Genomic DNA, 228206 nt, shown 5'->3' on the forward strand with positions numbered 1-228206 from the left:
GGCTTGCCCAGGTCATAGCGCAACTCGGTGGGACACATGGTCGTGCGCCCGGCACCCGAAGGTAATAAGCGATGGCCATAATCTGAAAAAAAGATGGCGTTGATGAGTTCGGATTTACCACGGGAAAACTCGGCCACAAATGCGACCGTCAGTTTATCCTCCCGCAAGCGGTTGAGTTGCTGCTGTATACGTTCTTCAAGTTGCACATCGCTGAGTTGCTTATCAGCCAACCAGCGCCGATACTCCCCCAATACATCAGCAATCGTGTCACGCCAGCGCGTATACAAATCAAATTGTTGTGCCAGTCTGTTATTTTCCATAGGACCTGCTTAATCGTTATTCGGTAACCTACTTAGGATCGCCTGTTTTTTGCTAATCTATCACGATTTCATAAAAGTTCAAATAAATCATGTAGGTATAGCCATTAATTCATAAATAAAATGAATTATCAACCATAAGATTAGACTTATACGCATTTATGCGTAGGTGGTTGTCATCTGCTATCATGCGCATTAGTCATTAACGGCCTGAAACACGACTTTCTTCAATCTTATGAGTGGTCTTCAACCTGATTCCCCCATCCCTACCCTGATCCAACTGCATCAGGGCTCGCGCTTGCTGGAAATTCATTTCGATAACGACACCGAATGCATGCTGTCATGTGAATTTTTGCGCGTGTATTCACCTTCTGCCGAAGTGCGCGGGCATGGTGCCGGGCAGGAGACCCTGCAGATCGGCAAAGAGCTGGTCAACATCAGCGCCATCGAACCGGTGGGCAGATATGCGATCAAACTGATCTTTGATGACGGTCATGATACCGGCCTCTATTCATGGGATTATTTGTACTACCTGGCCCAGCACTATGAAAGCCTGTGGCAGGACTACATCACCAAACTGACCATCGCCGGGCAACCGCGCAAGGAAACCTAAACATGCAAGACACGCCAGAACAGCAAAAAACCACCCACTTCGGCTTTGAGACTGTCGCCGAACAGGACAAGCAGAAAAAAGTCGGCGAGGTGTTTCATTCGGTCGCGCAAAAATACAACATCATGAATGACGTGATGTCAGCCGGCTTGCACCGTTTGTGGAAGCGCTTCGCGGTCGATGTCAGCGGCGTGGGCCAGGGCGACAAGGTGCTGGATATCGCCGGCGGCAGTGGCGACTTATCCAGCCTGTTTGCAAAAAAAGTCGGCACCCAGGCCGCGCACAACCCCGGCCAGGTGATACTCACAGACATTAATGCTTCTATGCTGGGCGTAGGCCGTGACCGCATGATAGATGCCGGGCTGACCGTGCCTGCCGCGCAATGCAATGCCGAAACGCTGCCGTTTGCCGATGAAAGTTTTCATTGCGTCATCGTCGCCTTCGGCTTGCGCAATATGACGCATAAAGACAACGCCCTGCGCGAGATGCAGCGCGTGCTCAAACCGGGCGGCCGCTTGCTGGTGCTGGAGTTCTCCAAAGTCTGGCAGCCGCTGGAAAAGCTCTACGACACCTACTCTTTCAAACTGCTGCCCAAGCTGGGCAAATGGATAGCCAATGACGAACCCAGCTATCGCTACCTGGCAGAAAGCATACGCATGCACCCAGACCAGGAAACTCTCAAGCAAATGATGCATGACGCCGGGTTTGCCAAAGTGGATTACTACAACCTGACCGCTGGCGTGGTTGCCTTGCACAAAGGCATCAAACTCTAATTCTATGTTTAAACCATTGATTCAATTTGTGCTGCAGCACCTGATGCAGCAGAACGACTGGACGGCACCCCTGTTACAACCTTACGCCAACCAGACCCTGGGCTTTGACTTCAAGGTGGCGCAGGTCAACCTCACCATACTGCCTAATGGCGAACTGGCGGTCGCCGCCGATTCTGCCACTGCCGATGCCCGCATTCATTTGCCGCCCAGCCTGGTCATGCGCTTGCTGCGTAAAGACCCGCTGGCCGCCAGCCTGATCAAGATCGACGGCGACGTGGCGCTAGGCATAGAAGTAGGCAAGATACTGTCTGCCGTGCGCTGGGACGTAGAGGGTGACTTAAGCAAAGTCGTCGGCGATATCGCTGCCTACCAGGTGGTTGAACTTGGCCAGGAGAAATTCAAACGGCTACAGGCTAATGCCAAAAACGTGGGTGAGATGCTGGTGGAATACTGGCAGGAAGAACAGCCGCTGATCGCTAAAAAAACCAGCATAGAGCACTTTAACCAGTCTGTAGACCGCTTGCGCGAGGACGCAGACCGCCTGCAATCGCGGGTCGCCAAACTGCTGGCCGCTGCCGCTACCTCAGAAAGCCGATAAACATGCACTGGTTTCGTTTTTTTCATATCATCGGTGTATTCATCTGCTACCGGCTAGACATTTTTTTTGTACGTGAAGACAGGCCCAACCTGTTGCCACGCCTGCTGGATGTGTTGTTCTTCTGGCGTAGCGCACCGCAGCAACGGGCGATACGGCTAAGACTGGCACTGGAGAAACTGGGGCCTATCTTTGTTAAATTCGGCCAGATGCTGTCTACCCGCCGTGACCTGCTGCCGCCGGATGTGGCAGATGAACTGACCAAACTGCAAGACCAGGTGCCGCCGTTCGCCTTTAGCCAGGTTGAAACCATACTCATAGCAGCGTTTAACGCGCCGCTGGAGAGCACCTATGCCGAGTTTGACCCGGTGCCGGTCGCCAGTGCTTCGGTGGCGCAGGTGCACTTTGCCACGCTGCACAGCGGTGAACAGGTCGCGGTCAAAGTGTTGCGCCCTGGAATAGCCGCCATCATCCATCGCGATATCGCCTTGTTGCGCACCATCGCCTGGTGGGTGAAAAAACTTTCCAGCGAAGGTCGCCGCCTGAAGCCGGACGAAATGGTGGAGGAGTTTGCGCGCCATACCGAGCATGAGCTGGACCTGACCCTGGAAGCCGCACAGTGCTCGCAACTGGGCCGCAATTTCAGTGACAAGCGCCTGCTGGTGCCTGCGGTGTACTGGGATTATTCGCGCAAACAGGTGATGACCATGCAACGCATGTTCGGCACGCCGGTGCGCGACACTCATGCCCTGAAAGCGGCCGGCATCAACCTCACGCAACTCGCGCATGAAGGGGTAGAGATCTTTTTCACCCAGGTGTTCCGTGATGGTTTTTTCCATGCCGACATGCATCCTGGCAATATCCAGGTGGTGACCGAAGGCCAGCATAAAGGCAAATTCATTGCGCTGGATTTTGGCATCATGGGTAGCCTGTCACCTACCGACCAGTACTACCTGGCCCGTAATTTCCTGGCATTTTTCAACCGCGACTATCGTGATGTGGCCGTGGCACATATAGAATCCGGCTGGGTACCGGCGGACACCAATGTCGAAGCGCTGGAAACCGCCATCCGCGCCATTTGCGAGCCTATCTTCGAGAAGCCGCTTAAGGATATCTCGTTTGGCCGCACCCTGCTCAGCCTGTTCCAGATGTCACGCCGCTTTGGCGTCAATATCCAGCCACAACTGATCATGCTGCAAAAAACCCTGCTCAATATCGAAGGCATGGGGCGCGAGCTGGACCCTAATATTGACTTGTGGCACAGCGCCAAACCTTTTCTCAAACGCTGGATGAGCGAGCAGATAGGCTGGCGCCGCCTGATCAAATCGGCCAAACACGAGTTGCCTTATGTGCTGGCACATGCAGCAGAGATACCCCGTTTGTTCGAGCAGTATCTGCGTAACCAGAGCGAGTTTGCCAAACAGCAAAGCCATATCGACGCCATGCTGGTCACCCAGCGCAAACAGTCCTCCTGGCAAAAAGGCCTGATCAGCGTGATCGTGGTACTGGTGGTATTACAGGCCAGCAGCCTGCTGCTACTGCTATTTAACTAAATAGTGCTCTATCGCGCGAAATGCATGCCGGAAAAGCCTGAAAATCAGGCTTTTCTTGTTTGCGGGTGAAAGAAACGCTACCTGGCCGGCAGTTTTGTTTTAAAATCTGCCGTTTGCAACAGCTTTAAGGGAAACGGACAGTGCTGATCTGGTTTGTCATGGCGTATTTACTGGTCTCTATAGGCATAGGCCTGGTCGCTGCCAGAAACGTCCACAGTACCAAAGATTACGCAGTGGCTGGCCGCCATCTGCCGCTGCCGGTAGTCACCGCCACCGTATTTGCCACCTGGTTTGGCGCAGAAGCAGTGTTTGGCGTCTCGGCCACTTTTGTGCGTGAAGGCCTGACCGGCATTGCCGCCGACCCGTTCGGCTCCAGCATGTGCCTGATACTGGCCGGTATCTTCTTCTCCAGCCGCCTGTACAAACTCAATATCCTGACCCTGGGTGACTTTTACCGCATGCGCTATAACCGCACAGTAGAGATACTCACCACTATCGCCATCGTGGTTTCCTATATGGGCTGGGTCGCCGCGCAGATCAAGGCGCTGGGCCTGATCTTCAACCTGGTAAGCGACGGCTATATCTCTGAAGAACACGGCATGATAGTGGGCACCTTGATCGTGCTCACCTACACCACTCTGGGCGGCATGCTGTCTGTCGCTATTCTCGATTTCGTGCAGATGATAGTCGTTATCGGCGGCCTGCTCTATATCGCCAGCATAGTCTCAGGCGAAACCGGCGGCGTCACCCCGGTGATAGAGCATGCCCGCAATGCCGGAAAACTGCATTTTTTCCCGCAATCGACCAACTGGAGCGTATGGCTGACCTTTCTTGGTGGCTGGCTGACCATGATGCTGGGTTCTATCCCGCAGCAAGACGTCTTCCAGCGTATCACCTCGGCCAAAACCGCCAATGTCGCGCTGTGGGGCTCGTTGCTGGGCGCCAGCATTTATTTCTGTTTCACCTTTGTGCCCATGTTTATTGCCTATGCCGCCACCCTGATAGACCCGGCCACGTTCGGCGCGCTGGTTGAATCAGACTCGCAACGGGTATTACCGACACTGGTGCTGACCCACACGCCATTGCTGGCACAGGCCATCTTCTTTGGCGCGGTGCTGTCGGCCATTATGAGTTGCTCATCGGCGACCTTGCTCGCCCCTTCCGTCACCTTTGCCGAAAACGTGATCAAGGGCTTTGTGCCCGACATGAATGACCGCGCTTTCCTGCACGTCATGCGCCTGTGCCTGGTCGGGTTTGCCGGCATGGTGCTGTTTTATGCATTGCACTCTGAGTTATCCATTTTTGGCATGGTAGAAAGCGCCTATAAGATCACCCTGGCGGGCGCCTTTGTGCCGCTACTGTTCGGTGCCTTCTGGAAACGTGCGACCAGCCAGGGTGCGCTGGCGGCTATTATCCTCGGCATAGGCAGCTGGATACTGGTGGAGGTACTGGTCGGTGAAGCCAGCCTGGTACCGGCGCAATTGCTGGGTTTGCTGATCAGCGCCATCGCCATGGTGATAGGTTCGTTACTGCCGCAAAAACTGGGCGGCAGCCCGCAACCACCGCATGGATACCTGCATGAACATGCGTCACGCCGGCATGCCGAATAGCGGTTCGTCACTTAAAATATAAACTTACATTGATTTCAATTGACCAATGGATGAATTACCGTTTAAAGCAGTGATTGTTCCAGTTAATAAAAAAGGGGGGCATTCTCGATAATGCCGGGAATCGTTTTTTCACGCAGCAAGTATCTCTATGGTAATTAACAAGCGCTTCTACATCATTATTCTTAGCGTCATTGTGCTGACGGGCTTTCTGGCGACCAGCCTGATCGGCTACTTTGTCGCCAAAGACTCGCTCACCGAACGTCTGCAGCAAGAGATGCTGCCACTGACCAGCGATAATATCTACTCGGAGATCCAGCGTGACCTGTTGCAACCTCTGCTGATCTCTTCGCTGATGGCGAATGATGTATTTGTGTTTGACTGGGTCAACAATGGCGAAAAAGACGCCACTAAAATGACCAGCTATCTGGCGCAGATCCAGAAAAAATATAACACCATCACCTCGTTCTTTATCTCGGAGAAATCCAGGCTTTACTACCACCCTACCGGGGTGCTGAAAAAAGTCTCGGAAGCCAATGAGGACGAAAGCTGGTACTTTGAGGCCAAAAAATCGCATCATCCGTATGTGATCAATATCGATAGAGATACCGCAGATCAGCGCCGCCTGAGCATTTTTGTCAATTACCGCATCGAGGATAAATCCAATAATTTCATAGGCATCATAGGCGTGGGCCTGGCATTGCAATCGGTGGTGGAGCTGATAGAAAACTACCAGAAACGCTATGGCCGCGAGATTTATTTCGTCAACCGCCAGGGCGAAGTCATGCTGCGTAGCAGCCAGTATCAATCCGAGCTGCACACCAAGAACAAGGCGGCCCTGGATAAAGCTTTTGTCAAAATACTGACTTCACCCAGCGCTTCATTCTCATTGAAGACCGAGAATGGCAGCACGCTATACCTCAATAGCAGGCTGGTGCCTGAGTTTGACTGGTACCTGATCGTAGAGCAGGTCAACGACCCGAGTTCTGACCGCATTGAAACCGCCTTTATCATCAATATGACGGTGGCACTGGTGATCAGCGTGATCGTGCTGCTGCTGGCGCATATCGCCGTGCGTGGCTATCATGAAAGACTGGAATCTATGGCTACCCAGGATAAACTGACCGGTGCTACCAGCCGCCAGGTATTCGAGTTCTATTTCAAACAGGCGGTTTCACGCTGCAGGCGCAGAGACGAATCGCTGACCTTGGTGCTGCTGGATATAGATCTGTTCAAGCTGATCAATGACAACTATGGCCACCAGGCCGGTGACCTGGTGCTGACTCGCATCGCACAGCTGATCAAATCGCATGTGCGCGAGGAAGATATCGTCTGCCGCTGGGGCGGTGAAGAGTTCCTGCTGCTATTGGCCGGCTGCGATCTGGAGCGCGCCAGAGGCATCACCGAGATCATCCGCGCCGCAGTGGCCGGCTTGCAGTTCCACTTTAATAACCATGTGGTGAGGGTGACTATCAGTGCCGGGCTGGCCGAGATGCAGCAAAGTGAAGCTTTCGCGCAAGTGGTGGAACGGGCTGACCACCATCTTTACGAAGCCAAACATGCCGGACGCAACTGCATCAAGCCTGACGGCGAGAGCGATGTAGCATCAGGCTTGCAGCGCGCGGGTTGATGGATACGTATTGTAGTCAGTGCTGAACAAGCACACGCGTTAAGCAAATGCGCGCGGCTGGCAGGTGGCGCAATAAAAAGTCGAACGCTGGCCTAACCGTATACTGTTGATAGGCTGGCCGCAGACACGGCAAGGCTCACCAGTGCGACCATAGACATAATAGGTCTGCTGGAAATAACCAGGGTTACCATCTGCCCCAAAGAAATCGCGCAAACTGCTACCACCGGCTGCCAGCGCTGCCTGCAAGGTGGCCTTGATCTCGGCGACCAGTAACTGGCATTGCGCCAGCGTCAGCTGCCTGGCTGGGGTTTCCGGGTGGATACGTGCGCGGAATAAAGACTCACTGGCGTAGATATTGCCGACACCGACCACGATATGCGCGTCCATGATGCTAGTCTTGATCGCCGCATTGCGTGACTTTAATTGCTGTTGCAAGTAATGGCCATCAAAAGCAGCATCCAGCGGCTCAGGCCCCAGGCTGCTCAGCAACGGGTGTGATGCTGGCTCAGCGTCCAGCCACAGCACCGCACCAAAGCGGCGCGGGTCGCGCAGGCGTATCACCCGCCCGTCTTCAAACGCGATATCGACATGGTCATGCTTCTCGTGCGCGAAATAGCGTTCCAGCAGACACAAGCGCCCGGACATGCCCAGATGCAATAACAGCACGCCCTGGCACACCGGCTCGCCAGTTGCACTGATATCGCCTATTTCAATGAGGATATATTTGGCTCGCCGCCTTAATTGCAACACGCGCTGGCCTTGCAGGCGCTGTGGCAGGTCGGCGGGGATAGGCCAGCGCAGGCCATGATGGCGGATGGTGACTGCACTGATGCGCGCGCCCTGTACCGGCAGCAGCCCCAGGCGCGTGACTTCTACCTCGGGTAATTCAGGCATGGGGCTTATTTGCTCTTGGCGGCCTGGATATTCACCGGCGGGTTAACCATGGTGAAACCCACATCATTGGGGAAATGGTAAATAATGCCTTCATCCGGGCGGGCCAGCAGGTATTCTGGCGACTCCTGCATTTTATCAAAATGCACTTTCTTGCCGTCGCGCAACAACACCTCGAATGAAGGATAGGTCTGCCTGTGATCCGGCGTATACACTTCTACAGAAGTCGCCTGCGATTGTGACCAGGTGAAATCCAGCCACTCGTTCATCTCGTTCTGGGTCGGTTTGGCCTTGGGGTCATTGGCAGACCATTTGCCATCAGTGGCCAGTTGCACCTTGAGCGCGTTTTCTTCCCACTGTTCCAGATGCGCCAGGTTAAAACCTGCCAGCTGCTTGCGCTCGGCCGGCGACAATGGCGTCTTGTCTATCATTTCAATGGCTTGCGTAGCCGCCGCTTCGCTATATTGCCCCGCCAGCAGAAACACATGGCCGGCATAACCCACATATTGCTCCTGGCTGACCGGGTTGTGGGTGCCGAAACTGAACACGTGCTCGCCCTGCTTGCCTGACAAAGTCACTCTTAACTCCGGTTGATCCAGCCCATATTTGGCTGCATCCTGCAATGGCAGTTTGGTGGCGCTGGAAGCGGCAATGATAGACAGCGCGCGCTGTACCGACATTTGATCGGCGCGGGCGGCATACGGCTTGCGCATCATCCAGTAACCATCCTGGCGCTCAAACACAGTCGCCGCCTTGGCCGGGAATTCGATTTTCAATGACTGGGCATCGGCCATCTTGAGCGTAGACACCTCGAACATGGCAGTGGCTGCTTTTTCTTGCGGCTTGAGGTGCAGGAAAACCGCGATCCCCACCACCATTGCCAACAGCAACAGGTTCAATATCCATCTTTTTTTCATTGCAAGCGACTCCGTCCGCGATACGACTTTAACGATTCAAACTCAGGCTTTGCGGCGTTTCCACCACAAGAACATCCCCGCGATCAGAATGACTACCGGCAAGATATATTGCGTGCCATAACCGACGATCAATGCGGCGATAGAGCCGGAAGGAATATTGATATTGATATCTTTCAATGGCATAGGCTGGATAGTGATCAGACGGTCATCGCCGGCCAGCCAGTTGATGATATTGATACCCAGATCGAGATTGCCGCCATTGGTGATAAAGGTATTGGCCAGGAAATTGGCATTACCTATCACCACCACGCGCTGGCCTTTTTTACCGTATTGACGCTCCAGTGCTACGCCGATATTGATAGGGCCGGGTTTATCCTTGCCATGGTCAAAACGCACTTCAGGGTTTTGCGCACCGGCAGGGATCTTGTCGGATTCCAGCCAGCCATTCTGCGCCACATCTATCAATCGCCCTACTTTCCAGCCCAGGTCGTCCGAGGCACGGCCATCGACTTCATGCGCTTCTGGAAACACCGTGCGTAACATGAAATTGCGTGTGATCGCGTGGTCACCATAGCGGTTGGCGAATGCCACTTTCGGGTCAGCGTTGTATTGCTCGGCGGTGCGGTCCCACACTATGCCGGGCGACACTTTGATGCCCAGGTAATCTGCCACTTCCTGCAAACCGTGCAGATTGTTGTCATCGAGCAACCACAGCACATTGCCGCCGGCTTCGATATAGGCCTTGATCTTTTTGGCTTCCACCGCGCTCACATCCACCTGCGGCGATGCGATCACCAACATGGCACCGTTAGCCGGCACATCCTGGGCGATAGTCAGATCCGGGTTGGCGAATTTAAAACCTTTGCTCTCCAGCTGTTTGCCGAACTCGCCCAGGTCGTGGTTCTTGAGACCTTGCAGCAAGCGCTCACCGTGGCCGTCCAGGTACATGATAGGCTGGTTATTGGTGCGCGACAGGCGTACCAGCAGGTTAGTCATCTCCTGCTCGGCAAACGGCGGGTTAATGTGCTCACTACGCTTGTTGTATTGCACTACGGTTTCGCCATCACTCACCACACCCGCCTCCTGCGCCAGCTTGGGCTCTTCAGAAGGGTTCACAAAGGTGATAAAGACATTTTTCTTTTCACGCTGGTAGCGGGCGACGAAATTGAGCATGCCCTTGCGGAAAGTATCGCCACTGTTGGCATCATCCTTGGTGGCATACACGGTGATATTGATATCACCTTCCATTTGCTTGAGCACATTGACGCTGCCCTGCGTCAGGATATTGCGGTTGGCCTGGGTGATATCTTTGGTCCAGCGATACTGGCTGGCAAGATAGCCCAACATGACGACCAGGGCCAGAAACACCAGCACAAACATCCAGTTTTGTGCCAGCAGCTGCAATCTTAACTTACGATTAATTTTCATAATGCTTTCAAACTCAAATCAGTGCGCGTTAACCGCGCAGACGGTCAGCATCCAGGCGACGGATGGTCAATGTCAGGAAGGTCACGATAAATAATACAAAAAAGGCCAGGTCAGCGGTGTCGATCAGCCCGCTGGCAAACGACTGGAAATGCGTGGAAAAAGAAAACTGGCCGGCGATATTACTGGGGTCATTGGCGACAAACCGTCCTAGTATCATCAATATAAAAGAAAAAATAAAGCTCAGTATGCCCGCAATGATGGGCTGCGAAGTCAGGCTGGAAAAGTAGATACCCAGTGCACAGAAACTGCCCACCAGCAAGAACAGGCCTATGGTATTCGCCACAATGTAGCCAAAATCAATATCTGACCACAGGTTCAGGGTAGACAACATCAGGCCTATGTACAGAATAAGTGTAGACAGGAAAGCCAACAGACCTAAAAACTTGCCGACCACGATATCTGTGATCGATAGCGGCGAACTGAACAGAAATGGCATGGTCTGGCTACGGCGCTCTTCTGCGATCAGGCGCATGGAAAGCAAAGGCACGGCGAACAGCATGATAAAAGAGGCCGAGCCGTACACGCTTTGCGACACCGACTGCGTGATGCCGAATCGCTCCGCCGGACGGATGGCGCCGGAGGCGACAGCCAGATAGTCATTCACGCCATTGGAGAAGTAATTACCAAACATGGCGGCGATCACCGCCAGGATGATCCACCCCATAGGTGAGGCGAACATGCTTTGCAGTTCTTTTCTTGCAATATTCAACATTTCAGGTCTTTCAACTTTAAGTAGGCTTGCGACATGTAGGCAACATTAGCTGAGCAGATACAGCCGGCTTACGCCGCCTGAGGCAGTTCAGCCGCAGCGCTGGCGTCATGATAGGTGAGCTGGACGAACACGTCTTCCAGGCTGGTCTGGTCAGGCGCGATATGATACAGGCCCCAGCCATGTTGCACCGCTGCCTGCACGATGGCTTCGTGTGGCTGGCTGCCTTCATGGAAGCGGATACGCCATAAGCCATCGGCCGGTTCGACTTCTGCCACGCCGGCAATCGCCAACAGTTGCGCGACCTCTGGCGCCTGGCGCAAACCGACCAGCAGTTTGTTACCTATGCGCTGTTGCTTGAGCACATCGATACCACCATTGAACACCAGCTTGCCTTTATCAATGATCTGCACATGGTCGCACACCATTTCTACTTCTGGCAGGATATGGGTAGACACGATCACACTGTGTTCCTGGCCTATTTCCTTGATCAGGGCGCGGATATCGCGGATCTGGATAGGGTCCAGGCCTACGGTGGGTTCATCGAGTATCACCACCATAGGGTTATGGATAATGGCCTGGGCGATGCCCACGCGCTGCTGGTAACCGTTAGACAGGTTCTCGATCAGGCGCTTGCTCATGTGTGTCAGGCCACACCGTTCTTTGGCGTGCTCGACCGCTCTTTTGATATGCTTGCCGGCGACATTGTGCAGGCGTGCGGCAATGGTCAGGTATTCGTCTACAGTGAATTCTTTATATAGGGGGCGCATCTCGGGCAGGTAGCCTATCAATGCCTTGGCCTCTTTCGGGCTTTCTATCATGTCGATGCCACAGATTTTGACACTGCCGGCACTCGGTGCAAGATTACCGGTTAGCATCTTCATGGTGGTGGATTTACCAGCGCCGTTCGGGCCCAGAAAACCTAATACCTGCCCTTGCTGCAGGTTGAAAGTCACATCGCTCACCGCGGCGCGACCACCATAAAAACGGGTTAACTCAATTGCTTCTACTGTCAAATTTGCCATAATTCTTCCACACACTTGCTGACTCGGGCACACCTGGAATTTATGCTTGTTACCGGCGGAATTCAATACCGGCAAGTAAATCCCAGAGTAAATTCCTAGACAAAGTTTTCACCAAAAAGTTATAGTGACACAAACGACGTTTTAACCTGCATCAGGACGCCAATTACAATTCAGTTACAAATCGCACATTATGGATGAACTTGCACCAACTGTCACGGACTAAACTAAAATTCAACCTCACTTTAGCCCGCTCAGAGGCAGTCTCTGCAACCGCCATAACCAGACTTATTAAACAGGAATTCAGTATGCCTCAAACCAGCCATTTCAAGCTCAAACCTACCTTATTGCGCCGCCCGGCGCTGGCGCTGTGGCTTGCGTTAATGGTAACTCCCGCCTGGTCTGCGAGCAGCACCGCCACCATGACCACGCCGACGGCCGAATTCGTCTACAAATACCTGCTCGGTGAAGTGGCCGCCCAGCGCGGTGAGTTCGTGCTGGCCAGCCAGCTGTTCCTTGATTTAGCCAAGCAGACCCGCGACCCTTTACTGGCTGAGCGCGCTACGCAGGCAGCGACCATTGCCCGCGCGCCGCAACTGGCCCTGCCTTCGGCTGAGCTGTGGTCAGAGTTGTTGCCAGACTCTATCCCCGCCGCGCAGGCAGCCAGCCAGTTACTGATCGCCAATGGCGAACTGAAAAAAGCGGTGCCCAATATACAAAAAGTGCTGGCTGATGAGCGTATACGGCCGAATGCCTTTATGGAACTGAACAGCCTGATGATGCGCGTGACAGATAAAAACAGCGTGCTGGAAACCATACAACTGCTGGCCAAGCCTTACCCTAAACTGCCGGAAGCCCACTTTGCCATCTCGCAGGCGGCCTATTTTGCCCGCAATGAAGCGCTGATGGAAAAAGAGCTCAAAGAAGCTTCCAGGCTGCGCCCAGGCTGGGAGGCCCCGGCGCAGATCCGCGGCCAGATGCTGAGCGAGAAAGACCCGCAAAAAGGCATCGCTTACTATCGCGAGTTTCTCAACGCACACCCCGATGCCGACCAGATCAGACTGGCTCTGGCGCGCACCCTGCTGATCCAGAAAAACACCACCGATGCCAAAGTAGAATTCACCAAACTGGTGGAAAGACACCAGAACAACCCAGAAATGAATGTCATCGTCGGACTGCTGGCACTGGATGCCAAAGAATATGAGTTTGCCGACCGCTATCTGCAACATGCGCTGGACGTAGGCTTTAAAGAGCCTAACCGCATCTACTTTAATTTAGGCCGCTCGGCCGCAGAACAGCACGACGATGCGCGCGCCCTGCAATGGTTTGACAAGATAGGCGATGGCGAGCAGTTTCTGGCTGGCAGGCTGGCAGCCGCGGCTATCATCGCGCGCCGTGATGGCGTCGATGCTGCCATCACCATGCTGGATAATGTCAATGGCCTGAGCGCCGAGCAGCAGACACTGGTGGTGCAGAACCAGGCCCTGATGCTGAACCAGGCCAAACGCACTGACGAAGCCTATGTCCTGCTGGAAAAAGCGGTGCAGAAACATCCTGACAGCCCAGAGCTTTTATATGACTATGCGCTGAATGCCGAGCGCGTGGGTAATTTCAAGGCCATGGAAGATACCTTGAACAAAGTCATCAAGATGAAGCCCGATTTTGCTGCCGCCTATAATGCGCTGGGTTACTCCTATGCTGACCGCAACATCAACCTGGTTGAAGCCAAGAATCTGATCGAAACGGCGACCAAGTTATCGCCTGAAGACCATTACATCATGGATAGCCTGGGCTGGGTGTATTACCGCCTGGGCGACATGGGCCATGCCACTGAACAATTACGCCGCGCCTATGCTATCCAGCAAGACCCTGAGATCGCCGCGCATCTGGCCGAAGTGTTGTGGAAACAGGGCCAGCAGGAAGAAGCCAGCAAGATCCTGGACCAGGCGATCTCTGCCAACCCGGATAACGAAGTGCTGGCCTCCACCGCGCAAAAACTGAAATCCAAGCTGTAATGCACAGGCTGCACCTGGCAACACCCCTGAGCTGGGGCAGAATGGCTGCTAGCTGCCTGTTAGCAATGACACTGGCCGCCTGCAGCACGCTGCCCAAACCACCGGTGAGCCAGACCGCCAACAGTGCGGCGCAGCAACGCATGCAGACCCTGGCGGCCGTTCAGCAGTTTTCGCTGCAAGCCAAGCTGGCGGTGCAATACAGCGGTAAAGGCTATACCGCGCGGCTGGAGTGGCAACATAGCGGGCAGGAAGACCATATGCGTATCTTCAGCCCGCTGGGGCAACAGGTGGCGCTGATACAGCGCACCGCGCAATCGGTGACCCTGACTGACCAGAATGGCAAGCAGCACCATGCCAACGACGTCGCCAGCCTGACCGAGAGCCTGCTCGGCTGGCGTTTGCCACTGGCAGGCCTGAGCCAGTGGATATTGGGTATCCCGCATAGTGGCAGCCCTTACCAGGCCAGCTATGTCGCCAGCGGCGAACCGGTCACGCTGACACAGGATGACTGGCGTATCGAATATGAGGATTACCAGCCCACAGCCCTGAATGGCACGAACGCCTCACTACCCTACACCACCCGTTTGCAGCAGCAGGACATCAGGCTGAAATTGGTCATTCAGCATTGGTGAGCCAGCACTGGTAAGCCGGGCTGGCAGCTGATACAGCCACCGGGCCAGGCTGCATATGGCTTGCCGTGACAGGCTGCGTTTTTAACTAAAGATTCAGCACCAGCTGTCGATAATGGCACTATGAGCCGTTATCTGTTTTCACTCACTTACTCCCGTTTTTGGCTAGCCTCCAGCCTGCTGATACTCGCCTGCCTGCGCCCTGTGGATGCGCAAGCCGCGCAATGGCTGTCGATCAAAAAAACAGATAACAACCAGCTGATGGTCGATAAACAATCGCTGGTCGAAGAAAAAACCTATATCAAAGCCTGGGTAAAAGTAGATTACAGCCAGCCACAGAAAAATGTGGAATCGGTAGATCGCGTGTATAACCACGCCAAAGCCTTGTGGTATTTTGACTGCGCCAAGCGCAAAGCGGCGACCATACAGGTATTCCAGTACGATCAGGGCGAGCTGGTCTATTCCGCAGGCACCACCCTGAAACAGGCCGATTTCATAGAGCCATTGCCTGATTCCGAAGTAGAGATCACCCAGCAATATGCCTGCAAATGGCAAGCCAAGGAAAAACAGCGCGCTGAAGCGATCGCCAAGCGTGCCGCCAACCCTATCCAGCCTGCCGTGGCCAGCGACAAAGATAAACCGGCGGCGACTAACAGTGTCGCCGAGCCAGCCGCCACGCCTGCCGAGACCAATGCTGCCGATAAGCCAGCTGAAAAAGCAGATGGCAAGAACGCCGGCGGCAGCAAGCCGGCCACAGAAGCTGCAGCCCCAAACCCTGCGTCTAAACAGGACCCTGCAGCTAAAAAGCCTGAGCCAGCTGCGGCAGCGCCTGGCAAAGACAAACCGGCCAAAGCCGATAAAGAAGATAAATCCTGGGCCTATAGTGGTGCGCGCGGCCCCGAGAAATGGGGCAGTCTGAACCCTGATTATGCCGTGTGTAACGCTGGCAGCCAGCAATCGCCTATCAATGTAGATAATACGATCACGGCAGCACTCAAGCCTATCAAGCGATTGCAGAAATTCCCGCTGAAGAACATCGCGCTCAAAGATCATAGCCTGATCCTGGATGCGGGCAGCGGCAATATGATGGTGCTCGACCAAAAGCCATACCAGCTGAAATACATCAGCGTGCATGCGCCTTCCGAGCACCAGATCAAGCAGAAATCCTATGCCGCAGAACTGCAGATGGTGCATGAGGACAAGGCCGGCCACCGCGTGATCATTGCCGTGATGCTGGAAGAAGGCGCGGCTAACAGCACCATAGACACGCTGCTGAACAGCATGCCTAAAGAAAAAGAGCAAAGCAGGGCATTGGCTATCCGCGTCACACCGGCAGACCTGATGCCGGCCAAACCAGCCTACTACCGTTATACCGGCTCGCTGACTTCGCCGCCCTGCACCGAAGGCGTACAGTGGATCATCATGAAAGAAGCCCTGAAAATATCCAAGGGACAGCTGACCAGCCTGCAGCAGGCCATAGGCGAGCCTAACCTGCGCCCGCTACAGGATAGCCAGGGCCGCATGATCCTGGAATAGCAGCCGCGACAGCTAATGTTTTAAACTGCCTAGGCTGGCTTTAAACTGCACAGGCATGGCTTTAACTGCGCAGCCATGCTTTACAATAGCGGCATGGAAGCCTGCTTATATTTCGCCCCGTGCAAACTCAATCTGTTTTTACATATCACCGGCCGCCGTGCAGATGGCTACCATGACTTGCAAAGCATCTTTCTGCTGCTGGACCATGGTGACGACCTGCATATCCGCTTGCGCGACGACGGACAACTGCTGCTGCAAAACCCACTGCCTGGCGTAGCGCCGGAAAATGACCTCTGCCTGCGTGCGGCGCGAGCCCTGCAAAGCGCAAGCGGCTGCCAGCTGGGGGCAGAGATCAGTTGCACCAAGCGCACCCCCATGGGTGGTGGCCTGGGTGGCGGCAGCTCAGATGCAGCGACTGTGCTGCTGGCGCTTAACCAATTATGGCAATTAGGCTATAGCCGCCAGCAACTGATGCAGATAGGCCTGACCCTGGGTGCCGATGTACCGGTATTTATCTTTGGCCAGCCGGCCTGGGCAGAAGGCGTGGGCGAGCAGCTTTCTGCGGTCGCCCTACCGCCGGAAATCATGGATAAATACTACGTGGTGATCACCCCGCAGGTGCAGGTTCCAACGGCACAAATATTTGCACATCAAGCATTGACAAGAGATTCAAAACCATTGAGAATAGCGGACTTTTCAAACGGCGCTAATTCCAGCGCGTTCTGGCAGCAGACCAGAAACGATATGGAAGCAGTCGTTTGCGCACTCTACCCTGAAGTTAACAATACGTTGGCCTGGTTAAAACAATACGGCGATGCCCGCATGAGTGGTTCCGGCGCTTCGGTATTCGTTGCGGTAGACAGTGCAGCAAAAGCAGATGAATTGATTGCAAATAGACCAGAAAACACTTCTGGTTTTTGGGCAAAAGGGTTAAAATACCATCCGCTTTTCAGCTCGGCGAAAGATTAAGTCGCCCGGCCTGTAAAGCGGTAGTAAGACAAGTTTTTGGGGAGTCGCCAAGCTGGTTAAGGCACCGGATTTTGATTCCGGCATGCGAAGGTTCGAATCCTTCCTCCTCAGCCAAATATAAGCGTGTAGATTTAACGATTTACACGCTTAAATTTTTTGTAGATTCCTGTCTGTGACAGGAATTCTGGTTTTAAGACATCGTTTTCGCTGAAAAGGGTACAACGTTGAGTAACGCCAACATGATGGTTTTTACCGGCAATGCCAATCCGGTACTGGCACAAGAAGTCGCCACACATTTGGGCATTGAACTAGGGCGCGCAGATGTTGGCCGTTTTTCAGATGGTGAGATCATGCTCGAACTGCTGGAGAACGTACGTGGCCGCGATGTATTCGTGCTGCAATCGACCAGCTACCCGACCAATGACAGCCTGATGGAAGTGATGGTGATGGTAGATGCATTGCGTCGCTCATCCGCCGGACGTATCACCGCAGCGATCCCTTATTTAGGTTATTCGCGCCAGGACAGACGCCCGCGCTCTGCCCGGGTGGCGATCACCGCCAAAGTCGTAGCCAATATGCTGACCAGCGTCGGCGTCAACCGGCTGCTGACCATGGACCTGCACTCAGACCAGATCCAGGGTTTTTTTGATATCCCGGTGGATAACATTTACGCCACACCTATCCTGCTGGATGACCTGGTGCAGCAAAAGCATGAAAACCTGGTGGTGGTATCACCGGACGTAGGTGGCGTGGTACGTGCACGCGCTGCGGCTAAACAGTTGAATGCCGACCTGGCGATCATTGATAAACGTCGTCCTAAAGCCAACGTGGCCAAGGTCATGAATATTATCGGTGAAATTGAAGGCCGCACCTGTGTCATCATGGATGATATGGTGGATACGGCAAACACACTGTGTGAAGCCGCCGCTGCCCTTAAAAACCAGGGCGCATTGAAAGTGGTCGCTTACGCCACGCACCCGGTGTTATCCGGCGGTGCCGGCGAGCGCATCATGGCTTCAGAACTGGATGAACTGGTAGTGACCAACACCATCGCCTTGAATGCCAATGCACAGAATTGCCCCAAGATACGCCAATTGAGTGCTGCCACCCTGCTGGCAGAAACCATCAAGCGTATCAGCCAGGAAGAATCAGTTTCTTCGCTATTTATGGATTGAAAATCCATAAATCAAGTTAAATGGCCTGGATTGATCCATAAATCAAAATATAGGCATGGATTAATTCATAAATTAAGAGATAGGCCAGAATTAAAGTTTAGTTTTACACCACCAGCTGGTCGCGGCGGGTGGATCTTAGTGTAGTGCCACCATTTATGGTGTTTATAGGAGTTTTCAAATGAGTATCGAAATTAAAGCCGTCAAACGTGACGTTAAAGGTACGGGTGCGAGCCGCCGCCTGCGTCGCGCTGGCAATGTGCCAGGTGTAGTGTATGGTGGTGACAAGCCTGCTGTCTCCATCGAGTTTGATCATAAAGAACTGTTTCTGCAGTTCCGCCACGAAGCTTTCCACGCTTCTATCCTGAGCCTGGTTCTGGATGGCAAAGCAGAAAGCGTGTTACTGCGTGACTATCAACTGCACCCGGTGCGCAATACCATTCAGCACATCGACTTTCAGCGCGTGTCTGCTTCAGAAAAAATCCACGTTAAAGTGCCTTTCCACTTTGTGAATGAAGATGCAGCGCCTGGCGTTAAACTGGGTGGCGGTAGCATCTCTCACATTCAGACTGAAGCTGACATCAGCTGCCTGGCAAAAGACCTGCCAGAGTTCATCGAAATCGATCTGAGCAAACTGGAAACAGGCCACTCAGTACACTTGTCCGAAGTTAAACTGCCTAAAGGCGTTGAGTTCGTACAACTGGCACACGGTGATGACGCAGCGATCGCAACGATTCTGAAACCACGCGGTGGTGACGACTCAGCAGAAGCTGAAACACCAGAAGCACCAGCAGCGGAATAATCAGCTACTCTGGCGATTTAACGCTAAAATAAACGCGCACAACCTTGTGCGCGTTTTTTTATGGCTGACGATTGTTAAAGCAGCCCACTATTCATATTTAAAGACTTACTGATTAAAGACTAAGGCATGAGCGGGATCAGATTAATCGTAGGCCTGGGCAATCCGGGCGAAAAATACAGCATGACCCGGCACAATGCCGGCTTCTGGCTGGTCGACTTACTGGCGCAGCAATCGTCTAGCCGACTGGCTGCCGAGGCCAAACTGTTCGGCATCGCCGGCAAATGGGCCCCGCACACTGACAAATGGCTGCTCAAACCGGGCACTTTTATGAATGCCAGCGGCAAATCTGTGGCTGCGATCGCCAATTATTACAAGATCAGCCCGGCCGAGATCCTGGTGGTACATGATGAGCTGGACCTGCCACCCGGCCAGGCCAAGTTGAAGTTTGGCGGCGGCCATGGCGGGCATAATGGCCTGCGCGATATCCATGCCGCTTTGAATACAGCAGACTACTGGCGCCTCAGGATAGGCATAGGCCACCCGGGCAACAAGGCAGAAGTGGTGAACTTTGTGCTGAAAGCGGCTGGCAAAGATGAACAGCAGGCGATTGATGACAGCATCATCAAATCCACCAGCGTGACTGACCTGCTGGCGCAGGGCCAGTTTGAAAAAGCCATGCTGCAACTACACAGCAAATAAAAAAGGGCGCACAGCGCGCCCCTTTCCCCCTTTCCCCCTTTCCCCCTTTCCCCCTTTCCCCCTTTCCCCCTTTCCCCCTTTCCCCCTTTCCCCCTTTCCCCCAGCCTCTAGCCTCTAGCCCCTACGCTAATAGCCTGCTGCTGCCACTGTTGCACCCAAGCGGCAAAATCATCAGGCCGTAATGGCCGCGAGAAATAAAAGCCCTGGCCAAAATCGCAGCCCATGTCACGCAATATCTCGAGCTGGCGCTGGTTTTCAATGCCTTCGGCGATCACCTGCATGCCCAGGCTATGCGCCATCATGATAATGGCGCGACACAAAGCTTCATCTTCAGTTGAAGTGCCCAGTTCACCGACGAACGAGCGGTCTATCTTGACATAATCGATAGGGAATTTCTTTAAATAAGACAAGGCAGAATAACCGGTGCCAAAATCATCCAGCGCCACCTGCACTCCCGCCTGCTGATATTTCGCCAGCCGCTCGCTGACCTGGGTATTGGCATCCAGCAATAAGCGCTCGGTGATCTCGACCACCACCATATTGCGCTCACTGCTGCCATGCAATATCTCTTTCAACCAGTCGTGCTGCCTTTTATATTCAGCAGCGAATTGCACCGGCGATTTGTTGATCGCCACCTGAAAATCAGGGTTTAATGAGGTGCGCCACTGACGGCACTGCTCGATCGCGCTTTTAAATACCCACTCGCCTATAGGCACGATCAGCAGGGTATCTTCTGCAATACAGATAAATTCCATGGGCGGGATCACGCCTTTGTCCGGGTGCTGCCAGCGTATCAAGGCTTCGGCTTTGAGCACGGCATTTGTTTGCAGGTTGACCACCGGCTGATATTCCAGAAAAAACTGCTGGCCGTTGATGGCCATGTGCAGATCATGCGATAACTGCATGCGCCGCTCTGCCTGCTCCTGCATGCGTGGCGTGAAATAGGTGAAGCAATTACCGCCCTTTTGCTTGGAGGCATACATGGCCTGGTCTACCCGCTTCATCAGGTCCTCTTTATTGCTGGCGTCATCGGGAAAGATGGCGATGCCCAGGCTGGCGGCAACATAGGCGTGGGTCTGCTCCAGCTTGAATGGCTCAGACAGGCTATCAATGACCTTCTGCGCCAGGTCTTCCACATAGCCGGCATGCGCATTACTCAGCATCAGTACAAACTCGTCACCACCCAGGCGCGCGACCTGGCCGTTTTCATCCAGGCAATGCGTCAGGCGCTGCCCGGCCTGTTGCAACAGGCGGTCGCCCTGGTCATGCCCTTGCGAGTCGTTCACTTCTTTAAAACGGTCCAGGTCGAGAAAGATGATCGCCACTTTGTGATTATTGTGTTTGACCTGGCGCAACTGCTGGTCCAGCCGCTCAAAAAACATGCGGCGATTAGGCAAACCGGTCAGTGTATCCACATTGGCATATTGCCAGATCACCTCTTCTGACTGCTTGATCTTGGAGATATCGGCCAGGGTGCCCAGCAGGCGTATGGACATACCGTCTTCGTCGCGTTTGAACACCATGCCACGGTCAAACACCCATTTCCAGCTGCCGTCTTTGCACGCCATGCGGTACTCCATCGCATAATGATCGCGCTCGCCGCTCAGCACCTGTTGCAACATGGCCATCGCCGCCGGGTAGTCGTCCTCATGAATACGCTTATGCCAGCTTTCGGGCTGATGATCGAACTCATGCGGCAAAAAGCCCAGCATGCTTTTCCAGCGGTCAGAATACACGATGCGCGCCTCAGGCACATACCAGTCCCAAAGCCCATCACCGGTACTTTCCAGTGCCAACATCCAGCGCTGCTCGCTGGTGTTGAATTCCTGGTTGGATTTCTCCAGCGCCTGCTGGGTCTGGCTGCGCGTCACAGCGAAATAGGCGATCCCGCCCAGCAAGGCACTCAGAAACACACCCAGCAAACCAATGCGGTTAGCCTGGCTGTAATCGATCGCCGACTCGAACGCAGGGGTAGAACGGGCACGCAGGCTCCACACCTGGTCATTGATATTCAGCGCATGCGACATGCTGTAAAGCGCCGAGACATCGTGCAGACGCAGCTCGTCATGGCTGTGATACAACGGCGTCTGCCCGCGCCCGCGCAGCTGGTCAAACACATCAAAATGCAATTGTTGCTGCTCGGTCGCCTGCAGGGCCTCGTGCAAAAAAGCGTTGACGTCAAAACGCAGGAACACCCAGCCGTTCAACATGCTCCTGCGCGCGCCTGCCGGGATATCCAGCCGCTTGCCGCGGTAGACCGGGGCATGCAGCACATAGTTTTTTTGCGCCGGGACCAGCGCATCCACCATAGAATGGGTAGACATCACCAGCCGCCCGCTATCGCCAGCCGTGAGCAGATCGTCGCGTATCAGGGCATTGCCAAAAGTGTCTTTCAGCAATATTTCACGGTTGTGATCGTTGCGCGGTTCCACATACAAAACCGGGGCTACCTCCTCGGCGCCGGGCGCATACCTGCCCTGCCTGAGCAACTGTTGTACCGTCATATCCAGATGTTTAAAGGTCTCGGGGTGTTGCAGATGTATGTATTTGATAAAGCCGATGGCGCTTAAACTGCCGCTCTCGGGGCGTTCAGTAAATTCATCTACATACAGTTTGAATTCATAGGCAGAAACATGCTCGGAGGAGGTGTAAAGCTGCTCTACGCCTTTAAGCACCTGGCGATAGGCATCAATGCGATGTTGTATATCTTCGCTGGCAGAGATCACCAGTTGCCTGAACTGGATCTCCTGCAAATCTTCTGCGTGGTGGCGCTCGCTCATCCACAGCAAAAACGTGGTCAGCACCGCTCCCGAAAAGATCACCCCGGCGATCCAGCGCGACATTAGGAGTTGCCGCAGCGATGCCATATCGAAAAGAAACATTACTCATCCTTGTCCAGGAAGGTGCATGACAGCTTTTATTATGCCCCCACTCTCATGCGATGTATATTGTAATCATCCTGCCTGCCGCCCCATTACAAGCAGCAATTGCAAGATACTTTTGTTGTATTCGTTTACTAACGGTAAAATATCACTTTTATTCAATGCCAGCCGCAAAAACTTGCGCGGCAGCACACACTGAAAGTCACTCCATTATGAAATGCGGTATCGTCGGCCTGCCAAACGTAGGTAAATCCACCCTGTTCAATGCGATCACCAAAGCCGGTATCGCCGCAGAAAACTACCCTTTCTGTACCATAGAACCCAACGTCGGCATCGTTGAAGTGCCGGATACCCGCTTGCAACCGCTGATAGACCTGGTCAAACCGCAAAAAGTACAACCGGCCATCGTTGAATTCGTCGATATTGCCGGCCTGGTCGCCGGTGCCTCCAAAGGCGAAGGCCTGGGCAACAAATTCCTGGCCAACATCCGCGAAACTGACGCCATCGCCCACGTCGTGCGCTGTTTTGAAGACGGCAACGTCATCCACGTTTCCGGCAAGGTAGACCCGCTGGCCGATATCGAAGTCATCAACACCGAACTGGCACTGGCCGATATGGAAACTGTAGAAAAGACCCTGCAGCGCGAAAGCAAAAAAGCCAAAAGTGGCGACAAAGAAGCCATCGCCCTGGTCAAAGTGCTGGATAAAGTACTGCCATGCCTCAACGAAGCCAAAGCCGTGCGCACATTGAATCTGGATGCCGATGAACTCAACCTGATCAAGCCCTTATGCCTGATCACCGTCAAGCCTGTCATGTACATCACCAACGTGATCGAAAACGGTTTTGAGAATAACCCGCACCTGGACAAAGTGCTGGCGCTGGCAAAAGCCGAAAAAGCCCCGGTCGTCACCATCTGCGCCAAGATCGAAGGCGAGATCTCCGAACTGGATGAAGAAGACAAACTGCTGTTCCTGGAAGAACTCGGCCAGGAAGAACCAGGCCTCAACCGCGTCATCCGCGCCGCCTATGATCTGCTGGGCCTGCAAACCTACTTCACCGCCGGCGTGCAGGAAGTCCGCGCCTGGACCGTGAAAAAAGGCGCCACCGCCCCGCAAGCCGCTGGCGTCATCCACACCGACTTTGAACGCGGCTTTATCCGCGCCGAAGTGATCGCCTACAACGACTACGTGCAATACAAAGGTGAGAAAGGCTCACAAGAAGCCGGCAAAATGCGCCTGGAAGGCAAAGAATACATCGTGCAGGATGGCGATGTCATGCACTTCAGGTTTAATGTCTAATTAGCTGAAAAGACCACGAAACTATATAAACCAATGTTGTCGTCACTAGACACAACTGCTATAATCGCGGTCTTTCAAATGGTGATGTAGCTCAGCTGGTTAGAGCACAGGATTCATAATCCTGGGGTCGAGGGTTCAAGTCCCTCTTTCACCACCAAATACCGAACGGCTTCCTGAGATGGAAGCCGTTTTCATTTGGGCAGCTTGCCCATCAAGAATAATGGATACATTTAACCAATAGTGTTTTGACTCCTGGGCTAAATACTTTAATAAAAAGTCCCGCTAGCACCTTTAATTATTTCTGCTTAACCTCTGCTGTAAGCCGGTTAAAGCATTAAGGTTTTCTTCGCAGATGGCGCGAAATCCGGATGTGATCCTTCCATCCTTTGCTGCAATACTCCAAAATTCTGTCGCCATTTCAAAGGCTATATCCCATACACCCTCTTCCTGAGGCATAGGCAATGCAATCTTAAACATTCTTTCTGGCACCTCCCCGCCTGCGAGAGGCGCATACAGCATAGGCAACATGTCATACGCTGGGGAAAGTTTAACTTCCGGTTCTATGAGAAAGGTTAAGTTGCCGAAGTGCATATCAGTATTCGCAATCAACTTACCAAACCACCACAAAATTGAAATGTCATTGATCAGGTCTGCAGGTATCACTTTCTCTTGTATCAGCCGCTTGGCCGCATCGACCCAAGAGCCACTACCTATGCCAACAAAAGCATTATCCAGACTCGCCAATGACGCACAGGCTATTCGGCCTAACTCGCCAACGCGATCAAACCGTTCAATCTCAAAAAAGGTCCTTCCTTGCGACTGAATAATTCTACTTAGTGGAGCATTTAATCTTTCTGACTTTCTAATGACCTCGAGAGCCAAATGCTCACAGACAAGCAAATCGGACCATCTTCTGACAGCAGAGGACTCATCAGCACCAGAAAACTTAACTATGACATTTGAGTTAGACCCGGCTGAGAAATATCGCTTTGTCGTAAATTTGGGGAACTCCCCTCCTGCACTTGAACCTGTACCGCCAAACTGAGTGGCTAGATTTGCCAGTTCGGGGTACCTTTTGGGGATTTGCTCTTCAGTGATGGGAGTGGTCGGATTGGCGACTGTATGCAAAAAGTCTTTATACGCAGCATCCCCTATGATTAAATTACCATGTGTATCACTGCCTTTGATAGTTAATACATAGGTCACATCATCATCGGACCACTGTTCAGGATTTTCAGAAACACCAAAGGATTGTGAAATCTGCCTGGCTAAACTTCTTCCTAAAAACCCCTGCGGCCGCATATCTGCCAAAGGATATGGCAATCCATCCCACCAAGAAGTTGTGTCTTTGGCAACTGGCCATCCCATAGCCCTGACATCCAACACCGCCCCCAGGGAAGAGGCGAGACTCAGGTGAGTGAGCAAGGAACCCTTACCATTTCTATCAATTTTATATACTGGAATTAACTCGGCCTTGCCACGTAACATCCGGCGTAGTGCATATCGTGCATTTTTTGTTGTTCCAATACGCACAATTTCATCACCTCGCTCTTGAATAATACGTAGAACAGTTGGTGAACTTACATCCAATGCCTTAGCTAGCGTCGCAGCATCCGTCACTCTGCGTACACGCAACTCATGGTCGAGTAAGTATCTAGCGCTTTTATTGATAGGTCTCATCACACTTATTTAATAAGTTATGATTAGAATAATATTTTATTTTTTTATTAAAATCAATAAATTATGAATTTATAAACATTAGTTTTGATTAGAAAATTATAGTTTATTTCCGAGAAGGATATTGTAGGCAGACATTTCTGAACTAAACGTACTTCGCTATCAAGAAATGCTTAGCCATCTGCCTGGCGATAATCACGATAGGCTTGAATGGCTGTTAAACACAATGCAAACCAGGCAATCGCTTCTAGAAAGCCTGCCAGCACATCACTCAGATAATGCGCGCCAAGGTACATACGGCTGAACGCAACCAGCACGACCATCACCAACGCTGCCAAGGCTACACAGCAAGCACGGACCCATGAAGTTGTTTGTGAAATCAACAGTGCGGCCAATACGCCATAAAAAGCCGTAGTGGCGACTACATGCCCGCTGGGAAAACTGTAGGTAGTCAGTGTGACGAGTGGATTTTCAAAGGATGGACGGGCGCGGTGAAAGGCTTGCTTGGCCAGCAAATTGAGCAACATGCCGCCTTGTACAACCAGCAATATAGCCAACGCTGCGTACCAGCGTTTTTTCCAGATGAAATATAAGGTGATCAGCGCGGACACTACACTGAGGACTATAGGTTCATGCGCATGCGATAGCGCCAGCAGGCATTGAGTGAGCTGTGGTCTGCTGTGTTCATGCAGCCAATGGGCAAGCTGGATATCAACGCTGGTCAATCCACCACCGCTCACGACATTCGCGGCCACCAGCGCAAATAGTGATACCGTGATGACCAGTATTATGATGCCAGCCGTTAAATGCAGGCTTGGGAAATCTCCCGCTGCCGATCTGATTTTTATGCTGCCTTTCACCATAGCTAAAACCACCATATCTAAAATTGAGCAAGCTCCAATAACTTGGTTTCTGCAATGATAAATCGGGAAGATACTGAATCAAAATCCAGCCGTTCGGCCTGGCAGACATGCGGCTGTGCTGCGTCATAGCGGATCAGATTCACTGAGTTGGGTTTGCCCTCGCGTATCCGCGTGGAGACGGCAGTACCTGCGGAGATAGACCATAACGGGCGCGTCACATCTTGTAATTTCTCTCGCAGATTGCGAACATAAGCCAGATGAATATGTCCGCTGAAAATCAGGTCTGCTCCCGCTGCAGCCCACGCCTTGATTGCCTGCTGGTGCCCATGCAGCAAATTCTCTTTGTCACTTTCCCGTTCGACGTATACCGGCTGATGCACAACCACGATACGCAATTGGCCTGGTGAGGCATTTTGCAATTGCTGCGAAACTCGCTCAATCTGTTGCGTAGAGACTTCACCATCCGCATGCCGCCATGGCCGCGTGGTGTTCAGTCCGATCACAAGTACATCCTGATCAGAAAACTGCGGCTCCAGCTCCTTTCCGAATGCGCGGAGGTAATTTCCATAAGGATTAAACACGCGGGCGAAAAGATTAAACAGGGGAATATCATGATTGCCCGGGATTACCAGCTTCACAGGCGCTGCCAGTGCATCGACAAAGCGGCGCGCATCAGCAAACTGTTCGTGCCGCGCACGCTGGGTGACATCACCAGAAAGGATAGCGATATCTGGACGCAGTTCTTGCGTCAGCTGCACCAGCGCAGCAGTCACTGCCGGCTGTTCAGTGCCGAAATGCGTGTCGGAAAGATGAAGGATCACGCTCAAGCGTCGTCTCCAGTCGAAACAGGCACGATGAGGCGCAATGGTTTTGGCCCGACGCGGAAGGTCAAAGGCGGCTGCATGCGGGAAACCTCCCCATCCATCGCGACTTTGACAGAACGCTGCTTGCGGCGCGACAACGGTTCCACCACCAACTGACTGCAGGCAAAGTGGGTGACATTTGCCGCCTTGTTCAGCACGCCAAACAGGCCATGAAAGGCAACGGCCGCCCGCTCACTCACACGCATGGGCGGCAGCGCAACAATGGCAAGCTGACCATTTTTAACGTGCTCAGCTTCGGCTTCCAGCCCGATATCAGCCAGCTGAAGCGCATTATTGCCAACAAAGATGGTGGAAGCAGGAATGACATTCTCCCCGCCCTGCCGTTGGCCGCCGCTATATTCAATGCGCAGCAACATCTTGATATCGCGCTTTAGCAGCGTTAATAGCGCCGCAAATTTTGCCACGATACGGCTGCGGCCATGTTGCTGTTTAAGTTGTTCCCGGTCGGCCAGCAATTGCGGATAAAGGCCCAGGCTGGCATTCACCAGAAAAACCTGGTCATTTAACAGCCCGACCTGCACCTGTCGTTCACTGCCAGCGCGTATGCCGGCAATCAACGCTTGGGCTGCCAGATCCACATCCAGAGGCACATCATTATCACGCGCAAAATAATTGAATGTGCCTAGCGGCACCACGCCAAACGGTAATCCGGCAGCCACTACCGCCCGTGCAACAGAGCGTATCGTGCCATCCCCGCCAGCGGCAGCGACGACGCCATTACGCTGGCTGGCCTGCGCGATGGCCTGTTCGGTCATTGCAGCCAGGTCACCCGGACGCTGGCAAAAAAACAATTCGTAGGGTTGTTGCGCTTGGGCAAAGATTTCTGCCAGCTGATTTGAGATTTCCCCTGCATCTTTAGCCCCCGAACCTGCGTTGAGGATGACAAATAATGGAGGAAAGTGACCAGCGGCATTCTCTGCAGAATCCGCCTGAGGCGCTAGTGAGTTATTCATTATATTGAATATACAGAAATTTCTTGCTGAAGTTGCATTTCACCTTGCATTTCACCCAAACTAATCTCACTGCTGGACTGTGCAAAATGTAGTTGCGCGACCTAATGACAATGAATGACGAATTTTAATCCGCGGCCATAGTCGTATATGCTCCATACAAACTAAGAAAAACAAATATCAGGTCAGCCATTATTTAACATCAATGGCTGATTTTTTGCCTAAATCTGACAAGGGTGGTGTATAACATCGCAGCACATAATGCCAACCAACTTTAGTCATCAAAATTAAATTTGTTGGCAGTCGTCGTATTTCATTTACCTGTTTAAGCAATTCCATGTCGAATCACTCAGCCCCACAGATCCCACTGTCTAAAGCCAGGCAGAACCTCATCATTTTTGCGCTCTCCATAGGCGCATTTGCCATCGGGGTCAGCGAATTCTCCAGCATGGGCTTGCTGTTAGAAATCAGCCGCGGATTAGGTGTATCAGAATCCCAGGTCGGCGCTTCTATCAGCATTTATGCTTTAGGCGTTGTGGTTGGTGCGCCTTTGCTGGCTATTTTTGGTGCCGGCCTCAAAAGAAAAAACTTGTTGCTGCTACTCGCCATGATGTACGCCATTGCCAACATTGCCAGCTCGCTTGCCCCAACTTACGGCACACTGCTGATCGCCAGATTTATTTCAGGCCTGCCACATGGCGCATATTTCGGCATAGCCTCGTTAGTGGCCGCGTCTATTAGCCCGCCCGCACAAAAAGGCATGGCCGTCACCAAGGTCATGCTGGGTCTGGCCGTCGCCATACTGGTGGGCAACCCGCTTGCAGTATGGCTAGGGCAGCAATTCACATGGCGATTGGCGTTTGCCTTAGTTGGCGTGCTGGCATTCATTACCTTGTTGATGGTTAACAAGTCACTGCCTTTGGATGCAAACGAGAAAAGATCCAGCCCTATGGAAGAGTTGGCCGCCTTTAATCGACTACAGATCTGGCTGGTTTTATTGATAGGCGTTTTCGGTTTCACCGGCATGTTTACCGTATTCAGTTACATGGCACCGGTGCTGGTCAATGTCACCAGGGTTTCCGAGTCATATATGCCGTGGGTGGTGGTAGCTTTTGGCATAGGCTCGATTATCGGCATGTTGTCAGGTGGCAAAATCGCAGATGCCATGAAATACAAAGGCGCATGCCTGCTGATCGTGTGGTCTATATTTGTTTTAGCGATGATTCCATTTATTTCCGGCTCACTGCCGGGCATTTTGATCGCCGCAGTTGCCGTAGGCACCATGATGGCGCTACCAGTCACGCTACAAACGCATTTGATGGAAATTGCCGGCGATGCACAAGTATTATCTGCCGCCGCCATTCAAGCCGCTTTAAATACCGCCAATGCTTTAGGCCCCTGGCTGGGCGGCGTGGCGATTGACCACGGGCTAGGTTACAACGTATTCGGCACCATAGGTGCGGCTACCTCATTGATCGGTTTGCTGATCTGGCTCATCTCTTACAAACTGGCGCAAGCGAACCTGCGCGCTAAATAGCTAGCTACAGGCCTAAAAAGCTTTAAAATAGTGCAATTGAATTAATCTGAATATCTCAAAGCCAACCTCTGCATGGAAATCACCAACAGTTTTGAATTGGAGTTTATTGCCTATTTTTCCATGCATCTGGAGAATTTCCATAGCGAACAAAACCATCCCAAAGACACCAAACAAAGGGATAGGTACTCTCAGTTGATCGCATTTATTAAAGAGTCGCCGTTTGAAAGTGCGCTGGAAAAATATCGGCAGATATCACTCGCGGATACCGACATCAGCCTGTTCAGCGACTCCACCATTAAAATGGCGCAGAGGCTGGCAAGAATCGAGATGGACTTGCCACTAGTCCCTGATTAACCAGCAGCCATCAATACACTCAGGTAGGCCAGCCATTAAGTTAATCGCCAATCTCGCCATCGCAGAAGATCTTAAAGCAATCTTTAAGTATGTCATTTCTGTGCGCACGCTGTGTGAATTGACTGCCAAAACCGGCAGTCTGGATCAACGCTTTACGCCTTCCCCCACGGCCATAGAGGGCATGCTGGGACATTTGGCAGTGGCTTTCAGACGCGAGCATTACTACCAGACCGAGATCTCCCTCACCGGTGAATATCAGAATATCTTTGTGCGTGGCAGGGCTGATGGCTATGACCCAGAACTCAACCAGCTCGAAGAGGTGAAAACCTACAAAGGGCATCTGGATCGCATGCCTGAGAACCACCGTTTATTGCACTGGGCGCAGGCCAAGGTGTATGCGTATTTGATGTGTCTGGAAAAAGAGCTCCCATCCATCAACGTTGCACTGGTGTATTACAACGTGACTTCCAAAGAGGAAACACTGCTGGTTGAAGAATATTCGGCAGCTAGCTTGCAGGCATTCTTTGAGTCATTGTGCAGCAAATTGCAAGTTTGGGCCGAGCAGGAACTGGCACATAGAGCCAACAGGAATACCGAATTATCCAGACTCACTTTCCCGCACCCTGAATTCAGGACTGGCCAGAGAGTGCTGGCAGAATCGGTGTATAAATCAGCCATGAAACAACGCCACCAGTTGATTCAGGCGACCACGGGCATAGGCAAAACACTGGGCACTGTGTTCCCCTTATTAAAAGCCATGCCTGAAGGCAAGTTGGATAAGGTGTTTTTTCTGACCGCTAAATCATCCGGCCGCGAGTTAGGATTGAATGCGATCAGAACCGTGCAAAAAAGCAATCCCGGTTTACCTATCAGGACACTGGAATTAGTCTCGCGCGAGAAGTCCTGCGAGCACCCGGACAAAGCCTGTCATGGCGAGTCATGCCCGCTGGCAAATGGTTTTTATGACCGCCTGCCCAAAGCCAGAACTGAGGCGCTGGCACGCAACATGATGGATAAAGCCACCATCAGAAAGGTCGCGCTTAAACACCAGGTATGCCCATATTACCTGTCGCAAGATCTGGCTAACTGGAGTGATGTGGTGGTTGGCGATTACAACTACTATTTTGATCTGCACGCGCTGCTCTATGCCGGGACTGTGCTCAATGAATGGAAGGTCAGTGTGCTGGTTGACGAGGCGCACAACATGATAGAGCGCGCACGCAAAATGTATAGTGCAGAACTGAATTATGGCGCTTTCAGCGAAATGCTGACGCAGGCGCCTAAGTCACTAAAAACTGTGCTGGAAAAACTGAATGTCTGCTGGCTGGTATTGAATCGTAGCCAGACCGTGCGTTATGAAGTTTACCCCTATATACCTGAAGAGTTTGAAGATCTACTGCAACGGGTGATTTCAAGAATCACCGATTACCTGGCAGAGTACCCCACTTTCAACGACGCAAAAGTGCTCAACTTTTATTTTGATGCTTTGCAATTTGCCACCCTGGCCGAAACCTTTGGCGATCATTCGCTGTTTGACATCACTAAAACCGAAGCCAGTGTCGGCCTGTTTCAACAAGACGCAACGCTATGCATACGCAATGTGATCCCGGCAAAACACTTAACTCCCAGGTTTCAGGCAGCCAATTCAAATACCTTGTTTTCCGCGACATTAAGCCCACCCTCGTTTTTTAATGACATGCTGGGCATGCCCGAAAACACCAGTTTTCTGGATGTGGAATCCCCGTTTGCAGCCAGGCAATTGCAGGTGAAAGTAGCCAGACATATTTCAACCAGGTTTAAAGAGCGGCAATCTTCACACGAGCCCATCGTGCATCTGGTGGCAAAGCAATTCATAGAGCGGCCTGGCAACTACATATTGTTTTTAAGCAGCTTTGATTACTTGAGCGATGTGCAGGCATTATTCAATAGCATATACCCCGCTATCCCCACGCGCGCACAAGCCAGGGTCATGTCCGAAAGCGATAAACAGCAGTTTGTGAATGACTTCACCCTCACCTCAGAGGGCATCGCCTTTGCGGTATTAGGCGGTTCATTCGGCGAAGCGATCGATCTCACTGGCGACAGATTGATAGGCGCATTTATTGCGACCCTGGGCTTGCCACAGATCAATGATGTGAATGAGCAGATGCGCTTAAGAATGGAAAAGATATTTGGCCTGGGTTATGAATACACCTACCTTTACCCCGGATTGCAAAAAGTGGTACAGGCAGCCGGCCGCGTGATACGCACCACCAATGACACCGGAGTGATCCATTTAATGGACGACCGCTATCATCAATCCAAAATCAAAAAGCTATTGCCCAAGTGGTGGCCTTCAGCAGATCATTAGGGTATTCATCCAGCATAGCACTGACAAAAAATGAACATTTCTCAGCTCACTACATCATATAAGGCTACACCAGTGAGTTGACTAACTTCTGACCATGAAGCTTTCGGCAAAAATAAAACTAAAGCGCCTGGAAATCATAGCCATCGTTGAGAAAAACCACGCTTTATACCCCAGAATACTGCTCAACGACCTAAAAGGTTATGACCTGGATGAAACATTCCTGGAGATCGTGGTCGACCGCACTTATGAGTTCATGCCCGAGGATATAGGCAAAATCCAGCATCAGCTGGAACAGTTGCTAGCCGTAGCGATATACGCTTACACCCCCAACCAGTTGCCCGACTCACATAGAGAAAAGCTGCTAGCGATGGCACGAGTGATCTGATTTCATCGCTAGAGCAAACTTTCAATGAATTTAAATCAGCTGCCGTAGTCGTATGTGTTCCCATTCAACAATAAGGAAAACAAATGCACGTAAGCTTTGAAGTCGCACAAGAAATCATTGAAAAAGCAGTAGAGAAATCCAAAGAGATCGGCGTCAAGATGTGTATCGCCGTGCTGGATTCTGGCGGCAACCTGAAAAGCTTCACAAGAATGGATGATGCCTGGGTAGGCAGTATCGATATCGCCATCAAAAAAGCCAAAACCGCCTGTTACTTCGCCATGCCATCAGGCGAGATAGGCAAACTCTCAGTGCCAGGCTCGCCTTTATACGGCATAGAACACTCGAATGACGGCCTGATCACTTTCCCCGGCGGGCTACCGATCGTGGATGAAGAAGGCATGCTGATCGGTGCGATCGGCGTCAGTGGTGATACGGTTGAGAATGATCATTTGGTTGCACAAGCTGGTGTGAATGTCGCTGGTGTCTGTGATATTCCTAAGCATCCATGGCGGACATGATTTCATCCATCAACGAAGTGTCTTAATACCTATATTTAATTTAGCTTTTTATTTCACTCTAAAAGGGCTTTCAGAAATGTTAGCCCTTATCATTAATTGCATTCCTCAATTAACTTCATTAAGTTCGGCTTGCAGGTATCAAGCCGCTCTTAGAGCAGACGGTTTCACATCAGCGTTGAATTTCTCTCTCGCCTGCCACAGGTCATAAGCGGTTTGCTCGGCCAACCACACATCAGCACGGCCACCATTTTCCACACCCAGCCACTTTTCTAACCGCAATGCCATTTCAGGCGAAATCGCTGCTCTTCCATTTAATACTTTTGAGAGCGTTGGACGTGCGACCCCTAACTGATCGGCAGCCTCGGTCACGGAAACACCCAACGCCGGCAAAATATCTTCACGCAGTGTTTCTCCGGGATGCGGAGGCTGGTGCATTCTGCTCATAGTGATCCTTTCAATGATAGTCCTGATAATCGACCAAAACGGCATTTTCATTTTCAAACGTAAAGGTCAGTCGCCAGTTTCCGTTCACCATAATTGAATAATGCCCTGTCAGCTCACCTTCGAGCGAATGCAGGCGGATGTCTAATTATAGAAAGTTTTCTACTGCCTGTATAAATAATTGCGGTTGCTCGGCATGCACCCAATGGTCGGTCGGCAAACTGATAATCTCTGCGTCTGCAAACTGGCTGTGAATCTCGGCCACATCACTCTCACTCACGTAATGGCTACGCTCCCCGCGTATAAACAGGCTGGACTTTGCAAAGTGCGCTGAAAGTGCAGCCTGAAATTTAGGATAGTTATCCCTGATTGCTGGCAGGTTGATCCGCCACTGTAACTGCTCTTCTACTTTTACCAGGTTAGTCAGTAAAAACTGGCGCACCATCTGGTTGCTGATCGGGGCTTTTAATTCGCGATCAACATCATTGCGTGATTGCGCATGGCTTAAGTCTACGGTCATCATGGCGTTGATCAAATGCGTGTGTTCATCTGCATAAGCGCGCATCGCCATATCCACCACGATCAGCTTGCTGACCCGCTCCGGGTATTGCGTGGCAAACTGCATGGCGACCTTGCCGCCTAAAGAATGACCGAGTAAACAGATCTGTTCCAGCCCTAAGGCATTGCATAACTGCAGCAGGTCATCTGCCATGTCAGCATAGCTTTGCGACTCACTATGCGGCGAGCGGCCATGGTTACGCAGGTCAATGCTGATCACCTGGTAGTGCTGCGAGAAATGCTTGGCGATATTGCCCCAGTTATCGGCGGAGCCGAACAGGCCGTGTACAAGGACGAGTGGCGGCCCCTCGCCTAGCGTTTGATAGTGTAGTTGCATGTGTTAGATCGCCGGCATGAAACGGCGGTAGCAGTTATTAAGTGACTTTTTTCTTGACGGCTGCATCAAATATTTCGTGGTTGATGGGTGATTCCAGACGGCCGTTGTTGAGCAAGGTCAGCACCAGGTCTATCGTTGTTTCATTGATCACGATTGCGCCGTTCTCGACTTGCAGCCCCCAGTTTTTGGACTGGTTGACCTTGACCAGCTCTTCCATGAACTTGGCATCTTTGTAGTAACCGCTTTTCTGGATGGAAGACACTTTGCGCAGGTAATTCAGGTTGGCACCTATGTGCTCTTTAAGCAAGGTCGCATCGCTGAAGATATTTAAATCGACAAATTCCTGCAAGACCACATCGCGGTTTTTCTCCATACCGGCGCGGAAGTTCAGCGTGCTTTCAAACTCTTTTTTGTTGGTGATGAACGTGGTGCCGTCATAAGTAAAAAAATCCACCTGGGTATCTATGGTGAAGATTTCTTTTTCATCCAGGTCTTTGAGTTCCTGATCTTTAAACTGGATAAAAGACACATGCGACAGGCGGGCTGCATGATTGAATTTATTGATTTTGCGGTAGGCGTAAATGGCCTGATCCTGGTGCTCCAGTTTGATCACCATGGCCCATGAATCCAGCAATTGCTCATATTGCTCGACCTTGGCGTTGGCAGTGCCTTTTTCGATCTCTGCCTGGATCAGCATCACATCAGTATCGGATGAAGCTATGGTTAGCAGGCTTTTGTCCTGATCAGCAGTCAGAAAGTCGTAATCGTCCAGCTGGTATTCTTGATTGAGGATTTTTTCAGTGACTGCGTTTTTGAGCTTTAGCTCCAGCTTGCTATCAGTATCCACCTTCAATACCGAGTACTTTGCCTGTTGCTGGCTGAGTTTTCTTTTCACCAGCCAGAAAGTAGTTACCCAGTGCTTGAAGTCACTGGTGCGCAGGGTTTGCAGCGCTTGTTTCACATGAGTCGTCACTAAGATTCTCCTTCGCCTGCTTCCTTCGTGACTTCAACATGAGTGACAAAGTACATTAAATTGGAAAGCCGTTTGATCGCACAGTAATCGCCGACCTGGAAATGCTGTTTTGAAAGCAGCAGGCCCTGCCTCTCTTGCGTGCCATCCTTAAACTGGCAGTCATACAAACCATAGCCCGCCAGCGCCAGTACCGGATTAACGAATACATTTTGCGTACGGTATGACAGCACGAACATCAGGCTTAAGAAGATCGCCAGGCACAGCAGCAGCTTCCAGTCACCGAGATCAAACTTGTAAAAAGACATCATATAGGGGATGGTGTAAGTGAACATATCCGCCGATTTATTGGAGATTTTGCTGATTTTGACCGGCACGCCCTGCTTGATATTGCGCGCGGCACTCATGGCAAACAAGGCACTGAAAGCAAAGATGACAAAAATGACCAATGCCCTGAACGGGTGCTCAAAGTAGAATGACTCTTCGTTTAAATCCTTAATCAGCAGGATCAGGCCTAGTGGCGCGTAACCGCTGATAAAGATGACTAGCGCCGATAAAAAATGCAGTTGCATAGTGTGAGTTTTTAACCTAAAGAAATGCAGTTGAGCCTGCGTATCATACCCGGCAAGAATACAGGCAGTTTCACTTGCAATCAAACCTGCGTAAAGTCAGCCCATTCCTACGTCACTATCAGAATAAAGTGTATTCACGCCATGACTTGATTTTTGAATAATGGAACCTCCTAAATCCACTCAAGAAGGAAACATCATGAAAAATACAATCAAATCATTATTGCTGGTAAGTGCATTGGCTTTGCCTATGGCTGGTTTTGCTGCTGACGGTGACTCACTGGGCACTAAAGTAGAAGATTCAGTGATCACAACAAAAGTAAAAGCAGCTTTCGCCAAAGACAAAGTAGTCAGCGCAACTGACATCAGCGTTGAAACTGACAGCAACGGCCTGGTACAACTTTCAGGCAATGCAAAATCAAAAGCTGAAGCACAAAAAGCAGAAAAAATTGCTAAGAGCGTTAAAGGCGTGACCGCCGTTAAAAATGAAATCGTTGTTGCTAACTAAGCAGCAATGGATACTTAGATAGACAAGACTTACAACTCGCCACATCTAAGAGCAAGACTTGCCCATAGGAATGCCCCCATTCCTATGGGTATTTAATTTTGGGCGCACGCCCCGCCTGTGCTGCTAACATAGACTTGATCGCATACCTGTCACAACCCGGCATCGTTACTACTTCCAACGCGGATTATTAACTATCGCGCATCTCGGCCAAGCACCCTATAATGCCCTGTATCCATACAGGAAAGATTGCCATGATCGCGCATGCCATGACCATCATTGTGAATGAGTTGAATCATCAACTGACAGAAGCATATGGCATGAGTGGCGAGCATGCGCCAGCCGGGCTACGCATGCTTAATTCTGGCCCGTCTTCGCCTGCCACAGGTGCCGAATCAGCCACCCAAGAGTGCCTGAACCTCACCCTGGTCAATATCCAGGAAGACGCCGCACTGAGAATCTCACCCGTAGCCCCCAGCCACAGCGGCAGTGCTTATCAAACACCGCCCCTGCCATTGAATCTGCATGTATTACTCACCGCCACGCATGCCTCGTATACCCAGGCCTTGCTGATGCTGGGCCGCGCCATGCAGTTTTTTCATGCGCAGGCGCTGTTTACCGAAGTGAATGTCAGGCGCGAATCACTGACGCAGTATGCACCCGCGCATGCGCTGGACAGATTGCGCGAGTTCAAGATCGCCTTCGATTTATATTCGCCTAGCCTGCAAGAAACCCAGCAGGTGTGGTCTAGCCTGGGCTCGCCGGCGGTGCCTGCTGCCTTGTATAAATTGCGCCTGCTGACGTTTGCTACCGATGCGCCTGACACCAAGGTGCTGCCTATGCTGGAGCGCCGCCTGCCTTCTAAACCTGATCAAAACTAGCCATGGCCCAATACAAGACACCAGGTGTTTATATTCAGGAAGTCGCCAGTTTTCCGCCTGAAATCACGGCAGTTGCCACTGCCGTGCCGGCATTCATCGGCTATACAGAAAAAGCCTGGCGCGATGGCGCACCGCTGACAATGAAACCGGTTTACATCAATCATCTGGCGGAATATGAACGTTACTTTGGCACTGCGCCTGCGCCTGAGGTAGCCATCAGCCTGGATAGCGATAACCAGATAATCGAAGCTGAGGCATGCCAGCCGTTTTATCTGTACCACAGCCTGCGCCTGTTTTTCAGCAATGGCGGCAGCGCGTGCGTCATTGTGTCAGTCGGCGATTACAGCAGCCAAGTTTCACAGGCAGCGCTGGCACAGGGGCTGGCCAGCATTGAGCATGAAACAGCGCCTACCCTCATAGTCATACCCGAAGCCGTGCAGCTGGAGGATCACGGCGTAGCGCTGTATACCGCTGCACTGGCGCAATGCGCACAGCTGCTCAACCGCATGACCATTTGTGATCTACGCTGCCAGCTAGAGCGCACGGCTTTTGCGCAAGAGGTAGATTATTTCAGGAGCAATATAGGCAACCAGCACCTCAAATACGCTGCCGCTTACGGGCCGTGGCTGCGCACGACCTTCACCAGTGTAGCGCGGCTAGGCGACCTGACTCTCAAGCGCCAGCCAGCTGCAGACAGCAGCGAGAATAGCGGCGTCACCCTCGATGCTGCGGCTCTGCTGACCGAGTTGACTGCAGATGCGCAGATCAAAAGCAAGGTGGCAGACCTGAGCCTGACCGAACAGGTGTGCAAACTGCTGAGCAGCGGCGAAGCGCGCCTGCTGCAGCATGCCGTGTCACTGCAACAGGCGGTTGACTATCTGGGGCCTGACTTGGCCGCATCAAGCATCACCGATTATCACGCGCCGTTACGCGCGCAAAGCCTGTGGTTGCTGTCACTGCTGGATGTACTGGCTGGCGTGGTCACAGATTGCCCGGACACGGCGTTGATCAAGTTTTCCGGCACTATCAGCAGCCAGGCGCATACCCGCATGGCTGCAAGCCTGCGCTTGCTAGTCGCGCATCACCACACCCTGCTGGCACACACAGGCATCGCACTGCTGGATGAGGCGGCCGCCTGTAATCTGCTGGCGCTCAAAGATCAGGCGGCCATGCTGGCCTTGACGCCATTGCCGGACGTGGCCGCGGATTACCTCACCGCCAGCACTGACCTTGCCCGCGCACAAGTCGCGCAGCGGGCACTGACCGGCATTCTGCGCCAGGCAGCTGCCTGGTTCAGCGAAGTGCAACTCAGCGCAGAGACCACCGCACGCGCATTGAATCACGACTTGACCCTGCACTATGATGTGTTCCGCCGCTGGAGCGACAGCGCCACCCAGGTGCTGAATACGCTACCGGCCAGCGGCGCCGTTGCCGGTGTGTATGCCCAGGTGGATAGGGATAGAGGCGTATGGAAAGCGCCGGCCAATGTGGCGTTGCAACAGGTAGTGAGCCCGGCGTGCATGGTGACAGACGAGGATCAGCAGGATTACAACCAGCCCGCTGACGGAAAAGCGATCAATATCATTCGCGCATTCGGTGGCAAAGGCAATCGGGTGTGGGGCGCAAGAACACTGGCGGGCAATGATAATGAATGGCGCTATGTCAACGTACGCCGCCTGTTTGGCATGGTGCAGGCTTCCATAGACCTAAGCTTGCAGGGACTGGTGTTTGAAGCTAACGATGCCAATACCTGGGCCAAGGTCACGGCCCTGCTTGAAAACTTTTTACTGACGCTGTGGCGGCAAGGGGCCCTGTTCGGCAGCCAGCCTAAAGAGGCTTTTTTCGTCAATTTAGGACTAGGCAAAACTATGAACGCTGAGGATATCGCGGCTGGACGCTTGCTACTGGAGATTGGCCTGGCGCCACTGCGCCCGGCCGAATTCATCATGTTCAGATTAGCGCTGAATATGCAGCAAAGTTAGGCCGGAACAAGTCCGGCCAACCTGCGGCATTCGCGGGAAAAAGTGGGTTTATAGAGCGGGATTTAGTTAAAAAGTCAGGTCTGCTGACATACAGAGTTTCAACGCAGGTCAGACGGGAACAACGGTCCGTCCTGCGTTGAATAGTTTCAGGCATAAGCAGCAACGCCCACTTTCAGGCATTCTTCAGCACAACGTCTGCAGGCTTCGGCACATTGTCTACAGTGGGTAGAAGCATGTTTTTCACATTCTTCGGCGCAGGCGATACAAATCTCGGCACAATCCTGGCAGACCAGTTCAACAAAGTCACTGCCACGCGCCACGAATGAAGCGGTCAGGCGGCAAAAATCTGCACAGTCCATATCATGTTCAATGCAGGTCCTCATCATGGGATTCGCCTCGCTCTCGCAAGCAATGGCACAGTTTTCACAGGCATCTGCACATTGTTTGCACAGTTCCATCAACAATTTCAGATTTTGCTCGGTCATGATTCATCTCCCATTAACAAGGCGTGTTTAAAATTAAAAAGACCTTGCGCTACGCTTGCCGATATAAGGACAGGCATGCGTAGCGCAAGGCCTAGAGCAGCTTATTTGCTCTGCTGACCTTTGACGCCGGTACCGCCGTCAGCAGGTTTCTCTTGAAAGCGTTTGCTTTTTTCCAGGCTGCCGGGCTTGGATTGTTTGTTAGCGGCATTGCCACCACTGTTATTGTCCGGCTGCTCTTGCAGGTAATCACCGCTCTTGGTGCTGTCAGGCAGTTCTTTTTTCTGCTGATGTGCAGGTGGGACATCACTCGGGGCATCCGCTGCCACAACCGCAGTAGCAGGGCTTATCAATACACTAGCTAATAAAACTGTGAGCAATTTATTCATCGTATTCTCCTCATAATTGTTTTGAATCGCCCTTTATAGGGCGTGATATCCATACTACTTATGCGGGAATTTATTGTATGTAAGCATGCCCACGAATGTGCTGTAGGATAATGACGAGCCGCTTTTGCCAGCTTAGCTATCCTCATTGCCGGTCAGGCTGCCATGGCTACGTATCCAGGCGATGACCTTGAGTAGCTCGTCTGGCGAGATACCATTATTCGGATCTGAAGGGTCCATAACGCCCTTACCTTTGGCACCCATGCCGCCGTTAGTCCCGTTCCACACCGTTTCAAACATACCTTTATTGGTGGCGTCCTTGGCGTAGTTATAGTTAGGGCCAGTCAATGCCGGGCCGACCTGACCACCAGCTTCAGGGCCGTGGCATTGGGTACATGAATAAAGTTGGAAAATCTTCTTACCGGCTTTGATCGCATCGTCTTTGCCCACATACGGGTTCTTACCGGTAGCGAGAAACTCTTTGGCCTCTGCGGTATCAAACAGCTCAGGCTTGATTTCCAATGGCGAGCCATCCTGTGTTTTCACAAACTTGATCGCCGGGCCGCTAGCGCCAGCAGCCGCGCCCTCTCCTGAGGCGGACTCATTCTTGTTACAGGCCGTCAGGCCTGTTACCAATATCAACATGCCTAGTCCTAATTTGGTATTCATCTTTATTTCTCCTTGGTAAATGGAAGTGTTCTTCTAACCGCTATATGCTTTTAAAGCATTGAGATAAATTATGAATAAAAGCCACAAGCTCGCCCATGTAACAAACTCGCAATCTCATGTAGGACGATTCGGACAGACTAAAATGAAAAACACGCAGCAGGCGTGTTGTAAAAGAAAGCGACCGACGTAAAAAAACCTGGATCGCTCCAGGTTTTTCATCCTCAGCTAGTTAACCTTGTTGCTTGTTACTCTGTTGCTGGGATTTGCCTTGCTGGCTACCAGGCGCCTGCTGCTTGTTACCTTGCTGCGCGTGCTGTTGTTGCTGCTGGCCTTTGATCTGCTGACCAGATTTGTCCTGCTGTTGGTTCTTGTTGTTTTGTAAATTTGCCATTGTTAAATCTCCTTCAGAATATTATTCGGCCAGACCGTTACCTGAATGACCAGAATGTTTCGTTTAGAAAATGAAGTAACGTGAGTCCATGATAAAAGTGTTTAGGCGCAGGCTTTATCGTGAAAGCGCCTAATATGCTGTCAGAATTTATTACTAGCAGGCTGGCGCTGTTGGCTGATATTGGCTGCAAATATGTATCTAAATTACAGCTGACTCCATGACCCATTAAGCACAGACACGATATAAAAAAACCTGGATCACTCCAGGTTTTTCTAAGTTCAGGCTACGCATAAATTAAGGTCTGTGATTACCTTCACCACCATGCTGTTCATTCACACCGGGCAGTGGCTGGCTACCAGGCGCTTGATCCCTGCCAGCAGCTTGCTGCTTTTGTGCCGGGTCCAGTTGCTCAATACCTGCATCCTGTCCTTGCTGTTGCTGACCCTGCTTGGGCTGGTTTTGCCCTTGCTGATTCTGGCCTTGCTGACCTTGTTGCTGCTGACCTTGTTGTTTCTGGTCTTGGCCAGGCTGGTTTTGGCCAGGCTGACTCTGGTTCTGCTGGCGCTGATCTTGCTGGCCTTGACCTGGCTGCTGAACCTGGCCTGGTTGGGTCTGGTTCTGTTGCTCCTGCTTTTGCTGATCTTGATTTTGTTGACCTTGATTTTGCTGATTTTGACCTACTTGATTGTCTTGTGGATTTGCCATGATGTATCTCCTAAATATAATAAGATTCAGCCACAGGGTTAAAAAAAGGCCTGAATCCTTCATTTTAAATATAACCCTGGACCATCTTAAGTGGCTAAGGCAATGGCAGTTATCATCCATTGACGCATTCTGTTGTCAGAATCGGTAACGCTAGGCCAAGCTATTGCTAACCATTCACTACTTCGCCGCCATTCGGGTGTATCACCTGGCCGGTCATAAATGAAGAATCCTGGCTGGCAAGAAAAACATAGGCCGGGGCGATCTCGCTGGGCTGGCCTGGTCTTTTCAATGGCACCTGGTTACCAAACTCGCTGACTTTCTTTTCATCGAAAGTGGATGGGATCAACGGCGTCCACACCGGCCCCGGGGCGACCGCATTCACATAGATATTTTTTTCTACCAGTTGCTTGGCCAGTGAGCGGGTAAAAGAGACTACCGCGCCTTTAGTCGCCGAGTAATCCAGCAATTCCGGGCTGCCACGGTAGGCTGTGACGGATGTGGTATTGATGATGTGGCTTTTATCCGGCAAATGCGGCAAAGCCGCCTTGACCAGGTAGAACATGGCAAAGATATTGGTGCGGAAAGTATGCTCCAGCTGGCGCTGGCTGATATCGAGTATGCTGGGTTGCGGAAACTGCTGGGCAGCATTGTTGACCACGATATCCAGCTTGCCTAAGTGCTTGAGGGTATCTTCCACCGACTCCTGGCAGAATCTTTCATCAGAAACATCCCCTGGCAGCAACAGGCATTTACGACCATATTCTTCTACCAGGGCTTTGGTTTTTTGCGCATCTTCATGCTCGTCCAGGTAAATAATGGCCACATCAGCGCCTTCAGCGGCATAGTGCACGGCCACTGCGCGACCTATGCCACTATCGCCACCAGTGATGATGGCGACCTTGTCCTGCAATTTTTCACTGCCTTTGTAGTGCGCATCTATATAAATCGGCGTCGGCACCATCTCTTCCTCAGAGCCTGGCTGTGACTCCTGATGCTGCGGTGGATTAAGTTTCTTTTTAGTTTCTTGCATGGTGTGACTCCTGGAATAGTGATGGTCTGGATAAAACAGCTACATGAATCCAGGCCGACTCGCGTTAGAGCACGGCCAGATTCATGCAGAGAGCGAAAAACGCTGACTGATTAGTTCTTGAGATGATTATCGTGCGAGTCAGGCAGTTCCTGAGCCGGTGTACGTGGCGCTTGTTTTTCGCGGTTAGGCAACCCTTCGGCCGGCACTTCCGGCGGCACGATCACACCGCGCTCATGCGGCATTTTTGGCGGCACATTGACACTGTCAGAATCGATATTGCAGGAAGGTTTTTTAGAGTTGGGCGAGTCATCACAGGGTGGCACTGCATTATTCACCGGCGGTTTAGTTGCAGGTTTTACTTTTTCTGCAGACCAGGCCGTGTTCATCAACACAGAAGTGGTCATTGAACACAGCAAAACTATCATCGGAATTAATTTACGCATCAACAGCTCCTTTAGTTTTAGCTAGAGTTCAATACTAGAAGCAGCCGCAAACAACAGACATAGGCCAAAACTGATTTTTGTGTAGGAATGGGCCCATTTTCAGAGGTAATACCAAGCACTCGCTTTAGCATGAACAGGCTGTTTCCGCTGCGCTAGCCAGTAAATCTGCCCCTGTCAGACCTGTCTGACAGCACAATCAGTGACTGACCTATGTTGGAAAAACCGCCGAATTTCTACACTCACAACCTCATACATCAAGCATTAAACCCAAGCCGGAGACAGACACATGAGCAGCAATCTCAATCACGCCTTGCAGTTAGCGCATGACTGGCAGATAGAGTCGTTTGCTACGCCGGAACAAGCGACACCAGGTGTGACGGGGAATGATGACACCAGCAAATCGCGTTTTATCCTGAACCGCCTGTTTCAGCACTTTCCGGTTTCGTTTGCTGTGCGCTTATGGAACGGCAGCATGCTGTACATAGGTAAAGAGTCGCCTGCGTTCACCCTGTGCCTGGAACAGGCTTCGGTATTGCGTGACATGGTATTGTTCAATGACCCTGCCCGGCTGGCAGAAGCCTATTTTTCTGGTGAAGTGCAGATACTGGGTGACTTTGATGCAGCCATGGAATTGCGCTATTACTTTGAATCGCTTTCGCTACCGCTGACCGAGAAACTGGGGCTGGTGTACCGGGCACTGACGCTGGCCGATAGCCAGAGTGAGCCTGATACAAGCCAGCTAACCGATATATCCCAAAACCAGCCTGACTATTCCAACACACCCAACACTCTTGATTACCATGCCCCCAGCGACTTTTACAGATTGTGGCTGGATGACAAGATGCTGCATTCCTGCGCCTATTTTTGTGATGCGAATCAAGACCTCGCCCAGGCCCAGCACAACCAGCTGGACCTTATATGCCTGAAACTGCATCTGCAACATGGTGACACGCTACTCGATATCGGTGGTAGCTGGGGCGGACTGGCGTGCTGGGCGGCCAGACATTACGGCGTATTTGTACATTGCCTCACGCACAACCCGCAGCAGCATGCCTACGTGGTGGCCGAGGTGCAAAAACAGGGGCTGGATAAATTAGTCACAGTTGAGTTATACCATTACCGCGACCTGCCCGATACGCCGCGTTACGACAAAGTGGTCAGCATAGGCCTGACCAGCCAGATAGGTGAGCACAAGCTGCCTGACTACCTGGCCAAAGTACATGCCGTGCTCAAACCCGGCGGGCTGTTTCTCGACCATCAGGTCACCACCGAGAGCCCGGGCCGTCAGCATGAAATTTCCACCGGATTTATCAACCGCCAGGTGTTCCCGGATGGCGAGTTGTGCTCACTGACCCATATCCGCCAGCAAATGCAATCCGCCAGACTGGAAGTGTTTGATGTGGAAGGTTTGCGCCGCCACCATGCATTGACATTGCGGCGCTGGGTCAGCAGACTGGAACAGCGTCATCAGGAAATAGCCGCCAGCTTCGGTGAGAGAACTTACCGCGTCTGGCGTTTGTATATGACCGCGAGCGCGATTCAGTTCGAGCAAGGCGTGACTGGTATCCATCAAATTCTTGCCGTGCGCCGATAAGGCGACCGCACCCATTACCGCTTAGGAGTACATCGTATGCAAACCAGCAATCCACCAACTTCCATCCGCACTGCTTTAATCACTACACCACTGTTGTTGCTGACACTGGCCGGCTGCTCGCAACCGGCCAAGTTGCCGGAAGCAGCAGGCTTTGGCCCGGAACCGGACCTGTCCTCCTACCAGACCGGGCTGATACCTACAGTGCACGTCGCCAAAGCAGTGGGCTGGCCAGAAGGCAAAAAACCGACTTCAGCGCCGGGGACCAATGTCGTGGCATTTGCCACCGATTTACAACACCCGCGCTGGCTGTACGAGCTGCCGAATGGCGATATCCTGGTGGCAGAGACCAATCACCATGAGAAAAGCGAAGGCTTTAACCTGAAAGGCTGGATCGCCGGTATCTTTATGAAAAACGGCGGTGCCGGGGCTGAAAGTTTTAACCGCATCACCCTGTTGCGCGATATAGACGGCGACGGTGTAGCCGACATCAAGCAGGTGTTCCTGGAAAACCTTAATTCTCCTTTTGGCATGGCGCTGGTGGGTGATACCTTTTATGTCGCCAATGCCGATGCTCTGGTCAAATTCCCCTATCAGCAAGGCCAGACCAAGATCACCGAGCCAGGCGTGAAAGTGACGGATCTGCCGGCAGAACGTAACCACCACTGGACCAAAAACATACTGCCCAACAAAGATGGCAGCAAGATCTATGTCACGGTAGGCTCCAACAGCAATGTCGGCGAAAACGGCATGGAAACTGAAAAAGAGCGTGCCGCGATCTGGGAAGTCGATGCGGCCTCCGGCCAGCACAGCATTTTCGCCTCCGGTCTGCGCAATCCCAATGGCATGGCCTGGGAGCCCGATAGTGGCGCTTTATGGGTAGTGGTCAACGAACGCGATGAGATAGGCAGCGACCTGGTACCTGACTATATGACCTCGGTATCACAAGGCGGCTTTTACGGCTGGCCTTACAGCTATTACGGCCAGCACGTAGATAAGCGCATCCAGCCGCAAAACCCTGAACTGGTGGCCAAGGCGATCAAACCGGATTATGCGCTGGGCTCACACACCGCTTCACTGGGATTGACCCCGGCCAAAGGCAATGAATTGCCTGACGAATTCAGGAACGGCATGTTTATCGGCCAGCATGGTTCGTGGAACCGCATCCCTTACAGCGGCTACAAAGTGATCTTTGTGCCATTTGAGAGTGGCAAACCGGCAGGCAAGCCGATTGATGTGTTGACCGAGTTCCTCAATGTGGATGGCGAAGCACAAGGCCGCCCGGTAGGCGTGCTGGTGGATAAACGTGGCCACCTGCTGGTTGCTGATGATGTAGGGAATGTGATCTGGAATGTGAAAAGCAGCAAGAAAACGGCTGCCAAGTAAGGCCTGCTGTGCCGCCCGCTAATGCCGCACACGGCAGGACGGCATGCAGACCTGTTAACCAATGATCATGGAGTCTACTCTGTTAAAAAAACCGGCATTGCCCACGCCTGAGGCAGCGGCAGACTTGCCGGAAAAATTGCGTTACATACAGGACGATGCACCCGGCTATAGCCGCCAGGCGTATAGAGGAAAATTCAGGTACCTGGACCAGCATGGCCAGGTGATCAAAGCTGAAAAAGACCTCAGCCGTATCGTAGCCCTACGTATTCCGCCGGCCTGGCAGTCAGTGTGGATATGCACGCGGGCCAACGGCCATCTGCAAGCCACCGGCCGCGATGCCAAAGGCCGCAAGCAATACCTTTACCATGCGGAATGGCGTAAGCAGCGTGAAGCTAAGAAATATGAGCATATGATAGATTTTGGCCTGCAGCTGCCTGGCATACGCGCACATATTGCGCGCGACCTGGCAGCGCCAGGCCTGGGCAAAGAAAAAGTATTGGCCATGCTGATCTACCTGCTGGAAAACACTTTGATACGCATAGGCAATGATGAATACGCCAAGACCAACAAGTCGTTTGGCCTGACCACATTGCGTAACCGCCATGTAGACATACAAGGCAGCGAGATACAGTTTCATTTTCGCGGTAAAAGCGGGGTGGAACACAGCCTGAGCCTGCGTGACCGGCGACTGGCACGTCTGATCCGCAATATGCGCGAGTTGCCTGGCCAGACGCTGTTTCAGTATGTAGATGCGCAAGGTGAACGCCATGCCATAGGTTCGGCAGAGGTGAATGAATATTTACAGCAGATCACCAACGGCGATTTTACCGCCAAGGATTTCCGCACTTGGTTTGGCAGTCTGCATACCTTGATGGCGCTCAGTGAGCTGCAACCTTATAGCAGCGTCACCGAAGCAAAAAAGAATATCGTGGCGGCCATTTGCGTGGCCGCCTCAAAATTGGGCAACACGCCGGCCATCTGCCGCAACAGCTATGTGCACCCGTGGATACTGGAGTGTTACCTGGCCGGGGTAGCGTTCAGCCAGCCTGTGCAGGACGCAGATTATAACGAAACCGAATTAACTGCCGCCGAACAGAGCATGTTGTGCCTGTTGCAGCAGCGATTAAAGGCTAGCAGCTGAGCCCTCGCAATTTAACTATAGAACAGATTTTGCTCAGATTTAGATATAGAACAGATTTAAAGGCAGTCTAGCCATTCATACAGAATTTTAGTTTGAGAAGTTTTGCTGACTCTCCTTCACATTATTGGAGATGAACAAGAGATGAAAAATATATTATTACTGTACGGAAACGAGTTGAGCCACACCGCATTGAAAGATCTGATCAATGCCGATAGTGCCATGCACCTGGTTGAAGAAGTCAGTGATGCGAGTGAGGCGATCGCAAAGATACGCGCACAGAAATTCGACGTCGTGATCCTGGATGTGTCATCGCCGGAAAAGAACGGCCTGGAAACCTTTTGCGACCTAAAACAGGCCTACCCTTCACTGCCTATCCTGATCATCAATGGCAGTGATCAGGTAGACCGCATGGCCAACTTTACCCGCCTGGGTTGCAAAGGTTATCTGTCTTATACCGCCAGCAGTGACCAGGTAGTGCCGGCGATCAAATCGGTCGCCCGGGGATTGACCTACCTGGTATCCACGCACGAGAAACTGGACGAACGACTCTACCCCATGCTGCATGAGCGTTTATCGTTGCGCGAGCTGCAGGTGTTTTTCAAGTTGATCAAGGGTCAGCCGGTGAATTCGGTAGCTGAAGAGTTGTCGATTGCGCCGGGCTCGGTCAGCGTGTTCCGCTCCAAGATACTGAAGAAAATGAATATGCGTAACAATGCCTCGCTGATCCACTATGCGCTGGACCATCATTTGATCAGCTGATCTCCCCAGGCTTTAACCAGGCCAGGCGCATTGAATTGCGGCCTGGCTTTATTATGTGTGTTTCATAAGCAAAAGACAAAAAAAATCTGCCCCCTGAAATTAAACTGGGGGCAGATTCTTTGCGTGACGCGGTGACTAAAAAGTTGCTGATCAGGACTTCTTGATAGCGAACTGCATCTGCTCTATGGCTTCCCATGAGATCAGCGAGCCTACCATGACCACGGCAAAGCCAAGACCAGCGGTACAGACTATGGCCAGGGTCAGAGTTGCGATGGCGCCACGTTCGCGGATAGAAAATATATATTTAACGCCACGGTAAACCAGTGCGATCGATGCCAGCACAGCGATACCATGCACCACCACATTAAAGCTCAGGCTAGGCACAACATAAAACACTGAGGTCAGCCATAGTGGTGTAGTGGCGATAGCGATAATGAGTAATGAATCACGGAAACTGGGTTTCTTATCCACCATTTCAGCCAGGTTCTGCGTGATCCAGGCCATGGCCAGGATAACAGCGATCTGCAACACGAATAATTCAGCACAAATCATCAGCAAACGGTTGCCGGGCAAGGTGTCCATGAATTGGCGCGGATAATTATGATGCAACCTTAAATACATCATGATGCACGGAATCAGCGACAAGGGCAGCACATAAAACAACAGTAGCTGGGTGACCCCCGGCTTTTCTGCCCTGGCCTTTTTCTCAGTGGCTTTCGGCGTCACATAATCAAATAATCGGATAAGGTTCATGGTGTACTCCTGACTACTATTAAAAGATTTTTGCTTGCCAGCTAACCCTCTGAGCACAAGACAGAGGATGAAAGTCGCAAGCTGTTAACGCTATTATGGAGACTTGCCCAAAAGCCACCACAAGCCTGCGTCTGATTTAAGTGTAGGAAAATGCAGACTTTTTCTGACAGCCCATTCTCACACCAGCCTGAAAAACGCAAAAATGCCAGCCAAAAAACCCAAGCCTTACCAGCCATAACCGCGATAAAGCGATTCCTACAGCTTTTTACGACTGTCACTGATGCAGCGAATTAGGTGCCATAGTCATACTGAAGTTTCTATATCAATAACTTAATATTTGGAGAACGATCATGGCAGATAATGATGATGTAATTTCTACATTGAATGATTTGATTGAAACATCTAAAGATGGTGAAGAAGGCTTCCGCAACTCGGCTGATAATGTCGATGACCCGCAATTGAAAGCTTTCTTCCTGCGTCGTTCACTAGAAGTGGCTTCCAGTGCGCAAGAACTGCAGGGCCTGGTGCGCTCATTAGGTGGTGAACCGGCTGAATCCAGCACCATAGGCGGTGCATTGCACAGACGCTGGATAGATTTGAAAACAGCGCTTACCAGCAACGACACACTCGCTGTACTCAATGAGACCGAGCGCGGCGAAGACGTGGCCCTGAATGCCTACCGCAAAGCGGCAGAAAAAGACTTGCCTATCAATGTGCGTATGGTGGTCACCCGCCAGCTGGAAGGTGCAAAACGTAACCATGATGAAGTAAAACATCTGCGTGACGCGGCCCGTGCAGCGGCAGAAGTGCACTAGTCACAAGTTCACTAGACATAAGTGCACTATTTATCAGTGCACTAGTCTGCATTGAAAGCAGCAAAAAGCCCTGTCATTACAGACAGGGCTTTTTTTGTATGCAAGCCCAAGCTTATGCCAGGGTTTCAGCACTCCAGTCCTGCAGCACCTGATCCAGTGTGCGGTTGATTTTAACAATTCCGCCTTCAGTCGAGATCACCCAGCTGATCGGAATATAGTGATGGTTACCTGAATCATCTTTTTTCAGCTTGATTGAATCCGGGCCATCGGTATGGTCAACCACGGCAAATTGTTCTGCCTGGGCAGTATGTACCGGCATATCCTGTTTAATTTCATGTGCTTGTATCATGTGTTTTCCCTTAGCTTTGTTGTGAGTAAAACCCTATTTTGCATGGCCGGCAGCTACAGGCACTAGGCCACAATCACTGAAATCCTTGTAGGAATTTCCTGCTTTTTTCAGCCATCACAAAATCATCTTTCTCTGACACATAAATCATGCAATGTCCTACGGCAAAGCAAGGCCTGGCTGATTATGATGATGTTTAGTGTATGCCTGCATGCTGGTTTGCAAGGCATGCGAACCAACCAATAATGACTGGAGATTATGTGATGGCTTTATTTTATGTCAGCGCAAGCAAACCCAAACAAGACCTGCCGTTCTGGACATCCAGCGTGATCGCCGATGATATGGAACAGAGTTACAAGATAGGCAAAGAACGTTTTGAGACTGAGAACCCGGGCTTGAAAGCAGATGACTACACCCTGGTCGCCACCGGCGAATCGGTGGAAAAATCTATCTCTACCTGATCAGGCCGGCTTGATAAAACAATTAATCTTTAAGGAAAAAACAGCATGAAATCGCACTCGCAAACTACAGAAGATCGCCGCAAACTGGCAGAGTTGATTGAAGATTTGGATATTGCCATGCTGACCTTTATCAGCAGCGAGGGCGCTTTGATCAGCCAGCCCATGGCGCCGGTTGAACTCGATAGCGAAGGTAATCTGTGGTTTTTCACTGACAACAGCTCGGAAAAGACCCAGCATCTGCAGCAACTCAATCTGGCCTTCAGTGGTGAGCCGGATGGCACTTATGTTTCGCTGTCGGGCGCTGGCGAGCTGGTCAACGACAATGCGCGCAAACATGAACTATGGTCGCCGTTTGTCAAACCCTGGTTTCCGCAAGGGCCAGATTCGCATAACCTGGCTTTATTGAAATTTGTGCCACACACCGCAGAATACTGGGATGCGCCGCATAGCAAAGTGGTCAGGTTATTTGCCATGGCCGCTTCTATCGTTGCAGCCAGACCGATAGGCCTGGGCGACCACGAACGCCTGACCCATCTTTAAATTGGCTTTCCGCAAAACGCGGCTGGCGATGGTGGTGAGACATAAGCGCCACAGTCACCTGTCCTGCCTTGTTTAGCAGGCTTTACAAACAAACAGCCCGACACAAGGTCGGGCTGTTTGTTATGCAAGTTAAAATTGCTTACTTGTTCATGACGTACATAGTCACTTCAAAGCCAAAACGCATTTCAGTAGCAGCTGGTTTAGTCCACATATCGTTCTCCTAGATGGATTTGGGAGCGCATCCCTTGATGCATCTCGTTAGGGTTCACTATACGCAGCTGCAGCCGTGCTGGCTTGCGCAGCATCCCTAAAAATGACTCATGATTTTACGTAGCATGATGTTAAGTAGCTGGCCTGGTCGGCAACGTGGCCCTTAACCAGGCCCAGCCTGCCAGGCCTGACAGTAATGAGCCGCTGAGTATGGCCATTTTAGACAGCTGTATCAACTCTGCCTGGCCGGCAAAGGCCAGATTGGCGATAAAGATAGACATGGTGAAGCCTACGCCACCCAGCATGCCTGCGCCTATGATATGCGCCCAGCGCAATGGCGGCGGCAGTGTACACAGGCCGGCTTTGACCGCGCAGGAGACTGCCAGTGTGATACCCAAGGGTTTGCCTAACAATAATCCGCCAATAATGCCCAGGCTATTGCTATGCGAGAACAAAGCCTGCAACGTGCCAGGCGCAATCGCCAGGCCGGTGTTGGCAAAGGCAAACACCGGCAAGATCAGCAGCGCCACCGGCGGCTGCAGAAAATGTTCCAGCCGGTGCGACAGTGAAGCCTGCCCCTGGCGCGTAAACGGGATGGCGAACGCCAGCGCGACGCCGGCCACGGTCGGGTGTACGCCGGATCGCAGGGTTAGCCACCACAGCAGACCGCCGCCCACGGCATAGGGCACTACAGACACCACTTGCAGCCAGTTAAGTGCAAACAGGCTGGCCAGCACGACCACAGCCGCCGCCAGATGCAGCCATGACACGGCATCGGTATAAAACACGGCGATCAGGATGGCTGCGCCTAGATCATCGATCACGGCAAACGCCATCAGAAATACCTTGAGCGAAACCGGCACACGGCTACCCAATACTGATAACACGCCCAGGGCAAATACGATGTCGGTCGCCATCGGGATCCCTACCCCGGCCTGGAAGGCGGTGCCCTGATTGAATTGCCAGAAGATCAGCGCCGGCAGCAGCATGCCGCCTAGCGCGGCTATGGTCGGCAGCAAGGCATGATTGCGCGTGGATAATTCGCCGACGTAGAGCTCGCGTTTGAGTTCCAGGCCTATCAGCAAAAAGAAGATCGCCATCAGGCCGTCATTGACCCACTCGCCCAAGCTTAAGCCCAGGCCGTGGATTTGCCATAGCGCGTGGTAATGTCCGGCAAAACCGCTATTGGCGATGATAAGCGCCAGGCAGGTGGCCGCGATCAGCAAAGCACTGCCAGCCTGCTCTGAGGCCAGTAGTCTTCGCATTGGCTGGGGCATAAAACGCATGGTTTAAACAGCCTGCACTGCAGGCCTGGGAATACAGTTGTTCATCGGCATCATCGGGCGATTATGCATGCGTTTTGATTGAAAAAGCTGTCAGAGCGCTTTATTCGACTTTCGCTTTACTCAACTTTCGCTTTATTCGCCTTTGCTTTACTCACCTTTGCTTTACTCACCTATAGCAAAGCCTATGCCAAACATGGTTTGTGCCTGGTTGTAATCCAGCAGCGAAACGCCATAACCAGTGGCGAGCATGGCGTAGAGCTTCACGCTTTCGCTCTGTAATGGCTTGTAGTGCACATCAAACTTCACGTAGCCTTTATTGTCACTACGCAGGTTGTTACGCAATGTCACGCTGGCAGCGGTATTCTGCGCTTCATTATCCCAGCGCAACACCATATCGCCGTAGCCCATGTATTTGCTGATGTTAGGGTTATCGTCCTCGGATTTGCTTTCAGGGATACGCCACCATGGCCTGACCAGCAGGCTGTAGCGCTCATTCAGCTGCCAGCCGCCTTGCAGGTAGATACGGCTCCAGCTGCGCGACAGTGGCTCGGAACGTCCGTTGGATTCATGCACCACACCCAGATTCAGCATGTCAGGCATGGCCGCCCACTGTTTGGTCTCCCCCGGTTTGTTCAAGCCCATAGAAAGGATCAGCTCAGGTGAGTAATTGTGATCGCGCATGGGTCGTGACTGGCCACCATCAAACACCTGCCAGAAAGATTGCTGGGTATAGGCACCCCATAACCGTGCACTGTGTATATATTGATTCTCGGGCAGCCAGTCAGAAAGATTCATCAGCTGGGTTTTCAGGCTGATCTGGAAATGCAGGTCGCTATTGCTTAAGTCGCGGTCTTGCGTATTGGGTCGTGAAGGTGAGACCGGCACATCATTCGGGTTAGTTGAATAAGTGCCGACCACGTAATTCAGCTGATGGGTTTCCAGGTCGGTGAAATGTAGCTCATCCTGCGCATTCAAATGCCATTTGCGCGCCAGGTAGGTAGTCTTGGCATCCACAGACTTAACCAGGTTCTCCTGCTTGGTTGTAAGCACAGCTGGCACCGCCTTGGTAGACGCATACTGCTGGGCCACCTGGTCAAAACACACCAGCCGGCGGCTGGCATCATCTGTGAATTCTGTCTGGCAGGTGTGCAATGCCGCTTGCAAATCGTTGCCTGTTGCGGCTTGCACACTGGCGGTTTGCACACTGGCGGTTGACAGCAAAGCGACCAGCATCAGGCCGCGCCCGTAACTCTTGATCATAACTATTCCCTTACTTTTTAATGCGTTAACTAGCAGCTGACTGCACTGATTTTTACTTGCCTGTACTGGTCCTAAAGATGCCTGCACTCACGGCGCAGGATTCATCATGGTCAGGTGCAGTTGTTCAATGGCCGCCAGCACCTCTTCACTTAAATGCACGGTATAGGCAGCGATGTTTTCCTGCAGCTGGGTCATATTGGTCGCCCCTATGATGGTGCTGCCCATAAACCAGCGGTGGTAGACGAAACTGAGCGCCAGCTGCACCGGGGTCAGGCCATGCGCCTGTGCCAGCTCGGCATAGGCGGCCGTAGCGGCAGCGACGCCAGGTTTTTTATAGCGTTGCGCATAGCCGGTGAACAGCGTCACGCGGCCAGGCGCGGCTGGATTCTTGATGTATTTAGCGCTGAGATGGCCGAAGGCCAGTGGCGAGTAGGCGGCCAGGCTGATACGTTCGCGGTAAAGCACTTCTACCATGCCGAACTCCAGGCCGCGGTTGATCAGGTTATAACAGTTTTGCAGCACGGAAACGCGCGGCAGGCCTTGCTCGCGGGCAATACGAAGAAACTCCATCAGGCCCCACGGTTGCTCATTGCTGAGCCCGATAGCGCGTATCTTGCCTTCTTTGATCAGCTCATCCAGCGCCTGCAGTTGCGCCTGTATAGTCACCCAGTCTATAGGCTGCCCGGCTTGATCAAGCTCAGCTTTTGGGTCGAACTGGTATTGGCCGAACATGGGCACATTGCGTTCTGGCCAATGCAGGTAGAGCACGTCCAGATAATCGGTCTGCAAGCGTTGCAGGCTGTCATGCACGGCCTGGCGGATATTCGCTCTATCCAGGCCGCTGGGGCCGCCGCGTATCCAGTGCATGCCGCGCCGAGGTCCGGCGATCTTGCTCGCCAGCACGAACTTGTCACGCGACTGTTTTTTGATCCAGTGCCCGAGTATGGTTTCAGTACGGGTGACGGTTTCCGCTTTGGGCGGCACCGGATACATTTCTGCGGTATCAATAAAATTGATCCCCTGTGCCAGGGCAAAGTCCAGCTGGCTGTCAGCATCCTGTTGCGTGTTCTGGTCGCCATAGGTCATGGTGCCAAGGGCGATTTTGGAGACGCGTATGCCGCTGTCTCCCAAATAAGTCTTATCCATCAGTGCAACACCTGCTTTTCTGCAGGCACCTGCATGACGATGCTGGAAACCGCTTCTGGCTCTTTCTCTGCTGCTGCCAGCACCCAGCCGGCGTCTTTGCTGGCGATCATCAGCATGCGGCTGATCGCCAGTACCAGCTCTTTGTTCAGGCCCATATTGACATTCATGCCGCCCGCGCATGCCAGTTGCATATTATTCAACTGTTCATTGATAGACACAAAACGGGCTTCAACTGCTAACAATTCCTGATCACTGATAGAAGATGCCGGTTGCTGGTAAGCTGTTTCAAAATCCAGCGCCTGCAGATCCTCCACCGCCTCGGCTTCCTGCTCAAACTGGCGAGTGGCTTCGGTGGGTGACTGCGTATTGTCCAGAAATGCGGCAGAACCCAGGCCAGCGGCTGTCACCGGCAGATGCGCTTCGCGGTTCAACACGGTAAATATCTGGCGTGCAATACGGTAAGTGATCCATACCCGGATCTCCTGGCCGCTACTCAGCGAGGCTTTCATCAATAACCGGTCCTGGTGACTGTCGTAAGCTAAATTGATTTGCTGAATGGATTGAGTTTGAGATTGCATTGTAAAGCTTTCCGGAATCAGGCAATTTCCTTGCAGATTCTGACAAGTTACTAAAAGCAGTCTAAAAAAGATAGGCTCCAGCGCGGTTTTTTATGTAAATGTTGCGATTTAACTGCGTTGACCAGCATTGAAGCAGCCTGATGGCTTATTTCAAAGAAAGTGCCCAGATACAATCCGATACAAAACATAGCCCCTGTCCACGAATAAATTTCACTATATTGCGGTCTGTATCATTAACAGCAATCTGTAGACGCTGTGCTTATGGGAGCCCTGATGAAAACGAAATATGGTGTATTAACTGGCTTGCTGCTCAGCCTGGTGTTGTTCAGCAATTTGGCGCAGGCGCACCCGCCAGGTCACAGAGGTGGCTGGCGCGGCGGTGTGGGTGTCTACGTAGGCAGCCCCTTCCCCTTTTATGGGCCACCACCGCTCGCTTACTCCTACGGCTACCCCTACTACCCTTACCCCTATGCTTACGGCCCGCCACAGGTCATAGTGACGCAACCACCACAACCGCAGGTCTATATTGAACAGGGCAGCGGAGTGACCTCCACTCCTGACACATCCTTACCGTCAGCGACGCCAGCAGCACCGGCAACCACTGCAGGCAATAACAATGCGCAAGGCTACTGGTACTACTGTGAGCAATCCAATAGCTACTATCCGTATGTGAAAGAGTGCGCCGCCGGCTGGAAACAAGTCACCCCTACCCCGCCCGCCCCTGCAGACAGATAGGGTCACGCCATGAAAACACTGACACGAATAGCTTGCATAGGTGTAGCGCTGACCTTGGCTGGCTGCGCGACCACCCCCAGTGGCCCCAGCAATATGGCCTTGCCAGACACAGGCAAAGATTTCAACCTGTTCCGGGCAGATGATTTATCCTGCAGGGATTTTGCCCTTGGGCAGATCGGTTCTAAAAGCGTCAATCAGCAATACAATCAAAGCCTGGCAGCAACGACTGCGGTGGGCACGGTGATCGGAGCTGCCCTGGGCGCAGCCGCCGGTGGTGGCGAAGGTGCCGCCATAGGCGCAGGTGTCGGTGCTTTATCCGGCGGCGCGATAGGCGCGGACACTGCAGCCAGCAGCGGCGATAATGCCCAGCACAAATATGACAACGCCTACCTGCAATGTATGTATGCGGCCGGACATAAGATCCCGGTGCCAGCCAGTATGGCAAAAACGTATACACAGGGCGCGACAAGCTCAACCCAAACGACAGTCACGCGCAGTACCACAGGCGTTCCTCCGGTACGATCGACCTACTACCCCCCGCCACCGCCGCCCCCTGGCTATCAGCGTTAAGCAAACCCAAGCTGCTGGGTCAAGCTCGACTATCCAAGCTTCACGCTGGTAAATATTTCAAACTGGGTGATTTAGTGACCGTAGCGCAAACTTAAGCTTGCAGGCCTGGTCGTAGCATCATGCAAATAATCAAACACATTTTTATTTTAGCGCTGGCTTTTTCCACCCTGAGTTGTAGCCTGGTAAAAACCGCTTACAACAACGCGCCGGTGCTGATCGCCTGGCGTCTGGATGATTACTTTAATTTCAGCGAAGCGCAAAAAGCCAAACTTAAACCAGCGCTGCAGGAGTTGCATGCATGGCATAGAAAAAACGAGTTACCGCGTTATGTCGCCTTGCTCAATGAGATCAACGACGATTTAAGTCATGAGGTGAATGCAGAAACGGTCTGCCAGCGTATGGAAGCGATCAAAGCCAATGCGCAGGCGCTGCAAACAAGATTCATCCCCATCATTGTTGAGCTGGGCCCTACCCTGAGCGATAAGCAATTGCAGCATTTGCAGAAAAAGCTGGAAAAACGCAATCAGGAATGGAAAGAGGAATGGTGGCAGGAAACCACAGAAGAACAGCAGGAAGCCAGACTGGATAAATCCAAAGATTTTGCGGAAAAAGTATATGGCGATATCAACGAAAAGCAGATCAACATTTTAAAACAAAGCATAGCCAACAATAGTGACCCGGCATTGATCTATGCAGAAATCTTGCGCCGTGACGAAGATGCATTGAATATCTTAAAAGCCATACAAAACCCGGCTGTGTCCACCGAAGAAAAAACGCAACTGGTGCGCGCAGGTTTTGAGCGTATGCAACACAGCCCGAATCAGGCTTACCAGGCGCATATCGATAAAATCACGCAACAGACGTGTGCAACCATTGCCAGTCTGCAAGCAAACGCAACTGCCAAACAACGCCTGCATGCCCAACATTGGGTAGAAGATTACAAGACGCAGTTCACCACGCTGCAAAGTAAATAACGCAGCCTCTGCTTGCTGATGCTTAGGCATGATGATTAAATTTTCCCGCATCACTCAGCGTCCTTCATAAAAAAACAGGCGACCTTATCGCCTGTTTTTTATTAAACAACTGATTAAATCAACATCCCGCCCGATGCCTCTATGCGCTGCGCATTCACCCAACGGTTATCTTCAGACAACAGGCTGGTGATCATGGGGCCTATATCATCCGGCACCCCGACACGGCCCAACGCGGTCTGTGAGGCAATAAACGCATTCACGTCCTTGTTGTCACGCACCAGGCCCTGGCCAAAATCGGTTTCAATCGCACCCGGGGCCACGGTGTTTACCGCAATCTGCCTGGCACCCAACTCTTTAGCCATATAGCGCGTCAATACCTCAATGCCGCCTTTCATGGCCGCATAAGCACTGTAGCCAGGTAAAGTAAAACGTGCCAGGCCACTGGAGATATTGATGATGCGGCCACCATCGTTGATCAAGGGCAGCAATTTCTGCGTCACGAAAAAAGTAGATTTCAGGTGGATATTCACCATATCGTCAAATATCTGTTCAGTCGTTTCTGCAAATGGTGCGGTGAGCCCGGTACCGGCATTATTGATCAGGAAATCAAACTTCTCCGTTTGCCACTGCGTATTCAATGCCTGTTTCAGTTGTTCAGCAAAAGCACTGAAGGTATTTACCTTGGCTACATCCAGCTGCAAGGCCACTGCTTTTTGGCCCAGGCTTTCGATCTCGCTCACCACTTCCTGCGCCAGCGCCTGATTACTCTGGTAAGTCAGCACCACATCTATGCCTTGGCGCGCCATCGCCAGCGCCGTGTTTTTACCCAACCCGCGGCTTGCACCTGTGATCAATCCGATTTTTGCAGTCATGTTCAATCTCCTGTTGTGATTTAAAGTAATTGCAGTTTATTGTTATCACTAACAAAGATAAATATAGTTTAATTGATTATACTGTTCACATTAAACGAACAGTAAGCCAGTCATGGACAGTAACGAGACCCTCAAACGTTTTATACGCGTGGCAGAATTAGCCAGCTTTACCAAAGCGGCTGAAAGCCTGAACCTGCCCAAAGCCAGCGTCTCCCTAGCCATACAGCAACTGGAAACCAGGTTGCAGACCCAGCTGTTTCACCGCACCACGCGCAAAGTACAACTGACGCCGGACGGGCAATTATTCTATGAAAAAAGCAAAGACGTACTTAGCGAGATCGAAGAACTGGAAACGCTGTTTATCAGTGATGACAGGCAGATCGCTGGCGTTATCCGCGTCAATATGTCGCACCCTATGGCACGTCACCTGGTGATTCCCGCCTTGCCGGAGTTTCTGCAACGCTACCCTAACCTCTCAATCGACATCAGCAGCGAAGACCGCAAAGTGGACCTGATCAGTGAAGGTTATGATTGCGTAGTCAGGACCGGCAACGTAGAAGAGTCAGGCATGATCATGCGCAAGATAGGCGAGATGCAGCAAACCAATTTTGCCAGCCCGGCCTATCTTGCCGAATACGGTGAGCCGCGCAGCATTGAAGACTTGCATAAGCACTACCTGATCCACTACCAGACCAGCAGCAACAACCGCTTCGATGCCTTTGAATTCAGCACTAATGGCCAAACGCAAAGCTACAAAATGCAAAGCCGCATCTGCGTCAACAACACCGACGCCTACAGAGCGGCCTGCGCCGCCGGGCTTGGCATTATGCAGGCACCGCGGTTTGGCGCGCACGAGTTGCTCAAAAGCGGTGACCTGGTGGAGATTTTGCCAGCCTTTACTGCCCCGAACATGCCGGTTTCTATTCTGTTTCCGCACCGAAGAAATCTTTCCAAGCGCGTGCGGATTTTTATGGATTGGGTCAGTGAATTAATACATCAACATTTATGAAATCAGTCTGGTTTAAATTGATAATTCAAACTAAACCAGATCCCTCTTGGTGCGCCTGGAGCTATGAAGTTTGTACTTAACCAATCTCCAGAGTTGTGGTTGTAACCAGAAACACCAATCGCACCGTTAACGCTAGGCGAGAACGCGTTACGCCCAAGCCGCCCAGCCGTAAAATACTCTCTATCAAACACGTTATTAATCAATAACGTGCCTGTCCATTCAGAGTTGAATTTATAGCTGGTCTGGAAATTAAAAGTGGCGTATCCAGGCACTGTTCCATCATTGGTTGTTGGTCTGCCAAGTAATCTAGTGCCGTCTGGATATTCTTGTAGAACCCGTGCTACACCTTTTTGATGCTCGTTGTTTTCATTGCCGCGCACAAAGCTTTTGCTATGCGCAATGGCGGATAAACCAATTTGCCATTTAGGAGTAACCTCATAACTGATACGAGCATTGAGGTTGTGTAGAGCAACACCTGGCATACGGCTACCCTTTTTAACGTCAATAGCTTCTCCAAAACCATCGTTTTTATTAGTACTGCTGCTATTGTCGATGCTGATCATTCGGAAATCGTCTTCAAAAGTGGCATCAGTTAAACCATAGTTAATGCCAAACCCCCATTGATCAAGCTTGCCTGATAAGCCTGCTTCTATACCACGTCGGCGAGTTTTACCTATGGTGTCAAAAAAACCCGCGCCATTACCCACGGCGACAAAGTAAATATCATCTTTTAAATCGGTCTGGTAAACGCCTAAATTCCATTGAAGATTAGTAGACCCCAACCAATTATTGAGTGTGCCTCGCATGCCAATATCATAACTAGTGGCTTTAATTTGCGGCAGAAATGGGTCGCCTGATAATGTTGTCGGTAGCGTACATTGGCGGTTTTCAAAAATACTTTTTGGTGTGTAATTTTTCGAATCAGCAAGTTGCTCTGGCGTGCGTTGAGTTGGTCCTGTATAAACTGGCGTTTTGTCAAACGCACATCCCAGCTCAACAACACTAGGTGTGCGTGTACCTTGCGACCAATTGGTATATACATTCAAGTTTTCTTTGGCTTGCCATGTCGCACCCAAAGACGGATTAAAAGAGTAAAAGCTAAATTTCTCGGTTTCAGCAGAATCCAGCACATTATTGAGTTCTGGAATCCTGAAATTAGTGGGGACGTTTGTACAATCGGCATTAGGGCAAATACCTAAGGTACTTGGCAGCCCCTGGAAAACCATGTCGCCTATGCCAAAATTCACTAAATTCCTGCGAGCGGCGATTTTGTTTTCCACTTGAGTTACATTGTAGCGACCTGATGCAGTGAAATTCCAATCGCTGGTAGGTTTCCATGTTTCACTAAAGTAAATACTTTTTGTATTGCTAGTGCCTTCAAAATTATTGTTTTCTAACGGCACAAAAGCGCCTGTAAACATGGGATGGATTTGATCTGGCGCCAAGTAACCACGGCGGTTAGCATCCAACAGACCTAGACGTTGTGAATTGTTGTAGCTAGCATTGGCTGAGTCTAGCGAAACACCAATCATGAATTTATGCTTATCCAGGTTCCAGTTAAATTGCAGCGAAAATCCATCCACCACCTGTTCGATCTGGTTGTTATTGAGCAATGCGGTCGGCGTGTAATACACTTTTCCAGTGGCCGGATCGGTAACACCAACAACTCCTGGCGTTCCATAGGCACGCCCATCCACTGTTTCAAAACCTGATATGGGGTTAGGTATATTGTACTGGTCCCCCACTGAACCATCAGCTCTGACTTTTTGCTGTTCATAACAAGCCGTTTTGTTAGCAGGCGATAAGATAAGCACATAGTTTTTGGTAATCACACCATTTTGGTCTTGCGTAAAAAAGTAATTAAACTCTTCGCCAAGCACTCCGCCATAATCCTGCAGACTTGCGGCTACATTGCCGCCAGTTTTGGAGTTTCCTGCAAATGAGCTGCCATATTCGTAGTGGAATGCAGGCTCTCCAAAAAAACTTGGCTGGCCTGAAAGTGGAACAGCTTTTAAACCGCCATCCCTGTTTAAAGACTGCTGCTCATAGAAATTTGACCATAATTTAAATGAGTATTGATAGGCCGCTAAAAACTCCGGATCTAAAGGTTTATTAATCAAACTCGCATAGTTGGCTGGATCAAAAGTACCATTGAGTAAATCCTGGACAATAACTGAAAGTCCTGAACCATCAGGGTTTTGTGCATCATATACCCATGAGGTTTGACCTTGGCTGGTCACTGGATCATAGTTTTCGATTGGTAATACGATGTAATCGGGCAAGTTATACAAGTTTGCCGCACTATTTGGACCGTATTGACCAGCTCCACTGCTATTAAACAGGCAAGTGTATTGCTCGCCTGCGGCTGGAATGCGACTTGCAAGCAAATCTTCATCATAATCCGCCATCACATCTGCGCCTACTTGCGTGCGATCACTGTTACGTCTATAAACTTGGCCAGTGATGCTGAAGCTGTCTGTAGCTTGAAACGCGCCTGACAACTGAAATTGCTGCAGCCGGTTTTTTGTGACGTCTTCAGAGGTGTAAGAACCATTTCTATTTTGATCATACATTTGGGTTGGTAATAAACCATTACCCACCAAGTCTGTGCCGACCATCAATGTACTAAGATTCAGATCCAGCTTATCCCCTCTGTAACTCGCCTTACCAAAAAACTGGTTCACCTTGCTTGGTGAGTTCTCACGCCATCCATCTTCAAGAAAAAAGTTACCTGCCCCAAAAAGCGCAAGTGTCCCGTTGTTCCAGCCAGCTTCTGTCTGCAATTGTTTCCTGCCAAAAGACCCAGTCAGGATATCTGCATCAAATCCTGCATGATTAAAACCGTCTTTTGTTTTCATGGAAAAAGCACCACCCAATGTGTTCAAACCAAAAATCGGGTTTGACCCTGGGAAAACATCTACACTTGCCAGTGCGTTCATAGGAATCATGTCCCAGTTCACGACGTCTCCGAATGGTTCATTCACACGAATACCATCCAGAAAAACACTCAGGCCTTGTGGAGTACCGATTTGTGGGCCTGCAGTGAAACCACGATATTGGACATCCATCTGAAACGGATTGCCTTGGTAGTCATTGACCGTCACGGATTGCAATTTTCGGTTCATTAAGTCAGTCAGGCTTAATGAGTGCGCTTCCTTGATTTCCTTGGCGGAGATGCTTTGTACGTTGCCAGGAATTTCTTCCTTGGTTAAACCCAGACCTGGTAATGGACCAATCTCATACATGCGTTTAGCGCGAACTTCAACTTTATCGATTTGTACGCTCTTATCTTCTTTGGCTGCGCGCTGAATAAAAATCTTGTCTCCCTCTATTTTGCCTTGCAGGCCTGTGCCATCCAGCATGCGCTGGATCGCTTCTTTGCGCGTCATGCGGCCTTTGATCGCTGGAGATTTTTTATCGACGATAAGGGCGCTATCGACGGTCAGGGATAAGTTGGACTGTATGGAAAACTGGCGTAATGCAGCCGCCAGCGGTTGCGCTGGCATATCCAGGCTAAGCGGCACGGAAAAGCTTTCTTCCTGCTCTTTGGGCACCTGGGTATTGAGTTCTGCATAGCTGACAGTGGGTGTCAGCAGGCTGATCGAGACTGCCAGGATGGCATTTCTGACATGGTTATTTTGCATGGAACATCCGTCGATTACTGGTCGTATTAGAGGTGTAACCGACGGACTGGCAAAACGCCTGATATGAATGGTTAAAAAGAAATGTAAAGAATTACCTGATAGGTTCGATCACCAGTTTGTTTTCCCTGGTTTTTAATGCGACAGGCACTGAGCGTGGCAATGTGCGGATAAAGTCTTCTATCTCTACCGTTTTGAGCACTGCATTCACTTTAGGTGTGTGTTCACCTGCAAAGCTGGCAGTGACTGACTGCGGACGGTAACGGGATAATGTATCAGCCACTTCAAACATATCCGCCTGGTCAAACACGATGCGCCCGCTGGCGAAGCTGAAGCTATCGCTGGCGTAACGGTCCACTTTGAGCGGTGCGCTTTGTTGCCTGATTTCGGCTACTTCACCATCGTGCAGGATCATGGCGTTGGCCGTGCCGTCTGCGCGTGCCACTTGCACGCGGCCGTGATCGACACTGATGCGGACTTTTTTACTTAACTGGTTAACCGCAAAGCGGGTGCCAAGCACGGTGACTTTGGCTTGCTGTGTTTCGACCACAAATGGACGCTCGGGGTCTTTGCTCACTTCAAAAATGGCTTCGCCACGTTGCAGCTTGACCAGGCGTTGATGGCGGTAGAACACGATCTCAAGCGCGCTGTTGGCGTTGGCGGTGATCACGGTGCCGTCATCTAGTGTGCGCTTGACGATTTGCGCCACGGCGGTGGTTTGCACTTGGGTGGAGAGTGGCTGGGCCTGCCAAGCCTGGTATTGCGTGCGGCCTAAAAAGCCCAGGCCTACGCATAGCAGCATCACCGCCAGGCCAGAACCCAGTTTGGATAGCTTTTTGCGGCGTGAGGATTGCTCGAAATAGAGTTTTTGCGTCAGCGCGTTGGAGAGGTCTTTCAAGCGGTCGGTAGAACTGAAGTCCTCCATGGTGGATTCAACCAGCTGATAGGCAGCCTGATGCCTGCGGTCAGACAGCAGCCACACTTCAAATGTGGTGCGCTCTGGCGCATCTGGCGCCGCTTCTCGCATGCGCACATACCAGCGGGCGGCAGCCTGTTTGATTGAATCGTCGTGTTTGTTCATCACTGTCTTAGCGGGCTATATATTTGCGATCAACTAGTCATTTGCGATCAGTTCGCGTGCACTGCTCAAATCGATAATGGCGCGCATCACATGCCGCTCTACCATATTTTTGCTGATGCCTAACGCGGCGGCGATTTCAGCCTGGGTGTGGCCTTCTACCCGATACATCCAGAACACCTGGCGGCAGCGTGGCGGCAATTGCTCAAGAATAGCCTGTATGGTCTCCAGCCGCTGCTTGATGTCGTTCAATTGCTCAACCGACAAGGTGGGAGCCTCCAGCCACTCACGGCTCAGGCCCATATCCGCATCCAGAGAGACAAATCGCTGGCTGGAGTTATACGCATCCACGATCAGGTTTTTGGCAATGCTGCGCATATACGCATGCGGTTCTTGCCCCTTGTTGGCGCTGGTCGAAACCGTGTAGCGTATAAATGCATCATGCAGAATATCTTTGGCCACGTGCGGGCACGCAACCTTGAAGCGTATATAGCCGAGCAAGTCGGTATACGCCCACTGCAAATTAATCCCGCCCCACATCATTGTCTTTTCCATGGCAGTTTTAGCCGCAAAATTTATGCCATGCCCGTTAACTTAAGTTCCAGCCGGTTATCGATATAATTGATGTAAAAGTGGTTTATATAAGCCACCAATATGGCTATAAAAAACCATTTTTGGTTAGCGACTGATCTGAGCTTCAATACGCTGCCGTCTCCAACGAAGCAGACCTAACATGAATAAACCACTGCAGAATAACCACACGCTTGGCGGCGCGGGCACAAAACTGGCCCGGTCACGCGTATATATCGTCCAGTCAATAGTAAACGTCAGGTGATCCTGCGGGCCCAAAAACCCGTTTAACACCCCAAGCTCACTTTTAAAAATCTCAAGCTGACCATCTGGCATCATGAGCATGTCTGTGTAAGAAAAAGTGCCAGCGATCGGCAGCGGGTCAAACAAGGGGTCTGATGGAATCGTAGGGTCCTGAATCGCCAGGCTAAAGTCGAATTGACCCATTTGTGGGATGACTGCATTGCCCCGGGTGTAACTACCAAACACGACATACAGTTGGTCTTGCAACAGCTTGAAGGCTTCATACTGGATGGTGAGCGCATAGCCATTGCCATTAAAAGTGGATTCCCCTATGTAATACACGCCATCCCAGGAGTCAATCATAGGTAAATAGCCAGAATAACTCTCCTGAAACTGCTCGATCTTGGCCTCGGCATTCAGGCTCATCAACACAGCCAAACCCACCACCAATGTTTTTATGCTTTTTAAAACCATTGCCCTACTCTCCCTTTTTTATTTCAGTTAATCGTCATTATTTGGCCTAGCTATCCATACCTTGTCCGTCACAGCTGTTTGCTACTCTAAAAAAATCCCCTGCACCTGCCGGAGGAAAGCGAGGCAAGCGCAGGGGTTAGGAGGCAGGCATTATCGTGTGGCACTCGGGAAAAGGCTTACGCGATAACGCCTTGCTGCATGACACTGTTTTAGTTGTTATTCCAGTCTGAAAGACACAGGGATGGTGATGTTAAAGGTTTTTTTCTTCAGGCTCTCCTTCACGCCTAATTGGCCTATGGCTTTCTTGACCATGCGCACTGCTTCATCATCCAGCGGCACATGTTTGCTGCTATCTTTCAGCGAGACATTGGTCAGCTCGCCACGGATAAACTGCGCAACGATCATGACATCGCCTTCCAGGTGCCGCCGGATGGCTATGGTCGGGTATTGCTTGCTCTTGTTCACCAGTGCGCGCAGTTGTTCGCCATAATCACCCCAGGCATCCTGATCGCCAGCGGTGAGTTCATCCGATTCACTCGCCACCTGCACACTGGTAGCTGCTGCCGGCCGGCTGTCTTTAGATTCACTGGCGGCATGGCTGGCGCTTTCAGTATTTGTCGTTGCCGCTGCGGCAGCGGCAGGTGCTGCCGGGGCGGCGGGCTCTGGCTTGGCCGGTTCAGGTCGCGCTTGCACTTGTTCCGGCACGCGGTAGTCGGCCTCAGTGTTCGCTGGGGCGGCCAGTACCGGCTTGGTTGTTGGCGCTATGGCCTTGGTGACGGGTGTGACTTTCTGCGGCACGTTCTGTGGTTCAGCGGCCTGTGTTTGCTGCACTGGCTGTGGCTGCGCACTTGCAGGCGGTGGTGCTTTCACGGTAAAGAATTCGATCTCCAGCTTGTCTGGCAATGCCGGCAGCGTGATATGGCTGAGTGTAGGGTAAATGGCGACCACTAATAAATGTAGTGCGATGGAGATGCCTACCGCACGCCAGACCTTGGCTTGGCTTTCATCATCAATAAACACCAGGCTGGTCATAAACTTATCTGCCTGCTTCCGGCGACATGACAAAACTGAACTTGCTGATGCCTGCCCGCTGTATCGCCGCCAGCACCTTGGCGACTATGCCATATTCGGCATGCTCATCGGCATAGATCTCTACTGCCGGGTCCTGCTGCTGCTTTAAGCTGCCCAGCTTGCTGGTCAGTGTGTCTAAGGCGAGTTTCTGCTGGTCGAGGAACACATCACCAGCATCGGTGATACTGATATGCGCTGTTTTAGGCACGGTGATGGCCACTTCAGCACTGGCCTTAGGCAACTTGACCTTTACCGCATTCATTAGCAAAGGTGCGGTGACGATAAATACGGTCAGCAATACCAGCATGACATCCACCAGTGGCGTGACGTTGATCTCGCTCACCAGCTCTTCCTGTTCTGCATCCCCAAGGATAGCCATGGCTTAGCCTTCTATGCCTGATTGGGTGAGCAGGCTGTGAAAGCGGCTGGCGACTTGTTCCATATCGGCGCGGTGCACTTTTTGTCTGCGCATAAAGTAGTTGTAGGCCAGCACTGCCGGCACCGCGGTGGCGATGCCGATGGCAGTGGCGATCAGGGCTTCGCCTATGGGGCCTGCCACCACGTCCAGCCCGGCTGAGCCGGTGGCGGTGATGGTCTTGAGCGCGTTCATGATGCCCCACACCGTGCCGAACAATCCGATAAAAGGCGCAGTAGACCCTATGCTGGCCAAGACGGCGACACCGCCATCCATGCGTTTATGTTCCAGGTAGGCCTGTTGCTTGAGCGAGAGCAGGATCACTTCCTGGCGCTCGTTGCGGCGCAGCAATGAGTTGGCCATCACTTCGTTCATGGCAGTCATGCCGGCATGGCACAGGCGGGCAAAGCTGCTTTCACTTTTAGAGATCAGCAAGGGCAGCTCGTAGATGCTGCGCATCTGCTGCCATTCAGACAGGAAGTCCGTCGATTCACTTTGTGATTTGTACCAGGCCCAGCTTTTGATAATGATGATGGCCCACACCACCACCGACAGCACGCCCAGCAGATACAACACTAAATCTACGATGTCAGGTACCAAGTCCACAAACCACCCCTTAAAAATTAAACTGCTTGCGCCAGGCACTTGCCGGTTACAAAACCCTGCTTATGTGCAATATGCAAAATCATCATCAGGAAAATATCCCGAATTAATCAGGAACATTACGTATTCACATCCCTATACTTGTTTAATCGCTGAGAGCAGAAAAAACCTGACGTCGTTAACAATGTTTTACATTTAAAATCTAAATAGTATCCGCACTTGAAACGACCAATTACTTTTTCGGATCAAATGTATAAGTCAGACTAACCCAAGCTCCTCGTGGTGCGCCTGGCGCCAGGAAATTGGTTGTCGCCCAATCAGTGGAATTAAAGTTATATCCACTTTCGCCAATAGCGCCATAAATTGAAGGCGAGAAGGGGTTTCTTCCTAGACGACCTGCAGAGAAATACTCCTTGTCAAAAATGTTGTTAACGCGCAGCCCTAAGGTCCATTCTGAATTTAACTTGTAGCTAGTCTGAAAATTAAACGTCATATATCCAGGAGTAATACCGGGCGCGGTTGTCTTACGGGAGACCTGGATAATGTTGCCATCGCTTTCGATAGAATCAACAATTGTGGTTCCTGCTTGGTGTTTGTTATTTTCGTTACCACGTACATAAGCAAAAGAGTGCGCCACCGCTGTTAAGCCGACCTGCCATGCTGGCGTGATTTGGTAACCCAAAGTGGCATTGAGGTTATGCAAAGGTACGCCCGGCATCCGGTCACCCGGCTTCACTCTGATGCGCCGACTGTAATCACGATTTCCAAAGAACTCTTCCACCGAACTACTGTTATCGTTTGCAGGCATCCAGAAACTGTCCTGAAAGGTGGCATCCGTCAGCGCGTAATTCAGTCTCAACCGCCAGTTGTCAAAACTGGCCGAAATACCTGCTTCAAGCCCTTGGCGTCTGGTTTCACCAATGGTGTCAAAGAAATTACGGTTGCCGGGATAGCCAATCATGTAGATGTCATCTTTAAGGTCGGTACGATAGAAACCCAGATTCCATTCCACCGTATCGTTGAATCGGCCCCGCATACCTAAATCCCACGAAGTTGCTTGAATCTGCTTCAAAGGTGGATCACCAGATAATGTGGTTGGGAGTGAGCAGGAACGATTCTCGGCAAGACTGCGCGGCACTAAAATAGAATTACCTGGCGTCCCTTTTTCCACCGGCGTTCTATCAAAAGCACACCCCAGCTCCACAACGGATGGCACGCGTGTACCTTGTGCAACATTTCCGTATACATTCAGGTTTGGAGATGCCTGCCAGGTTGTACCCAAAGAAGGATTGAGAGAGAAATAACGGAATTTCTCAGTTTCGCCCGGATTTAACAGATTAGAGGCATCTGGAACCACATAGCCCGTCGGGCAAACAGCGCCTGGTACACAAATATCAAAATAATCAGGGAATGCTTCTAGCTGAGCTAAATTGAATACATACGAACCATAGGTACGTGACTCGATTGTGGTTTTGCCATGGGTTTGGTTGTAGCGCAGCGCTCCGGTGATATGAAGCGTGTCTATCGGACTCCAGGTTTCGCTAATATAAAGGCTCTTGGTGAGCTGGTTACCTTTAAAGTTATTATTCTCAATCTCAACACTAGCTGCTGCATATTGATCACGAATTTCATCTGGCGATAAATAAGCATTACGCTCACTATCCAGCATGCCTAACATTTGACCACTTTTATATTTTGCAGAAGGTGCATCAATCGAAGCACCAACCATCAGCTTATGATGCTCAAAATTCCAGTTAAGCTGCATGGAAGCACCATCGGTGATCTGGTCGATTTCAGTATTCGTTAGTACTGCCGTTGGAGTACCATTTGCAAAGCCAGTACCTGTTCCATTGTTATAAGCGGCACCATCTACCGTTTGTTCACCGCCTTGGGGACCAGGAACAACTAAATTATCTCCACCCACGTCACCCTTACAAACATCGCCATTTGTAGGTGGTGCAGTTAACAATAAATGTAAATTTCCGTTCGTATCATAGTAATAAGAATCTTGAATTGCCGAGCTAAATTGACTGATAGGATCTTGATCTTTAATCTGACTTAAGGCAATTCCTGCCTCATATACATAAGATGCAAGACCATTTGAATATGACTCTACATTGCCATTAGGAATTATCGGCAGCCCACTGCCACCCGGTGTGAAGATGGCGGTTTGCTGAAAGTTTTTTTTCCTAAAAAAATCATTCTGTGCCCTGGCTACTAACTCATCAGGCAGGCCAGCATTCTTCAACTGATTTGATGGATTTGCTAAATCATATGCATCCAAACTTGCAAACGCATCCGCCTGCGTTGGCGCAAAAAGAAAGTTAACCAAAACTTCGTTATAAGCCGGGTCAGCTGGATCGAATAAACCAGGATTAAGTGGGTCGCCGCCTTGAATCGGTATTACATAATAATCAGGTAAGTTGTATCGATTCGTACTTGTAAACAAACAGGTATATTGCTCACCTGCAGCGAGATTTCTTTTAACCGTTTGATTCCCCCACTCTGTATATACATCCGCACCCAACTGCTTACGTTTGCTGCCTCTACGATAAGCTTGTGCTGTGATCGTAAAATTATCATTAACAAAGTAACTGCCTGAAAGCTGGAATTGCTCTAACTGGTTTTTAGTTGTATCAGGAGAGGTATAGACGCCATTTCTATCTTGCGCATACATTTCGGTTGGGATCATGCCATTACCAACCAGTTTATTCCATGCAACCATCGTGCTGAAATTAAGGTCAAGTTTCTCACCACGGAAACTAGCCTTGGTGAATAATTGATTCACACGACTTGGTGAGTTTTCGCGCCAGCCATCTTCCAGAAAGAAATTACCGGCAGCAAACAAGCCTACGGTTCCATTATTCCAGCCACCATCTGCTTGTAGTTGTTTCCTGCCAAATGAACCGGTCAATATATCTGCATTAAAACCAGAGTGATTGAAACCATCTTTGGTTTTCATTGAAAGTGCGCCACCAAGCGTGCCTAAGCCAAATATCGGGTTTGACCCTGGAAAGACATCAAAACTTGCCAGTGCATTTAAGGGGATCAGATCCCAGTTCACGACATCCCCAAAAGGCTCATTAATACGAATGCCGTCAATAAACGCAGATAGACCTTGTGGCGTACCAATCTGTGGCCCTGCGGTAAAGCCACGGTACTGCACGTCCATTTGGAATGGGTTACCCTGGTAGTCATTCACATTAACCGACTGCAATTTGGAGTTCATCAAATCCGTCAGACTAAGGGCATGCGCTTCTTTGATGTCTTGGGCGGTTAGTGTTTGAACATTTCCTGGAATTTGCTCTTTGGTTAAACCTAAACCAGGTAAAGGACCGACCTCATAAAAACGTTTGGCCCTGACCTCAACACCTTCAAGCTTTAGTGTTTTATCTTCTTTCTCTGGTGCGCCGGGAATTGGCTTTTGTTTAGGCACAGCACGGCGTAATTGGTAGCGGCCATCTTTATTTTGGATCACTTCTAATCCACTGTCTTTGAGCAAAGTATCAAAGCCTTCCTGCACGCCATATTGGCCTTTGAGGGTGGGGCTGCGTTTGCCTTGTGTAAGAATGGGGTCAAACCCCAACAGGATGCCTGATTCAGCCGCGTAATCAGGCAATGTGTCGCTGAGGTCCCCTGCCGGAATCTGGTAGGTCTTTTTTGGCAGGCTTATATTGAGCGCTTCAGCCATGGCCTCCCCTACCACTGCGGAAAGCAGTAAGCCAGCGCCTAGTAAACAAACTCCACCCCAAGGCACGCTTTTACGATTTTTATTATTCACTCTCAACACCTTCTGCCAGCAAAAATCTATGTAATTACTGCTATGCCGAATGAAAAATAAAAACCGGAAGTAAAGCTGGATTTTTTTTGAAAAAATTTGAAAACAGAACAAGACAGCCAGTATTACGCTGGCGTCAAGGTGGTCCAGAAGCGCGTGAAGCGGCGTACACGTACAGGTAAGGTTTGCTCTATGGTATTGAGTACGGCTTCTATGTCCGCAATGGGGAAAGAGCCGGAAATTTGCAGATCAGCCACTGCCGGGTCGCAGCGCAACACGCCGGATCGATAGCGGGAAAGCTCATCGGCAAATTCTTGCAGGCGCATGGCGTAAACGACGATCAGGCCGTTGACCCAGGCTTTGTCTGTGGCTTTTAACCTGGTTTTGGCAAACACTTGCGATTGGGTGAACACCAGCGATTCGCCCGCACTCACCCTGACTGGCGAGTTGGCGTTATTTGCAGGGCGCACATCGACCATGCTTTCAAACACGCTTACTTTCACCATATCCACTTTTGCCAGGCCAGGCTGTTGTTGCTGCCACTCGCGCACGCTAAAACGGGTGCCCAATGCAGTGACGCTGCCCTGCTGGGTGATGACGCTGAAAGGACGATAAGCACGTGCTTGCTCATGAGCGGTTTCTATCAATATTTCGCCGCGAACCAGCTCGACCATTCTGGCGGTATCGCTGTAGACGATATTAATAGCGGAATCGGTATTGAGGTGCACAATAGTGCCATCGACCAGCTGGATTTGCCGCTGCTCGCCAACACGGGTGCTGGCGTCGGCCATGACTCCGCGCCATGGCTGCTCGCGATAGCTGTAATAACCCGCCCCGCTGACCGAAAGTAGCAGCACCAGTTGCTTGAGGATGCGGCGGCGCTCAGCCGAAGGTGGCGCTTGCAAAGTGGCCACAGCCAGCGCGCCTGGCACCTTGCCAAAATATTGTTGTACGCGCTCGATCTGCTGCCAGGCGCGGCCATGTTCTTCATCTGCGTCCAGCCACGATTGCCAGGCAGATTTTGCCTGATCATCCATCTCGCCAGATAGCCAGCGTGCATACCAGTCACTGGCTTGCTGCATGGCCGGGGTGATATTGGCGCTAAGCTCAGAGCGCATAAGCGCTTACTCCTGTAACAACGCCATGCATTGCAGCATGGCCGTTGCCACATAAGTGCCCACCGTGCGCGTTGATACGCCGAGACGGGTGGAGATATCCTGGTAGCTGGCACCTTCGAGCTGGGCCAGCAGGAAAGCACTGCGCACCTTGGCAGGCAGGCCATCCAGCATCATATCCAGCCGCACCAGCAGTTCCAGCATCAATGCGCGTGATTCTGGTGACCCCACTTCATCCGGCATCATATAAGCCAAGGCGTCTAGATAGGCTTTTTCCAGATCGCGGCGGCGGACGTGATCCACCAGCAGGCCATGGGCGATGCGGCTCAGATAGGCTCTGGGCTCATTTAAAACCGGCAGTTCGGCTTTTAACAACAGGTTGAGGAAGGTATCCTGTGCCAGATCCGCTGCGCCGTTTTTGCAGCCTAATCTTTTGTTGATCCAGGCGCGCAGCCAGACATGGTGCTCTTGATAAAGCAACCGTATCAAACCTTGTGAATCAGAAAATTGACTGGACATTTTGCACTCTGGGTAACAACCGCCTTTATGTGCGCAATATCAGTGCCAGTTAGCTAAACAATTGAATCAACAACATTTTTCAATAATTCCCGACCCACTATTTGGCTGCTTATAGCCACCAACAACCAATTGCAACCAATATTTTCTTTGCTTGCGCTTTTAAGTTGATGCAGCGTCTATGTTTCAGACTCGCGTTTGATCAACGCCTGTTTGCGCGCTACACCCCAGCGATAGCCTGAGAGCGAGCCATCCAGCCTGACCACTCTATGGCAGGGAATCGCCACCGCCAGGCTATTTGCTGCACAGGCGCTGGCCACTGCACGCACCGCGTTGGGCATGCCTATGTTCAGCGCCAGTTGGGTATACGTCACTGTGGTGCCAACCGGGATCTCGCGTAAGGCTTGCCATACGCGTTGCTGGAACAAAGTGCCTTGAATATCCAGGGGCAGGTCCAGCCCCAGGCGCGGGGTTTCCACAAACGCGATCACGGCCGCCACGGTTGCCTCATATGCCTGATCGCCGCCTATGAGTTTGGCTTTTGGAAACCGGTCTTGCAGCTCGCGCAACATGCCGTCTGCATCATCGGCGATGGCAATGGCGCATATGCCTTTATCACTACTGGCGACCAGGATGCTCCCCAGTGAGCATGCAGCCAGCGCAAAGTGGATAGTGGTGTTGGCGCCGCCCTGGCGGTATTGCCTGGCTTGCATGCCTAAGGTTGCCGCGGCTTTGTCATAAAAGCCGCTATTCGACGCATATCCTGCGGCATAGATGGCATCGGTGATGCTCGCATTGCCAGCAAGTTGCTGACGCATATTTTGCGCCCTATGAGCCAGGGCATAGGCTTTAGGCGTTGTTCCGGTGATGGATTTGAACAGGCGGTGAAAATGGTAGCTGCTAAGCCCGGCGTGAGCTGCCAGTTGCGTCAGCGTAGGCATGACTTCGGCAGATTCTATTAAACGACAGACTTGCGCGACTTTGTCTGCATGCACTGCCGGCAATGGTTGCTGATCAGGTTTGCAGCGCTTGCACGGGCGGAAGCCGGCGCTTTCAGCCGCAACCGTGGTTAAATAGAAGGCGACGTTTTCCGGGCGCGGTGTCCTGGCGCCACAAGAAGGGCGGCAATAAACACCGGTTGTTTTCACTGCGTAGAAAAACTGCCCATCTGCCTGGGCGTCGCGCGCCAAAACTTGCTGCCAGCGAGCATCAGCGGTGATCGCTACTGTGAGCTTAGCCATGCGAGTTTCCATCATCCTATTTTGTATGGACTCAAGATACATGAGAATCAGCTTGTAAACACTCTGACTCTTGCTTTTGAATTACATCTTAAGCTTAGTCCGCGTTTGCACGACAAGTGCCTGCGCCTCAAACTATATAACTAACTTTTCACCAAAAAAGCAGTCCATGCCTTTATGCATTGATTTTACAGCGCCGCTGTTAAATGACATTCAAGCATGCTGCTACGCCGTCACAGTTCGTTTTCTGTCTGTTCCTAGTTTTAGCTCAGTCCTAGTTTTAGTCAGTTCCTAGTTTTAAAAGTATGACCGGGGATGCACCTCACCCCCTTACGTGTTCGCGTTTTTTATGGCGGGCATCCTGGCTTTTTTAATGTCCATGGTCATCGTCGCCGCGAATAGCGGAGTCCACAGCGGCTACCAGTTTCGCGTCGTGCATGCCTATGCATTGGCCATGCCGGTGGCATTTTTTGTGTGCTCATCGTCAGGCCCATCGTGATGCACCTTGTGTCAGCTCTGGTTGAAGTGCATTAGCCCTATCGCCAAAAACCGCTTTGAAAGCGATTGTTTGCCATTGCCCAAACGGTCGCTTTTCAGCCCGATTTAAAGGCGATTATCGCCTGCAATTTAACTCAACATCCAACATCAATATAAATCAAAGACTTAAAATACGCCTCGCAAAGACCAATTCCAAGCCATTTGTAAGTTAAGTTGAGACTTAGAGGGGTATTTGCAAAAATCTCAGCAACGTTTTACTCGACTCGCACCCAATGTTGATTGCGAAAGAACGGCCCTATATAGCCTCTTACCTCTAGCGCCTTGCCTCCGTTTAAAGGTTTAAGTCGCACCCTATATACCTTGCCATTGTTCGGGTCGAGAATGTCGCCGCCTTCCCATGTATCGCCCCCAGTTGACTTCACATTGCGCATGATGGTCATGTTGAGCATTGGTTGATTCTTGCGCTCGTCTGTACACTCGCCGCACCTCTCGTTCTGCCTTGACGGATCGAGCAATTTTTCCATTTTCCCGCTAAGTACCCCACCAGATTCACTAATGCGTACATGTGTTAGAGGCTGCTTAGTATTGTCATCTGTCACTTCCCATAATCCAATCGGTGAGTTTTGGGCAAATGTACCCTCGCTTACCAACATCATGACTAGCGCAAAGAATATTTTTACGTACTGATTTTTCAATTGTCTTGCTCCACTTGAGTATGTTTAAAGACGGCTTATTAACATTTTGCCGATTGCCAATTGGCTTGAAATATAGCCGTTGTATTTGGGCAGATTATCCGGTGCATTTTCTAAGCGCTTCTCATAAAAGATGTGCATGTAGGGCGCCGGTAGCAGGTGCTGAGATTCAAAATTGCTAGATGGAATAAAAGCTAACTTGAAGGGTCCAAATCCAATAAACTCTACTACCGGCTTTTTACAATTTAGGCAGAGCCCACGCGCAAGGTTGGGAGGAGGACGGTACTTTTTAAATGAAATTTGCTCAATGTTTTTCACTTCGAGCTGCTTGGCTGCGATGACTGTTACGTCAGAGAACGATTTACCCATAAATCTCTGGCAAATTGTGCAATGACAAATAAGTCGAGCTGTAGGGATTACCTTTGCGTCTAATGTGCAAGTCCCACATTCGCATGAGCCGTGCAATAGAGACGGTGTGTATTTAGTCATACTGATGCTTTCTTGGAATTGTGGTTTTTTAAGCGTCCAGCCGCAGATCCTTGCGTACCCCTGCATCCACTAAAAATGCCGGCGCGAATCTGCGAAGAAAGCGCAGACGGCAGGCGAGCCCACCAGCTGTGTATCTAACTTTAGGATCTGTTGCAATTGCCGCTTTCAACACCACTTTAGCTACCACACTAGGATCATCCCCAGCCTCTACCGCCTCTATCACTCTATTAGCTAAGGCTTTACGGATTTTTTCATACTCATCAATTTTTAAGTCGGGCTCGAGCAAGTTAGCTTCGAACGCTGTCTTGGTGTATGCCGGCTGAACGATAGAGACTCGAATACCACGTGTGCGCAGTTCATGGTCCAGCGATTCCGAATAGCCTTCAACAGCATGTTTGGTCGCCGAATATAGCGCCATAAATGGCGCTGGCAGGAAGCCCAACACGGAACCAATGTTGATAATCCGTCCTTTTCCCTGGCTTCTCATATGAGGCACAACCGCACGCGTCATGCGGACGATTCCATAAAAGTTGGTATTGAAAATAGACTTTGTCTGTTCTATTGAGACTTCTTCTGCTCCAGCCGGTGCAACACTGAAGCCAGCGTTGTTCACTAGCAGGTCTATACGGCCTTCACGCCTAATCACCTCACTGACCGCGGCTTCAACAGATTCATCGCTGGTTACGTCAAGTGAAATCATCTCGTATGATTTTTGCCCCACTTGTGTCCCACTCCGGCTAGTGCCATAGACGTTAAAACCAGATTTTGATAATAGTTCTGCAGTGGCTTGACCTATGCCAGAAGATGCACCTGTAACCAGGGCTACCTTTCTATCATTCTTACTCATAAATTCAGTCTCCAAATGTGATACATTGTTGGTTATTAAAGTGTTACTATCATTTCGATAGCAACAATACTACCAATTTGGAATTTAGTCACTATCAAAATAGTATGGACAGCGAAAATATTTGCAATAACCCTTGCCCCATTGTGCGCAGCTTGGCTCTATTTGGGGATAAATGGAGTATCTTGATCCTCCGCGATGCACATGCCGGGCTGACGCGTTTTGACCAGTTCAGGAAAAGTCTGGGGATAGCGCCGACGATATTAACTAGGCGACTTGGATCTTTGACGGCAGAGGGAATGCTAGAGAGGCGGCGCTACTCAGAGCATCCTCCGCGTGAGGAATATGTGCTGACCGCCGCTGGCCGCGACTTTTTACCGGTGCTGTTTATGATAGGCGAATGGGGACGTCAATATCGTGGAGGAGGCGAACTGATACGCTTTCTCGATGCTGAGACAGAAACCGAAATCAAGGCTGTGGCAATCGATGAGGTAACGGGAGCCAAGATCGGCACACGCCCAATACGCATTGTCGCGCCGGATATGGTTTGAAAATAGATTTGAAGTCAATTTTATATTGAGGCCCTTGGGTCTTTGTAACCACTGTTAGAGAAAATAATGAAAAAATATCTCCTACTATTAATGTTTATCAATTTTAGTGCGTTTGCTAATGAAGCTGGTACACAAACACCACCTAATCAAGCTACCAACAAAAATAAAGAGTTCAACGTAAAATTAGATGACTCTTATGAAATATTCACATCAAAAACTAAGGGTGGAACGGTTTACTATCTTCACTGTAAAAATAATACCTTGCAGTGCGGTTACAATTGGGACGAGTTATGCGAAGGCGGTAAAGCTGTAGCGGCTAACCCACTTGGCGCGCCCCTGCCTGACCGTGGCAACGTACCTACAACAACGAATGATCCTGATATAGGTCTGCTTAGGATTTTTATGTGTGTTGATAAAAATTAAAGCATCAATCTCTGACCCATCATGAATCGGCACAGGCAAAAAAGAGATTTGATGATAACCAAGGTTGAGCAAAGGTTGTTGCCAGTTACTTACCTCAGACGTAGGCTTATTCATGTAACGCAAAGTAACTATCTATGTTGACCATGTTGAAGACGCGACAGAATTCGATAAGGTTCAAGATTTTTTGGCGCGCTGGGACTCAGCGATTATGGTCGCTGATTATTCCACCGGTGGTTGGGAGCATTGTTGGGATCTTCTTGTACCTGAGGCTGCTTTGGCAGAAATCCCCAAGCATTGGTTATGTGCAAGCGAATGGGCCGGTTACCAATGAGTTCCCAGCTTAACCCTTCAATCAAGTGGACGCGCTAAAGCCGGCTCCTTAATTCAGACGTTATGCCTTATGAATAAATCGCACATTGAGTTAGTTCTCCATGCAATTCCACTTTGGCATGCCCAAATGGCATGGGCAAAAGAGCTGCTCGTCCGAACTTTCAACCTAGAGCGTGCAGAAGATATTCTAAACAAAGAAAATAGGGGTATTCGCCAAGTACCAAACACTTCTTGGTTTATAAGAACTCACGGCATTGGTGTTGATATTTTTAAAACCCCTAAAGTTGGTGGCATTGACTTCGATTTTGATAAACCACATCCAGATGCTTGGCGGCTAGCCATTTTTATTGAGCGTCAGGTAAATGATGGGCAACTAAAATATGAACTCTATCGCGAGTTAATTGACGATGAAGAGCTTATGAAAAAAGTTGTCAGCGAAGCATTAAATGCGTCATAACCCATCATTGAAGCGAGACTGGCTAACGCCAGCCCCTTAATTTCAAATAAGCTCAAAAACTCACTGGTTTGTTAGTTTCAGATTAAATCGTTAATTAAGTATTTGATCTTATTGAAATACCACCCTCAACTTTATTTGCAAAAATCTCCAGTTGAATTACAAACGACAGCAGCTCGATTTTTTTTCATTTCCCTCTTGAAAATAAGGTTTAGCATCCCAAATTAGCAATCAGGGTGCGCGAGTGCTAAAATGCGCGCTGTAACTCTATTTGTTATTTTATTAAACCTCTTCCCAAATAAACCTTTAGGAATACAAGGAGATATTCATGAGTATTCGTCCATTGCACGATCGAGTGATCGTTAAACGCGCCGCTGAAGAGCGCACAACCGCTTCTGGCATCGTGATTCCAGATAGCGCTACTGAAAAACCTGATCAAGGCATTGTGCAAGCCGTTGGTAACGGTAAAAAAGATGACAACGGTAAAGCGATTCCGTTGGACGTAAAAGTCGGCGACAAAGTGTTGTTCGGCAAATACTCTGGTCAAGCAGTCAAAGTCGACGGCGAAGAGCTGTTGGTGATGCGCGAAGAAGATATTTTGGCAGTTGTAGAGTAACTCTGGTGACTGGCAACGGATGATCGTTGCGTTGCATAAAGCCGTTTGCGTTTGCTACAGCTTATGCGCTTTGCACTCATCCTGTTTCAGCATGCCACTGTTGCGGCAACTTCTGGTAAACCTTATTGAACATTCAAAATTCAGGAGAATTTAAATGGCAGCTAAAGACGTAAGATTTGGTGATGACGTTCGCCAAAAAATGGTAAATGGTGTCAACGTACTGGCTAATGCAGTACGCGTGACTTTAGGCCCTAAAGGCCGCAATGTTGTGTTGGAGCGTTCTTTCGGCGCGCCTACCATCACTAAAGATGGTGTGTCTGTAGCTAAAGAAATCGAATTGAAAGACAAGTTCGAAAACATGGGCGCGCAGATGGTGAAAGAAGTTGCTTCTAAAACCAATGACATCGCCGGTGACGGCACCACGACTGCCACAGTACTGGCACAAGCCATCATCCGCGAAGGCATGAAATCTGTTGCCGCTGGTATGAACCCTATGGACTTGAAACGCGGTATCGATAAAGCGGTTGAAGCGGCTGTTGCCAACCTGGCAGAGCAATCAAAACCCTGTACTACCAGCAAAGAAATCGCCCAAGTTGGTGCTATCTCTGCTAACTCAGACACTTCTGTTGGCCAGATCATTGCTGATGCAATGGACAAAGTCGGTAAAGAAGGCGTGATCACTGTTGAAGACGGTTCAGGCCTGACCAATGAATTAGATGTCGTTGAAGGTATGCAGTTTGACCGCGGTTACCTGTCTCCTTACTTCATCAACAATCCAGAGCGCCAGATCGCGTTGCTGGACAATCCTTTCGTGTTATTGCACGACAAAAAAATCTCCAATATCCGTGACCTGCTGCCTACACTGGAGCAAGTGGCTAAAGCTGGCCGTCCTTTGCTGATCATTTCTGAAGATGTAGATGGTGAAGCATTGGCAACTCTGGTTGTGAACAACATCCGTGGCATTTTGAAAACCACTGCTGTAAAAGCGCCTGGTTTTGGTGACCGTAGGAAAGCCATGCTGGAAGACATCGCTGTGTTGACCGGTGGTACCGTGATTTCTGAAGAAGTTGGCCTGAAACTGGAAAGCGTACAACTGACCGACCTCGGCCAGGCGAAACGCATAGAAGTGGGTAAAGAAAACACCATCATTATCGACGGTGCCGGCAACGAAGAAACCATCAAAGCGCGTATCGGCCAGATCAAAACTCAGATCGAAGAAGCTTCTAGCGACTACGACCGTGAAAAACTGCAAGAGCGCGTAGCCAAACTGGCTGGTGGTGTTGCAGTGATCAAGGTTGGCGCGACCACCGAGATCGAGATGAAAGAGAAAAAAGCCCGCGTTGAAGATGCATTGCACGCGACACGCGCTGCGGTTGAAGAAGGTATCGTGGCTGGCGGCGGCGTTGCGCTGATCCGTGCCCGTGATGCTATCGCTAAAGTAAAAGGTGAGAACCTGGACCAGGAAGCAGGCGTGAAGATCGTTCTGCGCGCGGTTGAAGAACCATTGCGTCAGATCACGCAAAACGCTGGTGTTGAGCCATCTGTGGTTGTGAACAATGTAGCGGCTGGCAAAGGTAACTACGGTTACAACGCGGCCAACGAAACTTACGGCGACATGATTGAAATGGGTATTCTTGACCCAACTAAAGTGACACGTTCTGCACTGCAAAACGCGGCTTCTGTGGCTGGCTTGATGTTGACCACTGACTGCATGGTAGCTGAACTGCCTAAAGAAGATGCGCCAGCGATGCCGGATATGGGTGGAATGGGCGGCATGGGCGGTATGATGTAATTTTTGCGGCGTTAAAGCGGCTATTGCTGCGTTGCTTATCCTGGTCGTACTTTAGTGTACTGCCTGCGGATAAGCGCCTTGCACTAACCGCTTTCACTTGCAAAAATGCCCTAAGTACCAGTTTAAAAACAGAACCCGCTTGCGCGGGTTTTGTCTTATCTGACAAATTAATCTTCAATCCTAGCCTAGCCGCTTAAAATCACGAAAGAAACTTAATGACAATTGAATTAAAAACCCTGACCCAACGCCTGAGCTATATCGTGGGTGAAAACCTGGCCCATCAGCTCAGAAACGATAATCTGGAACTGGATGCAGACGTGGTGGCACTCGCGGTGCGCGATGTGATGACAGACCAGCCATCCCGTTTATCCAATGAAGAAAAGCAGAGTGCAGTTGAGCAGGTGCAGAAAGAAGCACAAGCCAAGCAAGCAGCAGCACAAGAAAAGAATAAAGCCGCTGGCGTTGCTTACCTGGCTGAAAACGCTAAAAAAGACGGCGTGATCACCACAGCAAGCGGTCTGCAATATAAAGCGCTGGTGACTGGCGACGGCGCAAAACCGGTGCCTAGCGATCGCGTCAAAGTGCATTACAGAGGCACGCTGATCGATGGCACGGTCTTTGACAGCTCTTATGACCGCGGCGAGCCTATCGTTTTTCCGGTAACTGGTGTGATTTCAGGCTGGGTAGAAGGCTTGCAGTTGATGCAGGTAGGCAGCAAGTTCGAGCTGACCATCCCTTCTGAACTGGCTTACGGTGAGAGCGGCAGCGGCCCGGTGATAGGCCCGGATGCGACATTGGTATTTGAAGTCGAGTTACTGGGTATTGAATAAGCCTTAATCAACCTGGCGCATTAAAAAACCCGCAGCTGCGGGTTTTTTAATTTCTGCATGCGGCATCTCAGCTATGCCTGGCCTGCGCTTTTAGCTTGAACATATAAAACAGGTTGGGCTCGCTGACGATATACACATTGCCCTGATTATCGATAGAAACACCCTCGGCCTGCGGCACACTTTCGTGCAAGCCATGAAAGCCTTTCCATAGCGCCAGGGAGCCCAGGGCCTGCCCGGCTTCGTTAAACTGCTTGAGCAGCTTGGATTCATCACTGAGCAAAAAGAAATGGCCGCTAGGCTCATGATAAGTGACTGAAGACAGGTCCCTGAGTGCCCATTTCAAGGCCGGATCGAATTGGCGCATGTGCTTCATTTCTATCTGGCTCTGCTTGCTGGCATCCGGCTCATACAAACCAGTCACCGACATCACATATTTAGGGTCACGCTCTTTGACTACGATCAAGCGGTGATGCACGCTGTCATAGGTGACGCCTTCAAAATTCTTGTTGCCGCGCTCGTTGATGCCATAGCCCAGCAATTTGGCGTCCTTGACCGAGATCTCGCGTGTATCGGCTTTGATCTGTAGCAGCCACAATTTGCTTTCGCGCTCATCGGCCACCACATAAAAATCTTTTTCCAGATGCGAGATGCCTTCCAGGTCATCGGTGCCATGCACCTTTATTTCACGGACAGGCTCACCATCCAGGCTGAACTCGACGATCAGGCCTTTGTCATTGAGCACGGTGAACAAGGTGCCGGTTTCATGATTGTAGGCCAGGCCGGAGGCGTTCTTGTAATCAGCCAGCGGTTTGCCTTCAATGCTGACTTCATAATCCGAAAGGTTCAGGCCCTGATGATCGCGACTGTTGAATTGATGCCACAGATGCCAGGCCAGCGCTTCGGCTTTCATCGCATACAAGGTAGAGCCTATGGTCGCGATGACAGCAAAGCCAAAGACTACTTTTAACAACTTCTTTTTACTTAACTGCAAAATAATCTTCTCATTCATTTGAGCTAACTACCTGACTGCTCTGGCAAAGTATAGTTCCTACTGTTATAGGACATTTACATGACAGAGGTGCGACAGTATTAGCCGGGAAAGATAGACCCAGGATCTATTTAGGTGCTGATAACCACTTCATTGAATTGAGTGGTTTTGATTAAGACAAATTCCGGATAACTAGACTGGGAAGAACTCGCAATGGATCAGACAGATTCCTGACGCTGGCCACGACCCAATAAAGCAGTCACGGCATCCTGTGCTGTTTTCTGGTTGGTCAGCAATTGATTCACTTCATAGGTGATAGGCATCTCTACCTGCATCACCTCGGCTCTACGCATGACTTCGCGCGCGGTATTCACACCTTCGGCCACATGGCCCAGACCGGCCAGTATACTTTCCAGAGACTTGCCGGAAGCCAGTTGCAGCCCCACTTCACGGTTGCGCGAATATTGGCCAGTACAGGTCAGTATCAGGTCACCCGCTCCTGCCAGGCCCATAAAGGTTTCGGCTTTGGCGCCGAGGGCGATGCCAAAGCGGGTGATTTCCGCCAGGCCACGCGTGATCATGGCGGCACGCGCATTGTTGCCAAAGCCCATGCCGTCGGAGATGCCGGCCGCGATCGCCATCACATTTTTCACTGCGCCACCGACTGAAGCGCCAATGACATCGGTGCTGCTATACACACGCAAACAGCCACCATGTATCAGTTGCGCGGCCTGCTGCGCCAGTTCTTTGTGGTTGGCCGCCAGTGTGATTGCCGTAGGCAAGCCGCGCACCAGCTCGGCTGCAAAACTGGGCCCACTCAATACCCCCCACGGATAGTCACTGCCCAGTTCTTCCTGTGCGACTTCAAATGGTAACTTTGCCGTTTGCGGTTCCAGCCCTTTATTGGCCCACACCAGCGGCTGGCTGATAGAAAGGGCTTTCAACTGTTGCAGGATAGGGCGAAAACCCGCGGTCGGCACCACAGAAAGGATCAGGTCGGCACCGTCCACCGCAGCCGCCAGGTCATCGTCAACCGTGAGTTTTTCAGGAAAAGGGAATTCACCCAGATAGAGCGGGTTAGCCCGCGCTTTACGCATGCCGGAGACATGGCCACTGTTACGCGCCCACAGCACCACATCGTGTTGCAAGGCTATATGCATGGCGAGTGCGGTGCCCCAGGCACCTGCACCCAAAACGGCGACTTTACTCATTTGTATTTATCCATAAAAAAAGCAAGCCGCTACGGCTTACTTTTTCAATCAAATAAAAAATCAGTTAGGTGCGCCAGCAGCCTGGGCAGCTTGCTGTTGCTGTTGCAGGTACAAAGCTTCAAAGTTGATAGGGTTCAACAATACTGGCATGAAACCGGCGCGTGTCACCATATCGGAAATCGCTTCACGGGCATAAGGGAACAAGATGTTAGGGCAAGCGACTGACAGGATAGGCTCTAAATTCTCTTGTGGCACATTGCGAATGGCGAAAATACCGGACTGGTTCACTTCTACCAGGAAAGCAGTTTTATCCTGAATAGTGGCCGTAACGGTGACTTTGATAGAGACATTGAAAATACCGTCTTGCACTTGCTCGACCGCATTGCCCAATTCTACGTTGATCTGTGGTGTGGTGCGCTCGGTAAAGATAGCCGGTGCGTTAGGCACTTCGATAGACGCATCGTGCACATACAGTTTTTCAATGCTGAAAACTGGGCCTGTGTTCTGTTCTGCTTGGTTTTGTTGTGGTTCCTGAGCCATGAATCATCCTTGTAATATCAATACGCAAAGCCGCTATTCTAACTGGTCAGCCACGGCCTGACTATGTGTTTTTTATTGTGCTTTAAAGCCCGTGCTTGACCCGTGCTTCAAGCCGCCAGCAGCGGATCCAGCCCGCCTTGTACATCCAGCGCATGCAGATCATCAAAACCACCGACATGGCGCTCGCCTATGTAAATCTGCGGCACGGTGCGGCGGCCGGTCTTGGCCATCATTTCTGCACGCAATTCAGGCTGCATATCCACGCGGATCTTCTCGATCTCGGTGACGCCCTTGTTACGCAACAAACGCTCGGCATTGATGCAAAAAGGGCAGACTGCCGAGGTATACATCACTACTTTTGCCATGATTACCTTTCTAACTCACTACTTTATTGATCTACTTAAAAACCGCAGCCAGCACTTAGCAAGCCTGTTATTTGCTCAGCGGCATCTTGGCCTCTGACCAGGCCTGCACGCCACCTTTTAACTGGTGCAAGGCGGTAAATTGCTGTTGTTTGAGTACTTTTACGGCTGCGCGGGTGCGGTTGCCACGTTCGCATACCAGCAATACCGGTTTATCCTTGAACTTTTCCAGCTCTTTGACACGGCCAGCCAGCTGCGACAAAGGCACATTACGCGCGCCCTGCAGATGGCCCTGCTTGAATTCATCCGCCTCACGTACATCGAGCACCAGCACTTTCTTGCGGCTCATCAGCATCACCGCCTCGGTCACAGAAACCAGGGTGCTGCCTGCTGCTGAACGGCTGAACATGGTCACCAGCAATGCCACGCCAGAACCCAGGGCCAGGCCTATCAATAAAACATTTTCTTTAAAGAATTCCACGTGATCTTTTACCTAAACTTGTTGTCGAACCCGCAGCCTGCATCACCTTAGGTATGCGCCGCCTGCGGTTGCGACTATAATAGCGTAATTCGTGAATCCTACGCCCCGTCACCACTTTTAAAATTGTTAGCCATGTCAATCAAACCTGTTATTTTGCTGATCCTCGATGGTTTTGGTCATAGCGAAACCACCGAACACAATGCCGTTTTACAAGCCAGCACACCCAATCTGGATAAACTCAAAAGCCATTATCCGCACGGCCTGATCAATGCGTCCGAACACTATGTCGGCTTGCCTGACGGGCAAATGGGCAACTCTGAAGTCGGTCACCTGAATATTGGGGCGGGACGTATCGTTTTTCAAGACTTTGAGCGCATTAACAATAGCATCAGCAGCGGCGAGTTCTTTAAGCTGCCGGCGCTGGTGAATACCATGCAAACGCTGAAAGCACACGACAAGGCTCTGCATATTCTTGGCCTGCTGTCTGATGGCGGCGTACATAGTTTCCAGCCCCATATACACGCACTGGTCGAGATGGCCAAACAGCAAGGCCTGAGCAAGGCGTATATCCATGCCTTCCTCGATGGCCGTGACACGCCGCCTAAAAGTGCACTACCCTATCTGCAAGCGCTGGAAGACCAGCTGCAGGCACTGGGCGTTGGCAAGGTGGCCAGCGTGGGTGGCCGTTTTTACGGCATGGATAGAGACAAACGCTGGGAGCGTGTGGCAGTCGCTTATGAGCTGCTGGTCAATGGCACTGCCGAGTATGTGGCGCCTGATAGCCTGACCGCCTTGCAACAGGCTTATGCGCGTGACGAGAGCGATGAGTTTGTGAAATGCACGGCTATCCATGCCGCGGGCGACAGCCCGGTGCGTATGCAGGATGGCGACGCGCTGGTGTTCATGAATTTCAGGAGTGACCGGGCCCGCCAGCTGACCGATGCCCTGCTCAACCCTGACTTTGACGGCTTTGTGCGTAGCCGTGTGCCGGCCTTTAGCCATTACCTGACCCTGACGCAATACGATAAGAACCAGCGCCTGGCGCAGCCTATCTTTGCGCCATTCACGGTGCCGAATACTTTTGGTGAATATGTCGCCAACCTCGGGCTCAAGCAGTTGCGCATCGCCGAGACAGAAAAATATCCGCATGTGACGTTTTTCTTCAATGGCGGCGAAGAAACCGTGTTTACCGGCGAAGACCGTATCCTGGTGCCCTCGCCCAAAGTCGCCACCTATGACCTGCAACCGGAAATGAGCGCGGTCGAGCTGACCGATAAACTGGTAGCCGCTATTGAATCTGGGCAATACCAGGCGGTGATCTGCAATTATGCCAATGGCGATATGGTGGGCCATACCGGCAACCTGCAGGCAGCTATCAAAGCGGTGGAAACCCTGGATGCCTGTGTAGGCAGAGTGGTGGCTGCGGCGCAGGCCAGCGGCGCAGAAGTCATTATTACCGCTGACCATGGCAATGCGGAAAGCATGTTTGACCATGACAGTGCCCAGGCGCATACGCAACATACCACCAACCTGGTGCCATTCATTTATGTAGGCCGCGCCGGTACGGTGAGGGCTGATGGTGCGCTTTCTGACATTGCACCTACCCTGCTGACCCTGATGGGCTTGCCTAAACCGGATGAAATGACAGGCGAGAGCCTGGTGGCACTCAGTGCAGCGGCTTAAACAGACCCTGGTGCATGCCTGATACCCGATCGCTAAAACTAGACTGGCGCAGATATTTTTCAGCGGCAGGCCTGTGTGCCCTGCTAGCCACAGCATCATGGCCTGCGGTAGCGGCAAGCAGCGACAAAGCTGATGCGGCCAAGGGCGACCTCGAACAGGTCAAGGAAAAGATACAGCAGCTGGCCAATGCGCTCAAGGCCTCGCAACTGGCCAAACAAGATGCCAATGAAGCGCTGAAAGCTTCAGAGACCGCCATCAGTGCCTCGCGCAAAAAACTGCGCGAGATCCAGGATGCGCAACAGGAAAACCGCGGCAAGCTGCAGGACTTGCAAAAGCAAATGTCTTTGTTACAGCGCCAGGTCAACCAGCAGCACCAGTCGCTCAGCCAGCAGCTCAACCAGCAGTACCGCCATGGCAATAACAGTCCGTTACAGATGCTGTTACAGCAACAAGACCCGGCCAACACCACCCGCAACCTGAAATACCTGGGTTACCTGACGGCAGCACATCAACAACAGATACAGTCATTGCAGGATAACCGCGACGCCATAGAGCGGGTGCGCACGGCCACCAGCGAACAACTGCGTGAGACTGACAGACTGGCGACACAATACAGCGACACCACGCACAAACTGGTCGACGAGAAATCAAAACGGGCCGAAGTGCTGACTCAGCTTTCGCGCCAGATAGAAACTCAGGAACAGCAGCTGGTGCGCCTGAAAAAGGATGAAGAAGCGTTATCCAAACTGTTCCAGCGCCTGGCGGCTGAAGCCAAAAAACGTGAGCAGGAAGCACTGGCGCGGGCCAAGCGCGAAAAAGAAGCGGCCGCCAAACGCCTGGCCGAACAGGCGCGCAAGAAAAAATCCAGTGGCCGTACTTCTAAACAGCCAGCACAAACCAGTGTAGACGGACAAAGCAAAGACGACAGCGAGACCGACTCTTCAGGCAGCAGCGTGGTCGCCAAAAATGACACCTTGCCCGAATACAATGCCCTGAAAGAAAATTTCGCCCAACTACGTGGCAGGTTGCGTTTGCCGGTGCGCGGCGAAGTGATCAACCGTTTCGGCAGCGCGCGTGCCGAAACCGGCGTCAGCTGGAAAGGCCTGTTTATCCGGGCCAAAGAAGGCAGTGAAGTGAAGTCTGTCGCCGGTGGCCAGGTGGTGTTTGCCGACTGGATGCGCGGCTTTGGCAATTTGATCGTGGTCGACCATGGCAATGGTTATATGAGTTTATACGGCAATAACGAAGCCCTGTATAAATCCTCAGGCCAGCCGGTCAAGAGTGGCGATACCATCGCCGCAGTCGGCAACAGTGGCGGCAATGCCGAAAACGGCGTCTATTATGAATTACGCCGTAACAGCATCCCGTTTGATCCGCTGCAATGGAGTTCGGTCAAATAACCGGTGGCTGACTAAACAAAAAAAGCGCAGTTCACTGCGCTTTTTTCATGCCGGCTGCCTGTTCAAACCCTGGCAACCTGTCTGTTAACCGGGCGGCAACTTACTCGGCCTTGGCACCTTCTTCACCAGGGATCTCAGGCTGTGGTGTACTGGCGCGTGCGGCTTCCAGCTGTTTTTCCAATTCTTCCTTGGAAACGGTGATGCCAGGCACACGCTCATCTTCAGCAGGCTCATAGCCGCCCCCGCCACTGGATTTGGCAGCAGCGGGGGCATCTGTTGCAGCAGGTTGTTCTGCGGCCGGCGCTGCGGTCTCAGGTGCAGGCGGCTCTTCTTTACCGCAAGCGGCCAGACCCACAACTAAAAAAAGTGTAAGCAGGTAAGTATTCCATCTCATAAATTTCTCCTTTTATTACTTCCGATTATTATTAAAAAAACACTGGTTATAGTTAAAAAAACATAGCTACCTTAACAACTGGCTTATTCGCCAATTACATGCATCAACACCCGGCGACGGGCTGGTTGATGTCTATGTTCAAACAGGAAGATACCCTGCCATTGCCCCAGCGCGACCTTGCCGTTGATCACCGGGATAGACACGCTGGTTTGCGTCAACGCCGTCCTCACATGGGCGGGCATATCGTCCGGCCCTTCCACCGTGTGTATGAACAGCTGGTCGCCATCCGGGGCGATCCGATTAAAAAATGCTTCCAGGTCCACCAGCACATCCCTGTCATAGTTCTCATTGATGAGCAGGCTGGCAGAAGTGTGCTGTATATACAAAGTGAGCAAGCCACTGTGGATAGCTGCTTGCTCTACCCACTGCGCCACCTGCGGTGTAATGTCATACAGGCGTCTGCCTTGTGCATTGATGCTTAGTGTTTCATGGCTTTGTCTCATGCCTGTGTTCCGCTGCAAAATCTCGTTAAATCAGTATTCAAATCGGGCATAGACGCCGTATGCAAGCCTTTACCCTACCAGTAGCGCCAGCCGCCACCCCAGTAAGGGCGGTAACCCCAGGGGCCACCATAATAACCACCGCCATAAAACCAGGGGTCCATGCTACGCAAACGCGCGGAATCACGCTCGCGTTTCAAGCGGGTCTCTGCTTCTACCCGCGCTTTCTCGCGTTTGTTGATCTCATCGGCAATCGCGTTCTGCTGTGCTAGCGCATTGGCCTGCTGCATGTAATCCAGCACGCCTTTTGAGATGCCTTTCTGGTGCCAGCTCAACACCTCTGAAGGTGTCAGTGAGTAGCGCGATTGCGACAGTTTGATGGCTTCTATGATCTCGGCATCGGACTTGCCTTTTTTGCTCAGGCTGACGATCTCGTCCAGGCTCAGCGTGGATTGCGCAGGCGGTAGCAAGGCCGCCAACTGCTCAGGCGAGATCCTTTCGATCTGCACCGGCTGCGGCGCCTGGGTAGCACAACCTGCCAGCATAGCCAGCAAACTGATCGCTAACAATAAACGCAAGCTTTTGAATTGATTCATCATATTTCCATTCTAACCCGCAAAAAGAATAGGGCCATAACCATTATGACCCTATAGGATGACTATGGTTCGCCAACCGGCGGCCATCAGGCTTTGTTAAACACCATTCTGCCGGACTCGAAGCCCAGTTGTATCGTATCCTTGGCGGCAAAATGCCCGGCGAGTATCTCTTTTGCCAACGGGTTTTCGATCTCGCTCTGTATCGCCCGTTTCAATGGTCGCGCGCCATAGACCGGGTCAAACCCGGCATTGGCGATCTCTGCCAGCGCTGCATCACTGATATCCAGCTGCATCTCCATGGCGGCCACGCGTTTAGCCAGCAATTGCAGCTGTATATTGGCAATGGCCCTCACATGCGTCTCACCCAGCGCATGGAACACGATCACTTCGTCGATACGGTTGATGAATTCAGGCCGGAAGTGTGCTTTCACCTCGCCCATCACCGCCAGTTTCACCACCTGGTAATCCTGGTCCGCCATACTTTGTATCATCTGGCTACCGAGGTTAGAGGTCATGATGATGACGGTATTCTTGAAGTCTACCGTGCGGCCCTGGCCATCGGTCAGGCGGCCATCATCCAGCACCTGCAGCAGCACATTGAACACATCCGGGTGCGCTTTTTCTACCTCATCAAGCAGGATGACTGAATAGGGTTTGCGGCGCACCGCTTCAGTCAGCGTACCGCCTTCTTCATAGCCGACGTAACCGGGGGGCGCACCTATCAGGCGGGAGACGGAGTGTTTCTCCATGAACTCGCTCATATCGATGCGGATCAGGTGCTCTTCGCTATCGAACAAAAAGCCGGCCAGCGCCTTGCACAACTCGGTTTTACCGACACCGGTCGGCCCCAGGAACAGGAAACTGCCATACGGCCGGTTAGGGTCGCTCAAGCCGCTGCGCGAACGGCGGATGGCGTCCGAGACCAGGCGCACGGCTTCGTCCTGGCCGACCACGCGCTCATGCAATTTGTCTTCCATGCGCAACAGTTTCTCGCGCTCGCCGGTCATCATCTTGCTGACCGGTATGCCGGTGGCACGGCTGACCACTTCCGCGATCTCGTCGGCACCGACCTCGGTACGCAACATTTTATGTTTTACCGCCAGCGGTGCTGCCTGGCTGGAGTCGTGCTTGAGCTGTGCTTCCAGTTGCGGCAATTTGCCATACTGCAACTCGGAAACACGCTGCCAGTCGCCCTTGCGGGTAGCGGCTTCCATATCCAGTTTGACTTTTTCTATCGCCTCTTTGACGCCTGCAGAGCCATGCACAGCCGCTTTTTCAGCTTTCCAGATCTCTTCCAGGTCGGCATATTCTTTCTCCAGCCGGTCTATCTCCTCTTCGATCAGGGTAAAGCGTTTCTGGCTAGCTTCGTCTTTCTCCCTGCGCACCGCTTCGCGCTCGATCTTGAGCTGTATCAGGCGCCGGTCCAGCTTGTCCATCACTTCCGGCTTGGAGTCTATCTCCATCTTGATGCGCGAAGCCGCCTCGTCTATCAGGTCTATGGCCTTGTCCGGCAAAAAGCGGTCGGTGATATAGCGGTTGGATAACTCTGCCGCAGCAACGATGGCCGGGTCAGTGATCTCCACACCGTGGTGTAGCTCATATTTTTCCTGCAAGCCACGCAAAATGGCGATGGTCGCCTCTACGCTAGGCTCATCGACCAGCACTTTCTGGAAACGGCGTTCCAGCGCGGCGTCTTTCTCTATGTATTTGCGGTACTCATCCAGCGTGGTGGCACCTACACAGTGCAACTCGCCGCGTGCCAGTGCCGGTTTCAGCATATTGCCGGCGTCCATGGCGCCTTCAGACTTACCGGCACCGACCATGGTGTGGATCTCATCGATAAAGACTATGGTCTGGCCTTCATCCTGCGCCAGCTCTTTCAGCACCGATTTCAGGCGCTCTTCAAACTCACCTCGGTATTTGGCACCCGCCAGCAATGCTGCCATATCCAGGCTCAGCACTTTTTTGTTTTTCAGCGAATCCGGCACTTCGCCATTGACGATACGCTGGGCCAGGCCTTCAACGATGGCGGTCTTGCCAACGCCAGGCTCACCGATCAGCACCGGGTTGTTTTTGGTACGCCGCTGCAATACCTGGATGGCGCGACGGATCTCGTCATCGCGGCCTATCACCGGGTCCAGCTTGCCGGCACGTGCGCGCTCGGTCAGGTCCATAGTGAATTTTTTCAGGGCTTCGCGCTGGCCTTCTGCCTCCTGGCTATTGACGGTGTCGTTACCGCGCACCGCTTTAATGGCTTGTTCCAGTACAGCCTTGTTCAGGCCATGCTGCTTGAGCAACCTGCCGGTCTCCCCTTTGTCTTCAGCCAGCGCCAGCAGGAACATCTCGCTGGCGATGTAAGTGTCGCCACTTTTCTGGGCGAATTTATCGGTGATATTGAGCAGGTTATTCAGGTCGCGTGAAATCGTGACTTCGCCACTGTTTTCGCTGATCTTGGGCAGCGCATCCACCGCCTGCTGCAAACTGGTTTTCAAGGCGCTGACCTGCGCACCGGCACGCGACAGCAAGGCGGCAACGCCGCTGTCGTCCTGGTTCAACATGGCCAGTAACAGATGTGGCGCTTCTATGGTTGGTTGGTCGGCACCCACTGCCATGCTTTGCGCATCGGCAAGTGCCTGCTGGAATCTGGTAGTGAGCTTATCAAAACGCACGGTTAACCCTTTCACACAAAAGTCATGCCGCACATTGCGGCGGGATAACCCTATAATGCGGCGGGTTTTTACGTTTTCAATAGAGCCAGATCAAATATGCGCCAGTTAATGCTGGCCTTATGGGTCAGCAAACGGAGCCTCGTCGTCTTATGGTGCCGGGAACGGCACCTGTTGTCTTATGGTGCCGTGAACGTCAACTCGTTCTCTTATGGTACCGTTCCCGGCACCAGCAGCAGGCCTTTTTCAGCGCTGTTGACCGCCAGCAGCGCCTGGCCACGCAGATTCAACCATTGCGGGTAATCCAGCTTGCCTGCGCTGTGCACGGCCACTGTGGGCAAGCCCCAGGTCTTGCCGCCATCGAGTGAAGCCATGGTCACTATATCCATACCCTCGCTACTGCGTTCCTGCCATGCCAGCCATACCTTATCGCCCACACTGAGCAAGGCCGGGTGTCCGGCGTTCTTTTTCGCGTCGCCTATACGCCTGGGCGGGGTGGTCACCCACGCCTGGCCATCCATGCGCACCAGGCGCAGGCCGGGCTTGTCACCGGCGCCGTCAAAATACGCAAGGTGGTAGCCAAAGCCTTCACCCAGCGCCAGCGCAGCGCCATGGTGTGGGCAACCGTCTATCTTCCAGCGGCCGTAGCTGGCGCGTACGATGGCAGGTTTGGCCGCTTTGCCAGCACCTGGCCGCGGTATCTCGGCCATGGCATGGTCGCGCTCACTGCCGGCAAACACATGCCGCCAGAGCACGGCCACCGTGCCATCGGCCTTGCTGGTCATGGCGATACGGCAACACTCACAACTGCTGTCGGCCAGTTTTTTCTCGCTGGCAAAGCTTTTACCCTGGTCGCTAGAGACTGCGTAATAAATGGCCGCGCCGTCATAAGGCTTGCCGGCGGCCTTGGCTGCCAGCAAGTCGCGCTTATCTACCCAGGCAACGGTGATCTCACCTTCTGCGGAAACCTGCAGCGCATCAAACCTGTGGGTGATCTCTGCGCGGTCGTGATGCACGATATACGGCGGCTCAAAAGTTTTACCGCCATCGACAGAGCGGGCAAACCAGATGTAGCCGGCAAAAGGTTTCTTCAGTGATTCGGTCCAGCTCAGATAGATATTGCCATTACTGGCGACAGCGATCTTGGGCCTGGCTTCGGCGTCTGCCGCCACTTTCATCGGCGTGGGGTTGGCTGCCACTTCGCTGCTGAAATGCTGCCCGCCATCTGCACTGTATGACACCCACACCTGGCCCTTGCTGGCACGCGCTTGCCACAACCGGCCATCACTATCAGTCGCCAGGCTGATCGCCAGACTGGCTGCCCCTTGCTCTGTATGTGCATCGTGCGCGCTGACCTGAGACAGGCAGACCATGCTGAAGACGACGAGCAACGCTTTAATCAACCATCTCACCGCTTAATTTCCTTACTTAAAATATATTTAACAATATAATTCTTTACAATTGAATAAGCTGCTAAAGTTAGGGTGTCAAAAGCCGTTAACCCACATAACTGGACGAATAACGACTACCTGTCGGATAGCAATAAAACTTATGGATACGCAAGCAACTTTTGATCATCATAGCACAGCGTGGCTGCAGCCTTTGGCGGCCACCATGCCTGATATGCCGGTGTTGGCAATCAACCGCCGCGCGCAGTGCCTGGCTTCTAACGAGATGGCAAAAAAGCTGCTGGGCGAGCAGGCGCATGCTTTACCCAAAGACATGCGCCAGGCGCTGGTGCAGGCCATCCGCGACCAGCAGACCGAACTGACACTGCAAACCCGCATCAATGACCTGACCCGCGATTTCAAATGCCGCTTGTTCTATGCCAGGCAAGGCAGGCATGCCATAGGGTTGCTGCTGGAGGAGCAGGAGAATGCCCTGGTCCAGCAACTGGTACATATGCAATCCGTGGTGCATTCACTGATAGAGATGAGCCCTGACCTGATCTCTATCAAAGACCCTGACAATCGCTGGATGATGGCTAACCAGCGCATGCTGAACACCTTTCAGATCGATGACTTTGAGTATGAGTTTTTGAACAACAGGCAGATCGCCGATACCCTGCATCCGGTGTTCCGCAACAGTTTCGAGCATCACGAGAAATCTGACCAGACCGTGTGGCAGACACGCCAGTCTTACCATAATGAAGAACTGGTGCACTTGCCGCAGGGCGGCTATAAAACGCTGGAAGTGAACAAGACCGCTTATTACGACCAGCATGAGCAGCCCAGCCACCTGATCACAGTGGCGCGTGATGTCAGCGAGCAAAAATTCATTCAGAGCCAGTTGCTGAATCGCAGCGCGGTGCTGGATACACTGATCTCCTGCGACTGGATGCTGCATTCAGCAGAACGCTGGCAGACCGTGGCAGAAAACGTATTGCAACAATGCTGCCTGTCTTTCCGTTTTAGCCGTGCGGTGTTGCTGCAACATCACACCACCACAGTGCGCAAGAAAACCGAGACCCGCTCGCAGGCACTGTTCCACTGGGCCACCAATGGTTTCCACTCCACTTATGAGCACTGGGAGAAGATCTCTTTTCTCGCGCCGGAGCTGAAGCGCTGGCATGACCTGCTCTCCAAAGGGCAACCGGTGATGTGCGATGCGCATACGTTGCCGGAAGATGAACGCTTTCTGTTGAAATCGCATGACAGCGTCAACCTGGTGATCGTGCCGCTGATGATAGATCAGGAATGGTGGGGCTCTATGGTGATAGAGCGTTGTTTCGACGCCGAAAGCACCAGCTCACAAGAATTAGGGTCACTGATGGCCATAGGCCGCACCCTGAGCGTGGCCATAGACCGCGAACAGACCGGCAAAAGCCTGAAACTGGCCAAGATCGCTTTCGACAGCACCACCGAAGGCATCATGATCGTCAACCCTTCCGGCGAGCTGGTCGGTATCAACCAGGGCTACACGCTGATCACCGGTTTTGATGAGTCCGAAGTGTTGGGCCTGAAACCGCAGATCTTCCGCCAGCGACCGCGTGGCCTGTTCGGCGCACTCAAACGTCACGGCAAATGGTCGGGCGAGATAGAGAATATGCGCAAGAACGGCGAAAGCTATACCGAGTGGATGACCATCACCGCGGTACGCAACCATGCTAACGCCATCACCAATTACGTGGGCGTGTTTGCCGATATCACCGAGATGAAGCGCTCACAGGTGCAGCTCAACTCGCTGGTCAACCATGACCCGCTGACCGGCTTGCCTAACCGCAGGCTGATCAATCATTTGTTCACGCATGCGATACAGCGTGCCAACCGCAACGAGCAACAGGCGGCGGTGTTATTCATAGACCTGGACCGGTTCAAGAATATCAATGACAGCCTGGGCCATTACAGTGGTGACCAGTTATTGCTGGGGGTGACCGAGCGTATCCAGGCTTCTTTGCGTGAATCTGATATTGTTGGCCGCCTGGGTGGCGATGAGTTTATCGTGCTGCTGGAAAACCTGCACAGCAAGGCAGATGCCGCGCATAAGGCACACGATATACTGGAGGCCCTCAAACGCCAGTTCATGATAGACCATCATGAAATATTCATAGGCGCCAGCATAGGTATCTCCATGTATCCGCACGATGCCAGCGATGTGGAAGGCCTGATCAAAGCCGCCGACCTCGCCATGTACCAGGTCAAGAACAATGGCAAGAACCATGTGTCGTTCTACGATGCTGCGCTGAGCCGCAATGCGGTGGAGCATTTCCAGCTGGAAACCGAGTTGCGCCAGGCACTGGCCAGAAAACAGCTCAAGATGTTCTACCAGGCGCAGATAGACCTAACTACCGGCATGATCATAGGCGCAGAAGCGCTGATACGCTGGCAGCACCCGACGCAGGGCCTGATCCCGCCAGCCAAGTTCATCCCGCTGGCAGAAGAGACCGGCCTGATCCTGGGCATAGGCGAATGGGCCTTGCGCGAGTCTGTGCGTCAGGCCCATGCCTGGCACAAACGCCACCCTGAATTCAAGAAGATCGCCATCAACGTCTCTGCGGTGCAGATCATGAAGAGCAAGTTTGCCGATACCGTGTATGGCATTCTGATGGAGAGCGATTGCGACCCTTCTATCATTGAGCTGGAGATCACCGAGAGCACGCTGATGCAGCACACGCAGCATGTGGTGGATACCTTTAACCAGCTGAAAAAGCTGGGTATCAGCATTGCCATTGATGACTTTGGCACCGGCTATTCATCGCTGTCGCACCTCAAGCGTCTGCCGCTGGACCAGATCAAGATAGACCGCAGCTTTGTCAAAGACCTGCCGGACGACAAAGATGACGCCGCCATTACCAGTGCCATTTATGCGATGGCCACCCAGTTGGGATTCACCGTTGTAGCAGAAGGAGTTGAAACAGAAGAACAGGAAAAATTCTTACAGCGTCTGGGTTGCCAGACCGCGCAAGGCTATCTGTATGCCTACCCGGTCAACTCCGACGACTTTTTGCAGTTGTTAGTGTTAAATAATCAAAGAAAAATAAAACGCCATGCCTAATCACGCCTCCGATACTTTTTATATCGACATAGATCAACTCCAGATCGGACTCTATATCCACCTGGACCTGGGATGGATGGACCATCCTTTCTCCATCAGCAACTTTAAGGTGACTGACGAATCGCAGATCGAAACCATTAAATCACTGGGGTTGACGCAATTGCGCTATGACCCGCGCCGCAGTTCGAGCACACCGTTGCGCAGCAGCGGCCACCAGGACAATGTGGTCGAGTTTCCTATGCGTAAGGCTAGTTCAGCCAAACTGGAGGTGATAGACGATAGCCCTGAGCTGAGCGCGGCGCAAAGGCAGCAGCTGGCACTCAAGCAAGCGATCACCGAAAGCGAACAAAAATTCCTCAAGGCCAGTTCCGATGTGTGGAACATCCAGAAAATGTCCACCGAGCATCCTGACCAGGCCTATGGCCTGGCCTCTAACGTGGTGCTGGACCTGGTGGCCAGCACCCTGACCGAAGGCGATATTGCCATCCACGCCATGAACGGCCACCGTATCGGTGACCAACACTACCAGCATGAGCTGAATATCCTGGTGCTCTCCATGTTGCTGGCAAAAAACCTGAACGTCAGTGATGAAGATGCCATCATCCTCGGCATGGCGGCGATACTGCATGACATAGGCAAACGCCAGATCAGCGACAAGATACTGTTGAAAAAAGACCCGCTGACCGTGCGCGAAACAGCGATCTACCAGACCCATGTCGTGCTGGGCCTGAATATGCTCAAAGAAGTGTCGGTACCGAAAAAGATACTGTCCATCATAGGCCAGCATCATGAGTTCGCCGATGGCAGCGGCTACCCGAAAGGCTTGCATTGCGATGAGATCGATCCGCTGTCGCATATCCTGATCATCGCCAATATGTACGATAACCTGTGCAACCCATCTAACCCGGCACTGGCAAAAACACCTTATGAAGCGCTGAGCATCATGTTTGCGCAGCAGCGCCACCAGTTTGACCAGACCATATTGCGCCGCTTTATCAAATGCCTGGGCATCTACCCGCCCGGCAGTGTCATCCGCCTGTCAGACCAGAAACTGGCGACCGTGTTGTCGACCAACCCGCAACAACCGCTGCGCCCATTTATCCAGTTGCTCAACGAAAGCAATGACGAAGATGGCGAAATCATAGACTTGCGCGAAACCCTGGACCTCAACATCATTCAATGCCTGAAACCGGAACAGTTACCGAATATCCTGCAGAGAATGATGCGCCAGAAACAACGTACCAGCTACTTTATCGATAAAGTCACCGCTTAACTTTGTAGTCACCGTAAGCTTCACACCCCTGCCCGCATAGTCACTATACGGGCAGTTCTTCAGATGCCGTCAGCCGGCATCCTCTCTCCGCCTGCTTGATACAGCATCATCAGTGATGCATATGCGTATCGGCGGCTGGCTCAGGGGCTGTAGGCGCAGCGGCAACCACCTTGATGTGAATGGTGGCTTTTTTGCCCTGCGCATCCTGGGTCACCAGAGTGAGAGGTACCACTTCGCCCTGTTTGATCTGGTGATTCAAGCCTATCAGCATCAGATGAAAGCCGCCTGGTTTCAGCGCTACCACCTGCCCCGCTTTCAGCGGCAAACGCTCCAGCCTCTTCATACGCATGATATTGCCATCCATGGACATGTAATGGATCTCGGCTTTTTCAGCCACCGGGGTAAGCACCCTAACCAGATCAACAGTCTGATCAGCACTCAGGTTCATATAGGCCGCCGCGACTGGCTGGCCGGGAACGGTAGGTTTCACCCAGGCATCGGTGATCTTTAATTCTGCATGGGCGAGCGTGGTTGCACAGGTCATCGCGACGCTGACGAATACGTGTTTTAAGTTAAATTTCATTGCCTGACCTCCTGATGAGTCAATTGCCAAATGACATCGAAAATAAGTGCTGCAATCATCGATGCCCCAAGTAATGGGAATAGAACGCCCAACGCGAATGTGATGAGGGCGGCATTCCGTGTGAGCTTGTGATCCTGCCGCTTAGGCGGTGGTGCCAGCCGTTGACCAGAAGTGCGACGCTTGCACCACATGGTGACCGAAGTAACCACCAGCAGAATCAACGCCAGACATCCCGCCAGCATCAGCAGCTGGCTGGCAAGTCCGTATTGTTTGCCTTGATGTACCGAGGTACCCCATTCGGTGACTTTAGCCACTGCGCCATAAGCTGCATAACCGGTATCTATCAGCACTTTGCCTGAATACTGGTCTACGTGTATCACTCGTTCCTGCGTCGCATCGGCGGGGAACTGCAACGCGGTATACACGCCACCAGGCCCCATGGGCAGCCGGATAGAATAGCCAGCTTTCAAGCCTACCTGCGCGAAGATATGCCGCGCGTGATCGAGACCGATAGGCATCTGCGTGCCACTAGCCCCCTGCTTGCCAGAAGTGGGCAAAGTCGTTTTTTCCAGCGTCCACGGCACCTCCCCCTGCGTTTCAAGCGCGATATCGGATTGCGGGACCTTTGCCCAAAGATAGGCAGGAAAGCCCAGGCCATAAGCAGTGCTGATTTTGCCTAACTGCTGGCCCCAGAATGCAGACCATGGCATACCGGTCAAGGCCAGAAACAGGATGATACCGCCAGCCAACAGACCTGTGAGGGCATGTATATCGCGCCACCAGATACGCTTGTGAGGCGCGCCGCGCACCCGCACCAAGTTGGCATTTTGACCATGCGGCCACCAAAGATACAGGCCGGTGATGATCAGCACCATGGTCCATCCGGCTACTATCTCTACCAGCCAGTTGGCCCAGGTGCCCACCAGGGTCAGTGAATGCAATTGTTTGACTATCAGCTCCCACTGCTGGCTTTCAGCGTGTGCGCCCAAGGTCTGGCCGGTATACGGATTCACCAGCACTTGCACTGTCTCGCCATGCGGCTGTTTGATCAGCAGGCCAAGGCTGCGATCACTGCTGGCCGGTGTTTGTATCAGCTTCAGCTCGCCGGGATACTCCATCAACACATGCTGTGTCAGGCGCTGCAGTGATATGGCGGGCTTTGAAGAAGGTGTTACAAACCGTTCAGAGTGATAAATCCAGTCGTTGATTTCAGCTCGAAACAGATACAGGCTGCCGGTGATCGCCAGGCTGAGCAATATCGGCAGGCACAACAAGCCGGCGAAAAAATGCCAGCGCCACACCCGGCCGTAGAATGTCGCGCGGTTCGTAGAAGATGACATTTGCTTTGTATTTTTTAATAACATCGCATCACCACTTTCCCTGCCTGCCTGCGCCAGCCATATAGCCACTGCCTGTCATCACAATGACCTTATGCTGTACGGCGCTGGCCTGAATGATGTTTAAATTGTCACGGTGATCAAATTGCTGCATTGGGTTCTCCTTACCTGGTATGAAAGCAAGGCCCGGCATAGCATTGCCGGGCACAGGCGGTTAATAATTCCAGGTCACGCCCAGGTAAGCAGTGCGGCCATCACCAGGCAGGAACAATGCACCGTCAACCCCATTCTGGTTTCTGGCGACACCGGTAGTCGCTGCATATTTCTGGTTGGCCAGATTGCGTCCTTCTACAAACCACGACCAGTGCTGGTTGACTTTCTGCCCGGCTTTGACGCCCCACAGGAAATAGCTGTCGGCATAGACGGTTTCTGCAAAATCGACGTTATAGCGCTGCGGTGACCACTCTATGGTCGGGCCGATATAGAAGTTTTCCAACACATCACTGCCGCGGTAGACCAGCTCTGCACGTAGCAAAGAGCGTTGTATGCCTGGCAAGCGGTTGCTGCCGTAGGTGGCGTCATTATCCAGTTTGAAATCGTTGATCAATACGCTGGAACGCCATTGCAGGCTATACGGCAACCTGGCGGACAGGCCGAATTCCGCGCCACGATGTATGGTTTTACCCGCATTGATGGTTTGTGTCGCCACTGGTGAGCCGTTAGCAGCCACCGCCAGCAGTTCGTCTTGTAAACGTGCATGATAAAGCGCCACATCCCAATCGATGAATTCACTGTTGCCGCGTGAACCTATCTCGAAGGTGGTGCCTTTTTGTGCTTTAAGGCTGGTCACCACCAGGCTATTCAGTTCACCGAAGCTGGGCGGCTCAAAACTGCGCGAGGCATTGGCGAACAATTGCACTTGCGGTTGCAACTGGTATAGCACGCCTAGTTTAGGGCTGGTCTGATTATAGGTTTTATCCACGCTCTGATTGCCGCTGGCGGTGATCAGCTGATCCTGCGAATCACGTTTGGATCTGGCATATTGCAAGCCCGCAACCACTGTCCATTGTTCGTCCAGGCTTAGGCGGTCTTCCAGATAGGCTTCAAAGTTGCTCGCTTTCTGGTCGAAATTATTCAGCAACGCACCACGTCTGGCATTGACGTTGACGAAGTTTTTGGCATCGGTGCGCCCTTTGGTCGGTGCCAGGCCAGCGATAAACTCATTCTTCAAGCCAAATAACTCACCCAGATGTGCCCAGCGCGCAGTCAGGCCGAAATCATCAGATTCCTGGTCTATCACGCCCGTGGTATCGCCAAAGTTGCCTATAGGGTGATACAAGCTCTTGCGGGAGTAAAACGCACCGAGTTCCAGCTTGCTGTGATCGAACAGAATAGTGGTTTTATTGGCCAGCCTGGTCAGGTTGATATCGCGCTGGTTGATGCCCTGCCCGGGAATCACCGTTGCCTGCCTGGGGTTGTCTTTTAATTGCGCCTTGGTCAGGCTGCTGGAAAGCTGTGAATCATTATTCACGTAGCCGAAGTAAAAACGGGTCTCCACCTGGTCATTGATTTTGATACCTAGATTACCGGTCAGGCGATCTGCACTTTGTTGTGCATTATCGCGGAAGCTATCGGTGTGGTATTTACTCGCAGTGACAAAATAATCGACATCGTCTTTGACACCGCCGGCACTGATGCCTAGTCGGTAATAGCCATAACTACCGCCTTCAGAGCGGATCTCCAATGCCGGGGCGGTATAACCGGTGCGCGAGATAAAGTTGATACTGCCGCCCAGATTGGTAGAGCCATATTGCAAGGCATTCGCCCCGCGATAGACTTCAATATAATCGGTGGCCATAGGGTCTATGGCCGGGAAATCAAAGCCGCCATCAGCCAGGTTGACCGCGATGCCGTCCTGCATCAGTTTCAAGCCACGGCCATGAAACGTACGCTGCAAGCCGGAACCGCGAATGGAAAGGCGCGTCTCCTCCGCGCCGAACCGCGACTGCGCCAGCACGCCAGTGGCCATGCCCAGGGTATCCTGAAGATTACTAGTGCGGCCTTCCCTGACCGTGGCCATATCGACAACGCTAGTCCCGCCTGCGGTTTTGGACAGGTTTTCTTTTGCTTGTTCAATATCCGGCTGCGTCAATGAAGCCTTGGGTTTTTGTGCAGTGACTTGCACCTCATCAAGGTGCACGGTGCCCTCGTGTTCTGCGTGTGCAAGCAACGGCAAAGCTGCCAGAATGGCTAAGCTTATATTTGTTTTTTTCATTTATTCATTCCCTAAAAATTCAAAAGCAGAGGATGCTAGTGCGCTTGCCCATCAAGGCAAGCGGTAGCCATCATCCAGGCTCAGGCGGCAAACACCTGCTGCGTGGGTTGGTCCGGCTGCCAGCGGATCAGAGCCCCTATTTCGCAATGGAAATAGGCGCACAGCTTGTCCAGGTGCTCGGTGCAGGCGTTATAGGCAGGTTTTTTGACGATACGGTGCAAGGTCATGCGGCTGATGCCGGTGGCTTCAGCGATTTCTTTGAGGGTGATGTGGCGTTTCCACTCCACCTGTTTGGCAAATATCATTGCCTGGAGGTTGATAACTATCATAGATGACTCCTCTATGCCTGCGGGGCAGGCATGACTCAGAATCCGGCCGCGATACGGACGGTACTAGATCGAGAGTGGAGTCGCTGGGGGTGCGCGTGTGGGGTGCGCAGTGGGGTAATAGCTTGAAACTACGGGTGGCTGGTAATCGCTGAGTGCGATCGCCGCCTGTGCTTGCTGAAACAGGATATAAGCCGGGCTGTAGCCAGGCAAGGCCACCTGGTCGATAGCCATATGGCAGAACGGGCAATGGTCAAGGTGGTGGCTGATGGAAACCGGTTTTTGCGAAGGCTTGTAGTCTATCAGCGTAGCCAACTGCTTGCCCTGGGTGGTCATCACCTGCACCAGCAATTTGCTGCCCTGGGTAGAACAGATCTGCCCTATGAAACTGTTGCCCTGCTGCATGGGAAAAGCCAGGCTCAGGCTAGGCACCAGGCTGGCCAGCAGCATGGCCATAATGGCCAGCCGTGCTATCCAACGCTGAGTGACTGAGTTCTGCATCCGGCCATTCTAGCGGGAATCACGTAGAATAAGCAATCTTTGTCATTATTGCGGAATGTTTTCATGGCCACCCCCAGCCTGCTTGCCCTGTTAGACGATATCACCACCATGCTGGATGACGTTTCTGTCATGAGCCAGGTTGCGGCGAAAAAAACCGCCGGCGTATTGGGCGACGACCTGGCCCTTAATGCGCAGCAAGTCACAGGCATCGCGGCAAAACGCGAGCTGCCGGTGGTGTGGGCGGTCGCGCGTGGCTCTTTCGTCAATAAACTGATACTGGTACCAGCCGCCCTGCTGATCAGCGCCTTTATCCCCTGGCTGATCGTGCCCTTGCTGATGCTGGGCGGCGCGTTCTTATGCTACGAAGGTTTTGAAAAAGTCTGGCACTCACTGCATGCCAAAAAACATGAAAGCGCAGATCAAAAAGCCGTGCAGCCGCCGCAGGGCGACCCATTGGTGCTGGAAAAAGAAAAAGTCAAAGGCGCGGTGCGTACTGACTTTATCCTGTCGGCCGAGATCATCGTCATCTCGCTGGGCGTGGTGGCCGAAGCAGCGCTGACCCAACGCATACTGGTGTTGTCTGTGATCGCGGTGCTGATGACCATAGGCGTGTATGGCCTGGTGGCGTTTATCGTCAAAATGGATGATATAGGCCTGTGGCTGATGCAACGCCAGGGCCAGGGCCTGCTACCACAACTCCAGCGCAAACTCGGCTGGGGCATGGTGTCGGTAGTGCCTTACCTGATGCGCCTGCTCAGCATACTGGGTACCGCCGCCATGTTCCTGGTCGGTGGCGGCATCATTGCGCATGGCATCCCGGCTTTGCATGCGCTGTCTGAACTGGCATTACCATGGTCTTTGCTGGTCAATGCCGCCGTTGGCATAGTCACCGGCGCTTTGTGTGTCGTGCTGGTAAATAGTGTGAAATTTTTTATCAGCAAAAGCTAGTTTTTTTCTAACCCCTTGTTAGAATTAGAAAAAACAGGGGGCTTCATGACATTTCCAAGTAAAGTCATTGTTGTTGCGCTATCGGTTTTAATCATTTGCACCGCCGCCACCTTGCAGGCGGCACCGTTAACCACCCTCTGGCTGCACAATATCCACTGGCTCACAACCAATAGCGCCTGCCTGGTGCTGGCGGTGCTGGGCTATCTGCAGGCCAGCCCTGCGCATAAACCTTTCAAGCGCTGGTTTGTGGTTGGCACACTGGCCTATTTCACCGGGGGCCTGGTATGGGTATTCGAGGTATTTACCCGCCACGCCGATTTTCCTGAGCAGTCTGACATTTTCTATCCGCTGATGGGGCCATGCCTGGTCATCGGTTTCATTATCGCCCTGCGCAGCCAGCTCTCGCATTCCAAAAGCTGGGCATTCATCATAGATGCACTTTCATTCAGCATGGCCATTCTTGGTTACATCCTGATCTCTTATTTGCCCAAGTCGGGCGATGTCAGTGCTTTGCAACTGGCAGTGCTCACCGCCTACCCGGTCAGCATGCTCAGTGCCGCCCTGATCTCGTTGCTGCTGATCCCCTATTTAAGACAGGTGTGGACACTGCCCTGGCTACTACTGAGTGCCGGCCTGACGCTGGATGGCCTGTGCTGGATGCAATGGAACCTGAATGCCCTTAATCACCTGCCGCAAACCAGCCTGTGGACCAATGCCGGCTTTTCGGTGGCTGACCTGTTGATAGGCGCGGGTTTGTATGGCTGGCAGGTTCACATATCAACCCAGAGAACTTATCTGGCGCAGTGCCGAAGATTACGCAACTGGATACCCATGGTTGCCCTGTTATTCGGTCTTAGCGCGCTGTTACTGGTCTGGTGGCAAAGCGGGCCACATCCTAACGCTTACCATGTGGTCATGACTTCAGTGGTGTCCATCCTGTGTTTATCGGCCATCAGGCAAAGCATACTGCTCAGAGAAAGCGAGAAGTTGTTACGCGCAGAGAAACTGCTGGCAGAAAAAGAGAAAGAATACCTGCAGCTGTCGCGTACTGATCCGCTGACTGGCCTGCACAACCGCATTGCCATGCTTAACTTGCTTGAGCATGCCGTGATCAATGCCGCCAGTGACAGTGGCATGGTGACCTTGCTCATCCTGGACCTTAGGCAGTTTCAAACCATCAACGACAGTTTTGACCACAAGACCGGCGATTTCTTTTTACGCGAGATCGCCCAGCGCTTGCAATATATCAGCCATGAGCACGGCGAACTGGGACGCGTGCATGGCGATAAATTCGCCCTCATCATCAGCCAGCACAAAACCGATAGCCAGTTGATGCAGCTGGCTGGTGCTCTGTGCAGCATTGTGCATAAACCGGTATTGATCAATGATCACGAGCTGATCCTGGATGCCTGCATAGGCATCAGCATTTACCCGCGTGATGCCGACAATGCCGAGCAACTGACGCGCAATGCCAATACGGCACTGACCCTGGCCAAACGCTCTGCTCCGCAGCCCTTTTTGTTCTATAGCGGCGAGCAGACGCGGCTGGCGCAAAACCGCTTCACCCTGGACATCCAGCTACGCAAAGCGATCAAGAAACAGGAGTTCTTTTTACTATTCCAGCCTATATTCCGCCTGGACCAACATCTAATACCACGCATCGCTTCTGTCGAGGCCTTGATCCGCTGGAAAACCCCAAAAGGCGAAACCATATGCCCGGCAGAGTTTATCCCTTATGCAGAGCAATCCGGGCTGATCGTCGCGATAGGCGAATGGGTGATCGCCGAAGCTTTCCGCCATCTCTCTATACTGGCGCAGACGCATGGACAGGAGATAGGCTTATCTATCAATATTTCTCCGCGTCAGTTCCGTGACCATCACCTGGCAATGCTAGTGGCCCAACATCTGCAAAAAAACGCGCTGACTCCGGCAGCGGTGACGCTGGAAATCACCGAAAGTGCCGTGTTTGAACATGAAGCGCAAGCGCTGGAGATACTCAACCAGTTAAAAGCCACTGGCGTACGCATCTCGCTGGACGACTTTGGTGTCGGTAACTCTTCGCTATTCAAGCTGAAACACCTGCCGCTGGATGAACTGAAGATAGACCGTGCATTCATGCTGGATGTGCCGGACAGCAGTGCGGATAGCGAGATTGTCAGCACCATAGTTAAAACAGCAAGAATCCTGGGTATCTCGGTGGTGGTGGAAGGCATAGAGACGCAAGCACAGCTGGATTTCTTACGCGGCACCGGCTGCGATTGTATTCAGGGATTCCTGCTAGGACGACCTATGCCTATAGAGGATATTCAGGCGCTGCTTAAAGCCTCATCACCTGCTTAAATGCGCACTGTGACCAGCACGCTGACCTGGTCGCCGGCCATGACCGCAGCTTTTTTACGCACTTCCGCTTTCAGGAACAAGGCATACCGCCCATCACCAAATGCCGGAAAGATCGAGGTCTGCCAATGCTGGTCATTTAAAACGGCGTCCACTTTCACCGCGCCCCAGCCACGCCGTTTGCTTTGATGATACTGGTTCAGCGTGTGTATCTCTTCACAGATGGCAGCGGGCAAACTCACGTAGTGCCAGGTGCTTTTGCTGCCCTGCCAGATCTTGATGGTATCGGTAAACGTGTATTTCAGCCCGTCCATACACCCTCGTTCTCAGCGTTGTGATCAGGTCGGATTTTTAAAGCTATCCAGTACCAGCAGAGCCACGCCCACACAGATCGCACTGTCAGCCACATTAAACGCCGGCCACGCCCATTGCTGATAATAAAACAGCAGAAAATCAACTACGTAGCCTAATGTCAGCCTGTCATACAGATTACCGAGCGCACCGCCCAATACCAGGGCGATACCAAAGCAGAATAATGTTTTTTGCGGCTGCTTGACCAGCAAATACACCATGACTACAGATGCCAGCGTAGACACTGCGGTAAAGAAACCGTGCTGCCAGCCACCGGCATTGGCCAGAAAACTGAAGGCTGCACCGGTGTTGTGGTAACGCACCAGGTCAAAAAACCCGGTCACCGGCAGATGCTCGCCATAGACGAACGCCTGCTGGACCAGGTATTTGCTGTACAGGTCTAGCACTATCACAAGAGCGCTTAGCAGCAGCCATGGCAGCGCCGAGCGCAGATTACGCGTAGTGGGTTTAAGCATATTTACGCACTTCGCCACTACCAAACAGGTTGCTGACGCAACGGCCGCAAATGCTAGGGTGCGCGGCATCGCTGCCTACATCGGCACGGTAATGCCAGCAACGTTCGCATTTTGTATAGATGCTGGATTTGACATCGACCGTCACTCCGGCACCCGCTTGTTTATACACATTGGCGCGCGAAGTGATTAGGGCAAACTTCAAGTCGTCGCCAAAACGGGTTAGAGAATCGAACAGCTTGTCGTCTGCATGGATATCCAGTTCAGCTTGCAGTGAAGAACCGACTTCGCCTTGACCGCGTTTTTCTTCAATTTTTTTATTGGCGACTTCTTCCCTGAACTGTCGCAGATTAGCCCAGTCTTCAAGCATGGAGTCGCTCAAACCGTGCGCAGGTAATGTATACCACTCTTCCTCAAACACGGTAGCCTGAGTATCCAAGCCTAATGTCTGCCAGATTTCATCGGCTGTAAAGCTGAGGATAGGTGTCACCAAACGCATCAATGCATGGGTGATGTGATACAGCGCACTTTGCGCGGCACGCCGCGCATGCGAGGTCTCACCGCTGGTGTACAAGCGGTCCTTGAGGATATCCAGGTAGAAACCGCCCAGGTCTTCGGAACAGAAGCCAACGAATTTCTGCACCGCCAGGTGGAATTCGTATTTATCGTAATCGGCCAGGATGCCAGCCTGCAACTCATGCGTCAGGTGCAGGGCATAACGGTCTATCTCCAGCCATTGCTCTACCGGCAACAAGTCTTTGCCGGCATCAAAGTCGGCCAGGTTAGAAAGCAGGAAACGCAAGGTGTTACGGATACGGCGGTAGCCGTCGGCCACCCGTTTCAGTATCTCGTCACTGATGGTCAGCTCACCGGAATAATCGGTAGAAGCCACCCATAAGCGCAGGATATCGGCGCCATAAGTGTCCATCACTTTTTGCGGTGCCACTACATTGCCTTTGGATTTGCTCATTTTATGGCCGGCGCCATCCACCACAAAACCGTGGGTGAGCAAAGCGTTGTAAGGTGCGTGGCCGTCTATCGCGCAACCGGTCAGCAAACTGGACTGAAACCAGCCGCGGTGCTGGTCTGAGCCTTCCAGGTACAGATCAGCCACCGGCTTGCCAGCAGCAGCACGCTGTTTGGCCTCAGCCGCCAGGCTTGGGTGCTGCGCGGAACGGATCACCGCGTAATGAGTAGCGCCGGAATCAAACCAGACATCCAGCGTATCGGTCACTTTTTTGTACTGTGCGGCATCCGCAGGCGCATGCTGGCTCAGGAAGTTGTCACCATCCAGGCTGAACCAGGCTTCTACACCCTGCTGCTCTACCTGCTTGCAGACGATCTCCAGCAGGTTCAGGGTATCAGGATGCGGCGCGCCGGTTTCCTTGTGCACAAAAAACGGCATAGGCACGCCCCAGTTACGCTGGCGCGAGACACACCAGTCCGGGCGATTTTTAATCATCGCCTCCAGGCGGGCACGGCCCCAGCTAGGGAAAAACTCTGTTGCATCTACCGCTGTATTGGCTTGCTCACGCAAGGCTTTACCATCAGCGCCTACAGAGTTCATGCCGATAAACCATTGATGGGTGGCCAACTGCATTAACGGTGTTTTATGGCGCCAGCAATGCGGAAAGCTGTGATTGAGACGGGCTGAGCCAAACAACACTGCATTCTCCTGCAGTTTGGCCAGGATGATCTTGTTGGCTTCCTGGCGGCTCAGGCCACGGATCTCGGCCAGCTCTACCAGCTCACTGCTAAAGAACTTGCCATCACCACCGATCAGCACGCGCGGCTTCTCGTTAGGGAAGTTAGCGCGCATCACCAGCCAGTCATCATTACCGTGGGCGGCAGCGGTATGCACCAGGCCGGTACCGGCTTCGGTGGTGACGTGGTCGCCGGTGATCACCGGCACCTGACGGTTATCAAACGGATGTTGCAACTGCAGCCCGCGCAAGGCGTCTCCTTTGCAGCTGCCCAGCACAGTGGTCTGTTCTTCGCTGTAGCGTGCCAGGGTTTTTTCGGCCAGTTCGCGCGCCAGGATCAGCAAGCCTTTGCTGGTCTGTATCAGGTCATAATCCAGCTCGGCATTCACACTCACTGCCTGGTTGGCAGGCAAGGTCCATGGCGTCGTGGTCCAGATCACCGCGTAGGCATCGCCGCTCACTGTAGTCGCAAATGCCTGGCTCAAGGCGGCGTTATCCACCACCCTGAAACCGACATCAATCGCCGGTGAGTTCACATCTTCGTATTCCACTTCGGCTTCGGCCAGCGCTGAACCGCAGTCCACGCACCAGTGCACCGGCTTGCTGCCCTGGTACAGATAACCGTTTTTGTAGATATCACCCAGCGCACGCATGATGTCAGCCTCGGTATCGAAGGCCATGGTCAGGTAGGGGTGATCCCAGTCGCCAAACACACCCAGGCGGATAAAGTCTTTTTTCTGCTTTTCGACCTGCTCGGCAGCATAGGCACGGCACAGCTCGCGGAATTTGGCCGGATCTATATTCTTGCCGTGTGCTTTTTCTACCACCAGCTCGATAGGCAGGCCGTGACAATCCCAGCCCGGCACATAAGGCGCGTCAAAACCACTCATGGTTTTGGCTTTGATGATGATGTCCTTGAGTATCTTATTGACGGCGTGGCCAATGTGTATATCGCCGTTGGCATACGGCGGGCCGTCATGCAGTATGAATTTTTTGGCGCCCTGGCGCTTGCTGCGAATACGCTCATACACCTTGCGTTGCTGCCAGCTGTTAAGCCAGGCCGGTTCACGCTTGGCCAGATCCCCGCGCATGGGAAAGCTGGTCTCAGGTAAATTCAACGTGTATTTAGAATCTTTGTTTTGCTCAGTCATTTAAAAATCTCATTTGTATGCGCTGCACTTTAAGTTAGTGCAGCACATCTGTTCTCTGCTACTTCAGCTCGCGCTGCCAGGCTGAAAGTACTCCCTGGCCTGCACCACATCGGCCGCAATTTGCGCCTTGAGTGCATCCAGCCCGGAAAACTTCATTTCATCACGCAATTTGTGCAAAAACTGCACATGCACATGCTGGTCATATAAATCACCAGAAAAATCAAAGACATGCACTTCGAGCTTGAGTTTTGGAATGCCTTCCAGGGTGGGCCGTACGCCCAAATTGGCAACTGCCGGTAAATCGTTCAATTTTACCGCATAAACACCGGTCAGTGCAGGCCGCTCGTGGCGCATATGCACATTGGCGGTGGGGAAACCCAATTGCCGCCCCAGCTTGGCACCATGCACCACTTTGCCACTGATGCTGTAAGTGCGCCCCAGCAAGGTATGCGCCTTGGCGAACTCACCCGCCGCCAGCGCATCACGCACCAGCGTGCTGGAAACGCGCTCACCGTTAAGCTGCACTTCCGGCAACGGAATCACGTTAAAACCATGTTCGACCAGGGTCTGCACAGTGCCGGCGCGTTTGGCCCCAAAACAGAAATCTTCACCGACCATGACCACATTGGCGTTGAGTTGCTGGCGTAACACCTGCATAAAAGTGGCCGGACTCTGCGCGGCAAACGCCTGGCTGAAGCGTTGTACATAAACGCGCTGCACACCGAACTCGGCAAAATATTCCAGCTTTTCGCGCATGGACGCCAGGCGTGCAGGCGCATTCTGCGGGGCAAAGAATTCGCGCGGGTGCGGCTCGAATGTCATCACCGCCGGCACGATGCGGTAGGTTTGCGCATAGGCGATCAACTGGCGCAACAAGGCCTGATGGCCCAGGTGCATGCCATCAAAATTACCAATCGCGATCGCTGCAGGCGCAGAAGACAGCGGGAAATGGCGGAAGATCTGCATTATTTAGCCACTCGTTTCATAAAGTCGCCGGGGCGGAAACCCAGTAATCTCAGCATCACGAAATACACCAGCATGCCGCCAACCACCACACCAGCCAGGTGTAACAATCTTGGCAAGGCCGGCATGCTCAGCCAGTCGCCTGCCCAGCCTGCGACAAAATGCAGTGAGACAGCCATGACGGTGACCGCCAGTAACAGTTTGGCCAGGAATAGGAACCAGCCTTTATTCGGTACGAATGCGCCACTCCTCTGCAATGTTATCCATAATAAAGTCGCATTCAGACAGGCGCCAAGACCCACTGCCAACGCCAGCCCGGCATGCTGTAATGGCGTGAAATACAGGAACAGCACATTTAAGATTTGTGTAATGACCAGCGTGAAGATGGCGATCTTGACCGGCGTTTTCACATTCTGCCGTGCGTAAAAACCCGGCGCCAGTACTTTGACCATGATCAGGCCCAGCAAGCTCAGACTATAGGCGATCAGGGCACGCTCGGTTTGCGCCACGTCAATCGCGGTGAATTTTCCGTAATAGAACAGGCTGGCGACCAGCGGCTTGGAAAGAACCGCCATGGCGACTGCCGCGGGAATCGCCAGCATAAAGGTCAGGCGCAAGCCCCAATCCAGCAATTGCGAAAACTCTGCTGCCGATTTATCGACATGCGCCTTGGATAAACTGGGCAACAGTATGGTGCCCAGGGCGACGCCCAGCACGCCGGTCGGAAATTCCATCAGGCGGTCGGCATAATATAGCCACGACACACTGCCGGTAGGCATGAACGAGGCGAATATATTATTCAGCACGATAGAGATCTGCGCCACCGACACGCCAAAAATTGCAGGCCCCATCAGCTTTAATATACGACGTACGCCTTCATCCTCAAAGTTAAGCGCGTAACGCGGCAACATGCCTATCTTCTGCAGATAGGGCAACTGGTATAGCAACTGTATGATGCCGCCGACAAACACCGCCCACGCCAGCACATAGACCGAATTGTTAAAATATGGCGCCACAAACAAAGCCGCGGTAATAAAGCTCAGGTTCAGCCATACCGGGGTAAAGGCCGGCACCTGGAACTTGCTGTGCGCGTTGAGTACGCCACCGGCCATGGAAACCAGTGAGATAAACAGGATATAAGGAAAGGTGATGCGCAGCAGATCGGTCGTCAGCGCGAACTTGGCCGCATCAGCGACAAAGCCCGGTGAAGTCAGCCGTACTATCAGTGGCGCCGCCAGCATGCCGACTATGGTGATAGCCACCAGGAACAAGCCCAGCAAACTGGAGACATGGTTGATCAGCGCCTTGGTGGCTTCGGGTGTGCGCTGCTTGCGGTACTCGGAAAGGATAGGTACGAATGCCTGGCTGAACGCGCCCTCACCGGAGATGCGGCGCAACAGATTGGGGATCTTGAAGGCGACAAAAAAGGCATCGGTAGCCATACCGGCGCCAAAAATACGGGCGATCAGCGTATCCCGCACAAACCCCAGCAGGCGCGAGATAAACGTCATGCCACCCACGGTGGCCAAAGCTTTGAGCAAGTTCATATGGGGTGTTCAGGCTTCCGGCAGTCTAGTAAAAAACCATACGGGCGCATGACGATTGCTTTATCATGTCTGCCGCAAGTTTTGCAACGATCTAAACAATTGTTTTTAGAGTCGGGCGATTTTACCATGCGACTATTTATAAACCGCAGCAGAATCCGCACAAATATGATTTTCGCCTTGCAAAAACCAGGCAAAAACAGTATTATGCACGGTTTCGTATTACACCCCTTTTGAAAAGTTACAGGATAAACAGATATGGCAAATACCGCACAAGCACGCAAACGCGCGCGCCAATCCGTAAAAGTGAACGCGCACAACGCTGCGTTACGTTCAACTTTGCGTACTGCGATTAAAAAAGTAATCAAGGCAATTCAAACTGGTGACAAGGCTGCTGCAGTTGCGTCTTACCAGGAAAATGTTAGCGTGATCGACCGTATCGCTGACAAAAAAATCATTCACAAAAACAAAGCTGCCCGTCACAAGAGCCGTTTGACAGCTGCTATCAAAGCATTGCCAGGTGACGCACCTGCAACTTTGACTTCTGTGAAAAAAGCAGTTGCTCCTAAAGCAGCTCCGAAAAAAGCTGCTGCTAAAGCCGAAGCCGCTCCAGCCAAAAAAGCTGCTGCCAAGCCTCGCGCGAAAAAAGCTGCTGAATAATTTCAGTAGGGGTGCTTACTAAAAGAGCCGGACGCATGTCCGGCTTTTTTTATTGTTCCAACCTTGTTGCAAACCTGGCCCAGCCCGACTGGGTTTCAGACAGCTGGAGTTCAGAAAACAGGTGCAGATGCATGTTTCCTTAACAATAAAAAAGCCCGGATAAACCGGGCTTTTTTCATGAGCGCCCGGGATCACCGGGGCTTGTTTACCAGCCTGATCACTCGCCTATATGTAACTCGCTACGCGCGATCCTGGCGGTGTTCAGCACCGCCTGTGCATCGTCACCTATGACGGTGAAATGGCCCATTTTGCGGGCTTTGCGCGGCTCTTGTTTGCCATACAGATGCATTTTCAGGTTGCCATGGGCAAAAGCTTTATCCCAGGCCGGCTCATGCTGCTCACCGCTGTAAAGCCAGCTATCGCCAAGAATATTCACCATCACGGCATTGCTATGCAACGCCGGGCTGCCCAGGGCCTGGCCAGTGATCACGCGCACCTGCTGCTCAAACTGATCAGTAATGCAGGCATCCAAGGTATAGTGACCGGAATTATGCGGACGCGGGGCGATCTCGTTGATCAGCAACTGCTGGCCGACCACAAAGAACTCCACTCCCAGCACACCGACGTAATCCAGCCTGGTCGCCAGTTTTTTCGCCAGCTCCTGCGCATTGGCTTTGATCACTTCGGAACAGCGCGCCGGCACTATGCTGATATCCAGGATACCGTTCAGATGACTGTTCTCAGCGGTAGTGAAGGCAGCAATATTGCCGTGCACATCACGCGCCAGCACCACAGAGACTTCCAGGTCCAGCGCCAGCATTTTTTCCAGCACGCAGACTTCGTGCTTGAAACCGGCAAATGCCGCTTTGGCCTCGGCCTGGTTAGCCACGCGTGCCTGGCCTTTGCCGTCATAGCCAAAACGTGCCACTTTGAGCACGGCAGGATACATATCGCCATCTGCCGGCAGATCGCTCTCACTATTCACCGCCACAAACGGGCCTACCGGCAAACCGGCTTGCTGGAAAAAGGTTTTTTCCTTGACCCGGTGCTGGGCAATGGCGACCGCAGCCGCGCTGGGGTGCACCACGGTAGATTGTGCCAGGGTGGCCAGGGTTTCAGCTGGCACGTTTTCAAACTCGGTTGAAATGGCCTGGCAGGTTTGCGCCATGGTTTGCAGGGCGGCGGCATCATCAAAAGCGGCACATAAGTGCACATCGGCGATGCTACCCGCCGGGCTATGTTTGTCCGGGTCTAGTACTGTGACTTTGTAACCCATCTCGTGGGCTGCGATCACGAAAAAACGGCCCAGCTGGCCACCGCCCAGCATGCCTAGCATGGCAGGCGGCTGGATCACGGCAGGACCCTCTGACTTATTTGAATCTTGCTTGTGAATATTTGCTTGCGAACTCATCAACCATCCCCATCACGCAACGGCAGCATCGCCGTGTCTGGCTAAACTTTTTTGTGTAACGCTGCGCCGAATATTATTTGTCGAAAATGTGTTTATTGAATAACTCTGGACTAAATCAAGGCTGCTCAGGCAATGTCATGGCATGCACTTTTTCGGCCTGTTTGTGGCGGAAATCTGCCAGCTTTTGTGCCAGCGCAGCATCCTGATTGGCTAATACAGCCACAGCGAACAGGCCGGCATTGGCAGCCCCTGCGTCGCCTATGGCAAAGGTGGCAACCGGGATACCTTTAGGCATCTGCACGATAGACAGCAATGAATCCTGGCCTTGCAGATGCTTGGATGGCACCGGCACGCCCAGTACCGGCAATGTGGTTTTTGCCGCCACCATGCCTGGCAGGTGCGCCGCGCCGCCGGCACCGGCGATGATGACCTGGAAACCCTGGCTGGCCGCAGATTCGGCAAACTGGAACATCAGGTCAGGCGTGCGGTGTGCAGACACCACGCGCGCTTCATAAGCGACGCCAAAATCGGCCAGCATCTGCGCGGCATTTCTCATCACCGGCCAATCGCTGTCAGAACCCATAATGATGGCTACCAGAGGTTTACTCATATCACATAACCTTTTTAGTTGATTTTTTAGTGCAAAAGCAAATATGGTCAGGGCCGCGCTGCTGCTTAGCTAATCGCTGCCCTACCGTTGTTTATAACAGCACAAGGTTGTCCCTGTGGATCAATTCTTTTTCTTCTACATAGCCGAGGATGTTTTTAATCTCGCTGCTAGGCTTGCGCATGATACGCCGCACCTCGCTGGCGTGGTAGTTGACTATGCCGCGCGCCCACTCCCTGCCGGCGTCATCGACACAGGCGACCACATCGCCTCGTTCAAACTGGCCTATCACTTCTACCACCCCTATAGGCAGCAGGCTTTTGCCATCCTTGCATAATACATTCACTGCGCCGGCATCGAGCACCAGTTTGCCACCCAGACGCAGATGATCGGCCAGCCATTGTTTTTTGGCGATGATCTTCATTTTTCCGGCTTGCAGGTGGGTGCCTATCGCGTCACCCTGGCTCAATCTGAGCAGCACTTGCGGCTCGCGGCCTGAGGCGATCACGGTATGCGCACCGCTATTGGCAGCCCGTTTGGCCGCCAGTATCTTGGTCAGCATGCCGCCGGTGCCTACCGCACTGCCGGCACCGCCTGCCATGGCTTCTAATGACGGGTTGCCTGCCATTTCGGCATGTATGAATACGGCCGCAGGGTCTTTGCGCGGGTCGGCTGAATACAGCCCCTGCTGGTCGGTGAGTATGATCAGCGCATCGGCTTCTATCAGGTTGGCGACCAGCGCGCCCAGGGTATCGTTATCACCAAAGCGGATCTCTTCGGTGACTACCGTATCATTTTCATTGATGATAGGAATGACTTTAAGGTCTAGCAGCGTACGCAAAGTAGTGCGTGCATTCAGGTAACGTTTACGGTCAGCCAGGTCTTCATGTGTGAGCAGCAATTGTGCAGTGTGCAAGCCATGCTGGGCGAAGCACTGTTCGTACATTTGCACCAGCCCCATCTGGCCGACGGCGGCAGCGGCTTGCAACTCATTGATCTCCACCGGGCGTTTTTTCCAGCCCAGGCGCTGCATGCCTTCGGCAACGGCGCCACTGGAGACCAGCACCACCTGCTTGCCCTGCTTGACCAGCGCACTGATCTGCTCGGCCCAGGCGGCGATCGCGGCCCGGTCCAGGCCCTGGCCATTATTGGTGACCAGACTGGAGCCGACCTTTACCACCAGGGTCTTGCTATCTTGAATGAGGGAGACACCCATACGAAATTGTGTGTGTTATTTATTGTTCTATCACAGGCTGTGATTGTACAGGCTGCGCCTGGTCTGGCTGGGCGGCTGTCTGAACCACCGTGGCGTCAGCTTCACGCTGCACCCGCGCCTGATCGATATGGTCCATGATGGCATAAGTCAGCTCTTTACAGCCTATGCCACTGATGGCGGAGATCGCAAACACGCGCCCTTGCCAGCCATAAGCCTGCACGAATTCGGCGACTTTTTCGGCACTATCAGGCAGCATATCGATCTTATTCAGCACCAGCCAGCGTGGTTTGTCATACAGTTCCTGATCGTATTTTTTCAGCTCATTGACGATGGCTTTGGCTTCCTGCACCGGGTCTACCGCTTCGTCAAACGGCGCGATATCGACCAGATGCAGCAATAAGGAAGTCCGCTGCAAGTGGCGCAGGAACTGATGGCCTAAACCGGCACCTTCGGCAGCACCTTCGATCAGGCCGGGTACATCGGCGATCACAAAGCTGCGGTTGCTATCAACGCGCACTACGCCCAGGTTAGGGTGCAGTGTGGTGAAAGGGTAATCAGCGACTTTAGGTTTGGCAGCAGAAACCGAGCGTATAAAAGTAGACTTACCGGCATTAGGCATGCCGAGCAGACCGACATCCGCCAGCACCTTTAGCTCCAGGTACAGCTCGAATGCCTCGCCCGGGTCACCTTTGGTGCATTGGCGCGGTGAGCGGTTGGTACTGGTTTTAAAGTGGATATTGCCCAGGCCACCCTTGCCGCCATTGGCGATCATGACTTGCTGGCCATCGGTATTGAGGTCAACCATAGGCTGGCCGGTGGCTTTATCACTGATGGTGGTGCCTACCGGCACACGCAGCACCATGTCATCGCCGCCTTTGCCATAGCAATCAGAGCCGCTGCCATTTTCACCGCGCTGCGCTTTGAAAGTACGCGTATAGCGATAATCGACCAGGGTATTGATATTGCGGTCAGCCAGCATGATCACCGAGCCGCCGCGGCCACCATCACCGCCATTGGGGCCGCCCATAGGCTCGTATTTTTCACGGCGGAATGTTGCCACGCCATTACCACCGTCACCGGCGTAAACTTTGATAGTTGCTTCGTCAATAAACTTCATGATCAATTGGCCTTTTAAGCGCATTATTGCGTGACACGGTGTTGTAAACCCTGATGTACTGGTGGTACATGGCTGTTTTGCGCGCCGTGCGCCTTGCACTGCATCTTAAAATTTAAAATCACCTGTCATGCAAAAACCATCACAGGTGATCATACAAGGCACAATCTAATAACTATAAAGTAAAAAGCCCCGTCAAGCGACAGGGCTTTTTTCATACATCTGCGATTAAACCGCTTCGATGCTCACTGTGTGACGCTTTAACGCGCCTTTAACAGCAAATTTCACTTTGCCTTCAACCAGTGCGTACAGTGTGTGGTCTTTGCCCATACCGACGTTTTCGCCAGCGTGCATTTTTGTACCACGTTGACGCACGATGATGCTGCCAGCGTTAACTACTGTTTCACCAAAGGCTTTTACACCCAGGCGTTTGGCTTGTGAGTCGCGACCGTTACGTGAACTACCGCCTGCTTTTTTGTGTGCCATGTTTGATTCCTTACTCTAGCAATCTGCCGATTAAGCAGAAATAGTATCGATTTGAATTTCAGTATAGCTCTGACGATGACCTTGAGTCTTGCGATAGTGCTTACGACGACGCATTTTAAAGATCATCACTTTGTCGCCACGGCCATGTGATACCACAGTGGCACTGACTTTAGCACCGGCTACCAGAGGTGCGCCTACGGTGGTAGTTTCGCCGTTAGCGATCAACAATACTTTGTCGATCACAACAGTTGAGCCAACGTCACCCACTAATTTTTCAACTTTTAATTTTTCACCAGCGGTAACTTTGTACTGTTTACCACCTGTTTTGATCACTGCGTACATAAAAATGCCTTAAACGTCGCCTTTTAAAGAACCCGCAATTATACGCAATTAATCCAGGAATGCAAATACATTTGCGTATATTCGACAGCACTTGCGTATAGTGCCTGGCCAGCTGTCAGGGAGCCAGCGATTTAGCTGCCGCTGCGGCCCGCCAGGGCTTGATTATACCGTGTGTGTAAAAAGCATACACACTTAATATCGCCTGCAAAAAACTATCCGCCAGTAAAGAAAAAACACCGGCGGGCGCCTGGTAATCATTGATACGATAAAGCGGCGGCATTTCAATATTATTCAAGGAGCTCAATGGCTGGAAATGCGCAGCGGCGATCTGCTGACCCGCCTGCATGACTTTGACATTGAACATATCGGTGATGGATAACTGCATGGATTGCCCGTCACTGAGCCAAAGCAGGTAATGCCTTTTATTCAGGCGTTCTATATGACTGATGGTCAACTGGGACATGATAAACAAGCGATTCTGCAAAAAAACACTATGCTAAATAGAATGGCGCTTGCCAAACAGCCTCAGTTTGGATTTAATTTACCATATCAGTTGCCTGGCAACGACGACGCAAGGCCCAGCCGTGAAAAAATACGAAATCATTGCCGAAGAGATCGCCAGCACCATACAACAAGGCCTGCTTAAACGCGGCGACAAACTGCCTTCCATACGCCAGATCCAGGCCCTCAAGCAGGTCAACGCTTCTACTGTTTTTCAGGCTTATTATTTGCTCGAGGCGCGCGGGCTGCTGGTCACCCGGCCGCGCTCGGGTTATTACGTGGCCGGCCCATTGCGCAACGACAGGCTATTGGCCCCCGCCAGCCCTGCCGCTACCGGCTTACCGACCACCTTGCAGGTCAGCGACCTGGTGTTCACCCTGCTGGACCGTATCAAAGACCCGCAGCATGTGCCGTTCGGCTCGGCGTTTCCCAGCCCTTTGCATTTTCCGCTGGCTAAACTGGCCGACCATATGGTGGCCTCAGTTCGCCGTATGCAGGCATCTGATACGGTCAGTGATATCGGCCAGGGCGATTTTGAACTGCGGCGCCAGATCGCCTTGCGCTACCAGCTAGATGGCACGCAAACGGATGCGGCAGATATCGTAGTCACCAACGGCGCACTGGAAGCGCTCAACCTGAGCCTGGCAGCGGTGACCCAGCCTGGCGATAGCGTGATCATTGAATCACCGAGCTTTTATGCCGCCTTGCAGGCGATAGAAAGAATGGGGCTGCGCGCGATAGAGGTGGCCAGCCACCCTGAGCATGGCATAGACCTGCTGGCGCTGGAACAGGCCATTATTCAACACCAGCCCAAAGCCTGCTGGCTGATGACCAACTTTCAAAACCCCACCGGCAGCCTGATGCGCGAAGATAAAAAGCAGGCGCTGGTCGCTCTGGTCACACGTTATCGATTGCCGCTGATAGAGGATGACGTCTATCGCGAATTATATTTCGGCAAGCAGCGCCCGCAGCCGGCCAAGGCCTGGGATACCGAGGGCTGGGTCATGCATTGCAGCTCGTTTTCCAAATCGCTGGCGCCGGGTTACCGTGTGGGCTGGGTCTCGGCCGGCCGCTTCACCGACCAGATCACGCGGCTGAAGATCTCAACCACCCTGGCCACGTCTATCCCCGCCCAGCACGCGCTGGCGAGCTACCTGGCCAAAGGCGGCTATGATAAATACCTGCGCCAGCTCAGGCACCAGCTGATGTTGCAACAACTGCAATACGCGCAGGCCCTGCACCAGCACTTTCCTGAACAGGTGCGTTTTAACCAGCCGCAAGGCGGCTATTTCTTCTGGATGCAGCTGCCGCCAGCCTGTGACAGCCTGCGGATTTTCCAGCAGTCTATCGCGCACAATATCAGCCTCGCCCCTGGGCATATGTTCTCGTCACAACAGCAATATGCCAACTTTATCCGCTTTAACTATGGGCACCCGCTCACTGCGCACAGCCTGCAGGCGATCCAGACCCTGGGCCAGCTGATCGCCAACGCTTCTGTGTAAAACTGATATGGTTTTTTAATTAAAAACTGAATCTGTTTTAACTGACAGTAACAGCCTATAGTGCGCTGGTCTCCTGTCGTTTCGAGTGTCATCATGCAAGCCTCGCGTAGCAAAACCGTGATTCCTATCGTGGCCGCCCCGGTCACTGAAAAAACCATCTCGCTGTACCAGAAAACGCCCAAAGTCTATCCGCGCAGCGTCAGCGGCTATTTTAAAAACTGGCGCTGGCTGATGATCTGGCTCACGCAGATCGTGTTTTATGGTTTGCCCTGGCTGCAATATGGCGAACGCCAGGCGTTTTTGCTCGATATCAACGCGCAGCGCTTTTACCTGTTTGGCATGGTGATCTTTCCGCAGGACCTGTTTTACCTGGCGCTGCTGCTGATCGTGTGCGCGCTGGGCTTGTTTTTGTTCACCGCAGTGGCTGGCCGTTTGTGGTGTGGTTTCTCCTGCCCGCAATCGGTCTATACAGAAATATTCTTATGGATGGAACGCCGCATTGAAGGCGACCGCATGGTCAGGCAAAAGCTGGATGCGCAGCCATGGGGTGTGCGCAAAGCCGGTATCAAACTGGGCAAGCACAGTGTCTGGATGGGCTTTGCCATACTGACCGGGCTTTCTTTTGTCGGCTATTTCACCCCCATACGCGAACTGTCGCCGGCCTTGCTGCAATTCCAGCTCAGTGGCTGGGAGTGGTTCTGGTTCGGCTTTTACAGTATCGCCACTTATGGCAATGCCGGCTTTTTACGCGAGCAGGTGTGCAAGCATATGTGCCCGTATGCACGTTTCCAGAGTGCCATGTTTGATGATCATACCCTGATAGTGGCTTATGACAGCGCGCGCGGTGAACCGCGTGGCGGCCGCAGCAAAGGTCAGGACTACCAGGCGCAGGGCCTGGGCTCTTGCATAGACTGTAACATTTGCGTGCAGGTGTGTCCGGTGGGCATAGATATACGCCAGGGCCTGCAATATGAATGCATCAGCTGCGGGCTGTGTATAGATGCCTGTGATGAGGTGATGGACAAGATGCAATATCCGCGTGGTCTTATCCGTTTTTCAGCTGGTGGCAACACCGGTGAACATGGCCTGCTCAGCCATATGCTGCGCCCCAGGGTATTGATCTATAGCGCGCTGTTCGCGCTGATATTCGGCTGGATGGCCTATAGCATGCTGCATAAACCGGCCTTCAAGGTCGACATCATGCGCGACCGCAATATCATGTACCGCGAGACTGACAAAGGAGTGGAGAACCTTTACCAGCTGCACCTGCTGAATGCCACCGAAAAACCGCAGCACTATCGCATACGCGCCAGCGGCATGGCAGATATCAGCATAGAAAGTGAACAGTCACTCACGGTAGGCGCGACTGAAGAAGCCTTGCTGCCACTGAGCCTGGCCGTGCCGCATACGGACAAGACCGGTAGCCAGCGCATCAGCATAGAGGTGACCGCCGAGCCTGACGGCGAGACGGTGACGACGGACACTACCTTTTATTTGCCAAAGTAAAGCATAGGCCTGGATAACCCGGGCCGCGATCTGACTACCCCTTGACCTGTTTACTGGGCTGGCGTGCTTTAAGGCGCCAGATTCAGTACACGGGTCTTTTTTTGCGGCAACACTTTAAGCAGTAATTTGTAGGTCTCCAGCTCGAATGTAAGCGTGCTGGTTTGCGCGCGCAAGGCTTGCAGGTCGTCGTCATTGTCGGCAACACCCACATACGCCCAGTGTTCGAATACATGGATTTGGCGCAGGTCATTTTCCAGGTTGTATTCCTCTATGCCTATCTTGCCAGGGTAAGGCCAGGGGCTGAGTTTATGCGCGACCAGCGCCTGTTGCAGGCGCAAACTGTGTATCGTGGCGGGCTCCTGGCCACAACACGCGCCTTTACAGCGTTTGAGCTGAAAGGCGACACAGGGGCCGCCAGCGCCGCCTTCCAGGCCGAGCAGCCTCAGGCATAGCTGGTTTCTGTCGGCGATCTTGCGCAGGGCTTCAGTCGCCTGCTGTTTAGTTTTAAAAGTGCCGAACAGCCGCCCCATCTGGCTGGGGTCTATATCGCCGGCGGCCACCAGGCTGACTTGCGGTTGTGCCAGCGGATCCAGCCGCCAGCTGAACAATTGGCGTTCACGCGTCAGCTGGCGGTTATACAAGGGTTTGTGTTGCCTGAGCAAGCGTGTTTCCAGCAGCAAGGCACTGAGTTCCCCTGCGGTGGGTATCCATTCAAAGCGCCTGATCTCCTGCGCCAGACGCAGCTCTCTGGCCGTGGCCTTAGTGCCACTGAAATGCGCAAGCACACGGGCGCGCACATTCGTCCCTTTGCCTATAAACAGCGGTACATCATGCTCGCCATAAAACAGGTAGACGCCTGGCGTTTCCGGCAACTCGCCGATCAGGCCAGCATCGATATGGGCGGGCAATACCGGCGCCGCCATCAGCTTTTGCGCGGCGGATTGTACGGCAGCCTCACCCAGCTCCTGCCTGGCGTCCTCCAGCATGCGCAACACCGCTTCCACATCGCCCATGGCGCGGTGTCTGGCGATGCCTACTATGTTGTGGCGCGCCACAATGGCGTCTATGCCATGGCTGAAATGTTGCGGGTATAACAGGCGCGAAAGTTTAACCGTGCACAACACTTTTTGCTGTAGATTGATGCCCAGGCGCTTGAATTCGGTTTTAAGAAAACCATGATCAAAGCGCACATTATGCGCTGCCAGCACCGTGCCATCGAGGAAAGCCAGCAACTGGCTGGCCACTTCGGAAAACAGCGGCGCATGCTCAACCATGGCATTGTTGATACCGGTCAACGACTGGATAAAGGGCGGAATATCCATTTGCGGATTGACCAGGGTCTGCCAGCGGGCAGTTTCTACACCGCCATCAAAACGCACCAGCGCGATCTCGGTGATGCGGTCTTTCAACGGGGTGGCACCAGTGGTTTCAAGATCAAGAAAAGTGATGGAAGGCAGCATAAATTTAAAGGCTAGATTCACTGCACATAGTGACATGTGCACCAGCCTATTCTAACGTAGTTGCAGCCATTTTTCTGAGCGGGTAAGCACTAAGTTTGTCAAGCGCAGTCAAGCACTTATCACACATTAACATCTATTTAATAGCGTAAAGACGCTTGTATGCATTTGCATACATATCTAAGTAAAACTACTATAGACAGCTGTTTGGATTGATGCTGTAATCACTCAATTCTATTGATGACAATTATAATTACATAACATGCCGAATCTATATCTGGAAAATCAACTCTGCTTTTCACTTTACTCCGCAACACACGCTCTGCTACGTTCTTACAAGCCGGATCTTGATAAACTCAATCTGACCTATCCCCAGTATCTGGTGCTGGTGGCTTTATGGCAGTTCAAGCAGCTTTCCATCAAGGAAATCGCCGAGAAATTGCTGCTGGAACCGGCAACCATCACACCGGTGGTCAAACGCCTGGAAGCAAAAAAACTGACCACCCGCACCCGCCAGAAAGATGACGAGCGCGTAGTGATCGTGACATTGACAGAAGAAGGCAAGAATCTGCGCAGTAAATTGTCAGAAGTACAAAAACGGGTGGCCTGTGACACCGGCCTTTCAGATGTGGCTTTCCAAACCCTGAACAGCACTTTGAGCGAGCTCACCAAGAACGTCAGCGCCAAGCTTGCTGACTAAAACTTAGCTTGCTGGTTAACTCAGGACTTGCTGGTTAACCTACGACTTCTTGGTTAACTCGGGGTTTGCTGGCCGGGAAGGCGTCGCAGATCAGCATACCCGCCAGCATTATTAAAAAGGCAATGACTATGACGTCATTGCCTTTTTTAATTGGCGCAAGCTGCTGGCTTAATGAGCGTTAGCGCGCTGGCGTCAGAATCAGGCGTTTTTCAACTGGCGCATAAAGGCTTCGAATGAGCCTTTAGTCGCTTGCAAGGCATGCAGCTTGCTCACTGATTCAGCCAGAGAGTCGCTCATCAATTCCAGCGCATCTTCATCCAGGCGTAAACTCATGGCGCCTATCTCCAGCTCTACCGTGCGATGGGTTTCACAGTAATGCACACGAAAACCGGCCTGGCCGGACAACAAAATCTTCTTACACATGGAATGCTCGCTCATGATGGTTCTTCATTCAATTGGGCTAGTGACTGCCTGGGTTAATGATTGCCTGGCTTTAGCTGGCTGCGCAGACTGTTCGTGCTCGTTGACCAGTAGCGTCCATTGCACACACATGCGGCGGGAAACACGGCAAATCAGGTCCGAATCTGCATACTCGGGCGCGGTTAGGGTTTCAGCCAGCCGCAGTGCCTGCTTGGCCAGCTCGTAGGTCGGCTTTTTGATATATAAAGTGGCTATGTAAAGCAAAGAGGCCATGACATACTCAGCATCAGGCAATGCCGGGTCATAGCGCATGGGGTTGAGTCTGGCTGACTGCATGATCACCCTTTCAAACGCTCATTTCTATCTCGGTCTGCATCACTATCCTGGCGGCGGCTTTGCGCAACATCTCATTCATCACAATAAAGCTGCCGGCCTCGAACTTGAGTGTGGTGCCACCGACTTCGACTTCAACCATATCCGAAGATTTATGATAAAGCACTTTACAAGCCGTTTTCCCTGCCAGCATGGTCTTGCCTACTACAGTTTGATGCCTCATCATGGATCTCCTATTCGTTAAACGACATGTAAATGATAATTATTATCATTTGGGAAGTCAACCATTATATTTACAATCTGCGCGAGAGTCTTAACCAGGGAGTCAGGGGAATCTAGTCTGCGTTTAAAGTCTTACCAGCGTTAAAACCAGGCCAGGGTTATAGCAGGCGAGTGTCTTATTGATGCTTGAGCAGGAAAGCGGTGGCCTGTTCGCTGGGCATGGGTTTGCTCAGCAGATAGCCCTGGATCTCATCGCAGCCATGTGACAGTAAAAAGGCTTTTTGCTCAGCGGTCTCTACGCCTTCGGCGATGGTTTTCAAGCCCAGGCTGCGTGCCAGATGGATGATGGCGATGACGATGGCTTTGTCTTCGTCATCGGTAGAAATATCGCGCACAAACGACTGGTCTATCTTCAGCCTGCCCACCTTGAATTTCTTCAGGTAACTCAGCGAAGAATAGCCGGTGCCAAAATCGTCTATGGACATGCGTATACCCAGCTTGTCCAGCGTATCCATCATATTCACGGCGCCCTCAGGGTTTTCCAGTGCTACGCCTTCAGTCAGCTCAAGCTCGAGAAACTGCGGTGCGACATCGTAGCGTTGTAATATCTGCTGTATCAGCGCCGGCAAACCGGGGTTGCGGAACTGGACACTGGACAGATTGACCGAGACACATATCGCGTCTATGCCGGCCTGCTGCCAGTGCCTGACCTGCTGTACCGCCTGCTCGAGTACCCAGCTGCCTATAGAAATGATCAGGCCACTGGACTCGGCCAGCGGGATGAATTCTGCCGGTGAAACCGCGCCCAGGGTCGGGTGCTGCCAGCGCAACAAGGCTTCTACACCCACCAGCTTATGCGTGGCCAGGTCCATCTGCGGCTGGTAATACACTGCCAGCTGCCCCAGTGCAATGGCTTGGCGCAAGGCATTCACCAGTTGCAGATGCCGCGCAGTCTGTATCTGCATCTGGTTACTGAAGAAACGATAGCCGTTGCGGCTCTCTTTCTTGGTGCGGTACATGGCGACATCGGCGTTGCGTTGCAGGCTTTCCATATCCAGGCCATCCTCAGGGTAGATGGCGATGCCGACCGAGGCTGTGATCGCCAGCTGGTACTGATCTATCACCAGCGGCTGCTCTATGGCCTTGAGCAATCGCTCAACGATCTCCTGGGCGACATCATGCCCGGCACCCGCCAGCAAAAAAACGAACTCATCACCGCCCAGCCGGCAGATAGTGTCTTCGGGGCGCACCAGGCTTTGAAAGCGTTTGGTCAGTTCCACCAGCAGGCTGTCGCCATACCTGTGCCCCAGGCTGTCATTCACATCTTTAAAGTGGTCCAGGTCTAGAAACATCAGTGCGAACTGGCCATCGTGTGCCCAGGCACGTTCTATCTCCACCGTGACACGTTCAGTGAGCAGATTGCGGTTAGGCAGTCCGGTCAGTGCATCGTAGTTCGCCAGATACTGTATGCGTTGCTCCGCCTCTTTGCGCACAGTGATATCGCGCAAAAAAGCGCTGTAATAGCGTTCGCCACTGCGCTCTATCTCGATGATGGTCAATTCCACCGGAAACTCAGAGCCATCGCCCCGCATGGCGGCGATCTCGATGGAGCGGCCCAGCAACCTGGATTCGCCTGAGCGCTGCAGCCGCTGCAGCCCCCTGTTGTGTGCGTCGCGATAGGCAGGCGGCACGATCACCTCGCCCAGACTCCTGCCGACCACATCCACCCGCTTGTGGCCGAAGATACGTTCGGCGGCCAGGTTCCATTCGATGATAAAACCGGCGGCATCCATATTGATAATGGCGTCCAGCGCGTTCTCCATCACCAGCTGCGCTCGCTGTTCACTGGCAAGCAGGCTTTCCTGATAGCGGGTGCGTTCCTGCTGCACGGCAAAACGGTCCAGCGCAAAATCGATATTGGCCACCATATCTATCAATAAGCGCTGGGTGTCGGGGTCGAATGCCTGTTCTTCCGAGGTATACAGTGACAGGCAGGCCACCACTTTGGCTTCGCAATGCAAAGGCAGGAAAGCCGCTGCTTTCCAGGAAAACTCAGAGGCTGAGGCATGCCATAGCGCGGCGATAGGGTTAGTCTGGAAATCTTGCACCCAGTAAGGCTGATCGTGGGCGATCGCCAGCCCGCACGGGCCCCTGCCATTAGGGGTATGCGGATCGGCAGAAATTGTGATCTTGCTCAGGTATTCAAGCCCGCTGCCAAACGCGGCGGCTACCTTGACCTGTTTTGATTCTGGCGACACTACCCCTACCCAGGCCAGTTTGGCGTGACCAAAATCGACGATGATACGGCAGATCTTTTCAAACAGCGCCTGCTTATCATGGCTTTGCACTATCGCCTGGTTGCACTGGCTGAGCGCCAGATACAACTGCGTCAATTGCTGATGATGCTTGACAGTCTGCGACGTACTCATGACATCACTCCACTATATGCATACCATCACACGCTCATCGTCTGAGCGGGGGATACCGTTGTAATCGGCATGTATCCAGGTCAGCGCCTGCTGGCTGTCTACACGCCACTTTGCCATCATATTGAAACACTTACAAACATGGGTGTAAATATGATGAGCATCCCCGCTAGTGTATGAGACAGCCTGCAATACAAAGCGTCGGAAAAAGTGGATAAATCTCTGGTTATCGTGTGATGGCAGTCATGGAGAAACTGCAGACACCAGCACGCAGTGCGAATTGCGCCAGCACTCAGTGCGAATTTCGTCAGCACGCAGTGCAGATTTGGATCAGCTGGGTTCCAGCTCAGCGGCTGCGGCCCAGTAGATCTGTCCGCTGTCTTGCAACTTGGCCTGGTACATGGCCTTATCCGCGGTTGCAAGCAACTGCTCTATGCTGTCACCCTCGTTGCAGATGGCCAGCCCGATAGATGCGCCCAGCCGGCACTCACAAGCCTGTATCATAAATGCCGGCTCAAACACCATCAGGCATTTATTGGCGACCATTTCTACCGAAGCATATGGCTGTCCCTGCAGATCGGACAGCACGATCACGAACTCGTCGCCACCCACCCTGGCCAGGGTATCGCTACCGCGTATCACTTTGCCTAGCCGGCGTGAAACTTCTATCAGCGCCAGATCTCCGGCCTCGTGGCCCAGCTGGTCGTTGATGGCCTTGAAACCATCAAGGTCCAGGTAGAGGATAGCGGTACTGGTCTGCTTGACTTTGGCGATCTCCATGGCCTGGCGCATACGCACAGCCAGCAGTTTGCGGTTAGGCAGGCCGGTCAGGTTATCGTGATGCGCGACATGGTTGAGCTCCAGGTTCTGCGCAGAGATCTTCTGGTAAGCCTCTTTCAAAGACCCTATCAGGTCTTCATTCTCAAAGCTGATGCGCTGGGCCTGCCGTAAAGACTGATTGAATCTGAAAGTGACGCCTATCATCAATAAATAGAAGATCACGCTGAACACCGCCATCACCGCATTAGGCACACTGTTGCCGGTGGCATAGATCACCACGGTAGGCAGCATGGCCGGCAGGCTAAAGGCAAAAAAAGCCGGAATGCAGGAAGCCATGGTCACCACGCCCCCCATCACCATGGCCTGGATGGCGGTGATGACGATGATGACTGTCATCGGTGGTGCATCGGTGATTAAAAAACCCAGCGCGCCCCACACTAGCCCGGATAAGGCGATGGTCAGGCAATACTGGTAAGCCAGCCTGGAAGTGAAACCCTGTTTGGCCAACTTGCTTTTGCAGCGGTGCGTCAGCCACCAGCGCAAGGCGGTCACCGCATAGACCAGCGCAGCCCAGGTAAAGAACAGATGGCGATCTGCGGAATCCAGTTGCGAGATGCTGATCAGCAGACCGCCCAGGGCACTGCCTATCAATGGAATATGAGCGCTAGCCATCAGCCGATGAAACAACGCTTCGTCTATACGCCCTTCTAAACTCATTGAACCTGTTCACCCTGAAATGATTACCTAAGTAATCTAATAGCATCAATATATCGGGGCCATGCTAATACAAGCATGCAAAAATAACCAGTTTCTCAACAGGGGTTTTCAATTCATTACAATCGCGCAGCAGCAACCGGCAAGCCGGAATAATATTAGTCAGGTTTTATCAGTGAGCGGACTGCAATAATGTAGTCTAGTTGAACCAATCGCTAGCAGGCAATCAAAGCTATCACCCATAGAATCACAACTATCTAATCACAGCTATCCAACCACAACTATCCAAGCGCAAGCAGAAAAATGACACCCAGATTATCCGTACTTGATCTTTCCCCCATCGCAGAAGGCAGTGTAGCGGCACAGTCTTTCAAAAACACACTGGCGCTGGCGCAGCATGCCGAGCAGTGGGGCTATCACCGCTATTGGCTGGCAGAACACCATGGCATGCCGGGGATAGCCAGTGCAGCCACTTCTATATTGATAGGCCATGTCGCTGCCGGCACCAGCAGCATACGCGTAGGCGCTGGCGGTATCATGTTGCCCAACCATTCGCCGCTGGTGATCGCCGAGCAATTCGGCACTCTGGAATCTTTATTCCCCAAGCGTATAGACCTGGGCGTAGGCCGTGCGCCAGGCTCAGACCAGGTCACCGCGCGCGCATTGCGGCGTAACCTGGATACAGATGCGGATGCCTTCCCGCAGGATGTGGTGGAATTGCTGGATTATTTCTCCAGCGAAAGCAGGCGCGCAGTCAAGGCAGTGCCAGGCAGCGGCCTGCATGTGCCGGTATGGATACTGGGTTCCAGCCTGTTTGGTGCACAGCTGGCGGCTGCCCTGGGTTTGCCTTTTGCATTCGCCTCGCATTTTGCACCTGCATATATGCTGCAGGCGCTAGAGATTTACCGCGACACGTTCAAGCCGTCGCAATACCTGGATAAACCCTATGTCATGCTCGGCTTTAATGTATTTGCCGCCGACACCGAGCAAGAAGCGGTGTTTCTGGCTTCATCCATGCAACAGGCATTTATCAACTTGCGCAGCGGCCGCCCAGGCCAGTTACCGCCACCGGTGTTTGATCTGTGGAATCAATTAGGTGGCGCGGAGCGGGCGATATTGAATCAGGTGCTGTCATGTTCAGCCATAGGTGATGGCGACAAGGTGCTGGCAGAGATGCAGGCATTTATCGCCAAAACCGGCGCTGACGAGTTAATGATCACTTCGCAGATATTCGAGCAGCAGGCACGGCTAAGGTCGTATGAGATCACCGCCCATGTTTACAACGCAGCCTTGCCAGCCTGAGGCTGGCAGGCGATCTGATCGCGACCGCCACGCCGGTTAAAAGCAAAAGCCCCCGGACATAACATCCGGGGGCTTTTTCATTCCTGCCATCTGGGCCAGCGTGTTTCAGAACTATCAACATCTGGCCGCATGAATGCTGCGCGCATGCTGATTTGAGCGCTTTATTTCACGCCATAGCTGATATCCACGCGCCTGTCCCTTTTGCGGCATGCCTCATCCGGGCAATCCTGGCTGGCCTGTGCATTGCCAAAGCTGACCGTTGCCAGCTGGGCCTTTTTCACGCCATGGTCGCTAAACGCATTCTTCACCGCCTCGGCACGCCGCTTGCCCAGATCAAAGTTGTACTTGGCGCTGCCTTTTTCATCGGAATGCCCCTGCAACAGGATCTTGGCCTGCGGATGCGACAACAGGTATTTGGCATGCACGGCGATCAGGTTCTGATATTCCTGCCTGAAAGTGTCTTTGTCATATTCAAAATAGATCTGCCGGTTTGAAAGATAGGCGGCATACACATTCTCGGCATGCCCGCCCGGCTCACTACTGTTATTAGGCTGCGCCTTGGTTGCCGCCGGTTTAGCGCTGGCAGCCTCTGCTTTGGCCGAGCTGGTGGGTGCACTTTTACAAGCACTTAACAACACTGCCAGGGCAACGATTTTCAAGAGATTATTTTTCATGTTGTGTCCTCATTTTTGTTAGAAGTTAGTCGCTCCATGCTGAAAGCAGTCAGCATGCAGCTCAACAGACTGTTAAGCTTGGTCTGCTCAAGTTAAGCAGGAGTTCAGTGCATGTTTACGGCAAGACATTTATACGCCTGCGAAGAGTCAGAAATCAGTCAGTGCCTGGTCGAATTCTACTGTTTCCCATATGACTACAATTTTCGGGCTGGTGACAAGCAGTAACGCCCTTCAATGCACCTCAGGCTGATACGCTTGATCCCAGTAAGGCTGCGCGCCGAACCGCTCGGACAAATAGTCTATAAACACTCGCGTTTTCAAAGGCAGGTTGCGCTTGGGCAGATACAAGGCATAAACATGCTGCTCGATAGGCAGGTACTCGGACAATACCGACTTCAGCCGTTTGGCCTGCAAGTCTTTACCAATAATAAAGGTAGGCAACAGCGCCAGGCCAAAACCACCGAGCACCACTTGCGACAAGGCTTCATCGTCATTGATGCGCAACCTGCCAGACACGTTGACGGTGACCACTCCTGCAGGGCCATTAAAGCGCCACAACCCTTTATCGCCCGAGTGTATGTAATCCAGGCAATTATGATGCACCAGGTCTTGCGGGACCTCAGGCACGCCATACTTTTCAAAATATTCTTGCGTGGCACACAGGTTACGTCGTATCGGCGCCAGGCGTTTAGCCACCAGGCTGAGCGGCAGATCCCTGGTCACCGATATCACGACGTCATAGCCCTCTTCAGTCAGGTCTACCAGGCGGTCGGTAATGGTCATGTCTATTTCCAGTTGCGGATATCTGTGCATAAACTCAGCCACGGCGGGCGCAATATGCAAGGTGCCAAAAGCAACCGAGGCAGCCACTTTAAGCATGCCACGCGGTTGCGCGTTCAGGCTTTCTATCATCTGATGCGCCTCTTCGGCCTCGGCATTGATACGCGTGCAATAGTCGTAAAAGCTTGCGCCGATCTCAGTCAGGCTCAAATGCCGCGTGCTGCGGTTGAGCAAACTGGCGCCCAGGGCCAGCTCCAGCTTAGCCACCGCTTTACTCACTGAAGACTTGGTCAGGCCCATCTTCCTCGCTGCGGCAGAGAAACTTTGCTCGTTGACCACCTGGGCAAAAATAATCATCAGATTCAAATCATACATCGCTAGATTGTATCCCAAATGGAAACAGTCATATGCGAGTTGAAGGACTAATTTTATATATAGAAATGGTTAACATACGACTTAGCTGAACTTCGCCCAACAACCATAAAACAAGGAAGGTGAACCATGTACAAAGCCTTTGCCAACACCAGTTTGTTTACGCTGACTTATGTTATCTGTCTGATTCCGACCTACTATGCAGCTTATGCAGGCATAGCAGAAAACGCGAGCTTGGACGCACCTGCCATACTCTACCTGTTGTCCATGCTGGGCATCTGGGCGATCTGTCTGATCAGGGGCGATATCATAGGCAAACTCTGGCTGGTGCTTATTCCTACCGTCGCCTTCATATTCAACCTGACGCCGGCGCTGACATCTATCCCTATCGTGCCGTATGCCTATCATTTGCTGGCTATATTGCTGGGCGCGGCCTTGCCCTCAGTAGCGCTCACCGCTGCCGATGGTTATGAGATGAGGTAGTCATAAAAGAACAACTGTTCAGTACGCAGGGATTTGCAACCGGGCTAGTGCAAGCCTGGTAGAGGTGATGCGAAAAGCCAGATGCGATGCGGAATTTCAGGTGTGATGCGAAAAGCGGAGTGTAGTCTTAGATCGATCTGGCACTAAAAGCAGATCACCTGGCCATCACAGACTGGATCAACGTTTTGTTTTCCGGCGGCAGGTTCAGGAATTCCAACTTGGTCCTGAAGCCCTGCAAGCCACATAGCGATGAGAACACTACCCGGCAATCAAAGCGGAAATGCCTGAGAGTCGCGCCAACAAATACCGGCACATTCACTTTGCACAGTTGCCCGGATTGATATTGTTTATCCGCAAACAGACTCATACCGGAGTGAGAGATATCGTGGGTGTACACAATATATTCAGCGCCCGAACTATCGACCAGATGAGATTTCTTATGCCAAGAACGACGGTTGCTATCTATGGAAGTGCTTTGCATACTGCTGGAATACATTGCTGACGACTACTGACCCTGACTGCGTACCTCGCATTATAAGCTGTAAGACCTGTCATCAGCATGGTTTAAGGTCCGTTTAGCAAAACTTTAAAAATGCTTATTGCTGCAATGGCGAGCTACTCACTGAAAAATTGCGCGCGGTTCCAATAGAAGCGGATTAGAAATTTGAAATCAGACATGGATTAAAAAAGGATCGCGCTAGCGATCCTTTTTTATTAGCGGGTAGCCGCGCCTGGTGCCGGCTCTGAGTCAGTCGGTTGTAGCGGGTTTTCCTCAGCCGAGCCTGCTTTCTGGTGATTATGCTTTGCTTTCTTGTTGGTATGACTACGTTTCTTGGCAGGCTTGCCTGCAGTGGTGTCACTGCTATTTTTAGTTTGATCCTGCGCCTGTGGCGTTTCATTGGTACCAAGCTCTGCACCGTCAGTCTGTTTGTCAGTATCTGCAGCAAAAGTGGTCATGGCAAATGCGGAAAAAAGTAATGCGATCAATAGTTTGCTCATTTTGGTGTCCCTAAAAAAATTGAAGGTTTGTAACTGGATAGCTTTTCTGGACTGCCAGTGGATTAGATGATTTATTCACTATTAAGGTTATCCGTACCCCTCCCATTTAAGTGTAGGACGGGGCCGACTGATTCTGGCAGATAATCAAGCTTTAATCAGGTTTGACAGTCGGTTGCGCAAAATTCTGCGGCTCCCTGTCATTGATAGGCATGGGGTTGGCCTGCTCTGCTGTGGTGATAGACTCTACCGCCTCACTCAACGGCTGGGCTGCCGGAGGAATATCAGTATCATTCCAGCTGATCAGCAGCACACCGGCCACCAGCATACCCAGCAAATAAAAAATGACAGTCGCGATACGCTTGAGTCGGGTATTGGTCATCTGTGCACTCCCACGCACCAGCAGGCTGGCAGGCGTTTAAATACCGGCATCCGGATTACTAATGTCGTTGGCATACGTCTTGTTCCTGTCATCGATATTCTGTTTATTCAGTGCTTTATCTTCCACACTGGGTTTGGTACGGCTACGTTCATATCCGCGCGAATCATCAGCAGGGTCAGTGTTAGCCGGATCGATAGAATCAGGGTTCAAGGGGTCCATCCGACTTTCATCGATATGATGCACGCTGTGCACATTGGTGTCTTTGTTCAAGGCCATATTCTTCTCCATTACAGGATGAGTAATAGCAATAATGGCCCGATCTCAATTCTTGCTGTATCCCTGTAAAACTGAAATCCGTGTAGGAAGAATCGTACTCAGGCACGCCCGGTAAGCCCCTTCCTACGCCTAAATAAGATTGCAGCGGATAGATTTAAAAGTAGCAGCGTTGTTAAATAGCCTATCGGCTAAGAAATTGTTACAGCCGTAAAATTTCAATCACCTGAGGGACTTAAAATGAAAAAATTCTTATTTTTGTTAGTGTTGTCAGCTGTTGCCCGCAAAGTGATCGCTGCCGTTCAAAATAATCAAACAGCGCCTGCTGAAGCGAAAGCAAATGAAGGCCTGACGCCATCAGCGCATTAATTGAACAGCAGATGCTGCTGGCAACTGTTCACTTGTAGAAATACTGGATCGCTTTTGACCTCTGCCAAATTGCAAAAAGTCCAAGGTTATTCAGAAACGAAAAGACCCAAGCCTTAGCCTGGGTCTTTTTTTAATGGCTGCTATTATGCGGGTTGAGTTTAATAATAAAGGAGACTAGGCAGATGCTCTCCCACGTCTGGGCTTAGCCATCATCTCTGTTGATAGCTTGCTAACGATCAATCTATGCTCGCTAACTCTTTTGAGCTATGCTGTATAAAAATTTTATATATATATATTTTGATGTAAAACTAAGGCACTTAAATTAACTGACGAAAGGTGACAAAATGAAGACTATATTGCTTCTCATCTACCTGGCACTTTACCCTTGCTTTGGAATTGCAGCAACAGCTCACGCCTCTTTAAGTAATTTTAGGTTTGAAATCCTCTCAGGTGAGGCTCCAACGTTCGATCCAGATAGCTTTTATTCACAAGTGATCTCCGGTGTACATACTCAGTCCCGCGAAGAACATCAGGAAAAACTACCTTCACCATACACTTATGATATCTCGGCGGTAACAATAGGCGGTCATGGCCAGGCAGTGACTCATATCAGTTATGGCCCTGATTCAACTCCGACCTTCAGCTCGAATGCAACTGCGACACGCAGTACTGCAGAGAGCTATGGTGAAACATTCTTCTCTCTGAACTATCGCGCAAATGCTGTCATCAAGATTTCTGCTGATGCGTATGTCAGTGGTACCGCAAGCAATAAAGACATCGTCACCACCATTGCTGCTATCCGCGGTGCGAATATCGGTCCCAATGGAGGAATAGCTAATCACTTCGAACCAAATATCGGATATGCCAGTTATCCGACAGCGTTTGATGAAGATTGGAGTTTTTCAAGAACGCTGTCGTTTACTTTCAGCTACCCAACCGACACCATCCTGTATTTTTCCTCAAGAACATATGCCTCAGTCGAGATTAATCCATACATTCCTTCGCAGGTGCCGGAACCACAGAGCTACGTCTTAGCATCATTAGGATTAATGCTCATTGCTGGTAAAAAATCCAGGGCTCTCAAAGCAAGTTGACACCAGCTTTTGTAAGGGGCGTGAGTAAGGCCTGATGTCCAACTGTAGTCGTTGCACGATAGGCAACCAGAACAAAAAAGACTCAAGGCGATAACCTTAAGTCTCACTTGTAGCATTATCCAGTGCTCAGCCGGATATCAGCCAGACTTACTGCATCAATGCCCCTGACCATTCTTGAGGATATCAGTATTGAAACCAAGCACCTTACCCGCCCACAGAAACACCACCCACACCAGCACACCAAAGGGCAGATAGCCGGCAAAGCCCAGCAGCGGCATTTCCGCATGCAAATGGATCACATTCACATATGGGATATCGTAGAGCCAGTAGTTGGGGTTGGTGACCGGCAATACCGGATGCGCGCTGCCGTAGTTCCAGATCTCCCAGAAAAATCCGTTGAACAATGCGCTGAGTGCCATCAGCAGCACCGGGCTCCAGTTGCCCTTGGCAAGATCGGTAAATGGGGTCCAGATACCACGCAGCATCAATATGCCGGAGATACCTATCAATGGCGCGATCCACATTGCCCAGAACAAAGGATAAGGCCAGAATGGCACGGCGGCAAACAACACAAAACTCAGATATAGCATAGGTTTTGCCGGTAAGGCCAGCGCCGGGCCCTGGGCATAGCGCCCTGCAATCTTAGGGAAAGCATTGAGCAAGGTATACCACTCAAAAATGGCAGGCCAAACGGTGGAGTAGGCAAAAATAAATATCCAGACTATGGTGGTATGGCTTAAACCAGGAATATCGGTATTGGGGTAATACCAGTTGCCTAAAGCGAAATAATCGAAATATTCAAAGAAATACCAGCCAAATATGGAGACGGCGGCACTGATCAGAAAGGTCTTAGGCCGGCTGGCAAACAGTGAGTAACCGCCAGAATAGCGGAATGCCAGGCCATCAAGCACAAAGATGAATCCGCACCACATCGGCGTAAAAGCGTAATACACCAGATCACCGAACGGTGTGGTGCGCGTCCACATCAACCACCAGAAGAACAGGGTAGCCACCAGGCCCGCCCAAAACCACCACGGCAAGGCGCGCAGCGCAGGCTGTGGTGAGGGGGCAGCTGGCTTAAAGCCAAACCATTGCGGGAATATCAGAAAAACAGCAAATGCTGCTTCTAGCAGGGCAACCCCTATAAAAACCAGCAGATTGAACCCAGGCGGATCTTCAACAAACTGTGGTGGAAAAACGCCGAAACCGGGCGGCAGATGCGTAGTTGGATACGCGAACCAGGACGCGGCTAACGGAATCAGTAGCATCGCGACCACGGTCATTACCAACACAGAACGTGTTGCAGTTGCAAACATAAACTCTCCCCTTTTTTTGAAATACAAACGATGAGTTGCTCAGTCATGAGCTGTTATTAAGTATCGAGTCACCCCTTTGCGGGAATCCTCGTCTAACCTACAAAACAAAAAAGATCCACTGTCAGCAAAGATAACTGGCCAAGGTCAGTCACCTCCAAGTGCTCACCTGTTTCATTTTTCATATGTGGTCACAGACAAAATTCAGATTGAATTCATCTGGCAAAACTAAACTGGACCTCATCAGATTAACTTAGAACAAGGTTGAGCAAGATGACAAACAGAGCTACAAATTTGTACCTTTTCTTATGCATTTTATTATTTGGCATCAGTTGCCAGGCATGGGCGGGGCCGCAGGAAGATGGCGGTTACTGGCATAGCTTGCGTTTACAAGGCAGGTTTCCTGTGCAGAATCTGTACTGGAACATGGATATTAATCCGCGCTATCGTAATCAAGGTGCGCATATTGATTACCTGTATTATCGCCCGGCCATCTTTTATAAACCTGATGCCAAAACCAGTCTGTGGTTAGGGCACGACACCATTATTGGCCATCCGGCAGGTAAATCCGCTTATCACGAAAATCGTTGGTGGGAGCAATTTCAGTATCAGTTTGACGCAATCGCTACCACCACCCTGAGCAACCGTACTCGTTTTGAACAGCGCGAGCGGGCAGGCTTTCACGATGTGGGGTATAGGTTGCGCGAAATGATCAAGTCCTCTACCCCATTCACCCATCATCCCACACTGTTTTTCGTCGTGTCTGACGAGCTGTTTATCAACTTCGATCAAACTGACTGGGGTGCCAGACGCGGCTTTGACCAGAATCGATTCTTTGTAGGCATAGACTGGAAACTGACTGAGCGCTGTGCTGTGGAAACAGGTTATTTGAATCAGTTTGTTCATAAAGCCACTTACAACCAGGAAAATCACGTCATCAATACCACACTGAGTTTCAAGTTTTAAACTGTGAGATGTATGTGAACACTGGCTGGCGTTGGCCTTTTATAGATCACAAAAAAACAATAGACCCAAGGCGTTAACCTTGAGTCTCTATTTATCATGGCCCCTGTGTGAGTTATACACAGCAGCCAAGGTCTATGCGGTCAGTGCGGTGAATTCAGACTTATCCAAACCACGCTACACCCGCTTGCCCTAATTACTGATAGGGTTGCGATCATTGAGGTCTGGTGGCGGTGCATAGTTCACATCAGTCGCTTTAGGCGGACTTATATCAGGTAAAGTTGTCTCAGCCGGAGCTACCCCTAATGTGTCGTTGGTTGGAGTCTTAGGGCTCTCGACGGATAAAGGCTTGTCGATCACCCTGTCACCTGATGGCTTAAGCGGTTTCTGGACAGGTGCGATTTGCGTTTTTTTCACATCCGATTTGCGTTTATCGGCAGCATGTGCCGAAAAAGTGCTGACAGAGAATATGCAAATCAATAAAGCTGAAAGAAGTTTGCTCATGATATTTCCTTAGTATTAGGCACTGGGCTAATAATTGTTTGGTTGTATCAATGTAAGCTTTATCTGGCCAAAATTAAATCAGCTCAAATCTGATTCCTCAGTAAGAGGAGACTGACGCGCGGGAACATGACGAATGCAAACCAGGCATTGAAGAGAAAAACGGCTCACATTTCTGCGAGCCGCTTTTTTGGGTGCTGGTATTCAATACCAGGCTAGAGTACAGCTTTATTTAACACCGTAATTGATATCTACACGCCTGTCGATCTTATGGCAATGCTCATCGGGGCAATCGCGGCTGGCGAATTCATTGCCATAGCTGATAGTCTCGAGTTGCGCATTTTTAACCCCTTGCGCATTAAACGCATTTTTAACAGCTACGGCCCGGCGTAAACCAAGGTCCTTGTTGTAATCGCCCTTGCCTCTTTCATCCGAATGACCTTGCAAAGAGATTTTGCTTTGCGGGTGATTCAATAAATATTTGGCATGCACGGCGATCAGGTTTTTATATTTTGGATTAAGGGTATCACTGTCATAGTCAAAATAGATCTGGCGGTTTGAGAGATAAGCGCCATAAATCTTGTAAGCCCTGCCCGCATCATCTGTATCAGAGACGGCGTGTTCTGCGGCAACCTCTTGCTTGGAGGTCGGGTTGGCTGTGTGTGATAAATCGGTTGGTGTGCTTTTACAAGCGGATAGCACTAATGCAAGTGCAATGATCTTCCAAGTATTTGCCTTCATAACGTCTCCTTGTTGTTCTTAAATATCGAATCATCTGTATATTCGACAGACTGTAATGTTAATAACCAGCGTAGGGCTCACTAGGATAGAGACTTTCTTGCTACCAACAGGGTCAGACTAACAATTGCCACTGTAAACGTTTATCGGAAGAATTCTATAAACCGTGTAGGAATTCTCTTGCGACTGCGCTGCGGGAAAGTTGACGGTTGATTCTGATATTGACAACAAGACAGGTCTGTCTATAATGCAACGACGACATATCCGTTGCTGCATTTCACAGTTGCAAAATCCATTCATCCTGAAAAAATCGTAGGAGGTAACAAATGGCTTCACTATATTCACCAGTTCACCGGGAGTTACAAGAGGAGTTTGAAACCACCAAGCTCGCCGAGCTACTGGATAATGGCTGGATCCATGAAAAGATAAGTGCTGAAGAAGCCGCATTCATCTCCTCAAGAGATATGTTCTTCTTATCTACTGTCGATCCAGAAGGCTGCCCTACCGTGTCATACAAGGGAGGTCCGGTGGGCATGGTAAAAGTGCTGGACGAATCAACGCTGGTGTTTCCGGGCTATGACGGCAACGGTATGTTTTATTCAGTCGGCAATATTGTAGCCAAATCCAAAATCGGCATGCTGTTTATAGATTTTGAAACGCCGCATCGCATCAGGGTGCAAGGCAATGCTCGCCTGGTGCGGGAGCACGCGCTCATGGCTGATTATCCAGAAGCCCAGCATTTGATTTTTGTTGAGGTCACTAAAATCTGGATCAACTGTCCACGCTATATCCACAAATACAAAAAGCTGGAGGCTTCTAAATATGTCCCGGAAGTCTGCGAGATCACGCCTATCCCGACCTGGAAACGCCTGGATATCGTGCAGGACGCCATCAAGCCCGAGGAAAAGGTGCTGGCCGAACAACAAGGCATCGTTAATCTGCAGGAATATGAAGAAAAGGTTAAACGTGGCGAGGGTTGATCAAGCGCCCCTATAGCGTTACAGCGGGGGAAACCCTCTCTGCGTCTGAAAGAAAAATGGCTTACATTTCTGCAAGCCGTTTTTTTACAGGCATACGCTGTCGCTCAAAGACTATGTGTAACCTTTACCCATATTTGCCTCTCACTAGTTTGTGAATCTAGAAGGGGCAGCGGTCATGGCTTTGTTGAGCGCTAAAATAATCTGCTCGATAAATCTATCATCCTCACTCACCAGAGTTTCATGCTTGCCCTGAACAATATTCAGCGTGAGTGCGTATCTCTTTTTTGAGGTATTCCAGGCAATACCGCCCAGCAAAATGGCAAAGCTGCCAAGAATAACCAGCAGCGCTCCATCCATCAACATCAACAACCCTATCAACATAACCAGGCCTGCGAACGCTCTTTTAGGCTCGAATTCTTTATAACTCAAAGAGGTAACGGTAGCGATAGGCAAGGTTTGACCATTAATGATCACTTCATTTTTGCTTACTCGAATGCCGTTCTGATTAAAATATATTTTATCGCTCATCAAAACACCTTTCTAAACTGAAGGCGTGAGATAAACGTAAAGCAGTCTATGATGCGCCAGTGAGAGTTTTCTATTGGTGCAGGATAATTAGTATTGATGCAAAACTGCATCAGTTGTTAGCCGATTCATGTGTAGGAGAAATTGGGCGCTTAGAATACCGTCATATCAAGCAACTTTAGGTTTGCATGGCAATGGCCCCCAGGTGAGTGGCTCTTTAACTCAAGTGTTCTAACTGGATTCTTTAGCGATCTTCTGCGCTTCATCAATCAAGGTGATCTGCGCGCCACTCTGAGCGGCAGCATTCGTGATCTCTAAAAGATGTTTGGCCGGAATGCCATTGACGTTCAAGGTAAAGCCAAGACCAGCATGCGCAGCCCTGAGTAATTCTTCGTTGCTCTATCATCAAAGCTCATAATGCATGCCCTCCTGTAAATATCGCTTACTTACATGACTTGATTGCCAAAAACCAGGATGATTCCCTAAAGCCATGCAAAACAGGTGCGGCGAGAGGAACCTGCGATTTCAGTTGTTATCAGAAATAAGTCTCTTCACTATAAGCGCCGTTGTATTTACACTGCGTAAACAAGCCAGTTCGGCTGATCGGTAAACGTGAAAAATATTCAGCTTCCGCAAACTGCGGTCCCATTTCTGTATTTGTATATCAAGCACCGCCCCTGGCTGTTTGGCTCAGTGTTCGTCATCATCATGGGCGCTGCCAGTTCGGCGGTGGGTGTGCAATATGCGATGAAGCTGCTGGTCGATGCGATGGATAGCGCGGCCCGGGCAAACGCGCAGGTGTGGGCGCCGTTAATGCTCTTTCTGCTATTGATCACACTCGAAAACCTGTTATGGCGTTTGGGCGGCTGGCAAGGTTCACGGGCCATCGTCGCCAGCGGGGTGGATATCAGACTGGACTTGTTCGAACATCTGACCGGCCACTCCATGCGTTATTTCAATCAGCATTTTTCTGGTGCACTGGGCAATCGCATCACCACTACCGCCTCAGCCACCGGTGAAATATTTGCCACCTTGTTCTGGCGCATCCTGCCGCCCATCACAGACTTTCTCGGTGCCATCATCGTGTTGACCACCATCCGTTGGCAAATGAGTGTGGGGCTGATGTTTTCTGTGTTTTTTGTCGCCGGCCTGCTCATCCTGTTCGGCATCCGCGGCCGCAGATTACATAACAATTACGCCAGACGCTCTTCTGATGCCAGCGGAAAAATGATCGATGTAGTGAGTAATGTGTGGACAGTGAAAGCTTTTTCCGCCCGCCATAGGGAAAAAAACCGGCTGGCACGGGAGCTGAACCGCGAAGCCAAAGCGCACCGGCGAAGCTGGATGTATGTAGAGCTGGCGCGCGTGATCCATGATATGTGCCTGGTGATCACCGGCGCAGGCATGCTCATCTGGTCTATCCTGCTCTGGCGCGCCAGCAGCATCAGCACCGGCGATGTCGTCATCGTCAGCACGCTTACCTTCAGGATATTGCATGGTTCACGCGACCTGGCACTTGCCCTGGTCGGCACCGCCCAGCAATTCGGCATCATCAATGAAACGCTAAAAGTGATCGCCCAGCCGCATTCCGTCAAAGACCCTGACCAATACGCCCAGCTCAACGTCGAAAGCGGCGGCATCCAGTTTAACAATGTGTCTTATAGCTATCCGGATGGTCTTAAAGTGTTTGACAACCTCAGCTTTGAGATCAAGCCTGGAGAGCGAGTCGGGCTGGTAGGCGCTTCCGGCGCTGGCAAATCAACCCTTATCAGCCTGATACAACGTCTGGATGATATTCAACAAGGCCAGATATTGATAGACCAGCAGCCGATAGATCTGGTCTCTCAAGACAGCTTACGTTCAAAAATAGCCGTAGTGCCACAAGACATCGCCCTGTTTCACCGCTCTGTATACGAAAACATCCGCTACGGCCACCCGGACGCATCCAAAGAACAAGTGTATACCGCAGCACGCAGCGCCTATTGCGATGAATTCATCCGCGGCCTGCCCAAAGGCTACAGCACGATAGTGGGTGAAAAAGGCATACGCTTATCAGGCGGCCAAAGACAGCGTCTGGGCATAGCAAGAGCCTTTGTCAAAGATGCCCCCATTTTGATACTCGATGAAGCCACTTCAGCGCTGGACTCCAAGTCTGAAAAAGAAATCCAGTCAGCACTGGCCTCGCTGATGCAAGGACGAACCGTGGTCGCCATTGCGCATAGACTTTCAACCCTGGCCGCATTCGACAGAATCATCGTTTTAAAAAACGGCAAGATCATTGAAGATGGTCCGCCAGACGTGTTGCGGGCAAATGGCGGCCATTTTGCTGAGATCTGGAATTTACAGGCCAACAGCCTGAATAAGCTAGAAACGCTATGAATCCTAGTGATGAACGGCATTGATTTAAAACGCTGCAGTTAATAGCGATAGATCATCCTGACTCTGCGAAACAAGCATTGACTTATGTTTCCCAGGAAACTAACATAAAGGTTTCCACGGAAACCTTCACTTGTTATGCACAAACCCATCCCCAGCTCGCTTGAAGAACACATTGGATTTTGGCTGCGCTTTATATCCAATCAAGTCTCAGGTCGCTTTGAACAACAGTTAGCGCTGCACAATATTTCTGTGACTGAATGGGTAGCCATGCGGACCTTATTCAACGCCAATGCTGCGACTCACTCATCGCTGATTGATGCACTTGGAATGACTAAAGGTGCTGCGTCCAAAATTATTTCAAAGTTAGAAGCTAAAGGGTTAGCAAAAAGAGAACAAGCGCAAGACAGCTTACGCGAACAGGTACTGTGCTTAACAGAAACAGGTAAGGCGTTGGTACCGATCTTAGCGACCACCGCAGATGAAAATGACGAATATTTTTTCGGGCATCTTTCTGCTTCACGTCGTGAGGACTTAAAAAAGCTTATGCAGGAGTTAGTCACTTTGCATCAATTAAAAGAGATTCCAACCAAGTAAAAATATAAAGGAGCTAGTCATGAATCAGGCAGCCGAAACAGTTATCCGCCAAACACTAGAGGCCTCTGATCAAGGTCGCATCCATTTTGGTCAGGTTATCCAACATCTGACCAGTGCAGGCGTTGAGTCTTATGCGGTGGATTATCGCGGGGGGCGTATTGCTTATTACATGCCAAGCGGTGAAACACTCGCATTACCGTTAGAAGTGCCAGATAAGCAGATAGCACCGGAGTTTAGTGCCGTTGGTATCAAAAATGCGATTGCAGGCGCACAGCGAGGTGAAGTGATGTATCCGGAATTTAAACGACTATCGCAAGAATCAGGCTGTATTGGCTATACCGTCTGGCTGACAGGTAAGCATGTGACCTATTATGGACGCAAAGGTGAGATGCATATCGAACGCTTTCCAGTATGATCAAACAATTAGCTATTCATATAGCTCAAACTTAGAAGGAATTTCTAGAAGTCGTTGATACGAAACTGGTTTTCCTATGTAATAACCCTGGCCCTCTTCGCATTTATGCAGCCTGATAAAGTCTAGTTGCTGCTTGGTTTCAATTCCTTCAGCGATCAACTCCACATTTAATGTTTTAGACATACTGATGATCGTTTTCACAATAGCCTCGTCCTCGGGATTAGTCAGGCAATTTCTTATAAACGATTGATCTATTTTGATTCTGTCAAATTTGAACTTGCTTAGATAACTTAGACTTGAATATCCTGTTCCAAAATCATCAAGCGCAATCTTGACTCCGGCTTTTGTTAACGCTCGCATCACTTCGACTGAGCTTTCAATATTTTCCATCATCAGATTTTCTGTAATTTCTACTTCAAACATCTCTGGGGAAACGTCAAACTCTTTTAAAGTACTCAAGATCTGGTCTACTAATCCAACCTGCCTGAATTGTCTTGGCGACACATTTACCGCAACTCTGATAGGTCTTCCAAAAGACAACTCAAATTCCTTAGCCTGCTTGATTGCCGTTTTGATTACCCATTCACCTATGGGTAAAATCAAGCCTGTTTCTTCTGCGAGCGGAATAAATTCGGCGGGAGAAATATATTTATTAGGGGACTTTTGCCAACGAATCAAGGCTTCCACACCAATAATTTTTAGAGTTTCAAGATTGATTTGAGGTTGATAAAATAATTCAAACTGCTGCTTTTCAACAGCCTCCCTCAACTCTTGTTCACGCATAATTCTGAGTGAGGCTAACTGTCGCATTTCGTTATCAAATATCTGATAACCATTTCTACCCAGCTCTTTAGCTCTATACATAGCTGTATCGGCATTTTTCAAAAGCGTTTCGATGTCTAGACCATCTGCGGGAAAGACCGCCATGCCTATACTTGGTGTAGCATGCAAAGTATGTCCATTCACCTCTGCTTTGGGGATGAATGCGTTTAGTAATCTTTGAAGAACTATATGTGTTCCTTCAGGATGGGATACATTTGGAAACAAGAAAGCAAACTCATCTCCACCCATCCTGGCAACCGTATCAGTCGGCCTTATGTTATCTACAAGTCGAGTGGATACTAGCTGTAATAACTTATCTCCAATGTGGTGTCCAAGCGAGTCATTAATATACTTAAAATGATCTAGATCGAGTAATGCTACGCCAAGGCTCTCGTTCGTTCTCTTTGAGTTTTCGATTGCAACTTTTACCCGATCATCAAATAAGGCTCGATTGGGTAACCCGGTTAGCACATCGTGCAACGCAATGTGAGTGATATATTCCTCAGCACGTTTTTGTTCAGAAATATCGTATGCGATTCCTAAATATCCATAAATGCTTCCACTTGGTTCTTTAAGTACCGTTACAGAAAGTTTAACCGGGAACCTGGATCCGTCTTTCCTGACATATGTCCACTCCTCTTCAGAGGAAATGTCATCAACTGCTTTTGCGACAAAAACTTCAAAACCTGGACTGATGGTTTTCCCTAGTTCAGAAGACAGCTTTTCAGCTCTTAATATCACCTCTTCCTTATCATGAATAATCTCGGGGGTGAACTTGCCGACCAACTCCTCTTCACGATACCAAAGCATACGCTCTGCTGCTTTATTCATTGAGATGATAGTTCCATCAACGTCTGTAGCAATAATTGAATATGAGGCGCTCTCTAAAATTGCTGAATGTAGTCTATTAACTTTAGCCAGTTCAAACTCAAGATTTTTTCTTGCCGTAATATCTCGAGACGTAATGGCAATACCATCTCCCAGCTTTACTATTTGCCAATAAATCCATTCTGCATTCACATCTTTATCATGAATCGCAAATTCTTCTGCTACTGTTTGTCCAGTTTCGATGACATACTTGTATCTATCGAACAGCCTTTTTTCTTTATTGATAGGTACTTCTTGTAAAAGCAACTTACCCACCATTTCACCAGGTGCTTTTTTATTAACTCGCTTCCAGCTCTATTCAGATACAAACACCTGAAATCGATAATCTTATTCTGGTGATCTCTCACCGCCTCAAAAATATAAAAATTATCTATGCCTCCTTCAGTTGCTGCGATAAACCTAGCCTTTTCAGTCTCAGATTTATCTCTTTCAAAAACTATAAGATTAACTAACGGTTTTAATTGATTACGTATAAAAAAATACCCGAATGCAAGAATGATTATTGTGATGATCAAAATCTTGATCATCAGCAATTTAACTGGATTATAGATTTCTGATTGATCAATTTTCTGTACCAGTCCCAAACCTGTATCCCCGATAGGAGTGTAGGCAGCCAACACTTGAACATTTCGGTAATCAGTTGCTTTCAGGACACCAGACTGCCTTTGATCAACAGCGTAAGCCATCGGTAAAGTTTGACCCGAAATATTTCTGGGAACAAAAAAAGGATTTGGGTTGGTTCTATTTGGAAAACACTTGATTCTAGTTCCGGCGTCAGCACAAATAACCAGATCATTAGTTTCTCCCGTTTTAATTACTTTGGGAACGAGTAGGTTTAGCGGGGGCAATGATTGTCTAGTAACTAGATCAGCAAGGTAAACACCATCAAAAATGATCGGATTTTTAGAGATCAGGAAATAACCATTTTCCCAAACCAATTTATCATCACCCCGACCATCAATTTCGACAAAGAATGATTTACTGACAATCTTGCTATTCACATTTGAACTTGGCGACTGAATATCTATTTCATCAAAACCATGGATGATGTAGTTTTGACTCAATGTTAAAAGCTGCTTTAGCGTGTTTTGATTGTGGGGATGTCTGCTAATGTGCTTGGCAGCGTCAATGATTTCAGCACTTTTGCTCAAAACCTTCGCGCGCTCTGAACGGTGCGAAATAATTTGGTAAATCAGCTCTGATTGATCTTGGGCTCTAGTGGAAAGATCGGTCTGAAGCGCAGATTCAACTCTTTTTTGCATCAGGTAGAATGAAAGTGAAGATATTCCAAACCCGACAGAAAGCATCAAAGCAAGCGTAATATTGATAATTTTATTTTCAAAATCAGTTTCTTCAGTAGCTGTTGTTTTACTCCTCAAAAGAATAATTAAACTAACGCCAAGGGCAACCATACCGACTGCGGTATTTAACGCCATAGATTGAAATCCACCCCAGTTATACATTTCTCTGAGATTAAGAAAATATCCTAGCAGTCCCAAAACTCCAATTAGAGTTAATAGGGTTGAAAGGAGCAATTTAAGCTGAGTTTTTTTACTGGTTGGATGGATAGCGATTGATAAAGCTGTGACGGAAAACAGAAGAAATCCGGTGACTGTATTAATGGCTGGCCGCCCTGTTGATCCCATTTTTTCATGAAATCTTGATAGATCAATACCGAGGTCTAATTTGAGGAGATATTCGAGTAAATATAAACTTGATATAAAAGCTATAAGAGAAGGAATTATCAAGTTGATGTTTTTATACTCTACTTGATTAAATTTTTTTAGACTAGTTAAGCAGAATGCACTAAGTACAAAACAGATCGCAGTACCCAATGTCATTGCTGGATATTCAGCGGAAATTTTAACAAGCCCTTTAATGTTAAAAATCCATCCAGCAAGCACCGAGCAACCAATTGCAAATACCAGAATGACAAAATTATAAAATAATATTTTGTTATGTCTTGTCATTTATCCCTCTGGTTTGACTTAGTTATGATTGGAATATCAAGCTCGAAATTTTCAAATGAAACATCTCAATACAATTCAATATTAATTTTGTTGAAGCTTTAAAAATTTATTCTCAGCCTTCAAATCTGAATTAAATAAATATAATTGCAAATGTAATCTTATTAGTTATTTAGTATTTCCGATATAAATATCAAATTCGTTGCGAAATCGAGACCTACTTTGATTTCAGGCGAGTGGATTTTTGTAGACTTTATTGAAGGCAAAAGATTGAAAGTGCTGATTTCAATCAACCAGGTTTAAGTTAATTAGTGCGCCAACGATCTCCATCGGGATCGTTGTATCAGTCAGTCCTTGATTGCTTACCTATGGCTCAAGGTGTGCGACTATGACCGGTTTAGTGCGACAAGTGAGTGAGTTTAGAGAAGTGCTGACGGGCAATTAGGGGAGAATCATGAACTGCCGGCATTGGAAAAAGAAAAACGGCTCACGTTTCTGCAAGCCGTCTGGCATTAGAAATTATTTAAAAGAATAATTAGCTGTCAGCATGACCATGCGTGGGTCTCCCGGATAACACTGAGTAATGCTGGCACAACCCGCAATGTATTGCTTATTCGCCAGGTTTCTACCATTGAGTGCAAACCTCCATGAAGCAGTATTGTAGAAAATACCCGCATCAAACAATGTATAAGATGGCACTTCGAATGAATTCTGGCCATCTCCTGCTTGCTCTCCAATATATCTGGCGCCTGCACCAAAGCCCAAGCCTTGCACCCAGCGGTTTAAATCATAACGCGCCCATACATTAGCCATATTCTTGGCAACCAGGATAGGCTTTTTACCCAAGGTATTTGTTGTGCTCTTGGTGATCTCAGCATCAACATATGTGTAAGTAGCAACGACATTCAATTGATCTGTGAGTTGGCCGGTTGTTTCAAACTCAAAACCTTTATGACGTTGCTCGCCGGTTTGGATATTAAACCCTGTGTTGCTGGGATCGGTGGTGGTGACATTTTGTCGCTTCAGGTCATATAGCGCGAACGTAGTACCGAATTTATGATCTGGCGACTCATATTTAACACCCACTTCCTGCTGTTCGCCCATTTCAGGTTTGAAAGGAGATCCATCAAAAGTGTTGCCTGTTAATGGTAAAAATGACTCGCTATAACTGATGTAAGGAGACCATCCATTATCGAATGCATACAGCAGGCCGGCCTTGCCCGTGGTTTTTGAGGGGTCTGATTTGGTGCGGGTATTATTGATTCGGGTTTGTACCAGGTCTGTCTCATCGTGGCGTATACCAAGCTGCAGATTCCAGCCATCACCAAACTTGATAAGGTCTTGAAGGTAAACACCATACTGCCTTGACATATCACTACCCGTACTATTGGCAACTACGGCAGGTGCTCCAATCACTGCGGCACTGTAATTTGGCTGATATAAATTAAGCGCGGTAAGAGTACGGTTCGTGAATGTCCGTCCCATGTTGTAGTGCAGAAGATCAGCACCTACCAACATCTCATGCTTTACTCCCAAAGTATTGAAATGTGCGGCAAGCTGATTGTCCATCGTCCACATTTGAGAGGATAAATCTCTCACATTCAAACGGCGTTGATAATTCAGCTTATTTGCAGTTAATCCATTAGTAGTATCGGTAAAAGCGCCATCTACATTGAAAGTGTTATATCTGACATTTTGGCGGAAGGTAAAAGTATCGTTAAAGATATGAGAGAACTCATAACCAAATAAGGAAATCTCGGTTTCATATTTATCGACGCCAGGAACACCGACAAAACGGCTTAAAGGAATATCGCCATTGCGGTTAAAAAGGACCGTACCTTCGGCTGGTAGCCCACGTACCGGCACATAACGGCTTTTTTGATAGCTGGTCAATAAAGTAATACTTGTTTGATCGCTGATATCCCATGTTAATGAGGGGGCGATATAGGTACGACTGCGGTCTACGAAATCAACTTTATCATCGCTTTCTGAAGTAAGAGCGACTAAGCGATAGCGCAGTGTGCCATCTTTATTCAAAGAGTCAGAGAAATCAGCAGTCCATTGTTGTTGATCATAATTCCCTAGTGACAGCCCTATGGTTGCCAGGGGTTGATCTGTTGGTCTTTTACTTACCACATTAGCAAAGCCACCCGGACCAGTTTGGCCATACAAAACGGAAGCCGGACCTTTCATGACTTCAACACGTTCAAAGCCAAAAGGCTCGGACTGCACCCATGCCGTGTCGTAGAACATTCTCATGCCGTCACGCAATACATAATCGCTTTGCACGAAACCTCGAATAGAGAAATCATCAAGACCACGTCTACCCCGTTGTCCGGCATCTACACCAGCGACAAATTTAAGCGTGTCGGCAAAAGTTTGAGCGCCTTGGTCTCTTATCAGCTCGCTAGTCACTACGGAAATTGATTGTGCGGTCTCATTGATCGGAGTCTCTGATTTAGTAGCTGTACGTGCTTGGGATGCTTTGTATTTATGAATGGGACCAGTCGCTGACTCTTTAGATTTTTCGGCACTAATGGCTACTTCCGGGAGAGTATCAGTCTGATTGCTGGAATCCTCAGCAAAGGAGCTCATAAATGGATAGGCCAACATCACCGCTAAAAGTGAAGCGGATTTAATTTTCATGTAATAACTTTCAAATGATTAAATAGGAACTATTCTCATTTATAATTGTATCATTCCGAATCTTAATCAGCTGGAGGCGTACTGTATAATTTAAGTAAAGTGCCCTCGTCAGATCGCATCAAATAACGTCTAGCTACTCATAATCAGAATGACATCAACCATTACTCACAAAGTAAAATCTTTACCCAATAAACCCAACTCAAGATCACGCCGAAGCACGTTTCTAAAAAGGTTGCGTGACATTCATGGTTGGTTGGGTCTTTGGGGCGCTATTTTAGGTTTACTTTTTGGTGCCACTGGGATTATTCATAACCACCGTACTGTGCTTAAAATAGAACTGGAAAAACCTAAATCCAGCGAAATACAAATGGTTGTTCCCGATGAGGCTAAGTCCAGCCCTGAATCCATGGGCATTTGGTTGCGTAAAGAGTTATCCATGGATAGAGAACCGCGTCTCAAAAAAGAAAAGGCTGAGACTGTATCCTGGGATGGCAAGGACGTAAAACAGCCAGAACATTGGGATGTACGCTTTGTAGCACCGCAATACAAAGTCATCGCCGATTACTGGGTTGGATCAAATATGGTGAAAATTAAACGAACTGACGAAACTTGGGTTGGAGCAATAGATAATTTTCACCGGGCAAATGGCGCAGGGATCGGTTGGGTGCTTCTGGCTGACAGTATTGGCGGAAGTATGATATTGCTATCAATCACCGGAGTTCTGTTGTGGACCGAGCTTAATCGTAGGAAAACTATTGGTGCGATTGTTTTTGTAGTTTCAACAATTGGCCTGGTTATCATCGCTTTTAAAACCATGTTTGCTTGATAAACCAGAGTTGGGCTTTATGGATCAAAAAAACAGCCCTGTCAAATGAACCAAACCTTTCACGCCTAAAGGTGCATTCTTTAAACTATTCCGCGATCGAGGTAATGAATCCCCCAAATAACGGAATTAGATTTGCTAACGGAAACGACGACCGGATTTTGAGTGACTTTCTCACTGAGGACTGCAGAGGCTGCAGCAGAAAAACTATCAAAATGTTTTGCATGATCAAATTCCCAAGTCCACTTAGGCGCAGCCTTATTCTCTGATTGCTCGGAGTATAAATACTTCAACGTTTTTTGAGATTGAACGATGTAATACATATTGCTGAGTATACAGACCAACGCTCTCAAATTCCACTCGGAAATAAAGCCTTTACTATCAGGCGACATCTCACGCCTAACCAAGCCAATATCACGACCAATTGATTTGTGTATTTGGTCGCTAAAATTTAAATGTAGTCTGGTGAATTGACTAATCATGGATTAATCCGGACAAAGTCGCTAAGATTGTAGCCTGCACTTTCTGTGCTGAAAGGAATTCCCAATACTGCCTTTCAAATGATGAAGTTATTCGAAATCTGGTTTCAACCGGCTTGCGGAGATTGGGGTAAATCAAGGAGCATTTCATGTTAGAAAAATCCTCACCCGTCAAACTTGCTGGCTCAACCTTGTCTCACTCCTGCCATGCGTGTGCATTCTTCCATTCCAAAGAAGAGGAATATGAAGTTTTAATGCCTTTTATCTTAGAAGGCTTTAAAAACGGCGACCGGGCATTCCACATCGTCAATAAGGACCATCGTGCAGAGCATTTAGCACGATTGCAGCAGGAGGGCATAGACGTAGATTCTGCCGAAGCAGCTGGTTTATTGGCCGTAGTGAGATGGGAAGATACCTATTTAAAAGATGGGCGTTTTGATCAAATGCTCATGATAGAAACCTTAAAGGAAGCGCTTTCAATAGCGACACCCCCTGGCAAAATATCCCGCAACATTGCAAATATGGAATGGGCTCTGGAGAGCATGCCAGGCGTTGAGGATATCGTAGAGTACGAAGCACGTCTCAACCAAGCGTTGCCCAAAAACCACGATCCGGTGGTTTGCACTTATGACCTTTCCAAATTTGATGCAAGTGTCGTCGTTGACATCATGCGTACCCATCCCATGGTGATTATTGGAGGCATTCTTCAACACAATCCTTTTTATATCCCGGCAGAAGAAATGCTTGCAGAAATAGATGCGCGCAGAAATCAAAAAAATAAAAATTAAATAACCACCATGCAAGCCAACAACAATATTTCTGAACAGGATTCAGAGGTTAAGCGCCTGCGCTTAATTTCAAGAGACCTCATTGCTATTTCCACACTCCCTGCCATTTGGGGCAGTCTTAAATCTGAAGGCGTGATTAAAAGCCTGTGCAATGTGCTTTTCAATACACTTGATCTCGACCTGATCTATATCCGCTGGAGCAGTAAAGACGGAGAAAATGAAATTGAAACTCTGCGTACCTTGCGCGATGGCGAATCGACTGACGCGCTGGACAAGGTGCGCACTGCACTCGCTCCTTTTTTACAAAATAACGAAGCAAATCAGGCTGCAGACTTCCCCGATCCTTTTGGTGAAGAGTCTCTGCGTTTGAATTTTGTCCGTTTCGGGATAGCCCTGGACAACGGCGTGATCGTGGCAGGTTCAAAAAATGCGGCCTTTCCAACTGAACGAGACCGTCTGTTGATGGGCGTAGGCGCCAATCAAGCGGCGGTGGTATTGCTACGTCAGCAAACTGAGAATGCTCTGCATAAAAGCGAGAAGCGATTCAATGATTTTGCGCAAACAGCACCCGCTATTCTATGGGCGACTGAAAGCAATGGCATTTGCTCTTTCCTCACCAGCGGCTGGTATGAATTCACAGGGCAACCCAAAAATAACGGCCTTGGGTTTGGTTGGCTAGATGCTGTGCATGATGAGGATAGAGAGGCAGTGCGTCTTGTTTTCGCTGACGCCCATGTAAAAAGCAAGGAATTTACCTGTGAGCATCGCATCTTGCATTCAGATGGCACGTACCATTGGGTCATTAACACCGGCCGCCCAAATTTGTCGTCTTCGAATCAGTTGCTGGGCATGGTGGGAAATGTGCTGGACATCACCCATCGCAAACTGCTGGAAGAGAAAATCAAACTCGAAAGTGATCGCAAGGATGAGTTCTTAGCGATGCTGGCGCACGAACTGCGCAATCCACTTGCTCCGATCGCATCAAGTGCCGAACTTTTAAGGCTGCTTCGGCCAGACGATGAACAGGTTCTAAAAACCAGCGGAATCATAGGCCGTCAAGTCAGCCACATGTCCAACCTGATCAATGACTTGCTAGACGTATCGAGAGTCACCCGTGGCTCAATCGACCTGGAAAGAAAACCAGTAGAAATTAATAAAGTCATCGCGGATGCTGTTGAACAAGTTAATCCTTTTATGCTTTTGAAGAAGCATGAGTTAATAGTTAATGTACCTGCTGCCCCCTCGCAGGTCCTTGGGGATAATAAGCGACTGGTACAGATTTTAAGTAATCTATTGAATAACGCTGCCAAATATACGCCTAATGGTGGGCGCATCGTGTTGAATACGATGCGACAGGATACTGATCTGTTAATAGAGATTACCGATAATGGCATGGGCATGTCACCCTCGTTGGTAAGCCAGGCTTTTGATTTATTTGTTCAGGCCGAACTTAGCTCAGATAGGTCCTCGGGCGGCCTGGGCATAGGGTTGACGGTTGTTAAAAGCCTGGTTGAGCTGCATGGGGGGAAAGTTTGGGCTGAGAGCGATGGCATAGACTTGGGCAGCAAGTTTTCAGTTTCAATACCTCTTCTTATAGAGCCTTCCGAGAAGCCTGATCAAGACGCTCTGTCAATTTCGCAAGAACTCTCACAGCCCCTAAAGGTGTTAGTTGTAGACGACAATGTCGATGCTGCTGAAGTACTGGCTATGGTTTTAGAAGCAGAGGGTCACCTGGTGCTTATTGAGCATAACTCCATAAAGGCGTTAGAACTAGCCTATCGTGAGTTGCCAGACGTATGCTTGCTTGACATAGGCTTGCCCGAGATCGACGGATATGAAATAGCTAGACGTTTACGGATCAATCCTGAAACCAAAGACATCAAGTTGATTGCGACAACAGGATATGGGGGGGAAGACGATAAAAAAGCCGCATTGGCTGCCGGCTTTGATCTTCATCTGGTCAAACCATTAGATTTTCGAGTGCTTGCGGAAATACTCAAGGACCTGAAGATTAATCATTAAAGCGTTATTTTTGGATCCCTCTGGTAATGATGTTTTATTGATCAGGCTATTCAATCTTGATCCATTCCTTTGCCGGGGGTCTAGCTGATTAAAGCCCAGCCTAACCCATCAAAAATATCAAACCTGTTTAAGCACTGGCCATTGAATGTCAGGAGTACCGTTCAGTTTAGGCCTTGCAAATAAATACCCTTGAAATAGATCCACCCCAACTGATTGCAACCAGCACCACTCTTCAACAGTTTCTACACCTTCAGCGATAATAGTGATCCCCAGAGAATGTGCGCACTCTATAATGGCTTTAACGATCGCCTGTTTAGGTCCGTCATAATGCACGCCGTCGATGATTTGCCTATCGATTTTTAGTTTCTCTGGTTGAAATCTGGATAACAGTGTTAGTCCGGCAAAACCTGCACCAAAATCATCAATGGCAACACTGATGCCAGCCGAACGTAGACTCTTCAATGCACTTTGGAAATCCTCAAAATTGGTAATGGATTCTTCTTCGGTAATCTCAACAATTACCTGCTGAGGTACCAAACCAACGTCAGTGATATATGACAAAAGGCGTTCAACTGCATTTGGGATTCTCACTAATGACATAGGCAGCAAGTTGACTGAAAGCTTGCATTTTCCCAAGTTCATTTGAGATGCTAGCTCAAACGCATATTGCTTAGACTCCAAATCAAATAGGTAAAGGTCTTCGGGTGACAACCCTTTAAAGCAATCGGATGGAGGCCCACCAGATTGACTACGAATCAAAGCCTCGATCGAAGACACTTCGCCTGATATTGGATTTAAGATAGGTTGAAAGGCAAACTGGCATGGTGCGGCATTTTTAGTATTCACTACCGCATTGAATTGAGATGGCTTGATTTGAAACTCCCAATTCTCAGGCTCGAAATGGGAGTCATTGTCCGTCCAACTTGCTGATGCAAACGCCGTTATCATTTTTAGCACGCGATCATGAGACGGGAGACCTAAATTGACTGGCTGAAACGATGCCCCCTGGGAAAGAATTTCATTTAAATCATCGCCATGCAGAGTATTTACGTCTATGGCATGCATATACCATACCCCAAATCTTCTCGTCGGCGACTGATCCTCCATCAGTTTCACGATTTTACGATGCCGACTGTCCATTGAGATAGAGTTATACAGATCCCTGATTTCCCCATCCGGGCCTTCAAGATACTGAAGAAAATAATCCCCATCAAATAAAAGAACGCCTGAGATATCTCTATTAGCGTTTTTAACAGCCGCCGCTTTGACTAACTGGTATACATCCGAGGCAGACATGTCGATCTGGACTCGACTTTTGTAGACTAAAATTGTGAACATTATCGGTTTTAAATGGGTAATTTAAGGTTTTATAAAGTATCCAGGGGCAATGACTAGATACATAAGTAGTTCAGAAAATAAACTCTTTCTGAATAATAACCGTAGTGAATAAGAGTTGTGATTAGCTACTATAGTGCAAAGTTTCAGCGAGGTCAGCCTTAGTTCAACTAACTCGACCTAAAACTTCTGCATGCAAAAATTCAAATGGCTTGAATCAATATTCTTCAGGATGCTACTGCTAGAAAAAACTCAATCATGAGTTAATAAGAGAATGTAAATGAATTATCAGGGAAGTTGCCACTGCAGGCATATCAAGTGTGAGGCAGAAGCAACCCCGGCTAAGTGAGTTTGAAATAAGTACTCAATACGAACTCATAATGTTCTGGCCTGATATAGAACAGTGAATGGTCGCAACATAGGCCATCTGACAGATAAGAAAGCCGCTTCATGATCAGTAATGGCATGCCAATCTCAATCTCAAGTAATTCGGCCACCTTTTTATCTGCTAATTGCGCTGTAATGGCGATATCGGCTCGAATGACTTGCAAGCCGGTCACTTCTTCAATTGCCTTATAGCTTGGTTTTCCTGCCATGGATTCAGGGTTGATGGCCTGCACTTTAACTGGCAAGTAGCTTTTGCCCAGAGCAATTGGTTGGCCATCTACGATGTGCAACCTTTCAATCAGCATGCTTTGATTATTTTCAGTAGCAAAAGTAGTTCTGAGCGCTTCCGGTATCTCAACCACCTGTCGCGATAATAGCTTCATTTCCGGCTTTAGGCCTTGAATGAGCAAGGTTTCATGAAAGCTGCGTAAGGTATCTAAGCCATGCCTAAACTGCTTATTAGAAACATAGGTACCCTTGCCCTGTTTACGCTCAACGATCTTTTCTTCTACCAGCTGATCTAAAGCCAGCCTGACAGTTATCCGGCTCACACTGAAGCGTCTGCCTAATTCAGCCTCTGATGGCAACTTGCCAGAAGGTTCATACAGGCCACTGCTGATCTCTTCGCGTAGCAATGAAGAAATCTGCAAGTACAGAGAGGTCGGATTCTCACGGATAAGAGGTGAAGAAGATTGTTGCAAGATTGAGTCCATTAAGCACTATGAATGACGGTAGTATGCGTTTCAAGTCTGATTGATTTGAAGTCAGATGATAGATAAATAGGTTATAAGAATATATTTTTTTATTCTTTGTGCCAACTTGTATTAACTTGTACTATTAGTCTGAATTTTACATTGCTAATACTTCATGACAACTCACATCAGTCCAGCTGATCAACAGAATAGCCCCCGGCCAAGGCCGGCAGCATCGCTGTCGATTGATCATATCAGCTTTTCATATCCGAATGGACATGAGGTATTTCGCTCATTTTCGCTGCATGCCAAACCAGGTGAATTTGTCTCATTGCTAGGTCCTTCAGGATGCGGAAAAACCACCTTACTTAATCTGTTATCTGGTTTCCAAAAACCTACTAGCGGATCAATTACCATCAATTCGCAAAAAGTAAGGCCCGAAATGCCTGAGCTGGGTTACGTGTTTCAATCGCCACAACTTTTCCCCTGGCTCACTGCTTTAGAGAATGTCCGGTTCGGTTTGCGTATGCAACATTCCCTAAGCCCAAAAGAGCAGATCGAGAAAGCCAGGCACTATCTATCGCTGGTCGGCTTAGATCAGTCACGCAACAGGCTGCCCTATCAGCTTTCTGGCGGCATGCAACAAAGAGTATCCCTGGCCCGTGCATTAGCGTTAGAACCTGCTTTACTGTTGATGGATGAACCATTCGCGGCCCTGGACGCGATCACTCGCAACAACCTGAATGAAGAAACGTTGCGTCTATGGTCGGAGTTAGGCCAGACCGTCTTATTCATTACGCATGATATCGATGAAGCTTTATTTTTGGCTGACCGCGTCGTTGTGTTGGGGATCGCGCCGCAAGGCATACACAGTCAGCAAGCGGTTGACCTGCCCCGCCCCAGAACAAATCTGGATACGCGCAAACTTCCTCGATTCGTGGATATGCGCACCACATTGATGGGCACGATTTCTGAAGTCATCCATTCCACAGCAAGCGCTGCCAATATCAACTCATTCTCAGGAAGTATAAAAAATGATTAAAAATCTTATCACTGTATCTTTCGTCGTTTCGGCTATTTTAAGCCTGTCGAGTTTCTCAGTATTGGCAGAAGATAAACCACTACGTATAGGCTGGGTGTATGCCATGGCCAATGCACCGGCACTCATCGCCGATAAAAAAGGGTTTTATGCTGCCGAAGGCCTGAATGTAGATATCAAGTCTTTTAACGATGGCCCCTTATTGCAACAGGCAGTGGCTGCAGGGGATCTGGATGTGGCTTATGTTGGTTCGCCCCCGGTTTACCACTGGTTCTCACGTGGGCTGGAAAGCAAGATCCTGGCGCAAGTGAATTACGGACAGGCAGCAGTGATCGCAAATGCAAAAAGCCCGATCAATGCAGTGGGCGATCTTAGGGGCAAGAAACTGGCTGGTGTTGCTAAAGGCAGCGGCATGGATGTACTACTGCGCGGCTATGTATTGAAAGAAAAAGCTAAATTAGACCCGGATCAGGATGTTGCGATCATCAACATGCCAGCCGCCAATATGAATGCCGCGCTTGAGCATAATGAAGTGGATGCCGCGTTCTCATGGGAGCCGTTTGTGAGCCAGTCACTGTTGCGGGGCTCAAGCAAACTGGTGCTGGATGTGAATAAAGAACTGCCACAATATCCATGGTACGTGATCATTTCTTTGCCCAGCACCCTTAAAAATCGCCCCGATGACGTGACCAAGCTGTTGAAAGCGCATTTAAAAGCGATTGCTTTTTTACAGGCTCATCCAGAAGAAGCCAATCAGATCATTGCGCAGGAATTCAAGCTTGAGACCACGCAAGGACTGAACGGCAAAACAGTTAAACCTGAAGATATCGTGCAAGAAGCGCGTAAGCGTATGGGCTGGTCAGCACGCCTGGATACGAAAGATCTGCAGTTTATTCAACGGTTGATGGATTACTCATTATCACTGGGTTTCATTAATAAACCGCTCAAAGTTGAGCAAGTAGTGGACACCACTTTCTTGCAAAAAGCGGAACAGTCTTTGAAATAAATGACAATGGCACGCAATTCGAATTTCAATTGGGGCTGGTTATCGCTGCCGTTCCTGATCATATGCTGGAGCATAGTCGCTAGTTTTTATCCTTCATACATATTGCCTCAGCCATGGGACGTTGCCAAAGAAGCCGTGCGCTGGGTCAATGACGGCAGTCTTTGGGTGCATTTAAAAGCCAGCCTTTATGAAGAACTTGGCGGTTTTGCCCTGGCCATCATGGTTTCGATACTGCTTGGTGCTCTGGCTGGCCTATCAAACAGATTCCGCGATTTTATATCGCCACTGAACAGTCTTTTCATGGCCATCCCCCCTGTAGCATGGGCGCCGCTGACCATGATCATTTTTGGGCTGGGATACTGGTCTATTGTCATGGTGATTTTTATTGCTGCGGTTTTTCCCATGGCGATCACCATTCAAGAAGGCATACAAAGCATACGTGGCGGAGAAGTGCGTGCTGCACGCACCTTAGGTGCGAGCCCGGTGCAGATCATCAAGCATGTGTATATCCCGGCTTCGCTGCCTTTTGTCACCGCAGCGCTGCGCATAGGCTTTAGTCAGGCCTGGCGGGCCTTGGTGGCGGCTGAAATGATAGGTGCCTCCAAAGGCATAGGCTGGATGGTTTCAATGGGCGGCCAAATCGGTAATAGCAGCCAGGTACTGCTAGGCATTGTCATTATCGGGCTGATTGCCTGGCTTATGGAAAGCCTGGTTTTCCGGCGTATAGAGAAGCACTACCAGACCTGGCGAGTTAATTAAAGAGATACGGTATGAATACATTTGATCCAAAAACTGAAGCTGGTACTTACATTGCGCCGCAAGGGTTATACGAGCGCAACAAGAGCAGACCTTTCCTTGGCAGCCTGACAGCCAATCGACGTGAACTGGTCGCGGGGGAATGGACCGAGCTGATGCTGACATATGAGGTGGGCGGGTCTGGTTTGGCAGATGGCGCGTGGCTTAAATTGGCCTTTAAGTTCTACTCTGACTGGGCACTGTTTCAAACCAGCGATCCAGCCGGGGCAAACTTTATATCCGCTGAGTATCTTGCAGGTGAACTGGTCCCTGGCCAGAGCCCGGCGACTGTACAAAGCCTCAAAGTCAGGTTTGATCAGAAAGGACACGAAAGGCCTTTCCAGAAAACCGTTATCGTTGATGTGATCGATGGCTATTTAAACCCCGGAGACCGTATCGTGATCCGTCTAGGCGATCGCAGGCAAGGTGGGCCAGGTACAAGGGTGCAGAGCTTTGTCGAAAAAGACTTTCAGTTCCGTTTATTCATTGACCCGCTAGGCAGCTCTAAATTCGCAGAAGTGCCTGGCGATGTTCTGCTTGATTTCATTCCCGGCGAGCCATCCGCCCTGCAAATCATCACGCCGCGTTTGGTGGGTAGTGAAACGCCATTCGATATCATCGTGCGCGCAGATGATAGCTGGGGCAATACCTGCCGCAACCTGCCATTGAGCGGTGAATTAAAGTTGATTTCACCGCTTTCCGCTGAGCAAACCATCCCATTCACACTGGCTGAGCAGGGTTGGGCTATCGTGCGTTTGCAGAATATCAAGCTGGCGCAGCACGGCGAGTGGAAAATACTGGCGCAGGTTGAAGGTGCTGCTGTGACTTCTGCCCAGGCCTATGTGAATGTTTCAACAGAAGCAGGTGCCTTGCGGCCACTCTATGCCGACTTGCATGTGCATTCGGATGATACAGTGGGGACCAATGACACCTTGTATAACCTGAGTTATGGGCGTGATGTTGCAGGCCTGGATGTGTTGGGTTATACCGCCAATGATTTCAATATCACAGAACAGCGCTGGGATAAAGCGGTAGAACTTATTCATCAGCTAAATGAACCTGGCCGCTTCGTCTGCTACCCCGGCACAGAATGGTGCGGCAACTCCTGCGCCGGTGGCGACCGTAACATCGTCTTTTTACGCGACAGCAAACCACTTTTTCCTTTTGATGCACATGGCCGCCTGGTGCGCTCATTTGAATGGAACGAGTTTACGCACGACACACTCAAGCCTGGTGCCTGGCCGGTGGATGACCTCTATGCCGCCTATGCGCATGACCCAGAGGGTCACTTGATGATGCCGCATGTCGGCGGCCGTCGCTGCAATCTGGATTGGCATCACCCTGAGCTGGAGAGGCTGATCGAAGTGAGTTCTGCCTGGGGCCAGTTTCACTGGGTATATGCCGAAGCACTACAGCGTGGCTACCGTGTAGGTGCCGCAGCCAATAGCGATGAGCATCAAGGCCGTTGTGGCGGTGGCGTTCCCGCAACCGCCGTGTTTGGTTCGCGCGGTGGTTTGACTGGCGTACTGGCCGAAAAATTTGATCGCGAAGGCGTGGCTAAAGCATTGCGCGCGCGGCATACATTTGCGACTACAGGTGAGCGTAGCTTTGCCAGCTTGCGGCACGGCGAACACCTGATGGGCGACGTGTATACACTAGAAGGCTCTGCTCCAGTGCAATATCAGTTGTTGGGTGACCAAGGCTGGGAAGAAGTCAGCTTATATGATGGCGATAAACTCATATGGACGCGCAATCTGCATGAAGAGCTGGGCTTATCAAACGACCGTATCCGCATCAGGATAGGCGGCGCTAGAATCAAAGATCGCTATCGCGGCGCTTATTGGACTGGAGAGATTCAGACCACAGGAGCGACTATCAACGATTTCAACGTGTTTGGCCTGGACCATCCCGAACAGGTTTGCTGGCGTGAAAACGCGACTACAATTGGATTCCGTACCGATACCAATGGTGACAGTGACAGTATAGAACTGCAAGTTTCACAATTAGCTGGTTGCACCATTAAACTGCACTCTCGTATCGATAGCTATATTAAAGTCGGCGACCCTCTACAACCTCAACCGTATGTGCATGCCCCTCAAGTTGAGTTGGAATTAAAGGGTGACGACTTAATCAAAAAACAATTCGTATCTAAGGAGTTACCAGGTGCGGAATTAAAAGTAACGATCGAGCGGATCACGTATAAAGAATTGCCGCGTGATCTATCAGGACTAATAGATTTAAACGCTCTGAAGCTTGAACCTAATCGTGAGCATTCTTTATTCATCGCAGCCAGACAGCGCGATCAATCGAGGATTTGGACATCGGCGCTATTTGTAACCCTATAACTAGCAACGATTAGCTACAAATACTACCTAAATGGGGAATCCGAGATAAGCAGTGAGCCATGACTTACTTTGGTAGCTGAGGGTGTAACTGAAAATATGTTATTGTTGATTGTCAAAATCGCGCTCAATAACAAAATGAATAAAAGAAAGAAAATAGAAAATGAAAATAATCAAACAATCTTAGGACTTTTGATTTTTTTCGCTTACTTGATTTATTGTGCATGCATTCCAAATTTAGTAAACAATCAGATCGACTATAAAGTGTTAGTCCTGATCCAAGTCATGATAAGTAGTCTTTTTTTCTACCATTGGTATTCACGTATTGATTATTTAAAGGTTTACTCAGGCCCCATTTCCAAAGTCTACGCTGAGATCGATTCGACGCAATTTAAATATACTCAATATCTCAATCTTGGGGTAAAAACAAAACCACCTTTCATTAAAGGTTTCTTTGATAAGCAAAAAGCTGCAAAAATACTTAGCAATAGGTATGACATCATCTGCCTTATCATTTCTTTATGTGGTGAAGCTCTTATTTTTATGACGCACGCCGACAAAGTCAGTAGTAGGAAAATGATATTCAAATTTTTGGTCAATGATTTTCCATTTGGAATAAACATCATTGCAGGCGCAGGTGGCTATATTTTTCTGGTGGGATTTTCACTTTTTTCATTAGGTTTTGTATCTAGGATCATTGGCTTGAAAGATAAAAAATTCAACTCCAACACCGAGCCAACATAATGGCCAACGATTCCTACCGCTATTACCGTCGACCAGCCTGTCCCTAATTGCTTGCCTATATTGAAAAATATCAAGTAGGGGCCAAATAAACTAATACTGTTGTGCCAATAAAACCCGCAATCAATATTATCCAAATCGAGCGGGAAGTTATTGAATGCCATTTATCACACCTTGAACAAAGGTAAGCATATACAAGCCCTTCAGCTACTCTTACTTTTTTGCGGGGTGTAGTGATATCAAGTTTATTATTACAATAAGGGCATCGATCATTTTGGTTACGCTTAGGTGCAACTCTTCGAAGGTAGATATCCACTGCAAAAACTAAGCAATATACCAATATCAATATGATTAAGGGGATGGGAATATCTTGCATAAGATCCATCTGATTTTCTTGATTTGGGTGTTCATTAGTTTACCTCACTACAAAACAAAAAAGACCCAAGGCGTTAACCTTAAGTCTCTCTATAAATGGTGGCCCCTCTGTGAGTCATACACAGCACCAGCGGACTATCGCTTAACTCCATTAATGTTATCGATTACCAATCCCATTGGTAAATACCTGCCAGTAACGACTAACTTCTGACTTTTATGCAACCCCACATCACTAGCTAAATCTGGGCTTACAATAAATGAAGCTTGATCACCACGGATATCAGTAACAATTACTCTGATTTTGTTACCCATCTTTCGAGATGTTTGAATGAGTTCGGAGACACGATACTCACGTACCTCAAAATCAGTTGCCAAGCACTCAGACAAAATGGGAGTAGATAAGGTTAAAAACCAACCTGCTCCTAATGGCATGATGAAATTGGATACTAAAAATAATATCCGATCTTTTATTGTTTTGAGATCTTCATAAGTTCTATATGGCTTATACCGTTTGCCTCTATATTTCTTTTCCTGAACCATTACATACATATACAGTAAATACAAAAGAATATAGCCGGTAATGAATATTTGACATTCAATATTTGTGTAAACAAACGGTATGTTTAAGGATAAAAGAGCTCCTATAATTGGGGTAACAATGACAAACAGAAACATCTTCATAAATTTGTTTTAATAGTATTAACTGATTAAATCATCAAGATACTTAGTTTACCTCACCACAAAACAAAAAAGACCCAAGGCGTTAGCCTTGAGTCTCTCTATAAATGGTGGCCCCTCTGTGAGTCGAACACAGCACCAACGGATTATGAGTCCGGCGCTCTAATTAATTACTTTGCATTGAGAAAAGAAAAACGGCTCACATTTCTGCGAGCCGTTTTTGTATTTTGGTAGGGTGTGCGGGGATCGAACCCACGACAAACGGATTAAAAGTCCGCTGCTCTACCAGCTGAGCTAACACCCCAATGTTTTCTTGCCTGCCGCGCTGTTTTGCGTCAAATTTGAAAGAACGCGATTATGGGGGATTTACGGGGATTGGTCAATGCTGTTTTTGCTTTTTTGTATAAAAAGTTTATTTTGACAGAATCCCGTTTTCGTGGATTTACATTCCCGGGAATTTACCGCCCATCATGCCACCCATGCCGCGCATCATTTTGGCCATGCCGCCTTTGCTGAACATTTTCATCATCTTTTGCGTTTCTTCAAACTGATTCAGCAGGCGGTTGACGTCTTGCACCTGCACGCCGCTACCCGCTGCGATACGTTTTTTGCGCGTGGCTTTGATGAGTTCTGGCTTGCTGCGCTCATCAGGCGTCATGCTGTTGATGATGCCTTCGATGCGGCGCAGGGATTTATCTACGTCATCGGTGTTGATTTTTTGTGCCATGCCGGCGATCTGCGAGGGCATTTTATCCATGAGTGAGGCCATGCCGCCCATTTTGCGCATTTGCAGCATCTGCGATTTGAAGTCGTTGAGGTCGAACTTGGCGCCTGACTTGAGTTTGTCGGCGACTTTTTTCGCTTCGTCCAGATCGACTTTTTTATGTGCCTCTTCAATCAGGCTCAGTACGTCGCCCATGCCGAGGATACGCCCTGCCATGCGGTCAGGGTGGAAAGGCTCCAGGCCATCCACTTTTTCGCTGACGCCGATAAACTTGATCGGCTGGCCGGTCACATGGCGCACGGACAAGGCGGCACCACCACGTGAGTCGCCATCCAGTTTGGTGACGATGACGCCGGTGAGCGGCAGGGCTTCGCCAAAGGCTTTGGCGGTATTGACGGCGTCCTGGCCTTGCATGGCGTCGACCACAAACAGGGTTTCGGTCGGTTTTAACAAGGCGTGCAGGTCTTTGATCTCGGCCATCATGGCTTCATCGATCGCCAGCCGGCCTGCGGTATCGAAGATCACGACATCGTAGTAGCTCTTTTTCGCTTGCTCCATGACCTGGGCGGCGATTTCAAGCGGCTTTTGCTGCGGGTTGCTGTCAAAGCAATCGATATCCAGCTGTTTTGCCAGGGTCTGTAGCTGGGTAATCGCTGCCGGGCGGTAGACGTCGGCACTGGCCAGCAATACTTTTTTCTTTTGTTCTTTGAGCAGTTTGGCCAGTTTGCCGGAAGTAGTGGTTTTACCGGCGCCCTGCAGGCCTGCCATTAAAATGACCACTGGCGGTACGGCCGCCAGGTTGAGCCCGACATTGGCTTTGCCCATCAACTCGGTGAGTTCGTCATTGACCACTTCGATCACGGCTTGCCCCGGGGTCAGGCTTTGCAGCACTTCACGGCCATTGGCGCGCTCTTTGACACGGGCGATAAAGTCTTTCACCACCGGCAGCGCCACATCGGCTTCCAGCAGTGCCATGCGCACTTCACGCATGGCATCGGCAATGTTGTGTTCGGTTAAACGTGCTTGGCCGCGCAGGTTTTTGATCACGCCTTGCAGGCGGCCGGTCAGGTTTTCCAACATGGGTAAACTCTCTTTAAAACAGGTCTGGGATAAGGTAGGGATTTTACATCATGCTAGGCGAATACGCCGAGTTTTGCCATAATGTGGCGCATGATTCAACATCTTATTCCCTACCTGGTGGTGGCATTTATCTATACGGCCGTTGCGATGGATTACTGGCGGATCGCCAGGCAAAACAAGCCGGCCAGTGAAACGCAGGCTTCGTTTCAACTGCATAGCGCCATGGTGGCACTGGGCGTGATCCTGCATGGCTGGCTGCTATATAGAGATATGTTCGCTGTCGGCGGCTTTAACCTGGGGGTTTATTTCGCGCTGTCTGCCATTTTGTGGCTCACGGTGCTGATCTACTGGATAGCCGACCTCAAGCATGCATTGCACAGCTTGCAGGCGTTTGTGCTGCCGCCAGCGGCCTTGTTTGTGCTGATGCCGGCTTTTGCCATTAAAGATTATTACGTGAACACTGCAGGGCTGACGCTGTTCAGCCTGCATATTGTGATCGCGATTGTCGCTTATAGCCTGTTTACGTTTGCCGCCTTGCACGCCTGCCTGATGCGCATGGCTGAGCGCGCCTTGCACCAGAAAAACAGCTGGCTGGCTTTGCCTGGTTTTCCGCCGCTGATGGTGATGGATGCCCTGTTGTTCAGGGTATTGCATATAGGCTTTGTGTTGCTCACTATCACCCTGGTGAGCGGCATGTTGTTCAGTGAGGAGATTTTCGACCAGCCCTTGCAGTTCAACCATAAAACCGTTTTTTCCATCGCTTCATGGCTGATTTATGCCTGGCTGCTGTTTGGCCGTTTTAAATATGGCTGGCGCGGCAAAACGGCCACGCGCTGGACGCTGATAGGCTTTGTGCTGTTGCTGCTGGCCTATATAGGTAGCCGCTTTGTGTTGCATGTGGTGTTAAACCGCTAACGGCTAACGGTGTTAAATAAAAAAGCAGCGATCTCGCTGCTTTTTTATTTAATGCTATGCGCGGAAGCAGCCAGCCAGCTATGCGCTAACAATATGCCTCTGACAGAGTTTAATCACGCAGGCTAATGATAGGCCAGCCTTGTTCAGTGGCATAGCTGGTCAACGTAGGGTCTGCATCTACCGCCACCGGGTTTGTCACCAGTTTCATCAGTGGCAGATCATTGTGTGAATCACTGTAAAAATAACTGGTTTCAAAGTCTGCCAGGCTTTGCCCACGCGCGGCCAGCCACTCGTTCAGACGCGTCACTTTACCTTGCTGGAAACTAGGCGTACCGCTCACGCCGCCGGTGAATTCACCATTGACGACTTCAGGGTCGGTACCTATCAGGTGTTCTATACCATAGGCAGTGGCGATAGGCTTGGTGACAAAACTGTTCGTAGCAGTGATCACCATGCACAGGTCACCATTGGCTTTGTGCTTATCCACCAGCGCCTGTGCTTTTTGCGTCATCATGGGGCGGATCACTTCAGCGAGGTATTTCTTGTGCAGCTGATCCAGAACCGCTCTCGGGTGCTGCGACAATGGCTGTAACTGGAAAGCCAGAAAAGCATAAATATCCAGGTTGCCATTTTTATAGTCGAGGTAAAACTGCTCGTTGCGCGCTTTGTGCGTCTGCTCATCAAGCAAGCCTTCACCTATCAGAAACAGGCTCCAGTTATAGTCACTATCCCCTGCCAGCAGGGTGTTGTCCAAATCAAATAACGCCAGGTTTTGCTTCATATCTTTTCTTAAACCACATGATTAAACAATCGTTTCATCCGGCACCGCTTCTGTGGTTGAAGTCAGTACCAGAAACACGCCGACCAGGATCACAGCCAGCGCGATATATTCCATGACATGGATCTGCTCAGCGGCGAATAATACGCCGACCACAAATGCCACGATAGGGTTAACAAAGGTATTACTGCTCGCCACCATGGGCCGCACATTGTGCAGCAACCAGTGGTAAGCAGAAAACGCCACCATGGAACCGAGCACGATGAGGAAGGCGATCGCCGCCCAGGAACGCGCCGTGATCTGTGCCGGCCACTGCTCACCAAATGCCGCACTGAATAGCAGCGCGATCAAGCCGCCGCAGAGCATCTGGCTGGCGGCACCCATCAGGCCGGCAGGCATGGCCATATGCTTGCTCCACACCGAACCCAGCGACCAAGAAGCGGCTGCAAACATCAATAAAAACGCACTCAGCCAGTCGCCCTGCAAACTGCCACGCGTGTTCAGCAACAGTATGCCGACCAGGCCTATGGCAATGCCCAGCCACTCGCGACGGCTGATCTTATGCCCCCACAGGCTGGAAAAGATCGCCATCCAAATCGGTGCCGTGGCGATCGCCAGGGCCGCCACACTGGATGAAACATGCAGTTGCACATGTGAGACCGTGCCATTGCCCAACACCGGCAGCAGCAGCCCGACCAGGGCGGCACCGCGCCACTGCACCAGCGTAGGGGCTGCATGCCCCCGGCCGCGCAAAATCACATACAGCAATGCGCCGGCCACGGTGAAGCGCACGCCGACCATGACAAAGGGCGGAAAACTCTCAATGGCATATTTGATCGCAAGGTAGGTAGACCCCCAGATCAGGTAAGTACATGCCAACGCACCCACGATTAACAGCCACTGCTGCTTAGCTGGCATTCAATACCCTACCTTCATTCATGCAAAATCCCCGGCTTGCAACTACTCTACCTGAGGATTCAGTTTTTCCACCTTGGCATAAAGCTTGTTCAGCGCATTGAGGTAGGCTTTGGCAGAGGCCACCACGATATCGGTATCTGCACCCTGGCCGTTGACCACGCGGCCGCCTTTGGCCAGGCGCACGGTCACTTCACCCTGGGCGTCGGTACCGCTGGTGATATTGTTGACTGAATAAAGCAACAACTCGGTTTCGCTATTGACGACGTTTTCAATCGCCTTGAACGTCGCATCTACCGGGCCGCCGCCAGTGGCTTCCGTGCGTTGCTCGTTGCCATCACGGTTCAGCGTCAGTACCGCGTGCGGGATCTCACCGGTTTGCGAGGCCACTTGCAGATAAGCCAGCTTGAACAGTTCGGCGGTGTCCTGCACCACTTCATCATTGACCAGCGCGTGCAGATCCTCATCAAAGATCTCTGACTTTTTATCGGCCAACTCTTTAAAGCGGGCAAAGGCAGCGTTCAATGCGTCATCGCTTTCCAGCTCTATGCCCAGTTCTTTCAGGCGGGTACGGAAAGCGTTACGGCCAGACAGTTTGCCCAGGGTTAGTTTATTGGCACCCCAGCCCACGTCTTCGGCGCGCATGATCTCATAGGTCTCGCGGTGTTTGAGCACGCCATCCTGGTGGATGCCAGACTCATGCGCGAACGCATTGGCACCGACTATCGCCTTGTTGGGTTGCACCGGGTAGCCGGTAATGGTGGAAACCAGCTTGGAAGCAGGCACGATCTGCGTGGTATCTATACGCGTACTCAGGTTGAAAATATCGCTGCGGGTCTTGATCGCCATCACGATCTCTTCCAGGCTGGCGTTGCCGGCACGCTCGCCCAGGCCATTGATAGTACACTCGACCTGGCGGGCGCCGTTCATCACTGCTGACAGCGAGTTCGCTACCGCCATGCCCAGGTCATTGTGGCAGTGGGTAGACCAGATGACCTTGTCAGCGCCTTTGACGCGTTTGATCAGTTCGGCCATGCGCTCGCCCCACACCGAAGGAATACTGTAGCCTACCGTATCGGGCACATTGATGGTTTTGGCACCGGCTTCAATCACGGCTTCAAACACACGCACCAGGAAATCAATCTCGGAACGCACGGCATCTTCGGCAGAAAACTCAACGTCATCGGTATATTCAAGTGCCCATTTCACGGCCTGTACCGCCCGCTCGACCACCTGGTCTTCGCTCATGCGCAGTTTGTTGACCATATGGATCTTGCTGGTGGCGATAAAGGTGTGGATACGGCCTTTGGCCGCATGCCTGATCGCTTCGCCGGCACGGCGCACATCATTCTCGCTGGCGCGCGCCAGTGAACAGACGGTGGAAGTTTTAATCACTTTGGCGATCTCGGAGATGGCATCGAAATCACCCGGGCTGGCCGCGGCAAAGCCGGCCTCGATCACGTCTACGCCCAGCTTTTCCAGCTGGCGCGCGATGCGTATCTTTTCTTCTTTGGTCATCGCTGCACCCGGGCTTTGTTCGCCGTCACGCAACGTGGTATCGAAAATAATTATTTGTTCCATGAATTTATCCTAACCTGGTAGCCGGAATTTTACCTGCTTGCCCCACAATTGACTATAACAGTCCACCGCGATTCGTGCGCCAATAAAAAACGCGCCAGGGGTGGCGCGTTGATGTGTACGGCATAGCTTAAGTTTTATTTTGTGCCGCCATGCGGTCGCGCGTCCATAAATAATAGCCAGACAAAGTATAAACGAACACCACACTGAACAGCACTTCAGGCGGGCTATATGAAATGAGCACGAATGCCAGCACCACGGCCAGAATCGCCACGAAAGGCACCGAGTGGCGCAGGTTGATATCCTTGCCGCTATAGAATTTAAGGTCAGACACCATAGAGCCGGCGGCAAACACGGTCAGGCACCAGGCTATCCATTTCACCTGCACGGCACCGAAAAAGATTTCGCGGCCATCGATATTGTATTCGTAAGACACCCAGACAAAACCCGCCAGCAAAGCTGCAGCCGCCGGGCTGGGCAAGCCCTGGAAATAACGTTTATCCTGAAACGGGTCGTCGATCTTGGTATTAAAGCGGGCCAGGCGCAGGGCGGCACAGGCACAATAAATAAAGGCCGCGATCCAGCCCAGCTTGTTCATGGGTTGCAAGGCCCACACATAGACGATCAGCGCGGGCGCCACGCCAAATGAGACCATATCTGCCAGGCTGTCATACTCGGCGCCGAATGCGCTCTGGGTATTGGTCATGCGCGCCACACGGCCATCCAGCCCGTCCAGCACCATGGCGATAAAGATCGCGATCGCAGACTGCTCAAAATGCTGGTTCATCGCCTGCACAATGGCGTAAAAGCCACCAAACAGGGAGGCAGAGGTGAATAGGTTAGGCAGCAAATAAATGCCACGCTGACGCAAACTGGTATGTTCTTCACGTCGCGACAGTCTGGTTTGTGGTTCAGCCATAGGAGGGTTCAATAATGCAGATACGTGCATTGTTGCGGGCAATCACAAAAAATGCAAGCGCAGTCGGGGAATATCAGAGCCCGGAAACAGGCAGCGGGCGCATCATTGCGCTGTGCTAAAATGCGCGTTTATTTCAGCTAGTTATCGCTATTTCATGCAGTTTTCACTACACAATACTGATGGCCTCGCCAGACGCGGCACCGTTCACCTCCCGCATGGCGAAGTACAAACGCCGGCGTTTATGCCAGTGGGCACCTACGGCACCGTCAAAGCCATGTCGCCGCTGGAGCTGAACGAGATCCAGGCGCACATCGTGCTCGGCAATACCTTTCATCTGTGGCTGCGCCCCGGGCTTGAAGTGGTTGCTGCACACGAGGGCCTGCATAAATTCATGGGCTGGCAAAACCCGATACTCACAGACTCCGGCGGCTTTCAGGTCTGGAGCCTGGGAGAATTGCGCAAGATCAGCGAGGCTGGTGTCAAATTCAAATCGCCTATCAATGGTGACAGCTGCTTTCTGACGCCGGAAGAATCCATGCGCATACAGCGCGTACTCAATAGCGACATCGTCATGATCTTTGATGAATGCACGCCCTACCCCGCCACCCACCACGAAGCACGCCAGTCTATGGAACTCAGCCTGCGCTGGGCGCAACGCAGCCGTGATGCATTCAATGTCTACCAAAACCAGACTATCGCGCAAGCCATGGCTTTGCCAGGGGGTGAGGCTGAAGTGCAGCAACTGCTGGCGCAAGCCAGCCACAGCGAAGACCCGCTAGCGGCAAGCGCGCAGAAAAACGCATTATTCGGCATTATCCAGGGCGGCATGTTTGAAGACCTGCGCGATGTTTCGCGCCAGGGCCTGGAAAAGATAGGCTTTGATGGTTATGCCATAGGCGGCTTGTCAGTCGGCGAACCTAAAGAAGACATGCTGCGCATTCTGGCGCACACCGCACCGCAAATGCCAAAAGATAAACCGCGTTACCTGATGGGCGTAGGCACGCCGGAAGACCTGGTAGATGCCGTCAGCTACGGCATTGATATGTTTGATTGCGTCATGCCGACCAGAAATGCGCGTAACGGCTGGCTGTTCACGCAATACGGTGATGTCAAGATCAAGAATGCCAGCTATAAAACCGATACCCGCCCGCTGGATGACGAGTGCGCATGCTATACCTGTCGCAACTTCAGCCGCAGCTATCTGCATCACTTATACCGCCTGGGCGAGATCCTGGGTGCGCGTTTAAACACCATCCATAACCTGCATTATTACCAGTTTCTGATGCAGGGCATGCGCGCGGCGATAGAAGAGAACAGGTTTGCTGCATTCAAGGCAGAGTTTGCCAGCAAGCGCGCCGAGAAGCGTTAGTCGCAGATTCGCATAGCTTAGCCCGCAGATGAGCATGCAGACCACTAGCCTCAGCTAAGCTCTTTTTAGCAGCGACCCCTCTAGCCTATGTTTTTTCATTAGCAACAAGGCAAGCAACAAAACGCTAGTCCAAAGCGGCAACAGAGGTGGCGGCTGTTAGTAGAAATACTCTCAACGCCACTTCTCAACAACTACCACAACGGCTTATCTGCTTGCGGCCCGGCCAGGCCGTACAACTCCCCTCCTGATCCTGCAGGACTTACTCACCCCTGCCTCGCCTTCCGGCGCATAGTCGCCACCCTATTTCTTAAGCCCATAGCACTCTCTAACTCTTAACAGCAAAACCTAAGCAACAGCGATGCTGAAAAGCTAGCTCAATACCTGTAACCATCACACTCAGTGCTGACTCGTATCGGCCATTACGCCCAGCGGTCAGCCGCTGCTGCAGTACAGGCGGCAGTCCCGACAGCGCACTTGCCCAGGCTGAATACACGGCTTGTTAATAGGCTTGCGCACGCTCAGCCAGGCAGCTTTACAAATGACTTCAACGCCATCAGCTATTGTAAGAATCTGCCCTTTTCTGGCTGCTAGTATGCTCGCAGGGTAAATGCCCTATTAAGTTTTTTACTATTTGTTAGGAGAAATACATGATAGAAATTTTAGAAAACGCTGAGAACCAGATGTATCGCGGTGGTCAGGATCTGGCCGGTACCGAAGATGGTTTTGATGTTCGTGCAGCAGGCATTATGGACGGTATATTTGATACTTATCAAAAAGGTGCGCCACCAATCGCCACCATTAAGTCTGACAGCGGCGGATCTTAACTTTACATATTAAATATCCAGCAGGATATTGGAGAGGCAAAGTTCAGACTTGCCTCTTTTTTTCGAGCAACGACAACTTAACCAATAATAACGGCTTACCAACATGTTTGTTCCTTTGCAAGGTGTACACACCCGTACACCACTCCCCTACACCATTTATGCCCTACTATTCATAAGCCTGGCGGTGATCGTGACAGCTCTGCTGGGAGAGGGCCGCTACCAGCAAAAAAATATGGTAGAAGGCGTGGTGCGCAAAGGCCTTTATGTCAGTGCGATGTCTGCAAGTTCCGGCACAGTGACGGCGATCTTTGTGTCGCCAGGCCAGCAGGTCAAGGCCGGGCAAGTCATTGCCGAGATCAGCAGCAATATCAGCGATGCGCTGGATGCCAAGTCCAGACCGATCACCGAACAGCTGATAGAGTCTACGCAGTCATTGCTGCATGATCTGGAAGTTTTAAAAAAAGACACTCAGTCCAAACTCAACGCCACGCTGACGACTGCGCATGGCGCAAATCAGCATAGCGCATCGGCGAAAGAGCATCTGGGCCGGGCAATCACTAACGCGCAGGAATATGAACAGAATGTAGCGCGGCAGGCCACCACCCTGGAAGATCTGGTGAATAAAGGCGCGGCACGCGGCGTAGACCTTGACCGCATGCGCATGTCCCTGCATGAAAGTGCAGTGAAGACCAACCAATTGATGCAATCGTTGCACCGCTTGCGCCAGGATGACAGTCAGATTGCTGGCAGCCTGATAGAGCATGAGGGCAATTGGCGCATGCAGCTGGAAAATATAGACAAGTCCATCCTTGAGGTCAGATCCCGTCTGCATGACCTGCAGCGCCAGAATGTCACCGCAGTATTGGCCAGACACGATGGGCAGGTCGACAGTATTCTGGTGCATGAAGGCGAGGATGTGAAGGCCAATCAGCAACTGATACTGCTGCAGAAGCATGCCACAAAACAGACAGAGATCGTTTTGATGGTCGATGATGTGAGCATAGGCATGATAGACCCCGCACAACCGCTGATAGTCCGTTTCACTAGTTTCCCTTATCAAACCTATGGCGTGCTGAAGGCGCAGATCACACATATACCCAGCTCAGCCATCATGAAGACGGATCTCAAATCCGGAGAAAAGGCAACTTATCCCATCGTTGCGCGCTTGCTTATCAGCCGCAAAGACAAGATCCCTGCAGCTGCCCTGATCAACGGCATGGCCGTTACTGCCTACGTTTCCCAGCCACCACTCTCATTATTTGAGTGGATGATGCTGCCGATTAAAAAAGCCTTTATTAGAAACCCGTCGGAATAATTATGTGGTTTAAACGCCAATTCCCTGTTGTTTTACAGGATGAAACCTATGAGTGCGGCCTGGCCTGTCTCGCCGCGATCGCTCAGCACTACGGCCAGACTGTAAAGCTCAAAAGCTTGCGCCTGCGCTATGACATCACCTCAAACGGTTTGACTATCTACCACCTGATCAAGGTGGCAGCAAACTTAGGCATGGCAGCCAGGGGGGTGAAGCTGGAGGCGGAAGACCTGGATCAATTGCGCTGTCCTGCGATCCTGCTGTGGAATCATAATCACTTTGTGGTATTGGTGGCATGTAGCAAAAAAACCATAGACATCATGGACCCAGGCGTTGGTCTGCGGCGTTATTCGCGTACAGAGGCGTCGGCCAGATTTTCCGGCGTGGCCCTGGACATACTGGCAGTGGAAAACAATGCTGCAGAAGCATTGCCGCTAGAGCAGTCATCTGAGCAAAAATTCAGTTATGGCTGGCCGGATTTCCGCAAGGCTTTTTTCAAGTACCCAGCTTACCTATACCCCATGATAGTGTTTGGTGTGCTGGCACAGACGATCACCCTGGTCATGCCAAAATTCGTATCGCTGGCCGTGGATGAAGTGCTAGGTAAACAGGACAAGGAGTTTCTTTCTTTACTGCTATATATATTTGGCACCCTGGCACTAGTGCAATTGGTGGCTTTATTTTTAAAGAATGCTTTAATAAGCCGTTTGCGCGCTGACATCAGCGAGTGGCATGGTGCAAAAATCGTGCAATCTTTGCTGCAAATGCCGCTGATCTACTTCTCACGCCGTTCGGCGGCAAATCTGTTGCGCAAAGTGCGGGCCATAGACTCCATTCATGTCGCCTATACCCAGGGATATATAGAAATAGGCATCTCGTTTTTGAGCGTGGCGGCTATCAGTATTCTGTTGCTGTTGGTGCACCCTATGCTGGGAGGCACGGTGGTGGTGATTGCGATTGGTTTGCTGATCATCCGCCATGTCGCGCTGCAGCGCATGATGCAGCTCAAAGAGGGCGTGATTGAAGCTGAGGTCAAGCGTGACCTGCAGTTGCTGGCAGCAGTACGCACCATACGCTCGATCAAACTTAAAGGGCTCAGTTTCATCCACACCAGTAATTGGCTGAGTGAGCACATGTCGCTCGAATCCTACCGCATCAAGCTGGATCATATGCTTGAAAATCTGGGGGCCTTCTCCACGGTGCTGACCTCTGCCATGACCCTATTACTGCTCAGCATAGGCGCATCTTTGGCGTTGGAGGGTGAAATAACCACAGGTGCCTTGTTCGCTACCTTGCTTTACACGGCTTTATTGATGAATGCGATCAATACCATGGTTATGTCACATCATGCGGTAAAGATGGCGTTGGTGGAAACCAACAAGCTGCATGACATCACTCCCAGCTCGCTGCAGATCCCCGACATTTCCAGCTATGCCAGTTCAGTCGCCGCGGTGGAAAGTTGGCATAGCACACAGCTACAGGGGATTTCTTTTGCTTATACCAATCTGGATGTCCCCATACTGAACGCGCTGGATTTTAAAATCGCTTATGGCGAAAAAGTATGTATACGAGGGCAGTCCGGAGCCGGAAAAACGACCTTGATCAACCTGATCTGTGGTTTGCTCAAACCTACAGCAGGCCAGATCTATATGAATGATATTGCATTAGACCGACATGGTCATGAGCTGTTACGGTCGGCAGTTGCCGTCAGTTCGTTTGACGATGAGATAGTCGATGGCACGGTGATAGACAATATCCTGTTCGGCAATATAGATCTGGATCCTGACCGTTTTGAATATGCGGTCGAGACTGCCGGCATGCGCTCCATGATCCCGCAGTTACAGCATGGCTTGAATACGCGCATAGGCAGCACTGGTGCCGGCTTATCCAGCGGGCAGAGGCAGCGTTTGATGCTGGCACGAGCGCTTTATCAACTGCCACGCCTACTGATACTCGACGAACCGACCTCGCATCTGGATGACATCAATACCGACACCATCATCGCCTCCTTGAATAGCTTGACTATGGCCACCCTGATCATCACCCACGACAAGCGGGTAGAAGCGATCTGCGATCATCATTATTTACTGGATGGAGGCACATTGACCATGCTTTCCCAACACAAGAGCACCACATGATGCCACCATTTTCTTATGCATCGCGCTGGCTGAAACAGTGCATTTATTATGTGAGATTCTCAGCATTGATCCCGGTATATCTATGTTTGCGTGCAGGGCGATTCCCCTGGGCATGGGCCATGGCAGACTTCAGCGGCCGTATCTATTTCCCAAAGGAGCTTGAATCCCGTTGCATTGGCAATGCGATGCTTATCGTAGGCCCGGCTTTTTTTAAAGTCTCTTCACGCTATCGTCGCTCTCAAGTATTGCAACTGGTGAACCGCCGGCTATCTGTGGCCGAAGTCAAAAAGGACATCACTCACTATCTTGGCAAAATGATCTTCCCATACGTATCTGTGCATGACACCGGCAATTTTGCGGCCCGTATCATCAGCACGCGCTGCATGATTGCATTGACGCATACAGGTGATCACTTTGTCTCCATCAGTGCGGTGGGAAAGCTGCTGGCTAATAGCGGTTTAAGGCTGATCGTGCCCATCACGGTATTGAAAAAACCCATGCAGGACACTATCGAGCGCTTGAGTGTGATCACGGGCGGGAAAGTGCAATGTGTAGGTGCAGACCGCGCAGGCATGTTTGCAATGCTGCAGGCGGCCAAGGACCCAAAATGCCGTATTGCGGTGTTCTATGATCTGAGCCCGCAGAATGACAGCATTGAATATGATGTTCTTGAACCTTGCATGCTGCTAGGGCGCAAGGCTTATATGGCCAGTGGTGTTTGGCGCATCGTAGAGCGCTTGGGCTGGCCGGTGCTCTATGGTCATGGTTCTATGGACCAACACGGATATCACCTATATCTGAAGGCCTGGCACGAAGAAGCTCAGGACGTTGCCAGCCTGATGTCTCTAGGCGTTAACTATTTAGAGCAGCATCTATTGGACCATCCTGACAGCTGGCTTTATCTGGCTAATTTAGAACGGTTTTACGAAGCGCCAGTTGCGCTGCAAAAAAAACTCCACAAGGCACAAAAGCAGGCATTCTCACAGCTTTTGCAGCGCTGGCGGCCGGCCAAGGTCCAAGGTTGAAAGCGATGAGACACCAGTTAAAAAATGCCTGCATGGTGGCGGTCACTGCCAGCTTGTTGACGGCTTGCAATTTATCCCCATTCTCTAAAGCCGAGCCACCAGCGCTAGTGCAGAATACCTTTCAATTCACAACCCTGGGTGACAAAACCACGGCAGAAAAAGAAGTCGTCACTTACTGCGCGGCAGACCCTTTGCTTGACTTTGCCCCTTATACCGAGAATGCTGAGTTGAATCGTTTACTTGCTGCTGGCAGGGAAAACAATGTCGATCTGCGCATAGCCACTCAGCGCGTGAGTGAAAGCCAGGCAAAGCAGGATGGCACCCTGGCTGCACTTTTTCCTACTTTGGGATTAGGGCTGAGTGCTATCAGGAGTGATAATTCGCAATCTCGCGCCGATCTTTCGGTGTTGTCGCCACGCCTGAACAACATTCTGGGCAGCACCTCGCCTATACAAACCCGTTATAGATCCCAGCTGGGTATCACCGGCTATGAAATCGATGTCTGGGGCAGGCTGCGCAGTCTGAATAATGCCGAAAAATCGCAGGTATTGTCGCAGCAAGCCTATAGATTATTCACCATGGTTGAGCTGCAGGCGCAGATCCTCACCCACTATTACGACCTGCAGTTTACGGCAAAAGCGCGTAGCGCATTGCAGCGTGAAATGGCTTTACGCAAAAAAGCAGAGGCCTATATGCAGATGCTGATGGCAGGCGGACAGCTTTCAGAACTGGAAATACAAAACTGGAACATGCAAGGCAGGTCGCTGCAAAAAAATTACACTGACCTTGAACGGCAGATGCACGCGTCATATGGCACGCTATATCGTTTAACTGATTTACCTGAACTATTGCAGCAACGTGGTTTGACCGCCTTAAACCAATGGCCAAGCCAGGAAATGTGGCGAAACAGGCCGATTGATTCCCGCGTCGTGTTACTGCGTCCTGACGTGCAGTATGCAGAACTCAATATCAGCCGGGCGGATGGCAACATAGGCGCGGCCAGGGCAGCATTTATGCCAGTACTCAAGCTGGACATGACTTTTGGGCGCACCTCCGAAACTTTCTCCGATGTCATGTCCTATGCTGGCAAAGGCTGGACCATCATGCCTTCGCTGTTCACCAGCATTTTCGACTTTGGCAAAAACAGAGCGAACCTCAATGCAGCCAAGGCCCAGGCGCGTATCGCCTTGATCGAATACCAGAAATCCCTGATCCAGGCTTATCAAGATTTGCAAGATGCCATAGACAAGATGAGCGTTGCCAGCACGCTGCGTGCACAGGCGCAGGCCAATGAAAAACTGATGCGGGCCATACAGTTGAAAGCACAGGCTGGCCGCAAGGCGGGAATGAATTCGGATTTAGACATATTGCTGCTTAAGATTGAAGCAACCGAAATCGAGCTTGATCGCATCAAGATCGAACGCGACGCCACGCAGGCTCAGGTATTGCTCTACCGTGCCCTGGGTGGGCGCTACCTGAAACAGTGCGATAGCAAAACTTCCTGAATTGCCGGCGCCTGCTTGCTGGCCTGAGCGATGCAGCTGCAACAGGCACGCTGCGCACAAGACATTGAGCAGACGCAAAATCCCTGATTCAAAAAACAGCTTTTCGCTGGCATAGTCACTACCCACTCACCCTCACGTTTATTCTTCTGCTGCCTGTGCTAAAATCGCGTGTTATTTCGTAGATAGATTCAGGAAGAAAAAATATGTTGATCAGCAATGCCTATGCCGCCTCTGCAACAACCAGCGATATCATGAGCTTTGTGCCCATGATAGTGATTTTTGTGTTGTTCTATTTCATGCTGATCCGTCCGCAAGTCAAACAGGCAAAACAACATAAAGCCATGCTGGAAGCATTAAAAGCTGGCGATGAAGTGGCAACAACCGGTGGTATCGTCGGCAAGGTGACTAAAGTCGGCGACAGCTTTATCAGCATTGAAATCGCTGCCAGCACTGTGGTCAATGTGCAAAAACACACCGTACAAACTTTGTTGCCGCCTGGCACCATCAAGTCCATTTAATTACAAGTGACCATTTTCCAGTCCTTTATTCCGTATAAGAGTTTTCTATGAACCGTTATCCATTATGGAAATACGTGCTGATAGGCACAGTCTTTGTCATTGGTTTGCTTTACACCATCCCCAACTTTTTTGGTGAATCGCCAGCGGTGCAGATCAGTCCGGCCAAAAGTTCTCTCAAGGTAGACGAGAACCTGCTGCATAAAGTGGAAGACACTTTAAAACTGGCTAACATCCCTATTGATGGCCTGTTTCTGGATGCCAGCGGCGTGAAAGTGCGCCTGGCCAATACGGATACCCAGTTGCAGGCAAAAGACAAACTGGTGTCTACCCTGGGCAAAGACTACACTGTGGCACTCAACCTGGTGCCGCAAACACCAAACTGGTTGCAAAGCATAGGCGCCAAGCCTATGTATCTGGGCCTGGATCTGCGCGGTGGCGTGCACTTTCTGCTGCAGGTGGATATGAAAGCCGCGCTGGATAAGGCAGCTGAAAGTACGGTTGGCGATTTCCGTATGTCTTTGCGCAAGGAAAAAATCAACTACTACGGCATAGAGCGCCAAGGCCAGACCGTGGTGGTTAAATTTGAGTCTGAGGCTGAAGCAACCAAGGCGCGCAACCTGCTGGCAAAAAACTTTGCTGACCTGACCTACAAGATCTCAGGCGGCGCTAAAGAGTTCAGTCTGACGGCCAGCATGAGCGCCATGGCGCAACAACATATCCAGGATTTTGCGCTCAAGCAAAACCTGCAGACCCTGCATAACCGTATCAATGAGCTGGGTGTGGCTGAGCCTATCGTGCAGCAGCAAGGTGTAGACCGTATCGTCGTGCAATTGCCCGGCGTGCAGGATACGGCAAAAGCCAAGGATATCCTGGGTCGCACGGCGACACTGGAGATCCGCATGGTAGATGAAGATAAAGCCGATATGGCCACCTTGCAGAAGGCGCAAAACGGCCAGGTACCGTTTGGTGACGAACTGTATTTTGACCGTGAAGGACGCCCGGTCCTGGTCAAGAAGAGTGTAGTACTGACCGGTGACCGCATCACCGATGCCGGCCCTGGCGTAAACGGCCAGAACGGTTCTTCTGTGGTCAACGTGACGCTGGATGGCCGCGGCGCTGGTATCTTCAAGAACGTGACCCGCGAGAACGTCGGCAAACGCATGGCTATCCTGCTGATTGAAAAAGGCAGCACCGAAGTGATCACCGCCCCGGTGATCAATGAAGAGATAGGTGGCGGTCGCGTGCAGATCTCCGGCATGGCCAACGCGCAGGAAGCGACTGATATCTCATTGCTGCTGCGTGCAGGTGCACTGGCAGCGCCTATGGAAATCATAGAAGAACGTACAGTCGGCCCTAGCATGGGTGAAGAAAACATCAAGCGCGGCGTGCACTCTACGCTGTGGGGTTTTGCCGCCATCGCGGTGATGATGATCATCTATTACATGGTGTTTGGCGGTGTGTCGGTGATGGCTCTGGGTGTCAACCTGCTGTTGCTGGTGGCTATCCTTTCCATGCTGCAAGCGACCCTGACGCTGCCTGGCCTGGCGGCGATCGCACTGGCGCTGGGTATGGCGATTGACGCCAACGTGCTGATCAACGAGCGTATCCGTGAAGAACTGCGCAATGGCAACACGCCGCAAGCCAGTATCCATGCCGGTTACGATCGCGCATTCGATACCATACTCGACTCCAACGTCACCACGCTGATCGCAGGCCTGGCGCTGTTTATGTTTGGTACTGGCCCGATCAAGGGCTTTGCCGTGGTGCATGTATTGGGCATTATGACTTCGATGTTCAGCGCTGTGCTGGTCTCTCGCGCGCTGGTCAACCTGTTGTACGGCTACAGACGCAAGATAGAGCGCCTGCCTATCGGTTAAACCGGCCTGGCACTAGCGATCGCTGTCACAACCTATTTGAGAACAGATTATGGAATTATTCAGAATTAAAAAAGATATCCCGTTTATGAGTTACGGGCGTCTGACCACCTCGATCTCGCTGATCACCTTTATATTGGCGGTGTTCTTCCTCATGCACAGAGGCCTGCATTACGGCGTGGATTTTACAGGCGGCACAGTGATGGAAGTGCACTACCCGGCCACTGCCGATATCAGCAAGATCCGTGAAGTCATAGACCAGACCGGGCTTAATGATGTCACGGTGCAGAATTTCGGTTCCAGCCAGGATGTGCTGATCCGCCTGCCGGTGAAAAAAGAACTGTCGATCGCACAATTGTCAGAAAAAATCTCCACCTCGTTGAAAAATGCAGATAGTGGCGCCGAGATCCGCCGTGTGGAATCTGTAGGCTCGCAGGTGGGTGAAGAGCTCTACGAGAACGGTGCACTGGCTTTGCTGCTGGTGTGTGCCGGCATCATGGGTTACCTGGCGCTGCGTTTCGAGTGGCGCTTTGCGGTGGCGGCGATTATCGCCAACATGCATGACGTCATCATCATTCTCGGTTTCTTTGCGTTTTTTCAGTGGGAGTTCAACCTGACGGTGCTGGCGGCTATCCTGGCGGTGCTGGGTTACTCGGTCAATGAATCGGTGGTGGTATTTGACCGCGTGCGCGAAAACTTCAAGAAAATGCGTAAAGCGTCTGCCGTGCAGGTGATAGATAACGCCATCACCCGCACCATGTCACGTACCATCATCACCCACCTGATGACACAGACCATGGTCTGTTCCATGCTGTTTTTTGGTGGCGAGACCCTGCATAACTTTTCGCTGGCTCTGACCATAGGCATTCTGTTTGGTATCTACTCCTCGGTATTGGTCGCCTGCCCTATCGCCATGTGGCTGGGCGTGAGCCGTGCCAACCTGATCGGTGATTCGGAAAAGAAAGCAAAAGAAGACGAAGCAGCGCTGGCACCTTAATTTTAGCGTTAGTCTCTGCTTGGATTTTTAGCCACTGGTGGTTACACTAGTGGCTTTCTTGTTTTAGCCACACTCCCTTGGACAATATTCCCTTAAGCTGGCAGATAGGCTTATTACTTCTGCTACTGTCACTCACGGCGTTTTTCTCCGTCGCCGAGACCAGCCTGATGTCGCTCAACCGTTACCGCATGCGGCACATGGCCAAAGAAGGCCATCGCGGTGCCAAGCTCGCCAGCCGCCTGATCGCGCAAACAGACAAAACCCTGGGCGCTATCCTGCTGGGCAACACGTTTTGTATCGTAGGCTCGTCAACGCTGGAAGTGATCATTTCAGAGCGGTTGTTTGGCGAAGGCGACTACGTGCTGATGTGGGGCTCACTGGCCATTACTTTTGCCATCCTGGTATTCAGCGAGATCTCGCCTAAAGTCATTGCCGCCGCCCATGCCGAAAAACTCGCCTATGCCACCAGCTATCTGCTCTATCCGCTGATCTGGCTGTTCAATCCGGTCGTCTGGTTCGTCAATCTGTTCGTCAAGGCATTCGTTAAATTGCTGGGCGTGCGCGTCAACTTTGACCAGGCCCAATCAGTGACCACCGACGAGTTACGCAGCATAGTCAGCGACGCCGGGCAATATATCCCCTCGCAAAACCGCACCATACTGCTCAACCTGCTGGACCTCGAAGATATCCTGGTCGACCATGTGCTGACCGCACATACGCAGGTAGAGTTTGTCGACCTTGACCACCCCATAGACCAGATCATGGAACAGCTGGCCAATAGCCGCCATTCCAGATTGCCGGTCAGGCAAGGCGATCATGAGGATATCGTCGGCATCGTGCATGTACGTAAAGTATTGCCTTTATTGCGTGACTTCTACATAGGCAGGGTGCCGAGCAAAGACTTGTTGCAGGCGGCGATCAGCCCGCCTTACTACATTCCGTCTGGCACGCCGCTGTATACCCAGCTGCAGCAATTCCAGAAACATCATGAACGCATCGCCCTGGTGGTGGATGAATACGGTGAGTTCAGGGGGCTGCTGACGCTGGAAGATATCCTCGAAGAAGTGGTAGGCGAATTCACTACCCAATCGCCCGAACGCACCAAGGATTTTCAGCAGAATGAAGATGGCAGCTGGCTGGTCGATGGCAGCAGCCAGTTACGCGACATTAACCGAAAATTGAAACTCTCCCTGCCAATTGACGGTCCACGTACCTTGAATGGCTTGATTCTTGAGCATTTTGAGGACATCCCGGAACCAGACACCAGCTTCAAGCTCGGTGAGCACAGGCTGGAGATCGTCGACGCACAGGATCGCATCGTCAAGCTGGTCAAAATTTATCTTTGATCTACCCCCCATCTGGCACTTGAATTTTTTCATACAAAGCGCAAAATAAACTTAAGATCAGGTATGCAAAATTATGGTACGACCCAAGCGTGATGGTGATTTGGCACTGGACCCACAAGTTGCCAAACCTAAGCCTCCAGAACTATATAAAGTGTTGTTATTGAACGACGACTACACCCCTATGGAGTTCGTCGTTGCCGTGATCGAGCGTTTTTTTTACAAATCTCGCGAACAAGCCACGCAAATCATGCTCAAAGTACATACTGAGGGTGCCGGAGTGTGTGGTGTTTACCCGCAAGACATCGCTGAAACAAAAATGCACCAGGTGCTGGAATCCGCACAGGAAGCACAACACCCTTTGCAATGTGTGATTGAAGCCGCTTAAAGCCACGCAAGCTGTATCAACGGAATATAAAGGGAATAACATGACATTCCCGCGCTTTAATCTGAAGCGAGCAGTGCTAGCATAGCTGATGAAGATAGAGCCCTTGAGTCTTACACCCGGCAGACGACTGCTGAGCTAGCGTGAACAAAAATAAATCACCAATAATGACTGATAGCTCTAACGTACCATTGAAATTTTTGCATTTAAGCACGATATTAATAAACAGACACAGGCGCACTGGTGTACATTAGTAGCATCTGTGAACATAGCGTTTTTCCTAGTGTATTTTTGTAGTGTAGTGTATTAAGGAAAGTCATCATGATTGCTCAAGAACTTGAAGTTAGCCTGCACATGGCTTTTATGGACGCGAGACAAAAGCGTCACGAATTGATCACAGTTGAGCATCTGTTACTGGCTATGTTGGATAACCCAACTGCCGCAGAAGTGCTACGCGCATGCGGGGCCAAATTCGATACCCTGCGCGGCGAGCTTACCCAATATATTGAAGAACACACTCCCACCGTGGCTGGCACTGACGAGGTTGATACACAACCTACGCTCGGTTTCCAGCGCGTGATCCAGCGTGCCATGCTGCACGTACAATCGTCCGGCAAAAAAGAAGTGACTGGCGCTAACGTGCTGGTCGCCATTTACGGCGAGAAAGATTCGCATGCGGTGTTTTTCCTGCATCAGCAAGGCGTGACCCGCCTGGATGTGGTGAATTTCATTTCGCACGGCGTGGCCAAGATCCAGGAAAGCGAGCCTAAAGCCAGCAATACCGAGCAGGAGACCGAAGGTGAAAGTGTCTCTACCGGCGCGCTGGAAAGCTTTACGCTCAACCTCAACGCCCAAGTGGTTGCCGGCAAGATAGATCCGCTGATAGGCCGTAGCCTGGAGCTGGAGCGCGTCATTCAGACCTTATGCCGCCGCCGTAAAAACAACCCGCTGCTGGTGGGTGAAGCCGGCGTGGGTAAAACCGCGATTGCCGAAGGCCTGGCCTCACGCATAGTCAACCAGGAGATCCCCGAAGTGCTGAAAGATGCCACTGTCTACTCTTTAGACATGGGCGCACTGCTGGCTGGCACCAAATACCGTGGTGATTTTGAGCAACGCCTCAAAGCGGTGATGAAGCAACTGGCAGAAAAACCAGAAGCCATCCTGTTCATTGATGAGATCCATACCCTGATAGGCGCGGGCTCAGCCAGTGGCGGTACGCTGGATGCCAGCAATCTGCTGAAACCTGCTTTGTCCAATGGCTCGCTCAAGTGCATAGGTGCGACTACTTATCAGGAATACCGCGGTATTTTTGAGAAAGACCACGCCCTGTCACGCCGCTTCCAGAAAATCGATGTGGCTGAACCTAGCGTCGCGGAAACCATAGAGATACTCAAAGGCCTGAAAACCAGGTTTGAAGAGCATCACAGCGTCAAGTACAGTGCCAGCGCACTGACAGTCGCAGCTGAGTTGTCGGCTAAATACATCAATGACCGCCATCTGCCGGACAAGGCGATAGACGTGATCGATGAAGCCGGTGCGGCGCAACGTATCCTGCCCAAGAGCAAGCAGAAGAAGATCATTGGTAACAAAGAGATCGAAGAGATCATTGCCAAGATCGCGCGCATTCCGCCCAAAAATATCTCTACTGATGACCGCAACGCCTTGAAAACGCTGGAACGCGATCTGAAAGCGGTGGTATTCGGCCAGGATAAAGCCATAGATGTACTGGCTTCAGCTGTGAAAATGGCGCGTAGCGGCCTGGGCAACGGTAACAAACCTATCGGTAGCTTCCTGTTTGCCGGCCCTACCGGTGTCGGTAAGACTGAAGTCGCCAAACAACTGGCTTATGTGCTGGGCATTGAGTTGCTGCGCTTTGACATGTCTGAATACATGGAGCGACACGCCGTCTCGCGTCTGATCGGTGCGCCTCCGGGCTATGTCGGGTTCGACCAGGGCGGCTTGTTGACTGAAGCCGTGACCAAGCAGCCATATTGCGTGTTGCTGCTGGACGAGATCGAAAAAGCGCACCCGGATATTTTCAATATCCTGCTGCAAGTGATGGACCATGGTACTTTGACCGACAATAATGGCCGCAAAGCGGATTTCCGCAATGTGACCATTATCATGACCACCAATGCCGGGGCCGAGAACTTGTCCAAAGCCAGCATAGGCTTTACCAACAGCAAAGACGTCACTGACGAGGCGGCTGACCTCAAGCGCTTGTTCAGCCCTGAGTTCCGCAACCGTCTCGATGCGACAGTCTCGTTCGGCGCACTCAACCAGGAGATCATCTTGCGCGTGGTCGACAAGTTCCTCATGCAGTTGGAAGATCAGTTGCACGAGAAAAAAGTCGATGTCACATTCAGTGATGAGCTTAAAGCCTACCTGGGTAGAAAAGGCTTTGATCCGTTGATGGGTGCGCGCCCTATGGCACGTTTGATTCAGGACACTATCCGCAAGGCACTGGCCGACGAATTACTGTTCGGTCGCCTGAACGAGGGTGGTCAGGTGCACATCGATATTGATGAGAATGACCAGATCAAACTCAACTTTAAAGAAGAAACTATTTCGGCCTAATCGCCCGGATTAGGCCGATAGCAACTATGCGACCACAGCGACATCAACTATAATGTCGCTGTGGTTTTTGCACTTTAAAAGTGCATATCGCTTTTCGTACTAGGCGGAAATTGAAAAATCGCATAGCTAAAGCATTTAAATCAATAGCTTACACACGCATTCATCGCTGGTACGGTAATTGCTCATGTTTAGTCATCACGGGCAACCAGGCTCAGCCTTGATTTTGTACATGCAAAAAATTTTTTATCTATTACATTTGTTGTGTTTAGTGTTCGCATTGCAGACAACTGCTGCAGAACCGGTAGCCACAACAACGCTGCTAGAAACCGGCACCCTAGGGGTGATACTCTCCAATCCTATCGATGATTCTTTATCTGCAGACTTTGTAGAGGTGATAGGCTTTGTCGACATGTTGCAAGTGCCTGAAGTCGATGTAGACAAGATCACCTTGCCAGCGATAAGTTATCCTTTACATCGGGCCAGCCATCACGCGCCTGAACACAAATTACCTGTCTATCGTATTCTGTTCCCCTTCTGGCTAGACCGGCCGCCGCAACTCGCTTAGCAATATCCTCCCTCTTTCGGCCTGGCTGTCAGAGTGTAATTTTAATTATTAATTAAGGTGGCTATGTCATGATAGGCATAGTCATCTGAGAAGGATTGTTATGTTAAGTCATATCCGCTGGCGAAAAGCGTACAGACTACTGTGCTTGTCTTGCCTGATATCGCCGATAGCGTTTGCCGAACCTGCGTTTGACCTGAAAACCCTGCTGGATAAAGCCGTCGCCGAGAACCCGACCATGGCCGTCAGCAAAGCGCAGATTGAAGCTGCCATTGCTGGCATCACCGTTGCCAGATCTTTTGCTAACCCGGACCTCGAACTCATGGCCGGTCCGGCCAAATACCGCGGGGTCCCCACACCGGGCGCCAACGAAAGAAACTATGGCGTCACCGTTTCACAACCGCTGGAATTTCCCGGCACCCGCGCGTCACGCCGCGAGCTGGCTGAACAGCAACTCACCTATGCCGAAAAAGGCATACTAACCACCAGCTTCGATCTGCGCAATCTGATCAAGCAGGCATATCTGACTGTGCAGCTGCGCCAGCAAGTGCTGGAAATGTTTGCTGCCAACCTCAACGTATTGCGCGAGATTCAAAGCAAGATCAAACGCAAAGTTGAGGTCGGCGAAGCGGCCAGATACGAGTTGATCAAGGCAGATACCGAATTACTGGTCGCTGAGCGGGATTATGCCAGTGCGCAGACACGCATAGATGAAGCCAAAGCCATTCTGCGTGGCATGATAGGCAATATGCCGGATGAGTTTGAAATCAAAGCTCAACCACCTGTCATCAACACCTTGCCAGATATCACTACCTTACGTCAGTCTGCTGAGAACAACCCTTATTTACAGCAACTGATCACCGCCAAAGATGGCGCAGAAGCCAAATTAAGACTGGAGAAGGATCTGCGCTTTCCCGGCCTGACATTAAAGTCTGACTTCACCCAGGACCCTGACCTGAATACGTTCAGGGTGGGCGTTGTGGTGCCATTGCCGGTGTGGAACCGGCGTGAAGGCCAGATCGCGCAGGCTGCTGCCGGCATCGACGAAGCAGACGCCAACATCAAATTGCAAAAGCAAGTGCTGCGCAAGGAAATTGACAGTGCCTACCAGCGCAATGTCATTGCCAGCAACCAGCTCAAAGTGTTTGAAAATGGCTTATTGCAGCAATCCGAAGCCACGCTCAGCCGTGCAGAAGCCGCTTATAAGTTCGGAGAACGCGGCATCCTCGAATATCTGGATGCGCAACGCGTCAATCGTGATGTCAGACGTGACTATCTGATTGCCAAATTCGATTATTTTTTCAGTGTATTGCAAATCGAACGTTTCATCGGTTCGGATTTGGTTCAACCATAAGGGAATGGTCATGTCTCGTATTTTATATTCAACTTTATTCACTGTCGCACTGGCGGTGATGTCCACTGCGTGTTCCGAAAAACCGGCACCTGCCGCAGAAACCAAAGCCGTAGTTGACCCTAACCTGGTCGTACTCACCCCTGAACTGGAAGCCAATATCAAAACCGGCGTAGTCAGCGAGATACAATTTGTCGATACCTTGCGTATTCCCGGCCGTATCCAGGTGGATGAGCAGTATGAATCCAGGGCTGGCGCCTCTATCACCGGCCGTATCAGCACGCTGGATGTCAACCTGGGCGATGAAGTCAAGGCAGGCCAGCGCCTGGCGACCATCAAGAGCACCGAGCTGGCACAGTTCCAGCTCAATTACATCAAGGCCAGCCAGCAGGTGCAACTGCAGACCAAAGCGGTCGACAGAGCCCGACAGTTACTGGAAGCCGATGTGATCAGCCAGGCCGAACTGCAACGTAGAGAAGGCGAACTGCATGCTGCCAACGCCGAGGTCAATGCGGCCCGTGACCAGTTACTGGTGCTGGGTATGGCACCTGGCAATATCTCCAAGCTGGGTTTGCAGAACAGTGGCATGTCCACCAGCCAGGTCAACTCCAAGATCACCGGTACTGTGATCGCGCGTAAGGCCAGGTTAGGGCAAGTGGTCGCCCCGGCGGAAGAACTGTTTGTGATCGCAGACCTGTCGCATGTGTGGGCGGTGGCAGAGATCCCTGAGCAGCAGATCGCGCATATCAAAGAAGGCCAGTCGCTGAATATCGAAGTGCCGGCGCTGGATGATGCAGAACTGACCGGCACCCTGGCTTTTGTCGGCGATATCGTCAACCCGGCCACACGTACGGTGATGGCGCGCGCCAATATCAGCAACAATAAAATGCTGCTGAAACCCGACATGCTGATCACCATCTTGCTCGAAGCCAAGCCTGAGACTGTGATCGCCATCCCGTCTACCGCGGTAGTGCGTGAAAACAATGCAGACCATGTCTTCGCGCAAACGCTGAAATCCAAACAATACAAGCTACTACCTGTAACGCTGGGCCGTACTTATGACGGCAAGAAAGAGGTATTACAAGGCTTGCAACCTGGTGACCAAATCGTGCTGGACGGCGCTTTCCACGTAAACAACGAGCGCAAGCGCAAGGAAATGGAGTAAAAGCATGATTGAATCGATGATTCGAGGGGCGCTCAAGCAGCGCCTGATTGTATTGGTACTTGCCGTTGCACTGGTGTTCGCCGGCTTGTTCGCAGTGAAAAACCTGTCAGTGGATGCCTTCCCTGACGTCACCAATGTACAGGTGATGATCGCCACCCAGGCCACCGGCAAATCTCCGGAAGAAGTAGAACGCTTTATCACCGTGCCGCTGGAGATCGCCATGACCGGCTTGCCTGGCCTGGTGGAAATGCGCTCGGTCAATAAAAATGCCTTGTCACTGATCACCCTGGTATTCACCGACAGCACCGATGTGTATTTCGCACGTCAGCTGGTGATGGAACGCCTGATGGAAGTGATGGAACGCATGCCTGATGGCGTCATGCCTATCCTGGGCCCGGTATCTACCGGCTTGGGCGAGGTATACCAGTTCACCCTGGATAAACCTGGTGATGGCAAAAAACCATTAAGCCAGGCCGACCTGACTGAACGTCGCGCGATCCAAGACTGGGTAGTCCGCCCCTTGCTGCGCGGTATCCCCGGTGTGGCTGAGATCAACTCGCAGGGCGGCTACGTCAAGCAATACCAGGTGCTGGTCAACCCTGACCGCATGACGCACTTCTCTATCAAGCTGAAAGATGTGTATGAAGCGTTGGCACGTAACAATGCCAATAGTGGCGGTGGCATCCTGCAACACCATGCCGAGCAATACCTGATACGCGGCGTAGGCCTGGTGCAGAACCTGGACGATATCCGCAATATGGTGCTCAAGGAAGAGAACGGTATCCCGGTCTATATCCGTGATGTCGCCGAAGTGACCATAGGCCATGAAGTGCGGGTCGGGGTGGTGCTTAAAAACGGCGATACCGAATCGGTAGGCGGTATCGTCATCATGATGCGTGGCGGTAACGCCAAAGAAGTGGTCAGCCGCATCAAAGCACGTGTCGAAGAAATCAACAGCAAAGGCATGTTGCCCCATGGGCTGCAGATCGTGCCCTACTATGACCGTAGCGAGCTGGTCGATGCTGCGCTGCACACCGTCACCAAAGTGCTGATCGAAGGCATTATCCTGGTAGTGGTGGTGCTGTTCCTGTTCCTGGGTGACATACGCTCCAGCGTGATCGTGGTCGGCACCTTGATACTGACGCCTTTGATCACTTTTATGGTCATGAACCATTACGGCATCTCAGCCAACCTGATGTCACTGGGCGGCCTGGCGATCGCCATTGGCCTGATGGTCGATGGCTCGGTGGTGGTGGTAGAAAACGCTTTTCACCACCTGGGTCACCGCAAGGATGAGAGCAAGATACGCGTGGTGCTGGAGGCAGCCAGCGAGGTCGCCACCCCGGTGTTATTCGGCGTCGGCATCATCATCCTGGTGTTTTTACCGCTGATGACGCTGGAAGGCATGGAAGGCAAGATGTTTGCGCCACTGGCTTACACCATCGCCATTGCCCTGTTCGTGTCGCTGGTGTTATCGCTGACCATGACGCCGGCCTTGTGTTCTTATCTGCTCAAAGGCGGTAGTGGCGAAGATACCAAGTTTATCCAGGCGATCAAACGCCCTTACCTGAAAGCCCTGAACTGGGTGCTCAACAACGAGAAAAAAACCATCATCGCCTCCAGCCTGCTGTTTATAGGCACCATCGCCCTGTTTCCTTTCCTGGGTACTTCGTTTATCCCGGAAATGAAAGAAGGTTCTATCGTACCTGGAATCAACCGCGTGCCTAATATCTCGCTGGAAGAATCCATGAAGATGGAAAACAAGGCCATGAAACTGATCATGGAGCAGGTGCCAGGCGTTAAATCGGCGATCTCCGGCCTGGGCCGCGGTGAAAGCCCGGCAGATGCGCAGGCACAAAACGAGTCTACGCCTATCATCAGCCTGAAACCGCGTGAGGAATGGCCGGCAGGCTGGACTCAGGATGACATCGCCGAAAAAATGCGCGAAGTGCTGGAGAAATACATTCCTGGCGTGCAGATCATTATGGCGCAACCTATCTCTGACCGTGTCGATGAACTGCTGACCGGTGTGCGTGCCGATGTTGCGGTGAAGATCTTTGGTGAAGACCTGGATACACTGAAGCAGAAAGCAGACGAGATCGCCAGGATAGCGGGTACCGTGCAAGGCGCGACTGAGATCAAGGTGGAAAAAGTGTCCGGGCAGCAATACCTGAACATCACCATAGACAGGCAGGCGATCGCCAGGCACGGCATCAATGCCGCAGATGTGCATGACGTGATAGAAACCGCGATCGGCGGCAAGATCGCTACCGAGATCTTCGAGGGACAACGTCGCTTCTCTGCCGCAGTCCGCTACCCGGAATCTTTCCGAGATGATGAAGAAGCCATACGCAATATCATGCTGACCTCACCTAATGGCTCACGTGTAGCCCTGGATGACCTGGCAGATATTGAGATCAAGGATGGCCCGGCACAGATCAGCCGTGAATTGGCCAAACGCCGCATCGTGATCGGCGTCAACGTCAAAGACCGTGACCTGGGTGGCTTTGTGGCCGAGATGCAACAGGTGCTGGACCAGAAGCTGCAATTACCGGATGGTTATTACCTGGAATACGGCGGCCAGTTCCAGAACATGGAACGCGCCATGGGCCACCTAATGATCATTATCCCGGTGACCATTGCCGCCATCTTCTTCCTGCTGTTCTTGCTGTTCCAGTCCATGCGTTTCGCCACCATGATCATACTGGTATTGCCGTTCGCCTCTATCGGTGGCGTCATCGCCCTGTTTATCACAGGCGAATACCTGTCAGTGCCTGCTTCAGTCGGCTTTATCGCGCTGTGGGGCATAGCGGTGCTGAATGCGGTGGTACTGGTGTCTTATATCCGCACCCTGCGCGATGAAGGCAAGAGCCAGCTGGATGCGATCCTGCAGGGTTGTGCCCAGCGTTTCAGGCCGGTGATGATGACAGCCACCGTTGCCATGCTGGGCCTGGTGCCTTTCCTGTTTGCGACCGGGCCCGGGGCTGAAGTGCAACGTCCGCTGGCAATCGTCGTGATCGGCGGGCTGATCACTTCCACCCTGCTGACGCTGATCGTGGTCCCTACGTTGTATCGTAAGTTTGAAGAAAGCAAGATCGAGGCATAATGCCGCCGCGTGAAAGAGCGATCGAAAGGATATTTTATGAAAGAAATCAAAGCAGTCATACAACCGGCCAGATTAGCAAAGATCCGCTCGGCACTGCGTAATATCAAGGGTTTCCCCGGCATGTCGGTGAACAAGGTCGAAGGCTGCGGCCACCACTTGCAAAAGCCCAGCATAGGCGTGCGCGAAGAGCTGACCGACTACAGCCCTAAAATGTATTTATACATGGTGGTGCCGGATGAGCTGGTAGAAGGTGTTTTGCAAACCATAGTAGAAGTCGGCCACACCGGCAATATCGGCGACGGTATCGTCTGGGTGACGCCGGTGGAACGCATGATACGTTTATCCGAACAGATACACGTGCTGGATTAACAGCCGCCAGCCTTTGCGCTGACGGCTTAACCAGCCACTTATAAAGCTCGCCAGTCCAGCCCCTGCTGTTGACTGGCGATCTGCACCCAGTCAGCTGCACACTGTAATACTTCACTCAACGCCTGCTGTGCCAACGCAGGCGTATTATTTTTTTCGCTCAGGTGCGCCGCCACCAAATGTTTCAGCTTGCTGTTATCCAGTTGCGCTAACAGTTTGGCACTGCTCTGGTTATCCAGATGCCCCAGCCAGCCACCGACACGTTTCTTCAGCGAGTGTGCATACGGTCCGGTACGCAACATCTCCAGGTCATGATTACATTCGAGCAACAGGCCGTCACAGCCATGCAGCATGGCCACGATATGCGGCGTCACACTGCCAACATCGGTCAACACGCCAAATCTGCGTGCACCGTCGCCGAACACGAACTGGGCCGGCTCGCGGGCATCATGTGGCACCGGATAAGGCATCACTTCAATATCCTGCACGGCAAACGTGGTATGCGCGTCTATGATATGCACAGTCAGCGGCTGCGCAGGCAGATAGCGCTGGCACATGGTATAAGTGCCATAGGTGGTCCATACCGGCACCTGGTAGCGCGCCGCCAGCTTGAAGGCTCCGCGCGCATGGTCGTCATGTTCATGTGTGATCACTATCCCTGACAGCTGTTCCGCTTGCAGGCCCAGCCGGCTCAGGCGCAGCACGGTCTCTTTGACACTAAAGCCGCAGTCGAGCAAAAGCCGGGTTTCCCCGGCTTCCACCACAGTGGCATTTCCTGCACTGCCACTGCCTAACGATGCAAATCGCACGCGATTTCCCCGCTTATTTCAACTGTTCATAGAGCAGTGACACGATGCGGTTAGCCGTGGTTGAAGTATTGCGTTTGTTTTCGGGCGTCAACACATACACATCGGTAGTGTCATCGGCATTCTCCAATACCTGGATATGGTACTGTTTGCTGGCTTTGTCGCCTTCTGAGGTGCCCTTCCAGAACTTGGTCTTATCTCCAGACTTGCTTTCAACAGAGCCCTGGGCTTTGTCGTCATCATCGCTGCCCCAGAACTTCAGGCGCTCCAGCAAGCCTTTTTTCTGTTTGATCGGGTCTTCGGCATCGCTATCTGCATAACGCACATAAAAAATACCCTCAGAACGGTTTTTATCTTCAGTGACGAAACCGATGCGGTCCAGTGCCAAACCGACACGACGCCAGGCGCGGTCAAATGGCTCGTTCAGCTTCAGCGTCACGCTCTGATCGGCCTCTTTCACTACATCGGCACGTTTGTCAGAAGCGGCCTGAGTCATGACCTGATCGGCTTTCTGTTCGTCCAGGCCCAGTTTGACCATCATGCGGCGCAATAACTCTGCATCAAGATCGGCATCGAATTCCTGGCCGGCGGTGTTTTTGGTCTCTGCTGCATTGGCACGGTAACCGGTATCTATTTTACCCAGCTGGGTATTCACATAGTTCTTGCCATCATCCGGTGCACCGGCGACAGTGCGATGCGTCATGTAAATCTCGGTAGTGCCCTCTTTTTCACCGCGCTCCAGCCGGGTGCGGAATTTGCGCCTGTCGGCAAAACCGGATAATTTATCCAGCCAGGCATCAAACTTGTCGCCGTAGCTACGGTTATCTTCCTTAGGTTTGATGGCATCAGTCTGCAACCATTCGGTTTCAATCACGCCGACTTCAGGATTCTCGACTTTGACTGCAAAACCCTGATCCAGCCAGAAATCACGCACTACAGGCCAGATCTTTTCCGGTGGCGCATTGACCACCAGCCAGCGCTGGTTACCCGCTTTGACCATACGCACGTTCTTCATATCGGCCAGTACCGGCTGCGGGCCATTCTGCTCCTGCTCTTCCTGACCCTGGCTATAGGCGGAATAGCTGGTGCTGCCAGGCACGTTATAAGTGCCGCTGGTGCGCACTGAAGTCAGGTCTGGCGGTACTTCCAGCGATTTGGAGCGGCCAGCGCCCTTGTAATCAGAAGTGTTGTTCAAAAATGGTATCGAATCGCAGCCAGCCAACACGACAACCAGACCTATCAGCAGCGCACGCTGTAAAAACACATTACTCATGTAATTCATTTCCCTCATTTAAGATGCGATCTCTGCCTGTTTCATGGCGTGACGCAGCACTTCATGATATTGGGTTGAAAGATTGACCAGTGGCAAACGGATACCAGCCGCAATCATTCCCATTTGTTGTAATACCCATTTCACTGGAATCGGATTAGCTTCTACAAACAATTTCTGATGCAGGGCAAACAGTTTGGCATTGGCCGCCCGTGCATTGACCACATCGCCTTTGAGTGCAGCGACACACATTTCATGCATCAGGCGCGGCGCCACATTGGCAGTCACAGAAATCACGCCTTTGCCACCGAGCAGCATCAACGCCAGCGCACTGCCATCGTCACCGCTGTAGACGGCAAAATCAGCCGGCACCCGCAACATCAGATCGGTGCCACGCTCTATGCCGCCGGTCGCGTCTTTGATGCCGACGATATTGGGCACAGCAGCCAGGCGCAAAACGGTGTCGTTAGTCAGGTCGCAGCCGGTGCGGCCAGGCACATTATAAAGAATCTGCGGAATATCGACGGCTGTCGCCACTGCTTTAAAATGCTGGTACAAGCCTTCTTGCGATGGCTTGTTGTAGTAAGGCGCCACCAGCAGGCAGGCATCAGCCCCGAGCGCCTTGGCTTTTGCCGTCAGTTCTATGGCCTCAGAAGTCGAGTTTGCGCCGGTTCCGGCGATCACCGGCACACGTTTTGCAACATGCTCGACCGTGGTCTTGATCAGCACACAATGCTCATCCACATCTACCGTAGGCGACTCGCCTGTGGTACCGACGATCACGATGCCATCTGTGCCGGCGTCTATATGAAAATCGATCAATTTCTTGAGCGTATCCAGATCCAGACGGCCATCTTCAAACATGGGGGTAACGATTGCCACCAAACTACCCGTTAACATACTTCTGCCATTCGATAATAAAGCGATTATTTTAACTGATTATGCGCCTGAACGCCAAAGAAGCGCGCTGCATACGCGCAGTGTATCGCGTCAGGCATGGCAAGCAGTGGCAATAAATCCACCGGCCGCTGCTGACGCCAAAAAAGCAGGCGCAATCCGCCTCATGCTACGCTGCACCAGGGAGCCCATCCACGATGTCTGCCACAGGATTCGGCTATAATAAGCATCTTGAGAAATTGACGGTGAGAAACGCAACTTGCGTGTGATTTCATGCAACCTTTTAGCCATGATGCGATTGCGCCCATGACAGACGCCAGCGGCCAGCAGCGCCCGCGTGCTGAGCAATACTCTGCGCTGGAACGCGTTGACCTTATAACACGTATAGACCTGGTGTTGCCGCAGACCCAATGCCAGCAATGTGGATACCCTGGCTGCAAACCCTACGCTGCCGCCCTCGCTGATGGCGAGGCCAGCATCAACCAATGCCCTCCGGGTGGCGAAACAGGCATACGCACACTGGCAAAATTATTGGACCTGCCCTATTTGCCGCTGAACACCGCCCACGGCATCACCAAGCCCAAAGCCATCGCCATGATAGATGAGCATCGCTGCATAGGCTGCACGCTATGTATCAAGGCCTGCCCGGTGGATGCTATCCTCGGTGCATCCAGACAGATGCACACGGTGATCAGCCAGGAATGCACAGGCTGTGAGTTATGTCTGGCCCCCTGCCCGGTCGATTGCATCATCATGCAGCCGCTTGCGCCTTCTCAAGCTACATCAGCCGAAACTCCAGCCAAAGCTGCGCAAACGCAAACTGCAGTTGCAGTCGCGGCTGCCGACCTGGCCCGGCGACGCTATCAGCAGCGGCAGCAAAGGCAGGAACGCGAAAAACTGGCGCGCCTGCAAAGCGTTAGCCAGAAAAAAACTGGGCAGACTGCCGCGGATAAAGACGCCATAGCACCAGGCACAGACGCGATCAAAAAAGCAGCGATTGCAGCGGCCATGGCGCGGGTACAAGCTTTAAAAACCGGCACCAGCCCGACAAAAGACTATGAATGACTTACCTTTGACCAACTGCCTGAGTGCATGCCACCAGGCCAGCGATTATTGATACTGCTTTTATGAATGCACAGAAAAGACTCGCCATTTTTGAAAGACTGGCCATTGCCATCCCGCATCCGGCTACAGAACTGGAATACAGCAGCACGTTTGAATTGTTGATCGCCGTCATCCTGTCGGCCCAGGCCACAGATAAAGGCGTCAATGTCGCCACGCGCAAGCTATTCAGGGTCGCCAATACACCACAAGCGATAGTCGATTTAGGCCTTGAAGGCCTGGAAAGCTATATCAAGACCATAGGTCTGTACCATGCCAAGGCGCAGAACGTATTGAAATGCTGCATGCAACTAATCAGCTTGCATCAGGGTCAAGTACCGGACAAGCGTGAAGCACTGGAGGCACTGGCCGGTGTGGGTAGAAAAACGGCCAATGTGATCTTGAATACCGCTTTTGGTCAGCCTACCATTGCCGTCGATACCCATTTGTTTCGCGTTGGCAATCGCACCAGGCTGGCCACTGGCAAAACCGTGCTTGAAGTCGAACAACGTTTTTTAAGCAGCACACCCAAGCAGTTCTTGCAGGATGCACACCACTTGCTGATCTTGCATGGCCGTTATACCTGTACTGCGCGCAGCCCTAAATGCGGGGTCTGCTGCATAGTCGATTTATGTGAATATCGTGATAAACAGATACATCCGGTGTTGCCACCGGCAGGAAGCTAACCATGGCCTTATTCAACCCCAGCCGCGATGAAGTTCGTCAGTTTTTCTTTGATGCCTGGGCCAAGTTCCAGCAACAGCAGGTATTGACCGAGCTTGAAAAAATGGCGGTCGGTATCATGCATCTGCACCCTGAATACCAGGCCATCCTCGATGCGCCGGAGCAGCATCTGCAGCAGGCCTATTATCCGGAAATGGGTGAAACCAATCCTTTCCTGCACATGAGTCTGCACCTGTCTATCCAGGAGCAGATCAGTATCAACCAGCCAACCGGCATCACGCAGGCTTATGGCAAACTATGCAGCCGTTATCAGGAAGAACATGCCGCCCAGCATGCCCTGCTGGAATGCCTCGCAGAAACCATCTGGCTGGCGCAACGCAACCAGACCGGGCTGGATGCCGCGCATTATCTGCAACTGATAGAGCAGCGCGCCGGCATTGCTCCCACAACTTAAGTTGTGTTTCAATAGCCAGTAAACCCTGGTTAGCTTTACCCACAGGCCAGTCCACCTTTATCACTGTTCATTAAGGAAACCAAACATGACTACCCATAAAATTGCCGCCATTTCCAGTGCTGTTGCTTTATCTGTGGCCGCCGCTGCCGCGCAGGCCGTAGAAAATCCGTTTGAACTGAAGACCCTGGGCCAGGGCTATCAGGTGGCCGACGCCGAGAAAGCCAAAGAAGGCAAATGTGCCAATGGCAGCTGCGGCGCAGACAAGAAAAAATCCAAAGAAGGTCATTGTTCTGCAGACAAAGCAAAAGATGGCAACCATCACCATGACAAGGCTAAGACAGGTGCCGATGCTGCTGACAAGTCAAAAGAAGGCAGCTGTTCGGCCGACAAGATGAAAGAAGGCAGCTGCCACGCCAGCAAATAATGGCTGACGCGGTTTAGGGCATGCCACAGTTGTCTGCTATTGCGGGTACCGGGCTGGGGCTGAAGCGCGAGCTGATGCAGCCGCTCAGACAGCAGCATGGCCTGGCCCTGCTGGAGCATCTGCAGTTTGTAGAGATTGCCCCCGAGAACTGGATTGGGGCCGGTGGCAGATATGCTGCCGAGCTGCGCTGGTTTGCCGAGCGTTACCCTATGGTCTGCCATGGCCTGTGCTTGTCTCTGGGCGGGCCTGACCCGCTCAATATAGACTTTTTACAGCAAGTGAAGCAGTTTATGGCTGACTTTGACATCCCGCTGTATAGCGAGCATTTAAGCTACTGCAGTGACAACGCTAATGGCTATATCTACGACTTACTGCCTATTCCGTTTACCGAAGAAGCGGTGCACCACGTCGCTCAGCGCATACGGCAGACTCAGGATATCCTGGAGCAAAGGATAGCCGTCGAGAATGCTTCATTTTATGTAGCCGCCCCCACCTCCGAGATGGACGAAAGCAGTTTTATCAATGCTGTGCTCAGCGAAGCTGACTGCAACCTGCACCTGGATATCAATAATGTGTATGTGAACAGCGTCAATTTCGGCTTTGATCCATTCCGCTTTATTGACCAGCTGCCGGCGGAGCGTATCGTTTATGGCCATATCGCCGGCCACCTGCAAGCCGCACCTGATCTACTGGTAGATACGCATGGCGCAGCCATCATAGACCCGGTGTGGCAATTACTGGCCTATGCCTATCAGAAAGTCGGCGTATTCCCCACCCTGCTGGAACGCGATACGAATATCCCGCCTTTAACCGAGCTGATGCAGGAAGTCGACACTATCCATCGCATGCAGCAGCAAGCGAATCAACCATACAGTGTGAACCGGGTCGCTTGATGAAACCCGCGCTGTTCCAGCAATATCAGGCGACGTTTAATGCGCACCTGCGCGATCCTGCGCAACAGCCCAAACCGCGCGGCACCGATGCCAGGCGCATCGCTATTTACCGCGAAATCGTATTCAACAATTTTTTAGCCAGCATCAGCGCCTGCTTCCCGGTGCTGCTTTCCATCCTCGGCAAGCGCCGTTTCAAGCAGCTGGCCAGACAGTGCTTTCACGACCATAAATTCAGCAGCCCTTTATTTGCAGATATCCCCAAAGCGCTGGTCGATTACCTGCAGACGCTGGATCTGACTACACACAATTTGCCGCCCTACACGTTGCAGCTGGCCCATTACGAATGGGTGGAGCTTTATCTGGCTAAGCTGCCAGATGCAGCACCAGCATCGCCAGTCACGCCTGTGCGGCAGGCTAGCGACCTGGCCGCAGCCGTTTTGCAATTACCTGCGGCGCACATGCTACTGAGCTATGACTATGCAGTGCAGCGGCTGTCTAAAAAACATGCGCAGCTGCCAGCCGCGCCGACTTATTTACTGGTGTATAGGAAAACCGATTTCAGCATAGCGTTTATAGAGCTCAATGCCATCAGCTACCAGTTATTGCAACGCATACAATCACAAGCAGCCAATGTCAGTCACCATCTGCAGCAACTGGCGCAAGAGCGGCTGCCGCATTTATCCATACAAAGCGTTTCAGAATTCGGATTACAGCTGCTACACAGCCTCTACCAGCAGCAGGCGATAGTCCAAAAATAAGTATAACCATCAATGCTTGTCGTTTTTTTACAACAATTAACAATACTTTCTTTACTGTTTTTGGCCTTGGCTGATATCAGCCATACCCCTCAGCACGCCGCCCTGGCTCAAGGTTGGGCAAAATTAAACTGGGCCGGAACTTACTATTTTCAGCCAACTAATTAACGCAACAATAATTATCCAGAAAGTTTTTTTCCTTTCCGCATGCCGTTGTTGCTCAATTCTTTGTAAAGATACTGATAGAATGTCAACAAAGAATTGAGATATATTGATTATGCAGAATTCACTAGCTAAAGAAGCACTTAAACAGTTCCGTATTATTTTTGGAGCGGTAAGACAGCATTTTCGGGAAATTGAATCGACTTGCGGCATTTCCGGTTCGCAGCTTTGGCTGTTAAACGAAATCGCGACCCATCCCGAACTTGGCGTCTCGAGATTGGCAGAGAATCTTTCCATACATCAATCCACCTGTAGTCTGCTGGTTGAAAAGCTGGTCAAGAAACAACTAGTCAAGAAACAACGTTTGACTGAAGATCAGCGCAAAGTCGGTTTATTGGTCACCCCCTCCGGGCATGCCATACTGGCCAAAGCCCCGCAACCTGTCGATGGCATATTGCCGCAGGTGCTGGCGACCATGGAGATTGATGCACTCAAAAACCTGAAAACCTCGTTAGAACTGGTGGTTTCCAAGCTGGATAGCAAAAACACCACCATGGGCAATCATCCTATGGCTGATCTGTAACAGCGAACATGTAAAACAAAAAAGCCGGCTATGCCGGCTTTTTTGTTGCTTGCGATAAAGATCAATAGCGGTTAATCGCCAAATACTGCTGCCTCACGCGCCGCTGCTTTTTTAATCACTTCTGACTTGGCAGCGTTATCCATATCCCACCACTGGCGGATCTCTTCCAGGGTACGAAAACACCCCTCACAGTAACCACTGCTTTCATCCATGCTGCACACGCCTATACAGGGCGAGGGAATAATAGTCTGATCAGACATTGCTAGCCTTTCGCACGATCAACTCGATCTACCTTTGAACTTGTAGCATTTAACTTAACGCACCGTGGCAATTCTTGTAGCGTTTGCCAGAACCGCATGGGCATGGCTCATTACGGCCTACGCGCACGCCTTCCGGCAGGTTCAATGGCTGCTTGTCCGCGGCGGCGTCCTTACCGCTGTTGCTCAGCGCATTGTCATAGTCGGTGTGCTGGTATTGCACATTGCCTACATCGGTAGCACGCAATGCCTCTTCAGCGCGACGCTCTTCGGCTTCCAGCTCTTCGCGGGAGCGGACTTGCACCTGCATGGTGATTTTAGTGACTTCGGTTTTGACGGTATTGAGCAGTGATTCAAACAGCTCGAATGCTTCGCGCTTGTATTCCTGCTTGGGATTTTTTTGCGCATAAGAACGCAGATGTATGCCCTGACGCAGGTGATCCAGCGCTGCCAGATGCTCACGCCAGTGGTTATCCAGGCTTTGCAGCATGACCGCGCGCTCGAAATTGCGCATATTATCGTTGCCAGCCAGGGCTTCTTTGCCTGCATAACTATCATTAGCTGCTTCGACGATGCGTTCACGCAAGGATTCGGCATGCAGGTCGGGGTTGGCTTCCAGCCACTCTGCGACCGGCAGGTTCAGGTTGGCGTCTTCACGCAAGGCCACTTCCAGCGCTGGTACATCCCACTGCTCTTCGACACTGCCAGGTGGAATATGCGTAGCAAACAGGCTGTTGACCACGTCTTCACGCATGGCACGTATGGTCTGCCCCACATCCACCGATTCCAGCAGCTCGTTGCGTTGCTCGTAGATCACTTTACGCTGATCATTCGATACATCATCGTATTCCAGCAATTGCTTGCGGATATCGAAGTTGCGACCTTCTACCTTGCGCTGTGCGTTTTCAATCGCACGCGTGACCATGGCATGCTCTATCGCCTCGCCCTCAGGCATATTGAGCCGCGTCATGATCGCCGCCACCCGCTCGCCGGAGAAGATACGCAATAGCTGGTCTTCCAGTGACAAGTAGAAACGGCTGGAGCCCGGATCGCCCTGGCGACCCGAACGGCCACGCAACTGGTTATCGACGCGACGTGACTCATGACGCTCGGTACCAATGATATGCAAGCCGCCGGCAGCAAGCACTGCATCGTGGCGTTGCTGCCATTCAGTCTTCAGCTGCGCGACTTTGGCTTGCTTATCGGCGTCACTCAGGCTGGCGTCATTATTAATGGCGTGGATCTCACCCTCAGAATTGCCGCCCAGCACGATGTCAGTACCGCGACCGGCCATATTGGTGGCAATGGTGATCATGCCAGGGCGGCCGGCTTCAGCAACAATGGTCGCTTCGCGTTCATGCTGTTTGGCGTTGAGCACCTGATGCTCGAGCTTGGCCTGGGTGAGCAGTTGCGAGATCAGCTCGGAGTTTTCGATCGAAGTAGTACCGACCAGTACTGGCTGGCCTTTGGCCTGGCATTGCTTGATATCTTCAATGACCGCTTTATATTTTTCCATGCCGGTGCGGTAGACTTTGTCCATCGCATCAGTACGCTGTACCGGTCTGTGGGTAGGGATCACCACGGTTTCCAGCGCATAGATCTGGTTGAATTCGTAAGCTTCGGTATCCGCGGTACCGGTCATGCCGCTCAATTTTTGATACATGCGGAAATAGTTCTGGAAAGTGATAGAGGCCAGCGTCTGGTTCTCTTTCTGGATGGCCACGCCTTCTTTGGCTTCGACTGCCTGGTGCAGGCCATCTGACCAGCGGCGGCCCGGCATCATACGGCCAGAGAACTCATCGACGATCACGATCTCATCATTGCGCACCACATAGTGCTGGTCGCGGTGGTAAAGGTTTTGCGCGCGTAATGAAGCATACAGATGATGCACCAGCGTAATGTTGGCCGGTTCATACAAACTTGAACCTGCTGGCAGCATGCCGGCTTGTTCCAGCAATTGCTCGGCATGCTCATGCCCGGCTTCACTCATGGTCACACTTTGCGCTTTTTCATCGACCCAGAAGTCGCCTTCGCCTTCTTCTTCGGTCTGACGCACCAGTTGCTTGGCGACTTCGTTGATGGCGCCATACAGGTCTACGCTATGTTCGGCCTGGCCGGAAATGATCAGTGGCGTACGCGCCTCATCGATCAGGATAGAGTCGACCTCATCCACCAGCGCATAATGCAAAGGCCGCTGTACGCGCTCCTCCTTGCTGAACACCATGTTATCGCGCAGGTAGTCAAAACCAAACTCGTTATTGGTACCGTAGGTGATATCCGCAGCATAAGCCTGCTGCTTGGCATCATGCTGCATCTGCGAAAGATTGATGCCCACGCTCAAGCCAAGAAAGTTATACAGCTTGCCCATCCACTCGGCATCGCGCTTGGCCAGGTAATCGTTGACGGTGACCACATGCACACCTTTGCCGGTCAGCGCATTCAGGTAGGTGGGCAGCGTGGCTACCAGCGTTTTACCTTCACCGGTACGCATCTCGGCGATCTTGCCTGCATTCAGCACCATGCCGCCTATCAGCTGCACATCAAAATGACGCATGCCCAGCGCGCGCTTGCTGCCCTCGCGCACCACGGCAAACGCTTCCGGCAATAACTTTTCCAGCGTCTCGCCCTGAGTGTAGCGCTGTTTGAACTCTTCGGTTTTTGCCCGCAACTGCTCATCGCTCAATGCCTGAAAATCTGGCTCCAGGGCATTAATTTGTTTGACGGTTTGCTGATATTGTTTGACCAGGCGGTCATTACGGCTACCAAAGAATTTTTTAAACAACGAGGCTAACATGAGTCACACCGATATCCGCCGCAGCGGGGTTATAAGAAATAAACTAGGATTGTATAAGATATACAGGCGAATTGTCTTGATTATTGCATGCTGGCAACTGAATTCAGTCAGGAATGGTTCCTGAGATATTCGCGCGGGTCCAGCGGGTTGCCATTCAGGCGTATCTCATAATGCAGATGCGGCCCGGTAGAACGGCCGGTGCTGCCTATCAGTGCCACTTTCTGGCCTTTGGTCACCCGTTCACCGGCTTTGACCAGCAATCTGGAGTTGTGCGCATAGCGCGTTTCCAGGCCAGAACCATGATCTATCTTCAACAGATTGCCGTAATCAGACGTTTGCACGGCGGTGCTCACAATGCCGTCAGCCGCGGCGTAGACCGGTGTGCCGGAAGCCGCCGGGAAATCCAGCCCTTCATGAAAAGCGCGGTGGCCACTCAGCGGATCTATACGCCAGCCATAACTGGAAGAGCTGTAAGCCGCATCGACCGGGCTGCTGTTAGGCAGCATTTCGCGCAGCACACTTTTTAACAATAACTTAGCTTCTATCTTGCCCTGGTACTCGTCACGGAAATCAAGATCAGCCGACATCTGCTCTATGGTGGCTTTGAGGTCTTCTTCAGACAGCGGTGCATCTTTCACCAACGGCCCGCCCTGCCCTATGACTTCGTTGACCGAAGTACGCTCATTGATAGGCTCGGCACTGGTTTTGATGCCAGCCAGTTTGGATAAACGCTGATTTTGCGCATCCAGGCGCAGGATACGCGCCTGTAACTCGCCAATCTGCTTGGCATAGGCATCCAGGTGACTCTGGGTGGAAAGCATGGCACCTCTTAAATGCGGAGGCAGGATCGCTTTCACGCCCTGGGTCTTGATCACTTGCTGCGGGGTGATGAACAACAAGGTCAACACCACAGGCACCAGTATCAGGGCCAGGACCACGCCCAGGCTTTCAAAGATACCCAGCGTTTTCGGCTTGGCCATTTTTTCTGAAACAATAATGATATTAATCATGCCACGAACTCTCGCTTTTAACCGGTTGCCCACAGGAGTCGCCCGTGAGAATAACCGGTGTAGTACAATATTCAAGCACTCTGCGGACAACCCGAGTTTTAACAAACATGAATTTTAAACACGCACCAGCAAAAACCCAAGCATGTTAAAAATCAATCGCATATTCAAACACAATCAAGAACTAAAGCCGTTATTGGACGAGGCTTATGATCGTCAACAATTACAGCAATTGTGGTCTGCGGTTGCCCCGGAACTTTCGAAACTTTCCCAGGTGCTGGCGGTAGAAGATGGCATACTCACCATAGCCGCGCACTCAGGCGCAGTCGCCAGCAAAATCCGGCTACTAGAAACCGGACTGATGCAAAGAATCAGGGATTTTTGCCAAAATTCCCAGAAAATCAAAGGGTTAAACCTTAGCGCAATAAAAGTCAAAGTGCAAGTAAAATCTCAGCCAAAACCCAGGCAGAAACGTATCCAGTCGCCTTCTGACCAGGCTTTGAACACGCTGCAAGCCTGCGCTGACCAAATTGAAAACCCGGCACTTGAAGCGGCTTTACGCCATTTTATAGACCGCCAGCGCGATTCCTGATCTCCGCTTTTCCCCGCTACTAAAAGGCTGGCTGCAGCGGCAGTTTGCTGCGACGGTGACGCCCCACGCACTCTACTTGTGCGCATTCTTTAAATAGTGCAATAATGCACCACCCTGTTACACTTTATTTACAAGTCGTTATTTATAACCCGTTATTTACCTGAAGGATACACAGCCTAGCATTCACCATTTAACTTTTACAACTTGAGTAACAGGTGTTAAGTAGTCATTACGTTCAACGCAGTTTCACCAGGAACAGGAGAACACATGTCAGTCGCATTAATGTTGGCCATAGGCGCAGCAGTATTGGCGGTACTTTATGGCGTAGTAATGAGTAAGTGGATTTCGGGATTACCTGCAGGCAACGCCCGCATGCAAGAAATTGCAGGGGCGATACAACAAGGCGCGGCCGCCTATCTGGCCAGGCAATATAAAACCATTGCCCTGGTCGGCATCATACTGGCTGTTCTTATCGGACTTTTTCTTGGTTTATACACCGCCATAGGCTTTGTCGTCGGCGCCGTGCTTTCTGGTGCCTGCGGCTTTATCGGCATGAATGTGTCGGTAAAGGCCAACGTACGCACCGCCCAGGCAGCGACCAATGGCATAGGCGCGGCACTGGATGTCGCTTTCAAGGGCGGCGCCATTACCGGCATGCTGGTGGTCGGGCTGGGCTTACTTGGTGTGACCGGCTTCTATATTTTCCTCGGTGCTGAACAGGCCACCGATTTAAACCCGCTGATAGGCCTGGCGTTCGGTTCATCGCTGATCTCTATCTTTGCGCGGCTGGGTGGCGGCATCTTCACCAAAGGCGCTGATGTAGGGGCTGACCTGGTAGGCAAAGTCGAAGCTGGCATTCCTGAAGATGACCCGCGCAACCCGGCGGTGATCGCAGACAATGTCGGCGATAACGTCGGCGACTGTGCCGGCATGGCAGCCGATCTGTTTGAGACCTATGCGGTGACCCTGATCGCCACCATGGTGTTAGGCGGCCTGATGGCGGCTGAAGCCGGTGTCAATGGCGTGCTTTACCCACTGCTGCTGGGTGCCGTGTCCATCGTTGCCTCTATCATCGGCTGTTTCTTTGTCAAGGCCTCGCCCGGCATGAAGAACGTGATGCCTGCGCTGTATAAAGGCCTGGCTGTCGCTGGCGTGCTGTCGCTGATCGCATTTTACTTTGTCACGCAATATGCCTTTCCGCAAGGCTACACCCATGGCGAAGTGACGGTTTCCAGCCAGGCATTGTTCGGTGCCTGTGCTGTCGGGCTGGTGCTGACTGCCGCGCTGGTGTGGATCACCGAGTACTATACCGGCACTGATTACGCCCCGGTCAAGCATGTGGCACAAGCTTCCACCACCGGCCATGCCACCAACATCATCGCCGGCATAGGCGTGTCCATGAAATCCACCGCGCTGCCTGTGCTTTCTGTCTGCGCGGCTATTTACGTTTCGTTTCATCTGGCCGGTCTTTATGGCATCGCTATTGCCGCCATGTCCATGCTGAGCATGGCAGGCATAGTCGTGGCACTGGATGCATATGGCCCGATCACAGACAACGCCGGTGGTATTGCCGAAATGGCAGAACTACCCAGCAGTGTGCGTGACGTCACCGATCCATTAGATGCCGTCGGCAACACTACCAAAGCGGTGACCAAAGGCTATGCGATAGGCTCTGCCGGCCTGGCCTCGCTGGTGCTGTTTGCCGATTACACGCACAAGCTGGAAAGTGCAGGCATCACCGCCAGTTTTGACCTGAGTGACCCCAAAGTCATCATAGGCCTGTTTATCGGTGGCCTGATCCCTTTCCTGTTTGCGGCGATGGCGATGGAAGCAGTGGGCCGTGCTGCCGGCAGTGTGGTGGAAGAAGTACGTCGACAGTTCCGCGAAATCAAAGGCATCATGGAAGGCACGGCCAAGCCGGAGTACGGCAAAGCGGTAGACCTGCTGACCACAGCAGCGATCAAGGAAATGATGATCCCTTCATTATTGCCAGTCGCAGCACCCATACTGGTCGGCATCTTCCTCGGCCCGGTGGCACTTGGTGGCCTGCTGATGGGCACCATAGTCACCGGCCTGTTTGTGGCGATCTCCATGTGTACCGGCGGCGGGGCCTGGGATAATGCCAAAAAATATATTGAAGATGGCCATCACGGTGGCAAAGGCTCGGATGCGCATAAAGCGGCTGTGACCGGCGATACCGTAGGCGACCCCTATAAAGATACCGCAGGCCCGGCGGTGAACCCTTTGATCAAGATCATCAATATTGTGGCGCTGCTGATAGTGCCGCTATTGCACTAACTTTTTTATAGTGCCTTTATGGCACTAACTTTTTGATAGTGCCGCTATGGCACTAGGTTTCTGTTAGTGCAGCTATTGCACTAGAAAACATAGCACTGCGCAAAAACAAAAAAGTCGGCCCAGGCCGACTTTTTTATACTGCATGTGCTGCTAAAGCTAAGCAGGCAGCGATCAGAAAGCAGGTTTCACTTCCAAAGCGTTGTAGCGTGCAACGCCATCCATGATTTCGGCATGCGCCTCATCCACACCGGCCCAACCCTCGATTTTCACCCATTTGCCTTTGTCAAGATCTTTGTAATGCTCAAAGAAGTGGGCGATCATGTCCAGACGCCACGGCGAAACATCACTCAATGTTTTCTGGTAAGCGTACAGGCCGCATACTTTTTCGATAGGCACTGCCAGCACTTTGGCATCGCCACCGGCTTCGTCAGTCATTTTCAGCATGCCTAAAGCACGGCAACGTACAACCACACCTGGCAACAACGGCACTGGTGTGATCACCAGTACATCTACCGGGTCTCCATCATCACCCAGAGTGTGCGGAATATAGCCATAGTTACATGGGTATTGCATGGAAGTACCCATAAAGCGGTCCACAAACAGGGCGCCACTTTCTTTGTCTACTTCGTACTTGACCGGGTCGCCATTGGCTGGGATTTCAATAATGACGTTAAAATCGTTCGGCAAGTCTTTGCCGCTTGCTACCAAATTCAAAGACATCTTTTCAAACCTATTTCACGAAAAGCCGCCATTATAGGCGATTAACATAAACCTTTGTTTGCAAACCGCATTATTTTTGATTATCGGCAGATTCAAGCTGATCACGGCACTCCTGGCGCACGCTGACCGGGATGACTTTAAGCGCCAGGTAGAGCAATAATGGAATGATGACCAGTTCATCCAGCTGGCCTATCAGCGGAATAAAATCCGGGATCAGATCAAATGGCAGCAGCAGATAACCTAGTGCTAGCCACAATAATGCTTTTGCCAGCCTTGGTGTTTGCGGGTGCTTTTGCAGCGCACGGTAAAACGCGACTTCCTGCTTGAACCTGCTGGCCAATGCGGCTAATTGTGCGCGTAAACCCATATGCTGTCAGTGCTGCTGGCGGCTGCGCACTAGTCGACCTGCAAGGTGCGGCCGGTCAGCTTGGCAAATGCTTCCATATATTTGTCTGAAGTGCGCTGCGCGATATCGGCAGGCAAAGCAGGGCCGGGCGCAGTTTTATTCCAGTCGCAGGCTTCCAGCCAGTCGCGTACATATTGCTTGTCGTAGCTGGGCGGGTTAGCGCCAACTTTATATTGATCTGCAGGCCAGAAGCGGGAAGAATCAGGCGTGAGTACTTCATCCATCACATGCAATACGCCTTGCGCATCGACACCGAATTCGAATTTAGTATCGGCAATGATGATGCCTTTGCCCAGCGCATAGGCGGCGGCCTTGCTATACAGCGCGATGGCGGCTTTTTCCACTTGCGCGGTCAAGTCTTTACCGATCAGCGCTTCGACCTCGGCGATACTGATATTCTCATCATGCTCGCCGACAGCGGCCTTGCTGGAAGGGGTGAATAAAGGTGCAGGCAGTTTTTGCGCCAGTTGCAGACCGGCCGGTAGCGGGATATCGCATACCGTGCCTTTGGCCTGGTACTCTTTCCAGCCACTGCCGACCAGGTAGCCGCGCACTATGGCTTCCAGCGGCAAAGCCTTGAGTTTTTTCACCACCACGGCACGGCCTATGACCTGATCTACTTCATCGGCGGCGACCACAGATTCCGGCGCAATACCGGTCAGGTGGTTGGGCACCACATCGGCCAGCTGTTCAAACCAGAAGTTAGCCATTTGCGTGAGCATGGCGCCTTTGTGCGCTATGCCGGTAGGCAGGATCACATCAAAGGCACTCAAGCGGTCGGTGCTGACCAGCAACATGGTGTGGTCGTCGATAGCATAAATATCGCGCACCTTGCCTTGATGCAATCTTTTCAGGCTTTTAATCGAGGTTTCCAGCAATGGCGCACGCATAATATCTACCGCAAAGTAAAAAGCGATATTATAAATGCGCTACCCGGTTGCGGGCGAACAATTTAGCAGTCACCGCCGAGCGCACACTTGACCTAAGCGGCTACGGCTTCCTGCGCCGGCTTGTGGGTGGTTGCCAGCTGGGCATGCGCGACATATTGCGACAGGCGTAACAGGTTGCAGGTATAGCCATATTCGTTGTCGTACCAGCCTATCAATTTCACAAAAGTGGCGTCCAGCATGATGCCGGCGCTGGCGTCAAACACACTGGCGGCCGGATAACCGCGGAAGTCACTGGAAACCACCTGCTCTTCGGTATAACCCAGCACGCCTTTCAAATCACGTTCAGCGGCATATTTCATGGCGGCGCAGATCTCGGCATACGAGGTCTCTGCCAGCAATTCCACGGTCAGGTCCACCACAGACACATCCGCCGAGGGGATACGCATGGCCATACCGGTCAGTTTCTTGTTCAACGCAGGAATGACTTTACCTACCGCTTTTGCCGCGCCTGTGCTTGAAGGAATAATGTTTTCAAACACACCGCGCCCACCGCGCCAGTCTTTCTTGGAGGTACCATCCACGGTTTTCTGGGTCGCCGTGGCGGCATGTATGGTGGTCATCAACCCGCGCTTGACGCCAAAATGGTCATGCAGCACTTTGACGATAGGCGCCAGGCCATTGGTGGTGCAAGAAGCGGCAGAAACGATATTCTCTCCACGGTAATCATGGTGGTTTACGCCATACACATACATAGGGGTGTCATCTTTGCCCGGTGCAGACTGCACCACGATGCGCGCACCGCCGGCAATGTGGGCGGCGCAGGACTCCTGGGTCAGAAATACGCCGGTACACTCTATCACCACATCGACATGATGTGCTTTCCAGTCTATATGCGCCGGATCGGTGTGGGCAGTCAAACGTATCCTTTTACCATCCACCACCAGGAAATCGCCCTCTAAATGTGCATCGTAGGCCAGCCTGCCGTGCACAGAATCATATTTAAGCATATACAACATATGCTCGGGCTCTTCGATACCGTTGATGGCAACGATGTCCAGTTCTGCGAACTCTGCCTGATTTAATGCGGCGCGCAGCACCATGCGGCCTATCCTGCCAAACCCATTAATGCCTACTCGAATCGCCATGTTGGTCTCTTTCACTGTTGAATGCTTATTTGTAAGCAATTTTAATGCTAATTTACATCTTGAACGTTAGACAGCCGGTTTACGCTTCAATAGAATAGGGTGTGACAAGCACTTCCCGTAGTAAATTTCAGCAACCTTGTTGGATATTTTGTGGACATTGCAGAACAATTAGTGAATGGCATCTTGGACACATTGCCACTGCAGATCGCAGTGATCGATGAGACTAGCAGTATCATCTACGTGAATCAGGCATGGCGTGCATTCGGCTTGTTCTACGGCCTGGAGCTCAATACCGACTGGTTCGGCATCGCCTATCTGGATATCTGCCGCGCCAATGAAGATACCAACCTGCCGCTGTTAATCAATGGCATAGAAAATGTATTAAGTGGCAAATCAGGTCACTTCAGCATGGACTATCTGTGTCACACACCGACCAAACAGCCCACCTGGCTGACCCTGAATCTGCAACCCATGCAGACTACGCTGGCAGATAACAAACTATTCCTGCTGTCGCTGACCAATATCACGCATCACAAACAGGTCGAAGATCGCATCTCCGCCCTCACCCATACCGATCCGCTGACCGGCCTGGCCAATCGCCGCCGGCTGGAACAATTCATGCGCGATGAATGGTCACGCGCCATCCGGCATCAATCCAGCCTGAGCGTGATGATGATAGATGCCGACCATTTTAAACAGCTGAACGACAGCATGGGGCATGCCGCCGGCGATGAATGCCTGCGCAAGCTGGCCGGGATATTAAAACGCTACAGCAACCGGCCTGGCGACATGGCGGCGCGTTATGGCGGTGAGGAATTTGTGCTGATACTGGGTCAGACCACGCAGCAGGAGGCGATCAAGATTGCCGAACGCATACGGCAGAAAGTCATGGAACTGGATATCCGCTTTGCCGGGCACAGGTTGATGACCATCAGCATAGGCATAGCTTCGCTAGGCATGCACCAGTCCACCAGCCACAAAGAACAGCATGCGCGCAACCAGTCCCTAAATTTCAGTGAGGACGGAGACCTGCTGATAGAACAGGCCGACAAGGCACTCTACGTAGCCAAAAAACAAGGCAGGAACCGGGTCGAAGTCTACGACAAACACCACAGACTCACGGTACCGCTCACTTTTTAGTTCACTGCCGGTGTAGCCCTATGTTGACCCATCGGGCTGTAAAAACCGGCAGCTTAAATCCCTGATTAACTGGCGCGCTGTTCCAGGATAGCCACTGCCGGCAAAGTCTTGCCTTCCAGAAACTCAAGGAAAGCGCCACCCGCGGTAGAGATATATGAGACTTTGTCATAGATATCATATTTCTGGATCGCGGCAATGGTGTCACCGCCACCCGCCAGCGTAAACGCCTTGGTTTCGGCAATGGCGTTGGCTATGGTCCTGGTGCCGTCGCCAAACTGGTCAAACTCAAATACGCCTACCGGGCCGTTCCACACCACTGTGCCGGCTTGCATGATGATCTCTACCAGCTCGGCCGCTGATTTTTCGCCTATATCAAAAATCATGTCATCGGCCGCCACCTCGCTGGCTGGCTTTTTAACCGCTGGCTCGTTAGCATCAAACTGTTTGCCTACCACCACATCTTTGGCAATGGGCACACAGGCGCCGCGCGCCGCCATTTTTTCCATCAGTTTGCGTGCGGTATCTACCAGGTCGTCCTCACATAAAGACTTGCCCACCTCATGACCATCGGCCTTGAGGAAGGTATTGGCAATGCCGCCGCCCACCACTAACTGGTCCACTTTATCGGCCAGGCTTTCCAGCACGGTCAGCTTGGTCGAGACTTTGGAGCCGCCCACGATAGCCACAAATGGTCTGGCAGGTGCCAGCAAGGCTTTACTCAGGGCATCCAGCTCTTCAGTGAGCAAGATACCGGCACAGGCCACCGGCGCGAATTTGGCGATGCCGTGAGTAGAAGCTTCTGCACGGTGCGCGGTGCCAAATGCATCCATGACGAATACATCACACAGCGCGGCATATTTTTTTGCCAGCTCGTCATTGTTCTTCTTTTCACCGACATTGAAGCGGCAGTTCTCCAGCAAGATCAACTCGCCATCACCGGTACCCAGGCTGTCAGCCGGCGCATTCGGCGCCAGCCAGTTTTTCACCAGGCGCACCGGTTGGCCTAGCAACTTGCTCATCACATCCGCCACCGGCTGCAAGGAGTTTTCTTCTGAGTAAACACCTTCTTCAGGACGCCCCAGATGCGAAGTCACCATGACTTTTGCGCCTGCTTTTAAAGCGAACTCAATCGTCGGCATGCTGGCCACGATACGTGCATCGCTGGTCACGACACCATCTTTCACCGGCACATTGAGGTCGGCACGGATAAATACACGCTTGCCACGCAAATCCAGGTCAGTCATTTTAATGAATTTCATACACGTACTCCGAGCGATAAACCGCTTAAAAAGAAATCAGAATGCAACGTAAAAACGGGGCCATCAGCCCCGTCTTAATATTAAGCAATATGTTGCACCAGGCGCAACAGGTTGCAGGTATAACCATATTCGTTATCGTACCAGCCTATCACTTTGACAAAGGTCGGGTCCAGCATCAGGCCGGCATCGGCATCAAACACGCTGGCGGCCGGGCTGCTGCGGAAATCGGTAGAAACCACTTTATCTGCAGTGTAGTCCAGCACACCTTTCAATGCGCCGGTGGAAGCCTGTTTCATGGCCTCACAGATCGCTTCGTAGGTTGTTTCCTTGCTCAGCTCTACCGTGAGGTCGACGACGGACACATCGGCAGATGGCACGCGCATGGACATACCGGTCAGCTTCTTGTTCAATGCCGGGATGACTTTACCCACTGCCTTGGCTGCACCAGTACTGGAAGGAATAATGTTTTCAAACACGCTACGGCCACCGCGCCAGTCTTTCTTGGAAGTACCGTCTACAGTCAGCTGTGAGGCTGTCGCCGCATGGATAGTGGTCATCAGGCCACGTTTGACGCCAAAGTTGTCATGCAACACTTTGGCCAGCGGGGCCAGGCCGTTGGTGGTGCACGAAGCCGCCGAAATAATAGACTGGCCGGCGTAGTCTTCATGGTTCACGCCATACACGAACATAGGGGTGTCATCCTTACCCGGGGCAGATTGCACGACTTTTCTGGCGCCGCGATCAAGGTGAGGCTGACAGCTTTCTTCAGTCAGGAAAGCACCGGTAGATTCGACGATGACTTCCGCGCCGCCCTTGCTCCAGTCTATCTTGTTGGGGTCACGTTCGGCGGTCAGGGTGATGCGTTTGCCATTGACCACCAGATCACCGTTATCGGCTTCTACACTGCCCTGAAAACGGCCATGCACCGAATCATACTTGAGCATGTACATCATATATTCGATGTCATACGAGCTATTGATGGCGACCACTTCAATATCATTGAACTCGGCTTCCTGAACAGCTGCGCGCAGCACCATACGACCAATACGTCCGAATCCGTTAATCCCCAACTTGACAGCCATATTTCTCCCCAGCGAATACAATAGAACCAAAACTCAACATTTTAACCTAAACCTCATATACTGGACAGATTGTAAGTAGTTGATTTGATATGCCGCATCGCGCCGGGAGTTGCCTGCGTTTGCTTTTAATTGTTTACCAACCTTTAAAGAGAGATTTTTTAGTATGTCAGACAAGATAATTCTTGCGGGAGGCTGTTTCTGGGGCATGCAGGATCTGATCCGCAAGCTGCCTGGCGTGACCAGTACGCGCGTCGGCTATACCGGCGGTGATGTGCCTAACGCCACTTACCGCAACCATGGCGACCATGCCGAGGCGATGGAAATCGTATTCGATGCGGAACGCATCAGCTTACGGCAGTTGCTGGTGTTCTTTTTCAAGATTCACGACCCCACCACCCTTAACCGTCAGGGCAACGACCTCGGGCCGTCATACCGCTCTGCCATTTTCTATCTGGATGCCAGCCAGAAACAGGTGGCTGAACAATTGATCAGTGAAATGGATGCTTCAGGCATCTGGCCGGGAAAAGTAGTGACCGAGATCACGCCTGCCAGTGATTTCTGGGTCGCCGAGGACGAGCACCAGGATTATCTGTTACGTTATCCGGCAGGCTATACCTGTCACCGCATCCGTCCGGAGTGGATATTGCCGAGCGATCAGGCGCAAGCAGTTTGAAGCAAGCAGTTTGAAGTTAGGGTGAGTGGACTAGTCGCTAACCGGCTAGTCGTTAACCGGCTAGTCATTACCCAGGCTAATCGTTACCCAAGCTGGGTAGTGGCGTAGTCAACGGTTTGCGGGTCTTGCCGCCATAGCGCTTGGCAGGATGACGCAAAAAGGTGGACAGTTCGTTCAGCGCCAGCTGGTAGACCTCACGTTTGAACTCTATCACATCGGCCAGTGGCACCCAGTACTCACTCCAGCGCCAGGCATCGAATTCAGGGTGCTCGGTGGCGCGCAATGACACATCCGAATCGCGGCCTATCAGGCGCAACAGGAACCAGATCTGCTTCTGGCCTTTGTAGCTGCCGCGCCACTCGCGCTTGATCCAGCTGGTGGGCACTTCATAGCGTAACCAGTCCCGGGTACGCCCCAGTATCTTCACATGGTCGGGTCTGAGGCCAACTTCTTCCATCAACTCGCGATACATGGCCTGCTCGGGAGTTTCACCATATTTGATGCCTCCTTGAGGAAATTGCCATGCATGCTCTTTGATACGTTTGCCCCAAAACACCTGATTGTGGGTATTACATAGAATAATCCCCACGTTAGGACGGTATCCATCACGATCTAACATAAAAACTGCCTTGAATATTTACTGCAATTTTTTCACACTTTACAGTTTAATGAAAGGATATCCATGAGGCGCGGTGTAAATTCAGACCGCCAATAAAAAAAGCTCACTGACTGTGAGCTTTTTTATTAATGCAGAAGCGTTTAGAACTTAGCCCTGCGTGTAGCCAAACCACCTATTAACAACAGTCCGGCAAACATCATGGCTGCGCTTTTTGGCTCTGGCACAGTAATCACCGCCATAGAGACGAAAGTATAATCAGACTGATTGCTACAGCTCTTGCAGTCTGACCTAGGGTAACCTTTGACCGCAGTGAATACTATGCTGTCTACAGAGCGCAAACCAAAAGGGTTATCCAATTGCCAGGCACCGGTGCCACCATCTACTGCACCATTGCCAATGGACAACACACTACCTTCACCAGTCCAGGCAGCCGTGTGTACACCAGTCGCTGTCAGATAGTAATTAGCAGTACCGCCATCAGCATAATTGACCAGAAATTTGGCGACTTCTTTCACATCGGCATATTCCGGACCATCAAACAGCAGCGCCACGTTGATAGAAGAAACAATCACTTCTTTAGAAAAGGTGCCGGTAATTGTTTCACCAATATCGATTTCGCCGTTGGTCCTGCCGCCAGCAATGCCTACACCGGTGATACCTGCCTGGGTTTTTTTCTGAAATACGCCACTGCCAACAAAGGTAGCAGTGGTGCCATCAGCAAAGGTTGTGGCGTAACTAGACTGGCCATTGATAAAATTCGCACCGACGACAGTGCCTGTGACCAAGGCATGTGCAGAGTAGCTTGCCAGCAACAAGGATGATGACAAAATAAATCTGAAAACACTATAAAATGTTTTTTTCATACTACCCGCCTTTAATTTAAATTTCGTAGCAATCATTGTAGGACAATCTTTATATATAAAGCGATAGCCACACTTGCATTACGGGTATAAAAGGTCTTTATTTTCATATATTTACATACAAAATCGCTATTTGTTGCAGATAAACCAAACCTTTAACCAGTCTTCACTGTCAACCCGATTCAATACAAAGCGTTTTCCAGCCATGAGCCTTAACTGTTTCCCATCTTTCACTTGCCACAATGTGGCTGTTTACCAAACGTTGCTCTGCCGATTTGCCCTGGCGCTGTCACTGGCAATGGCCTGCAGTGCAGAGTCATTGGCGGGCAATCTTGCCTACATCACCAACCAGGGCAGCAACAGCGTTTCTGTGATTGATATCGCGAGCAAACAGGTCACGCACACCATAGCGGTAGGCAAGGCGCCGGTAGGCGTGGCGATCGCCAGCAAACAGCAGCGTGTTTATATCAGCAACGCCAATAGCCAGACCATTTCTGTCATCAATAGCCGTAGCCAGCAAACCATACAAGAGATCCCGGTCAAGATTCAGGCAGTGGGCATTGCACTGAGCCGCGATGAAAAAACGCTGTTCGTGGCGGACTGGGGTGGCGCGCAGGTGATTGCGGTCGATACTGCGCATCCGCAAAATCAGAAAGCCTTTAAAGCAGGCAAAACGCCTTCAGGCATGCTGGTCAGCGCAGACAATAAAAAGCTGTTCATCGCCAACCGCGATAGTGATGATGTGACCGTAGTAGACACGCGCACGCTGCAGACCATAGCCCAGATCAAGGTCGGCATACACCCGTTTGCGCTGACACTGAGCCCGGACGGCAAAACGGTGTTTGTCGTCAATGTCGTCAGCAACAGCCTGACCCTGCTTGATACAGAGTCGTACCACACCAGCACCATCAAAACCGGGCAGCACCCGTATGGCGTGGCGATCAGCCCGGACAGCCGCTGGGCCTATGTCAGCAACAATCATGCGGAAAGCGTCTCAGTGATAGATATCGCCAGCGGCAAGACAGTCAAAACCATAGAAGTTGGCGAGTTTCCCGAGGGCATAGCTTATGACAAGGCGACCCAGCAAGTGATCGTCGCCAACTGGGGCTCAGATACTGTTTCCATCATAGACGCCAACACCAACACGGTGACCAATACCATAGACAGCCCCAAACTCTGCCGTTCGTTCGGGCAATTTATTCTTGAAGCAAGGTGACAGCCATGTTTCTCCACTGCTTTTTTTTAGTTTTTTCACAGGACCGCCCATGAACTAGTCGCAAAGAGTCGTTTTTTTAGGTAAAGTCACGGGTTATTTTAAAACTCAAAAGACTGATTACTTTTTAGCTTTAAAACATCTGTAAATATCAGGAGATTGAAATGAAAAAAATATTTGGCATCATTGCCGTATCTTTATTGCCATTGATTCCATTAACGGCAGCTGCACACGGTGCCGCGGCATTGCGTTTTGAAAAAACCGTCACCATCAAGGCACCGGCAGCAAAAGTCTGGGCACTGGTCAAAGACTTTGGCAATGTGCAAGCCTGGCATTCTGGCGTTGAGTCTACAAAAGTAGAACAGAAAAAAGACGAAAACGGTGATGACACAACATACCGCACCGTCAAACTGAAAAACGGCGGCACCATGTACGAAAAACTGCGCTCCGTAGACGATGCAGGCATGCGCCTGAAATACGAGTACATCCTGGATAAAAGCACATTGCAACTGTCAAACTTTTACCCTACTGTTACTGTGACTGCCAAAGGCAACGAAACTGTGGTTAGCGTTAAAGGCAGCTATACCCGTGCCGATTCTTCCAACATCCCTAAACCGGAACAAAACGATGATGCTGCTACCAAAGCCATCAACGACTTTTTTGATCCAGGTCTGGAAAGCCTGAAAAAGGTAGCCGAATCGGGAAAGTAATCAACCAGGGTTCTGGAAAAACCGCGCAAGGCAACAGTAAACCCTGGTGGAAGTTCTGGTAAGTCTTACGTAGTCATATTCAAGTTTTTGCAAATGCAGTCCAGGCCAAAAGTCTGACACTGTCACAAATAAAGGGATTGTGTACCACACAATCCCTTTTTTGCTGGCTGGCCGACCGGATAGCCATCGAACATCCTGACAAAAAAAATCACTTCTGCGGCAAATGACTGACAAATACTGTCATTTATCGCCAGCCCCTAACCCCAGCCTTTAGCTTTAAGACTTGATTATCAAATGGTAGAAATAAGGCTTAAAACCTGGTTAATTCTTTTTTATCAATACGTTACAAAGCATTTTCCCTAGGTGGCACAGCTATTGCTTATAGGTTCTCGAACACTGTTAGAAAAGCAGTGACTAAAACAGAAGCTGTTCACTTTAAACTTTGACTCTGAAGGAAACATGATGAAAAAACACGTACAACAAGGTTTTACCCTGATTGAATTGATGATCGTTGTAGCCATTATCGGTATTTTGGCTTCGGTAGCGATTCCAGCTTACACTGACTACACTAAAGAAGCCGCTGAAAGTGCTTGTCAAACAGAAGCAAAAGCATATGCAAACAAAGTAACTATCGACTTTGCTAAAGGCGCAACAACCATCACACCTGCTCAAAACAAAGCATGTTCAGGGATTGCTACGCCAACTAGTGCTACTGGTACATTTACAGCGCAATCTAGGGATCCAGGCAAAGCACTATGGACTTGTGACTTGAGCCAAGGCGGCACCTGCACTAAACCAGCGACACCATAATTTAGACAATAAAGTTCAAAGCCCTGCCTCTGCGGGGCTTTGAATTTTTATCAACAACATTGCAAATATTGCAAAATTTAAATCGAAACATCACTCAAGCCTATCAATTAACTTTGACTATAAGGTGGTTAAATGGATAAGCAAAAAGGTTTTACTCTGATAGAGCTGATGATCGTAGTAGCCATTATCGGCATTCTCGCCTCTGTGGCATTACCAGCTTATCAAAGTTACTCGCAAGATGCAGCCAATAATGCATGCATTGCAGAAGCCAATGCTTATGCCAGAAAAGTATATACCGATATCCAGCTCAGCAAACCTGCTGCAGACATTCCAGCCCCTATTGCAAGGGCATGCGACGTGATAAACAATGGCGAAAAAGTAATTACAATCACCAATTTCATTTCGACAGCCAGGTCGCCCGGAAATGCAACCATCACTTGCGATTTAAACGCGGGCACGCCGTGTAGCATAACCGCCCTGTCGCCTTAAAACTCTACTTTTTGCTTAGGGTTAGATCAGCAACGCAAATCATCAATCCCCACCGCGCTCACTGCTATACTTCAAACTTTTTCAACTTGAGCCAGAATACCCATGTTAGAAAATATTGTCGTCAACCGACAAGCAAATGCCTCCGCCACCGTCATCTGGATGCACGGCCTGGGCGCCGACGGCCATGACTTTGAACCTGTGGTGCAGATGCTGAACCTGCCGCATATACGCTTTATCCTGCCCCATGCCCCCTACCTTCCGGTGACTTTGAATAATGGCTATGAGATGCGGGCCTGGTATGACATTTTTGGGCTGCAGCCAGATAGCCCACAAGACGAAGCCGGCATCAAAGCCATGCAGCAAACCATCAACACTTTGATAGAAAGCGAAATAGCCAAAGGCATAGCCAGCCAGCGTATAGTATTGGCCGGATTCTCCCAGGGTGGCGCGATGGCACTGTATACGGCGACACGATTTACCCAGCCGCTGGCTGGTGTGCTCGCACTTTCTACCTACTTGCCGCTAAAAAACAAGCTGGTCAGCGAGCAGCATGTGGCTAACCGGCAACTGCCTATCTGGATGGCGCATGGCAGATCCGACAGCGTGATCACCCTCTCTACCGCACAAGCTGCCAGGGAGGCACTGCAAGCCGCCGGTTACCCGCTGCAATGGCAGGAATACGATATGCCACATAGCGTGTGCGAACAGGAGATAGCCGATATCCGCCGTTTCCTGCTACAGGTATTGCCGGCCTGATTGCTGACAAACGCTTGAGATTAATCCCGCAAGACTGGGGAGTTTTGTTAAAATGGCAGGCGTTTTAACAGGCTGACCTTCATGAGTGTTGCAAAAAAATCTCCCGCCGCGGCAAGCGATACGCAAAGTTTTGCCCAGCGCATCGCGTCGCTGGAAACCATAGTCAGAAGCATGGAAACCGGCGAGCTGCCTCTGGAAGCCGCGCTGACTGCTTACGCTGAAGGCATGCAGTTGCTGCAAGCCTGCCAGGGTGCGCTGCAGCAGGCCGAGCAGACCGTGGTCATCCTTAATCAGCAACAGCAATTAGTCCCTTTTGACCCTGAGTGAGTCGCCTGAGCCTTCACTTTTCGTCATGACCACTTCATCCATATTATTCGAGCAATGGGCGACTGTACACCAGCAACGGGCGGAACAGGCGCTGGCCAGCGCCCTGCCAGCGGCAGACACGCCACCGCAAAGACTGCATGCCGCCATGCGTTATGCCGTGCTTGGCGGCGGCAAACGTGTGCGCGCACTTCTGAGCTATGCCGCCGCCGAGTTGGTCGGCGCGCCAGCCAGCTCAGCTGATGCAGCGGCAGTCGCGGTAGAACTCATACACGCGTTCTCACTGGTGCACGACGATATGCCGTGTATGGATGACGATGATTTACGCCGTGGCAAACCTAGCTGCCACAAGCAATATGGCGATGCCACCGCCTTGCTGGTCGGCGATGCGCTGCAAGCACTGGCATTTCAATGCCTGGCAGAGACAGCAGCCGCGCAAGCGTTGACCCAGGTGCAGATATTGGCGCAGGCCACCGGTTCACGCGGCATGTGTGGCGGGCAGGATATAGACCTGCAAAGCACCGGCCAACTGCTCACGCGTGACGCGCTGGAAACCATGCATCAGTACAAGACCGGCGCACTGATACGCGCTGCGGCCTTGCTGGGGGCTTATGCTGCCGACCACACTCAGGAGCAGCATATACAGCTGCTCGATCAATACAGCCAGAATATGGGCCTGGCTTTCCAGGTGGTGGATGATATTCTGGACGCGACTGCAGATACGCAAACCCTGGGCAAGACCGCCGGCAAAGATGCCTTGCAGGAAAAATCGACTTACGTCAGCCTGCTCGGCATAGACGAGGCAAAAGCACTGGTAAAGACCTTGTACGAGCAAAGTTTGCAATCACTGGCCGGTTTCGGACCACAAGCTGACTCACTGCGTGGCATTGCCAGATTTATTTGTGAGCGCCCATTCTGATCATGACTTCCCTGTTGTCCCGCATAGACTCTCCAACTGATTTGCGCGCGCTGGACCGCTCGCAACTAAAAGCGTTGGCTGGCGAGTTACGGGCCTTTCTGATCCAAAGCGTGTCACAAACCGGCGGCCATCTGGCCTCTAACCTGGGCGTGATAGAGCTGACCATCGCCTTGCATTACGTCTATCAGACACCGGACGACCGCGTGGTATGGGATGTGGGTCACCAGACCTATCCGCACAAGATACTGACCGGACGCCGCGAGCAGATGGCCTCTTTGCGCAAGGCAGGCGGCATCGCCGGCTTTCCCAAACGCGATGAAAGCGCCTACGACACTTTTGGTACCGGCCATTCCAGCACCTCTATTTCCGCCGCCCTGGGTATGGCAGTCGCCGCCAAGGCTTTGGGCACCAATCGCCGCAGTGTCGCCATTATCGGCGACGGCGCCATGACTGCCGGCATGGCGTTTGAAGCGCTGAACAATGCCGGTGATATGGACACCAATCTGCTGGTGATCCTCAATGATAACGACATGAGCATTTCCAACAATGTCGGTGCGCTCAACAATTACTTGGCACGCCTGATGTCCGGCAAGCTGTATGACAGTGTGCGCCGCAGTGGCAAAAAAGTGCTGGATATCATACCGCCGGTCAAGGAATTCGCCCGCCGTGCCGAAGAGCATGCCAAAGGCATGGTCACCCCCGGCACCCTGTTTGAAGAATTCGGTTTTAATTACATAGGCCCTATCGATGGTCACGATATCGATACCCTGGTTGATACCTTGAGCAATATCCGCCAGTTGCAGGGCCCGCAGTTCTTGCATGTAGTCACGCAAAAAGGCAAAGGCTATAGCCCGGCTGAGGACAACCCGAACAAATACCATGGCGTCAGCAAGTTCGACCCGCAAAATGGCCATTGCCTGACGCTGAGCGAACGCCCTACCTATACCCAGATCTTTGGCGACTGGCTGGTGGACATGGCGGCGGCCGACAGCCGCCTGGTAGGCATCACCCCGGCCATGTGTGATGGCTCCGGGCTGAACCGTTTTGCAGAAGCCTACCCGCAACGTTATTTTGATGTCGGCATCGCCGAGCAGCATGCACTGACTTTTGCGGCCGGCATGGCCTGTGATGGCCTGAAACCGGTGGTTGCCATTTACTCGACCTTTCTGCAACGCGCTTACGACCAGCTGATACACGATATCGCGCTGCAAGACCTGGATGTGCTGCTGGCGATAGACCGCGCCGGGCTGGTAGGAGCCGACGGCCCCACCCATGCCGGCAGTTTTGACCTGAGCTTTCTGCGCTGCATCCCCAATATTGTGATCATGGCACCCAGCGATGAGCATGAATGCCGCCAGATGCTCACTACCGGCTATCAGCACAAAGGGCTGGCAGCGGTGCGTTACCCGCGTGGCAGTGGCATAGGCGCAGCCCCTTCGCCCACCCTGGAAACATTGGAAATAGGCAAGGCGCAATTGCTGCGCCAGGGCAAAAAAGTCGCACTGCTGGCGTTTGGCAGCATGGTGCAGCCAGCCTTGCAAGCAGCCGAATCGCTGGATGCGACTGTGGTCAACATGCGTTTTATCAAACCATTAGATACAGCCATGCTACTTGAAATATCCGCTAGTCATGACTATATAGTGACTATAGAAGAAAACGCGATCATGGGTGGCGCCGGTGCGGCGGTGATGGAATGCCTGCAAGCACACCAGATCGTGAAGCCTGTTGCATGCCTGGGGCTACCTGACCGTTTTATCGAACATGGCTCACACGAAACTATGTTGGCCGAATGTGGTCTAGACAAATCCGGCATTTGTTCAGCTATTGAGAAATTGATAGCTGAGTAGTATATTCAACCATTTATCAAATCGCGGGCAACTCCCGCTTTGGAACCCTGATGAATCAACCCGTAATCCCTGCAGTGATTGAAGACGTACAAAATACTCCTGACGTGCGCCGACTGGATATCAACAAAGTCGGTATCAAGTCTATCCGTCATCCGGTCATTGTCAAAGATAAAACCGGCGGCGAGCAGCACACCGTAGCGGTGTTTGATATGTATGTGCATTTACCGCACAACTTCAAAGGCACGCACATGTCGCGCTTTGTTGAGATACTCAACACCAACGAAAGCGCCATCTCCATAGATTCGTTTGAAACCATATTGCGTCAGATGGTTGAGCGCCTGGAAGCGGAATCCGGCTACGTGGAAATGCGTTTCCCCTATTTCATCAACAAGGCAGCACCGGTATCCGGCGTTAAAAGCCTGCTCGATTACGAAGTCACCTTTATCGGCGAGATCAAGAATGGTCAGTTCGAGATCACGGTGCAGGTCATGGTGCCGGTTACCAGCCTGTGCCCATGCAGCAAGCAGATCTCAAACTATGGCGCGCACAACCAGCGTTCACACGTGACCGTAACTGCGTTGCTGAATGAGTTCATGTGGCTGGAAGACCTGATCACCCTGATTGAAGACCAGGCTTCTTGCCAGTTATATGGTTTGCTGAAACGCCCGGACGAGAAGTTTGTGACCGAGCGCGCTTACGATAATCCCAAATTCGTGGAAGACATGGTGCGCGATGTGGCGGCACAATTGAATGTAGAAAAGCGCATCGTCAAATATGTGGTGGAATCAGAGAACTTTGAGAGCATACACAACCATAGCGCCTACGCACTGATAGAGCGTGATAAACGTATCAGCTGATTAGCTGCACCCCGGCGGCAATAAAAAAACAGCCCGCATGCGGGCTGTTTTCACATCCAGCTATTGATCAATGGCTGAGCATGGGTCAATGACTGAACATAGCTCAATGGCTGAACATGCCGCTCCTGGCATAAGGTTGCGACAAATGCAGCCCTAGCGCGACTATGATCGCGCCCAGCAGCGGAAATAAGGCAGCCAGGGTAAACGTCAGCTGACCGCCCAGATATTGCAGCGCAAAACCACCGAGCAAGCCGCCCAGCGCGCCGCCTATGCCATAGGCCACACTGTTATAGATGGCTTGGCCTTTGGCCTGGTGGCGTCCGGTAAAGTATTGCGTGACCACCTCGACCGCAGCGGCATGAAAACTGCCAAAAGTGAACGCATGCATGGTTTGCGCCAGCAACAGCAGCGCCAGATGATCAGGCACCAGACCCATCATGGAAAAGCGGATCACGCCTATCAGCAGACTGGCGATCAGTATGGTCTTGAGCTTGAAACGTGTCATGATCCACGGCATTTTCATAAAAATAGCGATCTCGCAGATCACGCCCAGCGCCCATAGCCAGCCTATCATGCCTTTACTGTAACCATGCTCGGCCAGGTAGATAGAATAAAAGTTATACATCAACCCATGCGCCGTCACCATCATGGCGCAGCCTACCAGCAGGGAGATCACCGCCGGTTGCCTGAGTATCTTCCACACCGAAAAACTGTCATTGGCGTGCGGCGGCACATGCGCTTCCGGCAGTTTCCAGGTCAGCCCGAACAACAGACACTGTACCAGCAGGATAAACCACAACAGGCTGCGGATGCCGAACCAGTCGGTGAGATAGCCTAGCAACACAGAGGCCACAATAAAGCCCCACGAGCCCCATAAGCGTATCTTGCTGTAATGGCCGTTGGTGCTTGCCAGATGCGCGAGCACCAGCGATTCTGATAACGGCAAGGTGGAGCTGGTAAATAAACTCAGCGCCGCCATCACCATAAACATGGTCATAAAGTCATGTGCCCAGAAGATCGCGGCAAAACCGAACAGGCCAAGAAAGGCCGTCATGCGTATCCAGCGCACACGCTGGCGCGTGTGATCGGCCAGCCAGCCCCACAGGTTAGGCGCAATGATGCGGCTCAACTGGAACAGCGACATCAATATGCCGATATCGGCCGGCGAAAAAGACTCGGAGCGCAAGTACAAGCCCCAGTAAGGGACAAATGCGCCGACGAAGAAATAATAGATGAAATAGAAACGCGAGAGATTAAAGTGTAAAGCGTGACTCATGAAATACCCGCGTTAAAAGTGACGGTGAGCGGCTGGCGCGCTGGGCATAGCCTAGCCACACCAGCCGTTAATGGACGTGAACGCCAGCCAGCCTACAGGCGCGGCAGCGTGGTATGCACATCGGCATTCTGCGCCCGGTGCCGCAAGGCGTGGTCCATCAGCACCAGCGCCAGCATGGCCTCGACGATAGGCGTCGCGCGTATGCCTACACAGGGGTCATGCCGGCCTGTGGTCTGCATCATCACCGGCTCGCCGGCGTGATTGATAGAACGGCGCTCCTGCGGGATGCTGGAAGTAGGTTTAAAAGCCACATTGACCACGATATCCTGGCCGCTGGAAATGCCACCGAGCACGCCACCGGCGTGATTGGAGGCAAAACCCTCGGGCGTGAGTTCATCGCAGTGTTCGCTGCCACGCTGGGCAATAGATTTGAAGCCGGCACCTATCTCCACACCTTTGACTGCATTGATACCCATCATGGCATGCGCGATATCTGCATCCAGGCGGTCAAAGATAGGCTCGCCCAGGCCTAGCGGAACCTGCTGCGCGACCACGGTGATTTTTGCGCCTACTGAATCACGCTCACTGCGGATCTGGTCCATATAGGCTTCGAGCTGCGGCACTATCTGCAGATTAGGTGAGAAAAACGGGTTGCCTGGCTGGGAGATCGCGTCCCAACTGACGAATGGCACTTCGATCTCACCAAGCTGGCTCAGATAGCCACGGATCTGCACGCCGAATTTTTGCAGCAGCCATTTTTTGGCGATGGCGCCGGCGGCGACGCGCACTGCGGTTTCAC

General features: G+C 51.3%; 221 protein-coding genes, 3 tRNA genes and 1 pseudogene (2 of these 225 cut by a window edge). 108 read left to right on the forward strand and 117 right to left on the reverse strand.

Going from position 1 to position 228206, the window contains the following annotated elements:
• Positions 1–320, reverse strand: the beginning of a protein-coding gene (locus ACFQ1Z_RS07115; protein ID WP_379056629.1) for a dynamin family protein. 1636 nt of this gene lie to the left of the window's left edge; only the first 320 of its 1956 coding nucleotides appear in the window; it begins with the start codon at positions 318–320; its stop codon lies off the left edge, out of view.
• A gap of 232 nt (positions 321–552) precedes the next feature.
• Between ACFQ1Z_RS07115 and ACFQ1Z_RS07120 the strand changes: the two genes are divergently transcribed.
• The 6 genes from ACFQ1Z_RS07120 (at position 553) to ACFQ1Z_RS07145 (ending at position 7085) form a co-directional block, all read left to right on the forward strand.
• Positions 553–930 (forward strand): gamma-butyrobetaine hydroxylase-like domain-containing protein, encoded by a 378-nt coding sequence (locus tag ACFQ1Z_RS07120; RefSeq protein WP_379056630.1) that lies wholly within the window; start codon positions 553–555, stop codon positions 928–930.
• Positions 931–932: 2 nt separating this feature from the next.
• Positions 933–1700: a bifunctional demethylmenaquinone methyltransferase/2-methoxy-6-polyprenyl-1,4-benzoquinol methylase UbiE gene (ubiE, locus tag ACFQ1Z_RS07125; protein WP_379056632.1), complete on the forward strand. Its 768-nt coding sequence runs from the start codon at positions 933–935 to the stop codon at positions 1698–1700.
• Between the two features lie 4 nt (positions 1701–1704).
• On the forward strand, positions 1705–2298 hold the full coding sequence (locus ACFQ1Z_RS07130) for a ubiquinone biosynthesis accessory factor UbiJ (protein WP_379056633.1): 594 nt from the start codon (positions 1705–1707) through the stop codon (positions 2296–2298).
• Positions 2299–2300: 2 nt separating this feature from the next.
• Positions 2301–3848 carry a ubiquinone biosynthesis regulatory protein kinase UbiB gene (gene ubiB / locus ACFQ1Z_RS07135; RefSeq protein WP_379056635.1) on the forward strand — a complete coding sequence of 516 codons (1548 nt, stop codon included), beginning with the start codon at positions 2301–2303 and terminating at the stop codon, positions 3846–3848.
• Between the two features lie 140 nt (positions 3849–3988).
• Positions 3989–5458, forward strand: coding sequence for a sodium:solute symporter family protein (locus ACFQ1Z_RS07140; RefSeq protein ID WP_379056636.1), 1470 nt, complete (start codon positions 3989–3991; stop codon positions 5456–5458).
• Between the two features lie 148 nt (positions 5459–5606).
• Positions 5607–7085, forward strand: a complete 1479-nt coding sequence (locus ACFQ1Z_RS07145; RefSeq protein WP_379056638.1) for a sensor domain-containing diguanylate cyclase — start codon at positions 5607–5609, stop codon at positions 7083–7085.
• Between the two features lie 39 nt (positions 7086–7124).
• On the opposite strand, the gene mutM is transcribed toward ACFQ1Z_RS07145, so the two are convergent.
• The 5 genes from mutM to ACFQ1Z_RS07170 all read right to left on the reverse strand — a co-directional run bounded on the left by mutM (position 7125) and on the right by ACFQ1Z_RS07170 (position 12115).
• The gene (gene mutM, locus ACFQ1Z_RS07150) at positions 7125–7979 is read right to left on the reverse strand and encodes a bifunctional DNA-formamidopyrimidine glycosylase/DNA-(apurinic or apyrimidinic site) lyase (RefSeq protein ID WP_379056640.1); all 855 of its coding nucleotides are present in this window, start codon (positions 7977–7979) and stop codon (positions 7125–7127) included.
• A gap of 5 nt (positions 7980–7984) precedes the next feature.
• A complete protein-coding gene (locus ACFQ1Z_RS07155; protein WP_379056641.1) occupies positions 7985–8893 on the reverse strand; it encodes a DUF4340 domain-containing protein in 909 nt (302 codons plus the stop codon).
• Positions 8894–8935: 42 nt separating this feature from the next.
• Positions 8936–10321: a GldG family protein gene (locus tag ACFQ1Z_RS07160; RefSeq protein ID WP_379056642.1), complete on the reverse strand. Its 1386-nt coding sequence runs from the start codon at positions 10319–10321 to the stop codon at positions 8936–8938.
• Between the two features lie 28 nt (positions 10322–10349).
• Complete coding sequence (locus ACFQ1Z_RS07165; protein ID WP_379056643.1) at positions 10350–11093, reverse strand: ABC transporter permease; 744 nt, start codon at positions 11091–11093, stop codon at positions 10350–10352.
• A 68-nt stretch (positions 11094–11161) separates the two neighbouring features.
• Complete coding sequence (locus ACFQ1Z_RS07170) at positions 11162–12115, reverse strand: ABC transporter ATP-binding protein (RefSeq protein ID WP_379056645.1); 954 nt, start codon at positions 12113–12115, stop codon at positions 11162–11164.
• Between the two features lie 305 nt (positions 12116–12420).
• On the opposite strand from ACFQ1Z_RS07170, the gene ACFQ1Z_RS07175 reads away from it, so the two are divergent.
• From ACFQ1Z_RS07175 to pth, 8 genes are all read left to right on the forward strand, one after another.
• Entirely contained in the window at positions 12421–14127 is a 1707-nt protein-coding gene (locus ACFQ1Z_RS07175; protein WP_379056646.1) for a tetratricopeptide repeat protein, read from the forward strand.
• A 41-nt stretch (positions 14128–14168) separates the two neighbouring features.
• On the forward strand, positions 14169–14759 hold the full coding sequence (lolB, locus tag ACFQ1Z_RS07180) for a lipoprotein insertase outer membrane protein LolB (protein ID WP_379056648.1): 591 nt from the start codon (positions 14169–14171) through the stop codon (positions 14757–14759).
• 120 nt (positions 14760–14879) lie between these two features.
• On the forward strand, positions 14880–16292 hold the full coding sequence (locus ACFQ1Z_RS07185) for a surface-adhesin E family protein (protein ID WP_379056649.1): 1413 nt from the start codon (positions 14880–14882) through the stop codon (positions 16290–16292).
• A 93-nt stretch (positions 16293–16385) separates the two neighbouring features.
• Positions 16386–17261, forward strand: coding sequence for a 4-(cytidine 5'-diphospho)-2-C-methyl-D-erythritol kinase (gene ispE / locus ACFQ1Z_RS07190; protein ID WP_379057192.1), 876 nt, complete (start codon positions 16386–16388; stop codon positions 17259–17261).
• Positions 17262–17298: 37 nt separating this feature from the next.
• Positions 17299–17375, forward strand: a tRNA-Gln gene (locus ACFQ1Z_RS07195).
• Between the two features lie 125 nt (positions 17376–17500).
• Entirely contained in the window at positions 17501–18436 is a 936-nt protein-coding gene (locus ACFQ1Z_RS07200) for a ribose-phosphate pyrophosphokinase (RefSeq protein ID WP_379057193.1), read from the forward strand.
• Positions 18437–18614: 178 nt separating this feature from the next.
• Positions 18615–19235 carry a 50S ribosomal protein L25/general stress protein Ctc gene (locus ACFQ1Z_RS07205; protein ID WP_379056651.1) on the forward strand — a complete coding sequence of 207 codons (621 nt, stop codon included), beginning with the start codon at positions 18615–18617 and terminating at the stop codon, positions 19233–19235.
• A gap of 126 nt (positions 19236–19361) precedes the next feature.
• The gene (pth, locus tag ACFQ1Z_RS07210; protein WP_379056652.1) at positions 19362–19934 is read left to right on the forward strand and encodes an aminoacyl-tRNA hydrolase; all 573 of its coding nucleotides are present in this window, start codon (positions 19362–19364) and stop codon (positions 19932–19934) included.
• Between the two features lie 107 nt (positions 19935–20041).
• Here pth and ACFQ1Z_RS07215 read toward each other — a convergent pair whose 3' ends face one another.
• The gene (locus ACFQ1Z_RS07215) at positions 20042–22777 is read right to left on the reverse strand and encodes a bifunctional diguanylate cyclase/phosphodiesterase (RefSeq protein WP_379056653.1); all 2736 of its coding nucleotides are present in this window, start codon (positions 22775–22777) and stop codon (positions 20042–20044) included.
• A 251-nt stretch (positions 22778–23028) separates the two neighbouring features.
• Between ACFQ1Z_RS07215 and ychF the strand changes: the two genes are divergently transcribed.
• Both ychF and ACFQ1Z_RS07225 read left to right on the forward strand, forming a co-directional pair.
• Positions 23029–24114: a redox-regulated ATPase YchF gene (gene ychF / locus ACFQ1Z_RS07220; RefSeq protein WP_379056654.1), complete on the forward strand. Its 1086-nt coding sequence runs from the start codon at positions 23029–23031 to the stop codon at positions 24112–24114.
• 80 nt (positions 24115–24194) lie between these two features.
• Positions 24195–24271 (forward strand) — tRNA-Met (locus ACFQ1Z_RS07225).
• Positions 24272–24405: 134 nt separating this feature from the next.
• Here ACFQ1Z_RS07225 and yjjJ read toward each other — a convergent pair.
• The 4 genes from yjjJ to ACFQ1Z_RS07245 all read right to left on the reverse strand — a co-directional run bounded on the left by yjjJ (position 24406) and on the right by ACFQ1Z_RS07245 (position 28491).
• On the reverse strand, positions 24406–25794 hold the full coding sequence (gene yjjJ / locus ACFQ1Z_RS07230; protein WP_379056656.1) for a type II toxin-antitoxin system HipA family toxin YjjJ: 1389 nt from the start codon (positions 25792–25794) through the stop codon (positions 24406–24408).
• A gap of 170 nt (positions 25795–25964) precedes the next feature.
• Positions 25965–26654, reverse strand: a complete 690-nt coding sequence (locus ACFQ1Z_RS07235) for a phosphatase PAP2 family protein (RefSeq protein ID WP_379056658.1) — start codon at positions 26652–26654, stop codon at positions 25965–25967.
• Positions 26655–26671: 17 nt separating this feature from the next.
• A complete protein-coding gene (locus ACFQ1Z_RS07240; protein ID WP_379057194.1) occupies positions 26672–27475 on the reverse strand; it encodes a metallophosphoesterase family protein in 804 nt (267 codons plus the stop codon).
• A 2-nt stretch (positions 27476–27477) separates the two neighbouring features.
• Positions 27478–28491 carry a diacylglycerol/lipid kinase family protein gene (locus tag ACFQ1Z_RS07245; RefSeq protein WP_379056659.1) on the reverse strand — a complete coding sequence of 338 codons (1014 nt, stop codon included), beginning with the start codon at positions 28489–28491 and terminating at the stop codon, positions 27478–27480.
• 334 nt (positions 28492–28825) lie between these two features.
• On the opposite strand from ACFQ1Z_RS07245, the gene ACFQ1Z_RS07250 reads away from it, so the two are divergent.
• The 5 genes from ACFQ1Z_RS07250 to ACFQ1Z_RS07270 all read left to right on the forward strand — a co-directional run bounded on the left by ACFQ1Z_RS07250 (position 28826) and on the right by ACFQ1Z_RS07270 (position 33632).
• On the forward strand, positions 28826–30025 hold the full coding sequence (locus ACFQ1Z_RS07250; protein WP_379056660.1) for an MFS transporter: 1200 nt from the start codon (positions 28826–28828) through the stop codon (positions 30023–30025).
• A 72-nt stretch (positions 30026–30097) separates the two neighbouring features.
• Positions 30098–30379: a hypothetical protein gene (locus ACFQ1Z_RS07255; RefSeq protein ID WP_379056661.1), complete on the forward strand. Its 282-nt coding sequence runs from the start codon at positions 30098–30100 to the stop codon at positions 30377–30379.
• 118 nt (positions 30380–30497) lie between these two features.
• Positions 30498–32729 (forward strand): ATP-dependent DNA helicase, encoded by a 2232-nt coding sequence (locus tag ACFQ1Z_RS07260; protein WP_379056663.1) that lies wholly within the window; start codon positions 30498–30500, stop codon positions 32727–32729.
• A 94-nt stretch (positions 32730–32823) separates the two neighbouring features.
• A complete protein-coding gene (locus tag ACFQ1Z_RS07265) occupies positions 32824–33114 on the forward strand; it encodes a nucleotidyltransferase (protein WP_379056665.1) in 291 nt (96 codons plus the stop codon).
• Between the two features lie 83 nt (positions 33115–33197).
• Positions 33198–33632, forward strand: coding sequence for a GlcG/HbpS family heme-binding protein (locus ACFQ1Z_RS07270; RefSeq protein ID WP_379056666.1), 435 nt, complete (start codon positions 33198–33200; stop codon positions 33630–33632).
• Between the two features lie 138 nt (positions 33633–33770).
• On the opposite strand, the gene ACFQ1Z_RS07275 is transcribed toward ACFQ1Z_RS07270, so the two are convergent.
• Genes ACFQ1Z_RS07275 through ACFQ1Z_RS07295 form a run of 5 tightly spaced genes read right to left on the reverse strand, consistent with a single transcriptional unit; the run spans position 33771 to position 36510 of the window.
• Positions 33771–34121 carry a HigA family addiction module antitoxin gene (locus ACFQ1Z_RS07275; protein WP_449288889.1) on the reverse strand — a complete coding sequence of 117 codons (351 nt, stop codon included), beginning with the start codon at positions 34119–34121 and terminating at the stop codon, positions 33771–33773.
• Entirely contained in the window at positions 34087–34167 is an 81-nt protein-coding gene (locus tag ACFQ1Z_RS07280) for a hypothetical protein (protein WP_379057196.1), read from the reverse strand. The genes ACFQ1Z_RS07275 and ACFQ1Z_RS07280 overlap by 35 nt, the downstream gene beginning before the upstream one ends.
• A gap of 54 nt (positions 34168–34221) precedes the next feature.
• On the reverse strand, positions 34222–34968 hold the full coding sequence (locus ACFQ1Z_RS07285; RefSeq protein ID WP_379056667.1) for an alpha/beta fold hydrolase: 747 nt from the start codon (positions 34966–34968) through the stop codon (positions 34222–34224).
• A gap of 37 nt (positions 34969–35005) precedes the next feature.
• Positions 35006–35941 (reverse strand): Kiwa anti-phage protein KwaB-like domain-containing protein, encoded by a 936-nt coding sequence (locus ACFQ1Z_RS07290; RefSeq protein ID WP_379056668.1) that lies wholly within the window; start codon positions 35939–35941, stop codon positions 35006–35008.
• The gene (locus ACFQ1Z_RS07295; protein WP_379056669.1) at positions 35941–36510 is read right to left on the reverse strand and encodes a hypothetical protein; all 570 of its coding nucleotides are present in this window, start codon (positions 36508–36510) and stop codon (positions 35941–35943) included. The genes ACFQ1Z_RS07290 and ACFQ1Z_RS07295 overlap by 1 nt, the downstream gene beginning before the upstream one ends.
• Positions 36511–36706: 196 nt before the next feature.
• Here ACFQ1Z_RS07295 and ACFQ1Z_RS07300 point away from each other — a divergent pair, with 196 nt between their 5' ends.
• The 3 genes from ACFQ1Z_RS07300 (at position 36707) to ACFQ1Z_RS07310 (ending at position 39875) form a co-directional block, all read left to right on the forward strand.
• Complete coding sequence (locus tag ACFQ1Z_RS07300; protein WP_379056670.1) at positions 36707–37015, forward strand: BON domain-containing protein; 309 nt, start codon at positions 36707–36709, stop codon at positions 37013–37015.
• A 251-nt stretch (positions 37016–37266) separates the two neighbouring features.
• Positions 37267–37893: a DUF4255 domain-containing protein gene (locus ACFQ1Z_RS07305; protein WP_379056672.1), complete on the forward strand. Its 627-nt coding sequence runs from the start codon at positions 37267–37269 to the stop codon at positions 37891–37893.
• 2 nt (positions 37894–37895) lie between these two features.
• Positions 37896–39875: a phage tail sheath C-terminal domain-containing protein gene (locus tag ACFQ1Z_RS07310; RefSeq protein WP_379056674.1), complete on the forward strand. Its 1980-nt coding sequence runs from the start codon at positions 37896–37898 to the stop codon at positions 39873–39875.
• A 146-nt stretch (positions 39876–40021) separates the two neighbouring features.
• On the opposite strand, the gene ACFQ1Z_RS07315 is transcribed toward ACFQ1Z_RS07310, so the two are convergent.
• The 4 genes from ACFQ1Z_RS07315 to ACFQ1Z_RS07330 all read right to left on the reverse strand — a co-directional run bounded on the left by ACFQ1Z_RS07315 (position 40022) and on the right by ACFQ1Z_RS07330 (position 41803).
• Positions 40022–40360 carry a four-helix bundle copper-binding protein gene (locus ACFQ1Z_RS07315; RefSeq protein ID WP_379056676.1) on the reverse strand — a complete coding sequence of 113 codons (339 nt, stop codon included), beginning with the start codon at positions 40358–40360 and terminating at the stop codon, positions 40022–40024.
• A gap of 101 nt (positions 40361–40461) precedes the next feature.
• Positions 40462–40746 carry a hypothetical protein gene (locus tag ACFQ1Z_RS07320; protein WP_379056677.1) on the reverse strand — a complete coding sequence of 95 codons (285 nt, stop codon included), beginning with the start codon at positions 40744–40746 and terminating at the stop codon, positions 40462–40464.
• A 132-nt stretch (positions 40747–40878) separates the two neighbouring features.
• Positions 40879–41412: a c-type cytochrome gene (locus tag ACFQ1Z_RS07325; protein ID WP_379056679.1), complete on the reverse strand. Its 534-nt coding sequence runs from the start codon at positions 41410–41412 to the stop codon at positions 40879–40881.
• Between the two features lie 229 nt (positions 41413–41641).
• Positions 41642–41803 carry a hypothetical protein gene (locus ACFQ1Z_RS07330; protein WP_379056681.1) on the reverse strand — a complete coding sequence of 54 codons (162 nt, stop codon included), beginning with the start codon at positions 41801–41803 and terminating at the stop codon, positions 41642–41644.
• A 303-nt stretch (positions 41804–42106) separates the two neighbouring features.
• On the opposite strand from ACFQ1Z_RS07330, the gene ACFQ1Z_RS07335 reads away from it, so the two are divergent.
• Positions 42107–42550, forward strand: coding sequence for a hypothetical protein (locus ACFQ1Z_RS07335; protein WP_379056682.1), 444 nt, complete (start codon positions 42107–42109; stop codon positions 42548–42550).
• A gap of 124 nt (positions 42551–42674) precedes the next feature.
• On the opposite strand, the gene ACFQ1Z_RS07340 is transcribed toward ACFQ1Z_RS07335, so the two are convergent.
• Complete coding sequence (locus tag ACFQ1Z_RS07340) at positions 42675–43538, reverse strand: SDR family oxidoreductase (protein WP_379056683.1); 864 nt, start codon at positions 43536–43538, stop codon at positions 42675–42677.
• Between the two features lie 110 nt (positions 43539–43648).
• Positions 43649–43981 carry a hypothetical protein gene (locus ACFQ1Z_RS07345; protein WP_379056684.1) on the reverse strand — a complete coding sequence of 111 codons (333 nt, stop codon included), beginning with the start codon at positions 43979–43981 and terminating at the stop codon, positions 43649–43651.
• 286 nt (positions 43982–44267) lie between these two features.
• Between ACFQ1Z_RS07345 and ACFQ1Z_RS07350 the strand changes: the two genes are divergently transcribed.
• From ACFQ1Z_RS07350 to ACFQ1Z_RS07365, 4 genes are all read left to right on the forward strand, one after another.
• Positions 44268–45575 (forward strand): class I SAM-dependent methyltransferase, encoded by a 1308-nt coding sequence (locus ACFQ1Z_RS07350; protein WP_379056686.1) that lies wholly within the window; start codon positions 44268–44270, stop codon positions 45573–45575.
• 36 nt (positions 45576–45611) lie between these two features.
• Positions 45612–46958 (forward strand): PQQ-dependent sugar dehydrogenase, encoded by a 1347-nt coding sequence (locus ACFQ1Z_RS07355; protein WP_379056687.1) that lies wholly within the window; start codon positions 45612–45614, stop codon positions 46956–46958.
• Positions 46959–47025: 67 nt separating this feature from the next.
• Positions 47026–48099 carry a DNA topoisomerase IB gene (locus ACFQ1Z_RS07360; RefSeq protein WP_379056689.1) on the forward strand — a complete coding sequence of 358 codons (1074 nt, stop codon included), beginning with the start codon at positions 47026–47028 and terminating at the stop codon, positions 48097–48099.
• A 141-nt stretch (positions 48100–48240) separates the two neighbouring features.
• Positions 48241–48858 carry a response regulator gene (locus ACFQ1Z_RS07365; RefSeq protein WP_379056691.1) on the forward strand — a complete coding sequence of 206 codons (618 nt, stop codon included), beginning with the start codon at positions 48241–48243 and terminating at the stop codon, positions 48856–48858.
• A 150-nt stretch (positions 48859–49008) separates the two neighbouring features.
• Here ACFQ1Z_RS07365 and ACFQ1Z_RS07370 read toward each other — a convergent pair whose 3' ends face one another.
• A complete protein-coding gene (locus tag ACFQ1Z_RS07370; protein ID WP_379056693.1) occupies positions 49009–49611 on the reverse strand; it encodes a Yip1 family protein in 603 nt (200 codons plus the stop codon).
• 350 nt (positions 49612–49961) lie between these two features.
• Between ACFQ1Z_RS07370 and ACFQ1Z_RS07375 the strand changes: the two genes are divergently transcribed.
• Positions 49962–50426 (forward strand): PA2169 family four-helix-bundle protein, encoded by a 465-nt coding sequence (locus ACFQ1Z_RS07375; protein ID WP_379056695.1) that lies wholly within the window; start codon positions 49962–49964, stop codon positions 50424–50426.
• Between the two features lie 112 nt (positions 50427–50538).
• Here ACFQ1Z_RS07375 and ACFQ1Z_RS07380 read toward each other — a convergent pair whose 3' ends face one another.
• Positions 50539–50775 carry a DUF2171 domain-containing protein gene (locus ACFQ1Z_RS07380; protein WP_379056697.1) on the reverse strand — a complete coding sequence of 79 codons (237 nt, stop codon included), beginning with the start codon at positions 50773–50775 and terminating at the stop codon, positions 50539–50541.
• A gap of 260 nt (positions 50776–51035) precedes the next feature.
• Between ACFQ1Z_RS07380 and ACFQ1Z_RS07385 the strand changes: the two genes are divergently transcribed.
• Both ACFQ1Z_RS07385 and ACFQ1Z_RS07390 read left to right on the forward strand, forming a co-directional pair.
• Positions 51036–51233 (forward strand): hypothetical protein, encoded by a 198-nt coding sequence (locus ACFQ1Z_RS07385; protein WP_379056699.1) that lies wholly within the window; start codon positions 51036–51038, stop codon positions 51231–51233.
• A 45-nt stretch (positions 51234–51278) separates the two neighbouring features.
• The gene (locus tag ACFQ1Z_RS07390) at positions 51279–51773 is read left to right on the forward strand and encodes a pyridoxamine 5'-phosphate oxidase family protein (protein ID WP_379056701.1); all 495 of its coding nucleotides are present in this window, start codon (positions 51279–51281) and stop codon (positions 51771–51773) included.
• Between the two features lie 139 nt (positions 51774–51912).
• On the opposite strand, the gene pqqA is transcribed toward ACFQ1Z_RS07390, so the two are convergent.
• The 5 genes from pqqA to ACFQ1Z_RS07415 form a co-directional block, all read right to left on the reverse strand.
• Positions 51913–51984 (reverse strand): pyrroloquinoline quinone precursor peptide PqqA, encoded by a 72-nt coding sequence (gene pqqA / locus ACFQ1Z_RS07395; RefSeq protein WP_081624291.1) that lies wholly within the window; start codon positions 51982–51984, stop codon positions 51913–51915.
• Positions 51985–52114: 130 nt separating this feature from the next.
• Positions 52115–53248 carry a Na+/H+ antiporter NhaA gene (nhaA, locus tag ACFQ1Z_RS07400; RefSeq protein ID WP_379056703.1) on the reverse strand — a complete coding sequence of 378 codons (1134 nt, stop codon included), beginning with the start codon at positions 53246–53248 and terminating at the stop codon, positions 52115–52117.
• Between the two features lie 183 nt (positions 53249–53431).
• The gene (locus ACFQ1Z_RS07405) at positions 53432–54529 is read right to left on the reverse strand and encodes a phospholipase A (RefSeq protein WP_379056704.1); all 1098 of its coding nucleotides are present in this window, start codon (positions 54527–54529) and stop codon (positions 53432–53434) included.
• An 87-nt stretch (positions 54530–54616) separates the two neighbouring features.
• Positions 54617–55675 (reverse strand): aldo/keto reductase, encoded by a 1059-nt coding sequence (locus ACFQ1Z_RS07410; RefSeq protein ID WP_379056705.1) that lies wholly within the window; start codon positions 55673–55675, stop codon positions 54617–54619.
• On the reverse strand, positions 55675–56253 hold the full coding sequence (locus ACFQ1Z_RS07415) for a hypothetical protein (protein WP_379056707.1): 579 nt from the start codon (positions 56251–56253) through the stop codon (positions 55675–55677). Before ACFQ1Z_RS07415 ends, ACFQ1Z_RS07410 begins: the two co-directional genes overlap by 1 nt.
• Positions 56254–56526: 273 nt before the next feature.
• Here ACFQ1Z_RS07415 and ACFQ1Z_RS07420 point away from each other — a divergent pair, with 273 nt between their 5' ends.
• The 3 genes from ACFQ1Z_RS07420 to ACFQ1Z_RS07430 all read left to right on the forward strand — a co-directional run bounded on the left by ACFQ1Z_RS07420 (position 56527) and on the right by ACFQ1Z_RS07430 (position 58532).
• Positions 56527–56988, forward strand: coding sequence for a hypothetical protein (locus ACFQ1Z_RS07420; RefSeq protein WP_379056709.1), 462 nt, complete (start codon positions 56527–56529; stop codon positions 56986–56988).
• Positions 56989–56997: 9 nt separating this feature from the next.
• Positions 56998–57558 (forward strand): YMGG-like glycine zipper-containing protein, encoded by a 561-nt coding sequence (locus ACFQ1Z_RS07425; RefSeq protein WP_379056710.1) that lies wholly within the window; start codon positions 56998–57000, stop codon positions 57556–57558.
• A gap of 119 nt (positions 57559–57677) precedes the next feature.
• Positions 57678–58532: a DUF6279 family lipoprotein gene (locus ACFQ1Z_RS07430; RefSeq protein ID WP_379056711.1), complete on the forward strand. Its 855-nt coding sequence runs from the start codon at positions 57678–57680 to the stop codon at positions 58530–58532.
• Between the two features lie 113 nt (positions 58533–58645).
• Here the strand turns inward: ACFQ1Z_RS07430 and ACFQ1Z_RS07435 are convergent, their stop codons facing one another.
• Positions 58646–59404, reverse strand: a complete 759-nt coding sequence (locus tag ACFQ1Z_RS07435; protein ID WP_379056712.1) for an SDR family NAD(P)-dependent oxidoreductase — start codon at positions 59402–59404, stop codon at positions 58646–58648.
• A gap of 112 nt (positions 59405–59516) precedes the next feature.
• On the opposite strand from ACFQ1Z_RS07435, the gene ACFQ1Z_RS07440 reads away from it, so the two are divergent.
• Entirely contained in the window at positions 59517–60413 is an 897-nt protein-coding gene (locus ACFQ1Z_RS07440) for a LysR family transcriptional regulator (RefSeq protein ID WP_379056714.1), read from the forward strand.
• 2 nt (positions 60414–60415) lie between these two features.
• Here ACFQ1Z_RS07440 and ACFQ1Z_RS07445 read toward each other — a convergent pair whose 3' ends face one another.
• The 11 genes from ACFQ1Z_RS07445 to ada form a co-directional block, all read right to left on the reverse strand.
• Positions 60416–64057, reverse strand: a complete 3642-nt coding sequence (locus tag ACFQ1Z_RS07445) for a TonB-dependent receptor domain-containing protein (RefSeq protein WP_379056716.1) — start codon at positions 64055–64057, stop codon at positions 60416–60418.
• Between the two features lie 91 nt (positions 64058–64148).
• Complete coding sequence (locus tag ACFQ1Z_RS07450) at positions 64149–65135, reverse strand: FecR family protein (RefSeq protein ID WP_379056718.1); 987 nt, start codon at positions 65133–65135, stop codon at positions 64149–64151.
• A 33-nt stretch (positions 65136–65168) separates the two neighbouring features.
• Positions 65169–65687, reverse strand: a complete 519-nt coding sequence (locus ACFQ1Z_RS07455; protein WP_379056720.1) for an RNA polymerase sigma factor — start codon at positions 65685–65687, stop codon at positions 65169–65171.
• Positions 65688–65810: 123 nt separating this feature from the next.
• Positions 65811–66419, reverse strand: coding sequence for a hypothetical protein (locus ACFQ1Z_RS07460; protein ID WP_379056721.1), 609 nt, complete (start codon positions 66417–66419; stop codon positions 65811–65813).
• Between the two features lie 216 nt (positions 66420–66635).
• Positions 66636–67451 (reverse strand): TonB family protein, encoded by an 816-nt coding sequence (locus ACFQ1Z_RS07465; protein WP_379056722.1) that lies wholly within the window; start codon positions 67449–67451, stop codon positions 66636–66638.
• 4 nt (positions 67452–67455) lie between these two features.
• The gene (locus ACFQ1Z_RS07470; RefSeq protein WP_379056723.1) at positions 67456–67869 is read right to left on the reverse strand and encodes an ExbD/TolR family protein; all 414 of its coding nucleotides are present in this window, start codon (positions 67867–67869) and stop codon (positions 67456–67458) included.
• 3 nt (positions 67870–67872) lie between these two features.
• Positions 67873–68511: a MotA/TolQ/ExbB proton channel family protein gene (locus tag ACFQ1Z_RS07475; protein ID WP_379056725.1), complete on the reverse strand. Its 639-nt coding sequence runs from the start codon at positions 68509–68511 to the stop codon at positions 67873–67875.
• Positions 68512–68740: 229 nt separating this feature from the next.
• Entirely contained in the window at positions 68741–72199 is a 3459-nt protein-coding gene (locus ACFQ1Z_RS07480; protein WP_379056726.1) for a TonB-dependent receptor domain-containing protein, read from the reverse strand.
• 212 nt (positions 72200–72411) lie between these two features.
• Positions 72412–73404 (reverse strand): FecR domain-containing protein, encoded by a 993-nt coding sequence (locus tag ACFQ1Z_RS07485; RefSeq protein WP_379056728.1) that lies wholly within the window; start codon positions 73402–73404, stop codon positions 72412–72414.
• A 6-nt stretch (positions 73405–73410) separates the two neighbouring features.
• Positions 73411–73920, reverse strand: a complete 510-nt coding sequence (locus tag ACFQ1Z_RS07490) for a sigma-70 family RNA polymerase sigma factor (protein WP_379056730.1) — start codon at positions 73918–73920, stop codon at positions 73411–73413.
• Between the two features lie 176 nt (positions 73921–74096).
• On the reverse strand, positions 74097–75158 hold the full coding sequence (ada, locus tag ACFQ1Z_RS07495; protein WP_379056732.1) for a bifunctional DNA-binding transcriptional regulator/O6-methylguanine-DNA methyltransferase Ada: 1062 nt from the start codon (positions 75156–75158) through the stop codon (positions 74097–74099).
• 346 nt (positions 75159–75504) lie between these two features.
• Between ada and ACFQ1Z_RS07500 the strand changes: the two are divergent.
• Positions 75505–75689, forward strand: a pseudogene (locus tag ACFQ1Z_RS07500) (DUF2798 domain-containing protein).
• A gap of 218 nt (positions 75690–75907) precedes the next feature.
• Here the strand turns inward: ACFQ1Z_RS07500 and ACFQ1Z_RS07505 are convergent.
• From ACFQ1Z_RS07505 to ACFQ1Z_RS07515, 3 genes are read right to left on the reverse strand one after another with little or no spacing between them, the layout of a single operon-like run.
• Positions 75908–76348 (reverse strand): DUF2147 domain-containing protein, encoded by a 441-nt coding sequence (locus ACFQ1Z_RS07505; protein ID WP_379056733.1) that lies wholly within the window; start codon positions 76346–76348, stop codon positions 75908–75910.
• Between the two features lie 24 nt (positions 76349–76372).
• Positions 76373–76900: a GFA family protein gene (locus ACFQ1Z_RS07510; RefSeq protein WP_379056734.1), complete on the reverse strand. Its 528-nt coding sequence runs from the start codon at positions 76898–76900 to the stop codon at positions 76373–76375.
• A complete protein-coding gene (locus ACFQ1Z_RS07515) occupies positions 76863–77681 on the reverse strand; it encodes an oxidoreductase (RefSeq protein WP_379056735.1) in 819 nt (272 codons plus the stop codon). Before ACFQ1Z_RS07515 ends, ACFQ1Z_RS07510 begins: the two co-directional genes overlap by 38 nt.
• Positions 77682–77785: 104 nt before the next feature.
• Between ACFQ1Z_RS07515 and ACFQ1Z_RS07520 the strand changes: the two genes are divergently transcribed.
• From ACFQ1Z_RS07520 to ACFQ1Z_RS07545, 6 genes are all read left to right on the forward strand, one after another.
• Positions 77786–78229, forward strand: a complete 444-nt coding sequence (locus tag ACFQ1Z_RS07520) for a winged helix-turn-helix transcriptional regulator (RefSeq protein ID WP_379056737.1) — start codon at positions 77786–77788, stop codon at positions 78227–78229.
• Positions 78230–78295: 66 nt separating this feature from the next.
• A complete protein-coding gene (locus tag ACFQ1Z_RS07525; RefSeq protein ID WP_379056739.1) occupies positions 78296–78652 on the forward strand; it encodes a hypothetical protein in 357 nt (118 codons plus the stop codon).
• Positions 78653–79052: 400 nt separating this feature from the next.
• Complete coding sequence (locus tag ACFQ1Z_RS07530; protein WP_379056740.1) at positions 79053–79439, forward strand: DUF6896 domain-containing protein; 387 nt, start codon at positions 79053–79055, stop codon at positions 79437–79439.
• Between the two features lie 325 nt (positions 79440–79764).
• Positions 79765–80052 (forward strand): co-chaperone GroES, encoded by a 288-nt coding sequence (locus ACFQ1Z_RS07535; protein ID WP_379056742.1) that lies wholly within the window; start codon positions 79765–79767, stop codon positions 80050–80052.
• A gap of 154 nt (positions 80053–80206) precedes the next feature.
• The gene (gene groL / locus ACFQ1Z_RS07540; RefSeq protein ID WP_379056743.1) at positions 80207–81844 is read left to right on the forward strand and encodes a chaperonin GroEL; all 1638 of its coding nucleotides are present in this window, start codon (positions 80207–80209) and stop codon (positions 81842–81844) included.
• Between the two features lie 215 nt (positions 81845–82059).
• Positions 82060–82674, forward strand: a complete 615-nt coding sequence (locus ACFQ1Z_RS07545; RefSeq protein WP_379056744.1) for an FKBP-type peptidyl-prolyl cis-trans isomerase — start codon at positions 82060–82062, stop codon at positions 82672–82674.
• 67 nt (positions 82675–82741) lie between these two features.
• On the opposite strand, the gene ACFQ1Z_RS07550 is transcribed toward ACFQ1Z_RS07545, so the two are convergent.
• The 5 genes from ACFQ1Z_RS07550 to ACFQ1Z_RS07570 all read right to left on the reverse strand — a co-directional run bounded on the left by ACFQ1Z_RS07550 (position 82742) and on the right by ACFQ1Z_RS07570 (position 86256).
• On the reverse strand, positions 82742–83683 hold the full coding sequence (locus ACFQ1Z_RS07550; protein WP_379056745.1) for an SdiA-regulated domain-containing protein: 942 nt from the start codon (positions 83681–83683) through the stop codon (positions 82742–82744).
• A gap of 197 nt (positions 83684–83880) precedes the next feature.
• Positions 83881–84873 carry an NAD(P)H-dependent glycerol-3-phosphate dehydrogenase gene (locus tag ACFQ1Z_RS07555; RefSeq protein WP_379056746.1) on the reverse strand — a complete coding sequence of 331 codons (993 nt, stop codon included), beginning with the start codon at positions 84871–84873 and terminating at the stop codon, positions 83881–83883.
• 60 nt (positions 84874–84933) lie between these two features.
• Positions 84934–85413, reverse strand: a complete 480-nt coding sequence (gene secB, locus ACFQ1Z_RS07560) for a protein-export chaperone SecB (RefSeq protein ID WP_379056747.1) — start codon at positions 85411–85413, stop codon at positions 84934–84936.
• A 107-nt stretch (positions 85414–85520) separates the two neighbouring features.
• On the reverse strand, positions 85521–85778 hold the full coding sequence (gene grxC / locus ACFQ1Z_RS07565) for a glutaredoxin 3 (RefSeq protein ID WP_379056748.1): 258 nt from the start codon (positions 85776–85778) through the stop codon (positions 85521–85523).
• Positions 85779–85845: 67 nt separating this feature from the next.
• Positions 85846–86256: a rhodanese-like domain-containing protein gene (locus ACFQ1Z_RS07570; protein ID WP_379056749.1), complete on the reverse strand. Its 411-nt coding sequence runs from the start codon at positions 86254–86256 to the stop codon at positions 85846–85848.
• A 132-nt stretch (positions 86257–86388) separates the two neighbouring features.
• On the opposite strand from ACFQ1Z_RS07570, the gene gpmI reads away from it, so the two are divergent.
• A complete protein-coding gene (gene gpmI / locus ACFQ1Z_RS07575; protein ID WP_379056751.1) occupies positions 86389–87939 on the forward strand; it encodes a 2,3-bisphosphoglycerate-independent phosphoglycerate mutase in 1551 nt (516 codons plus the stop codon).
• 14 nt (positions 87940–87953) lie between these two features.
• Complete coding sequence (locus ACFQ1Z_RS07580) at positions 87954–89339, forward strand: murein hydrolase activator EnvC family protein (RefSeq protein ID WP_379056752.1); 1386 nt, start codon at positions 87954–87956, stop codon at positions 89337–89339.
• Positions 89340–89439: 100 nt separating this feature from the next.
• On the opposite strand, the gene ACFQ1Z_RS07585 is transcribed toward ACFQ1Z_RS07580, so the two are convergent.
• The 5 genes from ACFQ1Z_RS07585 to ACFQ1Z_RS07605 form a co-directional block, all read right to left on the reverse strand.
• Positions 89440–89733: a hypothetical protein gene (locus tag ACFQ1Z_RS07585; RefSeq protein ID WP_379056754.1), complete on the reverse strand. Its 294-nt coding sequence runs from the start codon at positions 89731–89733 to the stop codon at positions 89440–89442.
• Positions 89734–89816: 83 nt separating this feature from the next.
• Positions 89817–90236, reverse strand: a complete 420-nt coding sequence (locus tag ACFQ1Z_RS07590) for a secondary thiamine-phosphate synthase enzyme YjbQ (protein ID WP_379056755.1) — start codon at positions 90234–90236, stop codon at positions 89817–89819.
• Positions 90237–90310: 74 nt separating this feature from the next.
• A complete protein-coding gene (locus ACFQ1Z_RS07595; RefSeq protein WP_379056756.1) occupies positions 90311–90829 on the reverse strand; it encodes a hypothetical protein in 519 nt (172 codons plus the stop codon).
• An 86-nt stretch (positions 90830–90915) separates the two neighbouring features.
• On the reverse strand, positions 90916–93498 hold the full coding sequence (clpB, locus tag ACFQ1Z_RS07600) for an ATP-dependent chaperone ClpB (protein WP_379056758.1): 2583 nt from the start codon (positions 93496–93498) through the stop codon (positions 90916–90918).
• Positions 93499–93704: 206 nt separating this feature from the next.
• Positions 93705–94868 carry a sialidase family protein gene (locus ACFQ1Z_RS07605; protein WP_379057197.1) on the reverse strand — a complete coding sequence of 388 codons (1164 nt, stop codon included), beginning with the start codon at positions 94866–94868 and terminating at the stop codon, positions 93705–93707.
• A 178-nt stretch (positions 94869–95046) separates the two neighbouring features.
• On the opposite strand from ACFQ1Z_RS07605, the gene ACFQ1Z_RS07610 reads away from it, so the two are divergent.
• Together ACFQ1Z_RS07610 and ACFQ1Z_RS07615 are read left to right on the forward strand one after the other, a co-directional pair.
• On the forward strand, positions 95047–97989 hold the full coding sequence (locus ACFQ1Z_RS07610) for a bifunctional diguanylate cyclase/phosphodiesterase (protein ID WP_379056759.1): 2943 nt from the start codon (positions 95047–95049) through the stop codon (positions 97987–97989).
• Entirely contained in the window at positions 97982–99262 is a 1281-nt protein-coding gene (locus tag ACFQ1Z_RS07615) for an HD-GYP domain-containing protein (protein WP_379056760.1), read from the forward strand. Before ACFQ1Z_RS07610 ends, ACFQ1Z_RS07615 begins: the two co-directional genes overlap by 8 nt.
• 109 nt (positions 99263–99371) lie before the next feature.
• On the opposite strand, the gene ACFQ1Z_RS07620 is transcribed toward ACFQ1Z_RS07615, so the two are convergent.
• From ACFQ1Z_RS07620 to ACFQ1Z_RS07645, 6 genes are all read right to left on the reverse strand, one after another.
• Positions 99372–99845, reverse strand: a complete 474-nt coding sequence (locus ACFQ1Z_RS07620) for a copper chaperone PCu(A)C (protein ID WP_379056761.1) — start codon at positions 99843–99845, stop codon at positions 99372–99374.
• Complete coding sequence (locus ACFQ1Z_RS07625; RefSeq protein ID WP_379056763.1) at positions 99842–101185, reverse strand: PepSY-associated TM helix domain-containing protein; 1344 nt, start codon at positions 101183–101185, stop codon at positions 99842–99844. The genes ACFQ1Z_RS07620 and ACFQ1Z_RS07625 overlap by 4 nt, the downstream gene beginning before the upstream one ends.
• Before the next feature lie 28 nt (positions 101186–101213).
• Positions 101214–101336 carry a hypothetical protein gene (locus ACFQ1Z_RS07630; RefSeq protein WP_379056764.1) on the reverse strand — a complete coding sequence of 41 codons (123 nt, stop codon included), beginning with the start codon at positions 101334–101336 and terminating at the stop codon, positions 101214–101216.
• A gap of 60 nt (positions 101337–101396) precedes the next feature.
• Positions 101397–103457: a TonB-dependent receptor family protein gene (locus ACFQ1Z_RS07635; protein ID WP_379056765.1), complete on the reverse strand. Its 2061-nt coding sequence runs from the start codon at positions 103455–103457 to the stop codon at positions 101397–101399.
• Positions 103458–103537: 80 nt separating this feature from the next.
• Entirely contained in the window at positions 103538–103786 is a 249-nt protein-coding gene (locus tag ACFQ1Z_RS07640; protein ID WP_379056767.1) for a helix-turn-helix domain-containing protein, read from the reverse strand.
• Between the two features lie 63 nt (positions 103787–103849).
• The gene (locus tag ACFQ1Z_RS07645) at positions 103850–104284 is read right to left on the reverse strand and encodes a DUF2946 domain-containing protein (protein WP_379056768.1); all 435 of its coding nucleotides are present in this window, start codon (positions 104282–104284) and stop codon (positions 103850–103852) included.
• A gap of 63 nt (positions 104285–104347) precedes the next feature.
• Between ACFQ1Z_RS07645 and ACFQ1Z_RS07650 the strand changes: the two genes are divergently transcribed.
• The gene (locus tag ACFQ1Z_RS07650) at positions 104348–105232 is read left to right on the forward strand and encodes a DUF808 domain-containing protein (protein ID WP_379056770.1); all 885 of its coding nucleotides are present in this window, start codon (positions 104348–104350) and stop codon (positions 105230–105232) included.
• A gap of 45 nt (positions 105233–105277) precedes the next feature.
• Entirely contained in the window at positions 105278–107572 is a 2295-nt protein-coding gene (locus ACFQ1Z_RS07655; protein ID WP_379056771.1) for a putative bifunctional diguanylate cyclase/phosphodiesterase, read from the forward strand.
• Here the strand turns inward: ACFQ1Z_RS07655 and ACFQ1Z_RS07660 are convergent.
• The 5 genes from ACFQ1Z_RS07660 to murJ form a co-directional block, all read right to left on the reverse strand.
• Entirely contained in the window at positions 107569–107883 is a 315-nt protein-coding gene (locus ACFQ1Z_RS07660) for a DUF1905 domain-containing protein (protein WP_379056772.1), read from the reverse strand. The genes ACFQ1Z_RS07655 and ACFQ1Z_RS07660 overlap by 4 nt on opposite strands.
• 24 nt (positions 107884–107907) lie before the next feature.
• Positions 107908–108396, reverse strand: a complete 489-nt coding sequence (gene lspA / locus ACFQ1Z_RS07665) for a signal peptidase II (RefSeq protein ID WP_379056773.1) — start codon at positions 108394–108396, stop codon at positions 107908–107910.
• On the reverse strand, positions 108389–111247 hold the full coding sequence (gene ileS / locus ACFQ1Z_RS07670) for an isoleucine--tRNA ligase (RefSeq protein WP_379056775.1): 2859 nt from the start codon (positions 111245–111247) through the stop codon (positions 108389–108391). The genes lspA and ileS overlap by 8 nt, the downstream gene beginning before the upstream one ends.
• Before the next feature lie 63 nt (positions 111248–111310).
• Positions 111311–112213 (reverse strand): bifunctional riboflavin kinase/FAD synthetase, encoded by a 903-nt coding sequence (locus ACFQ1Z_RS07675; RefSeq protein WP_379056776.1) that lies wholly within the window; start codon positions 112211–112213, stop codon positions 111311–111313.
• Positions 112213–113757: a murein biosynthesis integral membrane protein MurJ gene (gene murJ / locus ACFQ1Z_RS07680; RefSeq protein ID WP_379056777.1), complete on the reverse strand. Its 1545-nt coding sequence runs from the start codon at positions 113755–113757 to the stop codon at positions 112213–112215. Before murJ ends, ACFQ1Z_RS07675 begins: the two co-directional genes overlap by 1 nt.
• Positions 113758–114012: 255 nt before the next feature.
• Between murJ and rpsT the strand changes: the two genes are divergently transcribed.
• Positions 114013–114414, forward strand: coding sequence for a 30S ribosomal protein S20 (gene rpsT, locus ACFQ1Z_RS07685; protein ID WP_379056778.1), 402 nt, complete (start codon positions 114013–114015; stop codon positions 114412–114414).
• 217 nt (positions 114415–114631) lie between these two features.
• Here the strand turns inward: rpsT and ACFQ1Z_RS07690 are convergent, their stop codons facing one another.
• From ACFQ1Z_RS07690 to ACFQ1Z_RS07720, 7 genes are all read right to left on the reverse strand, one after another.
• Positions 114632–115825, reverse strand: coding sequence for a 5-(carboxyamino)imidazole ribonucleotide synthase (locus ACFQ1Z_RS07690; protein ID WP_379056779.1), 1194 nt, complete (start codon positions 115823–115825; stop codon positions 114632–114634).
• Between the two features lie 115 nt (positions 115826–115940).
• Positions 115941–116435 carry a 5-(carboxyamino)imidazole ribonucleotide mutase gene (gene purE / locus ACFQ1Z_RS07695; RefSeq protein WP_379056780.1) on the reverse strand — a complete coding sequence of 165 codons (495 nt, stop codon included), beginning with the start codon at positions 116433–116435 and terminating at the stop codon, positions 115941–115943.
• A gap of 91 nt (positions 116436–116526) precedes the next feature.
• The gene (gene proB / locus ACFQ1Z_RS07700) at positions 116527–117648 is read right to left on the reverse strand and encodes a glutamate 5-kinase (protein ID WP_379056782.1); all 1122 of its coding nucleotides are present in this window, start codon (positions 117646–117648) and stop codon (positions 116527–116529) included.
• 19 nt (positions 117649–117667) lie between these two features.
• Entirely contained in the window at positions 117668–118765 is a 1098-nt protein-coding gene (gene cgtA / locus ACFQ1Z_RS07705) for an Obg family GTPase CgtA (RefSeq protein ID WP_379056784.1), read from the reverse strand.
• Positions 118766–118990: 225 nt separating this feature from the next.
• Positions 118991–119248, reverse strand: coding sequence for a 50S ribosomal protein L27 (rpmA, locus tag ACFQ1Z_RS07710; RefSeq protein WP_049637894.1), 258 nt, complete (start codon positions 119246–119248; stop codon positions 118991–118993).
• A 30-nt stretch (positions 119249–119278) separates the two neighbouring features.
• Positions 119279–119590 carry a 50S ribosomal protein L21 gene (gene rplU / locus ACFQ1Z_RS07715; protein WP_379056786.1) on the reverse strand — a complete coding sequence of 104 codons (312 nt, stop codon included), beginning with the start codon at positions 119588–119590 and terminating at the stop codon, positions 119279–119281.
• A 115-nt stretch (positions 119591–119705) separates the two neighbouring features.
• Positions 119706–120053, reverse strand: coding sequence for a hypothetical protein (locus ACFQ1Z_RS07720; protein WP_379056788.1), 348 nt, complete (start codon positions 120051–120053; stop codon positions 119706–119708).
• Between the two features lie 121 nt (positions 120054–120174).
• On the opposite strand from ACFQ1Z_RS07720, the gene ACFQ1Z_RS07725 reads away from it, so the two are divergent.
• Positions 120175–121593 carry an aminotransferase-like domain-containing protein gene (locus ACFQ1Z_RS07725; protein WP_379056789.1) on the forward strand — a complete coding sequence of 473 codons (1419 nt, stop codon included), beginning with the start codon at positions 120175–120177 and terminating at the stop codon, positions 121591–121593.
• A gap of 93 nt (positions 121594–121686) precedes the next feature.
• A complete protein-coding gene (gene ccoG, locus ACFQ1Z_RS07730) occupies positions 121687–123099 on the forward strand; it encodes a cytochrome c oxidase accessory protein CcoG (RefSeq protein ID WP_379057198.1) in 1413 nt (470 codons plus the stop codon).
• Between the two features lie 68 nt (positions 123100–123167).
• Here the strand turns inward: ccoG and ACFQ1Z_RS07735 are convergent, their stop codons facing one another.
• Complete coding sequence (locus tag ACFQ1Z_RS07735) at positions 123168–124559, reverse strand: exonuclease domain-containing protein (protein ID WP_379056791.1); 1392 nt, start codon at positions 124557–124559, stop codon at positions 123168–123170.
• 259 nt (positions 124560–124818) lie between these two features.
• Here ACFQ1Z_RS07735 and ACFQ1Z_RS07740 point away from each other — a divergent pair, with 259 nt between their 5' ends.
• The gene (locus ACFQ1Z_RS07740) at positions 124819–125256 is read left to right on the forward strand and encodes a MarR family winged helix-turn-helix transcriptional regulator (protein ID WP_379056793.1); all 438 of its coding nucleotides are present in this window, start codon (positions 124819–124821) and stop codon (positions 125254–125256) included.
• Between the two features lie 198 nt (positions 125257–125454).
• Here ACFQ1Z_RS07740 and ACFQ1Z_RS07745 read toward each other — a convergent pair whose 3' ends face one another.
• From ACFQ1Z_RS07745 to ACFQ1Z_RS07765, 5 genes are all read right to left on the reverse strand, one after another.
• Positions 125455–125694 (reverse strand): hypothetical protein, encoded by a 240-nt coding sequence (locus tag ACFQ1Z_RS07745; protein WP_379056795.1) that lies wholly within the window; start codon positions 125692–125694, stop codon positions 125455–125457.
• 9 nt (positions 125695–125703) lie between these two features.
• Positions 125704–126012, reverse strand: coding sequence for a hypothetical protein (locus tag ACFQ1Z_RS07750; RefSeq protein ID WP_379056796.1), 309 nt, complete (start codon positions 126010–126012; stop codon positions 125704–125706).
• A gap of 10 nt (positions 126013–126022) precedes the next feature.
• Positions 126023–126235, reverse strand: coding sequence for a hypothetical protein (locus ACFQ1Z_RS07755; RefSeq protein WP_379056797.1), 213 nt, complete (start codon positions 126233–126235; stop codon positions 126023–126025).
• 172 nt (positions 126236–126407) lie between these two features.
• Positions 126408–128660 (reverse strand): putative bifunctional diguanylate cyclase/phosphodiesterase, encoded by a 2253-nt coding sequence (locus ACFQ1Z_RS07760; protein WP_379056799.1) that lies wholly within the window; start codon positions 128658–128660, stop codon positions 126408–126410.
• A 327-nt stretch (positions 128661–128987) separates the two neighbouring features.
• A complete protein-coding gene (locus ACFQ1Z_RS07765; RefSeq protein ID WP_379056800.1) occupies positions 128988–130154 on the reverse strand; it encodes a diguanylate cyclase domain-containing protein in 1167 nt (388 codons plus the stop codon).
• Between the two features lie 300 nt (positions 130155–130454).
• Between ACFQ1Z_RS07765 and ACFQ1Z_RS07770 the strand changes: the two genes are divergently transcribed.
• Complete coding sequence (locus ACFQ1Z_RS07770; RefSeq protein WP_379056801.1) at positions 130455–131453, forward strand: LLM class flavin-dependent oxidoreductase; 999 nt, start codon at positions 130455–130457, stop codon at positions 131451–131453.
• A 161-nt stretch (positions 131454–131614) separates the two neighbouring features.
• Here the strand turns inward: ACFQ1Z_RS07770 and ACFQ1Z_RS07775 are convergent, their stop codons facing one another.
• Together ACFQ1Z_RS07775 and ACFQ1Z_RS07780 are read right to left on the reverse strand one after the other, a co-directional pair.
• Positions 131615–132127 carry an OmpA family protein gene (locus ACFQ1Z_RS07775; RefSeq protein ID WP_379056802.1) on the reverse strand — a complete coding sequence of 171 codons (513 nt, stop codon included), beginning with the start codon at positions 132125–132127 and terminating at the stop codon, positions 131615–131617.
• A gap of 231 nt (positions 132128–132358) precedes the next feature.
• The gene (locus ACFQ1Z_RS07780) at positions 132359–133282 is read right to left on the reverse strand and encodes a LysR family transcriptional regulator (RefSeq protein ID WP_379056804.1); all 924 of its coding nucleotides are present in this window, start codon (positions 133280–133282) and stop codon (positions 132359–132361) included.
• 126 nt (positions 133283–133408) lie between these two features.
• On the opposite strand from ACFQ1Z_RS07780, the gene ACFQ1Z_RS07785 reads away from it, so the two are divergent.
• Positions 133409–133762 (forward strand): hypothetical protein, encoded by a 354-nt coding sequence (locus tag ACFQ1Z_RS07785; RefSeq protein ID WP_379056805.1) that lies wholly within the window; start codon positions 133409–133411, stop codon positions 133760–133762.
• Between the two features lie 154 nt (positions 133763–133916).
• On the opposite strand, the gene ACFQ1Z_RS07790 is transcribed toward ACFQ1Z_RS07785, so the two are convergent.
• The 4 genes from ACFQ1Z_RS07790 to ACFQ1Z_RS07805 form a co-directional block, all read right to left on the reverse strand.
• Positions 133917–134243 carry a PilZ domain-containing protein gene (locus ACFQ1Z_RS07790; protein ID WP_379056806.1) on the reverse strand — a complete coding sequence of 109 codons (327 nt, stop codon included), beginning with the start codon at positions 134241–134243 and terminating at the stop codon, positions 133917–133919.
• 233 nt (positions 134244–134476) lie between these two features.
• Complete coding sequence (locus ACFQ1Z_RS07795; RefSeq protein ID WP_379056808.1) at positions 134477–134761, reverse strand: hypothetical protein; 285 nt, start codon at positions 134759–134761, stop codon at positions 134477–134479.
• 151 nt (positions 134762–134912) lie between these two features.
• Positions 134913–135140 (reverse strand): hypothetical protein, encoded by a 228-nt coding sequence (locus ACFQ1Z_RS07800; RefSeq protein ID WP_379056809.1) that lies wholly within the window; start codon positions 135138–135140, stop codon positions 134913–134915.
• Between the two features lie 36 nt (positions 135141–135176).
• On the reverse strand, positions 135177–135416 hold the full coding sequence (locus tag ACFQ1Z_RS07805; protein WP_379056810.1) for a hypothetical protein: 240 nt from the start codon (positions 135414–135416) through the stop codon (positions 135177–135179).
• 237 nt (positions 135417–135653) lie between these two features.
• On the opposite strand from ACFQ1Z_RS07805, the gene ACFQ1Z_RS07810 reads away from it, so the two are divergent.
• Both ACFQ1Z_RS07810 and ACFQ1Z_RS07815 read left to right on the forward strand, forming a co-directional pair.
• Positions 135654–135782 carry a hypothetical protein gene (locus ACFQ1Z_RS07810; protein WP_379056811.1) on the forward strand — a complete coding sequence of 43 codons (129 nt, stop codon included), beginning with the start codon at positions 135654–135656 and terminating at the stop codon, positions 135780–135782.
• Positions 135783–136126: 344 nt separating this feature from the next.
• The gene (locus ACFQ1Z_RS07815; RefSeq protein WP_379056812.1) at positions 136127–136876 is read left to right on the forward strand and encodes a hypothetical protein; all 750 of its coding nucleotides are present in this window, start codon (positions 136127–136129) and stop codon (positions 136874–136876) included.
• 155 nt (positions 136877–137031) lie between these two features.
• On the opposite strand, the gene ACFQ1Z_RS07820 is transcribed toward ACFQ1Z_RS07815, so the two are convergent.
• The gene (locus ACFQ1Z_RS07820; RefSeq protein WP_379056813.1) at positions 137032–138192 is read right to left on the reverse strand and encodes a mechanosensitive ion channel protein MscS; all 1161 of its coding nucleotides are present in this window, start codon (positions 138190–138192) and stop codon (positions 137032–137034) included.
• Between the two features lie 291 nt (positions 138193–138483).
• Between ACFQ1Z_RS07820 and ACFQ1Z_RS07825 the strand changes: the two genes are divergently transcribed.
• On the forward strand, positions 138484–139155 hold the full coding sequence (locus tag ACFQ1Z_RS07825) for a DUF2490 domain-containing protein (RefSeq protein ID WP_379056814.1): 672 nt from the start codon (positions 138484–138486) through the stop codon (positions 139153–139155).
• A 189-nt stretch (positions 139156–139344) separates the two neighbouring features.
• On the opposite strand, the gene ACFQ1Z_RS07830 is transcribed toward ACFQ1Z_RS07825, so the two are convergent.
• Both ACFQ1Z_RS07830 and ACFQ1Z_RS07835 read right to left on the reverse strand, forming a co-directional pair.
• Positions 139345–139656, reverse strand: coding sequence for a hypothetical protein (locus tag ACFQ1Z_RS07830; RefSeq protein ID WP_379056816.1), 312 nt, complete (start codon positions 139654–139656; stop codon positions 139345–139347).
• 225 nt (positions 139657–139881) lie between these two features.
• Complete coding sequence (locus ACFQ1Z_RS07835) at positions 139882–140394, reverse strand: OmpA family protein (protein WP_379056817.1); 513 nt, start codon at positions 140392–140394, stop codon at positions 139882–139884.
• Between the two features lie 323 nt (positions 140395–140717).
• Here ACFQ1Z_RS07835 and ACFQ1Z_RS07840 point away from each other — a divergent pair, with 323 nt between their 5' ends.
• On the forward strand, positions 140718–141371 hold the full coding sequence (locus ACFQ1Z_RS07840) for a pyridoxamine 5'-phosphate oxidase family protein (RefSeq protein ID WP_379056818.1): 654 nt from the start codon (positions 140718–140720) through the stop codon (positions 141369–141371).
• Between the two features lie 144 nt (positions 141372–141515).
• On the opposite strand, the gene ACFQ1Z_RS07845 is transcribed toward ACFQ1Z_RS07840, so the two are convergent.
• The gene (locus ACFQ1Z_RS07845) at positions 141516–141899 is read right to left on the reverse strand and encodes a DUF6232 family protein (RefSeq protein ID WP_379056819.1); all 384 of its coding nucleotides are present in this window, start codon (positions 141897–141899) and stop codon (positions 141516–141518) included.
• Positions 141900–142508: 609 nt separating this feature from the next.
• Here ACFQ1Z_RS07845 and ACFQ1Z_RS07850 point away from each other — a divergent pair.
• The 3 genes from ACFQ1Z_RS07850 to ACFQ1Z_RS07860 all read left to right on the forward strand — a co-directional run bounded on the left by ACFQ1Z_RS07850 (position 142509) and on the right by ACFQ1Z_RS07860 (position 145284).
• On the forward strand, positions 142509–144275 hold the full coding sequence (locus tag ACFQ1Z_RS07850; protein ID WP_379056821.1) for an ABC transporter ATP-binding protein: 1767 nt from the start codon (positions 142509–142511) through the stop codon (positions 144273–144275).
• 135 nt (positions 144276–144410) lie between these two features.
• Positions 144411–144869, forward strand: coding sequence for a MarR family winged helix-turn-helix transcriptional regulator (locus tag ACFQ1Z_RS07855; protein ID WP_379056822.1), 459 nt, complete (start codon positions 144411–144413; stop codon positions 144867–144869).
• A gap of 19 nt (positions 144870–144888) precedes the next feature.
• Positions 144889–145284 carry a DUF1398 family protein gene (locus ACFQ1Z_RS07860; RefSeq protein ID WP_379056823.1) on the forward strand — a complete coding sequence of 132 codons (396 nt, stop codon included), beginning with the start codon at positions 144889–144891 and terminating at the stop codon, positions 145282–145284.
• A 12-nt stretch (positions 145285–145296) separates the two neighbouring features.
• Here the strand turns inward: ACFQ1Z_RS07860 and ACFQ1Z_RS07865 are convergent, their stop codons facing one another.
• From ACFQ1Z_RS07865 to ACFQ1Z_RS07875, 3 genes are all read right to left on the reverse strand, one after another.
• Positions 145297–147252 carry a putative bifunctional diguanylate cyclase/phosphodiesterase gene (locus ACFQ1Z_RS07865; RefSeq protein WP_379056825.1) on the reverse strand — a complete coding sequence of 652 codons (1956 nt, stop codon included), beginning with the start codon at positions 147250–147252 and terminating at the stop codon, positions 145297–145299.
• The gene (locus tag ACFQ1Z_RS07870; RefSeq protein WP_379056826.1) at positions 147156–148964 is read right to left on the reverse strand and encodes a hypothetical protein; all 1809 of its coding nucleotides are present in this window, start codon (positions 148962–148964) and stop codon (positions 147156–147158) included. The genes ACFQ1Z_RS07865 and ACFQ1Z_RS07870 overlap by 97 nt, the downstream gene beginning before the upstream one ends.
• Positions 148965–149480: 516 nt before the next feature.
• Positions 149481–151607 carry a TonB-dependent siderophore receptor gene (locus tag ACFQ1Z_RS07875; protein ID WP_379056827.1) on the reverse strand — a complete coding sequence of 709 codons (2127 nt, stop codon included), beginning with the start codon at positions 151605–151607 and terminating at the stop codon, positions 149481–149483.
• Between the two features lie 148 nt (positions 151608–151755).
• On the opposite strand from ACFQ1Z_RS07875, the gene ACFQ1Z_RS07880 reads away from it, so the two are divergent.
• Complete coding sequence (locus ACFQ1Z_RS07880) at positions 151756–152433, forward strand: PepSY-associated TM helix domain-containing protein (protein WP_379056828.1); 678 nt, start codon at positions 151756–151758, stop codon at positions 152431–152433.
• Positions 152434–152513: 80 nt separating this feature from the next.
• Here ACFQ1Z_RS07880 and ACFQ1Z_RS07885 read toward each other — a convergent pair whose 3' ends face one another.
• Positions 152514–152912, reverse strand: coding sequence for a hypothetical protein (locus ACFQ1Z_RS07885; RefSeq protein WP_379056830.1), 399 nt, complete (start codon positions 152910–152912; stop codon positions 152514–152516).
• Positions 152913–153058: 146 nt separating this feature from the next.
• Here ACFQ1Z_RS07885 and ACFQ1Z_RS07890 point away from each other — a divergent pair, with 146 nt between their 5' ends.
• Both ACFQ1Z_RS07890 and ACFQ1Z_RS07895 read left to right on the forward strand, forming a co-directional pair.
• Positions 153059–153697: an MEDS domain-containing protein gene (locus ACFQ1Z_RS07890; RefSeq protein WP_379056831.1), complete on the forward strand. Its 639-nt coding sequence runs from the start codon at positions 153059–153061 to the stop codon at positions 153695–153697.
• A 9-nt stretch (positions 153698–153706) separates the two neighbouring features.
• On the forward strand, positions 153707–155719 hold the full coding sequence (locus ACFQ1Z_RS07895) for a hybrid sensor histidine kinase/response regulator (RefSeq protein WP_379056833.1): 2013 nt from the start codon (positions 153707–153709) through the stop codon (positions 155717–155719).
• Positions 155720–155836: 117 nt separating this feature from the next.
• Here the strand turns inward: ACFQ1Z_RS07895 and ACFQ1Z_RS07900 are convergent, their stop codons facing one another.
• Together ACFQ1Z_RS07900 and ACFQ1Z_RS07905 are read right to left on the reverse strand one after the other, a co-directional pair.
• Entirely contained in the window at positions 155837–157057 is a 1221-nt protein-coding gene (locus ACFQ1Z_RS07900; protein WP_379056835.1) for an EAL domain-containing protein, read from the reverse strand.
• Between the two features lie 338 nt (positions 157058–157395).
• A complete protein-coding gene (locus ACFQ1Z_RS07905) occupies positions 157396–158142 on the reverse strand; it encodes a GntR family transcriptional regulator (RefSeq protein ID WP_379056836.1) in 747 nt (248 codons plus the stop codon).
• 166 nt (positions 158143–158308) lie between these two features.
• Between ACFQ1Z_RS07905 and ACFQ1Z_RS07910 the strand changes: the two genes are divergently transcribed.
• The 5 genes from ACFQ1Z_RS07910 (at position 158309) to ACFQ1Z_RS07930 (ending at position 164059) form a co-directional block, all read left to right on the forward strand.
• Positions 158309–159175 (forward strand): ABC transporter ATP-binding protein, encoded by an 867-nt coding sequence (locus ACFQ1Z_RS07910; protein WP_379056837.1) that lies wholly within the window; start codon positions 158309–158311, stop codon positions 159173–159175.
• Positions 159168–160178 (forward strand): ABC transporter substrate-binding protein, encoded by a 1011-nt coding sequence (locus ACFQ1Z_RS07915; protein ID WP_379056839.1) that lies wholly within the window; start codon positions 159168–159170, stop codon positions 160176–160178. Before ACFQ1Z_RS07910 ends, ACFQ1Z_RS07915 begins: the two co-directional genes overlap by 8 nt.
• Positions 160179–160184: 6 nt before the next feature.
• Entirely contained in the window at positions 160185–160937 is a 753-nt protein-coding gene (locus tag ACFQ1Z_RS07920) for an ABC transporter permease (RefSeq protein ID WP_379056841.1), read from the forward strand.
• 11 nt (positions 160938–160948) lie between these two features.
• Positions 160949–163318 (forward strand): hypothetical protein, encoded by a 2370-nt coding sequence (locus tag ACFQ1Z_RS07925; RefSeq protein WP_379056842.1) that lies wholly within the window; start codon positions 160949–160951, stop codon positions 163316–163318.
• A gap of 96 nt (positions 163319–163414) precedes the next feature.
• Positions 163415–164059 (forward strand): hypothetical protein, encoded by a 645-nt coding sequence (locus tag ACFQ1Z_RS07930; protein WP_379056843.1) that lies wholly within the window; start codon positions 163415–163417, stop codon positions 164057–164059.
• Between the two features lie 507 nt (positions 164060–164566).
• Here ACFQ1Z_RS07930 and ACFQ1Z_RS07935 read toward each other — a convergent pair.
• The 3 genes from ACFQ1Z_RS07935 to ffh all read right to left on the reverse strand — a co-directional run bounded on the left by ACFQ1Z_RS07935 (position 164567) and on the right by ffh (position 166913).
• Positions 164567–165112 carry a hypothetical protein gene (locus ACFQ1Z_RS07935; protein ID WP_379056844.1) on the reverse strand — a complete coding sequence of 182 codons (546 nt, stop codon included), beginning with the start codon at positions 165110–165112 and terminating at the stop codon, positions 164567–164569.
• 225 nt (positions 165113–165337) lie between these two features.
• Positions 165338–165413: transfer RNA gene (locus ACFQ1Z_RS07940), tRNA-Lys, on the reverse strand.
• Positions 165414–165551: 138 nt separating this feature from the next.
• Entirely contained in the window at positions 165552–166913 is a 1362-nt protein-coding gene (gene ffh, locus ACFQ1Z_RS07945) for a signal recognition particle protein (protein WP_379056845.1), read from the reverse strand.
• A gap of 90 nt (positions 166914–167003) precedes the next feature.
• On the opposite strand from ffh, the gene ACFQ1Z_RS07950 reads away from it, so the two are divergent.
• Positions 167004–167828, forward strand: coding sequence for a cytochrome C assembly family protein (locus ACFQ1Z_RS07950; protein WP_379056846.1), 825 nt, complete (start codon positions 167004–167006; stop codon positions 167826–167828).
• Between the two features lie 109 nt (positions 167829–167937).
• On the opposite strand, the gene ACFQ1Z_RS07955 is transcribed toward ACFQ1Z_RS07950, so the two are convergent.
• From ACFQ1Z_RS07955 to pssA, 4 genes are all read right to left on the reverse strand, one after another.
• On the reverse strand, positions 167938–168609 hold the full coding sequence (locus ACFQ1Z_RS07955) for a histidinol-phosphatase (protein ID WP_379056847.1): 672 nt from the start codon (positions 168607–168609) through the stop codon (positions 167938–167940).
• Between the two features lie 21 nt (positions 168610–168630).
• On the reverse strand, positions 168631–169524 hold the full coding sequence (gene yedA, locus ACFQ1Z_RS07960) for a drug/metabolite exporter YedA (RefSeq protein WP_379056849.1): 894 nt from the start codon (positions 169522–169524) through the stop codon (positions 168631–168633).
• Between the two features lie 42 nt (positions 169525–169566).
• Positions 169567–171102: a 2-isopropylmalate synthase gene (locus tag ACFQ1Z_RS07965; protein WP_379056851.1), complete on the reverse strand. Its 1536-nt coding sequence runs from the start codon at positions 171100–171102 to the stop codon at positions 169567–169569.
• A gap of 127 nt (positions 171103–171229) precedes the next feature.
• Positions 171230–172018, reverse strand: a complete 789-nt coding sequence (pssA, locus tag ACFQ1Z_RS07970; protein WP_379056852.1) for a CDP-diacylglycerol--serine O-phosphatidyltransferase — start codon at positions 172016–172018, stop codon at positions 171230–171232.
• 154 nt (positions 172019–172172) lie between these two features.
• Here pssA and ACFQ1Z_RS07975 point away from each other — a divergent pair, with 154 nt between their 5' ends.
• The 17 genes from ACFQ1Z_RS07975 (at position 172173) to ACFQ1Z_RS08055 (ending at position 194438) form a co-directional block, all read left to right on the forward strand.
• Positions 172173–173387, forward strand: a complete 1215-nt coding sequence (locus ACFQ1Z_RS07975) for a tRNA guanosine(34) transglycosylase Tgt (protein WP_379056854.1) — start codon at positions 172173–172175, stop codon at positions 173385–173387.
• Positions 173388–174034: 647 nt separating this feature from the next.
• Complete coding sequence (locus ACFQ1Z_RS07980; RefSeq protein ID WP_379056855.1) at positions 174035–174211, forward strand: hypothetical protein; 177 nt, start codon at positions 174035–174037, stop codon at positions 174209–174211.
• Positions 174212–174314: 103 nt separating this feature from the next.
• The gene (locus ACFQ1Z_RS07985; RefSeq protein WP_379056857.1) at positions 174315–175526 is read left to right on the forward strand and encodes an HlyD family secretion protein; all 1212 of its coding nucleotides are present in this window, start codon (positions 174315–174317) and stop codon (positions 175524–175526) included.
• Positions 175527–175528: 2 nt separating this feature from the next.
• Complete coding sequence (locus tag ACFQ1Z_RS07990; RefSeq protein ID WP_379056859.1) at positions 175529–177661, forward strand: peptidase domain-containing ABC transporter; 2133 nt, start codon at positions 175529–175531, stop codon at positions 177659–177661.
• Positions 177662–177780: 119 nt separating this feature from the next.
• A complete protein-coding gene (locus tag ACFQ1Z_RS07995; RefSeq protein WP_379056861.1) occupies positions 177781–178686 on the forward strand; it encodes a hypothetical protein in 906 nt (301 codons plus the stop codon).
• Positions 178687–178691: 5 nt separating this feature from the next.
• Entirely contained in the window at positions 178692–180191 is a 1500-nt protein-coding gene (locus tag ACFQ1Z_RS08000; RefSeq protein ID WP_379056862.1) for a TolC family protein, read from the forward strand.
• A gap of 203 nt (positions 180192–180394) precedes the next feature.
• A complete protein-coding gene (gene yajC, locus ACFQ1Z_RS08005) occupies positions 180395–180709 on the forward strand; it encodes a preprotein translocase subunit YajC (RefSeq protein WP_379056864.1) in 315 nt (104 codons plus the stop codon).
• Positions 180710–180756: 47 nt separating this feature from the next.
• Positions 180757–182586, forward strand: a complete 1830-nt coding sequence (gene secD, locus ACFQ1Z_RS08010; RefSeq protein ID WP_379056866.1) for a protein translocase subunit SecD — start codon at positions 180757–180759, stop codon at positions 182584–182586.
• A 49-nt stretch (positions 182587–182635) separates the two neighbouring features.
• Positions 182636–183580, forward strand: a complete 945-nt coding sequence (secF, locus tag ACFQ1Z_RS08015; RefSeq protein WP_379056867.1) for a protein translocase subunit SecF — start codon at positions 182636–182638, stop codon at positions 183578–183580.
• 77 nt (positions 183581–183657) lie between these two features.
• On the forward strand, positions 183658–184926 hold the full coding sequence (locus tag ACFQ1Z_RS08020; protein ID WP_379056868.1) for an HlyC/CorC family transporter: 1269 nt from the start codon (positions 183658–183660) through the stop codon (positions 184924–184926).
• 73 nt (positions 184927–184999) lie between these two features.
• The gene (gene clpS, locus ACFQ1Z_RS08025; RefSeq protein WP_379056869.1) at positions 185000–185311 is read left to right on the forward strand and encodes an ATP-dependent Clp protease adapter ClpS; all 312 of its coding nucleotides are present in this window, start codon (positions 185000–185002) and stop codon (positions 185309–185311) included.
• A 318-nt stretch (positions 185312–185629) separates the two neighbouring features.
• Positions 185630–187885: an ATP-dependent Clp protease ATP-binding subunit ClpA gene (clpA, locus tag ACFQ1Z_RS08030; RefSeq protein ID WP_379056870.1), complete on the forward strand. Its 2256-nt coding sequence runs from the start codon at positions 185630–185632 to the stop codon at positions 187883–187885.
• A gap of 229 nt (positions 187886–188114) precedes the next feature.
• The gene (locus ACFQ1Z_RS08035; RefSeq protein ID WP_379056871.1) at positions 188115–188450 is read left to right on the forward strand and encodes a hypothetical protein; all 336 of its coding nucleotides are present in this window, start codon (positions 188115–188117) and stop codon (positions 188448–188450) included.
• A gap of 145 nt (positions 188451–188595) precedes the next feature.
• Positions 188596–189801: a TolC family protein gene (locus ACFQ1Z_RS08040; protein WP_379056873.1), complete on the forward strand. Its 1206-nt coding sequence runs from the start codon at positions 188596–188598 to the stop codon at positions 189799–189801.
• 10 nt (positions 189802–189811) lie between these two features.
• A complete protein-coding gene (locus ACFQ1Z_RS08045; RefSeq protein ID WP_379056874.1) occupies positions 189812–190963 on the forward strand; it encodes an efflux RND transporter periplasmic adaptor subunit in 1152 nt (383 codons plus the stop codon).
• Between the two features lie 4 nt (positions 190964–190967).
• Complete coding sequence (locus tag ACFQ1Z_RS08050; RefSeq protein ID WP_379056876.1) at positions 190968–194069, forward strand: efflux RND transporter permease subunit; 3102 nt, start codon at positions 190968–190970, stop codon at positions 194067–194069.
• 36 nt (positions 194070–194105) lie between these two features.
• Positions 194106–194438, forward strand: a complete 333-nt coding sequence (locus ACFQ1Z_RS08055) for a P-II family nitrogen regulator (RefSeq protein ID WP_379056877.1) — start codon at positions 194106–194108, stop codon at positions 194436–194438.
• Positions 194439–194476: 38 nt separating this feature from the next.
• Here ACFQ1Z_RS08055 and ACFQ1Z_RS08060 read toward each other — a convergent pair whose 3' ends face one another.
• The 3 genes from ACFQ1Z_RS08060 to dapA are packed head-to-tail and all read right to left on the reverse strand — an operon-like array spanning position 194477 to position 197411.
• The gene (locus ACFQ1Z_RS08060; RefSeq protein WP_379056879.1) at positions 194477–195244 is read right to left on the reverse strand and encodes an MBL fold metallo-hydrolase; all 768 of its coding nucleotides are present in this window, start codon (positions 195242–195244) and stop codon (positions 194477–194479) included.
• Positions 195245–195257: 13 nt separating this feature from the next.
• Positions 195258–196514, reverse strand: coding sequence for an outer membrane protein assembly factor BamC (gene bamC, locus ACFQ1Z_RS08065; RefSeq protein ID WP_379056881.1), 1257 nt, complete (start codon positions 196512–196514; stop codon positions 195258–195260).
• Positions 196515–196532: 18 nt separating this feature from the next.
• Complete coding sequence (gene dapA / locus ACFQ1Z_RS08070) at positions 196533–197411, reverse strand: 4-hydroxy-tetrahydrodipicolinate synthase (RefSeq protein WP_379056882.1); 879 nt, start codon at positions 197409–197411, stop codon at positions 196533–196535.
• A gap of 270 nt (positions 197412–197681) precedes the next feature.
• Between dapA and ACFQ1Z_RS08075 the strand changes: the two genes are divergently transcribed.
• From ACFQ1Z_RS08075 to ACFQ1Z_RS08105, 7 genes are all read left to right on the forward strand, one after another.
• Positions 197682–198473: an RnfABCDGE type electron transport complex subunit B gene (locus ACFQ1Z_RS08075; RefSeq protein WP_379056883.1), complete on the forward strand. Its 792-nt coding sequence runs from the start codon at positions 197682–197684 to the stop codon at positions 198471–198473.
• Positions 198474–198535: 62 nt separating this feature from the next.
• Entirely contained in the window at positions 198536–199195 is a 660-nt protein-coding gene (gene nth / locus ACFQ1Z_RS08080) for an endonuclease III (protein WP_379056884.1), read from the forward strand.
• 2 nt (positions 199196–199197) lie between these two features.
• Positions 199198–199647, forward strand: coding sequence for a DUF1841 family protein (locus ACFQ1Z_RS08085; RefSeq protein WP_379056885.1), 450 nt, complete (start codon positions 199198–199200; stop codon positions 199645–199647).
• A gap of 85 nt (positions 199648–199732) precedes the next feature.
• Entirely contained in the window at positions 199733–200071 is a 339-nt protein-coding gene (locus ACFQ1Z_RS08090) for a hypothetical protein (protein WP_379056887.1), read from the forward strand.
• A gap of 20 nt (positions 200072–200091) precedes the next feature.
• Positions 200092–200964 (forward strand): HvfB family MNIO-type RiPP peptide maturase, encoded by an 873-nt coding sequence (locus ACFQ1Z_RS08095; RefSeq protein ID WP_379056889.1) that lies wholly within the window; start codon positions 200092–200094, stop codon positions 200962–200964.
• Entirely contained in the window at positions 200964–201722 is a 759-nt protein-coding gene (locus tag ACFQ1Z_RS08100; RefSeq protein WP_379056890.1) for an HvfC family RiPP maturation protein, read from the forward strand. The genes ACFQ1Z_RS08095 and ACFQ1Z_RS08100 overlap by 1 nt, the downstream gene beginning before the upstream one ends.
• A gap of 403 nt (positions 201723–202125) precedes the next feature.
• A complete protein-coding gene (locus ACFQ1Z_RS08105) occupies positions 202126–202464 on the forward strand; it encodes a MarR family transcriptional regulator (RefSeq protein WP_379057200.1) in 339 nt (112 codons plus the stop codon).
• 71 nt (positions 202465–202535) lie between these two features.
• On the opposite strand, the gene ACFQ1Z_RS08110 is transcribed toward ACFQ1Z_RS08105, so the two are convergent.
• From ACFQ1Z_RS08110 to ACFQ1Z_RS08120, 3 genes are all read right to left on the reverse strand, one after another.
• Positions 202536–202724, reverse strand: coding sequence for a DUF1289 domain-containing protein (locus ACFQ1Z_RS08110; RefSeq protein ID WP_379056892.1), 189 nt, complete (start codon positions 202722–202724; stop codon positions 202536–202538).
• 49 nt (positions 202725–202773) lie between these two features.
• Entirely contained in the window at positions 202774–205515 is a 2742-nt protein-coding gene (gene secA, locus ACFQ1Z_RS08115; RefSeq protein ID WP_379056893.1) for a preprotein translocase subunit SecA, read from the reverse strand.
• A gap of 107 nt (positions 205516–205622) precedes the next feature.
• Complete coding sequence (locus tag ACFQ1Z_RS08120) at positions 205623–206525, reverse strand: M23 family metallopeptidase (RefSeq protein ID WP_379056895.1); 903 nt, start codon at positions 206523–206525, stop codon at positions 205623–205625.
• A gap of 142 nt (positions 206526–206667) precedes the next feature.
• Between ACFQ1Z_RS08120 and ACFQ1Z_RS08125 the strand changes: the two genes are divergently transcribed.
• Together ACFQ1Z_RS08125 and ACFQ1Z_RS08130 are read left to right on the forward strand one after the other, a co-directional pair.
• Entirely contained in the window at positions 206668–207114 is a 447-nt protein-coding gene (locus tag ACFQ1Z_RS08125; protein ID WP_379056897.1) for a DciA family protein, read from the forward strand.
• Positions 207115–207381: 267 nt separating this feature from the next.
• Positions 207382–209412 (forward strand): sodium-translocating pyrophosphatase, encoded by a 2031-nt coding sequence (locus ACFQ1Z_RS08130; RefSeq protein ID WP_379056898.1) that lies wholly within the window; start codon positions 207382–207384, stop codon positions 209410–209412.
• A 171-nt stretch (positions 209413–209583) separates the two neighbouring features.
• Here ACFQ1Z_RS08130 and ppa read toward each other — a convergent pair whose 3' ends face one another.
• The 4 genes from ppa to gap (ACFQ1Z_RS08150) form a co-directional block, all read right to left on the reverse strand.
• Positions 209584–210132, reverse strand: a complete 549-nt coding sequence (gene ppa, locus ACFQ1Z_RS08135; protein ID WP_379056899.1) for an inorganic diphosphatase — start codon at positions 210130–210132, stop codon at positions 209584–209586.
• A 70-nt stretch (positions 210133–210202) separates the two neighbouring features.
• Positions 210203–210499: a YkvA family protein gene (locus tag ACFQ1Z_RS08140; RefSeq protein ID WP_379056900.1), complete on the reverse strand. Its 297-nt coding sequence runs from the start codon at positions 210497–210499 to the stop codon at positions 210203–210205.
• Between the two features lie 29 nt (positions 210500–210528).
• Positions 210529–211428, reverse strand: a complete 900-nt coding sequence (locus ACFQ1Z_RS08145) for a phosphoribosylaminoimidazolesuccinocarboxamide synthase (protein WP_379056902.1) — start codon at positions 211426–211428, stop codon at positions 210529–210531.
• A gap of 92 nt (positions 211429–211520) precedes the next feature.
• The gene (gap, locus tag ACFQ1Z_RS08150; RefSeq protein WP_379057201.1) at positions 211521–212573 is read right to left on the reverse strand and encodes a type I glyceraldehyde-3-phosphate dehydrogenase; all 1053 of its coding nucleotides are present in this window, start codon (positions 212571–212573) and stop codon (positions 211521–211523) included.
• 150 nt (positions 212574–212723) lie between these two features.
• Here gap (ACFQ1Z_RS08150) and ACFQ1Z_RS08155 point away from each other — a divergent pair, with 150 nt between their 5' ends.
• Complete coding sequence (locus tag ACFQ1Z_RS08155) at positions 212724–213713, forward strand: GGDEF domain-containing protein (protein WP_379056903.1); 990 nt, start codon at positions 212724–212726, stop codon at positions 213711–213713.
• 65 nt (positions 213714–213778) lie between these two features.
• Here ACFQ1Z_RS08155 and ACFQ1Z_RS08160 read toward each other — a convergent pair whose 3' ends face one another.
• Both ACFQ1Z_RS08160 and gap (ACFQ1Z_RS08165) read right to left on the reverse strand, forming a co-directional pair.
• Positions 213779–214972 carry a phosphoglycerate kinase gene (locus ACFQ1Z_RS08160; RefSeq protein WP_379056904.1) on the reverse strand — a complete coding sequence of 398 codons (1194 nt, stop codon included), beginning with the start codon at positions 214970–214972 and terminating at the stop codon, positions 213779–213781.
• Between the two features lie 80 nt (positions 214973–215052).
• Entirely contained in the window at positions 215053–216054 is a 1002-nt protein-coding gene (gap, locus tag ACFQ1Z_RS08165) for a type I glyceraldehyde-3-phosphate dehydrogenase (RefSeq protein ID WP_379056905.1), read from the reverse strand.
• Positions 216055–216217: 163 nt separating this feature from the next.
• Between gap (ACFQ1Z_RS08165) and msrA the strand changes: the two genes are divergently transcribed.
• The gene (msrA, locus tag ACFQ1Z_RS08170) at positions 216218–216727 is read left to right on the forward strand and encodes a peptide-methionine (S)-S-oxide reductase MsrA (protein ID WP_379056906.1); all 510 of its coding nucleotides are present in this window, start codon (positions 216218–216220) and stop codon (positions 216725–216727) included.
• 76 nt (positions 216728–216803) lie between these two features.
• Here msrA and ACFQ1Z_RS08175 read toward each other — a convergent pair whose 3' ends face one another.
• Both ACFQ1Z_RS08175 and ACFQ1Z_RS08180 read right to left on the reverse strand, forming a co-directional pair.
• On the reverse strand, positions 216804–217346 hold the full coding sequence (locus ACFQ1Z_RS08175; protein WP_379056907.1) for an RNA pyrophosphohydrolase: 543 nt from the start codon (positions 217344–217346) through the stop codon (positions 216804–216806).
• A 140-nt stretch (positions 217347–217486) separates the two neighbouring features.
• Positions 217487–218209, reverse strand: coding sequence for a hypothetical protein (locus ACFQ1Z_RS08180; protein WP_379056908.1), 723 nt, complete (start codon positions 218207–218209; stop codon positions 217487–217489).
• Between the two features lie 295 nt (positions 218210–218504).
• Between ACFQ1Z_RS08180 and ACFQ1Z_RS08185 the strand changes: the two genes are divergently transcribed.
• The 9 genes from ACFQ1Z_RS08185 to folE2 all read left to right on the forward strand — a co-directional run bounded on the left by ACFQ1Z_RS08185 (position 218505) and on the right by folE2 (position 226131).
• On the forward strand, positions 218505–219422 hold the full coding sequence (locus ACFQ1Z_RS08185; RefSeq protein ID WP_379056909.1) for a YVTN family beta-propeller repeat protein: 918 nt from the start codon (positions 218505–218507) through the stop codon (positions 219420–219422).
• Between the two features lie 161 nt (positions 219423–219583).
• A complete protein-coding gene (locus ACFQ1Z_RS08190) occupies positions 219584–220129 on the forward strand; it encodes an SRPBCC family protein (RefSeq protein ID WP_379056910.1) in 546 nt (181 codons plus the stop codon).
• Positions 220130–220591: 462 nt separating this feature from the next.
• Positions 220592–220939 (forward strand): pilin, encoded by a 348-nt coding sequence (locus ACFQ1Z_RS08195; RefSeq protein WP_379056911.1) that lies wholly within the window; start codon positions 220592–220594, stop codon positions 220937–220939.
• Positions 220940–221071: 132 nt separating this feature from the next.
• Entirely contained in the window at positions 221072–221428 is a 357-nt protein-coding gene (locus ACFQ1Z_RS08200; RefSeq protein ID WP_379056912.1) for a pilin, read from the forward strand.
• Positions 221429–221530: 102 nt separating this feature from the next.
• The gene (locus tag ACFQ1Z_RS08205; RefSeq protein ID WP_379056914.1) at positions 221531–222184 is read left to right on the forward strand and encodes an alpha/beta hydrolase; all 654 of its coding nucleotides are present in this window, start codon (positions 221531–221533) and stop codon (positions 222182–222184) included.
• A gap of 81 nt (positions 222185–222265) precedes the next feature.
• Positions 222266–222511, forward strand: a complete 246-nt coding sequence (gene xseB, locus ACFQ1Z_RS08210) for an exodeoxyribonuclease VII small subunit (protein ID WP_379056916.1) — start codon at positions 222266–222268, stop codon at positions 222509–222511.
• 25 nt (positions 222512–222536) lie between these two features.
• Positions 222537–223427 carry a polyprenyl synthetase family protein gene (locus tag ACFQ1Z_RS08215; RefSeq protein WP_379056917.1) on the forward strand — a complete coding sequence of 297 codons (891 nt, stop codon included), beginning with the start codon at positions 222537–222539 and terminating at the stop codon, positions 223425–223427.
• A gap of 2 nt (positions 223428–223429) precedes the next feature.
• Complete coding sequence (dxs, locus tag ACFQ1Z_RS08220) at positions 223430–225274, forward strand: 1-deoxy-D-xylulose-5-phosphate synthase (protein ID WP_379056919.1); 1845 nt, start codon at positions 223430–223432, stop codon at positions 225272–225274.
• A 50-nt stretch (positions 225275–225324) separates the two neighbouring features.
• Complete coding sequence (folE2, locus tag ACFQ1Z_RS08225; protein WP_379056920.1) at positions 225325–226131, forward strand: GTP cyclohydrolase FolE2; 807 nt, start codon at positions 225325–225327, stop codon at positions 226129–226131.
• A 103-nt stretch (positions 226132–226234) separates the two neighbouring features.
• On the opposite strand, the gene ACFQ1Z_RS08230 is transcribed toward folE2, so the two are convergent.
• Together ACFQ1Z_RS08230 and aroC are read right to left on the reverse strand one after the other, a co-directional pair.
• On the reverse strand, positions 226235–227407 hold the full coding sequence (locus tag ACFQ1Z_RS08230) for an MFS transporter (RefSeq protein WP_379056922.1): 1173 nt from the start codon (positions 227405–227407) through the stop codon (positions 226235–226237).
• Between the two features lie 92 nt (positions 227408–227499).
• Positions 227500–228206: the 3' portion of a chorismate synthase gene (aroC, locus tag ACFQ1Z_RS08235; protein ID WP_379056923.1), read on the reverse strand. Its footprint extends 385 nt past the window's final position; only the last 707 of its 1092 coding nucleotides appear in the window; its start codon lies beyond the right edge, outside the window; its stop codon occupies positions 227500–227502.

This window comes from Methylophilus luteus, assembly GCF_042676265.1.
Taxonomy (GTDB): Bacteria; Pseudomonadota; Gammaproteobacteria; order Burkholderiales; family Methylophilaceae; genus Methylophilus; species Methylophilus luteus.

Bases quoted from the DNA above. Each gene is read 5' to 3' on its own strand.
- ACFQ1Z_RS07655 (WP_379056771.1), top strand. From the start codon at position 105,278: ATGACATTTCCAAGTAAAGTCATTGTTGTTGCGCTATCGGTTTTAATC.
- ACFQ1Z_RS07865 (WP_379056825.1), bottom strand. From the start codon at position 147,252: ATGGTGGGTAAGTTGCTTTTACAAGAAGTACCTATCAATAAAGAAAAA.
- ACFQ1Z_RS07755 (WP_379056797.1), bottom strand. From the start codon at position 126,235: ATGATGAGGCATCAAACTGTAGTAGGCAAGACCATGCTGGCAGGGAAA.
- ACFQ1Z_RS07720 (WP_379056788.1), bottom strand. From the start codon at position 120,053: ATGTCCCAGTTGACCATCAGTCATATAGAACGCCTGAATAAAAGGCAT.
- ffh (WP_379056845.1), bottom strand. From the start codon at position 166,913: ATGTTGGAAAACCTGACCGGCCGCCTGCAAGGCGTGATCAAAAACCTG.
- ychF (WP_379056654.1), top strand. From the start codon at position 23,029: ATGAAATGCGGTATCGTCGGCCTGCCAAACGTAGGTAAATCCACCCTG.
- ACFQ1Z_RS07775 (WP_379056802.1), bottom strand. From the start codon at position 132,127: ATGAAAAATAATCTCTTGAAAATCGTTGCCCTGGCAGTGTTGTTAAGT.
- pssA (WP_379056852.1), bottom strand. From the start codon at position 172,018: ATGGCTGAACCACAAACCAGACTGTCGCGACGTGAAGAACATACCAGT.
- ccoG (WP_379057198.1), top strand. From the start codon at position 121,687: ATGCAAGCCTCGCGTAGCAAAACCGTGATTCCTATCGTGGCCGCCCCG.
- ACFQ1Z_RS08230 (WP_379056922.1), bottom strand. From the start codon at position 227,407: ATGAGTCACGCTTTACACTTTAATCTCTCGCGTTTCTATTTCATCTAT.
- gpmI (WP_379056751.1), top strand. From the start codon at position 86,389: ATGTCAATCAAACCTGTTATTTTGCTGATCCTCGATGGTTTTGGTCAT.
- ACFQ1Z_RS07440 (WP_379056714.1), top strand. From the start codon at position 59,517: ATGGACAGTAACGAGACCCTCAAACGTTTTATACGCGTGGCAGAATTA.
- ACFQ1Z_RS07630 (WP_379056764.1), bottom strand. From the start codon at position 101,336: ATGCAGCAATTTGATCACCGTGACAATTTAAACATCATTCAGGCCAGC.
- secD (WP_379056866.1), top strand. From the start codon at position 180,757: ATGAACCGTTATCCATTATGGAAATACGTGCTGATAGGCACAGTCTTT.
- ileS (WP_379056775.1), bottom strand. From the start codon at position 111,247: ATGACTGAGCAAAACAAAGATTCTAAATACACGTTGAATTTACCTGAG.
- ACFQ1Z_RS07555 (WP_379056746.1), bottom strand. From the start codon at position 84,873: ATGAGTAAAGTCGCCGTTTTGGGTGCAGGTGCCTGGGGCACCGCACTC.
- ACFQ1Z_RS07975 (WP_379056854.1), top strand. From the start codon at position 172,173: ATGCAGTTTTCACTACACAATACTGATGGCCTCGCCAGACGCGGCACC.
- ACFQ1Z_RS07550 (WP_379056745.1), bottom strand. From the start codon at position 83,683: ATGAATGAGAAGATTATTTTGCAGTTAAGTAAAAAGAAGTTGTTAAAA.
- ACFQ1Z_RS07405 (WP_379056704.1), bottom strand. From the start codon at position 54,529: ATGATCAAGAGTTACGGGCGCGGCCTGATGCTGGTCGCTTTGCTGTCA.
- ACFQ1Z_RS07995 (WP_379056861.1), top strand. From the start codon at position 177,781: ATGGCAGACTTCAGCGGCCGTATCTATTTCCCAAAGGAGCTTGAATCC.
- ACFQ1Z_RS07835 (WP_379056817.1), bottom strand. From the start codon at position 140,394: ATGAAGGCAAATACTTGGAAGATCATTGCACTTGCATTAGTGCTATCC.
- ACFQ1Z_RS07330 (WP_379056681.1), bottom strand. From the start codon at position 41,803: ATGGCAAATTTACAAAACAACAAGAACCAACAGCAGGACAAATCTGGT.
- ACFQ1Z_RS07855 (WP_379056822.1), top strand. From the start codon at position 144,411: ATGCACAAACCCATCCCCAGCTCGCTTGAAGAACACATTGGATTTTGG.
- ACFQ1Z_RS07315 (WP_379056676.1), bottom strand. From the start codon at position 40,360: ATGACCGAGCAAAATCTGAAATTGTTGATGGAACTGTGCAAACAATGT.
- ACFQ1Z_RS07235 (WP_379056658.1), bottom strand. From the start codon at position 26,654: ATGGTGAAAGGCAGCATAAAAATCAGATCGGCAGCGGGAGATTTCCCA.
- ACFQ1Z_RS07145 (WP_379056638.1), top strand. From the start codon at position 5,607: ATGGTAATTAACAAGCGCTTCTACATCATTATTCTTAGCGTCATTGTG.
- ACFQ1Z_RS07915 (WP_379056839.1), top strand. From the start codon at position 159,168: ATGATTAAAAATCTTATCACTGTATCTTTCGTCGTTTCGGCTATTTTA.
- ACFQ1Z_RS07735 (WP_379056791.1), bottom strand. From the start codon at position 124,559: ATGCTGCCTTCCATCACTTTTCTTGATCTTGAAACCACTGGTGCCACC.
- ACFQ1Z_RS07310 (WP_379056674.1), top strand. From the start codon at position 37,896: ATGGCCCAATACAAGACACCAGGTGTTTATATTCAGGAAGTCGCCAGT.
- ACFQ1Z_RS07870 (WP_379056826.1), bottom strand. From the start codon at position 148,964: ATGACAAGACATAACAAAATATTATTTTATAATTTTGTCATTCTGGTA.
- ACFQ1Z_RS08130 (WP_379056898.1), top strand. From the start codon at position 207,382: ATGTCAGTCGCATTAATGTTGGCCATAGGCGCAGCAGTATTGGCGGTA.
- ACFQ1Z_RS07435 (WP_379056712.1), bottom strand. From the start codon at position 59,404: ATGACTGCAAAAATCGGATTGATCACAGGTGCAAGCCGCGGGTTGGGT.
- ACFQ1Z_RS07380 (WP_379056697.1), bottom strand. From the start codon at position 50,775: ATGATACAAGCACATGAAATTAAACAGGATATGCCGGTACATACTGCC.
- ACFQ1Z_RS07525 (WP_379056739.1), top strand. From the start codon at position 78,296: ATGAAAAAATATCTCCTACTATTAATGTTTATCAATTTTAGTGCGTTT.
- ACFQ1Z_RS07900 (WP_379056835.1), bottom strand. From the start codon at position 157,057: ATGTTCACAATTTTAGTCTACAAAAGTCGAGTCCAGATCGACATGTCT.
- ACFQ1Z_RS08180 (WP_379056908.1), bottom strand. From the start codon at position 218,209: ATGAAAAAAACATTTTATAGTGTTTTCAGATTTATTTTGTCATCATCC.
- ACFQ1Z_RS07590 (WP_379056755.1), bottom strand. From the start codon at position 90,236: ATGAGACAAAGCCATGAAACACTAAGCATCAATGCACAAGGCAGACGC.
- secF (WP_379056867.1), top strand. From the start codon at position 182,636: ATGGAATTATTCAGAATTAAAAAAGATATCCCGTTTATGAGTTACGGG.
- ACFQ1Z_RS07420 (WP_379056709.1), top strand. From the start codon at position 56,527: ATGAAAACGAAATATGGTGTATTAACTGGCTTGCTGCTCAGCCTGGTG.
- ACFQ1Z_RS07785 (WP_379056805.1), top strand. From the start codon at position 133,409: ATGTACAAAGCCTTTGCCAACACCAGTTTGTTTACGCTGACTTATGTT.
- ispE (WP_379057192.1), top strand. From the start codon at position 16,386: ATGGAAGCCTGCTTATATTTCGCCCCGTGCAAACTCAATCTGTTTTTA.
- ACFQ1Z_RS07445 (WP_379056716.1), bottom strand. From the start codon at position 64,057: ATGCAAAATAACCATGTCAGAAATGCCATCCTGGCAGTCTCGATCAGC.
- ACFQ1Z_RS07780 (WP_379056804.1), bottom strand. From the start codon at position 133,282: ATGTATGATTTGAATCTGATGATTATTTTTGCCCAGGTGGTCAACGAG.
- ACFQ1Z_RS07660 (WP_379056772.1), bottom strand. From the start codon at position 107,883: ATGGACGGGCTGAAATACACGTTTACCGATACCATCAAGATCTGGCAG.
- xseB (WP_379056916.1), top strand. From the start codon at position 222,266: ATGAGTGTTGCAAAAAAATCTCCCGCCGCGGCAAGCGATACGCAAAGT.
- ACFQ1Z_RS07455 (WP_379056720.1), bottom strand. From the start codon at position 65,687: ATGGAAAAGACAATGATGTGGGGCGGGATTAATTTGCAGTGGGCGTAT.
- ACFQ1Z_RS07635 (WP_379056765.1), bottom strand. From the start codon at position 103,457: ATGAAAAAAACAAATATAAGCTTAGCCATTCTGGCAGCTTTGCCGTTG.
- ACFQ1Z_RS07810 (WP_379056811.1), top strand. From the start codon at position 135,654: ATGAAAAAATTCTTATTTTTGTTAGTGTTGTCAGCTGTTGCCCGCAAA.
- ACFQ1Z_RS07990 (WP_379056859.1), top strand. From the start codon at position 175,529: ATGTGGTTTAAACGCCAATTCCCTGTTGTTTTACAGGATGAAACCTAT.
- ACFQ1Z_RS07320 (WP_379056677.1), bottom strand. From the start codon at position 40,746: ATGAATAAATTGCTCACAGTTTTATTAGCTAGTGTATTGATAAGCCCT.
- ACFQ1Z_RS07325 (WP_379056679.1), bottom strand. From the start codon at position 41,412: ATGAATACCAAATTAGGACTAGGCATGTTGATATTGGTAACAGGCCTG.
- ACFQ1Z_RS08055 (WP_379056877.1), top strand. From the start codon at position 194,106: ATGAAAGAAATCAAAGCAGTCATACAACCGGCCAGATTAGCAAAGATC.
- dapA (WP_379056882.1), bottom strand. From the start codon at position 197,411: ATGTTAACGGGTAGTTTGGTGGCAATCGTTACCCCCATGTTTGAAGAT.
- ACFQ1Z_RS08215 (WP_379056917.1), top strand. From the start codon at position 222,537: ATGACCACTTCATCCATATTATTCGAGCAATGGGCGACTGTACACCAG.
- ACFQ1Z_RS07510 (WP_379056734.1), bottom strand. From the start codon at position 76,900: ATGCAGGGGTACGCAAGGATCTGCGGCTGGACGCTTAAAAAACCACAA.
- yedA (WP_379056849.1), bottom strand. From the start codon at position 169,524: ATGCCAGCTAAGCAGCAGTGGCTGTTAATCGTGGGTGCGTTGGCATGT.
- secA (WP_379056893.1), bottom strand. From the start codon at position 205,515: ATGTTAGCCTCGTTGTTTAAAAAATTCTTTGGTAGCCGTAATGACCGC.
- ACFQ1Z_RS07815 (WP_379056812.1), top strand. From the start codon at position 136,127: ATGAAGACTATATTGCTTCTCATCTACCTGGCACTTTACCCTTGCTTT.
- ACFQ1Z_RS07200 (WP_379057193.1), top strand. From the start codon at position 17,501: ATGATGGTTTTTACCGGCAATGCCAATCCGGTACTGGCACAAGAAGTC.
- ACFQ1Z_RS07345 (WP_379056684.1), bottom strand. From the start codon at position 43,981: ATGCGTAAATTAATTCCGATGATAGTTTTGCTGTGTTCAATGACCACT.
- ACFQ1Z_RS08090 (WP_379056887.1), top strand. From the start codon at position 199,733: ATGACTACCCATAAAATTGCCGCCATTTCCAGTGCTGTTGCTTTATCT.
- ACFQ1Z_RS08000 (WP_379056862.1), top strand. From the start codon at position 178,692: ATGAGACACCAGTTAAAAAATGCCTGCATGGTGGCGGTCACTGCCAGC.
- rpsT (WP_379056778.1), top strand. From the start codon at position 114,013: ATGGCAAATACCGCACAAGCACGCAAACGCGCGCGCCAATCCGTAAAA.
- ACFQ1Z_RS07215 (WP_379056653.1), bottom strand. From the start codon at position 22,777: ATGTCGCGCTGGATCGCCGGGGTGATCTTTTCGGGAGCGGTGCTGACC.
- ACFQ1Z_RS07205 (WP_379056651.1), top strand. From the start codon at position 18,615: ATGAGTATCGAAATTAAAGCCGTCAAACGTGACGTTAAAGGTACGGGT.
- dxs (WP_379056919.1), top strand. From the start codon at position 223,430: ATGACTTCCCTGTTGTCCCGCATAGACTCTCCAACTGATTTGCGCGCG.
- mutM (WP_379056640.1), bottom strand. From the start codon at position 7,979: ATGCCTGAATTACCCGAGGTAGAAGTCACGCGCCTGGGGCTGCTGCCG.
- ACFQ1Z_RS07895 (WP_379056833.1), top strand. From the start codon at position 153,707: ATGCAAGCCAACAACAATATTTCTGAACAGGATTCAGAGGTTAAGCGC.
- purE (WP_379056780.1), bottom strand. From the start codon at position 116,435: ATGAGTAAACCTCTGGTAGCCATCATTATGGGTTCTGACAGCGATTGG.
- ACFQ1Z_RS07770 (WP_379056801.1), top strand. From the start codon at position 130,455: ATGACACCCAGATTATCCGTACTTGATCTTTCCCCCATCGCAGAAGGC.
- ACFQ1Z_RS07355 (WP_379056687.1), top strand. From the start codon at position 45,612: ATGCAAACCAGCAATCCACCAACTTCCATCCGCACTGCTTTAATCACT.
- ACFQ1Z_RS07255 (WP_379056661.1), top strand. From the start codon at position 30,098: ATGGAAATCACCAACAGTTTTGAATTGGAGTTTATTGCCTATTTTTCC.
- ACFQ1Z_RS08045 (WP_379056874.1), top strand. From the start codon at position 189,812: ATGTCTCGTATTTTATATTCAACTTTATTCACTGTCGCACTGGCGGTG.
- ACFQ1Z_RS07615 (WP_379056760.1), top strand. From the start codon at position 97,982: ATGCCTAATCACGCCTCCGATACTTTTTATATCGACATAGATCAACTC.
- ACFQ1Z_RS07340 (WP_379056683.1), bottom strand. From the start codon at position 43,538: ATGCAAGAAACTAAAAAGAAACTTAATCCACCGCAGCATCAGGAGTCA.
- ACFQ1Z_RS07745 (WP_379056795.1), bottom strand. From the start codon at position 125,694: ATGAGCGAGCATTCCATGTGTAAGAAGATTTTGTTGTCCGGCCAGGCC.
- ACFQ1Z_RS08075 (WP_379056883.1), top strand. From the start codon at position 197,682: ATGCAACCTTTTAGCCATGATGCGATTGCGCCCATGACAGACGCCAGC.
- ACFQ1Z_RS07920 (WP_379056841.1), top strand. From the start codon at position 160,185: ATGGCACGCAATTCGAATTTCAATTGGGGCTGGTTATCGCTGCCGTTC.
- ACFQ1Z_RS08100 (WP_379056890.1), top strand. From the start codon at position 200,964: ATGAAACCCGCGCTGTTCCAGCAATATCAGGCGACGTTTAATGCGCAC.
- ubiB (WP_379056635.1), top strand. From the start codon at position 2,301: ATGCACTGGTTTCGTTTTTTTCATATCATCGGTGTATTCATCTGCTAC.
- ACFQ1Z_RS07595 (WP_379056756.1), bottom strand. From the start codon at position 90,829: ATGAATCAATTCAAAAGCTTGCGTTTATTGTTAGCGATCAGTTTGCTG.
- ACFQ1Z_RS08200 (WP_379056912.1), top strand. From the start codon at position 221,072: ATGGATAAGCAAAAAGGTTTTACTCTGATAGAGCTGATGATCGTAGTA.
- ACFQ1Z_RS07165 (WP_379056643.1), bottom strand. From the start codon at position 11,093: ATGTTGAATATTGCAAGAAAAGAACTGCAAAGCATGTTCGCCTCACCT.
- yajC (WP_379056864.1), top strand. From the start codon at position 180,395: ATGTTGATCAGCAATGCCTATGCCGCCTCTGCAACAACCAGCGATATC.
- ACFQ1Z_RS07275 (WP_449288889.1), bottom strand. From the start codon at position 34,121: ATGCCGTTTTGGTCGATTATCAGGACTATCATTGAAAGGATCACTATG.
- ACFQ1Z_RS07485 (WP_379056728.1), bottom strand. From the start codon at position 73,404: ATGCGCTCTGAGCTTAGCGCCAATATCACCCCGGCCATGCAGCAAGCC.
- ACFQ1Z_RS07460 (WP_379056721.1), bottom strand. From the start codon at position 66,419: ATGGTTTTAAAAAGCATAAAAACATTGGTGGTGGGTTTGGCTGTGTTG.
- groL (WP_379056743.1), top strand. From the start codon at position 80,207: ATGGCAGCTAAAGACGTAAGATTTGGTGATGACGTTCGCCAAAAAATG.
- ACFQ1Z_RS07645 (WP_379056768.1), bottom strand. From the start codon at position 104,284: ATGCAGAACTCAGTCACTCAGCGTTGGATAGCACGGCTGGCCATTATG.
- rplU (WP_379056786.1), bottom strand. From the start codon at position 119,590: ATGTACGCAGTGATCAAAACAGGTGGTAAACAGTACAAAGTTACCGCT.
- ACFQ1Z_RS08050 (WP_379056876.1), top strand. From the start codon at position 190,968: ATGATTGAATCGATGATTCGAGGGGCGCTCAAGCAGCGCCTGATTGTA.
- ACFQ1Z_RS08110 (WP_379056892.1), bottom strand. From the start codon at position 202,724: ATGTCTGATCAGACTATTATTCCCTCGCCCTGTATAGGCGTGTGCAGC.
- ACFQ1Z_RS07950 (WP_379056846.1), top strand. From the start codon at position 167,004: ATGATTCAACATCTTATTCCCTACCTGGTGGTGGCATTTATCTATACG.
- ACFQ1Z_RS07415 (WP_379056707.1), bottom strand. From the start codon at position 56,253: ATGCAATCTCAAACTCAATCCATTCAGCAAATCAATTTAGCTTACGAC.
- ACFQ1Z_RS07410 (WP_379056705.1), bottom strand. From the start codon at position 55,675: ATGGATAAGACTTATTTGGGAGACAGCGGCATACGCGTCTCCAAAATC.
- ACFQ1Z_RS07800 (WP_379056809.1), bottom strand. From the start codon at position 135,140: ATGACCAATACCCGACTCAAGCGTATCGCGACTGTCATTTTTTATTTG.
- ACFQ1Z_RS08195 (WP_379056911.1), top strand. From the start codon at position 220,592: ATGAAAAAACACGTACAACAAGGTTTTACCCTGATTGAATTGATGATC.
- ACFQ1Z_RS07430 (WP_379056711.1), top strand. From the start codon at position 57,678: ATGCAAATAATCAAACACATTTTTATTTTAGCGCTGGCTTTTTCCACC.
- yjjJ (WP_379056656.1), bottom strand. From the start codon at position 25,794: ATGAGACCTATCAATAAAAGCGCTAGATACTTACTCGACCATGAGTTG.
- ACFQ1Z_RS07650 (WP_379056770.1), top strand. From the start codon at position 104,348: ATGGCCACCCCCAGCCTGCTTGCCCTGTTAGACGATATCACCACCATG.
- ACFQ1Z_RS07675 (WP_379056776.1), bottom strand. From the start codon at position 112,213: ATGCAGATCTTCCGCCATTTCCCGCTGTCTTCTGCGCCTGCAGCGATC.
- ACFQ1Z_RS08145 (WP_379056902.1), bottom strand. From the start codon at position 211,428: ATGCGTGCGCCATTGCTGGAAACCTCGATTAAAAGCCTGAAAAGATTG.
- ACFQ1Z_RS08140 (WP_379056900.1), bottom strand. From the start codon at position 210,499: ATGGGTTTACGCGCACAATTAGCCGCATTGGCCAGCAGGTTCAAGCAG.
- ACFQ1Z_RS07580 (WP_379056752.1), top strand. From the start codon at position 87,954: ATGCCTGATACCCGATCGCTAAAACTAGACTGGCGCAGATATTTTTCA.
- ACFQ1Z_RS07360 (WP_379056689.1), top strand. From the start codon at position 47,026: ATGGAGTCTACTCTGTTAAAAAAACCGGCATTGCCCACGCCTGAGGCA.
- ACFQ1Z_RS07750 (WP_379056796.1), bottom strand. From the start codon at position 126,012: ATGCAGTCAGCCAGACTCAACCCCATGCGCTATGACCCGGCATTGCCT.
- ACFQ1Z_RS07740 (WP_379056793.1), top strand. From the start codon at position 124,819: ATGCCGAATCTATATCTGGAAAATCAACTCTGCTTTTCACTTTACTCC.
- ACFQ1Z_RS07640 (WP_379056767.1), bottom strand. From the start codon at position 103,786: ATGATAGTTATCAACCTCCAGGCAATGATATTTGCCAAACAGGTGGAG.
- ACFQ1Z_RS07305 (WP_379056672.1), top strand. From the start codon at position 37,267: ATGATCGCGCATGCCATGACCATCATTGTGAATGAGTTGAATCATCAA.
- ACFQ1Z_RS07830 (WP_379056816.1), bottom strand. From the start codon at position 139,656: ATGAGCAAACTTCTTTCAGCTTTATTGATTTGCATATTCTCTGTCAGC.
- ACFQ1Z_RS07365 (WP_379056691.1), top strand. From the start codon at position 48,241: ATGAAAAATATATTATTACTGTACGGAAACGAGTTGAGCCACACCGCA.
- ACFQ1Z_RS07585 (WP_379056754.1), bottom strand. From the start codon at position 89,733: ATGAGATGGAATACTTACCTGCTTACACTTTTTTTAGTTGTGGGTCTG.
- ada (WP_379056732.1), bottom strand. From the start codon at position 75,158: ATGGCTAAGCTCACAGTAGCGATCACCGCTGATGCTCGCTGGCAGCAA.
- ACFQ1Z_RS07245 (WP_379056659.1), bottom strand. From the start codon at position 28,491: ATGAATAACTCACTAGCGCCTCAGGCGGATTCTGCAGAGAATGCCGCT.
- ACFQ1Z_RS07450 (WP_379056718.1), bottom strand. From the start codon at position 65,135: ATGAACAAACACGACGATTCAATCAAACAGGCTGCCGCCCGCTGGTAT.
- murJ (WP_379056777.1), bottom strand. From the start codon at position 113,757: ATGAACTTGCTCAAAGCTTTGGCCACCGTGGGTGGCATGACGTTTATC.
- ACFQ1Z_RS07965 (WP_379056851.1), bottom strand. From the start codon at position 171,102: ATGGAACAAATAATTATTTTCGATACCACGTTGCGTGACGGCGAACAA.
- pth (WP_379056652.1), top strand. From the start codon at position 19,362: ATGAGCGGGATCAGATTAATCGTAGGCCTGGGCAATCCGGGCGAAAAA.
- ACFQ1Z_RS07515 (WP_379056735.1), bottom strand. From the start codon at position 77,681: ATGAGTAAGAATGATAGAAAGGTAGCCCTGGTTACAGGTGCATCTTCT.
- ACFQ1Z_RS07390 (WP_379056701.1), top strand. From the start codon at position 51,279: ATGAAATCGCACTCGCAAACTACAGAAGATCGCCGCAAACTGGCAGAG.
- ACFQ1Z_RS07875 (WP_379056827.1), bottom strand. From the start codon at position 151,607: ATGAAAATTAAATCCGCTTCACTTTTAGCGGTGATGTTGGCCTATCCA.
- ACFQ1Z_RS07935 (WP_379056844.1), bottom strand. From the start codon at position 165,112: ATGAAGATGTTTCTGTTTGTCATTGTTACCCCAATTATAGGAGCTCTT.
- ACFQ1Z_RS08035 (WP_379056871.1), top strand. From the start codon at position 188,115: ATGCAAAAAATTTTTTATCTATTACATTTGTTGTGTTTAGTGTTCGCA.
- ACFQ1Z_RS07530 (WP_379056740.1), top strand. From the start codon at position 79,053: ATGAATAAATCGCACATTGAGTTAGTTCTCCATGCAATTCCACTTTGG.
- ACFQ1Z_RS07535 (WP_379056742.1), top strand. From the start codon at position 79,765: ATGAGTATTCGTCCATTGCACGATCGAGTGATCGTTAAACGCGCCGCT.
- ACFQ1Z_RS07845 (WP_379056819.1), bottom strand. From the start codon at position 141,899: ATGAGCGATAAAATATATTTTAATCAGAACGGCATTCGAGTAAGCAAA.
- gap (WP_379056905.1), bottom strand. From the start codon at position 216,054: ATGGCTGTCAAGTTGGGGATTAACGGATTCGGACGTATTGGTCGTATG.
- ACFQ1Z_RS07265 (WP_379056665.1), top strand. From the start codon at position 32,824: ATGAAGCTTTCGGCAAAAATAAAACTAAAGCGCCTGGAAATCATAGCC.
- grxC (WP_379056748.1), bottom strand. From the start codon at position 85,778: ATGGCAAAAGTAGTGATGTATACCTCGGCAGTCTGCCCTTTTTGCATC.
- ACFQ1Z_RS08190 (WP_379056910.1), top strand. From the start codon at position 219,584: ATGAAAAAAATATTTGGCATCATTGCCGTATCTTTATTGCCATTGATT.
- lspA (WP_379056773.1), bottom strand. From the start codon at position 108,396: ATGCTTAAACCCACTACGCGTAATCTGCGCTCGGCGCTGCCATGGCTG.
- ACFQ1Z_RS08205 (WP_379056914.1), top strand. From the start codon at position 221,531: ATGTTAGAAAATATTGTCGTCAACCGACAAGCAAATGCCTCCGCCACC.
- ACFQ1Z_RS07840 (WP_379056818.1), top strand. From the start codon at position 140,718: ATGGCTTCACTATATTCACCAGTTCACCGGGAGTTACAAGAGGAGTTT.
- ACFQ1Z_RS07880 (WP_379056828.1), top strand. From the start codon at position 151,756: ATGACATCAACCATTACTCACAAAGTAAAATCTTTACCCAATAAACCC.
- ACFQ1Z_RS07170 (WP_379056645.1), bottom strand. From the start codon at position 12,115: ATGGCAAATTTGACAGTAGAAGCAATTGAGTTAACCCGTTTTTATGGT.
- ACFQ1Z_RS07370 (WP_379056693.1), bottom strand. From the start codon at position 49,611: ATGAACCTTATCCGATTATTTGATTATGTGACGCCGAAAGCCACTGAG.
- nhaA (WP_379056703.1), bottom strand. From the start codon at position 53,248: ATGCGAAGACTACTGGCCTCAGAGCAGGCTGGCAGTGCTTTGCTGATC.
- ACFQ1Z_RS07160 (WP_379056642.1), bottom strand. From the start codon at position 10,321: ATGAAAATTAATCGTAAGTTAAGATTGCAGCTGCTGGCACAAAACTGG.
- ACFQ1Z_RS07690 (WP_379056779.1), bottom strand. From the start codon at position 115,825: ATGAGTTCGCAAGCAAATATTCACAAGCAAGATTCAAATAAGTCAGAG.
- ACFQ1Z_RS07955 (WP_379056847.1), bottom strand. From the start codon at position 168,609: ATGAAGCAAAACCTGGCGTTATTTGATTTGGACAACACCCTGCTGGCA.
- ACFQ1Z_RS07120 (WP_379056630.1), top strand. From the start codon at position 553: ATGAGTGGTCTTCAACCTGATTCCCCCATCCCTACCCTGATCCAACTG.
- lolB (WP_379056648.1), top strand. From the start codon at position 14,169: ATGGCTGCTAGCTGCCTGTTAGCAATGACACTGGCCGCCTGCAGCACG.
- bamC (WP_379056881.1), bottom strand. From the start codon at position 196,514: ATGAGTAATGTGTTTTTACAGCGTGCGCTGCTGATAGGTCTGGTTGTC.
- ACFQ1Z_RS07620 (WP_379056761.1), bottom strand. From the start codon at position 99,845: ATGAAATTTAACTTAAAACACGTATTCGTCAGCGTCGCGATGACCTGT.
- ACFQ1Z_RS07425 (WP_379056710.1), top strand. From the start codon at position 56,998: ATGAAAACACTGACACGAATAGCTTGCATAGGTGTAGCGCTGACCTTG.
- ACFQ1Z_RS07520 (WP_379056737.1), top strand. From the start codon at position 77,786: ATGGACAGCGAAAATATTTGCAATAACCCTTGCCCCATTGTGCGCAGC.
- ACFQ1Z_RS07375 (WP_379056695.1), top strand. From the start codon at position 49,962: ATGGCAGATAATGATGATGTAATTTCTACATTGAATGATTTGATTGAA.
- ACFQ1Z_RS08175 (WP_379056907.1), bottom strand. From the start codon at position 217,346: ATGTTAGATCGTGATGGATACCGTCCTAACGTGGGGATTATTCTATGT.
- cgtA (WP_379056784.1), bottom strand. From the start codon at position 118,765: ATGAAGTTTATTGACGAAGCAACTATCAAAGTTTACGCCGGTGACGGT.
- ACFQ1Z_RS07760 (WP_379056799.1), bottom strand. From the start codon at position 128,660: ATGAGTACGTCGCAGACTGTCAAGCATCATCAGCAATTGACGCAGTTG.
- ACFQ1Z_RS07805 (WP_379056810.1), bottom strand. From the start codon at position 135,416: ATGGCCTTGAACAAAGACACCAATGTGCACAGCGTGCATCATATCGAT.
- ACFQ1Z_RS07890 (WP_379056831.1), top strand. From the start codon at position 153,059: ATGTTAGAAAAATCCTCACCCGTCAAACTTGCTGGCTCAACCTTGTCT.
- ACFQ1Z_RS07155 (WP_379056641.1), bottom strand. From the start codon at position 8,893: ATGAAAAAAAGATGGATATTGAACCTGTTGCTGTTGGCAATGGTGGTG.
- ACFQ1Z_RS07980 (WP_379056855.1), top strand. From the start codon at position 174,035: ATGATAGAAATTTTAGAAAACGCTGAGAACCAGATGTATCGCGGTGGT.
- ACFQ1Z_RS08160 (WP_379056904.1), bottom strand. From the start codon at position 214,972: ATGAAATTCATTAAAATGACTGACCTGGATTTGCGTGGCAAGCGTGTA.
- clpA (WP_379056870.1), top strand. From the start codon at position 185,630: ATGATTGCTCAAGAACTTGAAGTTAGCCTGCACATGGCTTTTATGGAC.
- ACFQ1Z_RS08125 (WP_379056897.1), top strand. From the start codon at position 206,668: ATGTTAAAAATCAATCGCATATTCAAACACAATCAAGAACTAAAGCCG.
- rpmA (WP_049637894.1), bottom strand. From the start codon at position 119,248: ATGGCACACAAAAAAGCAGGCGGTAGTTCACGTAACGGTCGCGACTCA.
- clpS (WP_379056869.1), top strand. From the start codon at position 185,000: ATGGTACGACCCAAGCGTGATGGTGATTTGGCACTGGACCCACAAGTT.
- ACFQ1Z_RS08120 (WP_379056895.1), bottom strand. From the start codon at position 206,525: ATGATTAATATCATTATTGTTTCAGAAAAAATGGCCAAGCCGAAAACG.
- ACFQ1Z_RS07910 (WP_379056837.1), top strand. From the start codon at position 158,309: ATGACAACTCACATCAGTCCAGCTGATCAACAGAATAGCCCCCGGCCA.
- ACFQ1Z_RS07480 (WP_379056726.1), bottom strand. From the start codon at position 72,199: ATGGCTGAAGCGCTCAATATAAGCCTGCCAAAAAAGACCTACCAGATT.
- ACFQ1Z_RS08095 (WP_379056889.1), top strand. From the start codon at position 200,092: ATGCCACAGTTGTCTGCTATTGCGGGTACCGGGCTGGGGCTGAAGCGC.
- ACFQ1Z_RS07280 (WP_379057196.1), bottom strand. From the start codon at position 34,167: ATGGTGAACGGAAACTGGCGACTGACCTTTACGTTTGAAAATGAAAAT.
- ACFQ1Z_RS07295 (WP_379056669.1), bottom strand. From the start codon at position 36,510: ATGCAACTGCATTTTTTATCGGCGCTAGTCATCTTTATCAGCGGTTAC.
- ppa (WP_379056899.1), bottom strand. From the start codon at position 210,132: ATGTCTTTGAATTTGGTAGCAAGCGGCAAAGACTTGCCGAACGATTTT.
- ACFQ1Z_RS07930 (WP_379056843.1), top strand. From the start codon at position 163,415: ATGTTATTGTTGATTGTCAAAATCGCGCTCAATAACAAAATGAATAAA.
- ACFQ1Z_RS07625 (WP_379056763.1), bottom strand. From the start codon at position 101,185: ATGTCATCTTCTACGAACCGCGCGACATTCTACGGCCGGGTGTGGCGC.
- ACFQ1Z_RS07285 (WP_379056667.1), bottom strand. From the start codon at position 34,968: ATGCAACTACACTATCAAACGCTAGGCGAGGGGCCGCCACTCGTCCTT.
- ACFQ1Z_RS07175 (WP_379056646.1), top strand. From the start codon at position 12,421: ATGCCTCAAACCAGCCATTTCAAGCTCAAACCTACCTTATTGCGCCGC.
- ACFQ1Z_RS07185 (WP_379056649.1), top strand. From the start codon at position 14,880: ATGAGCCGTTATCTGTTTTCACTCACTTACTCCCGTTTTTGGCTAGCC.
- ACFQ1Z_RS07250 (WP_379056660.1), top strand. From the start codon at position 28,826: ATGTCGAATCACTCAGCCCCACAGATCCCACTGTCTAAAGCCAGGCAG.
- ACFQ1Z_RS07860 (WP_379056823.1), top strand. From the start codon at position 144,889: ATGAATCAGGCAGCCGAAACAGTTATCCGCCAAACACTAGAGGCCTCT.
- ACFQ1Z_RS07925 (WP_379056842.1), top strand. From the start codon at position 160,949: ATGAATACATTTGATCCAAAAACTGAAGCTGGTACTTACATTGCGCCG.
- ACFQ1Z_RS07795 (WP_379056808.1), bottom strand. From the start codon at position 134,761: ATGAGCAAACTATTGATCGCATTACTTTTTTCCGCATTTGCCATGACC.
- ACFQ1Z_RS07605 (WP_379057197.1), bottom strand. From the start codon at position 94,868: ATGGTCTGCCTGTCTCAGGTCAGCGCGCACGATGCACATACAGAGCAA.
- ACFQ1Z_RS07765 (WP_379056800.1), bottom strand. From the start codon at position 130,154: ATGAGTTTAGAAGGGCGTATAGACGAAGCGTTGTTTCATCGGCTGATG.
- ACFQ1Z_RS07385 (WP_379056699.1), top strand. From the start codon at position 51,036: ATGGCTTTATTTTATGTCAGCGCAAGCAAACCCAAACAAGACCTGCCG.
- msrA (WP_379056906.1), top strand. From the start codon at position 216,218: ATGTCAGACAAGATAATTCTTGCGGGAGGCTGTTTCTGGGGCATGCAG.
- ACFQ1Z_RS07465 (WP_379056722.1), bottom strand. From the start codon at position 67,451: ATGACCAGCCTGGTGTTTATTGATGATGAAAGCCAAGCCAAGGTCTGG.
- ACFQ1Z_RS08085 (WP_379056885.1), top strand. From the start codon at position 199,198: ATGGCCTTATTCAACCCCAGCCGCGATGAAGTTCGTCAGTTTTTCTTT.
- ACFQ1Z_RS07490 (WP_379056730.1), bottom strand. From the start codon at position 73,920: ATGTCCAGTCAATTTTCTGATTCACAAGGTTTGATACGGTTGCTTTAT.
- ACFQ1Z_RS07470 (WP_379056723.1), bottom strand. From the start codon at position 67,869: ATGGCTATCCTTGGGGATGCAGAACAGGAAGAGCTGGTGAGCGAGATC.
- ubiE (WP_379056632.1), top strand. From the start codon at position 933: ATGCAAGACACGCCAGAACAGCAAAAAACCACCCACTTCGGCTTTGAG.
- ACFQ1Z_RS07885 (WP_379056830.1), bottom strand. From the start codon at position 152,912: ATGATTAGTCAATTCACCAGACTACATTTAAATTTTAGCGACCAAATA.
- ACFQ1Z_RS07130 (WP_379056633.1), top strand. From the start codon at position 1,705: ATGTTTAAACCATTGATTCAATTTGTGCTGCAGCACCTGATGCAGCAG.
- ACFQ1Z_RS07610 (WP_379056759.1), top strand. From the start codon at position 95,047: ATGGATACGCAAGCAACTTTTGATCATCATAGCACAGCGTGGCTGCAG.
- ACFQ1Z_RS07350 (WP_379056686.1), top strand. From the start codon at position 44,268: ATGAGCAGCAATCTCAATCACGCCTTGCAGTTAGCGCATGACTGGCAG.
- ACFQ1Z_RS07985 (WP_379056857.1), top strand. From the start codon at position 174,315: ATGTTTGTTCCTTTGCAAGGTGTACACACCCGTACACCACTCCCCTAC.
- ACFQ1Z_RS08185 (WP_379056909.1), top strand. From the start codon at position 218,505: ATGGCCTGCAGTGCAGAGTCATTGGCGGGCAATCTTGCCTACATCACC.
- ACFQ1Z_RS07820 (WP_379056813.1), bottom strand. From the start codon at position 138,192: ATGTTTGCAACTGCAACACGTTCTGTGTTGGTAATGACCGTGGTCGCG.
- folE2 (WP_379056920.1), top strand. From the start codon at position 225,325: ATGAATCAACCCGTAATCCCTGCAGTGATTGAAGACGTACAAAATACT.
- secB (WP_379056747.1), bottom strand. From the start codon at position 85,413: ATGGCTCAGGAACCACAACAAAACCAAGCAGAACAGAACACAGGCCCA.
- ACFQ1Z_RS07300 (WP_379056670.1), top strand. From the start codon at position 36,707: ATGAAAAATACAATCAAATCATTATTGCTGGTAAGTGCATTGGCTTTG.
- nth (WP_379056884.1), top strand. From the start codon at position 198,536: ATGAATGCACAGAAAAGACTCGCCATTTTTGAAAGACTGGCCATTGCC.
- ACFQ1Z_RS07790 (WP_379056806.1), bottom strand. From the start codon at position 134,243: ATGCAAAGCACTTCCATAGATAGCAACCGTCGTTCTTGGCATAAGAAA.
- proB (WP_379056782.1), bottom strand. From the start codon at position 117,648: ATGGGTGTCTCCCTCATTCAAGATAGCAAGACCCTGGTGGTAAAGGTC.
- ACFQ1Z_RS07270 (WP_379056666.1), top strand. From the start codon at position 33,198: ATGCACGTAAGCTTTGAAGTCGCACAAGAAATCATTGAAAAAGCAGTA.
- ACFQ1Z_RS07545 (WP_379056744.1), top strand. From the start codon at position 82,060: ATGACAATTGAATTAAAAACCCTGACCCAACGCCTGAGCTATATCGTG.
- gap (WP_379057201.1), bottom strand. From the start codon at position 212,573: ATGGCGATTCGAGTAGGCATTAATGGGTTTGGCAGGATAGGCCGCATG.